A 185,505-nucleotide genomic window follows, 5' to 3' on the forward strand; every position below is an offset into this window, starting at 1 on the left:
GTCGAGCGGTGCTTCGTCGATGCTCGGAGCGGCGGTCGCGCCGCTGTCGGTCGTCGAATGAAAATGCCATGGCGCATCCATATGCGTGCCGTTGTGCGTGCTGAGCGTCAGGCTTTCGACTGCCCAGCCCTCGCCGTCGGGAAGATCCTCTTTCGTAAGCCCCGGAAAGAACATGGCGATCTGCTCCCACGTGGTCTCGTGGGTCATATAGCTGATCTGCGGGCGCATCACCGGCGGGTCGGACACGACATCGTTGGTGATCGGAATCGACAGGTCGATGAACTGCATTTTTGCAGCCTGCCACTGAAATGACGCTACGCCAAGAAGGCTTGCGCGCCGCGGCGGTACAACTAGAGGTAGCGAAACCGTTCGTGTCGAGCGAAGTCGAGACACCCATGTGTCGTGCATGCCCTCCCGGCATCTCGACTTCGCTCGATGCGAACGGAAAGGGGATAGGCTCAGAGAGCTTAGGGAGAGACCATGACGAACCTCGCCGCCGACGCCGATCATGGCGCGGACTATCAGCCGACCGCGAAAGATATCCGGATGGTCATCGCCGCCTCGTCGGCGGGGACGATCTTCGAATGGTATGATTTCTTCATCTACGGGACGCTGGCGGCGATCATCGGCAAGGCTTTCTTCCCCAGTGACAATGCGACGCTCGAGGTGCTGCTGGTGTGGGCCGGTTTCGCGGTCGGCTTCGGTTTCCGGCCGCTCGGCGCCGTGCTGTTCGGCTTTCTCGGCGACCGGCTGGGCCGCAAATATACTTTCCTTGTCACCGTCACACTGATGGGCATCGCAACTGCGGGCGTCGGCATGATCCCGTCGGCGGCGACGATCGGTATCGCCGCGCCGGTCATCATCATTCTCCTGCGTGTTCTTCAGGGGCTGGCGCTCGGCGGCGAATATGGCGGCGCCGCCGTTTATGTCGCCGAACATTCGCCGCCCGAAAAGCGCGGTTTCTATACCAGCTTCATCCAGGCAAGCGTCGTCGGCGGCTTCGTGCTCAGCCTGATCGTGGTGCTCGGGTGCAAGGCGCTGATGTCCGACGCCCTGTGGGAAAGCTGGGGCTGGCGCGTGCCGTTCCTGCTGTCGATCCTCCTCCTCGCTATCTCGCTCTGGATGCGCCTCAAACTGTCCGAAAGCCCGGTGTTCCAGGCGATGAAGGAGGAAGGGGAACTGGCGAAAAACCCGTTGAAGGAAAGCTTCACCTATCCTGGCAATCCGCGGCGCATCTTCATCGCATTGTTCGGTATCGCCGCCGGGCTGACCGTTATCTGGTACACCGCGATGTTCTCCGGCCTGTCCTTTCTGAAGGGGCCGATGCGGGTCGAGGATACTGCGGCCGAAATCATCGTCGGCGTCGCCGCCGCGCTCGGCATGGGCTTCTTCCTGTGGGCGGGGCGGCTCTCCGACCGCATCGGGCGCAAGAAACCGATCGTCTGGGGCTATGGGATCACGCTCGTCCTCCTCTTTCCGCTCTTCTGGCTGATGGGCAGCGTTGCCAATCCAGCGCTGACCGCCGCCGCCGAAAGGGCGCCGGTCGTCGTCACCGGATCGAAATGCAGCTTCGATCCCTTTGCGCAAAAACAGAATACCGTCTGCGGCAAAACGCTCGGCGAACTCACGAAGCTCGGCGTTCCCTATACGATCGTCACCAGCGGCAGCGCGTTCGACAGCGTCCAGGTGACGATCGGCAAGCGCGAAGTCGCGGGCGAGGATCCGGCGGTGCTCAAACCCGCACTCGAAGCGATGGGCTATGATTTCGAAAAGCAGATTCCCGGCCCGCTCGGCATCGCGGTGATCGTCGCGGCGCTGCTCGGCCTCAGCGCCCTGTCGGGCTTTACCTATGGCCCCGTCGCGGCATTGCTCTCCGAAATGTTCCCGCCGCATGTTCGCTATTCGTCGCTGTCGATCCCCTATCATCTCGGCACCGGCTATTTTGGCGGCTTCCTGCCGCTGATCGCGAGCTTCATCGTCGCCAAGACCGGCGACGCCTTTGCCGGGCTCTGGTATACTTGGGGCGTCGTGCTGGTGGCGTTTCTCGTCACCGCCTTCATGCTCAGGGACCCGGTCGAAGGGCAGTGGGACAGGGCCGCGCCCGCAAACTGATCCGCTTCCGGAACAGCCCATTGGCGCTGCCGCCAAAGCCGTATAGGGCACGGTGATGATCGCCATCCCGTCGCCGCTCCGCCTCCGCCTCGACCGCACCGCGCTCGCCGCCAACTGGCGCTGGCTCGCCGCGCAGAGCGGGACGGCGGCGTGCGGCGCGGCGATCAAGGCCGACGGCTACGGCCTCGGCGCGCGGGCGGTGATGCAGCATCTCGTTGCTGCGGGCTGCCGGGACTTTTTCGTTGCGAGCTGGGCCGAGGCGGCGGCGTTGATGCCGCTCGCCGAGGGTGTGTCGCTATCGGTGCTGCACGGGGTGGGAGAGGCGGATATGGTCGCCGCGCGCACCCTGCCGGCGCGCCCGGTACTCGGCAGCCTCCAGCAGGTCGCGCGCTGGCGCGCGGCGGGCGAGGGGCGGCCGTGCGACGTCATGGTCGATACGGGAATGAGCCGCCTCGGCCTCCGCATCGACGAGGCACTGGGCGGTGCGCTGGACGGCCTCGCGATTGAAACCCTTCTCAGCCACCTTGCCTCGGCCGATGAGGAAAGCGCGCAAAATGCGCAGCAACTCGCGGCGTTTCGCGAGGTAAGGGGCCGGATTCCGGCGCGGCGTTACAGCTTCGCGAACAGCGCGGGCATCTGTCTCGGCCGCGACTATGCTTTCGATCTGACCCGGCCGGGCCTCGCCCTCTATGGCGGGACACCGCGGCCCGAGGTCGCGGGTCAGATCCGCCAGGTCGTATATCCCGAAGCACGCGTGCTGCAGGTTCGCAGCGTCCGCGTGGGCGAGACCGTCGGCTATGGCGCGACATGGACAGCATCAAGGGGCAGCCGGATCGCGGTCGCGAACATGGGTTATGCCGACGGCTACCTCCGCTGCCACGCGGGAAGCGGGACGGCGACCTGGCAATCACACCGCCTGCCGCTCGCCGGGCGCGTATCGATGGACCTTGTCGCGTTCGACGCCACCGACGCCGGCGCCATCGACGAGGGCGACTGGCTCACGCTCGACTATGACCTGCCCGAAACCGCGGCGCGGTGCGGGCTGTCGCAATATGAGCTGCTGACCGGGTTGGGTGGCCGCTGGGCGCGCGAGTGGGTGGATTAATAGCGGAAACGGCCCGAAAGGTGCGGGGCGCTACCAATTCGGGCAGAATAGAAGGCGGCAGAATTATACGCCGCCTTCCATTTTCGAAACTACCGCTTCTTAGAATTTACCGCGAACGTTCATGAACACGCGGCGACCGAAATAATCATATTGGGTGCCGAATGCCGGCGAATTACCGATCGCGGTAATGCCTCCCAAAACGGTCGAGAACCGCGGCGGCGCGGTATCGAACATGTTGGACACGCCGAGCGTGATCGCGAACTTGTCGTCAATCTCGCGGGTAACCGACATCGAGTGATAGAAGGTAGGCGACAAGCGCACATCGGGACAAAAACTACCGCCGGGACGGTAAATAGAAGTTCTGCATGCGCTGCCGCCTTGAGTGTCGAGCAAATCTTGCAGATCCGATGTTCCGCCGGTGACATCGAGGCCGTAGAATATAGTCCAAGGCCCCTTCTCCCACGAGAGGCTGAAATCGCCTACCCATTTCGGATCGCCCGCTTCACCATTGTCGTCGATGAGGGTTCCCGGAAACAGTTCGATGGTATCCTTCGTCTGCCAAGTCATCTGCGCCCGGAATTCAAGAGCACCGAGATTACCCAAATCCTGATTTACACGCAACGTGACGTCGATACCGCGATTCCGCTGATCGCTGATGTTGATATACGAATCCTCGATGTCGGTGATATTATCAACTTCAGGGCCACTATTGGCGCGCGTGATCAGGTCGCAAAGCGGCTCATTAGGATAAAATTCCGAATTATAACAGCCGACGACGATGTTACGCGCGCCCAATTGCGTTATTTCATTCTTTACGCGGATGTCGAAATAATCGACCGCTAGGCTTGTCCGCAGTCCGCCCCAAAGCACACCGCTCAAATCAGGCGTCAGAATGACACTAGCCGTCTTTGCGGTGGAGGTTTCGGGCCTCAGGGTCCCAAGCCCGCCAGCGGTCGTTACGGTTGCGGAACCTGTTGCACCGGCAAAGTCGTCGGGAATACCGGCGGCCGTACAATTGTCAAAGATGCGTTGGTTAATCGTACCTTTTTCAAGTTCAGCCGCTAGGTTGCGACAGATGTCGATATCCTGCTGCGGCTGAAAACCTGTCTGGTTCTCGAGAAATAGTTCGAACAACGCCGGTGCGCGAAACGACGTGCCCCAAGTGCCTCGAAAGCGGAGCCAGTCGGTGACTTCCCAGTCGAGTCCGGCTTTCCACGTCACGTCGCTGAAACTGTCGGTCGCACCGTCACGGCGAGTAGCATCGACGTGCGTATAGCGCCCGGCGCCCGACAGGGTCAGACGCTGGATCAGCGGCGTATCATGGATCAGCGGAATCTGGATTTCACCAAAGATTTCCTTCGAGACAGTCCTGCCCGCTGTAATTCCGGAAGATGTACGGAGAGCGGCGTTTCCAGCTAGGGTGACCTCACCGGGCACGTCGCGAATCTGGTCGCGGCGGATCTGGACGCCGAAAGCCACGCCGACATCGCCTGCGGGCAGGGTAAGAAGATTACCCGAAAGCGTCGCTTCGCCCGACCATTGTGTAAAGCGCGTATGCCCGGTTTCTTCGCCCATCAGGAAGTCGCGCTCGGCTTGCGTGAAATCGCCGCGCAGAACGCGGGGGTCGGTCCAGTCAATGTCCATGCAGGGCCTCCCGGTAACCGGGGTGACCATGCCTACGCATGACCGCGTACGAAAATCCTGCGTGAAGCGCGCATCTTCATAAACGACACTCTGGGTGTAGCTCGCGTTTGAACGGCTATACTGTGTGTAGACGTCCCAGTTCCAACCTGACAGGAAGCCATCGAAATCGCCCCGAAAGCCTAGAACACCGCGATAATAATCGACGTCGGTGCTGAAGTCAGACTTTACCAGAACCAGTGGGCGGAGGAGGAAATTTCCACTGAACTCCGTATTAAATGGATCTCCTGCGTCGCCTATTACGCAATTGAAATCCGATGTGGTGCAAAAAGCTCCTGGATAGTTCGGGTTTAGAGACAGGCCACCTGTATTCGGATTAACTGTAAGCGAAGGGAGAAGGGAATTTCCAGTAAACTGGAATACGTTAATTTGCTGAAATCCATTATTGTAGGATTTTCTATTATTGAAAAGAAGTTCAGTATATACTTCGACGTTGTCGGTGAGTTCGTACGAGGCATCCAGGTAGCCCGTCACGCGCGAGACTTTGGAGAAAACGTCGGCTGCCTGTTCAAGGGGCTCAAATTGATTGAGGGCGCCTCTCGATGGCCCGTCAAAATCCAGTCCAAAGAAGTTGGATGGGGCCGTCACGCCCGGTATCGTGTTGTAGTCCACGCCAACCTGGCCAAAATGAGATCCATATTGGCCGGCGAACAACGGCAGTCCGTTCGGCGCCTCGAGCGGACCTTCTCCAAAGAGTCCGGTGAAGTCATTGTCGGTCAGGATCATATTGCCCAACGTGCCAAAGCATGCCGGTTTGCCCGTCCGGAAATCAACAATGTCGGCGCGGCTTCCATCAGCTTCGCGCTTCAGATAATCTTCTTGGCAGAACAAGAAGTCCCGATCTCGTCGTTTGAGATTCTGCTGCTGGAAATAATCGACCGTCATCAGGATATGACCGCGATCGAACCGCTTTCCGTAGCTGATATTGAAGTCGTAGATTTCGCCGCCGCCGTGCTGTGGAATCGACGTGAAGCCGCCCAACTCGAAACCGTCGGCATTGTCCTTCGTCAGAATGTTGACCACGCCGGCGACGGCGTCCGAGCCATAGATCGATGAAGCGCCGGTTTTCAGCACTTCGACCTGACGCACCACCGAAAGCGGTAGTACGTTAAGGTCGAATGAAGCCACGGCGCCGCGGACGCCCGCCGGACCGGCACGGCGTCCGTTTAGCAGGACAAGTGTACGCTCAGCTCCGAGGCCGCGTAGAGACACCGTCTGTGCATCAGCGCCGCCGTTAGTAACAAAGCCATTCGAGATCGATGAGGTGATCTGGATCGAGCCCTGGGCGATTGGGGACGATTGCAGCAGATCTTGTAACTGGTTCTGGCCTTGTTTCTGTCCAATTTCTGGACTGATGACCTGAATCGGGTCGGGGCTGTTAAACTCGTTTCTGCGCTTAATGCGCGAACCGGTCACCACGATGGCATCGCCGCTGCTCGCGTTGGAATCGCAAACGCCGTCGTTGTTGAGGTCGGCGCAATTGGCGCTGCCGATCGTGTCCTGCGCAAACGCAGGTTGGCTGGCGGACATTGCCACTGCAAAAGCAGCGGCACCCACAAGCAGGTGCGACTTGTTCATAGATAACTCCCCGGTTGCCCCGTTCAAAAAACCAGATGAACGGAATGGAGTTTAGAAACGCCTAAAATTTTGGCGGCACAAGAGTTTGATGGCGATTTCGGACGGCGGCGCGACTGATAGGGGCGGCGCTGTGCTATTTTGGCAACAGCGGCGTTGTGCGCGAAGGTTTCAGAAAAAATATTGTTCTATTTCAGATATATAAAATGATTCAATTGAAGCGTCATAAATAAAAAAATGTCATGAAATAGATTGTGCTTGAAACGAAGTTGCCAATCATCCGCCAAAACCGACCAATCCGGGCTAGGAATGGCGAACTGTCCATGACACGGGCCGCGGTCCCGGGCTCCGACTCGCAATGGATCGTCGCTGCCGCGCTCCCGCACATGTTGCGATGCATCATATTTTGATGCTAATGCCCGGGTTGCAAGATCAGGAACTCCCGCACCGATGCTTTTGCGATCGTCACGGGACATCAGGAGCGCGGGTCAGCATGGCGAGGTCGAAATCGGCGGAAGAGGGCGACGTCGTCACCATCAAGAAATACGCCAACCGGCGCCTCTATGATACCGAACGCAGTTGCTACATCACGCTTGAAGATCTGGGCGCGATGGTGCGCGACGGCCGCGAATTTCGCGTCGTCGACGCGAAAAGCGGCGACGACATCACCCATAATGTCCTGACCCAGATCATCATGGATACCGAAACGCGCGGCGAGACGCTGCTTCCGGTTCCCTTTCTGCGCCACCTGATCGGGATGTACGGCGACAAGATGCAGTCGATGGTGCCGCAATATCTGGAAGCGTCGATGACCGCGTTCCGGAAGAACCAGCAGGACGTGCGCGACGCGTTCGAAGGCGCGCTGGGGTCGAACCCGCTCGCCGAAATGGCGCGCCGCAATCTTGAGATGTTCCAGCAGGCGGCCGGGGCCTTCATCCCGGGCGCGGCCGGCGGCAGCACCAGGGCCAAGGATGCCGAGATCGCGGCGTTGAAGGCCGAAGTCGCCGAGCTTAAGGCCGAGCTCGCGAAAAAGAAGTGACGACGGGCGCCCTTGCGCCCTCAACGACAATAGAAATCGGATAAAGATGATCAAGCATGCGCTCAGCGTAACCCGGCAGGCCGACTTCGCGGCCTGGTATCAGGATGTCATTGCCGAAGCCGACCTCGCCGAGGAATCGGGCGTGCGCGGCTGCATGGTGATCAAGCCGTGGGGCTATGGCATCTGGGAACGAATCCAGACGATCATGGACGCGGGCATCAAGGACATGGGCGTCCAGAATTGCTATTTCCCGCTTTTCATCCCGTTGAGCTTCTTCGAGAAGGAAGCCGACCATGTCGACGGGTTCGCCAAGGAAATGGCGGTCGTCACGCACCACCGGCTGATCCAGGACAGGAGCCCCGGTGGTGGGGGCAAGCTGATCCCCGACCCCGAAGCGAAGCTCGAGGAACCCCTGATCGTCCGTCCGACGTCGGAAACCGTGATCGGCGCGGCGATGAGCCGCTGGGTTCAGTCGTGGCGCGACCTGCCGCTGCGCGTCAACCAGTGGGCCAATGTCGTGCGCTGGGAAATGCGCACCCGCATGTTCCTGCGCACCGCCGAATTCCTGTGGCAGGAAGGCCATAGCGCGCACGACAGCAAGGAAGACGCGCTCGCCGAAACGATGCGCGCGCTCGAACTGTATCGCAGCGTGGCCGAGGACGCGCTTGCGCTCCCCGTGATCGCTGGCGAGAAGCCGGAGAATGAGCGTTTTCCCGGCGCCGCCGCGACCTTTTCGATCGAAGCGATGATGCAGGACGGCAAGGCGCTCCAGGCCGGCACCTCGCACTATCTGGGCACCGGTTTCGCCGAGGCTGCGAATATTCGCTTTCAGGACAAGGACGGCGGCCACAGTCTCTGTCACACGGTCAGCTGGGGCTTCTCGACGCGTACGATCGGCGCGGTGATTATGACGCATGGCGACGACGATGGCCTGCGCTGCCCGCCGCGCATCGCGCCGCACCAGATCGTCATCGTGCCGATGCTGCGCGATAATGAGGAGGATCAGGCGATCCTCGATTATTGCGCATCGTTGCAAGCCGAACTGAAAGCGCTCGACGCCTTCCGTGAGCCGCTGCGCGTCCATCTCGACGCCGGTGCGAACAAGGCGCAGACCAAGCGCTGGGGCTGGGTCAAGAAGGGGGCGCCGATCATCCTCGAAATCGGCCCGCGCGATGTTGCCGGCGGCAATGTCGCGGTGATCCGCCGCGACCGGCTCTACAAGGACGACGGCAAGCTCGACAGTGCTTTCACGCCAAGGGGCGAATTCGTCGCCGCCGCGGTCGCGACGCTCGGCGAGATTCAGGGCAATCTCTACGCCGAAGCGAAGGAGCGGCTTCACGCCAATATCCGGCGCGACGTTACCGACCTTGCCGCGCATTATGCGGGCGAGGACAAGTTCACCGGCTGGGTCGAGGTGCAATGGTCGCGCCCCACCGGCGGGGTTCTTGACGGGATCGTCGAGCAGCTCAAGGCGTTGAAGCTGACAATGCGCAACACGCCCCTTGATGCCGCTCCCGCCGACGGCGCGTGCTTCTTCACCGGCGAGCCTGCGGTCGAACGCGTGCTCATCGGCCGGACCTACTAATTGGCGAAACGGCAACAGCCCGCTGGCCTGCCCAGTTCCGAGCAGATCCTTCGCTTTATCGAGGAAAGCAAGGACGCCGTCGGCAAGCGCGAAATCGCCAAGCATTTTTCCCTGCATGGCAATGAGAAGATCGCGCTCAAGGCATTGCTCAAGGATATGACCGACGAGGGGCTCGTCGATCTCGCGCCGGGCCGCGCGTTCCACAAGCATGGCGGCCTGCCGCGCGTCACCGTACTTCGCGTCGCCGCGATCGACGGCAGCAATGTGTGGGCGGTGCCCGAACGTTGGGAAGCTGCCGGCCCCGCGCCGCGTATCCGGGTGATGGAGCAAGGTCGAAAGGGCGCGCTCGGCGTCGGCGACCGCATTCTGGCGCGCACCGAGGAACGTGGCAGCGGCCATATTGCGCATCCGATGAAACGCCTTCAGGCGAGCGCGGAAACCGTCATCGGCGTGCTCGTCGAGGATGTCGGGCCGGGTGGCAAGCCCATGCTGTGGTTGCGTCCTGCCGACAAGCGCGCGCGCTATGACTTTGCCGTCGCCGACAAGGGCGATGCCGCTATTGGCGATCTCGTGCGCGCCGAACTGACGGGACGCGGCCCGGCGATCAAGGCGAAGGTCATCGACCGTATCGGCGACCCCTTCGCTCCGAAATCATTAAGCATGATTGCGATTGCGCGGCACGAGATTCCGCACGTATTCGGCGCCGAAACACTCGCCGAGGCTGATCGCGCGGCGAAGCTTCCCTTGACGTCCGATGGCCGCGAAGATTTGCGCGCCTTGCCGATCGTCGCGATCGATCCCATCGACGCGCGCGACCATGACGATGCGGTGTGGGCCGCGCCCGACGAGGATGGGGGCAACAAGGGCGGTTTCCGCGCGATCGTCGCGATCGCCGATGTCAGCTACTATGTCCGCCCGGACGGCGACCTCGATCGCGAAGCGCGGCGGCGCGGTAACAGCGTCTATTTTCCCGATCAGGTCGTGCCGATGCTGCCCGAAACGCTGTCGGCGGGCGTCTGTTCGCTGAAGGCGGGGCAGGATCGCGCGGCGATGGCGTGCCACCTCGTCATCGACCGCCATGGCAAGGTGACGGCATGGCGCTTCACCCGCGCGCTGGTCCGGCTGCGCGCGAATATCGCCTATGAACATGCGCAGGCGGCCTATGATGCCGACGCGCCGCGCGACGATTGGGACGCCGATGTGCTCCCGTCGCTCAAATATCTGTGGGCCTGTTGGGCGCTGCTCGCCAAGGCGCGCGCCGCGCGCGCACCGCTCGACCTCGACTTGCCCGAACGTCAGGTGATCCTCGACGAGATGGGCGGCATCGCGGAAATCCGCGTCCGCGACCGGCTCGATTCGATGCGGTTGATCGAGGATTATATGATCGCGGCGAACGTCGCGGCGGCAAAGGCGCTGGAGGCGAAGAAATCGCCCGTCATGTATCGCATCCACGAACCCCCGAGCCGCGAGAAACTCGTCAGTCTGAAGGATTATCTCGAAACCTTCGAACAAAGCTTCGCGCTGGGACAGGTTATCACCCCCGCGGTGTTCAACCGCCTGATCGACGGCTTTTCGGAGGATGACCGGTTGCCCGAGATCATGCAGGCGATTTTGCGCAGCCAGACGCAGGCCTATTACGGCCCCGCCAATGCGGGGCACTTCGGCCTCGCGCTCGGCAGCTACGCGCATTTTACCTCGCCGATCCGCCGTTACGCCGACTTGATCGTCCACCGCGCGCTCGTCGACAGCTACAAGCTTGAAGTGCCGGGTACCTCAAAGGGCTTGCCCGCGCGCACCGGCCTCGGCGAAGCCGATGCCAAAGGGCTTTCGCGGATCGGCGAGGCGATCAGCGCGCTCGAACGCCGCGCAATGGAGGCCGAGCGCGAGACCGTCGACCGCTATGTCGCGGCCTATCTCGCGACGAAGAAGGGCGAGATCGTATCCGCGCGCATCACCGGGGTGCAGCCCTTCGGCTTCTTCGCGACCGTCGACGGACTCGGCGGCGACGGCTTGGTGCCGGTCTCGACATTGGGAAGCGAACGTTTCTTCTATGACGAAGCGGCACGCAGCCTCGACAGCGAACATGGCCGCGTCAGCTTCACGACCGGCCAGCGGATCGACCTCAGGCTGATCGACGCCAACCCGATCAGCGGCGCGCTGCGCTTCGAACTGCCCGACGCGCCCGAGGGCGGCTTCCGAAATCGTCCGCCGCGCCGCGACGGGATGAAGGACAAGGCCGGCAAGCATATGGTTGGCAAACGCGGACGGCCGGCGAACATCAAACATAAAGGAAAGCGGCGCTAAATTTGCGCGTCATTGCTTCGCTCCGCTCGCAATGACGAAGCCTATTTTGATTTCGCCAGCTTCTGCAGCAAAGCCGCGCTTTCGGAATCCGCCGGAAAAAACGCCTCGATCGCCAGTTCCGACAATGTGACGTCGACCGGCGTCCCGAAGATCGTCACCGTTGATACGAACGAAATCCGCCCGGCGACGGTGTCGAGCACCAGCGGCACCGCAATGCTGCTCACATGGCCCGCGTCATTGTCGTTCGCTTCGGCCGCATAGCCGGCGAGTTCGGCGCGCAGCGCGATCAGGCCGGCGTCGGCGCTCGCTTCGATCTGCTGATCGATACGGTGCAGGATATGCGCGCGCCACATCGCATGATTGACGATCTGCGGCGCCAGCCCGTCGGGATGGAGCGCGATCCGCAGCACGTTGACCGGCGGCGTCAGCAGGGCGGGGGAGACCTGCTCGATCAATATCGCGATCGCCTCGTTCGCTGCGACCATGTTCCAGTGCCGGTCGACCGCGAGCGCGGGGTAGGGTTCGTGGCCCTTCAGCACATGGTCGACGATCGCGCGCATACCCGCCATTTCGGCGCTGTCGAGCGGCCGCTCCTGATAATCGGGGGCATAGCCCGCCGCGAGCAACAGCGCGTTGCGCGCCCGGTGCGGAACTTCGAGGCAGTCGGCGATCCGCCCAAGCATCTGCGCGCTTGGCTTTGACCGCCCCGTTTCGATGAAGCTCAAGTGCCGCGTCGAAATCTCCGTATCGAGCGCCAGGTCCATCTGGCTCATCCGGCGGCGCGTGCGCCATTCGCGCAATTGTTCACCGAGCGGTGCGACTTGCATGACCGTCTCCTTCGCCGCCGGAACTATACCCCGGCCTTCTCCTTTTCCATTACCTCCGGCGTAATCGACGCCATTCAATCCGGGGTCCAGTTTGGAGAGGTCGAAAGGAGAACCATCATGTCGATCCTCAATCTGAAGAATATCCTCATTGCCGATGCCGTCACCTGCGGAGGCGTTTTCGCCATCGGCCTGCTCGCCGCTGCGCCCGTCGGCGCGCTCCTCGGGCTGTCCGCAAATATCGTCGCGACCGGCGGCTGGATTTGTCTGGCGGCCGCGCTCCTGATGATGGTCGCGGCGCGGCAGTCGGTTCCGAATGCGGCGCTCGTCAAGCTGATTGCGGTCGGCAACCTGGGCTGGGTCGCCGCGAGCTTTGCGGTCGTCGTGACCTTCGCAGCGCAGATGACCGGCATCGGTATCACGGTCGTCATCGTCCAGGCGCTTGGCGTCCTCGGATTTGCGTTTCTCGAATGGAAAGATGCCGCCATGCCGAATTCCGTGGCGGCCCGCGTCTAACTCAGCGCGTCGAGCCGGCTCATATCGATGCCGCCCGGCACCAGCATCACCGGACAGGGAAGCGTCCCCGCATCCTGTCCGGTGAAATGCGCGACCAGCGGTCCGGGCGCTCCGCTCGCCGCTGTCGCGAGCACCAGTGCCGCAATCTCGTCGTTGGCGCCGATCACCTCGCGCACCACCTCGGCGGGCTTGCCCGATTTCACCATGATCTGCGGCGTGACATTGGCTTCCTGAACCACCGCGTCGGCGGCAGCCGCCACCAGTTCCTCGGCATGTTCGCGGGCTTCGGCCTCGATCGTCGCCTGGACGCCGCCGAAGGCGACGAAATCCTGCGGCGCGACGATCGCCAACACCATCACCCCGCCGCCCGTTCGCGCCGCACGCCGCGCGGCAAAGCGCAGCGCGAGGCTCGCTTCGGGACTGTCGTCGATCACCACCAGATAAGTCCGCATCGCCCCGACCCCTCGTTTGCGCGTATTCACGCTTTGGCGCGCGGAGAGTGCGTCACATTCGTATGAAAGGCAAGTTTGCCCCGATAGACCTTGACCACGACTATGCTTATGGTGAGGGAGAAGCCGTAGCGGCAGCCACGGCCCGCAAGACTGACGAGGGAAAAATCTCACGATGCCGATCGAACTGAAAATGCCAGCCCTTTCGCCGACGATGGAGGAAGGGACGCTCGCCAAATGGCTGGTCAAGGAAGGCGACGCGGTCAAATCGGGCGACCTGCTCGCCGAGATCGAGACCGACAAGGCGACGATGGAATTCGAAGCGATCGACGAAGGCGTGGTCAGCCAGATTCTCGTTCCCGAGGGCACGGACAATGTGAAAGTCGGCACCGTGATCGCGGTAATCGCGGGCGAAGGCGAGGATGCCGGGAGTGCCAAGGCGGCACCGGCACCGGCACCGGCCGCTGAACCGAAAGGAGAGGCAGCTGCCCCCAAGGAAGAGGCGAAGAAGGACGTTCCGGCGGCGGCACCCGCACCCGCCGTAACCACAGCGCCGACGGCTTCGGGCGAACGCATCAAGGCGAGCCCGCTCGCGAAGCGCCTCGCGGCCGATCAGGGCATTGACCTCTCGACGCTGACGGGCAGCGGCCCAGGCGGCCGTATCGTCAAGGCCGACCTCGAAGGCGCCGCACCCGCCGCCGCCAGCGCTGCTGCTCCGGCGCCCGCAGCGGCAACCCCCGCAGCGGCTCCGGCAATTGCCGGCCCGATCCCCGATTTCGGCATCCCGCACGAGGACGAAAAGCTCAGCGGCATGCGCAAGACGATCGCGCGCCGTCTGACCGAGTCGATGCAGCAATCGCCGCACATCTATCTGACGGTCGACATTCGCCTCGACGCACTGCTCAAGCTGCGCGGCGAACTCAACGCCAGCCTCGAAAGCCGCGGCATCAAGCTCAGCGTGAACGACATGCTGATCAAGGCGCTCGCGGTTGCGCTCGAACGCGTTCCCTCCTGTAACGTCTCGTTCGGCGGCGATGTGATGCGTAAATACAGCCGCGCCGACATCTCGGTCGCGGTCAGCATCCCGGGCGGCCTGATCACTCCGATCATCGTCGACGCGGGCGGCAAGTCGATGTCGAAAATCTCGACCGAAATGTCCGAACTCGCGGCGAAGGCGAAGGAAGGCAAGCTTCAGCCCAGTGAATATCAGGGCGGCACCGCCTCGATCTCGAACATGGGCATGATGGGGATCAAGCAGTTCACCGCCGTGATCAACCCGCCGCAAGCGATGATCATGGCCATCGGCGCGGGTGAAAAGCGGCCCTACATCGTCGACGACGCGCTCGCCATTGCGACGATCATGTCCACGACCGGCAGCTTCGACCACCGCGCAATCGACGGCGCCGATGGGGCGCTGCTGATGAAGACGTTCAAGGAACTGGTCGAGAACCCGCTGGGGCTGGTGGCATAATCTGCGGCCTCTCTCTCCTGCGGGGAGGGAGGTTTAAGGCTTGCGCCAGGTCGCGCTGAAGCTCGGCCCCGTCATGCCGATCGACCAGCCGAACGGCCGGATCAATCGTGCGATGATGCGCGCCATGCACAGCTTGGCGGGTGATTGTCCCATGGCAGCGCGGGCCGCGAGCCAGCGCTCGCCGCGGTCGGCAAGATCGAGATTCTCATAATTGCCGAACGCTCGCAGGATGGCGAACGGATTGGCTCCGCGTTGCAACGGCGTCTTCCGCCCGAATAGCCGGCGGTCGATGACACGCGGCCAGTAATTCACCAGCCAGCGCCCCGAATGCACCTCGCGCGGAGCGAGCCGGCTTGCGGTGCCCGACACGATGATCAGCCCGCCGGACTTCAGCACCCGCTTGAGCTCGCCCATCACCGCGTCAAGCTGATCGGGCGCGACATATTCGAGCACGCTGATGCACAGGATGATGTCGAAACTGGCATCGGCAAAGGGTAACACGCGCGTGTCGCGAACATGGCGGAGGTCGATCCGTCCGGCAACGCCATGGCGCGCCGCATTGCGGCGGGCGAGGGTGATCGTGTCGGCATCGACATCGACTCCGGTTACGCATGCGCCCATCGTCGCCGCGACGATCGAACTAGCGGCATAGTTGCAGCCGAATTCGAGCAGCGCCGCGTCGTGGACATCGCCGGCATAGGCGGCGACGAGGTGGCGCACTTCCTGCCATGCAACGGGAACATAGCCGCCGACCCATTTATCGTCGGGGTCATAGCCCATCGCGGTGGCCTGCACGCGAAAGGCCGCGTCGTCGGCCGCGTTCACGACCTCGGGCATGGCGGGATTCTCGCGGGGAGAGGGGGAATAGCTATGGACCGGTTGCATGGCTCTGGCGCCGACCTTATGCGATGGGGATGAAATCATCCTTAATCCGGCAACCTATAGCCTTGCCGTAAGTGCCGGCCGCCCTAAGGGTGCATGTCGGAAAGTAGCGAAGGAACGTCCGAATGGCCAATAGTTACGACCTCATCATTCTCGGTTCGGGCCCCGGCGGTTATGTCGCCGCGATCCGCGCCGCGCAATTGGGGCTCAAGACCGCGATCGTCGAGCGCGAGCTGCTTGGCGGCATCTGCCTCAACTGGGGCTGTATCCCGACCAAGGCGCTGCTGCGCTCGGCCGAAATCTATCATTATATGCAGCATGCGGGCGATTACGGCCTGATCGCCCAGCAGATCAGCGCCGACATCGACGCCGTCGTGAAGCGCAGCCGCGGCGTCGCGAAGCAGCTGAGTCAAGGCGTCGCCTTCCTGATGAAGAAGCACAAGATCACCGTCCATATGGGCACTGGCAAGCTGACCGCGCCTGGCAAGCTCGAAGTGACGGGCGAGAAGGGCAGCGAAATCCTGACCGCCAAGAATATCATTGTCGCCACCGGCGCGCGCGCGCGCGACCTGCCGTTCGCGCCCGCCGACGGCAAGCGCATCTGGACCTATCGCCACGCGCTCGTCCCGCCCGAAATGCCGAAGAAGCTGCTCGTCATCGGATCGGGCGCGATCGGGATCGAATTTGCGAGCTTCTACAGCGACATGGGTGCCGAAGTGACCGTCGTCGAAATGCTCGACCGTGTCGTGCCCGTCGAAGATGCCGATGTGTCGGCCTTTCTCGAAAAGGCGCTCAAGAAACAGGGCATGACGATCCACACCGGCGCTGGCGTTGAAGAGCTGAAGGCGACCGCGAACGGCGTCTCGGCCAAGATCAAAGCCAAGGACGGCAAGGTCGAAAGTGCCGAATTCAGCCACGCGATCGTCGCGATCGGTATCGTCCCGAACACCGAGAATATCGGGCTCGAAGCACTCGGAGTTAAGACCACAAAGGGCCATATCGATACCGACGCGATGTGCCGGACCAATGTCCCGGGCCTGTGGGCGATCGGCGACGTCACCGCGCCGCCGTGGCTTGCGCACAAGGCAATGCACGAATCGGTCATCGCGGTCGAAGCGATCGCCGGCAATCACCCGCACGCAATGGACCCGCGCAACATCCCGGGCTGCACCTATTGCCGCCCGCAGATCGCCAGCGTCGGCCTGACCGAGGCGAAAGCGAAGGAACTTGGTTACGAAGTGAAGGCCGGAACCTTCCCCTTCATCGGCAATGGCAAGGCGATTGCGCTGGGCGAAGCGGAAGGTTTCACCAAGACGGTGTTCGATGCCAAGACCGGCGAACTGCTCGGCGCACATATGATCGGCGCCGAAGTCACCGAACTGATCCAGGGCTATACGATCGGCAAGACCGCCGAACTGGTCGAGGATGATTTCATCGGTACCGTCTTCCCGCATCCGACGCTCAGCGAGACGATGCATGAAGGGGTCTTGGCGGCATTTGGACGGCCGTTGCACATCTAGGCACACGAGAGGGCTGATAGAGGCATCGCAGTTTGAACCCGTCGATCCTGTATTTCTCCCGATGGGGTAATGCGATCAAGGCGCTGTTCTTTCTGGGGTTTGCGGCGCTATCCTTCTTCTTTTCGGCGTTGCTGTACGGCGAAACGAAGCCTGAACCGATGCAGGAAGCGACGGTCCGGCCAGACCTCTATCTGCCGATACCCGCGCCGCGCCGCGATCCGCTGGCACCATTCAAGGTGCCGCTTCTGATCGCGGCGGGTGGCGTGTGTCTTTTCTACGCCGGCCGGCATGGTGCGCGGGCCATCTCGCGGCGGGTCGCGGTCAGGATTCTCGACGGCCATCTTCATTTTCATCCAAGCTTTATTGCTGCGCCCCGCCAGCTGCCGATCGCCGATATCGTGGAGATGATCGTCGATCGCGCCGACCGCTTGCCCGGCGATGGATCGCGCGCCGCGAAGCTGGGTGCTCGGCTGCGCCACGGTCTCTATCTTCGCTACCGTGCGGGCGGCGGCGCAATCGGCGAATTCAGGTTGGCTGACAATGATGTCGATGGCGGAACCGGACAGCTACGCCGTTTTGCCGCCCATCTCGGCGCCTGGCGTCAGTCGGCGGCGCGCGCGGCGCGACGCGATTGATTGCGGCGATGGCCGCACTTTGCCATGAGCGTCGGCATGACATCTTCATCCAATTCGCCTGCCTCCGCCACTTTCGCGCGCCGCGCCGTGCTGCCGGTCGTCCTGCTCTTCCTCGCCATCAGCGCAATCGTTGCGGGAGGCTTTGCCGACGATCTCGACCGCCGCATCGGCGTGTCGCTGGCGCTTTCGGCCGATACATCGCCGCCATGGCTCATTGCTGTCATGCAAGCCGTCAGCTGGGTGGGCGGCGGCACACCGCGCTGGGTGATCGTGATTCTGCTCTGCGCGCTGGTCTGGCGCTGGTGCGGGCCGCGCTGCGCCGCAGCGCTGGCGGCTGCGTCGCTGCTGTCGAACCTGGCGTCCAGCCTGATGAAGATCGGCTTCGGACGCGCGCGCCCCGACATTATCGATCATCTCGATCATGTATCGAGCGCATCCTATCCCAGCGGCCATGCCACGAACGCGGCGGTCGTCTATTTGCTCCTCGCCTGGCTGACGCCGCCGCGCTGGCGTCCCTTTGTCTGGGTACTCGCGGCGATCATGATCGTCGTTAACGCCTTTTCGCGGATGACGCTCGGCGTTCATTGGGCGAGCGATATCGTCGGTGGCACCCTGCTCGGTGCCGCCTTCGCCATGCTCGCCATCATCTGGCTTCAGCGTCCGGGCCGCGGGCCCTTTTCGGCGAACTCGGCTACCAGCGCGCCATAGTCTTCCATTGCCGGGAATTCGGCAAAGCTATGCACCGCGTCGGTCTTTGCCCAGGGCAGGGCTTCGTTCGTGTAGCTTTCGATCCACGGCGTGAACCAGGCGAAATCGTCGAGCATCGACGGGCGGACGTTGACGAAGCCCATCCCCGGCTCGATCTCGGTGAACACCCAGCTTTTGCAGTGATCACAGTGGCGATGGTGCAGGCGCGCATCGTGCAGCCCGCCAATGACCGGCTCGCCCGCCGTGACGCTGAACCCGCTGTCGGGGATCGCCATCGTCAGCGAAAAGGCGCTCGCGCTCATCTTCTGGCACCCGGTGCAATGGCAAGCCATCGTCAGCATCGGCGGCGCGATGATCTCGAAACGCAGCGTCCCGCACCGGCATCCGCCCGTCCAAGGCAAGTTCCACTCGTCCACGTCATCACTCCCATCTGGTGGTCGGTTGATTTTCTAACGCATCGCTGTGCGCCATCAAAGCATGACAGCGCACCGGCTAACGAAATTCTAACCGCCCCACGCTAGGACGACGTCTGTCGATGGCCGGGATCATATGCATATTTTCAAAGTTTCGGCTGCACGATCGTCTGAACGATGAGCGGAAATCGAAGGGGTGGATATGAAGACCATCGCATACGACAAGTCCAAGCTGGTGAGGACAGCCGTCGGTTGTCCGATCCTCGGCATTCTCGGGCTGATGAGCCTCGGGCGCGTCGGGGCCTTCCTGGCGGTGGTCATCCTGATCGGCGCGGTGATGCTGATCGCCCTTGGCGTTCTCGGCGCGCGCAAGCTGTTCGGCGACCGGACAGCGCTGCGCTATGATCGCGACCGGCTGATCATCGTCACCATGTGGACCGAAAATAACGTGGAATGGCGCGATGTCGCCGAGGTCGGTACCTCCGCGCTCAGCAGCTATGCCTTTTACGGTCTGATCAAGGTCGCCAGCACCAAATATCTGCACATCAAGATGAAGGGCGAGTTTCTGGGAAAGAAATATCGCCTGCTCAGCGACATGTTCGACCTCGACAAGGCCGGACTCGCAGCACTGGTTGACGACCTCGCCGCGCACCAATTCGCCGCGATCGGGGCTCCGGTCCCGCAGGCCGCCGATAAAATGGCAAGGCTGGCGGTTGCTGCCCCGCAGGCTGAGGTTTTCGATCCCGACGCCGCGTTTGCCAACTATATGCGTCGCCGCGACGAAGCCGCCGAGCCGCCGCCTCCCGTCCCCGCGCCGAACTTTGGCCGTCGCGATATATTGGAAGGCGCTCCGCGAACGCCGATGACCGGCGCGCGCGCGGGCGGTTTCGGCCGCAAGGTGACCTGATCGATCGTTTCCGGCTGGCCCGGACAAAATTCTTCTGTCCTATCAAGTCCTGTTTTGCCATCAATCGAACGGGCAACAACAAGGGGCAGGACGGACATGCAATCGCGAGTGAAGTTCGGGAGTTTTCTGCGGGGAATCGCTTTCGGCAGCGGCGCGCTTTTCGCGGCGATGACCGTGCCTGCGACCGCACAGGATGAGGGCGGACGGACCGTCATCACCGCCGCGCGCTACGTCGATGTCCTGACGGGCAAGACCGTCGATCATCCCGCAATTTTCGTCGGCGCCGACGGGCGTATTACCGGGATCGCCGATGCCCGCACGGTACGCTGGGGCAGCGGAGTCAAGCATATCGACCTTGGCGACAAGACGCTGCTTCCGGGCCTGATCGACATGCACGTCCATCTTGATGGGCCCGCCGACATCGGCGGCTATCGCGGGCTCGAATTCACCGACAGCTTCTGGGGCATGACCGCGGTCAAAAATGCGGGCGACATGCTCGGCGCGGGCTTTACCACGGTCCGCAACGTCGGATCGGACAATCGCAACGACATCGGGCTCAAGGAGGCGATCGAGGCCGGCTATGCGACCGGCCCCCGCATCGTTCCCGCGGGATATGCGCTCGGCGCGACCGGCGGGCATTGCGACAGCACCTTCCTGCCGCCCAGCCTCGAAAAGAAGGATGGCAAGGAAGAAGGGATCGGCGATACGCCCGACGAGCTGCGCTATCAGGTCCGTCGCCAGCGCAAATATGGCGCCGAGGTGATCAAGGTCTGCGCGACGGGCGGCGTCTTTTCGCGCAACACCGAACCCGGGCAATTGCAGGTTTCCGAACGGGAGCTCGCGGCGATCGCCGACGAGGCGCATCAATGGGGGCTTCGGGTCGCGGCGCATGCGCACGGCGCGGCGGGCATCCGCGCCGCCATCGCGGCGGGCATCGATACGATCGAGCATGTCAGCCTGGTCGATGACGAAGGCATTCGCATGGCGCTGGCGCGCAAACGGCCAGTGTGGTTCACGATGGATATCTACAACACCGAATATACGCAGGCCGAGGGCGCGAAGAACGGCGTGCTCGAAGACAATCTGCGCAAGGATCGCGAAATCGCGCAGATCCAGCGCGACAATTTCCGCAAGGCCCACAAGGCCGGGGTGCGGATGATCTTCGGATCGGACGCGGGTGTGATGCCGCACGGCGAGGTCGGCAAGCAATTTCGCGTCATGGTCGAATATGGAATGACGCCGATCGAAGCGATCCAGGCCGCCACGCGCAACGCCGCCGAGGCGCTCGATCGCGACAAGGACGTCGGCGCGATCGCGGTCGGCCGCTACGCCGACATCATCGCGGTCGACGGCGATCCGCTGACCGATGTGCGCCAGCTCGAAAGCGTCGATGCGGTGGTAAAGGGCGGCGTGCTGGTGAAGGGTGGGAGCTGACGTTGTTCCGAAACGCCGTCGTGCTGAGCCCGTCGAAGCGCCGTCCTTTCTCCCGAAGAGAAGAACGGCCCTTCGACGGGCTCAGGGCAAGCGCTTTTTGAGAAAGCGGTTCAAACCACCAGCTTGTCGACCATTGCCTCGTGCATCTCGGGGGTCAGGTTCAGCACCGTCTCGGCATAGGTCGCCACATCGCCATGGTCACGGCGGATTGTTGCGAGTGCGGCGTCGAGGAAGGCGGGATTGACCGACATCAGGGTGCGGATCGCATCGTCGTGGATCTCGGCACCATAACGGGCGCGAATGTGCGCGGCGCCCTGTGCGATCCGTTCCTCGATCTTGCCGGCGCTGTTGGTCAGCAGATAATCGGCCATCAGATCATCCTCGTTGACGCCGAGCAGGCGGTGAACGATCGCAACCGCGAGCCCGGTGCGGTCCTTGCCCGCGACGCAGTGGACAAGGCTCGGCGCATCATATTCAGCCAGCGCCGCGACATAGAGGCGCAGCGTTGCGACCAGCGCCGGGCGGTATGGCATGCCGGCATAGGTGTCGATCATCCGCGATCGTGCCGTCTCGTTGTCGATCGTGCCGCCCGCCGCCTGCAGGTGCGGCGCCAGCCCCGCGGTCTGCCCGCCCGCGAACAGCACGCGCGCCGAGAAATTCTCGCTGCGGCGGCACACATGATCGGCGCGCTCGTCGTCGCCGCGCAGGTCGACGACGGTCTCCAGCCCCAGCGCGTCGACCGCGGCCAGGTCCTCGGGGGTCGCATCGACATGGTGGGCCGACCGCCAGAGGACGCCGCTGCGCAGCCGCCCGCCGCCCTCGACCGCATAGCCGCCGTAATCGCGGAAATTATGGACACCCGAAAGCGGCAGGACCCGTTCGGCAAGCATCGTCATTCTCCTGTAAAGACCGGTGGCCGCTTTTCGACGAAGGCGTTGATCGCCTCGCGATTGTCGGCGGTTTCGTGCACGATCGCCTGATAGGCGGCGCTGATTTCGAGGATGTCGCTCATCCGGCTGTGCTGTGCCTCGCGCAGCAGCCGTTTGGTCAGGCGCAGCGCGCGCGGCGGATTGCACACGATGCGTTCGGCGATGGCGATGGCGCGGTCCAGCAAATCCTCGTCGGGTACGACATCCGTCACCAGACCATATTCCTTTGCTTGGCGCGCGTCAAAACGGTCACCGGTCAGGAAAAGTTCGGCGGCACGCGGATAGCCGAGCACCTTCTGGAGCAGCCATGCACCGCCATCGCCGGGGACAATGCCGACCTTGATGAAGCTGCACGCGAATTTGGCGCTCTCCGCCGCGATACGGATATCGCAGGTGCAGGCTAGGTCGCAGCCGAGGCCTATGGCGTGGCCATTGACCGCCGCGATCATCGGGATTTCGCAGTCCATCAGCGCGCGGATCACTGCCTGCACGCCCTTGCGATAGTTGCTGCGCGTCGAATCGGGCTGGTCGAGCACGCCGATGCCGGTGCGGTCCTGCATGCCTTTCAGGTTGCCGCCGGCGCTGAACGCCTTGCCGCTGCCGGTCAGGATGATCGCGCTGACGCCGCGGTCGTCGCCGAGGTCCCGCAGCGTCTCGATGATATCCTGGCAATCCTCGTGGGTGCCGATCGCATTCATGCTTTCGGGCTTGATCATCGTCAGGATCGCGATCTTGCCCCGCCGCTCGACACTCAGAAATTCACCCATGGTCCAAAATCCCTTTTCAGTTCGGGAAAGCTATTGCATGGCTGCCGCGACATGCAAGGCTTTGCGCTCTATCCTTTCGATCCGCCCGGCGACATATCGGCACTGCGTGCCGATTTGCGGGGGTGGCTGGCGCAGCATCAGCCGCAGGGCGATGTTGTCGAGCGGGCCAATTGCTGGGCCAGCTTCGACGCCGGTTTCAGCCGTGCGCTGGGCGCCGCTGGTTACATCGGCATGACATTGCCCGCCCGCTACGGCGGCGGCGAGCGCCACCCGCTCGAACGTTATGTGGTAATCGAGGAATTGCTCGCCGCGGGCGCCCCTGTCGGCGCGCACTGGATTGCCGATCGCCAGACCGGGCCGTTGATCCTGCGCTACGGCAGCGAGGAGCAGCGTCAGCGCTATTTGCCCGGCATTGCGAAGGGGAAGCTTTACGCGTGCATAGGCCTGTCCGAACCGGGCGCGGGATCCGACCTCGCCGCGGTCCGCACCAGCGCGCGCGAGACCGCCGAGGGCTGGCGGATCAACGGGCAGAAGATCTGGACCACCGGCGCGCACCTGTCGCACGTCATTCTCGCTCTCGTCCGCACCGAAGAGGGCAGCGAGCGCAATGCCGGGTTGAGCCAGTTGCTGGTCGACCTCGACACGCCGGGTATCACCATCCGCCCGATCATCGATATGGCCGGCAATCACGACTTCAACGAGGTTTTCTTCGACGATGTCCTCGTCCCGCATGGCGCGCTGATCGGGACGCGCGGCGAGGGGTGGAAACAGGTTACTGCCGAACTCGGCCTCGAACGCTCGGGCCCCGAACGTTATCTCTCGAGCCACGCGCTGTTCGCGGCGCTGATCGACGCGGCGGGTAGCGATCCCGAACCGGCGCTGGCGGTGCTGATCGGCGAACTGGCGGCCGAGATGTGGACGCTGCGCCAGCTGTCGATGTCGACCGCGGCCAAGCTCGCGGCGGGAGAGGATCCGATGGTCGAGGCCTCGGTGGTCAAGGAACTGGGAAATGCGTTCGAACAGGATATGCCGCGCCGCGTGCAGGCGGTGATCGACTGCGGCTGGGACGATGAAAATGACCTGGCAAGGCTGCTGCGCGCGCTGCTCATCGCGTCGCCGAGTTTTTCGCTGCGCGGCGGGACGCGCGAGGTGATCCGCGGGATCATCGCACGCGGGCTGGGGTTGCGATGAGCGCGGCGCGCGAGATGCTGTGCGACACCGCGCGCGCGGTGTTCGTCGAAGCCGCCGCTGAGGGCATCGCTCCGGTCGAGGCCGCAGGCTTTTCGCTGTTGCTGGTCGCCGAAGCCGATGGAGGATTCGGCGGCGATTGGGGCGATGTCAACGCGGTGCTGGCGATCGCGGGGGTCGCGGTGCCCGATCTTCCCGTCGCCGGGCTGATCCTGTCGGGGTTGGGCGAGGCCGATGATGCGCTTCACGCCGCAGCGGCCGTCAGCCTGATGGCGGGTGCGATGGGAGAGGCGCTGGGCCTTTCGATCGAGCATGTAAACACGCGCCAGCAATTCGGCCGCCCGCTCGGCAAGTTCCAGGCGGTGCAACAATCGCTCGCGGTCATGGCGTGCGAAGTGCGCGCGGTGGAAGCCGCGGTGGCGGCCATGGCAAAGCGGCTCGACACCGTCGGCCTCGACGCCGGGGCTGCAAACTTCGAAATTGCCGCTGCGAAGCTGCGCGCGAATCGCGCGGTGGGTGTCGTCACCGCGATCGCGCACCAGGTGCATGGCGCGATCGGTTTTACCCGCGAATATGATCTTCACCGCGTGACCATCCCGCTGATGCGCTGGCGTGGTGCACATGGCAACGATGCCCATTGGGCCCAGCGGCTGGGGCGTCAGGTTACCGGATTCGGCGGGCGCGGCCTCTGGGAAGCGATGACCGCGCGCGCCGACTGACTTTCTGGCGCATTCATTGTGCCCCTGCGAAGGCAGGGGCCCATCACCTATGCTCCCGTCCCGGCAAAGCCCGCTGCTGCAGTTGGTGACGGCCGGAGATGGGCCCCTGCCTTCGCAGGGGCACAGGACTCCGAAATCCGCGCCGATCGACAGTCAGCGCACTGCGCCGCCGTCGCGGAGCGCCGCGATCTTCTCCGTATCATAGCCGAGTCCCGCCAACACGGTATCGCCGTCGCCGCCGACCGTGGGTGCTTGCCGCGGCGTGTCGTTCACCGTCGCCGAATAGCGCGGCGCCGGAGCAGGATGCGGAACGCCCGCCACTTCGATGAAGGTCTTGCGCTCGACATTGTGCGGATGGGCGGGGGCCTCGCTCAGCGACAGCACGGGAGCGAAACAGACGTCGGTCATTTCCATCAGCTCGCACCATTCATCGCGCGTCTTGGTCGCAAACAATGCCGCGACCCTGGCCTTCTTCGCAGGCCAGTTTTCCTGGTCGTCCTGCACGTCGAATTCCGGATCGGCGTCGAGCCCGGTCTTGGCGCGCAGCAGCGCATAGAATTGCGGTTCGATCGAACCGATCGAGATGAACTTGCCGTCGCTGCAGGTGTATGTGTCGTAATAGGGGGCGCCACCGTCGAGGCGGTTCACGCCGGCCTCATCCTTCAGCATTCCGGCTCCATGGAACCACCAGCTCATGCCCGCGAGCAAAGCCGAACCGTCGGTCATCGCGCAATCGATGACCTGGCCTTCACCGGTCTTGCTTGCATGAAGCAGCGCGCTCGACATGCCGAACGCCAGCATCATGCCGCCGCCGCCGAAATCGCCGACATAATTGACCGGCGGCACCGGCTTGCCGCCGCGCACCCCGATGCCGTGCAGCACGCCTGACAGCGAGATATAGTTGATGTCGTGGCCCGCGGCCTGCGCATAGGGGCCGAACTGCCCCCAGCCGGTCATGCGGCCGTAAACGAGTTTCGGATTGTCGCCGATCAGCACGTCGGGGCCGAGCCCGAGCCGCTCCATCACCCCGGGGCGATAGCCCTCGATGATCCCGTCGGCGGTTTTGCAGAGATCGCGGGCGATCTGCACCGCGTCGGCGTTCTTCATATCGAGCGCGATCGACGTGCGGTTCCTCGAGAGGGGGTCGCGCGGGTCCATGAAACCGCCCGGACGATCGATGCGGATCACCTCGGCGCCATGGTCGGCGAGCATCATGCCGCAGAAGGGACCGGGACCGATCCCGGCGAATTCGATGATCCTGATGCCTTGCAGCGGTCCTGCCATGTCTCTCGTCTCCTTTGCGGCCCTTCGGCCATGCCAATGTTGCACTTATGTGCAAGCCAACTTCATTTTGTCGTCAAACTGTCAGACTATTGCAGTCCGTCCGTCATCGCCCGCGTCTATCCGCCCGGCATGGAATCGCCATCCGGAGCTCCTCGCCCGATGACCATCGCACCCGATCGCCGCGGCTTTGCCAAGGGACTTGTCGCGAGTGCCTTTGCCGGCCTTGCGCTTCACAGCCGCCATGTCTCCGCTGCGATGCTTGCCGAAGGGCGTGGGTTTGGTGCGACCATAGCCGACCCCGCGGGCCTGCTCGATCTGCCGCCGGGCTTTTCCTATAAAATTCTCTCGCAATACGGGCAGTCGATGAGCGACGGGTACCGCGTCCCGAACAGTGCTGACGGCATGGGCTGTGCGGTCCTGCCCGACGGGCGGCTTTGCCTGATGCGCAACCATGAGCTTGGCCCGGAAGAGCTTGAGCATGGCGCCTGCGCGCGCGGTGACGGGGCGCTTCCGGCGGCGTTCGATTGCATCGGCGGCGGCGACGCGCTGCCGGGCGGGGCGTCGACGCTGCTCCTCAACCCCGACACGCTGGCGGTCGAGGAACAATATCTCGCGCTCGCGGGAACGATCCGCAATTGCTCGGGCGGCCTGACGCCATGGGGAAGCTGGCTGAGCTGCGAGGAAGATGTCTCGCGCGCCGGCGGCAAGCTGGGGCAGGACCATGGCTGGGTGTTCGAGATTCCCGTCGCGCCGGGCCGTATCGTCAAGGCCGAGCCGATCCGGGCGATGGGGCGCTTCAATCACGAAGCCGCCGTCTGCGATCCGCGCAGCGGCGCCATCTATATGACCGAGGATCGCGGCGACAGCCTCTTCTACCGCTTCCTGCCGTCCGAACCGGGCGCGCTGCACCGGGGCGGGCGGTTGCAGGCGCTCGCCTTCGCCGATGCCTCGCTGACCGACACGCGCAACTGGGCGCGGCCGACGCTGCCGACCGCCGGCTGGCACGCGGTGCGCTGGATCGATCTGGACGAGGTCGAAAGTCCGCGCGACGACCTGCGCAAGCGGGGTGCACGCGCCGGCGGCGCGATCTTCGCGCGCGGCGAGGGCATTCACGGCGGCGACGGCGAAATCTATTTCACCTGCACCTCGGGCGGGCCTGCGCGGCGTGGACAGATCATGCGCTATCGCCCGTCGCCCGCCGAGGGGACGGAAGGCGAGACGGCGGCACCGGGACGGCTGCAGCTCTTCCTCGAGTCGACCGATCCCGAACATTTCAGCTTCGGCGACAATCTGACCGTCGCGCCGAACGGCGACCTTATCGTGTGCGAGGATCGTCGCGGGGCAAAGCCCGACAACTGGCTGCGCGGGGTCACCGCTGACGGAAAGGTTTATCCCTTCGCCCGCGTGACCGCCGCGACCAAATGCGCGGGGGTCTGCTTCGCCCCCGACGGCAGGACGATGTTCCTCAACCTTTATAATCCGGCAAGGACCATCGCGGTCCGCGGACCGTTCTAGACTGTTCCCCTCCCGCAAGCGGGAGGGGAGGCCGTGTTTCATATCCGCTCGATGATGATTGCCGGCGCCATGCCGCCGGCGGCGCACATGGTGACGAGGCCGTAGCGGCCGCCCGAGCGTTCGAGTTCGTCGAGCGCGGTGCCGATCAGGATCGAGCCGGTTGCACCGATCGGGTGGCCGAGCGCCATCGCGCCGCCGTTGATGTTCACCTTGTCGCGGTCGAGGTCGAGGTCGCGGATGAACTTTTCGGCGACCACGGCGAAGGCTTCATTGATTTCCCAGACGTCGATGTCGTTCTTCGTCAACCCGGCCTTTTCGAGCACCTTCTTCGCCGCCGGCACGGGGGCATTGAGCATCAGCGTCGGATCGTCGCCCTGATTGGCGTAGGCGACGATGCGCGCGCGCGGCTTCAGGCCGTGCTTGTCGGCATAGTTCTTCGAGGTCAGGAGCAGCGCCGCAGCGCCATCGACGACGCCCGACGAGTTGCCGGCGTGATGCACGCCCTTGAATTCGAGGTCGGGATAGCGGCGCGTGATCTGCTTGCGGAAGGTCGTCCCGCCGCCCAGATCGAAGTCGGCGAGTGCGTCGAAGCTGGCCTTCAGCGAGGCGAGGCCTTCGGCGGTCGTTTCAGGACGCGGAAATTCCTCGCGGTCGAGTGCGACCGAGCCGTCCTCATTGAGGACGGGAATGACGCTCTTCGCGAAACGATTTTCGTCGATGGCGCGCTTCGCCTTGCGCTGGCTTTCGAGCGCGAGGGCATCGACGGCTTCGCGGTCGATGCCTTCCAATGCGGCGATCGCGTCGCCGCAGACACCCTGGTGCGATTGCGGGTGGATGTCGTCGAGCGCGGCGTTGCCCGACCCCATGCCGAGCGGCTTCAGTCCGGCATTGGCTTCCTCGGCGCCGATCTGTGCCGTGTAGCTCATCATTTCGGTGCCGCCCGCGATGACGCAATCTTCCATGCCCGACATGACGGTCGCGGCGGCGAAGTTCACCGAGCTGATGCCGCCGCCGCAGAAACGGTCGAGCGTCGTGCCCGATGCCTTGACGTCATAACCCGCGGCCAGCGCGGCCATGCGGCCAAGGTCGCCGCCCTGCTTGCCCTTTTGCGTCGAGGTCGACCAGATGATGTCGTCGACCGTCGCGGTGTCGAGATTGTTGCGTTCCTTGATCGCTTTCAGCACCGTCGCGGCAAGATGCTGCGGATGGAGGTGCGACAGCGCGCCCTTGCCGGGCTTGCCGATCCCGCGCGGGGTGCGGACGGCGTCGATGATATAGGCTTCGGACATCACAGATTTCCTTCTTCGAGGGGAGTTCGGATTAACGCGGGGCCATTCTGATCGCGCCGTCCAACCGGACGGCCTGGCCGTTGAAATAGCTGTTGCGGACCATCTCCATCGCAAGGCTGGCATATTCCTCGGCCTTGCCGAGCCGCTTGGGGAAGGGGACCGACGCGCCGAGGCTGGCGAGCACCGGTTCGGGAAGGCCTGCGACGAGCGGCGTGCTGAACACGCCGGGCATGATCGAATTCACGCGGATGCCAAGGTCCATCAGGTCGCGCGCCATCGGCAGGACGAGGCCGTTCACGCCCGCTTTGGCCGAGCCATAGATCACCTGGCCGATCTGCGCATCCTGCGCCGCGACCGATGCGGTGAGGATGATCGCACCGCGCTCGCCGTCATCGAGTTCGGGCAGCGTCGCCATCCCTTCGGCCGCGATCGATGCGATGCGATAGCTTGCGGTCAGGATGCCGGCGACACCATAGGCATAATCCTCGGTCGGCGTGCGACGGAACGAACCCGTCGCCTTGTCGAAGGCCAGCGTCTTGCCGCGGCGCGAGGTCATCGCGCAATGGACGCAGACGCGTTCCTGGCCATGGGCGGCACGCGCTTTGCCATAACCGTCGATGACCGATTGCTCGTCGGTGATGTCGACGCGGCAAAAGATGCCTCCGATCGACGCCGCGACCTCTTCTCCCAGCGCTTCGTTGATGTCGAAAATCGCGACCTTGACCCCCGCGGCGGCAAGCGCCTCGGCGGTCGCGCGGCCGAGGCCTGAAGCACCGCCGGTGACGACGGCCGCGGTGGTGGAATCGATCTTCATGCGTGGCTCCTCAGGCGGGAATCTGGTTGAAGGGTACGCCCTTGTCGGGGCGATGATCCTGCGGCAGGCCAAGGATTTTCTCGGCGATCGTGTTGAGCAAGGTTTCGTCCGACCCGCCGGCGATGCGGCCCGTCGGCGCGTTGATCCAGCTCGACGTCCAGTCCTCCTTTTGCGAGGCGTGGTTGTCGTAGGTGAAACCGTCCGAGCCTTGCAGGTCGATCGCCAGTTCGGACAGCTTCTGGCGCGAGCGTACCGCGACGAGCTTGTTGAGCGACCCTTCCGGGCCCGGCGTCATGCCCGCCTGCATCATCGCCATCGCGCGAGCGGTGATCGATTGCAGGCCACTCCGCATCGCATAGTTGCGCGCAATCTGCTGGCGGATGCGGCCATCCGCGATCGCCGGCCTGCCGTTCAGTTCGGTGTCTTTCGCCAGTTCGACGAACAGGTCAAGATGCGGGCCGAAACCGGCGCTGTCGGTCGCGACATAGCGTTCGATCATCAGCGTCGCGATCGCAACCGCGAAACCGCCGCCGACGGGCGACATGCGATGATCGTCGCCGATCTTCACATCGTCGAAGAACACCTCGTTGACGTGACTGTCGCCGCCGACGAGCTTGATCGGGCGCACCGTGACGCCCGGCGCCTTCATGTCGACCCAGAAATAGGTGAGCCCCTTGTGCTTTGGCACATTGGGGTCGGTGCGCACGACGATGACGCCATAGTCGCTGTAATGCGCCCAGCTGGTCCACACCTTTTGCCCGTTGATCTTCCAGCCGTTGCCGTCGGCTTCGGCCTTGGTTCTGAGGCCCGCGAGGTCGGAGCCGCCCGCGGGTTCGGAAAAGAGCTGGCACCAGATTTCTTCGCCCTGCAGCGCCTTCAGCACGCGTTCCTTCACCCATGCCTTGTCCTCGCCGAACTGCATCAGGACGGGGATGGGCATGCCGAGCGAGATGCCGAAATAGAAGCTGGGGAAACCATGCTTCATTTCCTCGGTATCGAAGGTGACCTTTTCGAGATGGCCGAGGCCCTGGCCGCCGAATTCGGTCGGCCAGTTGATCCCGGCATAGCCCGCGTCGAACTTCGCCTTCTGATATTGGCGGCCGAGCGCGAGGTCGTCGGCTTCGGAGAGGCCCTGGCGCGCCGCCTTGCCATAGGTCGGCACCATCGAGGCGAGCCAGGCCGCGGCCTTGGTGCGATAGGCTTCGAGGTCGCTCATGCGGCTTCTCCTGTCAGGCGGTCGACAAGCACGTCTTCCCAGAAGAGCAGATTGCCCTGTTCGATCGCGAGGCTGCGTGCGCGGCGGGTGTGGAGGTGGAGCCCGAGTTCCCAGGTCACCCCGATGCCGCCATGGATCTGCACACAGTCGCGCGATGCGGTGTCATAGGCCTCGGTCGCCGAGATGCGCGCGGCGGCGGCGGCGATGATGAAATCGGACTGTCCTTCGCGCGACGCGGCGTGAATGCAGTTCGCACGTGCCAGTTCGACCAGCCCGTAAAGCTCGGCGATGCGGTGCTTGATCGACTGGAAGGCGCCGATCGGCTGACCGAAGGCGCGGCGGGTGACGGCATAGTCGCGCGCGATTTCCATCATCGCCTCCGCGCCGCCGGTCTGCTCATGCGCGGTGATCACCGCCTGCAAAGCGAGGATATGGAGCGCGGCTTCGCGCGCGGCGCCGCCCGCGGCGAGCGTTTCGGCGGGCGTGTCCTTGAACGCCAGATCGGCGTAGAGGCGGCTGTTGTCGAAGCTGGCGATCGGGTCACGCGTCACGTCTGTCAGTTCGGCGACGGCGAGCATCGGCATGCCGGACCCGTTTGCGAAGACCACGGCGACGTCGGCAGCAAGTCCGCCTGACACCCCGGTCATGATCCCGTCGAGACGCTCGCCGGTGAGGGTGATCCCCGGTCGCGCGGGCAGGGCGTTGGCGCCGTTCGCGAAGGCGACCGTGCCGATCGTCTCGCCGCTCGCAAGGCCGGGCAGCCACTTCGCCTTCTGGTCTTCGGATCCATAAAGCTCGATAGCCTTCGCCGCGCCGAAACTGGCCGTCAGGAACGGCGCGCCGGCCAGCGAACGACCGACTTGATGCGCGATCAGTCCGAGTTCGATCAGGCCGAGGTCGAGCCCGCCATAGGTTTCGGGAAGCGCAAGCGCGGTCCAGCCCTGCTCCTTTGCGGTGGCCCAATAGCCTTCATGATACCGGCCCGTGGTTTCGAGCAGGGGGAGCAACTCCTCCTTGTTCACCCTGGCTTCGATCACGCGGCGCGACTCGGTCGCGATGGCCTGTTGTCCTTCGTCGTATAAAATCGACATGCGCGTTCGATTCCTCACCCTGTCAGTTAAGGGACATCATCCGTACGTTAACGTAAACGTCAAGTAGAATTGACGCTACGGCTAGCGAATGGTGAATTTCTTGGCCTTGTCGGCCATCAGCTCGGCGCGATCGACCTGCGGCACGCCGACCGGATTGCCGATCTGGCAATATTTGAGGCCCTGTTGCAGCGCGACCGAACGCGGCAGGTCGAGCGATTCCCAGATCGCCTTGACCGATCCTGCGGTTGCCGCGGGCGGCTTGGCGGCGATGGTGGTCGCCAGTTCGTGCGCGCGGGGCCAGAGCCCTTCGAGTGTCGTGATCTCGCTGACGAGCCCGATGCGCAGCGCAGTCCCCGCACCAATCCGTTCGTCGTTGCCGAGCAACACCATGCGCAACACATCGTGCAGCGGCATGTGATAGGTCATGCCGATCGGTTCGAGCGCGCTCGTCATGCCATAGGTGACATGCGGATCGAAGAAGGTCGCGTCTTCGGAGCAGATGAGAATGTCGGCCTCGTTAAGCCAGTAGAAGGCGCCTCCCGCCGCCATGCCGTGCACCGCGGCGACCACCGGTTTCCAGCAGTTCATCGACTTGGGGCCCAGATAGACACCCGGATCCTCGCAATGCCAGATATTGCCCAAGTCGACGACGGTGCCGCCGGGCTTGAGCGATTCCTTGACGTCGACCCCGGTGCACCACGCCTTGCCGGGCGCCGCGCGCAGCACGCAGCAATGAATATCGTCGTTGCGCGCGACCGACTTCCACAGATGCTCGAATTCGTCCATCATCCGCCGCGTGAAGCTGTTCATCGCCTCGGGCCGGTTGAGCGTGATCGTGGCGATGTGGTCGGCGATGTCGACCAGGATGGTTTCATATTGCATGGTCGGCGGTTCCTCTTCCGGCGCTCGTTTTCATCGAACGCTCATGGTTGACCTAGTTATACAACTCGTTATGACACAGGTCGCAACAACGGGGCAAGTCCTGCGATGAATTTCGACCTGAGCGATGAACAGAAAATGCTTGGCGAGCAAGCGCGCGCGCTTCTCGCGGATATGACAGCTTTCGACCGGCTGCGCACGCTGATCGATTCGGGCGCCGAATGGGACGAGCCGCTGTGGCGCGCGCTCGCCGGCATGGGCTTTCTCGGCGCAGCGATTCCCGAAGAATATGGCGGACTGGGTCTCGGCGCGCTCGACCTCGGCGTGATCATGGAAGCGCTCGGCGCGGCCAACGCCGCGGTGCCCTTCATGAGTTCGATCATTCTCGGTGCCGAGGCAATCCGGCTGGCGGGCAGCGATGCCCAGAAGGCAGCATGGCTTCCCAAGCTCGCGAGTGGCGAGGCGATCGCGACCTTCGCTTATGCCGAGGGTCCGGGGCCGGTGTTCTCGGGCGGTGTGAGTCTCGAAGGCGGCAAGCTCGGCGGCAGCAAGACTCCCGTCGCCGATGCAGGCATCGCCGATATCGCGGTGGTGCTCGTCGCTGGCGGAGGCTTCGCATTGGTCGAGCTGGATCAGCCGGGCGTCATGCGGACGAAGCTCGACAGTTTCGACCAGCTTCGTCCGCATTACCGGCTCGACTTCGCCGGTGCGGTAGCCGAGTCGATGCCGGGGAACGGCAAGCTCGACCGGCTGATCGACCAAGCGGCAGTGCAGGCGGCGTTCGAGGCGGTCGGCGCGTCCGAAGCCTGCCTCCACATGGCGCGCGACTATGCGATGGAGCGGCAGATTTTCGGCCGACCGCTCGGCGGTTTCCAGGCGATCAAGCACAAGCTCGCCGATGTCGCGGTCGCAACCGAATTGGCGCGTTCGAATGCCTATTACGGCGGCTGGGCGGCGGAATCGTCGCCCGACGACCTGCCTGCGGCAGCAGCTGCGGCGCGATTGTCGGGGATCAAATGCTTCGAACTGGCGGCGCGCGAGAATCTGCAGGTGCATGGCGGTATCGGCTATACCTTCGAGGCGAATTGTCATTTCTATTACCGGCGCGAACGCATGCTCGCGGTGCACTTGGGCAACCGGGGCTTTTGGGCCGATCGGTTGCTCGGCGCGCGACCGGGCAGTCAGGTGAGGGCGGCATAGGATGGATTTTAACGACAACGCAGAGGAAGCCGCCTTCCGCGCCGAAGCGCGCGCGTGGCTTGCCGCTCATGCTCCCGCGCACGAACTGCCGGCGGGGGCGAAGATGCCCGATACCGAAGAAGCCGATCGTGGCCGCGCGTGGATGCGCGCGCTTTATACGGGTGGCTGGTCCGGTCTGACCTTCCCCAAGGAACTCGGCGGACGCGGCGCATCGGGGATCGAGGCGGTGATCTTCGCCGAGGAGGAAGGCAAATATCACCTGCCCAAAGGGCCCTTCACGTCAATCGGCACCGGTATGGCGCTTCCCGTCATCGCCAAGCACGGCAACGACGCGCAGAAGGCGCGCTTCATCGAGGCGACGCTGAAGGGCGACATCACCTGGTGCCAGCTTTTCTCCGAACCGGCTGCGGGATCGGACCTCGCGGGCCTGCGCACCAAGGCGGTGCGTGCGGACGATGGCTCGGGCGACTGGATCGTCAACGGGCAGAAGGTCTGGTCGAGCTGGGCGCATCTTACCGATTGGGGCATCCTGGTGGTGCGCACCGATCCGGCCGTGCCCAAGCACAAGGGGTTGACCTTCTTCGTCGTCGACATGAAGACGCCGGGGATCGAGACACGCCCGATCCGACAGATTTCGGGCGCGAGCGAGTTCAACGAGACTTTCCTCACCGATGTCCGCATTCCCGACGCAAATCGCCTCGGTGCCGAAGGCGATGGCTGGGCGTGCTGCATGACCGTGCTGATGGGCGAACGCCTCGGTTCGGGCGCGCATCGTAGCGGGATCGAACCATTGCTCGATTTTGCCGCGGCCACCCCTGACAGCCATGGCGGCACGATGCTCGACGACCGCGCGGTCCGCCAGCAACTCGCCGAGGCGCTGGCGGAAGAGCAGGGCGAGCGCTTTTTCCAGGCGCGGCTGCGCACGATGGTATCGAAGGGAGAGAATCCCGGTGCGCTCGCCGGGATGGTCAAGCTTGCCTATGCGGGCCGCTACCAGAAGACCAACGGCCTTGCACTCGAACTGCGCGGTCTCGCAGGGATCGCGCCGGACGCGGGCGATACCGCGACCGGCGACGTCCAGTACGATTATATCTATTCAACCGTGATGCGCATCGCCGGCGGTGCCGACGAGGTGCTGCGCAACCAGATCGCCGAACGCGTGCTCGGCATGCCCGGCGAGGTACGGATGGACAAGGATGTGCCCTTCGAGAAACTGAAGGGCTGAGCCGCCGATCGTTCAATCGTCATCCCGGCGAAGGCCGGGATCTCATCGTTGCGGCCTAACTCACCGGTGAGATCCCGGCCTTTGCCGGGATGACGAGATTAAGCTTTCAGTCCCGCCTTCCAGTCGCGGCGGATCTTCTTCGCGAGGCTCCATTTATGGACCTCGGTCGGGCCGTCGTAGATACGGAAGGCACGAACTTCGCGGAACACTTGCTCGACGATCGTCTTGTCGGTGACCCCGGTGCCGCCCATCACCTGCACGCAGCGGTCGGCTATGCGCATCAGCGCTTCCGACACCGCAACCTTCGCCATCGAGCTTTCGACCGTACCGAGCGAGCCGGTGTCGAGCACGCCCGCGCACCAGTCGATCATCAGTTCGGCCTGCTTCAGGTCGATCATATTCTCGGCGAGCATGAAGCCGACGCCCTCATGCTCGATCAACGGCTTGCCAAAGGCTTCACGGCGGTTGGCATAGTCGGTCGCGATTTCGTGCGCGCGGATGCACGCGCCGAGCCAGCGCATGCAGTGCGACAGGCGGGCCGGGGAGAGGCGGACCTGCGCATAGCGAAAGCCTTCACCAGCTTCGCCGAGCATCTGGTCGGCGGGGATGCGCAAATTGTCGATCGTCAGCGTGGCATGGCCGCCCGGCATCGAACTGTCGATCGTGTTCGGCACGTCGTCGATGCGGATCGCGGGATCGGGCAGATCGATCAGGAACATGCACGCACCCTGTTCGGACTTTGCCATCACGATGCCGACGCGCGCGCCCTGCGCACCGGTGATGAAGGTCTTGCGGCCGTTGACCACCCAGTGATTGCCGTCGAGATGGCAGGTCGTCTTCATCATCGACGGGTCGGACCCGGCGCCGCCCTCTTCGGCGGGCTCGGTCATAAAGAAGGCCGAGCGGACATGGCCTGCGACCATCGGCTTCAGGAAGCGCTCCTTGAGTTCGGGGCTGCCTTCCTTGCCGAGCAGGTACATATTGCCCTCGTCGGGCGCCATCGTGTTGCACGCGAGCGGGCCGAGCGGCGACAGGCCGCTCTTGATCAGCACCACGGCGGTCTCGCGCTGGTTGAGGTGGTCGCCGTCGCCCAGAATGTGCGGCGTCAGCACCCCGGCGGCGCGCGCATGTTCGCGCATCTCCATCACCAGATCGTCGGTCGGCGCGCCATGATGGTCGCGGCGCGGATCGCTTTCATAGGGGGCGATGGTTTCGCGGACGAAGGTTTCGACCTTCGTGGCGATGGCGAGTGCGCGATCAGATATGGTCATGGACATGCGCCTTGGGGCACGCGCTCCGACCGATCAAGCCACTTTGCGCCTTTCGGCCGCAGCTTTTGCCAGCGGCCCCGCCAGTTCCTTTTTCAGAATCTTGCCATTGGGATTGAGCGGCAGCGCGTCCATGACCACGAGGGTGCGGGGGACCTTGTTGTCGGCGACATGCTCGCGGCAGAAGGCGATGATCTCGTCCGCCGTCGCGCTGATTCCCGGGCGTAGCGTCACCGCGGCCGCGATGTCCTCACCCAGTATCTCGTGCGGAACGCCGACGACCGCGGCCTGTTGCACCGCGGGGTGGAGGTGGAGCGCGGTCTCGATCTCGAGCGGGGTGATGTTGTAGCCACCGCGAATAATCAGCTCCTTCGAGCGGCCAGCCATGATGAGGTCGCCATCCTGATCGACGAAGCCGAGGTCGCCGGTCTTGGTCCAGCCGCCCTTGAAGCCTGCGGCGGTCGCATCGGGATCGTTCCAGTAGCGGCGCTGATGCTTCTGCCAGCCATAGATTTCGCCGACGACGCCGGCTTCGGTGACGATATTCCCCGCTTCGTCGCGAATCTGCATATGCGCGGGCAGCTTGCCGACGCAGCCGGGTTTCAGCACCTGTTCCTGGCTGCGCGTGCCGATGCCGACTCCGCCCTCGGACATGCCGTAACTGTTGCGGATGCGCAGGTGCGGCCACAGGTCGGCGGCGCGCTTTACCGAATCATGCGGCAGCGGCGCGGTGCCGGTCATCAGATATTTGACCCCCGCCATGTCGTAGGTCGCGACGTCGGGATGGTCGAGCACGAGGCGCAGCATCGACGGCACGAGATAGACGAGGTCGGGCCCTTTTTCTCGCGCGAGGTCGAGAAAGCCCTTGGGATCGAATTTCGGCTGGGTGATCGCGGTGGCGCCGCCGCGCGCCGGGAGCATCACGATACCGATATTCCCGCCCGATCCGGTGAGCGGCAGCGCGTTGAGCGTCGAGCGCGAGCGGTCCATATTGTGCCCGGTGACCCCGGTCATCAGATCGGCATGCGACAGGACGACGCCCTTGATCTTGCCCGTCGTTCCCGATGTGCCGAGGATTTCGGCATCGGCCATCGGGTCGAGGTCCGCCTGGTCGGGCAAGGCCGCAATATCGCGCGGCATGTCGTCGACCTGCCAGCAACCGGCGAGTTCCAGATCCTTGACCAGATCGGGGGCGTCGGTCAGGCAGAAACGCGGTTCGCACAGCGCCGCATAATCGGCAACTTCCTTCGGGTTGAGGCGGGTGCTGATCGGGCAGGCGATACCCCCGGCGCGGAATACCGCGAACACCGCGATCGCCATTTCGACCGCATGCGCGTTGCTGATCGGCAGGAAGACACGATCGCCGGGAACAAGCCCCGCTGCGGCGAGCCCGCCGCCGATCTCGTCGGCCTCGCGGTCCCATTCGGCGAAGCTGATCTGCCGCCTTGTGTCGTCATGTGCGATCTCATCGGCCTGATGCGACGCGCGCACCTTCAATGCATCGCTGATGCGGCGAACTTCCATTGGCGACACTATCCCCTTGCTTCGATATGAAGCATGTATTACCTAGTTATATAACTCGTGACAAGGGAGATATGCGATGGCCGAGGCGAAAAACGACATCAAAGAAAGCGATGAGTGGCAGAAAGCCGTCGCCTACGAGATTACGGACGAGGATATCGAGCGCCAAAGAAAGTTGCTTGGCTTCGATCAGGCGGCGAAGACGCGCGAATATATCACCACCGCGACCGAGGATAATATCCGCAACTTCGCGCACGGCATGGGCGACGACAAGCCGCTCTACACCGATCCCCATTATGCGAAGAAGACGCGCTGGGGCAGCGTGATCGCGCCCGGCATGATGGCGGGAATCATCAACCGCCCGATGAAGGGTGACCCCGTTCCCGACGAGATCAAGGCGCTGAAGAAGAGCCTGTTTCGCGGCGTTCACGTCTTCGTGTCGGGATCGCAATGGGACTTTTATCGCCCCATCTATCCGGGCGACACCATCTACAGCTTCAACGGCGACGAAACGTGCGAGGTCAAGCAGTCCGAATTCGCCGGCCGCTCGGTAATCGGTGTGCGCCGCGATGTGAAGATCAACCAGCGTGGCGAGGTTGTCGCAGTATATCGCATTCTGCGCGTCCTCACGGAACGCAAAACGGCGGCGAAAAAGGGCAAATATTCGGCGATCGAACCCGCGAGCTATACCGACGAGGAAATGCAGGCGATCGAGGACATCTACGCCGCCGAACGCGTGCAGGGTGCCGAAAAGCGCTGGTTCGAGAGCGTTGAAAAGGGTGATTCGGTCGGGCTGCAAGCCAAGGGGCCGCTGACCGTTACCGACGTCATCTGCTTCCACGCCGGCGGCTATGGTTTCGTGCCCTATGCCCCGACCGCGAACCGCCTCGCACACAAGAATCGCCAGCGCATTCCCGCCTTCTATGTGAAGAACGAACATGGCATTCCCGATGTTGCGCAGCGGCTGCACTGGGACCCGCTGTGGGCGCAGGCGATCGGCAATCCGATGGCGTATGATTATGGAGTCATGCGCGAAAACTACCTCTGGCAATATCTCAGCGACTGGGCCGGCGACGATGCCGTCATCACCCACATCCACGACGAGATTCGCAAGTTCAACTATATGGGCGATGTTCAGCGCGTGACCGGCGAGGTCCTCGCCAAGCGGCAGGAAGGCGGGCAGAGCCTGGTCGATGTCGCGGTGAAATTCACCAACCAGCGCGACGAGGAAACGGTGCGGGCAACCGCAACGATCGCGCTGCCGAGCAAGGACCGGCCGCTGCCGCTCTATCCGCAGGTGCCGGACGAGCTCGCCGAAAAGGCGGTGGCGATGCTCGCGCGCCACCGCGAGCTTGGCGGGGATTGACGGGGGTCCGATCCACCTTGCTGGATCAAGATGACATTAACTTGAATCGTCATTGCGAGGAGCGCCGCGACGCGGCAATCCAGAGTGTGCGTAAACCGCACTGGATTGCTTCGCTTCGCTCGCAATGACGAGATTAAGGTCGGTCTAGAGAGCCATCATGCTCTGGTGGAGATAATCTATGAGTGAAATCCTGATCGATGATGAGGCGGGCGTCCGCACCATCACCCTCAACCGGCCCGACCGGCTCAATGCGTTGACCAGTTCGATCATGGCGCCGCTCGCCGACGCCTGCGCCGATGCGGCGCGCGATGCGTCGGTTGGCTGTGTCGTCGTAACCGGCGCCGGCAGGGGCTTTTGCGCCGGCGGCGACCTCAAGGAAGGCGGCGCGGACAAGGCGGTCGTGTCCGTCAATGCCGAGGTCGGCAGCCGCACCGAGCAGGGGCATGTACGCCTGCGCACCTTCATGGAAACCTCGCGCCTGCTCCACGAAATGCCGAAGCCGACGATTGCGATGGTCAACGGCCCCGTCGCGGGCGCGGGCATTGGCATCGCGGGCGCGTGCGACCTGCGTTTCGCCGGAAAGAGCGCGAGCTTCCTCACCGCCTTCGATCGGATCGGCGCGGGAGGGGATTTCGGCTCGACCTGGTTCTGGACCAAGATCGTCGGCACCGGGGTTGCGCGCGAACTCTTCCTGCTGGGCGAGAAATTGTCGGGCGACGAGGCGTTTGCCAAGGGGCTCTATACCCGTCTGTTCGACGACGAGGCGCTGCGCGATGAAACGATGAAGGCGGCCCGCCGCCTCGCCGACGGGCCGCGCATGGGCTATCGCTATATGAAGACCAATCTGAACAACGCCGAGGATTGGGCGTTCGAGGCCGCGCTCGATGCCGAGGCGCTCAACATGGGGCTGTCGACCAGCGCTACCGCGATGATCCGGCGCGAAAAGAAGAAACAGGAAGAACAGGGTGGCGGCTGAATATCATCATATCCGCATCGACCGGCATGCGTCCGCTATCGCAGCGGTCGTCGTCACCCGCGCCGACATCGGCAACGCCTCTTCGCCCGAAATGCTCGGCGAGATTCGCGATGCCTTCGCGGCACTGTCCCCGGACGGCGATGTTCGCGCGATCATTCTGGCGGCGGAGGGAAAGCACTTCTCTGTCGGCGCCGATTTCGCCTTTTTGCAGCGGCTTGCGGGCATGTCCGCAACCGAGGTCAAGGACACGGTCTACGACAAGTTTCAGGGCGCCGCACGGGCGATCTACCGCTGCCCGAAGCCGACACTCGCGCTGGTGCAGGGCGCCGCGATTACCGTGGGCTGCGAGATTGCACTTGCGTGCGACTTCCGCGTCGCCGCCGACAATGCGATGTTCCAGGAAAGCTGGATCAAGCTCGGTATCATGCCGCCGCTGGGCGGCACCTTTCTGCTTCCGCGGATCATCGGGCTCGGCCGCGCGATGGAAATGTGCCTGCGCGGCAAGCAGGTGCGTGCCGAGGAAGCGCTGGCGATCGGGCTGGTGAGCGAGGTGGTGGCGAAGGACGATCTGGCGGCGCGCGGGCTGCAACTGGCGCAGGAACTCGCGGCCTTGGCCCCGCTCGCTTACGCAACGGTCAAGCAATCGATGCAGCGCGCGCTCGAAAGCAGCATGGAGGCCGAGTGGCAGGCCAATCTGCCGAACCAGGCGGTGCTGCTCGGCAGCGAAGACCATCGCGAGGGGCTGGCCGCGGTTACCGAAAAGCGGACGCCGGTGTTTCGCGGGCGCTAGGCCGCGTAGGCAAATTCGAGCCTCGCGGGGGTGGCGGCTTTGGGGTGGGAACGGCGGCTATCGGCCGCTTCCTGGCCTTTTTCCGTCATCCCGGGCTTGACCCGGGATCCCGCTTTTTGGGGTGCCAGCGGTTCTCGACGTCAAGCGGGACCCCGGATCAAGTCCGGGGTGACGATGAAATAAAGGTCAGCTAACGGTCGCTTTCGGACATAGGAATTTGTCGACGCCGCCTAGGTCCGCTCAAGCTGCTGCCCCGCCGCGACGAAAATCGTCTGCGTCCCCTTGGCATAGACGCCATCGGCATCGGCAAAGACCGTTTGCGCCACCGCATGGCCGTTGCCCGCGCCTTCGGTCTGTGCGTCAAGCAGGAACCAGTCGCCGCGCGGCATGCGGAAGAATTGCACCGAGATGTCGAGATTGGCGTAGCTCCATTCATGCGCAAAGGTCGCACTGCCGACGCCATTGCCGAAATCGGCAAACAGGCACGCCTTGACGAAGGGCGAGGCCGGAACGCCCGCCACGACCTCGCCGTCCATCCGCATCCACGATACGCCGCGCCCGGGTTCGCGTACCCGCCCCATGATCGGACGCGTGCGGATCGCGCCTGCCATGCTGGCGCCGACGAGGAAATTATCCTCGGGAACTTCTTCGGGCGCCGGGTGCGGGTGCGGCGCCGGAAATGCCGGCGTATCGAGGTGGCGTGCAAGCAGCACATGCGCCTGCGCGACGAGCTTGTCGCTCGCAAGCAGTTCGATCCGGTAAAGCTGCGCCTGCCGCCCCTGGCGCACCGCGATGATGCGCGGCGTCAGCAATGCACGCGGGACGATGCCGAGGATGTCGATCGTCAGTCGGCAGATTTCGCTTCCGTCGCCAAACCGGGCTTCGTCGATGAGATGGCCGAACAGCGCTGCGATCGGGCCGCCGGCCACGGCATTGGCGAACCAGGGATTGCGGGCGAGACCCGAAGGGTCATATCCCCTGTCGCGCGCAGTGAAATAATGAGGGATGGTGCCGGTTTTGTCGCTCATCCTGTCGCCTCTACCATGTCCATGCCGGCACACAACATGTTTGACGTAGTTATATAACTCAGGCATAGGATATGGCGACAAGCGAGGGAGAGCGTCGATGGATCTGAGCTATGGCGAAGCCGCCGAGGCCTTCCGCGCCGAGGTGCGCGCCTTTTTGGCGCTCCACTGGCCACCGCCGTCGGATGCGCGCGGGGCCGACCTCAAACAATATATCCGCACCTTTCGCGCGCTCGCAACCGATCAGGGCTATCTCTATCGCGCGATCCCCAAATGTTACGGGGGTTCGCAGCAACCGGTCGACGTCGTTCGCGCGCAGGTGATCCGCGAGGAGTTCGTGCGAGCCCGCGCCCCGATGGAGGTCGGCGGCAACGGCATGAACATGACCGTGCCGACGCTGCTCGAAAAGGGCAGCGACGCGCAAAAGGAACTGTTCATCCGGGCAACGCTCGACGGCGATTATATCTGGGGACAGGGCTATTCGGAACCCGGCGCCGGATCCGATCTTGCCAGCGTGCGCACCCGGGGCGAACTGTCGGCCGACGGCGATAAATGGATCATCAACGGGCAGAAGATCTGGACGTCGCAGGGGATGCAGGCGACGCATATGTTCATGCTCGTGCGCACCGAGCCCGATGCGCCGAAGCATGACGGCATCACCTATCTGCTGATCGACCTGAACCAGCCCGGCGTCACCCGCCGCCCGATCCGCCAGATGACGGGCGAGGAGGGGGACCATACATTTTGCGAGTTCTTCTTCGACAACGCCGAAACGCCGGTGTCGTGGCAGGTTGGCGAGCGCGGGCAGGGCTGGCATGTCAGCCGCACGACGCTGAAGCATGAACGCGCCAGCATCGGCGGTGCCGAGGGGCTCGGCAAGCAGTTCGCCAAACTCGTCGAGCTCGCGAAGGAAGTCGGCCGCATCGATGATCCGATCGTACGCGACAGACTGACGCAGATCGAGGGCTCTGTGCTGTCGCACCGCTATTCGAGCTATCGCATCTTCAGTTGCGCCGCCGCTGGCGAAGACCCCGGGCCGGTCGCGCTGATGATGAAATTGCTGCTCACCGAAATCGGTCATGAGATGGCGCTGCTCGCGCAGGAACTGATCGGCGAGCATGGTTTCGTCGAACCCGCGGGCGCGGGCGGGCGTGGCAACCGCGGGCCGCGCGGTCCGGAAAAATGGCTCGATCAGATCATGGGCAGCCTCGGCAATTCCATCGCGGGCGGCGCGTCAAACATCCAGCGCAATATCATCGGCGAACGCGGCCTTGGCCTGCCGCGCGATCTGGCGATGAACGGGGAGCGCTGAGCCCGATGCATTTCCATCTGACCGAAGAACAGGCGGCGATTCAGGACGCGGTGCGCGGGACGCTGGCCGACACATGGCCGATCGAGCGGCTCCATGCCTTTGCCGATGGCGATGCCGATTTCGACCGGGATAGCTGGCAGGCATTGATGACGCTCGGGCTGGGCGGCATCCTGCTGCCCGATAGCGGCATGGGCCTGCTTGAGGCCGCCCTCGTCTGCGAGGTCGCGGGCGAAGCTGCCGCAGCGGGTCCGCTGATCGGGCAATTGCTGGCGGTTGCAGCCGCATCGGCGAGCGACAAGGCCGGAAGCCATGTCGATGCGCTGGTGAACGGCGAACGGGTCGCGACTGTGGTGCACGGCGGCAGCGCCTTCGTCCCTTGCGCGCGCGCCGCCGACCTTTTCCTGATTGTCGATCGCGACGCGGGGGTACGGCTGGTGCCCGCGGGCGAAGGCGTCACGATCGAGGCCGTGAAGGCATCCGACCGTAGCCGGCCGGTGTCGAAGGTCGAGATTGCCGATGGTGCCGGCGACACGCTCTTCGCGGCCGACGATCCGATGACCGCGCGGCTCGCTGACGCCGCGCTGGTCCTCGTCGCCGCCGATGCGCTCGGCGGGGCGCAGAAGGTTGCCGCGATGAGCGTCGCTTATGCCAAGGAGCGCGAGCAGTTCGGTCAGCCGATCGGCCGCTTCCAGGCGTTGAAGCACCAACTCGCGCATATGGCGCTCGACGTCGAGCCCGCGCGCGCGCTCGTCTGGTACGCTGCTTATGCATGGGACGTGGCGCTTCCCGACACGCCGCGCGCCGCGGCGATGGCGAAGGCGCATCTGTGCGACATCTATGTCCGCACGGCGCGCGCCGCGGTCGCGGCGCATGGCGGCATCGGCTATACATGGGAATATGGCCTCCATTACTGGTTCCGCCGCGCCATGTTCGATCGCGCCTGGCTTGGCAGCCCCGCCGAACATCGCGCGCGCGCGGCGACGCTGGCGGGCTGGTAGGCGGTGAGCGATCCGCTGACCCTCGCGCCGGGCGTGCGGCGGCTGCGCCCCGACGATCATTTCATGATCCTGTCCGAAACCGGCGCGTCGCCGATGCACGTCGGCGCGCTGATCCTGCTCGATGTGCCTGCCGATCGGCGGGATGATTTCGCCGCGGCGATCCGCCGCCAGTTCGCCGACCGGCTTCCCGCGACGCCGTTGCTCGTCCGGCTGCACGAGGCGCCGGACGGTTATGATGCGGACGTCTGGGCCGATATCGCGCGCGCTGACCTAGACGCGCTCGTCGCGGTCGAGCCGCATGACGGGAAATGGAGCGAGGCGGCGCTTTATGACGCGGTCGCGGCGCTCAATATGCGGCGGCTCGATCTGTCGGGTCCGCCCTTCGCCGCGCATCTGTTCGAGCGGCTCACCGATGGCGGCAGCGCGATCTACCTCAAGATGCATCATAGCGTCGCCGACGGGATCGGGTTTCAGACCGTGCTTGGCCTGCTCAGCGATGCGGCGCCCCCGGCGACCGCGCGCTTCGCCGACGCGCGCCTGCCCGAACCCGAAAAATGGCATGCGAAGGCCGAGGCGCGCTTTGCCGCCGAAGAGGGTTTGCGCGCCGCCCAGTCGGCGCGGCGCAAGCAAGCGCTCGCCGCGCTGGAAGCGCATAAGGATGACCGCGAACCGACGCCGCAGCTCAAAATGTCGGGTCCGACATCGGACAGGCGCCGTTATGCGACGATCAGCCTGCCGCTCGCGCGGATCAAGGCGGTCGGGAAGTCGCTCGATGCGACGGTCAACGATGTCTTTCTGACTCTCGCGAGCACGGCGCTCCGCAATTATCTCAGCGAAATCGGCGACCTTCCGGACACGCCGCTCGTCGTCAATTCGGCACGCTCCTATCGCCGCCCCGAACATGGCGATTTCGGCAACCGCATCGTCGCGTTGCACCCGCATCTCGCGACGCAGCTCGCCGACCCGGTCGAACGCCTCCGCGCAATCCAGGTATCGATGGCGGCCGAGATACAGCGCACGGCGCATGACGAGGCGCTGCTCGACGCCGCCGAAAAGCCCTATGGTGCACGCGACCGCCGCGCCGCCTTCGCCGAGCGCATGGCGGGCGGCAAGCGGCTGCTGCCCGGCAATCTGACGCTTTCGAACGTCCCGGGCCCGGCGGAGACGCGCAGCTATGCCGGCTTTCGCCAGCTCCACAATTATCCGGTGCCGATCATCGGCTCGGGCCGTTTCCTCAACATCACCTCGCGGCGGAGCGGCGACAATCTCGACATGGGCGTCATCGCCGATGCCGAAAAGGTCGCCGATGCCGGCCGCATCGCGGCGCTGTTCACCGCCGCACTCGACGAACTGGAGAGCATTGCATGAGTGACGATCTGGCGTTCAAGCCCGAAGACGACCGCTACCACCAGCTTTCCGATGATCCTTACGAGACCGAAACCAACTGGTGGTCGTTCAATATCCCCGAACGGAAGATCGGCTGCTGGATCCACGCGCCCTATTATCCGAACCGCAAGAGCGTGACCTGGCGTATCTTTGCGTGGGATGACGAAGGCTATGATCAGGCGCGCATGGCCTATTACCGCAAGGTCGAGGAAGCGGCGATGCCCGACGCGCCCGATCTTACCGACATCATCTTCCCCGGCGACAAGCATGGCGGCGGCTACAGCCTCAGGATGATCGAGCCGGGGATGAAATATCATCTGCAATATGACGATCCGGCGCGCGGTTTCGCGCTCGATTTCACGCACACCGGCCTGCACGAGCCGCACCGTTTTCCGCCGGGCAAGCCGCCGTTCATGGCCACGCCGCATTTCGACCAGCTCGGCCATGTCGAAGGCTGGATGACCCTGCGCGGCGAACGCATCCGCATCGACGGCATCGGCGTGCGCGACCGCACCTGGGGGCCGCGCGGCGGGCCTTATGCGGCGAGCCCGAAATCCTATGCGAGCGATATGGACCGGGTGAAGCATCCGGGCGGCGCGCACTGGCGCGAAATCGAGCGCGAGCGGGGCAGGGGACGCATCCAATATATCTTCGGCCACCGCCATGACGGCACCGGCTTCCTCGGCTTCGCGCGCGTCGCCGACGGGAATGACGAGGGTTGGGCGCCGATGAACGCGGGCTGGATTCGCCGCGATGGCAGCTTCGGCAGCCTTGATGCGGCCCGATCGCGCATGCGCGTTTTTCGCAGCCCGAAGACCGGCTGGAGCACGCATATGCAGGTCGAACTGGTCGACGAACACGGCCGCGAGATGAAGAGCGAGGGTTTCGTCGTCAGCACGATGAGCGAGGCGGGATATGGCGTGAACCAGCTGATGCGCTGGGACATCGACGGCGGCATCGGTTGGGGCGAAGATCAGGATGTGTGGAATCCAGCGCACTTCGTCCGGATGCTCGACGCGCTGAAGGCGACCGCTTGACCGCGATGTTCGCGAACCTGGCTCTGCCCCTGATGTGCGCGCCGATGAGCTTTGCCTCTTCGGTGCCGCTCGCGGTCGCTTGCTGCCGGGCCGGCGTGGTGGGGGGATGGCAGGGCGGCACGATCACCCCGTTCGAACAGTTCGAACATTATCTGAAAGCGCTGGCAGACGTCGGCGGCGCGCCGCCGATCGTCAACATGCCCGCGCGCTGGGGGAGCGATCCCGCCGCCGCCGATCGCCTTGCTCTGCTCGAACGCTATCGCGTGCCGCTGGTGCTTTCGAGCCTTGGCGACCCGTCGGCGCTCGTCGCGCGCGTTCACGGTTGGGGCGGGCGCGTCATCCACGACGTCACGACGATGAAGCACGCTGAAAAGGCGATCGCCGCGGGTGCCGACGGGCTGATGCTGACCTGCGCCGGGGCCGGGGGGCATACCGGTTTCCTTACCCCGATGGCATTTGTTCCCGCGGTGCGGCGGATGTTCGGCGGCTTGCTGATCGTCGCGGGCGGCATCGCCGACGTGCACGGTATCGCGGCGGCGCTGGCGCTCGGCGGCGATATCGCCTGCATGGGCACACGCTTCATCGCGACCCCCGAAAGCGGGGTTGCCGAAGGGCACCGCGCGATGATCCCGGCGGTCGGCGCAGACGATATCGTCGCTTCGGCGGCGATGAACGGCGTGCCCGCGCACTGGATGCGCCAGTCGATCGAGGCGGTCGGGCTCGATGCGAAAAACCTGCCCAACGTCCGCTCGCCGATGCCCGAGGGCGTGATGCCGTGGCGCGATATATGGAGCGCAGGGCAAAGCGCCGGGCTGATCGACGCGATCGAGCCGGTGGCGGAGCTGGTGGCGCGGTTGAAGAACGAGTTCGAAGCGCTGTCCGCGACCGCCGACTGGCGTGCGCGTCTGGCGACGGTCACGGCCGACTGGTCCTAGTCCATCACCAGCACGATCCGCCCGGCGCTTTTCCCTGCCGCGGCATCCTCCATCGCGGCGCGAAACTCCGCGAGCTTGTAAGTGCGTGCGATGGCCGGCCGCAGCTTGCCTTCCGCCGCCAGCGCGAACACCGTGTCGCGATTGGCTTCGCTCTTCTCGGGCTCGAAAATCCCGAACTGGCGGACGTCGACCCCGATCAGGCTCGCGCCCTTGAGCAGCGGCAGGTTGGTTCTGAGCGCCGCAATCCCGCCGGGGAAGCCGATCACCAGATGTCGCCCGTTCCACCCCAGCGAGCGAAAGGCGGGATCGGTCGCGTCGCCGCCGACGGGGTCGAAGACGACATCGACGCCCTTGCCGCCATTCGCCGTCTTTACCTGTTCGCGCCAGTCGTCGGCGCGGGCATCGACCACCGCGTCGGCGCCGCCCGCGATCGCGAGCGCACGCTTGCTGTCGCCCGACGCCGATCCGATCACCCGCGCCCCCAGATGCTTGCCGATCTGCACCGCGGCGTAGCCCGCCGCGCCGCCTGCGCCGAGCACGAGCAGGGTCTCGCCTGCCTTGAGCCCCCCGCGATCGACCAGCGCATGCCAGGCGGTGGCATAGCTTACCGGAAATACGGCGGCTTCCTCGAACGACAGCGCTGCGGGCATCTTGCGCACCGTGCGCGCCGGGAGGTTCGCGGCATTGGCGAACATCCCGCCCCAGCCGCTGCCGACCACCCGGTCGCCGACCGCAAGTCCTTCGACCTCGCTGCCGACTGCGGAGACGATGCCCGCGCATTCGCTCCCCGGAATGAAGGGTAGCGGCGGCTTGACCTGATAGCCCCCGGACGCGGTCAGGACATCGACGAAGCTGATCCCCGCCGCCCTGATAGATATACTAACTTGCGTGGGTGAGGGGGGACCCGGATCATGATCGACAAGCGCATAGCGGTCGGGCGGGCCGAGTTCGTCGGCCATGACGGCACGGGGCATTGTCTTTGATTGCGGGTCGGGCATAGGGGACACCTCTTGTCAAAATGAAATAAGAAGTATAACTAGGTTATATAAGATAGGAAGGGGTAGGCTTATGGCTTTCAAGACGCGGATCACCGAGATGCTGGGGATCGAACACCCGATCGTCCAGGGCGGCATGCAGAGTGTCGGCACCGCGCAAATGGCGAGCGCGGTATCGAACGCCGGCGGCCTGGGCATCATCACCGCGTTGACCCAACCGAGCCCGCAGGCGCTGCGCGACGAGATCGAGAAATGCCGGTCGATGACCGACAAGCCGTTCGGCGTGAACCTCACCGTTTTCCCGACGATCAATTCGCCCGATTACAACGCCTATGCCGACGCCGTCGTCGAAAGCGGCGTCAAGATCATGGAAACCGCGGGCACCCCGGCGGTCCGTGAAATCTGGGCCCGGGTGAAGCCGCATGGCGTCACCATCCTTCACAAATGCACCGCAGTGCGTCATGCGCTGTCGGCCGAGAAGGCGGGCTGCGACATCATCTCGATCGACGGTTTCGAATGTGCGGGGCATCCGGGCGAAGACGATATTCCCGGCCTGATCCTGATCCCCGCCGCCGCCGACAAGGTTAAGATTCCCATGCTTGCGTCGGGGGGCTTCGGTGACGGACGCGGCCTGATCGCGGCGCTCAGCCTCGGTGCCGAGGGCATCAACATGGGTACGCGTTTCTGCGCCACCAAGGAGGCGCCGATCCACGACAATGTGAAGCAGGCCTATGTCGACAATGACGAGCGCGGCAGCTTCCTGATCTTCCGCAATTTCAAGAACACCGCGCGCGTCGGCCGCAGCGAAGTCAGCGAAGAGGTCGTTCGGCGCCTGTCGCTGCCCGATGCGAAGTTCGGCGACGTGCAGGAACTGGTCGCGGGAACCGCGGGCCGCGAACTGCTCCAGACCGGCGACCTTACCAAGGGCGTCTTCTGGGCGGGGATGATCCAGGGGCTGATCCACGATATCCCGACCTGTCAGGAACTGATCGACCGGATCATTTCGGAAGCCGAAGCGATCATCGACCAACGGCTGGCGGGCTTTCGCACCTGACGCCTATTGCTGGCCGCCGTCGACGCGAACCAGCGCGCCCGTCGTATAGGATGACGCGGGGCTGGCGAGCATCAGGGCGGCGGTCACAATCTCCTCGGGGTTGCCCGGTCGGCCCAGCGCAACCGGCTGCGTCTCGCGTTTTCGCTCGTCCCACGCGTCGGCGATGTCGGTCAGGAACGGACCGGGGCTGATCGTGTTGACGCGCACCTTCGGCGCATATTCGCGGCTCAGCGACACCGTCATCGCGTTCAGCGCCGCCTTCGCCGAACCATAGGGGATCACCATCGGCAGCGCCATCAACGCGCCGGTCGAACTGATATTGATGATGCAACCGCCATCCCCCTCGCTCATCCGGTGCGCGATCTGGCTGGCGAGGCGGAACGGCCCTTTGAAGTTCAGGTTGAGCACCGAATCAAACAGATTTTCGGGAATCTCGTGGCTGGCGCACGCGGGCGACATGCCGGCGTTGTTGATCAATATGTCGACGCGGCCGAATGCGGCATAAGCCGCGTCGATCAGTGCGTCGATCTCATCCCAGCGCCCGCAATGGACGCCATGCGCCATCGCCTTGCGGCCGAGCGTGCGGCATTCGTCCGCGACGCTTTCGCAATTTTCCACCTTGCGGCTGGCGATGATGACGTCGGCGCCGCGCTCGGCAAGCGCCTTCACCATCCGGTAGCCGAGCCCGCGCGATCCGCCGGTGACGAGTGCGACCTTGCCGGTGAAATCGAACAGCGGATCGGGGGTCATCTCATTCTCCTGCGGGGGGTGCGGTCATCGCGGCGGCCGCCGTCATCAGTCCGGCGTTACATCTTTCGGCGATTGCCGCACCCGGCACCGCGTTGAAGGCATGGATCGCGCCGGCATAGCTGTGCAGTTCGACGGGCACGCCCGCCGCGGTCAGCCGCCGCGCATAATCGAGATTCTCGTCGAAGAAGAGGTCGAGGCTGCCGGTGGCGATATAGGCGGGCGGCAGGTTCGACAGGTCCTCGGCAAGGCTCGGAGAGAACCAGCCCTTGCGGTCATCGTCGGCCTTGTAACCACCCTGCAACGCGCTCCAGCCAAAGCGATTGCTCGCCCGCGTCCAGATGAATTCGCCGGTGGTGGGATTGGTGTAGGGGCAGGCGTCGCCGCCGGTGCGATGATCGAGCATCGGATAGGTAAGGAGCTGCCCCGCGAGCGCCGGCCCGCCAAGGTCGCGCGCCATGATCGCCAGCGCCGCGGCCAGCCCGCCGCCTGCGCTTTCGCCTGCAACGATGATGCGCTTCGCATCGAAACCCAGGGCATCAGCCTGACCCGCAAGCCAGACGAGCGCCGAATGGCAATCCTCCTGCGGCGCGGGGAACGGATGCTCGGGGGCCAGCCGATATTCGACCGACGCGACCGGCACGCCGGCGGCGGCGGCGAGCGTCGCCGGGGGGGATTGAATCTGCTGCGCCGATCCCATCACCATGCCTCCACCGTGGATATGCAGGATCGCGCCCGCGCCGGGCTGCGACGTCGCTGGACGATAGAGAAAGACCGCGATGTCCGGACCGCCATGGATCGACGGTATGACGATCTTTTCAGGCGCGATGACGGGCGGGGGCATGATGGCATAGGCCCGGCCCGATTGTTCGCGAAGCTCGCCGATCGGCGTTGCCTCCAGATCGACCGGCGGAAACATGTCGAGCAAGGGCGCGATTTCGCGATCGACGAGGGGGCGGCTACTCATAGGGTCACGTCCTTCAGTTCTTCCGCGCCCGGATCGCCGCCCGCCGGGTCGGAATATGTTCGCTCGGGAACAGCCCCGGCGCGGGTGCGGCGTCTCTCAGATACGCCTTGGCGACCTGCGCCTTGTGCACTTCGGTGGGCCCGTCGGCCAGTGCCATTGCGGGCAGGCCCATCCACATGTCGGCGAGCGGGGTTTCGAGCGTCATGCCGAGGCTGCCGTGCAGCTGGATCGCGCGCTGGACGATGTCGTGATAGACTTTCGCCATCTGCACCTTGCACATCGCGATATGCGTGCGCGAAGCACCGTGCGGCATGCGCCCGGCCTCGACCTCGTCGATGATCCATGCGGTCTTCAGCACGAGCAAGCGGAACTGTTCGAGTTCGATGATCGAATCGGCGATCGCGCCCTGCACGAATTGATGTTCGCCGAGCTGTTTGCCCTGTGTCCGCCGCGACACCGCGCGTTCGAGCATCATGTCGATCGCGCGCTGGCATTTGCCGACCGTGCGCATCGCATGATGGACGCGCCCGCCGCCAAGCCGCGCCTGTGCCACCTTGAATCCTTCGCCGGGACCGCCGAGCATCGCGTCCAAGGGCACGCGCACCTGATTGTAGTGGATATAGCTGTGCGTACCGTCATCCTCGCCCTTGCTGTCGCCCATCGTCTGCGAATGGCGGATGAACTCGACCCCCGGGGTATCGGTCGGGACAATCAGCATCGACATACGCTGATGGGGCGGATTTTCCGGGTTGGTCACCACCATCACGATCAGGAAAGCGGCGAAGCGCGCGTTGGACGAGAACCATTTCTCGCCCTCGATCACCCATTCGTCGCCGTCCTGCCAGGCGCGGCAGGTGAATTCCTTGGGATCGGCGCCCGCCTGCGGTTCGGTCATCGAAAAGCAGGAGACGATCGTGCCGTCCATCAACGGCCTCAGATAACGCGCCTTTTGCGCCTCGGTCCCGAACATGGCGAGGATTTCGCTGTTCCCGGTATCGGGTGCCGCGGTACCGAACACGGTCGGCGCCCAATAGCTGCGGCCCAATATCTCGTTCATCAGCGCGAGCGTGAGCTGGCCGTAACCCGGACCGCCGAGTTCGGTGCCAAGGTGACAGCCCCACAGCCCCTGGGCCTTCACTTGTTCCTGAAGCGGCGCCATATGCGCCCGCGATTCCCGGTTCGCGACGTCATAGGGCGCGCCGTGGCCGGGGAAGAGAATGTCCATTGGCTCGCATTCCTCGCGGACGAATTTGGCCATCCAGTCGAGCTTCGCCTGCAATTCGGGTTCGATGCGGAAATCGATCATGGATCTGTCCTTGGATTAGCCGATCAGGCGGATGAGTTTCTCGGCTTCGGCGAAATTTCCGCGCACCAACCGGTCGAAAAAACGCCCGGTCTCGGCGCTCAAAATGCCTTTGGCCGCCTGCGCGACCTTATATTCGAGGATGCAGCCGCCCTTGAACATCGCGAGGATCAGATAATGGTCGAAGCTCGCCATGCTGCGCCCCGTGCCCGCAGCATAATGTGTCATCAGTTCCTGCCGCGTCGGCCAGTCCATGACATTGTAGAGCGCCTTTTCGGGGATATGGCCCGGGAAGCGGTCGTCGCGGATGCCGTTGCAGAACCAGGCAAGGTCGAGCAGCGGGTCGGCGATCGTCGACAGTTCCCAGTCGATCAGCGCCGTGAGCCGGCACGGCGGATCGAAGGTGAAGAGCGCGTTGGGCGTGCCGACATCGCCATGGATGATGCCGGGACGGAAATCGTCCGGCATGTTGGCGCGCAGCCAGTCGCGCGCCAGTGCATAGCCGGGTAGCTCGCGCCACTCGAAATCATAGAGTTGCTTATAGCTTTTGATCTGGCCTTCCCAGCGGTCGACCTGCCGTTCGAGGAAATTGTCGGGACGTCCGAAATCGCCGAGCCCGACCGCGCGGTAATCGACATTGGCGAGCGCGATCAGCCCGTCGACCATCGCGAACGGCACCTCGCGCGCATGCGGCGGCTTGTCGAAAGGGGGGCGGTCGTGGATTTTTCCGCCGGTCAGGTCGGCGGGCCAGCCCTCGACGCGGTCCATGACATAGAAAGGTGCGCCGATGACGTCCGCATCGGCGCAGCTGCCGTGGCATATCGGGTGCGGCACGCCGGTGCCGTTCAGTGCGGTGAGCACGCGCGCCTCGCGCAGCACGCTCTTCGCGCTTCCCGGCGGCGGCACCGCGGGCGGACGGCGCAGGATCAGCGTGCGCGCGCCGCGGTTCAGCGACAGGATCACGTTCGACGTGCCGCCGTGAATTTTCGCAATGGCCAGCGGGCCGCGCCCAAGCGCAGGGATATGGGCGTCGAGCCATGCCGTCAGCCGCTCCGGGTCGGCGAGCGCCCTGATATCGTCGCTCATCCGTCGCGTTCCTTCAGATAAGCTTCGATCTCGCCGCGGATTTTGTGCATCCGCTCGGCCGCATCGGCGAAGGCAGCATTGCCGACGCGCTCGATCACCGCTTTGGTGACGGTCTGCGCTCGATCATGATCGGCGGCCTTCAATGCGCGGCCTGCATCCGACGCGACGATCAGCGAGGCGCGCTTGTGGTCGGGATTGTCCGCGAAAGCTGCCAAGCCAAGCTCGACAAGCCGGTTTGCCGCGCGCTGCACGACCTGCCGCGGATGACCGAGGCTGCGGCCGATCTGCGCGATCGTCGGCGGCGCGGCGGCGTTCACGACGGCGGTCAGGACGGTCAGTTCCATCTCGGGCAGCCCGCTCGCCGCGCGGGTGCCGGCATAAAGTCCGCGCATCCGGCCACGCAACCGCGCGACTTCGTCGGCGAATCGTTCGAACTCGGTGAAGCGCTCCGTCATGGCACTTTGATGTCAAATTGACACTATAGTGTCAATAAGGATCAGCGCGATGCCATCTTGGCGAACAGCGACCCCTCGGCCTGCCAGTCGATGCGCACCCGCCGATGCGTAAAGCGCCAGCCCGCTACGGTGCGAACCAGCCGGTCGTCATAGGTCCCGCTATGATCGGGGCCGAAATTGCTGTGGACGGTGAAATAGCTACGCGCCGTGGAGGCATCGCCGTCGACCGCGATCAGCGGATTGGTAATATGATGGCGGATGAAGGTCAGCCGCGCATCGCGCGTCCCTGACGACAGCGCCGCCTCGATCGCCGCCGGTCCCCGTGGCGCCTGCCCCAGAAATTCGAGCACGCCGTCCGCGGCGAAGCAGGCGGTCATTTCGCCAAGCCGTCCGCGGTCGCCATGATAAGTGTAGCGCGCGAGCAGGTCGCGGATCGCATCGCGATCGGCGGCAAGATCAGCCATTGTAGCAAAGCTCCAGTCCGGGCTCGTCCCAGCGCAGCTTCACGAGCCGCCCCGTGGTCGAAAGGGTGATATAGGCGTCGCGCATATCGGCGCCGCCAAAGGCGATATTGGTGACGTAGCGCTCACCCGGAATATCGAGCTTCCGCGCTTGCCCGCCGGGGGTGATTGTCGTGATCCCGCCGTCGTACAATGTCGCAACGCAGATGTTACCGGCGGCGGTCACCGCAAGACTGTCGAATCCGACCGGTCCCGGCGCGGTCGCGACCCATGTCGGGCGTTGCTCTTCGGCCTTGCGCTCGTAACGCCACAGCCGTGCCTGATGCGTGTCCGCGATATAGAGATGCACGCCGTCGGGCGACAGACCGACGCCGTTGTACGACACCGCATGGCGGTTGATCGCGGTGACCGCCGACCCGTCGGGCAAGGCGCTGAACAGCCCACTTGCGGTGCGGATCCCGTCATGCGTCTTGCCAAGGTCGGTAAACCACATTCGTCCGTCGGCGTCGAAGACGATATCGTTCGGCGCTTCGAGCGCGATACCGTCGCAGCGGTCATAGAGGCGATCGACCTTGCCCGAAGACAGGTCGACGCGTTCGATCCGCCCTTCGTGCCCGGGTCCGCGCGCATTCTGGAATTTCACCAGATCGAGCCCGCCGTTGTTGCAGACATAAAGCGCGCCATCGGGTCCGATCGCGGCGCCGTTGGGGCCGCCGCCGATGTCCGATATCGCCTCGGTTCGCCCGTTCCAGCATCGCGTGACGCGCCCTGCGGCAAGCTCGACCACGATCACCGATCCATCGGCCAAGACGACCGGTCCCTCGGGAAAGGCGAGGCCCTCGGCAACAATCTCCATCCGCTCATCCTATATAACCTAGTTATGTATCTCTTGACACGCGAAGGGTCGAGGCGCAACCCTGTGCGCAAGGGAGAGACGATGCCGGTTCCAGCACATCATATCGTGGCGACGCCGCCGCCGTTCGACGCACCGCCCTATCCGGCGGATATTTTCGCCGGGCAGACGGTGCTCGTGACGGGGGGCGGTTCGGGCATGGGGCTCGCGATGGCTAAGGCCTTTGCACAGGGCGGCGCCGATGTTGCGATCATGGGGCGCGGAATAGAACGCGCGCAGGAAGGTGCGGCCGAAGTCGCGGCGCTCGGCGTGCGCACCCATGCGATAAGCTGCGACGTGCGCCACGCCGATGCCGTCGCTGCGGCCTTTGACGAGGCCGAAACCGCGCTTGGGCCGATCGGCCTGCTCGCCAATAATGCCGGTGCCAATTTCCCGATCCTGGCGGACGATATTTCGGCCAATGCCTGGAACGCCGTCACCCGCATCGCGATCGACGGCACCTTTCTCTGCTCGACCGAATATGCCCGCCGCCGCATCGCGCGCGGAGAGGGCGGGGCGATCGTCAACAACAGTGCGCAATATATCTGGACCGGCTTCCCCGGTGACGCCCACAGCGCGGCGGCCAAGACCGCGCAAGCGACGATGACGAAGAAAATGGCCGCCGACTGGGCGCGCCACGGCCTTCGCGTCAACGCCATTGCCGCGGGCTTCTTTCCGCACGCAACCTCGACCGCGGGGCGCCGCGAGGGCGGCACCGAAGTCCTTCAGAACATGATCCCGGCGGGCCGTACCGGCAGCATCTGGGAATTCGGCTGGCTGTCGGCGATGACCTGTACGCCGCTGTTTGGCGAAATGACCGGGCAGATCATCTTGCAGGACGGCGGCGAAAGCCTGCGCCGTTCGCTGATGATGCCCGACTATGTGCCGCCGCGCGAACGGGCCGAAGGTCCGTGGGCGTGGCAATGAACGGCTGGCTGGCGGGCAAGCGCGCGCGGATCGAGGGTGGCGGCCCGGCAATGGCGGACGCGTTGGCGGCGGCGGGGGCCACTCTCGTAGCGAGCGATGCCGACATCTGGGTCCATGTCGCCCCGCCGCCTGCGGCCAAGGCGGCGCACGACCTCACTCACGCCGAATGGCGCGCGAGCCTGGACGCGGGGCTCGACCGCCGTTTCCTGGGCGCGAAGGAGTTTGCCGAACAATGTCGCGCCCGCGGCCAAGGCGGTGCGATCCTGTTCATCGGCGCTCCGGAGCAGGCGCTCGGTGCCGATCAGGCGGCGGCGGCGGGCGCACTCGGTAACCTGACCAAGACGCTCGGCGTCGAATGGGCGCGCGACGGGATTCGGGTGAACAGTATTTTGACGCAGGAGACCGGGCCGACGCTCGGCCATCTCGCCGCCTATCTGGTTAGCGACTATGCCGCTTATGTCACCGGCGCGGTAATGGGTATCGCCCTTGATGACTGACCGCTCGCGCCTCGACGGGCAGGCGGCGTTCGTCACCGGCGGCGGCGGCGGGATCGGTCGCGCGATTGCGCTGCGCCTCGCCGAAGCGGGCGTCGACGTCGCGATCTTCGACATCTTTCCCGAACGCGCCGAAGAAGCGGCAGCGCGCGTGCGCGAACGGGGGCGGCGTGCGATGGCGATCGCCGGTGATGTCATGGACAGCGATGCGCTCCGATCGGGAATCGACCGCGGCGCTGCCGAATTCGGCCGCCTCGACATCTTGGTCAACAATGCCGGCGGCGTATCGGCGCGGCCATTTCTCGAACAAAGCGAACGCAGCATGCGCAAGCATGTCGACATCAACCTGATGTCGATGCTGGTCGCGACGCAGGCCGCGGCAAAGCATATGGTCGCGGGCGGAAAGGGCGGTGCGATCGTCAATGTCGCAAGCATCGAGGCGAGCCGCGCCGCGCCCGGTTTCGCGGTCTATGCCGCGTGCAAGGCCGGGATGCTCAGCTTCACCAAATCGATGGCGGTCGAACTGTCGCCGCACGCGATCCGCGTCAACTGCATCGCTCCCGATCACACGATAACCCCGGGCAATCAGGGGAATCGCGCGGGACCGGTCGATCCCGCCACATGGAAAGCGCGCAGCGGCGAAGAGGTCGATGCGATGAACCGGCTGATCCCGCTGGGTCGCGAAGGAATCGACATGGAATGCGGCGACGTGGCGGTATTTCTGGCAAGCGCGATGTCGAGCTATGTCACCGGCATATTGCTTCCGGTCGACGGCGGGACCTGGGCCTCGTCGGGCTGGGTGCGCGGACAAAATGGCAAATGGACCTTGAATGAAGGCTTGTCGTTTGGACATTAATGTCAAGAAAATCCGCGAATATTGCGGGGCTGTGACAAAAGCCCTAAAGGCAAGGCTAGGGTAGCCCGCGATTTCAATAACATCCGGGGGACAGGGGCAAGGTATTGCAGATGGAAAAAGCCAACGCACGCATCCGGGTACCGAAGACATCCGAACTGGTTGCCGACCAGATCCGGGCCCAGATCGTCCGCGGGGAACTGAATGAAGGGGACTCGCTGCCGCCCGAAGGCACGTTGATGGCGACGCTCGGCATCTCGCGGCCGACCTTGCGCGAAGCCTTCCGTATCCTCGAGGCCGAAAACCTCATCAGCGTGGTGCGCGGATCGCGCAGCGGCGCGCGTGTCCATCGGCCATCGACCGAATTGGTGTCGCGCTATGCCGGCTATGTGCTCGAAGCACAGGGCACCACGATCGCCGACCTCTATACCGCGCGGCTCGCGATCGAACCGACTGTCGTGCGCTGGCTCGCGACATCGAAAGGTCAGACGCCTGGCTTCGCGCAGCTGAAACAGGTGCTCGCCGATCTGGAGAATATGCTCAAGACCGAAGGCTATGCCGAATTCGTCGACAATGTCTCGATCTTCCACCAGACGCTGGTCGAGGCGACCGGGAACAAGACGCTGAGCTTTATGAACCGCATGCTGCTCGACCTTGGCCGTCATCATCAGAATGATTATCAGCGTCGCCACCCGCGGACGACCGAGGACAAGTACAAGAGCCTCCGCGCTGGATATAAATCGTTCGAAAAGCTTGTGACGATGATCGAGGATGGCGATGTCGAGGGGGCGGTCGCGCACTGGCGGCTGCATCTGCGCAACGCGAACGACACCTGGGGCGCGCGCGGCGAGGCCGAACGGATCGTCGACTCGCTTCACGGATGAACTTCATCGAGGCGATGATCGCCGCGGCGGGGCAGGCTCCGCACGCGCCGCTCACGATCGCGTCCGACGTCCGGCCCGCGGCGTCGACGCTGGGCGAGGTCGTACGCGCCGGACGGCAGATGGGAACGGGGATGACGGCCGCGGGTATCGCGCCCGGCGATATCGTCGCCTGCATGCTGCCGAACTGGCGCGAATGGCTGGTCGTCGCGGTTGCGGCGGCACAGGCGGGGGCGGTGATGCTGCCGATCGTCACCATTTACGGCGCGAAGGAACTGGGCTTCATCCTGCGCCAGTCGGATGCGCGCTGGCTGTTCACGCCCGATCATTTTCGCAACGTCGATTTTGCCGGGGTCGTCGCGGGCTGCGGCGACCTTCCGGGGCTGCGGCGTCATGTCATGACCGGGGCCGATTTCGATGCGCTCGCGTCGCCGTGCCCGATCGGCGAACCCGCCGACGTTGCCGCTGATGCGATGAGCCTGCTCGTCTACACCTCGGGCACCACTGCCGATCCCAAGGGCGTGATGCATTCGGCGCGGACCTTCCTTGCCGAACTCGCCTCGATGCGCGAGATGCGCCGCGAGGCGGGGGACGATGCCGTCATTTCGCCGTGGCCGCCCGGGCATGTCGCGGGCGCGCTGTCGATGTACCGGTTCCTTTGTCAGGCGACGCCGCTGGTGCTGATGGACCAATGGGACGCCGCGCTCGCCGCCGAGCTGATCGACCGGCATAAGGTGACGTCTTCGTCGGGGACGCCCTTCCACCTGTCGGGCATGATCGCCGCCGCCGACGCGCACGGCCATGACCTCACTTCGCTGCGGCAATATCTCGTCGGCGCGGCGCCGGTGCCGCCTTCGCTGATCGCGCGTTGCCGGCAGCTGGGGCTCGCGGTCTATCATTGCTATGGATCGAGCGAGCATCCGACGGTCACGTCGGGCGTCGTCGACGATCCGCTCGACAAGCAGCTTCACACCGAAGGGCGCGCGATTCCGGGATCGGAGCTGCGCTTCGTCGATGATGACGGCAATGATGTTCCTTCCGGCAGCGACGGCGAAATCTGCACCCGCGGCCCCGAGCTTTTCCTTGGTTATCTCGATCCCGCGCTTAACGTCGGCGCCTTCTTTCCCGGCGGCTGGTATCGCACCGGCGATATCGGCCGCGTCGATACCGAAGGCTATCTGCTGATCACCGACCGCAAGAAGGATATCATCATCCGCGGCGGCGAGAATATCTCGTCGAAAGAGGTCGAAACACTGCTGCTGTCGCACCCCGCGATCGTCGACGCCGCTGCGGTGGCCGCGCCCGACGAGCGGATGGGCGAGGTCGTGCGCGCCTGCGTCGTGCTAGCGCCGGGTACGGCGCTGACGCTGGACGAACTGCGCGAGCATTTCTTCGCGGCGGGGATCGCGAAGCAGAAAACCCCTGAACGCCTCAGCATCCTGCCCGAGCTGCCAAGAAACGCCTCGGGCAAGGTGTTGAAGCACGAATTGCGGCGCAGCGCCTAATTCCGCATGATGAACCCGCCGTCGACATTCAGAGCCTGACCGGTGATCCAGTCGCCCGCGGGCGAACAGAGCAGCAGCAGCGCGCCGACCAGATCCTGCGGCTCGCCGCGCGGTTGTTTCACCACCCGCGCCATCGCTGCCTGCACGAACGGACTCTCGTCGGGGGTCAGCGCCTTGCCGGCGTCGGACATCGTCATCCCCGGCGCGATCGCATTGACGTTGACGTTCATCGGCCCGAGTTCGGTCGCCAGCGTCGTCGTGAGGCCGAGCAGCGCGACCTTGCTGATCCCATAGGTCGTCTGCGCCGGAAAGCCGCCCGCCGATAGCTGGTTGACGATCTTGCCGCCGCCGCGCGCCTGGAACAATGGCACCGCCGCCTTCGAACAGATCAGCGCCCCGGTCAGGTTGACGCGCATCAGCTTGTCGAAATCGGCGATGCTCGTCTGGATCGCGGGAGTGCCCACCGCCTCGACCATCAGCGCGGCATTGTTGACGAGGATGTCGAGCCCGCCGAAGGCGGCTTTCACCGCCTTCATCATCGCCGCGACCGATGCCTCATCGGCGATATCGACCTGTACGGCGATCGCCTTGCCGCCCGCCGCGGCGATCTCGCCAGCGACGCGCTCGGCGCCTTCCTGGTTGAGATCGGCGACGACGACGCTCGCCCCCGCATTGGCAAGCCCGACCGCATAGGCGCGCCCGATGCTGTTGCCGCGTCCGCCGGCGCCGGTGACGATCGCGACCTTGCCGTCCAGCCCGAACTGGTCGTTGGTGAAATCGGCCATGCTCACGCTTCCTGCTTCGGAAAGATCGGGGCGCCGATGCCGATGGTGACCGTCTTATAGTGGACGAATTCGTCGATCCCGGCCTTGCCGCCTTCCTTACCGAAGCCCGAGATGCCGATGCCGCCGAAGGGGGTGTAGGGATTGATCTGGAAGCCGCCGTTGACATAGACGCCGCCGGCGTTGAGCCGTTCCGAAATCCGGTGGACGCGTTGCAGGTCGTTCGACTGGATCATCGCGGCGAGGCCATATTCGCTGTTGTTGGCAATCGCGATCGCCTCTTCCTCGTCATGGAATTTCATCACCACGACGGCGGGGCCGAAAATCTCGACCTGGCTGATTTCATGGTCGGGATCGGCGTCGACGATCAGCGTCGGCTCGATGAAATTGCCGTCGGCCAATTCGCCGCCGCAGCGTCCGCCGCCGAGCAGGAAGGTCGCGGCCTTGTCGGCCTTGGCGCGGTCGAACATGCCGAGGATGCGGTCGACCGCCGCCTTGTTGATCACCGGCCCGACCGCGACGGTCGGATCCATCGGGTCGCCGACTTTGAACTGGCCGATGATCGCTTTGAGCCGCGCGACGAAATCGTCATAGACGTCGGCGTGGACCAGCTGGCGGGTGGGGAGGGCGCAGCCCTGGCCCGACAGGCAGCCGACGGTCCAGAACACCGCGCGCTCGGCCGCCGCCTGCAAATCGCAATCGGGAAAGACGAGGCTCGCCGATTTGCCGCCCAGTTCCATCACACTCGGCTTGATCTCCTCGGCGCAGGCGATCAGGATTTTGCGCGCGGTGATCGGTCCGCCGGTGAAGCTGATCTTGCGGATCTTCTTGTTGCGGACGATCGCCTCGCCGCATTCGGCATTGCCGGGCAGGATCGACAATACGCCATCGGGTACCCCCGCCTGCTTGCACAGCTGCGCGAACATTTCGGGCGCGAAGGGGGTGATTTCGGCAGGCTTGCAGATCACGCAATTGCCTGCCGCGAGCGCCGCCGCGACCTTCATGCCGAGCGAGATCAACGGCCCGTTCCAGGTGATGATGATCCCGACGATGCCGATCGGTTCGGGCACGGTGTAGCTGAGTTCACCGCGCGTATCGAAAGTGCTGATCAACTCGCCCGACATCTTGTCGCACCAGCCCGCATAATAACGCGTCCAGCCGACCGCGCTGTCGACCCCGCGCTCGCCGACCATCAAGGTCGTGCCGCCGTCGAGCGCCGCCATTTCGGCCAGCTTCGCCTTGTTCGCCTCGAGCAGGTCGGCAAGCCGGTTCAATATGTCGCGCCGCGTCTCGGGCGGTGTACGGCGCCAGTCTTCCTGTACCGCCGCCGCCTTGCCAACCGCTTCCTCGACCTCGCGCGCCCCGGCAAGCGGGATATCGGCCTGCACGACCTGTTTGACCGGATGCAGATGCGGGTGCGTCCCGCCGGTGCCGTTCGTGCGTTGCTCATGTCCCAGGTGCAGGTGAACTGCGGGTGCGCTGGCCATCATCTTGTCTCCCATTGAAATTGTCAGGCGTTCCACGCCAGATGCAAATGTTCGAGCGCCATCACGCTGCCGCCGCGGCAGCTTTCGTCGCCCGTGGTGATTTGCCGGAAATGGCCGATGCGGCCGAACCAGGCGCGGTAGAAGACGATCAGCTCCATCCGCGCGAGGTGCAGGCCAAGGCAGGTGTGGATGCCCGATCCGAATGCCGCGTGGCGATAAAATTGCCGCTCGACCGACACGGTCTTCGGGTCCTCGGTCAGTCCTTCATCCCAGCCGACGAGCGGCAGCGGCGCGAGGATGCAGTCACCGGCGGGCAGCTTGACACCCTCCAGCTCGGTATCCGTCATGATGTAGCGCGGCGTCGCGACGAACGCATAGCGGCGCAGCAATTCCTCGACCAGGTTCGGGATCACGGCGGGATCGTCGATCGCCCGCTGGCGCAGCGCATCGTCGTGCGCGAGGTGCCGCATGCCGAAACTCATCGCATTGGTCACCGTGTCGAGCCCGGCGAGGAACATCAGGAAGCCGATCGACATCAGCTCCTCGAACGTCACCCGGCGCCCGTCGACGTCGCTGGCGATGATCTTCGAAATCATGTCGTCGCGGGGTTCGGCCATGCGCTGCTGGATCAGCTCGCCCAGATGGCCGACGATTTGCTGCGCCAGATTGTTGCGGACTTCATTGCTCGCCTGCGAGTTGAAAAATCCGGTGACGAGGCCGCGGAACTCCTCGAATTTCTCCATCGGAAAGCCGAACAATTCCATGAACACCGCAACCGGCAGCCGCGAGGCGATCGCTTCGACGAACTCGCATTGACCTTTGGCGGCGACGTCGTCGAGCAGCTGGGCCGTCCAAGCCGTGACGCGGTCTTCGAGCGGTTCGATCGCCTTCGATTCGAAGAAGGGGCGCAGCATTTGCCGGTATGGCCGATGCTCGGGCGGATCGAGCATTTCGGGGATCATCCTGGGCTGGTCGGGGTTGGGCGGGATCGACAGATAGCGGCTCGAGAATATCTCGGGATGCCGCACGACATGCTGCACCGCCGCGCCGGTGTTGCACACCCAGTGGCCACCATGGGCATTGGTCCAGAAGACCGGCGGCGCGGTCTCCTTCAGCTCCCAGTAACGTGCATGGCAATCGGCGAGCACGCCGGGGTCGGCGATATAGTCGAATTCATGCACCGGCGAACGCACCGGTTGCGCTTGCGACTCGGTCATCTATCCTCTCCTCTTGCGCATAAGTAAACGACGGTTTACATATTGAGTCAACGGGGAGACAGCATGGCCACGACGATTACCGACACGCGCGCACGCGACGCCGACCGGACGCGGCAGGCGATCCTTTTTGCTGCGCAGCAAATCTTCGCCGAAAAGGGCTTCGCCGAGGCCGGGGTGCGCGACATCACCGCGCGCGCCGGCGTCAATCCCTCGCTCGTCAGCCGCTATTTCGGCGGCAAGCTCAAGCTGTTCGAGGCGGCGCTCGACGCGACGCTCAACACGCGGATGATGACCGACTTGCCGAAGGAGGAATTCGGCAAGGGGATCATGGCGCGCTTCGCCGACGACGAGGATCGGGTCAGCCCGCTGCCGATGATGTTCAGCGCCGCATCGGACAGCGAAGCGCGCGCGGTGGCGCAGCGGCTGCTGCGCGAACGGGTGTTCGAGCCGCTGAAACATTGGTTCGGCGGCAAGGACGCCGATGTGAAGGCGGCGCGCTTCATGATGGTCTCGCTCGGCTTCTTCGCCTACCGCGACCAGCTTCCGCTCGCCGAGTTCGCGGGGCGCGTCGATCCGGGCGTGCGCCGATGGCTGGAAAAGGAATTTCAGGCCATCGTCGACGAGTGACATCGTTCAGGCCGCGAGCAGCGCCGCGCTGGCGGCGGGCGCGATGAACTGCAGCAAATGGGCGCGCTTCAGGCAGAGGTGCGGGTGCGCTTCGTCGGTCATCCCGATCCCGCCATGGACCTGGATATTGGCGCGGCCGTTTTCGAGCGCGGCCTGATCGGCAAGCCGCTTTGCTGCTGCAACATGAAAGGCCGCATCGGCTTCGTTCGCATCGAGCGCGCAGGCGGCATAATAGAGTTGCGATCGCGCCACCGCCGCGCGCACCGCCATGTCGGCGCAGATGTGCTTCAGGGCCTGGAACCAGCCGATCGGCCGCTCGAACTGCTCGCGCAGTTTCGCATATTCCGCCGCCATGTCGCGCGCTGCGTCGGCGCAGCCGACCGCGAACGCCGCGGCAAGGAGCTGGAGGTGGAGGGGAGCGCGAATATCATCCGCGATCCACGCCGCCGCCGCCCACTCCTGCCGGCTCTGCATCGTCGACAGGTCGATCGTCGGCCGATGCGCGGCGGGGCGATCGGAAATAGCGAAGACGCGCACCGATCCCGGCTGCGGCATCAGCACCGCCGCCGCGTCCACCGGATCGAGCACGCGCAGCGGCCCGGGCGCGTCGACCGTGAGCGCCAGCGCCACCTTGCCGCCGGATGGCGCCGCACACCAACGGTTCGCGACCGCCGAGGAAAGCAGGCCGATCGGCGCAAGGACGCGGCCAAGCTCGGCAAAGACAAGCGCTTCGGTCGCATGATCAAGTGCCAGTCCGCCGTTCGCCTCGGGCGCCGTGATCCGCGGCAGTCCCATTGCTTCGAGCTGATCCCACAGGCCGTCCGGTCGCGCGCGCGCCTGCTCCAGCGGCATATGGTCGCGGCACCAGTCGGCGGTCGCGGCCTGAAACGCGATCTGCTCGCCATTCGGGGTCAGGTCCATCGGATTACTTTCGTTTTCGGGGCCCGGCCTGCGCCGGGGCGCGATGCCCGCTCCGCAGTCATCGCGATTTGGGCAGGCCGAGCAGCCGCTCGCCGATGATGTCGCGCTGGATCTGCGCCGTGCCGCCCGCGATCGTCGCGGCGAAGCCGCGCAGATAATCCTGCACCATATTGTCGTCGCCATAAGCGAAATCGAGCAGGTCCTCGCCCGCCAGCATTACCGCCATGCGTTCGAGCCGCTGGCCGAGTTCGGAGGTGAAGAGCCGGATCACCGACGCTTCGGGCCCCGGCTGCCCGCTGCGCACGACCTGCGAAATATTGCGGTAGGTCATCGCGCGCACCGCCGCGACTTCGGCGCGAAGCTGCGCCAGGCTGTCGGCGATGCGATCGTCCTTGATCATCCCGTTCGCGCGCGCCGCGGCGATCAGCTCCTCGATCTCCTGGCTCTGCTTGACCTGATCGGCGATGAAACCGGTGCCGCGTTCGAAACTCAAGGTCGACATCGCGACCTTCCACCCGTTGCCGAGCCCGCCGACGACGTTGGCCAGCGGAATGCGCACATCGTCGTAGAAGACCTCGGCGAATTCGGTCAGCCCCGACATCTTGCGGATCGGGCGGATCGTGATCCCGGGCGCGTGCATGTCGCAGATGGCCCAACTCAGCCCCGCATGCCGCCGCGATCCCTCTTCGGTGCGCAGCACCAGTTCCTGCCAGTCGGCGACCTGCGCAAAACTCGTCCAGATCTTCGACCCGTTGATGACCAGTTCGTCGCCCTCGATTCGCCCGCGCGTCTTGATCCCCGCCAGGTCCGATCCCGCACCCGGCTCTGAAAAACCCTGGCACCAGATCGCTTCGCCCTTCAGGATACGCGGCAGATGATACGCCTTCTGCTCCTCGCTCGCGTTGAGGATCAAGGTCGGGCCGCCATGGTTGATGCCGACGAAATTGGCGCCGATCCACGGTGCATGCGCTTTCGCATATTCCTCCAGCCAGATGACCTGCTGGACGATCGACAGCCCGCGCCCGCCATAGTCGACCGGCCAGTTGATCCCGGCCCAGCCGGCATCGAACAATCGCCGCTGCCACGCCTTGTCGAAACCGATCGCATCGGCAGCATCGAGCGGGCGTTTTTCGACGGGCACATTGGCGTGCAGCCAGTCGCAGCATTCTTCGCGAAACCGCATTTCTGCAGGGGAGAAGCCAATGTCCATCAGCCGGGCTTCTTCGCAGCGGCGATCGGCTCGCCCTTCTGGCGCATCGCCGGATCGAAACCCGCATTGCGCATCAACTCATGGCTGAGGCCGGTGTGGAGGGCGAACCCGTCGGTCTCGTAGATCAGCCGCTTGTTCTCGGCATTGCTGTGGCGGCTGTTGCCGAGGATCAACGCGGCGAGCTCGGCGACCTTTGCGTCGAGCTGGTCATCGGCAACGCAAAAGTTCGCGAGCCCCATCGCGGCGGCTTCCGCGCCGGTATAGGCTTGGCACGTCAGCATCATTTCGAGCGCTTTTGCTTGACCCACACGCCGCAGCAGCCGCTGAGACATGCCCCAGCCTGGAACGAGGCCCCATTTGCCATGCGTATCGGCGAAGCGCGCGCTGGCACCGCAGATGATGAAATCGGCCGAAAGCGCGAATTCCAGCCCGCCCGTATAGCAACTGCCCCGGACCTTCGCGATCACCGGCTGGTGCAGCTTGGTCAGTGTTTCGAGGATCAGCATCTCCTGCCGCAACCAGCCGAGCGCGTCGGCATGCGGCGGCGATTTGAGGTCATGTCCCGCACAGAAGTGTCCGCCGGCGCCGGTGATCACGACGAGCCCGATAGCGTCGCCTACACTCTCGATATCACGGATATGGCCGCGGAACTGGCGGAACAGGTCGCGGTTGATCGCATTGCGTTTTTCGGGGCGGTTAAGCGTCAGCGTTGCGATCCCTCCGGCATCGTCGCGCAGGATAAGCGGTGCGTCGTTCATGCCCGGTCTCCGCGCGTCTTCGCGATCGCGTCCTTCGCGCTGCCGCTTTCCATCGCGCGCTTGCCGAACTGTTCGCGGATCGGCACGAACTCGGGCATCACCAGGCTGCGCCGCAGCCAGTTGGCGGCATCGACGACCAAAATGTGCCCGCTGATGTAAGCCGCATAGGGCGAGCAGAGAAAGGTCGCGGCCCAGCCCAGTTCGCGCACTTCGCCGACGCGCATGCCCGGAATCGTATTGTCGCCGCGTTCGCCCTCGCGGTGGCGCGTCATATGACCGGGCAAGTCGTCGTGCGGAAAGCGGCCCGGCGCGATGCAATTGACGCGGATGCCGTCGGGTGCCCATTCGACCGCAAGGCTCTGCGTCAAATTGGTCACCCCGGCCTTTGCCGCCGCGCTGTGCGCAGTGCCGGGGCCGCCCGTCCAGCTATAGGTCGCGCCGATGTTCAGGATCGCGCCCGGCAACCCCGCCGCCAGCCGCCGCAGCGCGAATTCGCGGCTGCAATTATAGGTGCCGTTGAGGACGATATCGACGACGGTGCGAAACCCGTTCGGTGTCATCTCCTCGGCGGGCGCCGGGAAATTGCCGGCGGCATTGTTGATCAGCACATCGACCGGCCCCAGCTTGGCCTCGATCTCGTCAAAGGCCTTGGCGATCGCGTCGGGATCGCGCACGTCACAGGCAACGGCAATCGCCTCGGCCCCGACGTCGCGCATCGCGGCGAGCCCTGCCTCCAGATGGCCGGGTTTGCGGCTAAGGATCGCGACCTTTGCGCCCAGCCGCGCGAATTCCACCGCCATGCCCTTGCCAAGGCCGGTGCCGCCGCCGGTCACCGCGATAACCTGTCCGTCATAGCTTCCATCGGGCAGCGCTTTGGCGCCGGGCGGCGGCGGAGCGGGCAGCGCCATCCTATTTTCCCCTATAGCTTGGCGCGCGCTTCTCGCGGTGCGCGGCGCGGGCTTCCTGATAATCGTCGGTCTTGAACAGATAGGATTGCGCATAAAGTTCGGCGCGGGTGCCGGTGCGGATCGTCGGGCCATGCATCAGATTGACCAGTTCCTTCGCCAGTGCGAGGTTGATCGGCGGCTTGGCGGCGATATCGTGCGCGACCTCCAGCGCCTTGGCGTCGAGTTCCTCAGGCGGCACGACGAAATCGACCGCGCCCCATTCGAGTGCGGTCGCGGCGTCGATCGGCTTTCCGCTCATCACCATATATTTGGTCCGCGACGGGCCGATCAGCGCGGTCATCATCTGCGTGCCGCCAGTATCGGGCAGCACGCCATAGAGGATTTCGGGCAGCGCCATCTTCAGCGTCGTGTCGGCAATACGGACGTCGGCGGCGAGCGCGAGTTCGCACCCGCCGCCGATCGCTCCCCCTTTGAGCGCCGCGACGATCGGCTTGGCCGATTCCTGCATCCGCAGGCGGCCTTCCTGGTGGCGGCGGACGAAATGGAAATCGCTCTCATCGCGTGCCCGGCGGCCCAGCACCTGGGTGTCGCGTCCCGAGCAGAAGCTCTTCCCCGCGGCGCGGATCAGGATCGTGCTGCTCTCGCTCTCGTCGAGCGCTTCGTCGAGCGCCGCGCGGAACAATGCCGACATTGCGTCGTCCATCGCATTGTGCCGGTCGGGCCGGTTCAGCGTCAGGATGCGCAGGGCACCCTCGCGCTCGCTCAGGATCAATTCGGACACATGCCGCTCCCATCTTCTTTTCGGTAAAGCTTGCATCAGTTATATAACTAAGTCAATTATGTCGAAAGCGATGGGGAGAGATGGAACGATGGAACTCAGCGGAAAGACCGCGCTCGTCACCGGCGCATCGCGCGGCATAGGCGCCGCGATCGTGCGCCGACTCGCGGAGGCCGGGGCGCATGTCGCGGTCAATTATGCGGGCAGCCGCGACGCCGCCGAGGCGCTCGTCGCTAAGATCGAGTCGGCGGGCGGAAAAGCCTTCGCGGTGCAGGCCGACGTCGGCACGCTGGGTGGCATCCGGTCGATGCTCGACGCATGCGATGCGGTATTCGGCGGCGCGCCCAATCTCGACATTCTCGTCAACAACGCCGGGGTCGGCGGCGAGGGCGATACGGGCAGCCTGACCAAATGCAGCGAGGAATTGTTCGACCGCATGATCGCGGTGAATCAGAAGGCGCCGCACTTCATCACCCAATATTGCCTGCCGCGCCTCCGCGACGGCGGCCGTATCGTCAACATCGGTTCGCTCGGCGGCCGTTCGGCGCTGCCGCCTTTCGCCGCCTATGCGGCGACCAAGCGTGCGCTGCAGAGCCTCACCATGTCGACCGCGGTCGTCGTCGGCCCGCGCGGCATTACCTGCAACCTCGTCGCCCCCGGCGCGGTCGATACCGAATTCAACAAGACGCTCGCCGAAAAGCCGGGCTGGGCCGAAGCGACCTCGAAGCTCACCCCGATGAAACGCCTCGGCGTGCCTCAGGATATCGCGGGTGCGGTGATGATGCTCTGCCGCGACGAGGCGCAATGGGTCACCGGCCAGATCGTCGAAGCGAGCGGGGGGCTGTTCCTGTGACGAGCCTTGCGGGCAAGACCGCGCTCGTCACCGGCGGCTCGCGCGGGATCGGCGCCGCGATCGTGCGGCGGCTGGGGCAGGCGGGCGCGCATGTCGCAATCAACTATGCGGGAAGCCGCGCCGCCGCCGAAGCCCTTGCGGCAGAGGTCGAGGCACTGGGCGGCAAGGCGTTGGCAGTAGGGGCCGATGTTTCGACCCTCACCGGGATCGAAGCATTATTTGCCGCGTGCGATACGGCGTTCGGCGGCGCGCCCAATCTCGACATCCTGATCAACAACGCCGGCGTCGGCCGCGGCGGGCGCGACGGGACGCTGAAGGGGGCGGGCGAGGAACTGTTCGATGAGTTGTTCGCGGTCAATGTCAAGGGACCGCATTTCGTGACGCAAGCCGCGCTGCCGCGGCTTCGCGACGGCGGGCGGATCGTCAACATCGGCTCGATGTCGGGCAAGGTCGGCCAGCCGTTCGCGGCGAGCTATGCGATGACCAAGCGGGCGATCCAGAGCCTGACCTTCTCGACCGCGCTGGCGGTCGCGAAGCGTCAGATCACCTGCAACTGCATCGCCCCCGGCGCGGTCGCGACCGAGTTCATCGCTGCGCTACGCGAACAGCCCGGCTGGGACGAGGCGACGGCGAAACATACGCCGATGGGCCGCCTCGGCGAAGCTGACGATATCGCGGGCGCGGTCATGATGCTGCTCGGCGACGATGCGCGCTGGGTGACCGGGCAGGTGATCGAAGCAAGCGGCGGGCTTGCGCTCTGATGGCATTGATGACCGAAAAATTGCGCACGATCATGGCGCTCGATCCCGACCGGACCCAGATCGATTTCGAAGGCACGGACTATAGCTGGCGCCAGATTGCTGACACCGTGCGTGCGATCGAGGACGCGCTGGGCGCGATGGGGCTGCCCGAGGATGCGCGCGTCGGGGTGATGCTGCGCAACCGCCCCGGCCATGTCGCGGCGATCGTCGCGGTGCTTTCGACCGACCGCTGCCTCGTCACGCTCAACCCGATCCTGCCCGACGACAAATTATTCGCCGATGTCGAAGGGCTGGGCCTGCCCGCTGTGATCGCCGACGCGACCGATCTCGCGCGTCCCGGCCTTGCCGAAGCCTTGGCGCGCGCCGGGTCGGCGGTCATCGAAATCGGCCCGCGGCTCGAAGGCGCGCGCGTCGTGCGGGACGATATCGGCACCATCATCCAGACCTCGCCCGGCGTCGCGGTCGAGATGCTCACCAGCGGCACGACCGGCACCCCCAAGCGCGTGCCGCTGAGCCGCGCGTCCTTCGACGCCAGCTTTCGCGGCTTCACCCGCTATGAGCGCGGACGCAGCTTCGACGATCCGCCGCGGCTCAACTCCGGCTGCACGATGATCGTCAACCCGCTCACCCATATCGGCGGCATCTACGGCTGCATCGGCGCGCTTGCCGCGGGGCGCAAGATCGCGTTGCTCGAAAAATTCAGCGTCGATGCCTGGGTCGGTGCGGTCAAGCGCAACCGTCCGGCAGTCGCCCCCGCGGTGCCCTCGGCGGTGCGCATGCTGCTCGACGCCGATGTCGATCCCGCCGACCTTTCGAGCCTGCGCACGCTGATCGCGGGCACCGCGCCGCTTTCGCCCGATCTCGTCGATGCCTTCCTCGCCAAATATGACATCCCGATCTGTGCCAATTACGGCGCCACCGAATTCGCGGGTGCGATCGCCGGCTGGACGATCGACGATTTCCGCGCCCGCTGGACCGAAAAGCGCGGGGCCGTCGGCCGCGTCCACGCCGATATCGACGCGCGGATCGTCGATCCGGACAGCGGCGCCATCCTGCCCCCGGGCAACGAGGGACTGCTCGAGATCAAGGGCGCGCAGCTTGGCAACGGCCTCGAATGGCTGCGCACCACCGACCGCGCCATGCTCGACGCCGACCGCTTCCTCTTCATCCGCGGCCGCGCCGACAATGCCATCATCCGCGGCGGCTTCAAGATCCACCCCGACGATGTCGTGCAGGCGCTGAGCGACCATCCCGCGGTCCGCGAAGCGGCGGTCGTCGGCGTGCCCGACGCGCGGCTCGGCGCGGTGCCGGCGGCGGCGATCATCCTCAAACAGGGGGTCGACGCGCCCGCGACGAACGACCTCAGGACATGGCTGAGGGACCGGCTGATCGCCTATCAGGTCCCCGTCCATATCCGCATCGTGTCCGACTTCCCGCGCACCCCGTCGATGAAGCCATCGGCGCCGGGGCTGCGGGCGCTTTTCGAGGAGGCAGGCTGATGGAAGATTATGCGGGCAAGGTCGTGATCGTCACCGGCGGCGGCCGCGGCGTGGGGCGCGGCATCGCGAAAGCCTTTGCCGCCGCCGGCGCCGAGGTGATGCTCGGCGCGCGTACCATTTCCTATGCCGAGGATGTGAAGGCCGAGATCGAAAAGGCCGGCGGCATCGCCGAATGTTTCGCCGCCGATATCGCGAAGCATGCCGATTGCCGCGCGCTCGTCGCCGCGGCGGTGCAGGCGTTCGGCGGCGTCGACATCGTCGTCCACGCCGCCGCCGACATCCCGCACGGCGGGCTCGGCCATGTCGATGACGAACGATTGGAGGCGGGCTTCGCCAGCATCGCCAAGGCGGCCTGGTGGCTGCTCGATGCGGCGCGCCCGCATCTGGCCGAGGCCCGCGATGGCGGCCGCTTCATCGCGATCGGCTCGATCAACGGTACTTTCAACGTCGTCCCGAACATGACCGCCTATGGCATGGCGAAGGCGGCGCTCGACGCCTTCATTCGCGCCGCGGCGGGCGACGTGGTGGGCGAGCGGATCACGGTCAACGCGATCAACCCCGGCCTCGTCGCCAGCGACCGCGCGAAAGCGGTGCTCGGCGAGGAAGGGCTGGCCGCCTATGGTGCGACGGTCCCCGTCGGGCGCCCGGGTACCCCCGCCGATATTGCGCACGCCTGCCTGTTCCTCGCCTCGGCGCGCTCCGACTATATCACCGGCACGACGATCAAGATGGACGGCGGCTCGACCGTCGCCGCGTCGCCGGGACGGAACGATATCCTCCAGGACCGGCTCAAGCTCCAGCAAGGAAAGGCGCCCTGACATGGATCTCGGAATCAAGGGCAAGGTCGCGCTCGTCTTCGGCGGCTCCAAAGGCATCGGCCTCGGCTGTGCACATGAATTCGCGCGCGAGGGTTGCAGGACCGTCATCGCCGCGCGCACCCAAGCGACGATCGACGATGCGGTCGCCGAAGTGGCGGCCGCGGGCGGCGACGCGATCGGCATTTCCGCCGACTGCACCAGCAAGGACGGCATCGCCAAGGCGGTGCAGGCCGCGTCCGACGCCTTTGCACCGCCCGATATCCTGATCTTCAACGTCGATTCCGGCCCCAAGGGCAGCTTTCTCGAAGTCGACGACGACACCTTCGCCGCCGCGAACACCAACAATGTCATGGCCTTCCGCTGGGCGGTACAGGCCGTGATCCCGCATATGCAAAAACAGGGCTGGGGCCGCATCCTCACCATCGGCACCAATTCGGTGAAGGCACCGCACCGCAAACTCGCGCGCGCCGCGCAGAATACCTACCGCGTCGGCGCGCTCGCGCTGTCGAAAACGATCTCGGCCGAACTCGGCCCGATGGGGATCACCGTCAACACGCTCGGCACCGGCGCGATCGCGACGCCGCAGTTCAAGGCGGTGTTCACGAAGATCGCCGCCGAACAGGGCCAAACCTACGACGAACATATCGCCGAGCGCACCAGCGCCTACCCGGTCCCGCGCATGGGAACGCCCGAGGATATGGCGGCGGCCGCCGCCTTCCTCTGCTCCGATCGCGCCGGGTTCATCACGGGCCAGGTGCTGGTTGTGGATGGCGGCAATCTTGAAGTTCTGCAATGATTAGCAAGCAAAGGAATATGGCGCGATGAAACTCGACAAGGATATTGCGGCAGTGGTCACCGGCGGCGCTTCGGGGCTCGGCCGCGCAAGCGCCGAGGCGCTCGCCGGCGCGGGCATGAAGGTCGTCATCTTCGACGTGAATGAAGAGGGCGGAAAGGCCGTCGCCGACGCGATCGGCGGCACCTTCTGCAAGGTCGACATCACCAGCGAGGACAGCGTCGTCGCGGGCTATGACACCGCCCGCGCCGCGCATGGGCAGGAACGCATCCTCGTCCACTGCGCGCAGATTTCGAAGGGCGGCAAGACCGTCCGCTACGACAAGGCGTCGGGCGGCTATGTCCGCTATTCGACCGACGATTATGCCTTCTCGGCGCAAGGCATCCTGATCGCCAGCTACCGTCTCGCCTCGCTCGCGGCGCTCGGCATGGCCAATGCCGAACCGCTGAACGCGGATGGCGAGCGCGGCTCGATCGTCCTTACCGCGTCGGCGGCGGCGCAGGATGCGCAGGTCGGGCAGGTCGGCTATGGCTCGCTCAAAGCCGGGGTGAACGGGCTGGTGCTGCCGATGGCGCGCGATCTGATGGATGTCGGCATCCGCGTCAATTCGATCATGCCCGGCATCTTCGCGACCCCGCCGATGCTTGCCGTCAAGGACAAGGCACCCGCGATCTTCGAAGGTCTGGCGGCGTCGGTCCCCTTCCCGAAACGCCTCGGCAAGCCCGAGGAGTTCGGATCGCTGGTACTCGAACTCGCGCGCAACAGCTATTTCAACGGGCAGAACCTCCGCCTCGACGGCGCGATCCGCATGCCGCCCAAATAGGAATGATGATTTGAACGCACCGCAGCAATTTCCCTTCGCACGCCAGTCCGCCGGCCCCGCGCCGCTGCGCCGTCCGGGATCGATCCGCCGCACGACCTCGATCGATTCCGACTGGCCGGACGGCTTTGGCGAACCGTGGGTCATGACCGGCCGCGCGCGTGATCTGCTGACTCCGTTCGCGGGCGATCCGGTCGAACTCGCAAGCGGGGAATTCCGGATCAAGGCCTCGCCGCTGCGCGAGATCATGGAAATCGCGATTTCGAACGATCATCCGCGTGCGCAGGAGATGGTCGGGGTGCGCGCCGGCGGTGCGAGCCGGACGGCGCTGGCCGAGGTGCTCGGGGACCTCCGCGGGACGCCGCTGTTCCAGGTGCTCGACGATTTCGCGGGCGCCAGCCTGGTCGCGGGATGGATATGGTCGCGCTGGACCGACGACTGGCATAGCCGCATGGTCGCGAACCGCACCAGATCGACCGGCGGCAACAAGGGCCGCATGGTCAATATCTGCACCGGGTTCACCGAAGGCGGCAGTTCGCTGGCCGAAGACGGCAGCGTCGACCACAGCGATCAGTCGGCGACCGACGTCGGCCCGCTCGCGAACCCCGACGACCCGATCGGCTGGCACGAACTGGCGGTGCAACAGGGCCGCCCGCAGGCGCGCCGGGCGCGGCGGATCGATGTCTGGCGGGCCGAAGGCGTGCTGAAAGTCGATGCGGGTTTCCAGGACAGCGGACCCAATCCGCAGGGGACGCGCACCGCGATCCACGAATATCGTATCTATGCCGAAATCGACGAGGCGGAGGGAAGCTTGCTGTCGCTGCAGGCGCTGCCGCTGATCCTGCCGTTTCGCGAATGCCCCGGCGCATCGATGAAGGCATCGCGGATGGTCGGGCAGCATGTCGGCGAATTTCGCCAGGCGGTGCTCGATACGCTGGTCGGAACGATCGGCTGCACGCATCTCAACGATGTGCTGCGCGCATTGGCCGATGTTCCCGCACTTGCAGCTTTGTTGCCGAAAGCGCGCGATTGACGGAATTTTTTACGCTTTCCGCAACGGAAAGCGTAATCCACTTGTCTAGCTTATTAGACTTAGTTATATAACTGGGCAAGCGAGGACGCCAGGAAGCCTCGTGGGGAGGATGTTGACCATGATTTTCAAGCAGAATCGCGATTCGGCCCGATTGCTTGCGGCGGTCTCGCTCGGTGCGATTGCGCTTTCGGCCACCCCCGCCTTTGCCCAGGCGGCCCCCGAAGAGACGCAATATGACGACGACGCGATCGTCGTCATCGGGGTGACCAAGCAGGATGCAAATATCCAGGACACGCCGATCGCGATCACCGCGTTCAGCGGCGCGAAGCTGGAAGAGCAGGGGATCAACAAGGTCGAGGATATCGCGACCTTCACCCCCGGCTTCAACATTCGCGGCGCCGGCAACAATCCGACCGCCTTCTCGCTCGCGATGCGCGGACAGGTCCAGAACGACAATATTGCGACGCTCGAACCGTCGGTCGGCACCTATCTCGACGAAATGTACGTCGCGCGCGCCTATGGCCTCAACGTCGAACTCGTCGATGTCGAAAGCGTCCAGGTGCTCAAGGGGCCGCAGGGCACGCTGTTCGGCCGCAACACCTCGGCGGGCGCGGTGCTGATCAAGACCGCCGATCCGCGCTATGACGAAATCTCGGGCCGCATCAGCGCGACCTATGGCCGCTTCGACGAACGCACCGGGCAGGCGGTGCTCAACCTCGGCCTTTCGGACAGCCTCGCGATCCGCGGCGCGCTCTATTATCAGAAGCGTGACGGCTACAAGACCGACGTCGACACCGGCAAGAAATACGAAGGCCGCGAAACGATCAACGGCCGCGTCAAGGTCGGCTGGAAGCCCACCGAGACGTTCGAGGTCATCCTGTCGGGTGAATGGTATGACACCGACATCGACGGCCCGGCGCGTCAGAATCTCTTCTTCAACGCGCCCGCCGCCTTCGGCCCCGCCAAGCCGATCGTCGACGGACAGGCCGCGACCGACCGCGACCAGTTCGGCGGCAACGAGAATCTTGTCTCCGTCACCCCGCCATCGGCCGTTGCCGGCGCCAACTCGCGCGGCATCTTCAATAAGACGAAGACGCAGACCTATCTTGCCAAATTCATCCTCGACACCAGCTTCGGGCAGGTACGCTGGATCAACGGCTATCGCGGTGTCCAGAGCCGCAACCTCCTTGACCTCGACGGGTCGAGCGTCGTCGGCCATTTCACCGAGGGAACGCAGAACCTGAAGCAATATTCGTCCGAAATGCAGCTCACCGGCACCGCCTTTGATGACCGGCTGAATTTCGCCACGGGCATCACCTATTTCCGCGAAACCGGCTTCGATCAGTCGCGCTCGAACCTGTTCAACGGCAAATTCGCCGCCGGCCCGACGGTCGCGCCCGAATTCGTCGGCGCGGCCAACTGGTCGAACTTTTCGGGTACGCTCGATAACGACAGCTTCGGCATGTACGGCCAGGTCAATTACAAGCTCGCCGACCGGCTGCGCTTCACCGGCGGTCTGCGCTATTCGATCGACGATCGCCGCGTGATCACCCAGACCGGCGACGTCGCGAACAACAGCGATGTCTTCGTCCGCTGTACGCCATCGACGGTTGCCTTTCCGTGCCTCCGCTCGCGGCAGAAGACCTTCACCAACCTGTCGTACACGGCGGGCGTCGATTTCGACCTTAGCGACGATATCCTGATCTATGCCAAGCACAGCAAGGGCTATCGTTCGGGCGCGATGCAGTTGCGCACGGTGACGCTCGAGGATTCGATCCCCGCCGATCCCGAACTCGTCTACGAACAGGAAGTCGGCATCAAGACGACCTTCCTCGACGGCCGCGGCAAGTTCAACGTCGCGGGCTATCATAACAAGGTGAAGGGCGCGCAGCGCAGCCCGGTCCTCGCGCCGAACGGCATCAGCCAGACGGTGATCGAGAATGCCGATACCGAAACCTGGGGGGTCGAGGTCGATACGTCGTTCGAAGTCGCCAAGGGCTTCACCATCTTCGCTTCGGGCGCGCTGACCGACCCGAAATATACGCGCTACGAAGGCAAGGCGCTCGCGGGATCGCCGCCGAACCAGGAAATCGTGACCGTCGACAAGCAGGATTATCTGCTGATCGGCATCGTCAAGAAGCAGTTCTCGGTCGGTGCCAACCTGAAGCAGGATCTTGGCAGTGTCGGGTTTGATGCGAATGTCGTCTATGCTTGGCAGGGCAAGATGCCGCAGATCGACATTCCCGCCAACATGTTCACATCGACTGCCCCCGGCGGGCTCGGCCTTACGCCCGAACAGGCGGCACAGGTCGCCGCGGTCGCCCAGTCGGGTTCGCTCGGTATCCTCAACGCGCGCGCCGCGCTCAGCTTCGGTCCCGAGAAGAATTTCGAAATCGCGCTGTGGGGCAAGAATCTGCTCAACGACCAGGAACAGCAATACACACTGCTGCTCAGCAACATCTACATCGGCACCTCGTACAACGAACCGCGCAGCTATGGCGTGACCGCGAGCTATAAATTCTAGGACTGATCGACATTCAGTTCATGGTGAGCCGAAAATGGTGTTTTTGCGAGACCCGGAGCGCAGCGTACTTTCGGTACGTGAGCATCGGAAGCTCGCAAAAGCGCCATTTGCAGGCCGCCATGGGCTGAATGTCGGTCGGTCCTCGGATCACAGGGCGCTCCCTCGGGAGCATTGGGGGAGGGACGGCCTTGGCCGGACCTCCCTCTTTTTTGTCCGGGAAAGGAAAAGCCATGTCTTCAGAAAGTTCGAACCGCCGCGGACTGACCCTCGGCCTGCTCGTGATCGTCGCGATCCTGAGCTATGTCGATCGGCAGGTTTTCACGCTGTTCCAGGACGATATCAAGATCGAACTCGGCCTCGACGACGGCCAGCTCGGCCTGCTCACCGGCATCGCCTTCGCCGCTTTTTATGCGATCGCCGCCTTTCCGATCGCGCGCTACGCCGATCGCGGCGACCGGCGCGTCGTGATCGCGGTCTGCGTGTCGATCTGGAGCGCCGCAACCGCGGTGTCGGGCTTTGCGCACAGCTTCTGGCAGATGCTGCTCGCGCGGATCGGGCTTGCCGCGGCGGAAGCCGGCGCCGGCCCCGCCGGCCTGTCGCTGCTCACCGATATTTTCCCGAAGGGCCGCCGCACCACGGTCATCTCGATCATGCTTGCGGCCAATGCCGTCGGCCTTTCGGGCGGGCTCGCGCTCGCGGGCTGGCTGTCGCAATGGTACGACTGGCGCGCCGTCTTCCTGATCGTCGGCCTGCCCGGCCTCGGCGTCGGGCTCGCCGTCTACCTGCTCGCCGCCGAACCGCGCCGCCGCGGGATGGCCGAACCGGTGGCACCGTCGCAGACCAGCTTGGGCGAGGTTCTGCGCACCATGGCGTCGAACCCGTCGCTGCGCTGGGTCGGGCTGCTGCTCTGCATGGTTCCGCTCACCGGCTTCGCCTTCATCCTGTGGGGGGCTTCCTTCTTCCAGCGCGTGCACGGGATGGACAAGACCGAAACCGGCTTCTGGCTCGGCGGCGCGATGGCCGCGGGGCTGGTCATCGGCAATCTCGTCGCCGGCTGGGTCAGCGACAAATATGGCCAGGCGAACCCGCGCTTCAACGGCTGGTTCGCGGGCATCGGCCTGCTGCTGTCCTTTCCCTTCGGCGTCGGCTTCGCGCTCGCAGGGAACGCTTATGTCGCGCTCGCCTGCTTCGTCGTCGTCAAATTCATGATGACGCTCCACCTCGGCCCGATCATCGCGCTCTGCTTCGCGCAGGTCCCGGTCCAGATGCGTGCGACGATGTCGGCCACGATCAACATGTTCATAGGCCTGGCCGGCGTCGGATTGGGCGGAACGGTCGCCGGCTATCTCAGCAAGGCGTTCACGCCGGACTATGGCGAACTGTCGCTCCAGCCGTCGCTGGCAATCCTGTCGGGATGCCTGCTCGTCGGCGGCATCGCGGCGATCATGGCCGGAAAGACGGCGCGGCCGATTGCAGAGTAACCGGAACCTTCCCTCCCGAACGCGGGAGGGGAAGGGGGGAGGGTTTTTATGCCGCCACCTGCGTGCTCGTCACCACCACCGGGGCGATCCCGAACAGCCGCGCGGCGTTCAGTCCCAGGATATTCCGCCGCACATCGTCGCTGACCTGCATCCCCTCGAACAGTTCGTCGACAATCCGGCGGCTGGCAGGGAAGGTGCCTTCGGCATGCGGATAGTCCGATCCCCACATCACATTCTTCGCGCCCGGCAGTCCCGCCGCAGCCGCGGCGATGCAGCCGCGATCGTGCTGAAAACTGGCCCAGACCTGGTCGTCGATAATCCGGCTCGGCGCGCGGCCAAGCTTGGGAAAGACGAAGTTCGCGTGCGCGACCGACACCTCGTCCATCCGCTCGGCGAGCGCGACGAGCCAGCTCGCGCCGCTTTCGATGAAAGCGACTTTCGCGCCGGGATTGCGGTCGAGCACACCGCCCGACACCAGATACATCACGCTCGTCTGTGCGTCGTTCATCTGGTTGGTGTAATTGATGATCCCAGCGCCGGGACCGCGTTCGACGATCACGCTTTCCAGCCCCGTGCCCGTATGCATCACGAACACGATGCCCAGCGATGCGGCCTTTGCGAACACCGGATCCCACGCTTCGCTGTTATATTTGGGCAAGTCCTGCGGTGTGGTCGCGGGCAGCATCGCGGCGGTAAAGCCCTTTGATGCCAGATAATCGAGTTCGGCGAGGGTGTTCGAAAAATCGAGCACGGGCAGCATGCCGCACCGCACGAAACGGTTCGGATGGCCGCCGAGGAAACCGTCGTTCCAGTCGTTGTACAGCCGCGCCGATGCGGCTTCAGCATCGGGATTGTCGAGGCAATAGAGCCACAGGCCGAGCGACGGGAAGCAGATTTCGGCGTCGATGCCTTCGAGTTCCATATCCTCGAGCCGTCCCGGTATCTCGCGGATGCCCTTGCGCTGGGCATCGCCCAGTTCCTTTTCGCGATGCTGTCCGACGCGCAGGCGATAGATGATCTTGTCCCTGGTTCCGGTGATCAGATATTCACCCTCCTTGCGCGCGTGGATCGCATGATCCTTCAGCGATGCGGGCAGGCCGTCGAGGAAGATGTCTGCCGGTTCCATGATGTGGCTGTCGGCGCTGAATATGAAGGGTTTCATGCAGTGTCTCCTGTCGACTCACTGTCGGTCTTTACGGCATTAAAAGATACCTAGTTATATAAGTCAAGAGCGAGTGGAGCTGGACATAAGGTCTTAGGAGGCTTAAATAGATATCTGATTGAATATCTTCTCCCGATGCTGTTGCCCCAAGCTTGTCGAAGGGGCCGCTCATGTGCGGGGATGCCGAAAGGAAGAACAGTGCTTCGACAAGCTCAGCACGAACGGAAGCGCGGAACCGGCGCTGAAACCCTTGCCAGCCGAACCGCTCGCCAACTCTCACAGCTCAGCCTCGCCTCTGATCCCGGCACCCATTTGGGCGCCGAGGACGACCTGCTTACCCGCTTCGGCGTCAGCCGGCCAACCCTCCGCCAGGCGGCGAAGCTGGTTGAGCGCGACCGCCTCATCAGCATCCGCCGCGGCGCGCAGGGCGGCTATTATGCCGAGCGTCCCGACGCGCGCGACGCGATCCAGTCGCTCGCGCGCTTCCTGCGCATGAAGGGCGCGAACCTTGGTCACGTGATTCAGGTTACCCGCCCGGTGTCCGAGGAAGCCGCCGTTGCTGCGGCGCGCCACCGCAGCGCCGCCGATGTCGCGGCTCTGCAAGCCTTCGTCTCGACGATCGATGCGCGCGACACGCCGCGCGACCTGATCGCCGCCGAAGTCGAAATGGCCCGGCTGGTGTCGCAGATGAGCGGCAACCCGGTGGTCGAACTGATCCTCGAGATCGGCTACAGCTTTGGTCTCGACGAAAAGGGCGGCGACCTCTACGCCGATGCCGACCGGCGCGCGCGAACACGCGCGATGCAGCATAGCCTGTGCGCCGCGATCATCGACGGCGATGCGGATATCGCGCGCTTGATGATGCGGCGGCGGTCGGACCAGTTCGACGAATGGTTGAACCTGGGCGGTGCATCGGTCCCCGGCATGCCCCCAGTCGGATCGACGCAGAAGGAGCAGGAATGAGCATCGTCGAATATCGCGGGTTTGCAGGGGTTCGGCTCGAAGCCGAGGTGCTCGGTTCCGACAACGACCCTGCCGTCCTTCTGCTTCACGGGGCGGGGCAGACGCGGACGGTGTGGTCCAGCGTCGCACAGGCGCTCGAACAGGCGGGGCGCCGCGTGATCAGCCTCGATCTGCGCGGCCATGGTGGCAGCGAATGGCCCGAAGACGGGCGCTATGATTTCGAATCGCTGGTCGAGGATCTGCGCGCGGTGCTTGCGCAAATGGGGACGCGGCCCGTCGTCGTCGCCTCGACGCTGGGTGGCTGGATCGCCAGCGCCGCGCTCGAACGCGACGCGGCGGTTCTCGCGTCGGGCCTGGTTCTCGTTGACTCGCCTGTTCACGTCGACCCGGCGATGGCGCAGCGCGTCGGCGACCGGCTGCGCGAAGCGGCGACGCTCGCGCCGGGGCAGGCGCAATGGGATGTGCGCTTGTTCGATACGCTCGATACTTCGGCAATGGCCGACCGGCTCGACGGGGTTGCCGAGAAGATCGCACTGCCGACGCTCTATGTACGCGGCGCGATCAGTGAACTCGTTTCGAAGGAGGATGCCGCTGCGTTCGTCGCCCGACTCCCCGACGGCGAACTGGTCGAGGTCGAGAATAGCGCGCTTGTCGTCATCGAGGATCGCGCCGATGCGCTCGGCGGCTATCTCATCGACTTTCTGGAACGCCGTGCCCCGCGCGGCTCGCCCGAATATCGGGCGGGCAGCGATGCGCGTACCTTTCGCGATGCGCTCGGCTGCTTCGCGACGGGGGTGACCGTCGTCACCGCCATATGTCCCGACGGCAGCCCGGTCGGGCTGACCGCGAACAGCTTCACCTCGGTCTCGCTCGACCCCCCGATGCTGCTCGTCTGCATCGCCAATAGCGCCGGCAGTGCGCCCTATCTGCGCGATGCCGAACGCTTCGCGGTCAATGTCCTCCAGATCGGCCAGCAGCCGACCTCGAACCGCTTTGCAGGGAAGGGCGAGGACCGCTTCGGCGTCACCCCGTGGGAGGTTGGCGAATATGGTACACCGGTGCTCACCGGATCGCTTTCCAGCTTTGAATGCGCACGCGATGCGCTGCACGACGGCGGCGACCATTTCATCCTCGTCGGCCGCGTGCTGAAGGCTATTTTCGAGCCACGCCGCGACCCCTTGCTCTACTTCCGCGGCAAATATCGCAAACTCCATTTCGCTTGACGACTGGACAAGCAGCCGCCAGCATCATATCGAACCTAGTTATATAACTAGAATCGGAGGAGAGGCGGATGGCCTGGGTCAATCAGGACAAGTGCGCGATCGTCGGGGTCGGGGCGACCGACTATTATGTCCGTGGCAAAAGCTGGCCGCGCACGATCAACGACATGGCGGCCGAGGCGATCATGAACGCCTGCGCCGATGCGGGGATCAGCCACAAACAGATCGACGGCTTCTCCTATTATTCGACCGCGGGCGCGGGCTATCTCGACAAGTTCGATACCGCCAGCCTGATGGAAACATTGGGTATGCCGCATATCAGCTGGTCGGCGACATTGACCAGCGGCGGGGGCGGTTGTCCCGGCGCGATCGGCCTTGCGACCGCTGGCCTGATGAACGAGGATTGCACCTACACCGTCACCTTGATGGCGCTGCAGCAATTGCCGCAGCATCGGCTCGGCGTCGTGTTTGGCGCCGCCGCGCCCAACCCGGAAAACAGTTTTCTCCAGCCGTCAGGTTTGGTCGGGCCCGGCCATCTGATGAGCGTCCTCGCGCGCCGGCACATGCACCTCTACGGCACGACGCAGGATGCGTTCGGCGAGGTCGTGATGGCGACCCGCGCCAACACCCACAACCGGCCGAAAGCCGTGCGCAAGGAGCCGCTGACCAAGGACCAATATGATGCCTCGGTAATGCTGGCCGATCCGCTGCGGCGCCTCGACTTCTGTCTCGAAACCGACGGCGCGGTCGCCGTCATCACCACGACGATGGACCGCGCCAAGGACTGCCGCCACAAGCCCGCGGTCGTCCACGCCGCCGCGCATGGCGGTCAGCGCGAATGGGGCCGCGCCTTTGCGTGGATGGGCATGCCCGACCCGCATTTCGCCAGCTCCGGCCACAAGTTCACCGCCGACCGCGTCTGGGCGCAATCGGGCCTCAGCGCCAGGGACATGGACGTCGCGCTGATCTATGATCATTTCAGCCCGATGGTGCTGATGCAGCTCGAAGACTATGGCTTCTGCGAAAAGGGCGAGGGCAATGATTATGTCCTCTCGGGGAAGCTGCGCTACGATCCCGCGACGGGCAAGGGCGTCAATGGCGGCACGCCGGTGAACACCCACGGCGGCAACCTCAACGAAGCCTATATCATCGGCATGACCCATATCGTTGAGGGCGTCGAACAGGTGCGCGGTACCGCGATCAATCAGGTCAAGGATGCCGAATTCGCGCTCGTCTCGGGCGGTCCGGCGTCGCTCCCCGTCTCCAGCCTCATCCTGCGCAAGGACTGATCGACATGACCTACGGCCCCGCCCGCGCGATCCCCGGTGACCAGATCCGCATCACCACCAACCCCGATACCGAGCCTTTCTGGCAGGCGGCGAAGGAGGGCAAGCTCACTGCGTGCCAGTGCGGCGGGTGCGGCCATTTCCGCATGCCGCCGACCGCGATCTGCCCCGAGTGCGGCAGCCGCGCCAAGGAGTGGCCGACGCTCCCCGGCACCGCCACCGTGTTCAGTTACGCGATCTGCAACAAGAACCCCAGGAATGGCGAGGATTATGTCTATGTCCCCGTCGTCGTCGACCTCGACGGCGCTCCGGGTACACGCCTCAACGCCAATGTCTCGGGCTGCGACGCCGAGGACGTCCATATCGGGATGCAGGTGACCGTCGACTGGACGCCGATCCAGGACGGCTGGGTCCTCCCCAACTTCCGGAAAGCCTGACGCGATGCTCGGCGACCTCAAGATCGTCGAGATCGGCGAGGGCATGGCGGTGCAGGTCGCCGGGCTGATGCTCGCCGAACTCGGCGCCGATGTGCTGAAGGTCGAGCGCCCCGGCGGCGACCCTGCACGCGGCACCGCGCCCTTCGCCAACTGGAACCGCGGCAAGAAGAGCCTCGCCCTCGATCTCGATACCGGCGACGGCCGCGCCAAACTTGAAGAACGCCTCGCAGGCGCCGACGCGCTGCTTCACCAGTTCACACCGGCGCGCGCGAAGGTGCTCGGGCTCGACGACGCCAGCCTCGCCGCGCGTTACCCGCACCTCGTCGTCACCGCCATCACCGGATCGCCCGTGAACCACCCTGACGTCGAGCGCGGCGACGACGAACTGCTCGTCGCCGCGCGCGTCGGCGCGCTGTACGAGAATGATGGCCACCGCGCCGGGCCGATCGTCTATCGCTACCGACAGGGCAGTTGGTCCGCCGCGCATCTCGCCGCCGCGGGCCTGCTCGCACGCCTCGTGAAGCGGCTGCAAACCGGGCAGGGCGGTGCAGCGCACACATCGATCTTCCAGGGCTTCCTCGCGACGCTTCCGCTCGTCTGGGCGCGCAACAGCGAAGGTCCGATGGTGAACCCCGTCACCTATCCGCCCGGTCCGCGCCCGATTGCGCAGCAATTGTTCCAGTGCAAGGGCGGCGACTGGCTCCAGATCATGGACCCGACCCGCCAGTTCGATTACGCCACGATGCCGACGATGTGGGACGTCATGGCCGAAACCGAGGTCGACCTCGAAACCGAAGCCGGGCAGGCCGAAGCCTTCAGGCTTCGCCCGCGCGACAACTGGATCGCCGACATGCGCGCCGCCGATATCGCGGTCGAACCCGCTTATCCGATGGGTGAAGTGCTCCGCCACGACGATGCCGAGGCGAACGGTTATGTGATCGAAGTCAATGATCCCGACCTCGGCAAGACCCGCCAGCCCAACACGCCCTTCCATAGCGACGCCGACCTGCCGCAAGGCCGCCCCGCTCCGCGCCTCGGCGAAGGCGGCAATGTCACATGGCCCGCCAAGCCCGCGCCCGCGCCTGGCACCGCGCCCGCCGAAATCCTCGAAGGCGTCCGCGTCCTCGACCTTGGCATGTTCCTCGCCGGTCCGATGGGCCCGTCGATGATGGGCGACATGGGCGCCAACGTGATCAAGGTCGAGGCGCTGACCGGCGACCGCATCCGCTTCATGCACCGCTATTACCAGGCCGCGGCGCGCAGCAAACGCAGCCTCGCGCTCGACCTCACCAACCCCGCTGCCCAGCCGATCCTCGAACGGCTGCTGCAGTGGGCCGAACTCGTCCACCACAATATGCGCTTCAAGGGCGCCGCCAAGCTAGGCCTCAGCGAAGAGGGCATTCGCCAATACAACCCCGATATCGCATTCAACTATTCAAGCGCCTATGGCCAGCGCGGCGCGCGCGGCAACTGGCCGGGCTATGACTCGATCTTCAACGCGATCGCCGGCTGGGAGTTCGAAAATGCGGGGGAGGGCAACCGCCCCGTCTTCAACCGCCCCGGCACGATGGACGTCGCGACCGCGCAAAGCTGCCTCGTCGAACTGATGGCGTCGCTCTATGCCAAGCGCGCGACGGGCAGGGGCTATACGACGCAGACCTCGCTCCTCGGCATGGCCGCGTTCACGCAGGGCGAACGGCTGATCGGTCCCGACGGCGAACTGACCGACACTTATCATCTGACCAGCGACCAGACCGGCTTCTCGCCCTGGCACCGGATCTATGAATGCGCCGATGGCGCGTGGGTCGCGGTCGCTGCGCACAAGCCCGAGCAGCAGGCCGCGCTTGCCGAACTGCTCGGCGATGATCTTGAGGCCGGCGCCAAGACGCGTAACGCCGCCGACCTGCTCGCCGACCTCGAAGCCGCCGCCGTCCCAGCCGACGCCGTCAATTTCGAAAATGCGATGCACCGTTTCTTCGACGATCCGTTTAATCGCGAACTGAACCTCGTGTCGGTCCTGCCGCAGCCGCTCTACGGCATCGTCGAACAGCCCGGCGCCTTCTGGAATTTCGGCGACACCCCGGTCGTTTTCAAACGCTGCTGCCCCGCAGTTGGCGAGCATAGCGATGAAATCCTTCGCGAAATCGGCTATTCAGACGACGAGATCACGGACTTCCGCGCCGCGAAAATCATAGGATGACGGCGCACGAGCTTCTCCCGCCCGGCCTCGCCGCCGCGGTCGAAACCGCCAGCGGCGCCCGCGTCGTCGCGGTCCGTCCACGCGGCGGCGGCGGCGCCTCGCGCGAGGGCGCCGAGCTCGACCTCCTATGGCCCGACGGCCGCGCCGCCAGCGCTTATATGAACTACGACGTCCACAAGGCGGGGGCGGGCGACGACGCCGCTTTCCTGCGTGAGGCTGCAGTGCTTCGTGCGCTCTCGGGGCCGCTCGCCCACGCTGGCGTTCGCGTCGCGCCCTACTACGCATCGGTCCCCGACCAGCGCGCCCTCGTCTGCGGCATGATCCCGGGTAAGGATCGCTTCGGCACCATCGCCGACGCAGCGCAGCGCGACACGCTCGCCGCCGATTTCATGGCGCAGCTCGCCGCGCTCCATCGCATCGACGTCGTGGCAAATCCGGTCGAAGGCATGGGCCCGGTCGAACCCGCCGAAACCTTCATCCGCCGCCGCATCGCCGAGCTGCGTGCGGGGAACAGCGGTAAGGGCTGGGACCCGCTGATCCACCTGTCGCTGGGCTGGCTCGAAGCGAACATCCCCGCGAACATGCCCGCGTCGGTCATCGTCCATGGCGACGCAGGGCCGGGCAACTTCCTCTACGACGGCGACAAGATTACCGCGCTGCTCGACTGGGAACTCGTCCATTACGGCGACCCGATGGCCGACCTGGCGATGCTCGCGATCCGGATGCTGTTTCAGGGCTTCGTCCCGCTGCGGCAGGCTTTTGCCGCTTATGAAGCCGCGGGCGGGCACCGGGTCGACCTGCCGCGCCTGATCTACTGGCGTCTGCTCTTCCAGACCAGCTTCGCGCGCCGCTCGCGCTACGACGATCCCGCCGCGCCGCCGCCGCCCAACCTCGGCATGAACCTCGTCTATTCGACGATCCACCGCCGCGTCCTCTCGCACGCCCTCGCCGAAGCCGCGGGCATTGCCTTGCCGCCCGTTATGCTGCCCGATGCGCCGATCGGCGCGCATGACAAGAGCTTTGCCATCGCACTCGACGACATCCGCGACACCATCGTCCCGCGCGTCGCCGACCAGCAGGCGGCGGTGAAAGCCAAGGGCATGGCGCGCCTGATCAAATGGTGGCGCGCGATCGAGCGTTTCGAACCCGGCTTCCACGCCGCCGAACAGGCCGAGATCGAAGCCGCGCTCGCGCAGGGCTTCGCCGACTATCGCGCGGCTTGGGCGGCCTTTCGCGATGCCGTCGCGGGCGACCGCATCGCCAACGACGCCGCGATCATCCTCTGCAACGCGCACGAGACGCGCGAAGCGGCGCTGATGGCCGATGCGATGGGCGGCCTCGCCGATACGAAATTCGCACCGCTGCAATAGACATCAGGAAAGGTTGAGGGACATGGCGAAAGATATCTTGGGCTACAAGGGCAAGCGCGTCGTCGTGATGGGGTGCTTCTCGGGCACCGGCGAAGCCTGCGCGCGCGCGCTGGTCGACCTCGGCGCCGAAGTGCACGGCGCCGACATCAAGCCGTCGCCGGTGAACCTTGCAAGCTTCACCGAAGTCGACCTCAAGAACCCTGACGCGATTGCGGCCGGCATCGACAGCATCGGCGGCAAGATCGACGCGGTGTTCAACGTTTCCGGCCTGCCCCAGACCTTCCCCGGCGAGGACGTCGTCACCGTCAACTTCCTCGGCATCCGCGCGTGGACTGAAGGCTGGATCCCGCACCTCAACCCCGGCGCCGCAATCGTCTCGGTCTCGTCGCTCGGCGGCATGAAGTGGCTGACGCGTCAGCCGCTCCTCCGCGAATTTATCGCGATCGAGGATTTTACCGAGGCGCGCCAATGGTATCGCGACCGCGCGGGCGAAGTGGGCGACCCTTACAGCCTCGCCAAGGAAGCGATCAACACCTGGACCCAGGTCCGCGCGCCCGACCTGATCGGCCGCGACATCCGCATCAACTGCACCATGCCCAGCCCGATCGATACCCCGATGCTCGGCGAATTCCGCAAGGTCGCGGGCGACGCGGTGCTCGGCGCCTTCGCCAAGGCCAAGGGCCGCTATTCGACCGCCGAGGAACAGGCGCTGCCGCTGATCCTGCTGGGCAGCGACGCCGCGAGCTTCATCAGCGGGGTATGCCTGCCGGTCGACGCGGGCCTAGCCGGCGGGCTCGCGACGGGCGTTCTTGATATTCAGAAGATGATTGCCGAGGCTTCCGCCTAATGCTTGTCATTGCGAGGAGCGAAGCGACGCGGCAATCCAGAGTAGGTGCAAACCGCTCTGGATTGCTTCGCTTCGCTCGCAATGACAATGTGTGAACTACCCGCGCGCGCCCAGCATCATCGCAATGCTGTGTGCCGCCGCCGCCTTCAGGTCGGCATAGCCGACGCCTTCGCTATGGCTGCTCATCGGGCCGATCGCCGACAAGCGCTCGAGGATCATCAGCACCGTGCCGGCGCACGACCGCGGCGACAGTTGCGCCGGGGTGCGTCCCGCGGCTTGCGCTCGCATCACCTGTTCGCTGATCGCATCCATCATCGGCCGCGCCTGTGTCATCCGGGCTTCGTAGAAGCGCGGGTCGCCTTCCTCGGCCGCCAGGTTGCGGACGACGAAGATCGTCCGGTTGCGATTCCAGATGTCGGTGTAGCATTCGACGAAGGCCAGCGCGGCCGTGTCCGCTCCCGGCGCCAGCCAGTCGCGCGCGATGATCGCCTCCAGTTCGGGCGAGGACTGGCTCGCATTTTCCAGCGCGGCGAGCACGGCTTCGGGCACGCCCTTGAAATAGACATAGAAGGTCGCGGGCGACGTCTGCGCCGCGCGCGCGACATCGACGACCGACACGTCGCGCAGCCCGTGCGTTTCGAGCAGCGCGACGGTCGCGTCGATCAGCTGCTGCCGCGTCCGCTGCCCCTTGGCGCCGAGCCGGCGTCCGCTGCCTTCGGCGGCGATATCCGCCGTCTTGATTGCCTGTTGCTGCGTCAAATGGCTTGTCCTGCCCCTTATTTTCGCCGCCACCCTAACAGCAGGCTTGCGATATGGCAAAAAGTTGACGTATCGTCAAAAAATAGATGAAAACCATGGAAAATTGGGGATTCGGGATGGAGAGGCTTGCCGATAAGGTGGCGGTGGTGACCGGGGGGTCAAAGGGAATGGGACGCCATTTCGTCGCGGCGCTGGTCGCGTCGGGCGTGAAGGTCGCGTGCCTCGCGCGGCCCTCCGAAGAGTTTGATACACTCGCCGGGGAGTTCGGTGACGCGGTGCTGCCGGTTGTCTGCGACGTCGCCTCATCGGAGGCGGTGAACGCCGCCATCGCGCAGGTGGCCGCCCATTTCGGCCGCATCGACGTCGTCGTCGCCAACGCGGCCGTCTATCACCCCTTCGCCTTCGAAGCGGGCAGCGACGCAATCGTTCGCAGCCATGTCGATATCAACATCCTCGGCGTCGCCTGGCTGATCCGCGCCGCAATCCCGCATCTGCGCAAAACCAAAGGGCAGGTGATCGCGATCAGCAGCGAATCGGTGAACATGCCCTTTCCGATGCTTGCGCTCTATGCCGCGACCAAGGCCGCGGTCGAAACGCTCTGTCACGGCCTGCGCGACGAACTGCGCAGCGACGATATCCGCGTCACCATATTGCGTTCCGGTTCGGTCAAAGGCGGATCGAGCGGCAAGGCCTGGTCGCAGGAAACCGTTGCGGCTTTCTACAAGAAAATCGTCGAAACGGGCCATGCGTCGATGACCGGCGAGGGTGCGACACCCGAATCGATGGCGCAGGCCCTGCTCTCGGTGATCGGGCTTCCCGCCGATATCGGCGTCGACCTGATCGAGGTCCGCGCGGCGCAGGTCGGGGTTCCCGAGGGCGCGAAGACGGCCGCCGGATAGTGGGCGATCGCCGCAAACTGACGCTGCTGATCGGCGCGCTCTGGATCGCCGAGGTCACCGGATCGTTCGAAACCGCGATGATCCTCGCCGCGCTCAAACGGCTGATCCAGGACTTCGGCAATCCCGCGATGGTGGGGTGGCTGATCACCGGCTATCTCATCGTCGGTGCTGCGATCGCGGCGATCGTCGGGCGCCTCGGCGACCTGTTCGGACGGCGGCGGGTGCTCGTCGCCGTGCTCGCGATCGGCGCGATCGGATCGCTGATCAGCGCGCTCTCGACCAACTTTCCGGTCCTGCTCGCGGGCCGCCTGATGCAGGGCGTGACCGGCGCGATCCTGCCGCTCTGCATTGGTCTGGTGCATGAAAATCTGGGCAAGGACCGCGCCCCGATGGCGATCGGGCTGATGATTTCAGGGGCATCGATCGGCACCGCCGCCGGTCTCGTCGTCGGCGGCATGATCGTCGACAGCTTCAGCTGGCACGGCATCTTCTTCACCAGCGCCGGGCTGTGCGTCGCGGCAGCGCTTGCCGCGCTCGCCTTCGTCCCGCCGTCGATCCGGCGGCCCTCGGCACAGGCCGTCGACTGGTTTTCGGGCCTCGCCTTCGCGCCCGGGGTCGCGCTCATCCTCGTCTATTTCAGCATGGGCAAGGATTGGGGCTGGGCGAACGGCTGGTCGCTCGCCGCGCTCGTTTCGGGCTTGCTGCTCACCCTCTGGTGGTGGCGGCAAAGCCTTGCCAGCCCGAACCCGTTGATCGCGGTGCGCAGCTTTTCGAACCGCACTATCGCGATCGGCGGCGCGGTCACCGCACTCGTGTCGATGAGCACGCTCCAGATCACCGTCTTTTTTTCGCTGCTGATGCAGGCGCCGGTATGGACCGTCGCGGGACTCGGTTTTTCGGCGACCCTCGCGGGGCTGGCAAAGCTGCCCTCGAACCTCAGCTCGACCTTTGCGGGACCGCTCGGCGGCTGGCTCGCGGGGCGCGGCGGGGGGCGGTTCGCGCTGATCGTCGGCGGCCTGCTCACCACGACGGGCTGGCTGTTGTGGTTCGTCGTCGACGTGAACAGTTTCCCCGTTGTTGTCGCGCAACTCATCCTGATCAGCTTCGGTGCGACGATGCTCTTCTCGGTCGCGCCGACGATCATCGCGCAGGCCTCGCCCCCCGAACGGATCAGCGAGATTTCGGGGATGCTTACCGTCATCCGCCAGTTGTTCCTCGGCATCGGCGCGCAGATGGTGACGACGCTGCTGGCCATCGATACCGTGCGCCGCGGTGACGAGGTTTATCCGTCGCCCTTCGCCTACGACCTCACCGTCATCGTCATCGCCGCGATCTGCGTCGCCGCGATCGCGACATCTTTCGCGCTTCCGCGACAACTTCCGGCACAGGAAAATCCATGAGACCGCTCCCCGAACTCACTCCCGAAAACACCGCCTTCTGGACCGGCGGCGCCGAAGGCAAGCTGATGATCGCCTTTTGCACCGCCTGCGACGACGCGATCCACCCGCCGCAGTTGATCTGTCCGAAATGTTGGAACGAAACCATTGAATTTAAAGAGGTTTCTGGCATCGGAACGGTCTACACCTTTACCGTGAACCACCAGCCTTGGACCCCCGGGCTTGCGGTTCCCTTTGCGCTCGCGGTGGTCGACCTCGACGGTGCGCCGGGCGTCCGCGTCACCGCCGAAGTGGTGAACACCAATCCCGAAACCGTCCGGATCGGACAAGCGCTCCGTGTCACTTTCGCCAACATCGAAGACATCTGGTTCCCGCAGTGGGAGCCCGCACAATGACCCTCAATGCCGCGATCACCGGCATCGGCATGTCCGACATCGGCCGCAAGACGAACCGTCCCGCCATGCTTCATCTCGCCGAGGCCGCGAAGCGCGCGCTCGAAAGCGCCGGGCTGACGAAGGACGACATCGACGGCATCTGCACCTATCCGGGCAAGGCCGACAATTCGCCTGGCATGTCGCCGCTCGGCACCGGCGAGGTGCGGAACGCGCTCGGGCTCAAGACGCGCTGGCACAGCGCGGTCCCCGATGGGCCCGCCCAGATGGCACCGATCATGGTCGCCGCGATGGCGGTCGCGACCGGGCAGGCGCGCCACGTCCTTTGCTTCCGCGCGCTCACCGAAAGCAGCTCGCAAACCGCCACCCGGCGCGCGAGTATCCCCGGCGCGGGCCGCGCGCGGCTTGGCGGCTGGTATTCCTATCTGGTTCCCGCAAACGCGATGTCGGCGTCGAACTGGGCGGGGTGGATGGCGACGCGCTATTTCCACGAGTTCGGAATGACGCGCGAGCATCTCGGCATGGTCGCGACCGGCCAGCGCGCCTTTGCGCAGCATAATCCGGCCGCGGTCATGCAATCGCCGCTGACGATGGAGGATTATCTCGGCGCGCGGATGATCTCCTCGCCGCTCGGCCTCTTCGATTGCGACGTGCCGATCGACGGCGCCTGCGTCATCATCGTCTCGGCCGCCGACGCCGCAAAGGACTGCGCGAACCCGCCACTGACGATCGATGCCCTGGGTTCGGCGCTCCATTCACAGGAAACATGGGATCAGCGCGCCGACCTCACGACGATGGGCGCACACGACGCTTGCGCCGACCTCTGGTCGCGCACCGACCTGAAACCCGCCGACGTCGATGTCCTCGCGCTGTACGACGGCTTCAGCATTTTCGTGCCCTATTGGCTCGAAGCCTTCGGTTTCTGCGGCCATGGTGAAGCGAAGGATTTCATTGCGGCGGGGCATATCGGCCCCGGCGGACGCTTTCCGGTGAATACCGGGGGCGGGCAATTGTCGGGCGGGCGGCTGCACGGCTTCGGCCTGCTGCACGAAGCCTGCACGCAGCTTTGGGGGCAAGGGGGCGGCCGTCAGGTCGATGGCGCGAAGGTCGCGGTCTGCGGCATGGGGGGCGGGTTTATCGCCGGATCGATGCTGCTGCGGCGGGGTTAAGCCATCTCCTCCCGCTTGCGGAGGGGAATCAGAGGTTGACCCACCGCCGCTGATCGCTGGACCTCGCCGCTGCCTCTACCACCTCCTGCACATGCAGCGCCTGCGCAAAATCAGGCGTCGCTCTTCCTTCGCCGTTGATGGCATCGCGCATCTTCGCAAAGATCGAAGCCAGCGCCAGCAATCCGGTTTCGGGCCGTCCGGCGACCGCATGGCAACCGGGCACGGCCAGATGTTCCGGCTCGATCGTAATCGCTTCCATCGCCGCACTTCCCAGCGCCGCGTCTTGCGTCCCGAACAGCCGCGTGTCGTGCGCCATCGGAAAAACCGGCGCGCGCGCTTCGAGCCGTCCCTTGGATCCCCACACCGAAAAACGGAACCCGTCGCCGCCGATCTTGCACCAGTTCGCCTCCAGCCGCGCCGGCAAGCCTGACGCATGGCGCAGCAGCAGTGAAGTGCGATCGGGCACCTGCGGGCGGATGATCTCGCCATCCAGCGGCCATGCGTTCAACGCCAGCGACTGATCCGCGGTTGCCGACGCGACCGGGCCAAAGAAATGCACCAGCAGGTGCAGCATATGACTGCCCAGATTGCGCCCCGCGCTCGCGCCGTTGGCAGGGTCGGCGAACCAGACATAGCCCGGCACGTTGGTCTGCGCGGCGCTGAACAGCGGCACGTCGAAAGCGACATCGGCGCCGAAGGTATCGCCGATCCACCCTGCTTCGATCATCGCCTTCATCTGTACCATCGCGGGCACCGCCTGCATGAAGGCGTCGACCACCGCGACGGTTCCGGCCGCTTGCCAAGCGCTGGTCATCGCCTGCGCATCGCTCAGGTTTTTCGCGAACGGTATGCCGTTATAGACATGCTTGCCCGCGCCGAGCGCGGCCATCACCATGGCGTGGCGCAGCGGCGGGCGCGTGCCGCAATCGACGACGTCGATGTCGGGATCGGCCGCCATTTCACGAAAGTCGTGAAAAGCGCGGCCGACCTTGAACTCGTCCGCCGCCTTCGCCGCCGTTTCGGGCCGCGAAGTGCAGATGGCGGTGACCTCGACGCCGTCAAGGCTGCGCCACGCGGGCAGGTGCGCCTTGGCACCCCAGGCGGCACTGATGATGCCGACGCGGAGGGGAAGGGGCATCGCGGCTTTCTCCCTCAGGCGATTGCCTTCCTGTTTTTCAGATCCTCGATGCGGTCCCAGTCGAGCCCCAGTTCCATCAGGAACAATTCGGTGTGCTCCGAAGCTTCGGGCGCGCGCGTGTTTTCGACGCCGGCATGATCGAATTGCACCGGATTGGCGACCAGCCGGATCGGGGCCCCGCCATCGGCGCTCTCGACCTCGAAAATCAAATCATTCGCCAATACCTGCTCGTCGCTCGCGACGTCGTGCACGGACTGATAGGCGGCCCATTGCCCCTTCATCGTTTTCAGATGCCGGGTCCAATAATCATAGGGTTGCGCGGCAATCGCCTGTTTTACGAGTGGATAGGCCTCGGTTGCATTCGCCATGATCGCCTCGGCGGTTGAGAATCGCGCGTCGTTCGCCGCCTCGGGGATGCCGAGATGCCCGAAAACATCCTCGATATAGGGCCCGGGCGACAGCACGGTCAGGTTGATGAATTTGCCGTCCGACGTCTTGAACACGCCCATGAAAGGATTGGTGCCGACCGCCTGGTTGCCGCCGGGCATCTGATTTTCGAACGGGTCGGTACCCAATTCCATCGCGACGTCGACCGAACAGGCCGTCGCCCATATACCAGACGAAAGCAGCGACACATCGACCTCGGTCGCCTCGCCGGTGCGCTCGCGGTGAAACAGCGCGGCAGCGATCCCGCCCGCGATGTTCATGCCGCCGATCGTATCGCCATATGCGGGTCCGGGCTGCGTCAACGGTCCGTCCAATGCCTTGGGGGTCACAAGCACCGCCGAACCGCCGCGTGCCCAATAAGCGGTCGAATCGAACCCGCCTTTGTCGCGCTCGGGCCCCTTGTCGCCGAAGGCGCTGCCGCGGACATAAATGATGTCGGGGTTTGCGGCGCGGATATGCTCGATATCGATCTTCAGTTTCTGCCGTGCCGAGGGCAGGTAATTGGTCAGGAAGACGTCGGCGGTCTTCGCGATTTCATAGAGCAGTTCGCGGCCTTCTTCGGTCGAGATGTCGATCCCGACGCTGCGCTTGCCGCGGTTCGGATGTTGCATCAGCGACGAGCGTTGCGGATTGACCGCCAGCCTTTGCAACATCTGGATGCCGCGCTGCGCGTCGCCACGCACCGGATGCTCGATCTTGATCACATCGGCGCCCCAGTCGGTCATCACGCCACCGGCGGCGGGCACGAAGGTGAATTGTGCGACTTCGAGGACGCGAATGCCGGTCATCACTTTGGTCATGCGCTTTTCCCCTATTCGGCGTGAAAGCCGATCACCTTCTGGTAGGTGAATTCGTTGAGGCCATCCTCGCCATATTCGCGGCCGTAGCCCGAACGCTTGATGCCGCCGAACGGCGCGTCCGACTGCATCGTTCCGGCGCCGCCGTTGATCGACACGCCGCCGGTGCGCAGTTTGAGCGCCATGCGATAGGCTTGCCCCGAATCTGCCGAATAAATCGCGCCCGACAGTCCGAAATCGCTGTGGTTGGCCATGGCGATCGCTTCGTCGTCATCGTCGAAGCCGATGACCGCGCCGATCGGTCCGAACACCTCCTCTTGCGCGAGGCGGCTCTCGTTTTTTACATCGTCGAACAGGGTGGGTTCGTAATAATAGCCCTTGTCGAGCCCGGCGGGCCGCTTGCCGCCGGCGACCAGCGTTGCGCCTTCATCCTGTGCGATCGCGACATAATCCTCCGTGCGTTTGCGCGCGACTTCGCGGATCAGCGGGCCGTAATTGACGGTGGGGTCGACCGGATTGCCGATCTTGATGTGCCCGAGCATCGCTTTCATCGCCGCGACGAACTGCGGACGAACGCTGTTGTGGACGAGATGGCGTGTCGTGAGCGCACAGCCTTGGCCGCCGTGCGTCGTGAACCCCATGATCCCCGCCGCCGCAGCCTTCTGGATATCGGCATCGGCACGGACGATCAGTGCCGACTTGCCGCCAAGCTCCATCACGATCCGCTTCAGCGTCGGTGCGGACTGCGCCTGGATCATCGCCCCGACCTTGTCCGAACCGGTGAAGTGCACCAGATCGACGCGCGGATCGGTGGTGAGCAGTTTTCCCGTTTCGATATCGCCGGTGACGATGCTCAGTACGCCCTTGGGCAGTCCGACCTCGTCGGCGATTTCGCCGAGGATCAGCGCCTGCATCGGCGTGTAGGGCGAAGGCTTGAGGACGACCGTACAACCGACCGCAAGCGCAGGGATGACCTTGCCGATATTGAGGAAGAAGGGAAAATTATAGGGCGAGATCGCGGCGACGACGCCGACCGGCTCGCGGCTCACGACCCCGGTGCCCAGCGTCGTGGTGCCTTGGGCATTGGGCGTGAGCTCGATCGGCAGCGAACTGATCGCGGGCCGCGCCGCAACTTCGATTGTCCGCCGCGCATGCTTCATCGGAATACCATATTGCAGAAACTCGGCGAGTATCCGCGTTGACCCCGCCTCGGCGACGATCATATCGACGATCGCGCTCTTGCGCGCTTCGATCGCATTCAGAAAGCGCGTCAGGATCGCCTGCCGTTCGATCACCGGCATAAAGGCCCAGTCGCCCTGGTCGAACGCACGCCGCGCCGCGCCGATCGCGGCATCGACCTGTGCCGCGCTGCCGACCGGCGCCTCGATCAGCAGGCTTTCATCGGCGGGGTTGATCACCGCCTCGCGCTGGTCGGTCTTGGCCCATTCGCCGCCCACATAAATGGCGTCGGCATATTTCAGAAATGCCATATTCTTGTCCTTATTTGGCGTCCCAGACGATCGGCAGGTTGCGGATCGACAGCAGTCCCGGAATGACGGTCGTATCGGCGCCCGGCTTCAACCGGAACGGCGGCACGCGCGACAGAAACTCCTGCAACAGCACGCGCAGCTCGCGCCGTGCCAGATGCGCGCCCAGGCAGATATGCACGCCGCCGATCAACGTGAAGTGGCGGTTGTTCTTGCGCTCGGGATCGAAATCGCGCGGGCAGGCGAACTGCTTTTCGTCGAAATTTCCCGAACTGTTGAGGCAGGCGATCCAGTCGCCTTCCTTCAGTTCGACGCCGTGCCAGGTGAAATCCTTCTTGATCCGGCGCCCCGAATTGACGAGCGGCTGGACGCGCAGGAACTCTTCGACCGCGCTGTTGATAATCTCCGGGTTTGCACGGATGCGGGCCTGCAATTCGGTGTCCATCGCCATGCGCCGGAACATCTGGCTGATCGTCGAGGCCACGGTGTCGAGGCCGCCGAGCCACAGGAACCAGGTCATGCCGATCGTCTCGTCGTCGCTCAGCGGCTTGCCGTCGATCCGGCCGTTGGCGATATAGCTGCCCAGCGTCTCGTCGGGACTTGCCTGTTTCTCGGCGATGAAACCGCGAAGATAGGCCAGGATGCCGGTCACCGCTTTCGCTTTCGCCGCGATATCGGGATCATGCAGGATCGCATATTCCCATTCGAGGAACTGGTCGAACATGCTGAAGGGAAAACCCATCAGATTGAGGAACACGCGAACCGGATAGATGCGCCCGAAATCATAAGCGATATCGACCTCGCCGTCTTTGGCGACGGCGTCGATCATCTCGTTGACGATCGCACGGATTTTGGGCTCCATGTCGTTCATCGCGACCGGGGTGAACCAGGGGTTCAGGAATTTGCGATAGCGGCCATGGTCCGGCGGGTCGATGCCGAGCGGAATCGACGGAAAGGTTTCGCCCGCCAGCGCCTGAAACTGCGCCGCCCCCTCTGTCGAGAAAATGTCGTTATCTTCGTAGACGCGGCGGATGTCGTCATAATGCGACACCGTCCACGCACCATGCTGGCGTCCGCTCGTCGGCCAGGGGTAATAGAGGATCCGCGGCACGCCTTCCGAACGCAGCACGTCCGACGGCAGGTAGGGGTCGGGCAGGTCGAACTCGATCTGACCCTGCGCAAAGCGCGTGTCGAGGACCAGCTCAGGCGGAACATGCGTTGGCACCGGCGGTGCGTCCGCCGGGGCGGGGGCGATCGGGCAACGGGAAAGCATCGTCTCGGTCATATCCGCCTCCGCTCAGGCCGAAGCGAACATGCGTTCGATGTCGCCCGAAGTGACCGGGCGCCGCGCCTGGCCGATCGCGTCCATGCTGTCGGTTTTCAGCCCGCCCAGATTGTGCCGCGGGCTGACGTCGACGTCCTTGCCGAGCTCGCGCAGGTGCGCAACCGTACAATATTCGCGTCCGCCATTAAGGGCGAAGGCATCGAAACTATATTCGCGCATGACGTTGAGGTGGGTGATCTTGTCGATCACCTGCCGGTCGAGCCCGTTGACCGATGCCCACAGATATTCTGGGACGTTCGGCCAAACGGTATCCGAATGCGGATAATCACATTCATAGGCGACCATGTCGGTGTTCATATAATCGAGGTTCTTCACCCCGAACTGGTCGTCGATGAAGCAGCAGATGATGTGCCGCTTGAACAGGTCCGACGGACGTTCGCCGCCGAAATCGGTGAAGGTCCATTCGTGATGATGCTCGTGCGTAAAATCGGCGCGCTCGAGGAAATAAGGGATCCAGCCGATGCCGCCTTCGCTCAGCGCCATGCGCAGGTCGGGATAGCGCTGCCAGAATTTCGCGAAGGTCCAGTCGGCGGCCGAATTGGCGATCGAGATCGGCATTGCCGTGATCCACGCGTCGATCGGGCTTTCGGGCGACGGATGCATCGCCCGCGCGCCGGTGCCGATATGGCAGTTGATGACCATCTTGTAGTCGGAGCAGGCCTTCCAGAAGGGCTCCCAATATTCGTTATGGATGCTCGGCAGGCCGATGTTCGACGGATTGTCCGAAAAGCTGACGGCGTGGACGCCAAGGTCGCTCATCCGCTTCAGTTCGGCGAGGGTGTCATCCATGTTCCACATCGGGATCAGGCACATCGGGATGAAGCGGCCCGGCGCGGTCGCGCACCATTCCTGCACATGCCAGTCGTTCCACGCGCGGCAGGCGAGCAGCGATTCCTCGGGGTCCTTTTGCGCCATGGCGACAAAGGTGCCGCCGGCGAAGCTCGGCATCGTCGGGAAGTTGAGCGAGGCGAGCACGCCATTGGCGTTCATGTCGTCGACGCGCAGCTTCGGATCATAGGTCCCGGGGCGGAGCTGGTCGAAGGCGCTTGGCTCCATGCCATATTCGCTGCGCGGACGGCCGACCACGGCGTTGAGGCCGATCGTCGGGAAGCGCTGGCCGTTCCATGACCAGATGTCCTTGCCGTCGTCCTGGACGATGCGGGGCGCGCGATCCTTCTTGCCCTCCGGATAATGGCGGATGAATGCTTCGGGCGGTTCGACCGCGTGATCGTCGACGCTGATGATGACCATGTCGTCCATTTGCACGGCGACTCTCCTCTCATGTTGCTTATCGTTGCACACATCATCGCAAAAATTGACGATGTGTCAACTCTTGGTTTATGACCTAGTGTAATAAGTCAGGACAGCCGACCAGGAGAGGAAGATGATCGCACGAACGCTGCCGGTAATCGACCGGGACAATGAGGCCTATTGGACTTGGGGCCGCGACGGAAAGCTTGCGATCCACCGCTGCGGCGACTGCGATTATTTTGTCCATCCGCCCGTGCCGTTCTGCCCCCGATGCGAAGGCCGCAACGTCGCGCCGCGGGCGGTATCGGGGCGGGGCAGAGTGGTGACCTTCACGGTCAATCACAAGGCGTGGGTTCCCGGCCTGCGGGTTCCCTACATCCTCGCGCTCGTCGCGATTGAGGAGCAGGATGATGTCCGCTTGGCCTGCAATATCGTTGATTGTCATGCCGGGGAAGTGACCTTCGGCATGGCGGTGGAAGTCCTGTTCGAGCAAGCAGAAGACCTGTGGGCCCCGCTGTTCCGACCGGTGCAATCATGACCGCCTTCGCCGAGAAAAACACAGCGATCTCCGGCGTCGGCATGTCTGAAGTCTCGCGCGGGGCCACCAAGTCCGCACTGGCGCTCACCGCCGATGCCGCGCTCGAAGCCATCGCCGATGCGGGCCTTACCCGCGCTGACATCGATGGGATTGCGACCTGGCCCGGCGAGCGCGCAGATGGTTCGGGCTTCGCGCCCGTCGGCTGCGCGGCGTTGCAGGACGCACTGCGGCTGGAGGTCGGCTGGTATGCCGGCGGCGGCGAAGCGCCGGGGCAATATGGCGCGGTCTTCAATGCGATCGGTGCGATTGCGGCGGGGCTGTGCCGCAATGTCCTGATCTTTCGAACCATGTATGAAGCAACGGCGCGCAAGACCGCTTATGCCAATTCGCTGCTGCGCGAGGGTCAGCGGCAGGCCGGCCCCTTTGTATGGTATGCGCCTTATTACACCTATGCCGCGGCGCTGCAGCAGGCGCTATTCTTCAATCTCTATGTTCACAAGAGCGGCATCACGCCCGAACAGGTCGGACAGATTGCCGTGAACCAGCGCCGCAACGCCGCGCTCAATCCGAATGCGATCTATCGGACGCCGATCACGCTCGACGACTATCTGGCTTCGCCGATCATCGCGACGCCGCTGCGTCTTTATGACTGCGATGTGCCGATCGACGGCGCTGCGGCAATCATTGTTTCGCGAATGGACGTCGCGCGCGATTTGCCGAATCCGCCCATCCGGGTCGAGGCGATCGGATCGTCGATGCGCTATCGCAACAGCTGGACCCAGCTGGCCGAACTCGACACGCAAGCGCAGCCCAAGGTTGCCGAGATGATGTGGAGCCGCACCAACCTGAAGCCCGCTGATGTCGATATCGCGCAGCTTTACGACGGTTTCAGCTTTCACACGATCAACTGGCTCGAAAATTTCGGCTTTTGCGAACGCTATGGCGCGAAGGATTTCATCGCGGGTGGAACGCGGATCGCGCTGGACGGCGAATTGCCGGTCAATACCGGCGGTGGCGCGCTGTCGGGTGGAAGGCTCCACGCCTATGGTGCGGTGCACGAGGCCTGCACGCAATTATGGGGCCGGGGCGGCGAGCGGCAGGTCAAGGGTGATCCGCAAATTTGCGCGACATCCACCTCGGGCGGTCCGCTGGCCGGCGCGATGCTGCTGGTTCGCGACTAACTTTGCCAGGCGATGACGCCGCCGATCAGCGTCAAATGCACGCTGGCGAGCGCATCGCGATCCTGCGGCCAGTCGTAGAGGATCAGGTCGGCGGGCGCGCCGACGGCAAGCGGCGTGGCCTGATAGAGTTGGAGCGCCGCCCTGCGATCGATCGCTTCCCCGGCGCCAATCACATCGCCGCCGCGCGTGCGCCGGTCGGTTGCGGCGCGCAAGGCGATCCACGGATTGGCATCGCCATAGGGTGCGTCGGACCCGCCGAGCACATGAACGCCGCGGCGCTGCAACGAACCCAGACGATAGAGATCGTCCAGTTCTTCGCGGGCGACCTGTTCGAGATAACGGTCGCCGCGGTCGTGAATGAAATTGGGTTGAGTGACGACGGTCAGTCCCGCCGCTGCGATATCGCCGATCAGGCTGTCCGCGATCACCCCGCCATGTTCGATCCGGTCGCCGGGCCGCGATCCTCCCCCGACCGCCAGCGCCTCCAGATAAAAGAGCAATTCGCCCATCGTCACGCAATGTGCGGCGACGTTTCGGCCTAGCGTGCGGGCGGCCGCGATACGCGCAGCCGCGCTCTCGACAGTCGGCAAATCGTCCTCGTCGAACAGCAGCTTGAGCGGGCCGATCCGATAGCCGGCGCCCGGTGGCAGGCTTTCGGTCCCCATCATAACAAGTCGTTGCGGCATCGCACCCGCGAGCAATGCCGCTTCCTCGGCGCCGTTGGCGGCGCCGGCATCGGTCACCCCGGTCACCCCCCATTGCACCAGCCTGGCACCGAGCGCCGCCAGCGAGGGCGCCGCGGCGCCGACCCGATCGCGCAGCCATGCATCGCCGCGCCGGATACGTCCGTTCGGGCGGCCGTCGACGTCTTGCTCGACACAGGCGGGGAAGGGGGGCTCGCCAAGCTTCGCCACGCCCGCGCTGTTGAGGATCCAATATCCCCCGGTGCGGTCCTGCACGCGCAACGGCTGGTCGGGCAGCCAGGCGTCCAGAAGGTCGCGATCGGGCAATCCGGCCGCGCGCTCGTCATAACCGGTCGCCCGAACCCACCCGCCCGGCGCCGGGCGCGCGGCGCGCAATTTTGCGATGATTATGTCGATGCTGCGGGCATCGGCAAGGTCGACCGACGCCATCTGCGCCGCGGTCGCGAGAAGGTGCAGATGATGATCGTGCAGTCCCGGTCCCAAAATGCACCCTTGCGCGTCGATTTCCAGGCCCGTTCCCGTCAGGCTGGTATCGAGCGCGGCAATGATTCCGCGGCGGATTCCGACCGAGATCGATCGGCCGTCGAGATCGCGCGCGTTGCGGACGAGAAGGTCGAAAGCCGCGTTCATGCCAGCATTTCCGCGAAATACGCAGCCGTTCCCGCGAGCGGGATATCCAGCAGCCCGCCTTCACCCTTTGCCATCGCCTCGAGTGCGTGCGTCGCGGCGGTCAGTCCGGTCAGCGGGTCGGCAAGTGCGTCGCCCATGAATTGCGGTGCGCCGTCCTGCCAGCGGACGAGCCCGCCCGCAGCGGCGCAGTCGTCGCCAAACCCGATGCGCATCGCCGGTGCGCCGTACCAGCCGTGCGCGGTAATGCCGATCCACAGCAGGTCGGGGTTGAGCGCGAACAGCCGATCTTCGTCGAGCCCGGTACGGGCGAGGGCATGCGGGCGCCCGGAGGTGATCAGCGCTCGTGCGCCGGCGATCATCGCCAGCAGTTCGGGATCGTCGAGCGCCATCGTCAAACGCTGCTTGGCACTGTTGAGCCGTGTGTCGAGCGCCGGAGTGTGTCGCAGCGTCGGATCGGGACGGGCGGCGCTCTCGATCTTTATGACCCGGTGGCCCGCTTCGGCGAGCAGGGCGCCGCAATAGGGGCCCGCCCACAAGGCCGACAGGTCGACGATCACGCCGTCCTTGTGCTGACCGCCCCGCAGCGGGCGGCAGGCCAGCGGCGACGCCTCGCCCACCACCGCGACCGGCAGGTGGAGGGCAATGGCGGCGGCCGTCATATCATCGGCGTCTCGGTCGGCGGCAGCGGCGATCACCGCATCCCAGCGGTCGGCGTCGAACGACGCGCCGGTCCAGGCGGGAACCAGATCATAATCCTCGTCGCGTGCCAGCGATACCGCGATCCAGCCGTTACGGCAGGCGACAAGGCGGCTATGCCGGTTCGGCGACCACAGGCCGGGCTCGCCGAGCGCAAGGTCCTCGTGACGCGACAGGGCACTGCGGGCGTCGAAGGCGATCCTGCCGTCCGAAGCGGCGGCCAAACGGTCGCCCGCCGCCGCAACGGCATCGACGAGGCCGGTCACGGTCGCTCCTCGACCGCATGGACAAGCCCCCATTCGCAGGCAAGCGCCGCGCCGACGCGCTTGCCCGACAACAGCATCCAACAGGTGCGATGGCGTCCGATCGCACGCGCGATCGTCGCCGTTCCTCCCGCACCGGGGATCAGCCCCATCGCCAGTTCGGGGAGCTGGAACCATGCGTCCGGCGCCGCGATCCGGCGATGGGCTGCGGTGGCAACTTCGATGCCCGACCCGATACACGCGCCGTGCAATCGGACCGTCGCGCGCTCGCCCAGCGCATCGAGCGCGCGCGCGCAACTGTGCAACAGGCGGACGGCGTGCGCCTCGGCGAGGTCTTTCGCCGTGCCGAACTCGGCAAGCGCGCCGCCGGTCGAAAAGCAGCGCCCCGCGCCGCGCAGGGTGACCTGCGGCTTGCTCGGATCGTCGAGTGCATTGGCGAGGGCTTCATACAGCGCGTCGCGCATGTTCGCCGTCATGGCATTGCGGTTGGCGGGGTCGTTGAGGATGAGGGTAACATCATCGCCTTCGCGCTCGACCGCAACGGGTTCGGCGGGCGTTGGTCCGCTGTCCGCCACGTCTTCTTTCGCTCTCCAGTGCGCGAATTCGTTGCCGCCGAGCAATGTAGAATAGGCCAGGGATTCGGCCAGCAGCGCGTCGGCGAGCGGAAGGGAGGCGGTCAGTCGCAGCAGTTGTGCCCCGATCGTGGCGGCAAGCGGATTTGCCTTCACGGCATCGGCAAGCCGTGCGATCTGCGCGTCGGCATTGCGCGCGTCGAGCGAAACCCACGGTCGCGGCGCATTCGCGGCGGTCGTGAGCAGCAGGTCGAAATCATCTGCGACGATCGAAGGAAGCGCTCCTTCCCGGTCTGCCCCGATCACCAGCGCCTGAATCTGGACCATGGGTGGCCGCCATGTCCGCGCATCGACAACCAGCACCGGCTGCCCTCCCGGTGCGGAGAGCCGGTCGGCGTCGAGATGATCGGGGCCGCTCATCGCGCCTTCCTATCCGGCGCAGACCTCTTCCGCCAGTTCGGCCTTGAGCACGCGGCGGAGCAGCTTTCCGGTTTCATTATAGGGGAGTTCGCTACGCACGAACCATTGTTCGGGGGTTTTCGTCGAGCGCAGCCGGGCCTTGATGGTTGCCGCCATGCCGACGGTGTCGGGCGCGCCCGATCGGGACACGATTACCGCGACGACCTTTTCGCCCCATTGGACGCACGGAATCCCGAGCACCGCGCAATCGGCGATGTCGTCGAAGCCGCGCAGCACATCCTCGATCTCGCCCGGCGAGATATTCTCGCCGCCGCGCACGATGACGTCGTCGAGCCGCCCCTCGACGAACAGATAGCCGCCGTCGTCGAGCCAGCCCGCGTCATTGGTTGCGAACCAGCCGTCGTCGGCGATGGCCTTTCTATGCAGATATTCGCCCGACACCTGCTCGCCGCGAACATGGATTTCACCATGTTCGCCGGGGCCGCACGGCGAGCCATCCTCGCGGCGGATTTCGAGTTCGATGCTGGGGAGCGGCTGGCCGACCGACGCGATGCGGCGGCGGATCGCCGGGTCGTCGGAGGCGAAGGCGGCGCGATGATCATCGGCGCCGAGCAACGCGATCGTCGAACTGGTCTCGGTGAGACCATAGGCGTTGACGAAATCGACCTGCGGCAACATCGCCAGCGCGCGCGCGATCACCGGTTCGGGCATCTTGCCGCCACCGTAGGAGAGCGCGCGAAGGGCGGGCAGCGTCTCGCCGGTCTCGACCATCACGTCGAGGATGCGATCGAGCATCGTCGGGACGACCATCGCATGGGTAATGGCTTCGGCCGCGGCGACCCGGACCCAATCCTCGGCGGTGAAAGCGGGCAGATAGACGATCCGCCGCCCGCCATAGGCCGAGGTCAGGATCGCCGAGATTCCGGCGATATGATAAGATGGCACGCTGACCAGCGCGGCCTGGTCCTCGTCCGCCCCAAGGAATTCGACCGTCGCCATGACATAGGAGGTCAGGTTCGCATGACGGAGCACGGCCGCCTTGGGATCGCCGGTGGTGCCGCTGGTGAACAGCAGCACGGCGATGTCGTTTTCGGCTTCGGGCAGGTCGACCTTCGCGCGCGCGCCGCCCGTCATGAATTCAGCCTCGAAGCGGCTGCGCGCGACCAGTTCCACACCGTCCACCGGCGCGATACGGCGCAGCATGTCGTCGTCGGCGATCAACACCGCCGGAGCGCTGCGGGCGACCAGCTTATTGAGATCGGCATCGGCGAGGCGATAGTTGAGCGGCACGAAGGGCGTTCCCGCCATGCCGCTCGCAAAGAGCAGGACGGGAAGGGCGTCGCCGTTCATGCCGAGGAAGGCGGTGTTGGCCTTTCCCTCGGAGAGCAACCAGGCCGCAACCCGGCTGGCACGCGCCCGATAGGCGTGGAAATCCATGCCGTCGCCGCTGCCGCCGAGCGCGAGGCGTTCGGGGCAGGCATCGGCGGCGATATCGAGCAGAAGCGGCGTACGCATGCAAAATCAGTCCGACGCGGGAAGCGGCTTGGCGCCCTTGACGGTCATCGCGGCACCGTTGAAGGCGAGCGAGCCTTGCCCGGCCTTGGCGCCGAGCACTTCGAGCCCGCTATCCTCGTCGACATAGCGTTTGCCGATGGCGACGCCCTCGGCAAAGTCGGCGCTGACGGCGCCCGACGGCGTGGCAGCATCGTCGATCGGTAGCACCGTTGCGCCGCCGCACTGGAGTTCGCCCGCTGTCCGGGGCGGGCGCACGACGACCAGTTGCGCGTCGCATACCGCGCTCTTCCAGCGCGAACCCGGTTTGAGGTCCATTTCGTTCATCCTTTCCCGTCGGCGTCCGGCCTTGCCATCGTGTCGGCTTTGACCTGCCAATATGTCAATCGACATAGAAAGTAAACGTAGTTATATAACTGAAAAGAGAAAGAGGGATTGCGATGCATCCAAGGCATTTTGCGCGAACCGCGCCCGGGCGTCCGGCAATCGTCATGGCGGCGGATGGCGCCGCGACCAGCTATGCGGCGCTCGAGGAGATCGCGAACCGCGGCGCCAATCTTTTCCGCTCGCTCGGAATCGAGGCGGGCGACACGATCGCGATCTGGCTCAAAAATGGCCTCGAATATTATCATGTCTATTGGGCCGCGCAACGCGCCGGCCTCTATGTCTGTCCGATTTCGACGCAGCTGACGGCCGAGGAGGCAGCCTATATCCTGGCCGACAGCGGTTCGAAGCTGCTCGTCACCCACGCCGATGTGGCCGCTGCCGCGGCACTGGTTCGGGGCCGCGCGACGCTCGTCCCCGGGGTGGCGACGATTTTCGATGCCGGGCCGGGGCTTGGCGGGCTGCCGTCATGGCATGCCGCCCTGGCGGGTCAGCCGACGGGCCCGATCGCCGACGAATCGGCGGGCTATCATCTCGTCTATTCGTCGGGAACCACGGGGCGGCCGAAGGGTATCCGCCTGCCGCTATCGGGCGAGGCGACCGACGCGCCGCATATGCTCGCCGACCGGATATCGGGACGTTACGGTGTCGGCGAGGGGAGCATATTGCTGTGCCCGGCGCCGCTCTATCACACCGCGCCGCTGGTCTATGGCATGGCGGCGCACCGGCTGGGCGCGACGCTGGTGGTGATGGATCGCTTCCATGCCGAGGAAACGCTGCGCCTGATCGAACGCCACCGCGTGACCTTCATGCAAATGGTGCCGACGATGTTCGTGCGCCTGCTTGCGCTTCCCGAGGAGATTCGCAGGCGTTACAATCTCTCCTCGCTCGAAAAGATCGTCCATGCCGCGGCGCCATGCCCGGTCGAGATCAAGCGGCGGATGATCGAATGGCTCGGCCCGATCATCTACGAATATTACGGCGGATCGGAAGGCAATGGATCGACGTTCATCACGCCCGAAGAATGGCTCGATCATCCCGGATCGGTCGGCCGCGCCGATTGGGGCACACTCCATATCTGCGACGACGCGGGGCGGGAGGTGCCGGCGGGTGTCGACGGGCTCGTCTATTTCGCGGGCGGGTGGGATTTCCAGTATCTGAACGACGCCCAGAAGACGCGCGATGCGCGCCATCCCGTCCATTCGGGCTGGAGCACGCTCGGCGATATCGGGCATGTCGATGACGAAGGATATCTCTACCTCACCGACCGCAAGAGCTTCATGATCATCTCCGGCGGCGTGAACATCTACCCGCAGGAGACCGAAAATCTGCTCATCCTGCATCCCGAAGTTGCCGATGCCGCGGTGATCGGCGTGCCGCACCCCGACATGGGCGAAGAGGTGAAGGCGGTGATTCAGCCGCAGCGCTGGGAAGATGCAGGCCCCGACCTGGCGGCGCGTCTGATCGACCATTGCCGCGCGCACCTCAGCCATGTCAAATGTCCGCGCTCGATTGACTTCGATCCTGCCCTGCCGCGCCATGACACGGGAAAGCTCTACAAGCAGGAAATCCGGGCGCGCTACTGGCCCGGAAAATGATCGGCCGTTCGCTCGTTACTCGGTGTCGGCAAGGAAGTTTCGGCTCGCCATAGCAAACAGGATGGCGGCGGGGGCCAGGACGATCGCCATGATCATCAGCGCATAGCGCAGGCTTTCGATGCCAAAGCTGGGCGCCAGAAGGTCGCTGATCCACCCCGTCGCGAGCGGCCCCAGCGTCAGCCCGATCGCGTTGATCGACGCCATGACGATGGCTGAAGCCGTGGCCCGGCGCGTCGGGCCGCAGATATGCTGGACGGCGGCGAAGACCGCCGGCAGCGCGGCGAACAGCAGCGCCATCAACACTCCGGCCCAGACCAGAAATCCGGCGAGCGACTGGGAACCGAAGGCGAGCCACGTCACGGGCATGGCGATGACATAGCTGCCCGCCGGCCACCACACGAGCCATCGCGGGTCGCGCCGGGTGAGCCGGTCGCACACGATGCCGCCGACGATCGAACCGATGATCGTCCCGATCGCGCTGCTGATTCCGTAAGTGGTTCCGACCACCGCCACATCGAGATGCATCACGCGCATCAGATAGGCCGGAATGAAGATGATCGGTCCATAGGCAAAGAGCGAATAGATGGTGAAGCCGGTGATCAGGAAGCGGAAGGACGGCTTGTTCATGAGCGCCGCCGTTTCGCGGCGGAAAGCGGGGCGCGATCCGGGCGTCGTTGCCAAAGGCGGGCGCGGTGGTTCGCGCAGGATGAGCACGGCGAGCAGGGCGATCGGCAGCGACGCCACGCCCATGACGATAAAAGCCATGCGCCAGCCATAGCTATGGGCCAGCCAGCCGCCGGCGACGAGCGCTAGGGTGCCGCCAAACGTGACGGCCGATGACAGGACGGCGAAGGCCTTGGCGCGCGCGCTCGGCGGAAAATAGTCTGCGACCAGGGCATGGCTGACCGGTACCGCGCCGCCCTCGCCGACGCCCACGCCCATGCGGGCAATGAACAGAAACACGAGCGAGGTTGCGAAACCGCACAGGACGGTCATGACGGTCCACAGCATGAAGGCAATGATCAACCAGAGCTTGCGGTTTCCGTGATCGGCCGCCCGCGCGAAGGGGATGCAGGACGCGGCATAGCAAAGGGCAAAGGGCGCGCCGCCGAGCGCACCCAGCATGCGGTCCGACAAGCCATATTCAATCCGGATATTCTCGAGGACGACGGGCAGCAGTTGCCGGTCCGCATAGCTTGCCACCGCGATCAGGAAGAGCACGATGAGGAAAAGCCAGCGCTGCTTTTCGGGAAAATGATCCCACGGCTGCCATTCCGTCGTCGCTCGCGTCATGGTCGCCCGTCTTCCCCCGATGCGCGCTCAGCATTGCGATCGGCAAGGCATGGCGGCTTTTCGCTATCGGGGGATAGAAGGGGTGTTAGGCACGCAGGGACAAGTCAATAATACTCAGTCATTGGCGCAAATATTCTGATTCTGGACAGCAGAGAAGCAGCACGATTATCCTGATCGCAACAGAGTGGGCGATCTGTTCGCGGCCAACGCCCCCAAAACAAATGAACGCGATCATATGCAACTTTCAGCCTGGCCGGGCGGATTATCCGGAATGGGCGGGAAAATCGTTGAATACATCGCAATCGGATAACGAGAGAGGAATGCGTTATGGCAACGGTGGATCAATCAACCATGGCTTCGCTGGCGGACATCGCACCGCTCGCCGACGGCATCTTGTGCGACATGCTGTTTCCCGCGCCGCCGGCGGAGGTCGAGGAAGAACTGCTGGCGCGCCGCCAGACCGGCTATTCCTATACGTCGTTGACGCTCGCGCAGGACAATGAAGCGGCGCCGTCGCAGGTCTATGCCGCGCTGGCGAAGATGCGACATGCGCTCAGCCTCCATCCCGACGATTTCATACTCGTCGATAGCGTCGACGACATTCGCGAGGCCAAGCGCACCGGCAAGATCGGGGTGGGTTTCCACTTCCAGGGCAGCGAGGCCGTGGGCCGTGATCTCGCCAACGTCGGCGCCTATTACAAGCTCGGCGTCCGCTGGATGCTGATGGCCTATAATTTCCAGAACAATGTCGGGACCGGATGTATCGAAGCGCAGAAGAATGACGGCGGTCTGTCGGCGTTCGGCCGCGACCTGGTCGCCGAAATGAACCGCGTCGGCATGCTCGTCGATTGCTCGCATTCGGGATATCGCACGACGATGGATGCGATGGAGGTGTCGACCCATGCGTGCATCTTCTCGCACTCGAATCCGCGCGCGTTATACGATCATCCACGCAACATTCGCGATGACCAGATCAAGGCCTGCGCCGCGACGGGAGGCGTGATCGGCGTTAATGGCGTCGGGCAGTTCATCGGCGAGCCAGGCGGGGTCCAACTGGACACCATCATAAGCATCATCGATTATCTGGCCGATCTGGTGGGCCCGCAGCATGTCGCGCTGGGCCTCGACTATATGACTCCCGGGCACTGCAAGGCGCTCTATGATTTTTACAAGGGCAATGTGGCGAAGAAGATCGGCATGCCCGAACTTCCCTGGGCGTTCCTGAGCCCCTCGACCATCCCGGCCCTGCTCGAAAAGCTGCTGGCCAAGGGGTATAGCGCCGACGATCTTCGTGGAATCATGGGGGAAAACTTCCTGCGCGTCGCCGCCGAGGTTTGGAAATAGCGCATTGACGGGGATATAAGCCGTTGCGCGTCGTCTGCGGACGCCGCGCGTGCGGCAAATCAGCGATTGTCACGGATCTCCCATCGAACGACAGGCCCCATTGCAAATCACCAGGACAGGCGTAGAAAGCGCGGCCGGGGCGAGGGAGTGATTTATGCTCATGATCGTTGCGATGCTGCTTTCGGCCATCGTCGGCGCCGTCACCGATGACCTTGGCCTGCCGATATGGCTGATCTTTTTCATCTTCGCGGGCGGCGCGGCGCTATTGTTCCAGAAGGGCGGTCAGGCCGATCGCCTGACGCGGCAAATGACTTCGCGCCGGCGCCGGCGAAGAGCCGCGGCGGGGCATATTATCTTCTATTTTCTATGCCTGTCGCTTGCCGGAACCGCAGCTTACATCGCAACCGCCGGGGGCGCACCGACCTGACGCCGCCGCTGGCGCAAGGCCCGCCGGTATATTCGGAATTTGGTGAGCCCTGCTGGGTTCGAACCAGCGACCTACTGATTAAAAGTCAGTTGCTCTACCGACTGAGCTAAGGGCCCATCGCGGCGCCGGCAAAGGCCGTGCCCGAAGTGAGCCGTCGCCCTAGTGCGCCTGTGCGTTTCGGTCAACCGGCTTTGCCCGGTTCAATTGCACGGCAAGTTGCCGGATGCTTCGTGCCGCGATCGGATGGCGCCATTGCGGGGCGACAGCAGACAGCGGACCAAGAACGAAATCGCGCTCCGTCATTGCGGGATGGGGGATCGTCAGCGCCGGATCGCTCCACGAACCGCCGGACCAGAGCAGGATATCGAGATCGAGTGTCCGCGCGCTCCAGCGCTGGCCGGTGCGACGCCCGAACGCCGCTTCGATCGCCTGTAGCCGCTCAAGCATTTCGGGGGGACGGAGCGGCGAAGCGACGAGAGCGACGGCATTGGCGTAGCGGCGGCGCGACGGGCCCAGCGGCGCGCTGGCGATGATCGGGCTGGCATCGACGGGCTCGATATCGTCGCTTTCGAGCGCGGTGAGCGCCGCCATCAACACCTGGCGCGGATCGCCGAAGCGCCCATGACGCCGGTTCGAGCCAAGGCCGATCGCATAAAGTGCCAAAGGCATGGGAGAGGGTGGTGTTGCATCGCGCATGCGCCGGCGCCTATCGCAGCGGCGTGGATATTGGTAGTCCCTTGCCCGGCACCGAGCCGCCGCGCGATTGTCAGCGCTGCCCGCGACTCGTTGCGCTTCGCCGCGAATGCCAAGCCGAGCATCCCGATTGGTGGAGCGCGCCGGTCCATGCGTTTGGCGACCCGGATGCCTGGCTAGCCTTTGCGGGACTGGCGCCGGGCAAGCATGGCGCCAACCGCACCGGGCGGCCATTCACCGGGGACTATGCCGGGGACCTGCTTTTTGCGACGCTCGCGGAATATGGGCTGAGCAAGGGGCGTTATGATGCACGGATCGACGACGGATTGACGCTCGAAGGCGCGATCATCGTCAACAGCGTCAAATGTCTGCCGCCGCAGAATAAACCAACCCCTGCCGAGATTGCCAGTTGCCGGCCCTTTTTCGAGGCGCAGCTTGCCGCCTTGCCAACGGTCGGCGTGATCATCGCGCTCGGGCGGATCGCGCATGACGCCGCGTTACGCGCCTTTGGTGAGCGGCTCGCCGCGCATCCATTCGCGCATGGAGCGGTTCATAGGCTGCCGGGCGGGCGCCATCTGGTCGATAGCTATCATTGCTCGCGCTACAACACGAACACCGGGCGGCTGACCGCGGCCATGTTTGCCGATGTCTTTCGGACCGCGCTGCGGCTGAAAGATCAGACGAGCGGGCCGAATTCCTCGACCAGCCCGCGGTAGAGCGTGCGTTTGAACGGGACGATCAGCTTTTCGATCTCGTTCAGTTCGGCCCATTTCCAGGCCCGAAATTCCTGATCGTCGGTGTGGATGTTCACGTCGCTGTCGGCGCCCATGAAACGCATCAGGAACCAGTGCTGGCGCTGGCCGCGATATTTACCGCTCCACATCTTGCCGATCAGATGGTCGGGCAGGTCGTAGAAATATTCCTCGCGACTCCGTGCGATGATCTCGACGAGCCCGCCGTGAATGCCGGTTTCCTCGCCCAGTTCGCGAATCGCGGCCTCTTCGGCTTCCTCGCCGGGATCGATGCCGCCCTGCGGCATCTGCCATGCCTCGCTCGTCGTATCGAGCCGCTGGCCGACGAAAATGCGGCCGTCGCGATTGGCGAGCATCACACCCGCGCAGGGGCGATAGGGAAGGGCATTATGGTCGATCATGCGGCTCCGTTAGCCTCGGCGACGATCGCCTTCAATATGGTCAATGCGCTGTGGATGTCATCCTTCGCACTCGGGATGCCCTGCGCAAGGCAGATATAGCCGTGAATCGTGCCTTTGGCTTCGCGATAGGTGGTCGGCACGCCCGCTTCGATCAGCTTGGCGGCATAGGCGCGGCCCTGATCGCGCAGCGGATCGAGGCTGGCGGTGATCAGCAGCGTCGGCGGCAGGCCTTCGGCGGGAAAATCGATCGGCGCCGCCCGGCGATCGCCCGGATCGGCGGCATAATGGTTGCCGAACCAGGTCATGCTGCCTTCGGTCAGCAGATGGCCTTCACCAAAGTCGCGATAGCTTTGCCAGTCATTGTGCGTTGTCACCGCAGGATAGATGGGATGGATGGCGATGACCGGCTTCGACGCGGGAGCGTCGCGCAGCGCGAGCGCGGTGACAATGGTCAGATTGCCGCCCGCGCTGTCGCCCGACAGGACGAGGCCGGTGGACGGGATATTGTCGGCGACCCACCGCGTCGCTGCTTCGCAGTCCTCGGGTGCGGCAGGAAAGGGATGTTCGGGCGCGAGCCGATAGTCGACAGCGATCACCGGCATATCGAGAATACGTGCGGCTTCGGCGCAATAGGGATCGTGCGTCGCGAGGTCGCCGATCACCCAGCCGCCGCCATGATAAAAGACCATCACCGGGCCGGCCTCGCGGTCCGGGCGATTGTCATAGATACGGATCGGAATGTCACCCGCCGGGCCGGGGATCGTACGATCTTCGACCCTGGCGATGTCGCCACGCGGCACGTCGGCGAGCTGGCCCATCACGCGCATCATCTCGCGCGCGCCTTCTGGCGGCATCTCTTCCATCTTGGGGCCGTCCTGCGCGTTGAGGAAGGCAAGGAACGCCGCGACGTCGGGGCGTGTGTAATGGGTGGTGCCGTCGGTCATCGTGCATTCCTCTCCGGATCATTGGGGCGCTGCGCTCTGACTCGCAGCTATTCGGCATCACCCGGTCATAATCAATGGCAAATCGAAACCCACTCGTGCCTTTCGCTTTGCGGCGCACAATTTTTTCTGAATTGCGGCTTGTCCCCGAGAGGCCTAGGCCAGCTAAAGCTTTGCAGTATTTTATTGAGGCAGAAGATATAATGGCGACAGCGGTAGAGGACCGGGCCGACAAGCGGCAGTCCCCCCTTTCGGATGCAGTGGTGGTGCGGTTCGCCGGTGACTCCGGCGACGGGATGCAGTTGACGGGCGGCCAGTTCACGCTGTCTTCGGCGCTCGCGGGCAATGATTTCGCGACCTTCCCCGATTTTCCTGCCGAGATTCGCGCGCCGCAGGGCACGCTGTTCGGCGTGTCGGCTTTCCAGATCAACTTCGGGTCGTCCGCGATCGACACTGCAGGCGACGCGCCCGACGTACTCGTCGCGATGAACCCTGCGGCGCTCAAGACCAACGTGCCGCAGCTCAAGCAGGGCGGCCTCATTATTGCGGACGAGGGCGAGTTCAACGACCGCAACCTTGCCAAGGCGAAATATGACGCCAACCCGCTCGACGACGGCAGCCTCGCGAAATGGCAGTTGCTGAAGCTCAACATCAGCCAGCTGACGATGGATGCGGTCAAGCCCTTCGGTCTCGGCAACAAGGAAGCGCTGCGCTGCAAGAATATGTGGACGCTGGGGCTGGCGCTGTGGATGTTCGACCGCGATCGCCAGCCGCTGATCGACTGGCTGAACGGTAAATTCGCCAAGGCGCCGGATCTGGCTGCCGCCAACATCGCCGCGCTCAATGCAGGCCACGCCTATGGCGAGACCGCCGAACTCGCAGGGCCGCTCAAGCAGCATCATGTCGATCCCGCGCCGGTGGCGCCCGGGCTCTATCGTACGCTGACCGGCGCCGAAGGCATCGCCCTCGGCCTTGTCGCCGGCGCGCAGCTTGCCAAGCTGCCGATGTTCTTCGGCGGCTATCCGATCACGCCGGCGTCGGCGATCCTGCATCATCTGTCGCGGCTCAAGGAATATGACGTCACGACCTTCCAGGCCGAGGATGAAATCGCCGCGATCTGCTCGGCGATCGGTGCGAGCTATGGCGGCTCGCTGGGCGTGACCAGCTCGTCGGGCCCCGGCATCGCGCTGAAGGGCGAGGCGATGGGCCTTGCGATCATGACCGAACTGCCGCTCGTCATCGTCAATTCGCAGCGTGGCGGCCCGTCGACCGGCCTGCCGACCAAGACCGAGCAGTCGGATCTCTATCAGGCGGTCTATGGCCGCAACGGCGATGCGCCGATGCCGGTGATCGCCGCACGCTCGCCCGGGGACGCGTTCGAATGCGCGGTCGAAGCGTGCCGCATTGCTGTCCGGTACATGACCCCGGTGATGCTGTTGACTGATGGCTATATTGCGAACGCCGCCGAGCCTTGGAAGGTGCCCGACCTTGAAAGCTTCGATGCCTTCCCGGTCGAGTTCCTGACCGAAGTGCCCGAGGGCGGCTTCAAGCCCTATGGCCGTGACGAGAATTTGAAGCGCCCATGGGTCAAGCCCGGCACGCCCGGCCTGCTGCACCGTATCGGCGGGATCGAGAAGGAAATCGACACCGGCCACATCAACTATGCGCCAGACAATCACCAGGCGATGACCGATATCCGCAAGGACAAGATCGACGGCATCAAGGTGCCCGATCAGGTTGTCGAACTCGGCGCCGAAGGCGGCAGGCTCGCGGTCGTCGGCTGGGGCTCGACCTTCGGCCCGATTCATCAGGCCGTGCGCCGCAAACGGGCCGAGGGCCAGGACGTCAGCCACATCCATATCCGCCATATCTGGCCGTTGCCCGCCAATCTCGGCGAATTGCTGAAAAGCTATGACAAGGTGATCGTCCCCGAAATGAACACAGGCCAGCTCAAGACCGTGCTGCGCGACCAGTATCTGGTCGATGCCAAGGCCGTGAACAAGGTGTCGGGCCAGCCCTTCACCATCGCCGAAATCGAAGCCGCGATCGAGGGAGCGCTCTGATGAACGAGATGACCACCATCGCACGCCCGACGACGCTCAAGGATTGGGAAACCGATCAGGAAGTCCGCTGGTGCCCGGGCTGCGGCGACTATGCGATCCTGAAGGCGGTACAGCGCACGATGCCGGAAATCGGCACGACGCCCGAAAATACCGTGTTCATCAGCGGCATCGGCTGCTCGTCACGCTTCCCCTATTATATGGAAACCTATGGTTTCCACACGATCCACGGCCGCGCGCCGGCGTTCGCGACGGGGCTGAAACTCGCCAATCCGGGCCTCGATATCTGGATCGTCACCGGCGACGGCGACGGCTTGTCGATCGGCGGCAACCACACGATGCACCTGATCCGCCGCAATCTTGATTGCCAGATCATGCTGTTCAACAACGAGATTTACGGCCTGACAAAAGGCCAATATTCGCCGACGAGCCGTGTGGGCACGACCAGCCCGTCGACGCCCTATGGTTCGGTTGATCGTCCTGCGCAGCCTGCGGCCTTCGCGCTCGGTGCCGGTGCACGCTTCGTTGCGCGCGGGTTCGACGTGTCGAAGGAACTGCCGAACGTGCTGAAGGCAGCGCATGCGCACAAGGGCGCCGCCTTCATCGAAATCTTCCAGAATTGCATCGTCTACAACAAGGATGTGTTCGAAGATTTCGCCGCGCCGAAGGGCGCCGAAGACCGTCAGCTCTGGTTGAAGCAGGGTGAACCGATGGTCTTTGCCAAAGGCACCAAGGGGATCACGCTCGATGCCGAGGCGCTGACGCTCAAGGTCGTCGATGTCGTAGACGGCGACTGGAAGGCGGCGGGCGTGATCGTCCACGACGTCACCAACCGCAGCGTCGCCCACATGCTTGTCGAAATGCGCTTCGGTGAATTCCCGATGGCACTTGGCGTTCTCTACGATGACCCGCGCCCGACCTTCGAGGCCGATGTCGTACGCCAGAACGCCGCAGCGCGCGAAGGCAAGACCGCCGACCTGCAAAGCCTGCTCAAAAAGGGGCAGACCTGGACCGTGACCGAGGGCGGACCCGAACTTTAAGCCTCTTGCCGCGAGCTCGCGGGTCAGGTTTATAAGTCCCGATGGACAATCTGACCCACAGCCTCGTCGGCGCGCTTCTTGGCCAGCTTGGCCTCAAGAAGAAGACCGGCCTCGCAATGCCGACGTTGATCATCGCGGCGAACCTGCCCGATATCGATGCGGCATGTGCCACTTACGGGATCGAGTCGCTCGCGATGCGGCGCGGTGTCACGCATGGACCGATTGCGCTGCTCTTGCTGCCGCTCATCCTGTGGGGGCTGATGCTTGCCTTCGATCGCTGGCAGGGACGGCGCGGCAAGCGGCCTGCGGCTAGGCTGCCGATCCACCGCGGCTGGTTGCTCGCGCTCGCCTATATCGGTTGCTTCAGCCACCCGGCGCTCGACTGGCTCAACAATTACGGCATCCGCCTGCTTGAGCCCTTCAGTCATCGCTGGTTCTACGGCGACACATTGTTCATCATCGACCTGTGGATATGGATCGCGCTCGGCCTCTCAGTCTGGCTGTCGCTCCGGCGCGAACGGCGTGGCGCGGCGAACTGGCAGCGCCCCGCATGGATCGGCTTCGCCGCAGTTTCGGCCTATATCTTTGTAAACGGCCTGATCACCGGCGCGGCGGAAAACATGGCGGCCGAGTCGCTGCGGGCAAGCGGAAAGGGCGATGCTTTGGCCGTCGCCAGCCCGCCGCCCCTTGCTTTCTGGAAACGTGACATCTTCTGGCGCACCGCCGATCGGTACGGCAGCGCCAGTTACACGCCCGGCGTCGGCGGGCATGTCGACATTACCGGCGTACCGATCGGTCTCGATGATCCGCGTCTGGCGACATGGATCAAGGCCGATCCGGCGGCGCGCGCCTTTCTGTTCTGGGCGCGGATGCCGGTTGCCGAGGCGGACGGGAAAGCGATCGTGCTTCGCGATCAGCGTTATATGCAGCCGCTTGCACGCGATCGTTTTACCGTCCGTGTCACCGCTCCCGACACCGCAAGCTCCCCCGAATGACCCGTGGCGGAGGCCCGATTGTGTGACGTCATGACGGTGCATAACAGCCGATTGTCAGACGCCCGCGTTTACGGCAGGATGGCACTATGAACACACATGTCAGTCCCAGGCGCGGCAAGGAACTGCTGCGCGCGGACCGGGCCTATCGCTCGGGTGGACTGATGGCGCGGTTGATCGCATTGGCGCCGGCACGCCTGTTTCACCGCATGCTCGACCGGATCGATGGCGGGCTTGGCCTGGGCACGATCGAGGGGCATTTGCCCGATGGCAGCGTCCGGCTGCTCGGCGGACGCGGCAAGGGGCCTGTCGCGGTCGTGCATCTGCATAGCTGGGCGGCGCTCGTCCGCCTCGCGCTGTCGGGTTCGGTAGGCTGGTACAATGCGTGGGAACGCAGCGAATGGTCGTCGCCCGATCCGGTGCCGCTGTTCGACCTGTTCATGCGCAATGGCGAAGCGCTCGGCAATGTCGGCCGCGCGCACGGGCCCTGGCGCTGGCTGAACAAGATGGCGCACGCACTGCGCCGCAACGACCGGCGCGGAGCGCGGCGGAACATCCATGCCCATTATGATTTGGGAAATGATTTCTATAGCTTGTGGCTCGATGCAGGGATGAATTATTCGAGCGCGCTGTTTCTGAAGCCCGATCAGACGCTCGAAGAGGCGCAGACCGCCAAGGTGGATGCGATCCTCGACCGGCTCGATCTCCGCTCGGGCAGCCGGCTGCTCGAGATCGGCTGCGGGTGGGGCGCGCTCGCCGAAAGGGCCGTCGAACGTCATGACGTGCTCTACACCGGTATCACCCTGTCGCCATCGCAGGCGGAAATAGCCGATGCACGGTTGCATGCGATCGACCTGTCGACACGTTCGCGGATCGAGATTTGCGACTATCGCGATGCGCAGGGTCCCTATGACGCGATTGCGAGCGTCGAGATGGTAGAGGCGGTGGGCGAAGCTTATTGGCCCGCTTATCTTGATGCGATCGCGCGACTGTTGCGCCCGGGCGGCAAGGCTGCGATCCAGTATATATTGATCAACGATGCGCTGTTCGAACGCTATGCGGCGAGCAGCGACTTCATTCAGGCCTATATCTTTCCAGGCGGCTGTCTGATTTCGGAAAGCCGCTTCCGCGCGCTCGCCGAAGCGCGCGGGCTGGTCTGGCGCGATGTGCGTCGTTTCGGCGGCGATTACGCCGAAACCCTGCGCCAGTGGCGCGCGCGCTTCGACGCGGCGGTCGGGGCGGGGCAATTGCCGACGGGTTTCGACGACCGTTTCGTCCGGCTGTGGCGCTACTATCTTCAATATTGCGAGGGCGGATTCCGCGGCGGCGGAATCGACGTCGCCCAGGTCACGCTCGAAAAAACAGCCTGAAAACAGGGGAGAGAGGTTTATGCGAAGATATCTGGCGGCGGTGCTGCTGTGCACCGCTGCGGCGGGGTGCAATGCGCCCGCATCCGCCCCGAAGACTGACCATATATCGAAGGATTTGCCAAAGGACTTGAATGTGCTGTTCTGGACCCAGGATCAACGCGACGCGGCCTTCCGCACGATGGAAACGGTGCCCAAGGTCGTCGTCAACACGGTCCCGGCGGGCGGCGCCGTCTATCCGCTGCCGCAGGGCAAGCCGATCGATATCGGATTGGACGTCGACGCCTATATGGGGAAACAGCGCAATGCCGGCCTGATCATCGTCCAGGACGGCAAGATCCGGCTCGAAAAATATGCACTCGGCTATGACGCATCGGGGCGCTGGACCAGCTTTTCGGTGGCGAAGAGCTTTACCTCGACACTTGTCGGCGCGGCGGTGAAGGATGGCTATATCAAGAGCCTCGACGACAAGGTGACGGCCTATATTCCGGGCCTCAAGGGTTCGGCCTATGACGATGTGTCGGTGAAGCAGTTGCTCACCATGACCTCGGGCGTGAAATGGAACGAGGATTATACCGATCCCAAATCCGATGTCGCGCAGTTCAATCTGCAAAAACCGGTGCCCGGCGAGGACATAACCGTCAGCTATATGAAGACCTTGCCGCGCGAAGCGCCTGCGGGGTCGAAGTGGGTTTACAAGACCGGCGAGACGAATTTGATCGGCGTGCTCGTCTCCAGCGCGACGGGCAAGACGCTTGCGGCCTATCTGTCCGAAAAGGTCTGGAAACCCTTCGGTATGGAACGGGACGCGGTGTGGATGCTCGGGCCGACGGGGCATGAGATCAGCGGCTGCTGCGTGTCGGCAAGCCTCAAGGACTATGCCCGTTTCGGCCAGTTCATCCTGAACGGCGGCGTCGCCGGCGGGCAGAAGGTGCTGCCCGACGACTGGCTGCGCGCGGCGACGACCAAACAGGCGTCGATCGACCTGCCGGGCCGCGGCTATGGCTATCAATGGTGGACGAACGACGACGGCAGCTTCGCGGCGCAAGGCATCTTTGGCCAGGGCATCTTCATCGACCCGAAACGCAAGCTGGTGATCGCATCGAACGGCAATTGGCCGACCGCAACCGACCCCGAAGGCGTCGGCGCGGCGCGCGAAGCCTTCTATAAATCGGTGCAAACCGCGGTGGACAAGGAAGCGAAATAAGCCAAATCAATCGTCGCCCTCGCGAAAGCGGGGGCGACAGATGTCAGTCGGCGATGGTACCAGCGGCGCGCTGCGCGATCCACACCCCAGCCAGCGGAATCGCGACGCCGAACGCCATGATCCACCATGCATCGGCGAGCGTGGCGGCACGATAGAGCGCCGCACCGATCACCGCGCCCGCGACGACCCAGCCCGCGCCGGTTCCGCGCGACGCGCGCATCGCGATCCAGCCGCCGGCAAAGGTGCCGACGAACCAGCCGACGAGCAGCGCGATCGTCGATCCGATCGGAATGAGAACTTCGCCGCTGTTCGGATCATAGGCATCGGGTGAAAATTCGCTGCCGGCATATTGGGCGAGCCACAGCAGAGCGAACGCCACCGCGATGCCGATGACGGTCGCGATGATCGAGCGAAAAATATTGTTGGTCATTCCGATGCCCCCAAGCCGATCTTCATGCGGCGGTTAGCGCAGGAAAGCAAATATCGCGTTAAGCGTCCGCCATCACCTTGGGCAGCGCATGAAATGCGGTGCTGTCAAAGCCTTCGGTCATCAGATTGGCGACAAACTCGCCGACCGCCACCGGATCCTTGATGCTCTGCGGATCTTCGCCGGGATAGGCGCGCGCGCGCATCTGGGTGCGGGTGCCTCCCGGGTCGAGGATCGCCGTACGCACCGTCGAGATATTGCGCATTTCTGCGCCATAGCTGGTAACCAGCGTCTCGAGCGCGGCTTTCGATGCCGCATAGGCGCCCCAATAGGCGCGCGGATCGCGCGCGACGCCGCTCGACAGTGCGAGCAGGCGGCCATTCGCCGCGCGACGCAGCAGCGGATCGAAATTGGCGATCAGCGCCTGCTGGGCGATCAGGTTCAGCGTCAGCAGCTTGTTGAATTCCTTGCCATCGATCGCCGCGACCGGGGTCAGCGTGCCGAGCATCGCGGCGTTGAGCACGAGCATGTCGAGCTTTTGCCAGCGCTCGGCCATTGCCGCCGCGAGGCGCGCGATGCTGTCGCCGTCGGTCAGGTCGAGCGGCGCGATCGTCGCGCTGCCGCCGGCATTGTGGATGCGGTCTTCGAGTTCCTCGAGCCCGCCTGCGGTGCGCGCGGTGATCACGACATGGGCGCCCCGCGCCGCTAGTGCTTCGGCGATCGCTTCGCCGATCCCGCGGCTCGCGCCCGTGACGAGCGCGACCTGGCCCGCCAATTCCTCATTCAAATTGGTCATTGTGTCAGACAACCCGTTCGGCAAGCAGCGAAAATTGGTCTTCCAGTGCATGCTCGTCGAAATCGGTCAGCGTCGTCGGATAGTCGCCGGTGAAGCAGGCGTCGCAATATTTCGGGGCATCGTCGCTGCGCTTCGCTTCGCCAAGGGCGCGATAGAGGCCGTCGATTGTAACGAAGGACAGGCTGTCGGCGTTGATGAAATTCGCCATCTGCCCGACGGTCATCTGCGCCGCGAGCAGTTTTGCACGCTCGGGCGTATCGACGCCGTAGAAACAGCTATGCTGCGTCGGCGGGCTCGCGATCCGCATATGTACTTCGGCGGCGCCGGCATCGCGCATCATCTGCACGATCTTGAGGCTGGTCGTACCGCGGACGATCGAATCGTCGATCAGTACGACCCGCTTGCCCGCGATCAGCGCGCGATTGGCATTATGCTTCAGCTTGACGCCCAGATGGCGGACCTTGTCGCCGGGCTGGATGAAGGTGCGGCCGACATAATGCGAGCGGATGATGCCCAGCTCGAACGGAATGCCCGATTCCTGGGCATAGCCGATTGCGGCAGGCGTTCCCGAATCGGGTACCGGAATGACAAGGTCGGCCTCGACGGGGTTTTCGCGCGCCAGCTCGGCGCCGATCGCCTTGCGCACCGAATAGACGCTCGTGCCGTCGACGATCGAATCGGGGCGCGAGAAATAGACATATTCGAAGATGCACGGGCGCGCCGCGCGCTCGGCGAAGGGATGGTGCGACGTCAGTTCGCCGTCGCGGATGATGACCAGTTCACCGGGCTCGACCGAGCGGACGAATTCGGCGCCGACGACATCGAGCGCGACCGTTTCCGATGCGAAAATATAGGCATCACCGAGCTTGCCGATGACGAGCGGGCGAATACCCAGCGGATCGCGGCAGCCGATCATCCCCTCGGCGGTCAGGCAGATCAGCGAATAGGCGCCCTCGACCTGCTTCAGCGCGTCGATGAAGCGATCGAGAAGCGTGCGGTAATTCGACGTCGCGACAAGGTGGATGATCACTTCGGTATCGCTGGTCGACTGGAAAATCGAACCGCGGCGGACCAGAATGCGCTTGAGCGCCGTCGCGTTGGAAATATTGCCGTTGTGGGCGACCGCGAAACCGCCGGTCGACAGGTCGGCAAACAAAGGCTGGACGTTGTTCAGCGCTGTTTCGCCCGTCGTCGCATAACGGACGTGGCCTACCGACGAGGCGCCTGCGAGCTGGCGCATGATCTCGTCGCGGTCGAAATTGCCCGCGACATGGCCCATCGCGCGGTGCGTATGGAACTCCTTGCCGTCGAAGGCAGTGATACCCGCGGCTTCCTGTCCGCGGTGCTGCAGGGCATGGAGGCCCAGCGCGACAACCGCGGCGGCGCTCTCGGCGCCATGAATACCAAAGATGCCGCACTCCTCGCGGAGTTTGTCGTCGTCGAAAGGATGGGTCGTCAGCATGTCGATCCAGGTGCAGGGGGGCAGTGACTGGGGCGCATATAGGGACGCTTGCCGCAAATGTCGCCCCCCATATTCACGGCTTCGTCACATAGGCTTTCAACCATGGGGTGACAGCGGCTTCCCTCCTGCTCTAAAGCGCGGTTTATGGACAATCAGCGCGATACCACCGACCAGTTTCTGCCGCGTTTCGACGCCGCCGGGCTGGTGACCGCCATAGTGACCGACGCCGCGACCGGAAGGCTGCTGATGGTCGCACATATGAATGCCGACGCGATCGCGCTGACACAGGCGACGGGGCAGGCGCATTTCTGGTCGCGTTCGCGCGCTGCGCTCTGGCGCAAGGGCGAAACCTCGGGCAACGGTTTGACGCTGGTCGAGATGCGCGTCGATTGCGACCAGGACGCGCTATTGCTGCGCGTGACGCCCGCCGGCCCCGCATGCCACACCGGGCGCCGGTCCTGCTTCTATCGCCGTGTCGAGGCCGACGGCCGCCTGACCTTCATAGACGACGATGCGCAGGGCTAGCGCCGCGCTTCTTGCCGGGGTGCTATTGCTTGCCGGATGCGGGCGGCCGCCGCCCGAACAGAATGAAAAGGCGATCGATGCGGGCAATCCGCTCGAGATTGCGGCGCGCGAGCGCGGTATCGTTCGCCCGGAGGCGCAGGTTCCGACCGGGGTCTTCGAGCGTTCGCACGATCTGGGCCGCGACGCCATGTGCGTCGTTCCCGACGGCGCGGGGCGCTGGCGCTTCGTCGTCACGGCGGCCTTTGGTCCCGGTCTGTCCTGTACGGCCACCGGGCAGATCGCGCAGGAGGGTGACGGCTGGCGCATGCGTTTCCCGGCTGCAGAGGGCTGCGAAGCGCTGGTTCACGAGGATGAGGATGAACTGCGACTGCCCGGAAATCTGCCGCCGCAGTGCGACCGGCTTTGCCCCGATCGCGCATCGCTTTCGGGTTTGCGCCTCCCGCGCGCCAGCTGGTCCGAACAGGACGCGAAACGCTTGCAGATCAGGGACAGGCAGGGCAATATGATCCGGCCTTGCGGCAACTGATCCACCGCACTTTCCGGCAATTTGCCAGCCTTGACGTTCACGTCAACGGAAACTAGTCTTGCTGGCATGACCGACGAATACGGCCACGCCCATATCGACACGCCCGACCACCTTGGGCGCGAGCAATTCAGCATCACCGATCTGTCGTCCGAATTCGGCGTGACCGCCCGGGCGCTTCGTTTCTACGAGGATGAAGGGTTGATCAGCCCGTCGCGTAAAGGGCTGTCGCGCATCTATTCGAAGCGGGACCGCGCCCGGCTCGCCTGGATATTGCGCGCCAAGCGTACCGGCTTCAGCCTCGCCGATATTCGCGAGATGATCGACCTTTACGACGTCGGCGACGGCCGCAGGCTGCAGCGTCAGGTTACGATCGAGAAATGCCAGGAACGCATTGCATTGCTTCGTCGCCAGCGCGACGATATTGACAGTGCTGTAGATGAGCTGTCACGCTTTATCGAAACGGTGCAAAAGGTCGACGCCCGCGAAAACGCGGACTGAAACCTCAAGACCCCTCCCCGGGCGAGCAAACACCGACAGACCTGTTTTTCAGAAAGATTTCGCATGCCCGCTTATCGCGCTCCCGTTCAAGATACGCTGTTCCTCCTCAACGACGTGCTCGAAATCGAGCGCTATGCCAATCTCCCCGGTTTCGCCAATGCGACGCCCGACATGGTCGAGGCGGTGCTGACCGAAGCCGGCAAGTTCTGCGAGGAAATATTGTTCCCGATCAACCAGTCGGGGGATTTGGAAGGCTGTACGCGCCATGATGATGGCTCGGTGACGACCCCCAAAGGCTTCAAAGCGGCGTATAAGGCCTATTGCGACGCCGGCTGGGGCCTCCTGACCGCGCCCGAGGAATTCGGCGGTCAGGGACTGCCGCACGTCATCGGCTTTCCGGTCGAGGAATATCGCAACGCCGCCAATCAGGCCTTCGCCATGTATCCCGGCCTGTCGCAGGGCGCGACCGCGGCGATCCTCGCCAAGGGATCGGACGAACAGAAGGCGACCTATGTTCCGAAGATGGTGTCGGGCGAATGGACCGGCACGATGAACCTAACCGAGGCGCATTGCGGTACCGATCTCGGCCTTATCCGCACGCGCGCGGTGCCGAACGGCGATGGCAGCCACGCAGTGACCGGGAGCAAGATCTTCATTTCGTCGGGCGAACACGACCTGGCCGACAATATCATCCACCTCGTTCTCGCGAAGACCCCCGACGCCCCCGACAGCGTCAAGGGCATCTCGCTGTTCATCGTTCCCAAATTCCTCGTGAACGACGACGGCTCGCTGGGCGAACGCAACATGCTGCAATGCGGTTCGATCGAGCATAAGATGGGCATCCATGCCAATTCGACCTGCGTCATGAATTATGACGGTGCGAAGGGATGGATGGTCGGGGAGGAGAATAAGGGCCTTGCCGCAATGTTCATCATGATGAATGCTGCGCGGCTCGGCGTCGGCATTCAGGGACTGGGGCAGGCCGACGTCGCATTCCAGAATGCCGTTGCCTATGCGCAGGACCGCCGTCAGGGCCGCGCACTCACCGGGCCGCAGGATCCGCAGGAAAAGGCCGATCCGCTGTTTGTCCATCCCGATGTACGCCGCATGCTGATGGACGGCAAGGCGACCGTCGAGGGACTGCGCGCGCTTTGCACATGGGGCGCCCTCCAGGTCGATCTTTCGCACGTCGCGGAAACCGAGGAAGAACGCCAGAGCGCCGATGACCTCGTCAGCCTGCTGACCCCGGTGATCAAGGGCTATGGCACCGACAAGGGCTATGACGTCGCGACCAACGCACAGCAGGTGTTCGGCGGCCACGGTTACATCGAGGAACAGGGCATGAGCCAATATGTCCGCGATGCCCGCATCACCATGATCTACGAAGGCGCAAACGGCGTGCAGGCGATGGACCTCGTCGGTCGCAAGCTTGCGCAGAACGGTGGCCGCGCGATCCAGGCCTTTTTCGCGGTCGTCGACGGCGAATGCGCGGCGGCAAAGAAAAAACCCGCCTTTGCCGACTTCGCCACCCGCCTCGAAAAGGCGAATGGGGAGCTTAAGGCTGCGACGATGTGGTTCATGCAGAACGGCATGACGAACCCCAATAATATCGGCGCCGGCGCGCATCACTATATGCATATTCTCGGCATCGTCGCCTTGGGATCGATGTGGCTGATGATGGCCGAAGCGGCGCAGAAGGCGCTCGACGAAGGCCGCGGTGACAAGGCGTTCCTCGAGGCAAAGCTCGTCACCGCGCGTTATTTCGGCGAGCGTTTCCTGCCCGACGCGGGATCGTTGCGTCGCAAGATCGAGGCGGGCAGTGACGCGATGATGGCGCTGGCGCCCGAGCAGTTCTTCGCGGCCTGATGCCGCAGTGACGCGCCGCCGCAACCAAAGCCGCCGCGGCGCGTCTCAGCGGGCATGAGCGAGGGCGCGCTTTCCCCTATCGTTGCCGAAGGCCGCAATTGCTGGCGGATCGAACGCGCCGACAAGGCGCGGATGATCGTCGATGCCGCGGATTATTACGCGCTGCTCGAACGTTTGATGGCGGGCGCGAAGGAACGCATCCTGCTGATCGGATGGGATTTCGACCCGCGCATTCCGCTCTTGCCGGACGAAAGGGGCAGGGGCGAACCGCTCGGCAATTATCTGCTCCGGCTCGCGCATGATTGCCCCGACCGCGATATCGACATCCTCCGCTGGAATTTCGGCGGCCTCAAGCAGTTCCTGTCGCCGACCATCGTTGCGATGATCGCGCGATGGAAACTGACGCGATCGATCAGTTTCCGCCTCGACAGCGCGCATCCCGTCGGGTGCAGCCATCATCAGAAGGTCGCGGTGTTCGACGATCATTTGGCGGTGTGCGGCGGCATTGACGTCGGGTCGCGGCGCTGGGACACGCGCGATCACAAGGATGGCGACACACGGCGGACCGACCCCGACGGCGATGCCTATATGCCGTGGCACGATTCGACGATGATCCTGGCGGGGCCGGTCGGCAACGCCCTTGCCGATCTCGGCAATGAGCGCTGGCAGCGGGCGACGAAGAAGGCGCTGCGCGACGTGAATGGCGACGGCGAGAATTGGCCCGACGACCTCGAACCCGATTTCCACGGCGTCGAGGTCGCGATTTCGCGCACGCGCGCCGAATATGAGGACTGCGGGGAAATCCGCGAGATCGAACAACTCTATCTCGACATGATCGCCGCCGCGAAGCGCTTCATTTATTTCGAAAATCAATATTTCACCTCGGCCAAGATCGCCGCCGCGATCGCCGAACGGCTGAACGAAGATGACCCGCCCGAATTCGTCATGGTCATGCCCGAAACCGCCGACGGCTGGCTCGAACAGATGGCGATGGACGCGGCACGGGTGAAATTGGTGCGCGAGATCGCCAAGACGAAGCATGGCGACCGGCTGAAGGTCTATTATCCGCGCACGCACGACGGCGAGTCCATCTATGTTCACGCCAAGACCGCCGTGGTCGACGACCGCATGATCCGGGTCGGCTCGGCGAACATGAACAATCGCTCGATGGGGCTCGACAGCGAGTGCGACGTGACCATCGACGCGGCGCTGTCGGCGAACACCGGGGTCGAACCGACGATCCGCCGTCTCCGCGAATCGCTGATCGCCGAACATCTGGGGGTCGAGCCCGTCGAGGTCGGGCGCCGGTTCGAAACCACCGGCTCGCTGATCGAAACGATCGAAGGGCTGCGGGGCGAAGGCCGCTCGCTCGAATTGCTCGACCTGACCCAGCCGGGGCCGTTCGACGATTATATCGCCGAGCATGAACTGCTCGACCCCGAAAGCCCCGATGCGATGTTCGAAACCCTGACCGAGCGCGGGCTGCGCAAAAGCTGGCATCGCGGCCGCGACTGGATGAGGCGGCACCGTCCGTTTGGAGAGAAGAGCTAAACCACCACCCGCCCATCGTCATCCCGGCGAAGGCCGGGATCTCGACCTATCACGATGACGCACCGGTGAGATCCCGGCCTTCGCCGGGATGACAGGCCTTTCAATCCGCCAACGAAAGGATGTGCTGCGCCTGCTTGAGGTGCGGCGCGTCGACCATCTTGCCGTCGATCTGCAGCACGCCGACGCCGGGATTGGCGGCGAAGGCGTCGACGATCGCCTGCGCGCGCGCCACTTCGTCGGGTGCCGGGGTAAAGGCGGCATTGATCGGCGCGACCTGCGACGGATGGATCGCCATCATGCCGGTAAAGCCGTCGCGTCGCGCGCGGGCGGCATAAGCGGCGAGCCCCGCCTCGTCCTTGATTGCCGGAAACACCGTGTCGATCGCGGCGACACCGGCGCCGTGCGCGGCGAACAGGGTCAGCGACCGCGCGACATCATAGGGCGCGGTATAGCTGCCATCCTCGTTGCGGCTCGTCGTTGCGCCGATCGCTGCCGGCAGATCCTCGGCGCCCCAGGTCAGCCCGAGCAGGCGATCCTTGACCTCGCGATAGCTGCCGAGGGTGAAGATCGCCGCCGCCGTTTCGGTCGCGATCGGCAGGATCGGCGGCAGCGACGCGTCGCGCGCGGATTCGCTACGCAATATCGTGTCGAGTTGCTGGATGCTCGGCGCGCCCTCCGCCTTGGGCAGCATGATCGCGTCGGGCCGCGCACCGGCAATCACGGCGACGTCGGCCGCGGTCATATGGCCGTCGAGCGGATTGACGCGCACGAGCGTGATGACCTCGCGCTCGCCCGCCAGATAGTCGGCGATCGCGGCGCGCGCCGCCTCCTTGTTCGCGAGCGATACCGAATCCTCAAGGTCGAGGATGATCGCATCGGCGCCCGACGCCGCCGCCTTGGCAAAGCGTTCGGGCCGGTCACCGGGGACGAAAAGGAGCGAGCGCAGACGCATCAATGATCTTTCTTCTTGAGCAGTGCGGAACGTTCGCACTGACAGACGATTTCGCCGCGCTGGTTGATCGCGCGGTGCAGGAAGGTCACGATACCCGCATTCGGCCGCGATTTGGACTCCTTGAGACCGATGACCTCGCTTTCCGCACGAAGCGTGTCGCCGATGAACACCGGCTTCGGCATCACCAGCCGGTCATAGCCCAGGTTCGCGACCAGCGTGCCCAGCGTCGTGTCGCCGACCGACAGCCCGACCATCAGGCTGAAGGTGAAGGTGCCGTTGACGAGGATCTGTCCGAATTCCGACGCCTTCGCCGCCTCGATGTCGAGGTGCAGCGGCTGCGGATTATGCGTCATCGTCGTGAACAGCAGATTGTCGGTTTCGGTCACCGTGCGGCGAATGTCATGCTTCAGCGTGTCGCCGACCTGCCATTCGTCGAAAAATCGTCCAGCCATAAATCAATCCCTTAGATGAAGTTTCATGCCGACATGGCTCTGTACGAAGCCGAGCCGGGCGTAAAAGCGATGCGCGTCGGTACGCGTGGCCGACGACGTGAGCTGGACGAGCTTGCAATCGCGCGCGCGGCATTGTTCGACCGCCCACAAGATCATCCGTTCGCCCAGCCGCTGCCCGCGCAGGTCGGCCGCGATGCGCACCGCCTCGATCAATCCGCGCCAGCTCCCCCGGAACGAGAGCCCGGGGAGGAAGCTCAATTGCATCGTCCCGACGATGCGGCCATCCCGTTCGGCGGCGATCAGCCGCTGGTTGGGGTCGGCATCGATCACCCTGAACGCCGCAAGATAGCGCGGGTCGCCGGGATCGGCTTCGCGGTCCGCCGGAATCGTTTCTTCGGCTAGCATCGCCAGGATGGCGGGCAGATCCTCCGCGGTCGCGTCGCGCAGGATCAGCTCGCTCATTCGGCTGCCTCGATCCGCACGAGCAATGCCTCGACCTGCACCTGCGCGCCGGCTTCGGCGTTCAGTTCGGCAACCACACCGTCGAACGGCGCAGTCAGGCTATGCTCCATCTTCATCGCCTCCAGCGTCAGCAGCTTCTGCCCCTTCACCACCGTGTCGCCTTGCGCGACGTCGACCGCGATGATCTTGCCCGGCATCGGCGACAGGATCGCGCCGTCGCCGGCGGCACTGCCCGCCGCGCCGTCGGTCCGGTCGGCGGTAACCAGCATCGTCGCGCCTTCGTGCACCATCAACAGCGCGCTGCCGCCGTCGATCGTCTCGAAATGGCTCGCGACATAGCCGTTTGCCCGGGCATCGGCTTCGAAGCAGGTGCGCTGTCCGTTGATGCGCAGCGCCCGCTCGCGGCTTGGGGCGCGATTGAGGCGGAAGCCCGCCAGTTCGGCGGGGGCATGGTCGCCATCAGCCTCCAGCCGTTCCGCCGCTGCCGTCAACTCGTCGGCGGGGGGCAGGGGATTGGCCATCAGCGCCTCGCCGCGGCGTTCGATCAACCCAGTATCGACATCACCGTTGCGGAAATCTTCGTCGCCGAGCAGGCGATAGAGGAAACCCGCATTGGTCTTCACCGGCCACACCCCCAGCGTCGACAGCTCCTGGCGCAGATAATCGATCGCTTCCTCGCGCTGCCCGCCCGCGGTGATTACCTTGGCAATCATCGGGTCATAGAAGGGCGAAACCTCGCTGCCTTCCTCGATCCCCGTGTCGACGCGCGACGACAGCGGCAGCATCAGGACATCCAGCGTGCCGGTGCTCGGCAGGAACCCCGTCGCCGGGTCTTCGGCGTAGAGGCGCGCTTCCATCGCCCAGCCGCGGATTTCCAGCTCGTCCTGCGCGAGCGGTAGCGGCTCGCCGCTCGCGACGCGGAGCTGCCATTCGACCAGGTCGACGCCGGTGATTTCCTCGGTCACCGGATGCTCGACCTGCAGGCGGGTGTTCATTTCCATGAACCAGATGCGGTCGGCGCGCAGGCCTTCGCTGCCGTCGGCGATGAATTCGATCGTTCCCGCGCCGACATAATCGACCGCCTGTCCCGCGCGCACCGCCGCGGCGCACAACGCTTCGCGCGTTTCGGCGCTCATGCCGGGGGCGGGAGCTTCCTCAATCACCTTCTGGTGACGCCGCTGCAACGAGCAGTCGCGCTCGAACAGGTGGACGACATGGCCGTGGGTGTCGCCGAAGATTTGCACTTCGATATGGCGCGGGCTCAGAATATATTTCTCGATCAGCACATGGTCGTTGCCGAACGATGCCGCCGCCTCGCGCTGGCACGACGCCAGCGCATCGATGAAGTCGGCCGCGTCGTCGACCTTGCGCATCCCCTTGCCGCCGCCGCCCGCGACCGCCTTGATCAGCACCGGATAGCCGATTTCGGCGGCTTGGTTTGCAAGGAAGGCGGGGTCCTGATTGTCCCCCATATAGCCGGGCGTCACCGGCACGCCGGCCTCGGCCATCAGCTTCTTCGCGGCGTCCTTCAGGCCCATTGCGGTGATCGACGACGGCTTGGGCCCGACCCAGACGAGCCCGGCGTCGAGCACCGCCTGTGCGAACTCGGCATTTTCGGAGAGGAAGCCGTATCCCGGATGGACCGCCTCGGCGCCGGTCGCCTTCGCGGCGGCGATGATCTTTTCACCAACCAGATAGGATTCGCGCGCTGGCGACGGCCCGATATGCACGGCTTCGTCCGCCATGCGGACATGCAGCGCTTCGGCATCGGCATCCGAATAGACGGCAACGGTGCGGATGCCCATCGCCCGCGCGGTGCGGATGATACGGCAGGCGATTTCGCCGCGATTGGCGATGAGAAGGGAGTTGATCATGGGTTTATCCAATGGCTTTCAAATCTGTCCCGTGTCGCGCCAGGCCAGCGCTATGGTCTTTTGATCGGTTAGATAGTCGACAAAGATGGTCGTCAGATCCTTCAGGCTGAACGTCGAACTGTTCTGCCGACCGGGCCTGTCATCGATGAGATCATAGAGCGGTCCAGGTGGCCCCAGCCGCGACTGAAGCAGATAGCCGCCATAGACCGCCTCGGCCGTCATGACGCAACGATCGCAGGTTTCGACGCTGATCTCTTCGCACTGCACCTTGCCGAAACAGGGCTGGAGCGCTTTTCTGAGCTGGCGCGCGCTACGGACCTTTACTTCGTGGCTTTGCCCGTCGGTGGTGGCGATTACGAGCGTCGCGGGAGTGAAGGCCGGCTCGGGCGCGGCGTGCGCCGCAAACGGCATCGCAGCCACGAGGCCGGATAGCAGGACAAGACGCACGGATTTCGGGAATAGAGGCATCCGCGTCACATCCTGAACACGCCGAACCCGCGGTCCTCGACCGGAGCGTTCAGCGTTGCTGCGAAGGCCAGTCCGAGCACGTCGCGCGTCTGGGCGGGGTCGATGATGCCATCGTCCCACAGGCGCGCGGTGGCGTGATAAGGATTGCCTTCATCCTCATATTTCTGGCGGATCGGCGCCTTGAAGGCTTCGGCTTCCTCGGGCGTCCATTTGTCGGCGTCGCGGTGGACGGTCGCCAGCACGCTTGCGGCCTGCTCGCCGCCCATCACGCTGATCCGCGCGTTGGGCCAGCTGAACAGGAAGCGCGGGGAGTAAGCGCGTCCGCACATGCCGTAATTGCCCGCGCCAAAGCTGCCGCCGATCAGCACCGTGATCTTCGGCACCGTCGCCGTCGCGACCGCGGTGACCAGCTTCGCGCCATGTTTGGCGATGCCCTCGGCCTCATATTTGCCGCCGACCATGAAGCCCGAGATGTTCTGGAGGAAGAGCAAGGGGATGCGCCGCTGCTGCGCCAGTTCGATGAAATGCGCGCCTTTGACCGCGCTCTCGCTGAATAGCACGCCGTTGTTGGCGAGGATCGCCACGGGAATGCCCCAGATATGCGCGAAACCGCAGACGAGGCTCGATCCGTAATTCGCCTTGAACTCGTGAAACTCGCTGCCGTCGACGATGCGCGCAATCACTTCGTGGACGTCATAGGGCGCGCGCACGTCGCTGGGGACGATGCCGTAGAGTTCTTCCGGATCATATTTCGGCGCCCGCGGTTCCTTGATCGCGACCTCGAACCCGCTTTCATCGCCGAGATGACTGACGATATCGCGCACGATCGTCAGCGCATGCTCGTCATTCTCGGCGAGATGGTCGACGACGCCCGATTTCTTGGCGTGCAGGTCGCCGCCGCCCAGATCCTCGGCGCTGATTTCTTCGCCCGTCGCGGCCTTCACCAGCGGCGGGCCGGCGAGGAAGATCGTGCCCTGATTGCGCACGATCACCGTCTCGTCGCTCATCGCGGGGACATAGGCGCCGCCCGCGGTGCAGCTTCCCATCACGCAGGCGATCTGCGGAATGCGCTTCGCCGACATATTCGCCTGGTTGAAGAAGATGCGCCCGAAATGGTCGCGGTCGGGAAACACCTGGTCCTGATGCGGCAGATTGGCACCGCCGCTGTCGACCAGATAGATGCACGGCAGGCGGTTCGCCTCGGCGATCTCCTGCGCGCGAAGATGCTTCTTCACCGTCAGCGGATAATAAGTGCCGCCCTTCACCGTCGCATCGTTGCACACGATCATGCACTGACGCCCCGACACGCGGCCGATGCCGGCGATCATCCCGGCGCCCGGAACCTCGCCTTCGTACATGTCGCCCGCGGCGAGCTGGCCGATCTCGAGGAAGGGCGATCCCTGGTCGAGCACCCGCTCGACGCGCTGGCGCGGCAGCAGCTTGCCGCGGCTCGTGTGCCGCTCGCGCGCCTTTTCATTGCCGCCCAGCGCGGCCTCGCCGACCCGCGTCCATAATTCGTCGCGGAGCGCGCGATTATGCGCGTCGTTGGCGCGATAGGTCTCGCTGTCCCGATTGACCATGGTTCCCAAAACTGGTGCACTCACGTCCTGATCTCTCCCGTCATTGCCTGCCGGACTAACTTGCCGCTCGTCGATTGGAAAGGACCGCAGGCCGAAATTGGTTGGTATTGAAACCGGATTGTCACAGGCCTAGACCCTTCGCCCATCCCCGGAAAAATCCCCGAGAAACAAGGTCGCCGCCATGAAAAAAACCGTCTTCGCCATCTTGCTGTCCACCGCCGCGATCGTCGCCGGCCCCGTCGCCTGTTCGAAGGGCGAGAAGCAGGAGGCCAGCTACACCGTCGGGACCGAAATCGGCATCAACAAGGCGGCGATGAATACCGCCGTCAAACCCGGCGACGATTTCTACGCCTACGCCAATGGCAATTGGCAAAAGACCATCGAGATCCCCGCCGACCGTTCGGCGATCGGCGCCTTTCTGGTCGCGCAGCTCGAAACCGAAAAGCGGAACCGCGAACTGATCGACGCGATCGTCAAGGGCAATGCCGGCGCCGATACCAACGAAGGGCGCATCGCCGCCTTCTACAAGGCCTATACCGACACGAAGGCCATCGACGCCGCCGGGATGAAGCCCGTCGCGGCCGACCTCGCGCGCTTCGATGCCATCGCCGACAAGGCCGCGCTGTCGAAGATATTGGGTGAACAGGTCCGCGCCGACGTCGATCCGCTCAACGCGACCAACTTCTTCACCGAAAATCTCTTCGGCATCTTCGTGACGCAGGGTCTCGCGACCCCCGGCGATACCATCCCCTATATGCTGCAGGGCGGCCTTGGGCTTCCCGAACGCGAATATTATCTGTCGGCGGATCCGAAGATGGCGGGCATCCGCACCGCTTATCAGGCGTATATCGCCAAGCTGCTCACAGCGGCGGGACAGGCCGACGCCGCGGCAAAGGCGAAGCGTATCTACGATCTGGAGGTCAAGATCGCCAAAGCCCATGTCACGCGCGAACAGAGCGAGGATTTCACCAAGTCCGCCGGCGTCTGGACGAAGGATGATTTCGCCAAAAAGGCACCGGGCATCGACTGGCCGGCCTTCCTCGCCGCTGCCAAGCTCGACGGCGCGGCGAAATTCGGCGCCTATCATGCCGCGGCGATCACCGGCCTGTCGGCACTTGTGGCGTCGGAGCCGCTCGATGCGTGGAAGGACTGGCTGACGTTTCATCAGATCAACAGCCACGCCGACGTGCTGCCCAGCGCGATCGATAACGCGCATTTCGCCTTTTACGGCACGACGCTGTCGGGCACACCGCAGCAGCGCCCCCGCGACAAGCGCGCTCTTGCGGCGCTCGACACCTATCTCGGCGACGCGGTGGGCAAGGCCTATGCCGACAAATATTTCCCCGCCTCGGCCAAGGCCGAAGTCGGCGACATGGCGACGAACATCAAGGCGGCCTTTGCCAAACGCGTGAACGGCATCGACTGGATGGCGCCCGAAACCAAGAAGGAAGCGATCAAGAAGGTCGAAACCATTGCTGTGGGGGTCGGTTATCCCGAAACCTGGCGCGATTATGGCCGCTACACGATCAGCGCCGGCAACGCCTATGCGAACGAGGTTGCCGGGCAACAGGCCGAATATGCGCACCAGCTCGCGAAGATCGGCAAGCCGATGGACAAGGGCGAATGGTGGATGGTTCCGCAGACGGTCAACGCCGTGAACCTGCCGGTCCAGAACGCGCTGAACTTCCCCGCTGCGATTCTTCAGCCGCCCTTCTTCAACGCGCAGGCCGATCCCGCCTATAATTATGGCGCGATCGGTGCGGTCATCGGGCATGAGATCAGCCACAGCTTCGACAATAATGGCGCGGCGTTCGATTCGACCGGCGCGTTGCGCAACTGGTGGACCGCGGCGGATCTGGCGAAGTTCAACGCCGCGGGCGCGGCGCTCGCCGCGCAGTACGACAGCTACAAACCGTTCCCCGACCTCGCGCTCAATGGCAAGCTGACGCTGGGAGAGAATATCGCCGACGTCGCGGGGCTTCAGGCCGCCTACGACGCCTACCATGCCTCGCTGAAGGGCAAGGAAGCGCCGGTGATCGACGGCTTCACCGGCGACCAGCGCTTCTTTATCGCTTTTGCGCAAACCTGGGCGACCAAGATGCGCGACGAAGCGCTGCGCCAGCGCGTTGCGACCGACGGCCACGCGCCGGGCAACTACCGCGCGCTCACCGTCCGCAATCTCGACGCCTGGTACAAGGCGTTCGACGTCCGCGAAGGCGACAAGCTGTACCTCGCGCCCGACAAGCGCGTGCGCGTCTGGGGATAAGATAGGACAGGGCGGGGCGGTCATTCCGTTCCGCCCGCCTTGTCTGCGGTGCCCGGCGCTTCCTTCAGGATCAGATAGCGATAGACGCCGATCGCGTTGATGATCAGCAGCGCTATATTCTGCCAGCCGATGCCTTCGCTGTCGCTTTGCAGAAAGCCCCATGCGACGAGCGCGATGCTGCTCGTCACGAAGATGACGAACGCCCAGCCGGTCCAGCGCCGGCCAAGGTTGAGCGATACGATCAGCGCCGCGAGCGTCGCCGCGCCCGCGCCATAATATTGCAGCGCATCGAGCAGCGTGTCGCTCATGAAGCGCTCGCCGTCGCGCCATGCACATATTCGAGCTTCAACCCGTCGGGATCGGCAAAGAACAGTGCATAATAGGTCGGGCCATATTGCGGATAATCGGCGGGCGCGTCGAGGATCGTGGCGCCGATGCTGCGCAGCAATTGATCAAGCGCGTCGACATCGTCACGGCTTTCGGCGGTCCATGCAAGATGATGCAGGCCCGGCGAATAGCGATCGTGCGTCCGGGCGGCGCCTTCGCCGCGCGCTTCGATGATGCCGACCGAATGAAAGGGCTCGCCGTCCCGGTCCCAGTCGCTGCCATGGTCATGGTCGGCCGATCGGCGATAGCCGAGGAAGCCGAGCACCGCGTCATAGAAGATGCGCGAGCGCGGGGCGTCGGTGACCGTCAGGTCGACATGATGGATGAGTCCGCGCACATTCATGTCAAGGCGCCGATCAGGGCGAAGATGCCCGCGCCGCTCAGTGCCGGCCACGCGATATGCTGGCCCTTCGTATAGGCGACGTTGAACAAACCGGTCGCGAGCCATCCCGCGCCGATGACCGCCACCAAGCCGCTCGGGGTTCCGGGCCACGCAACGGCCACCGCGGAAATCAGCATCAGCACCGATGTTGCATGCCAGGCAAAGCGAATGATGCGGCGCGTCAGCGGTTCGGAAAGCGGGCCGTCGCGCCGCTGCAATAGCGGCGCGATCAGGCGCCGATAGCCCAGCACCGAATGAACCCCGGCCGTCGTCACCATGAAGGCGGCCGACAGCCAGAGCCAGGTCACGCGCCGGCGCCGATCAGTTCGCGGCCGATCAGCATGCGGCGGATTTCATTGGTGCCCGCGCCGATATCGAGCAGCTTGGCGTCGCGCCAATAGCGTTCGACCGGCCAGTCCTTGGTATAGCCCGCGCCGCCCAGCGCCTGGATCGCTTCGCCCGCGACCTTCACCGCGCTCTCGCTCGCGAGCAGGATGCAGCCCGCGGCGTCGAAGCGCGTCGTCTGTCCGGCATCGCACGCCTTGGCGACATTGTAGACGTAGGAGCGCGCCGACTGGAGCGCGACATACATGTCGGCGACCTTCGCCTGCATCAACTGGAACGATCCGATCGGCTTGCCGAACTGCTTGCGCTCGCGAACATAGGGGATAACCGTATCGAGGCACGCCTGCATGATGCCAAGCTGGAGTCCGGCGAGCACGACACGCTCGTAATCGAGCCCCGACATCAGCACGCCGACGCCGCCATTCTCGGGCCCCATCACCTGCTCTTCGGGCACTTCGCAGTCGTCGAAGACCAGCTCGGCGGTGGGGCTTCCACGCATGCCGACCTTGTCGATCTTCTGCCCGATGCTGAATCCCGGCATGTCCTTTTCGATCAGGAAAGCGGTGATCCCACGCGATCCCGCCTCGGGGCTGGTCTTGGCGTAAACGACCAGCGTGTCGGCATGCGTCGCGTTCGTGATCCAGAATTTGGTGCCGTTGAGCAGATAGCGGTCGCCCTTTTTCTCGGCCTTCAGCTTCATCGATACGACGTCGCTGCCCGCGCCCGCTTCGGACATCGCAAGGCTGCCGACATGCTCGCCCGAAATCAGTCGGGGGAGATATTTGGCTTTCTGCTCGGCATTGCCCCAGCGGCGGATCTGGTTGACGCACAGGTTCGAATGCGCGCCGTAGGACAGACCGATCGCACCGCTCGCGCGGCTCACTTCTTCGACCGCGATGACATGCTCAAGATAGCCGAGGTTCAGCCCGCCCCATTCTTCCTCGACGGTGATGCCGTGCAGGCCAAGTTCGCCCATCTGCGTCCACAGCTCGTCGCGCGGAAACCAGTCCTCGCGGTCGGCCTTGTCGGCCAGCGGCGCGATCTGCTCATCAGCAAAGCGCGCCGTCGTGTCGCGGATCATGTCGGCATTTTCGCCGAGGGCGAAATCGAAATCGGGGGTGGCGCGCATGGGGGACCTATCGATCAAGGGCGGAACAGGGCGCGATACTGCATCAAAATCCGATCATATGGAAATTGAAACTCCACGCGTTTTATCATAAGGAAAATTTATGATAAAACGCGCCCATATTCGCCAGTTCCTCGCCGTTGTCGACGGGGGCAGCTTCACCCAAGCTGCGCAGCGCATCCGCGTCACCCAGCCCGCGCTGTCGACGGGCATCGCCGAGCTGGAGAAGCTCGTGGGCACGCCATTGTTCATCCGCAACCGGCGCCAGATCCGGCTGACCGAAGCGGGCGGGCGCTTTCTGCCGATCGCCCGCGATCTCGAGCGCGGCTTCCGCACCGCCGACGGCTTCGGCCGCGCCGCCGATGTCCGCGCCACCGAGTTCAAGCTCGGTGTCATCCGTTCGGTGTCGAGCGAGTTGCTGCAAGCGGTCGTCGCGCCGTTCCGGCCCGGTTTCGCGATCGAGCTCATCGAAAGCAGCGAGTCCGACCTGCGCTCCTCGGTCGGTAGCGGACGGATTCATATGGCGCTGCTTCCGCTGCGCCCTGACGAGCGCGGAGCGCATATCGTGTCACTCTATGAAGAGCCGTTGACGATGTTCGTCGCGGCGGATCATCCGCTCGCCGGGCGGATCGAGGTCGGCCCCGAAGAGCTCGCCGCCGAAACGATGATAGCGCGCCGCTCGTGCGAGTTTCTCGACGCGACGAGCCGCTTCTTTACCCGTCACGGCGTCCGCCCGCGCTTTGCGCTGCGCAGCGAAAGCGACGAACGCTGCCTGCGCATGGTCGCCGCGGGCATCGGCATCACCACCGCGCCGGTTTCGCTCGCGATCGACGGCATCGTGCCGCTGAAGGTCGCCGGCTATGACTTTCGCCGCGAACTGGGGCTGGTCGTCGATCCGGCCTGGGCCGCGCTGCCCGACGTGGCGCCGCGGCTCGCGCACGCGCTCGAAACGATCGCGAGTATCGCCGCCGAATGGCGCGAAATGAAGGTTGCGGCTGCGGCGTGACGGCTTGCCTCACAAGTCTGGCTTGCAGCGCCACAAGGCCATACAGCTTGATCGCCGGCATGAGCGGCGGCAAGGGCGGGGCATGACCGATACGCTGACCCATCTCGACCGGCTCGAGGCCGAGAGCATTCATATCATGCGCGAAGTGATGGCCGACGCGGCCAAGCCCGTGATGCTCTACAGCGTCGGTAAGGACAGCGCGGTGATGCTCCATCTCGCGCGCAAGGCCTTCTATCCCTCGCCGCCGCCATTCCCGTTGCTCCACGTCGATACGACCTGGAAGTTCCAGGCGATGTACGAGCTGCGCGACCGCATGGCGGCCGAAAGCGGCATGGAACTGATCGTCTATCAGAACCCGGAGGCGAAGGCGCGCGGGATCAATCCGTTCGACCATGGCCCGCTGCACACCGACATGTGGAAGACCGAAGGGCTGAAGCAGGCGCTCGACCTTCACGGCTTCGACGTCGCGTTCGGTGGTGCCCGCCGCGACGAGGAAAAGAGCCGCGCCAAGGAGCGCATCTTCTCGTTCCGCACCGCGAGCCATGGCTGGGATCCGAAGAAGCAGCGCCCCGAGCTCTGGAATCTCTACAATGCGAGGAAAGCGAAGGGCGAGAGCATCCGCGTCTTTCCGATCTCGAACTGGACCGAGCTCGACATCTGGCAATATATCGCGCGCGAAAATATCCCGATCGTGCCGCTTTATTTCGCCGCCCCGCGTCCGACCGTGACACGCGACGGCCTGCTGCTGATGGTCGACGACGATCGCTTTCCGCTGCTCCCCGGCGAGACGCCGGTGCAGCGCTCGGTGCGCTTCCGCACCCTCGGCTGTTATCCGCTGACCGGCGCGGTCGAAAGCGAGGCGAAGACCTTGTCCGAAGTGATCCAGGAAATGCTGCTGACGACCACCAGCGAACGCCAGGGCCGCATCATTGACAAGGACGGCGGTGACGCTTCGATGGAGAAAAAGAAGCAGGAGGGGTATTTTTGACCCGCCACGTCAATCTTCAGATTGACGAAGGGTCAACCCCCGCGAAGGCGGGGGCCGCCAGCGGCGGAGCACCGACGCCAACGGCCCCCGCCTTCGCGGGGGCGACGAGTAAGGCCATATGACCAAAACATCTACCGACCCCATTTACGTCACCGATGCGCTGATTGCCGAGGATATCGAGGCCTATCTCGAACAGCATCAACAAAAGTCGCTGCTGCGCTTCATCACCTGCGGTTCGGTCGACGACGGCAAGTCGACGCTGATCGGCCGCCTGCTTTACGACAGCAAGATGATCTTCGAGGACCAGCTTGCGGCGCTCGAAGCCGACAGCAAGCGCGTCGGCACGCAGGGGCAGGAGATCGACTTCGCGCTGCTCGTCGACGGCCTTGCGGCCGAGCGCGAGCAGGGGATCACGATCGACGTCGCCTACCGCTTTTTCACGACGGAAAAGCGCAAGTTCATCGTCGCCGATACCCCGGGCCACGAGCAATATACGCGTAACATGGTCACCGGCGCCTCGACCGCCGACCTTGCCGTCATCCTGATCGACGCGCGCAAGGGCGTGCTCACCCAGACCCGCCGCCACAGCTTCCTCGCGCACCTGATCGGCATCAAGCATATCGTGCTTGCCGTGAACAAGATGGACCTCGTCGGTTACGACAAGACCGTCTTCGATCGCATCACTCTGGCCTATCGCGCCTTCGCGAGTGAAATCGGCATCACGAACTTCACGGCGATCCCGATCTCGGGCTTCAAGGGCGACAATATCACCGCGCTCTCGGACAACACACCGTGGTTCAAGGGGCCAGCGCTGATCGAACATCTCGAAAATGTCGAGGTCGGCAGCGCGGCTGATGAAGCCAGATCCTTCCGCATGCCGGCGCAGTGGGTCAATCGCCCGAACCTCGATTTCCGCGGCTTTTCGGGCCAGCTCGCGAGCGGCAAGGTGAGGCCCGGCGACGCCGTGCGCGTCCTGCCGAGCGGCAAGACCTCGACGGTCAGCCGCATCGTCACCCTCGACGGCGACCTTGCTGAAGCCGTCGCCGGCCAGTCGGTAACACTGACGCTCGCCGACGAGGTCGATTGCTCGCGCGGTGACGTGATCGCCGCTGCCGACGCGCCGCCCGAGGCGGCCGATCAGTTCGAGGCGACGCTCGTCTGGATGGCCGACGAGGCGATGATCGCGGGCCGCGCCTATTGGCTCAAGCTCGCGACGCAGAGTGTCTCGGCGACGATCCAGCAGCCGAAGTACGAGATCAACGTCAACACACTCGATCATCTCGCGGCGAAGACGCTCGAATTGAACGGCATCGGCGTCGTCGAACTGTCGACCGACAAGCCAATCACCTTCGAGGCTTATTCGGACAACCATACGCTCGGCGGCTTCATCCTGATCGACAAGCTCACCAATGCCACCGTCGCCGCGGGCATGCTCCACTTCAGCCTGCGCCGCGCGCAGAATGTCCATTGGCAGGCGACCGACATCGACCGCGACATGCGCGCGAACCTCAAGAACCAGCGCCCCGCGCTGCTGTGGTTCACCGGCCTGTCGGGTTCGGGCAAGTCGACGATCGCCAATCTGGTCGAGAAAAAGCTCCACCGGATGAATCGCCATAGCTTCCTTCTCGACGGCGACAATGTCCGCCACGGCCTCAACCGCGACCTCGGCTTCACCGAGGCCGACCGGATCGAGAATATCCGCCGCGTCGGCGAAGTCGCGAAGCTGATGTCGGACGCCGGCCTGATCGTCATCACCGCCTTCATCTCACCGTTCCGCGCCGAGCGTGATATGGTGCGCTCGATGCTGCCCGAGGGTGAGTTCATCGAGGTGTTTATCGATACCCCGCTCGCCGAGGCCGAAAAACGCGACGTCAAAGGGCTCTACAAAAAGGCCCGCGCCGGACAGCTCAAGAATTTCACCGGTATCGACAGCCCTTATGAGGCGCCCGAAGCGCCTGAAATCCGGATCGACACGACGGCAATGACCCCCGATCAGGCCGCGGACCTGATCATCGATCGCCTGTTGGGTTAGGCATGGGCAGGGGGGAAACGGACGAACAGCTTGCCGAGCGGCTGGCGACGGCTGCGGGTGCGATCCTGCTCGACCTTCAGTTATCGGGCGAATTTGCGGGCAAGGCGCTTGGCCATGCCGGTGACACGCGCGCGAACATGTTGCTGATGCGTGAATTGCGCGCGGCGCGTCCCGGCGACGCGATCCTGTCCGAGGAAGAGAAGGACAATGTCGTGCGCTGCGGCAACCGCCGGGCGTGGATCGTCGACCCGCTCGACGGTACGCGCGAATATAGCGAAGGACGGAGCGACTGGGCGGTGCATGTCGCGCTCGCGGTTGACGGAGTGCCGACGGTCGGGGCGGTGGCGCTGCCGGGCCTGAACCTGACCCTGACCTCGGGAACGCCGAGGCCGCTCGGACCCGCGAACACCCCGCCAAAGATGCTGGTCAGCCGCAGCAGGCCCGCTGCCGAGGCCGTCTATGTCGCAGCAAAAATGGGCGCCGAACTGCTCGCCATGGGGTCGGCGGGCGCGAAGGCGATGGCGGTCGTGCGCGGAGAGGCGGACATCTACCTTCACACCGGCGGCCAATATGAATGGGATAATTGCGCCCCGGCGGCGGTCGCCGTTGCGGCGGGGCTGCACGTCAGCCGGGTCGATGGATCGGCGCTCGTCTATAATTGCGCCGACCCTTATCTTCCCGACCTGCTGATCTGCCGCAAGGAGCTTGCCGAAGACGTGCTGCGGCTCGCTGCCGAATATTCGCCCGGCTGACGGGCAGGGCATTGCCAGCGGCGCCGCGCCGCCGTAATTCGTTGCATCAAAAAACTGAAAATCGGGAGACGCGCGATGACCGACCTGCCTGAAACCAACACCGTCATGGTAACTCTCGTAAAGCCCGAGGGGCAGCTCGAGGTGTATTTCGAGCGGCGCCCGATGCCTGAGCCCAAGCCCCACGAAGTGCTGGTGAAGGTCCTCACGACGCCGATCAACCCCTCCGACCTTGGCTTGCTGTTCGGCGGGGCCGACATGACCACCGCGCGGGCCGGGACACGCGATGGCCTGCCGACGATCACCGCCGACGTACCGCCGGCGGGCATGCGCGCGATGGGCGGCCGTATCGGCGATGCGCTGGCGATCGGCAACGAAGGTTGCGGCCTCGTCGTGAAGGCCGGGGCTTCGCCCGAAGCGCAGGCGCTGGTCGGCAAGACCGTCGCGCTGCTCGGCGGCGAAATGTACGCCGAATATCGCTGCCTGCCCGTGCAGATGGTGATGCCGCTGCCCGACGGCACCGATCCGGTCGACGGCGCCTCCTGCTTCGTCAACCCGCTCACCAGCCTGGCCTTCACCGAAACGATGCGGATGGAAAATCACAGCGCGATCGTCCACACCGCCGCCGCGTCGAACCTCGGCCAGATGCTCGTGAAGATCTGCGCCAAGGACGGCATTCCGCTCGTCAACATCGTGCGCAGCGACGCGCAGGTCGAAATCCTGAAAGCCATCGGCGCGCAGCACATCGTCAACAGCAGCGCCGATGATTTCATGGAGCGGTTGGTCGATGCGATCACCGAGACCGGGGCGACGATCGGCTTCGACGCGATCGGCGGCGGCAAGCTCGCCGGGCAGATCCTGGCGGCGATGGAAGCGGCGGCGGTGCGCAGCATGACCGGCTACAGGCGCTACGGTTCGGATACGTTCAAACAGGTCTATATCTATGGCGCGCTCGATCTGTCGCCGACGACCTTCTCGGCACGCAGCTTCGGGCTGACCTGGTCGCTTTCGGGCTTCCTCTTGACCCCCTTCCTGCAAAAGGCCGGGATGGAAACCAACCTGCGTCTCCGCAAGCGCGTTGTCGACGAACTGACCACGACCTTCAAGAGCCACTACAGTCATGAGATTTCGCTGACCGACGCGCTCGATCTCGATACGGCGCAGGCTTACAATGCGAAACGGACGGGCGAGAAATATCTGATCCGGCCGCACGGCTGAGAAAGGACTGTCGATTATCGGCCGATTGCAGCCACCCCATTCACCGTCACCCCGGACTTGATCCGGGGTCCCGCTTGACCTCGAAAACCGCCGGCGCCCTCAAAAAAAAGCGGGATCCCGGGTCAAGCCCGGGATGACGAAGCTGTAGAAAGCGACGCCTGCTCTCCACCCCAAAGCCGTCAACCAGCTGTCCTATGTGCCTTTCCTACATTATTTCGCTGTGGCAGCATCCATTCCGGCTCTTTGATTTCGTTGAAACAGCTGCCCGGCAAATGAGATGCTGCCGACACGCACCCGCTTCATCCTCTCCGCCTTAGAGAGTGACGACATGACATTGCCCCACCGTGATTGCCCCCGGAAGCCCGCCGGGCGGCGGCGCGTCCCTGGACCGGGCTTAAAGCCCCAAAGGACACAATTGCGGTGCGCCGATGCGGGGTTTTTGAGGCTTTAACGCTCGGCGGCATGCATTTCAGTGTGAAGTTGTGCAGTTTTCCGTTGCTTGGCGCAAAAGGCTTTTCTTCTGGCTCGTCGGTCGGGCCCAACGGCCCCAATGGTCTCTCTTGGCTATCCCATCGACCGCGCAAAATGCCATTTCAGTGTGAATTTAGGCGGAATTCCGCCATTCTCCAATTCAGCGCTTCATGCACTGGCGCGCATCATCGCGCTTATATTCGCCGCAGTTCCACAGCGCTTTCTCGAACCCCGCCTTGTCGTCGCGCAGATAGGAAAAGGTCATCGCGGCGCGCTGCATATCGTTCATCGCTTCGCTGTCGGGTTTGAGCGTCGGGTTGGTCCAGCCCATGAACTTGCAATAGGGCTTGTCGCCGCAAAGCCGCAGCGCGGTGGTGACGAAGCTTTCGGGCGCGGCCTTGCGGTCGAGCGCGACATAGATGGTGTCGCGTCCGGCGGCTTCGCCCGCGCCGGCAATCACCTTGGCCTCGCCCAATGCCGCATTGGCATCGACACCGGCGGTTTCGGTCTGCGGTACGCCGAGTGCGAGGGCATGGAGCGGGGACAGCGCCGCCATCTTGGCCACCGGGCCATCGCTGCCCGACACCGCGCCGCGGAACGCGCCGGGCGTTCCCCAATATCCCGGCCAGCGGAAAAACAAATGGGTGTCGACGATCGCGATCTTCTCGAGGCTGTCGCTCCAATAGGGACGCACCCAGTCGGTATGATAATGGGTCGCCAGCCCGACAGCGGGATAGGTCAGGCCCGACAGCATCATGTCGGCATTGACCTGTGCCCGCGTCCACGCTGCGTCCGAATAGCGGCGGGCGAGCGCACCGTCGCAGGTAAAGGTGAACTGGCAGCCGGTGCTGCGTTCGGAACCCTGAAAGACGACGCCGCAGATCGATTTGGGAAAGGCGGGATGGCGCGCGCGGTTGATGATCACCTGACCGACCGCGAGTTGGCCTTTGCTGTCGTCGCCCGCTTCGTAAAGCATCGCCGCAGCAAGGCAGTCGCGCGCGCGGGTCCGTCCATCGCCCTCACCGGCATAAACGAACGGGCGCGCCGCGACGAAACCTTTTGTTATCAGCGGAATTTTCGCATTTTCCGCGCGGGCGTCGTCCTCGGTGACCGGGGCGAGTTCCATCGGCAGCAGGTCGGGCACGACATCGGCGGGCGGCGCCACCGGGCGCGGCCGCGCCGCGAGGCCGGAGCCGCCGACCCGGCCGCTCGCATAGAGCACGAGCACGATAGCTACGACGACGAGCAGCACAAACAGCCATCCCGACCGTTCGCGCCACAGGGGCAACGTCGCTGGATCGCCCTCGGGGCGCATATCGGAAGATCAGATTTCGGGAAGGAAATCGGGAACCGAGAGGTAACGCTCGCCGGTGTCGTAGTTGAAGCCCAGCACCCGGCTCCCGGCCGGCAGTTCGGCAAGCTTCTGCGCGATCGCGGCGAGCGTCGCACCCGACGAAATGCCGACCAGCATGCCTTCCTCGGTGGCAGCGCGGCGCGCGAAGTCTTTCGCCTCGGCCGCCTCGACCTTGATCACGCCGTCGAGTAGGTCGGTGTGCAGGTTGCGCGGGATGAAACCGGCGCCGATGCCCTGGATCGGGTGCGGGCCCGGCTGGCCGCCCGAGATGACGGGCGAAGCGACGGGTTCGACCGCGAAAATCTTCAGGTTCGGCCAATGGCCTTTCAGAAATTGCGCGCAGCCGGTGATATGGCCGCCTGTCCCCACGCCGGTGATCAGCACATCGATCGGGGTCTCCTTGAAATCGGAGAGGATTTCGGGGCCGGTCGTGCGGACATGGACGTCGATATTGGCTTCATTTTCGAACTGCTGCGGCATCCAGGCGCCGGGGGTCGTTTCGACCAGTTCGATCGCGCGCTCGATCGCGCCCTTCATGCCCTTTTCGCGTGGAGTGAGGTCGAAGGTCGCGCCATAGGCGAGCATCAGCCGGCGGCGTTCGAGCGACATGCTCTCGGGCATGACGAGGACGAGCTTGTAGCCCTTGACCGCGGCCGCCATCGCGAGGCCGATGCCGGTATTCCCCGACGTCGGCTCGACGATGGTGCCGCCGGGCTTCAGACTGCCGTCCTTTTCGGCGGCTTCGATCATCGCCAGCCCGATTCGATCCTTGATCGACCCGCCGGGGTTGCTGCGTTCGGATTTTACCCAGACTTCGGCGTCGGGGAACAGCTTGGCGACACGGATGTGCGGCGTGTTCCCGATGGTATCGAGGATCGAATTGGCTTTCATGATCGATTTGCGCTTTCTCTGAATTCGAACCGGGGGTCGCGGCGAACACGGTTCGGCCAGTCTCCGGCACGTAGCCAGAGCGCCTCGTCCGCGAGCGCCGGTGCGGGCGCGGGTTGTAACGATGCGAGCAGATACTGTCCATAAGGCCAATCGGCGATGCCCGAGTCGGCGTTGATGTGGCCAAAGGGACCCGCATTGACGAAGCGCGCGTCCCATTGCCGCGACAGGCGCCACACATGCGACGTCTTGGCATAGGGATCATTGTCGCTCGCCACGACGATCATCGGCGTGCGCGACGTAAAGGACGGCGAATCGGCGAAACTCGTCGCGTGATTGTCGCGCCGCAACTGCGACAATTCGGGCGGTGCGACCAGCAAGGCGCCGGCGATGCGCGCCCGGGCGAAGCCGCTTGCCTGCGCGAACCAATGGGCGAAGGCGTGGCAGCCAAGGCTGTGTGCGGCAACCAGCACCGGCTCATTTTCGGCGGCGATCGCGTCAGCGATCCGGGCGACCCATTCATCGCGGTCCGGATCGTTCCAGCGGCCGAGTTCGATTCGCTCGCAGGTGCCGAATTTCTGCTCCCACAGGCTCTGCCAATGGGTCGGTCCGCTGTTGTAGAGACCCGGTATCGTCAGGATTTTATGGGCGATTGTCGAACTATGCATGGCGTGTGCTCCATCGTTGGGGAGTGAGAGGGAGCCGCGGTGGCGGGTGAGGCCTACATAACTCAACTGATTAAATTGACAATAGGATATGGACGAGCTGAAGACGAATTGCGGCGAACGGTTTGGGATCAGGATTTCGGTTGTTTGAACTGCGGCTCGAAGGTGCGGGCGCGCCGTAGTTCGGGGAACAGCCATGCCCAGAGCGCGGTCACGCCGACCGCCGCTGCGCCGCCAAGGGCAACCGCGCTCACCGGCCCAAATGCGGCGGCCATCGCCCCGGCGCGCATCTCGCCAAGCTCGTTCGAGGCCGAAATTGCGAGCCCCGATGCGGCGCTGACCCGTCCGCGCATATGATCGGGCGTATTGAGCTGGATCAGCGTGCCGCGAACGAAGACCGAGAACATGTCGGCCGCGCCCAGCAGGACGAGCATCGCCAGCGAAAGGAAAAGGCTGGTCGAGAGGCCGAAGGCGACCGTGGCAAGGCCGAAGACGACGACGGCCCACAGCATCTTTACGCCGACATTGCGTTCGATCGGTCGGAACGACAGCCCTAGCGCCACGACCGCTGCTCCGAGCGCGGGCGCCGCACGCAGCAAACCAAGTCCTTCGGAGCCGACATGCAGGATATCGCGCGCATAGACGGGCAGCATCGCGGTGGCGCCGGACAGGATCACCGCGAACAGATCGAGCGTGATCGTCCCGAGCAGGAAGCGTTCCACCCACACGAACTTGAGGCCGTCAAGCATCTCGCGCAGCGGGTGGCGGCGAACTTCCGCAGGTGGCGGCAGCACGGGTCGCACCCGGCTGATCGCGAAGGCCGAAACGGCGAGCAGAACCACGGCGAAAATATAGACCGAGGTCGGGTGCGCCGCGTAAATGAGGCCGCCGGCGGCGGGGCCGATCACCGATGCCGACTGCCAGGCAATGCTGCTCATCGCGATCGCGCGCGGCAGCACGGCGGGGGGAACGATATTGGGGGCGATCGCGCTCATCGCGGGGCCGGAGAAAACGCGCGCGACGCCATGAAGGGCGGCAAGCCCGAAAAGCAGCGGCAATGTCAGGCCATCGGTCCAGGTGAACCAGCCGAGTATCCCCGCGATGACCATGTCAATGAGATTGGAGAAGATCGCGACGCTGCGGCGTTCGAAGCGGTCGGCCGCCCAGCCGGCGACCGGCGTGAGTACGGCGAGCGGGACGAACTGGAACAGCCCGAGCAGGCCGAGCTGGAACGACGCTTCCTTGATCGACATGCCGTAGTCGGTGCGCGCGGTGTCATACAGCTGGTAACCGATCACGACGACCATCGCGATCGTCGCCATCACCGCGGTAAAACGCGCGAACCAATAATAACGATAGTCGGGAAAGCTGAGCGGGGAAGGGGCTTTGGGATTGGCGTCCGGCATCACCGGTTCGTCAGCGGGCTCGGGAGGTAAGGTTGCCATTGCGATCCGCCCTAAACCGCTTTTCCGGCCTGTCCAGATGGCTTAGGGTCAGGCCCATTAATTGCACGTTCGAGGCGTCGAAATGGCGAAGATTTCGGGTTCGGGCGACCTTGCGGGTAGCATCGCTACCCGCAAGGTCGCCCGAACCTGAGATCGAAGCCATTTCGGCGTCGCTTCGCGATTTGACCGATTTTGCCCATGGCTTCGTCGGCAAGTTTTGAAATATCGACATATTCCTGCGCCTTGCCTTCTCGCCCTGAGCAAAATCGCTTCAAACTTCGAACCTGCAATTAATGGGTCCTGACCCTAAGCCTGCCGTTCGTCGATTATCGGATGCCATCCCAGCCAAGGAATGACAGAAAGCGACGCATCGAGTTCAGGGAGATAACCGGATGAAAATGAAATTTGCCCGCTTTGGCGGCGCCGCGATGGCCGCGACGCTGCTGGTGCTGACCGCCTGCAACGCGTCGGACAACAAGTCCGCGACGGCGCCGGGCAGCGCAAAGAACTGGACCGAGTTTCGCGACAATTTCCTCGCGGGCTATTTCCCGCTCAACCCGAATTTCGCGGTCTATCAGGGCAAGCATGAGTTCGATGGCCAGCTTCCCGACTGGTCGCCCGAAGGGATAGAGAAGCAGGCGGCTTTCCTCGAAAAGACGATCGCCGACGCCAAGGCGTTCGACGGCAAGATGAGCGATGCCGAAAAATTCGAGCGCGATTATCTGGTCCATGTCGCGCAGGGGCAGCTTTTCTTCCTCCGCGATACCGATTTCGCGCAGAAGAATCCGGCCTATTATGTCGGCGCGCTCGACCCCAACGTCTATATCTCGCGTCCCTACGCCGATGCGACGACGCGGATGAAGGCGTTTATCGCCTATGCGCAGAAAGTTCCCGCCGCGGCCGAGCAGATCAAGGCGAACCTGAAACTGCCGCTGCCTGCAACCTTCGTCAAATATGGCACCGCGGGCTTCGGCGGTTTCGCCGACTATTATACCGGTGACGCCAAAAAGGCCTTTGCCGAGGTCAAGGATCCCGAACTGCAGAAACAGTTCGACGATGCGGCGGCAAAGGCGGCGGCAGCGATGAAGGATCTCGCGTCCTATGTCGGTTCGAAACCCGGCACCGCCGACGGCTATGCGCTCGGCGCCGACAAGTTCGCCAAGATGATCCTGACCAATGAAGGCGTCGACACCCCGCTCGATGAACTCGAACGAATCGGTCAGGCCGACCTCAAGCGTAACCAGGACGCGCTCAAGGCCGCGTGCGCCACTTATGCGGCGGGCATGACGATCGCCGACTGCATGAAAAAGATGAATTCGGACAAGCCCGCCGACGGCCCGGTCGCCGAAGCACGCCGCCAGCTCCCTGCGCTGCGCGCCTTCCTCGTCGAAAAGGATCTCGTCACCATCCCGGGCACCGAGCAGGCGAAGGTTGAGGAATCGCCGCCGTACAATCGGCAGAACAGCGCCTATATCGATATCCCGGGGCCGTATGAAAAAGGCCTGCCGTCGGTCTATTATATCTCGCCGCCCGATCCGACCTGGGACAAGCAGACGCAGAACGACTTCGTGCCGGGCAAGAAGGACCTGATGTTCACCTCGGTGCACGAGGTGTGGCCGGGCCACTTCCTGAACTTCCTCCATTCGAACCGCGCGACAAGCATCTTCGGCAAGCTGTTCGTCGGCTATGCCTTTGCCGAGGGCTGGGCGCATTATACCGAGGAAATGATGTGGGACGCCGGGCTCGGCAATGGCGACCCGGAAACGCATATCGGTCAGCTCTCGAACGCGTTGCTCCGCGATTGTCGTTACCTGTCGGCGATCGGGCTCCATACCAAGGGCATGACGGTCGCGGACTCGGAAAAGCTGTTCAAGGAGCAATGCTATCAGGACGAAGGCAACGCCCGCCAGCAGGCGGCGCGCGGCACCTATGATCCGCTCTACCTCAACTACACGATGGGCAAGCTGATGATCCGCAAGCTCCGCGAGGATTGGACGAAGGGCGACAAGACGAAATGGAAGGCCTTCCACGACCAGTTCCTCTCCTACGGCGGACCTCCGATCCCGATGGTGCGCGCCGCAATGATGAAGGAGGATGCACCGAAGGCGGTCTTCTGACTTGCTCGTCGCCCCCGCGCAGGCGGGGGCCGTAGTCGGCATTGAACTTCGTCGCTGCGTATACCTCCAACGGCCCCCGCCTGCGCGGGGGCGACGCTTTCAGAAGGCTGGCGAATCGAATTACGGACAGCTAGCTTCCCGTCAAAGGGGGGCTAGCCCATGGTCGACGTCTTCATTTCCTATTCGCGCGAAAACAAGGCGCGCGTCGCCGACATCGCCGCAGCGGTCGCCGCTGCCGGCTATGACGTCTGGTGGGATGCCGAACTGCCCCCGCACCGCTCCTACGGCGATGTGATCACCGAAAAGATCGGCAACGCCAAGGCGGCGATCGTCGTCTGGTCGCAGGCGTCGGCACAGTCCGAATGGGTTCGCGCCGAGGCCGATGTCGCGCGCAACCAGAAGAAGCTGGTCCAGACCGCGATCGACGACGTGATGCCGCCGCTGCCCTTTAACCAGATCCAGTTCGCTGATTTGCGCGACTGGCGCGGCGAGGCCGATCATGGCGGCTGGCGCAAGGTGCTGATGAGCCTCGAGGATTTATGCGGCCGCGAAGCTGTGACCGCTTCGACAGCTCCCGTCGCAAGAGCGCCGTCACCATCGCCGCCTGTCGATCGCCAGCCTTCGCCTGCACCGCAGAAATCCTCTTTCCTGCCATGGGCGCTTCTCGGCCTTGCCGCCATCGCGGTCGCGTTGCTCACGTGGAAGCTGATGCAGCCGGCGCCTGCGGCGCCCATAGCGGAGCAAGCAGACAAGGGCGTCGTCTCCGACACAGCAAAGGCACAAGGTTCGTCGGGCGACGCGCCGGCGGTCGAAAACGGCCCGGCAGAAGCGTTCACGCTCGCGGCGGTCATCGACGATCCCGACGGCTTCACCAATATCCGCGCTGGGCAGAGCACGCAGTCGGCGATTGTCGGAAAGGTACTCGAAGGCGAGAAGTTCCTGACCTATCGGCAATCGGGCCCATGGTGGCGGGTGCGCAAGGCCGACGGCACGGCAGGCTATATGTTCCGCAAATATATCCGGCTGGTCGAGGGCGGGACGACGGATAATTCAACGTCGCTGCCCGACGGCCCGATGCCGACCGGGATCGGAGGCAGCGGGGTGGTGATCCCAGATTCGTCCGAACGCCTGCTGGCGCCCGCTGACATCGCCAATTTCGGCTTGCTCGAACTTCGCGTCGCGCGGAACGAGATTTTCGCGCGGCATGGTTTCCGTTTCAAGGACGCCAGGCTCCGCGCGCATTTCAGCCAGTTCGACTGGTACCGTCCATCGACCGACACGGTGCAGCTATCCGCTGTCGAAAAGGCCAATGTCGCCTTGCTGAAATCGGCCGAAGCCGCCGTGCAATGATGGTGGGCGAGGCGACGGCAAGCGCCGCCGCCGAGGCGGAGGTCGTCCATCGGCTGGCGCACGGCGACGCGCTGAGCGCCTTCGATTGTGCCGCGGGCGCCCGGCGCGCGGGCGTCGATAGTCCGCGTCTGCGTTACTTGATGGTTCGGGCGCTCGCCGCATCGGGCGACAGCCTGGGTGCAATGCATCTCTATGAACAGTTCGATCTCGCCGCGAGTGGCGACGTCGACAGCCTCGCGCTCGCTGGACGCATCTGGAAGGATGCGGCGTTCGATCGGGACGGCGCCGGGCGCACCGAATATCTGCAAAAGGCGGCTGCCGCCTACGACCATGCCTTTCGGACATCGGGCGCCGACTTTCCTGCCATCAATGCCGCAAGCCTCTATGCCATGCTCGGCGAACGCGAGCGCGCGGCGGCGCTTGCCGAACCGATCGCCGCTTATGGCGCGGCGGGCAACTACTGGGATCTGGCGACGCGCGTCGAGGCATTGCTCCTGCTCGGTCGCGGCGAGGAAGCGCTGCTTCATGCCCGCGCCGCCGATACCGAGGCCGGCACGCGGACCGGCGACCGCGCGTCGACCTGCCGCCAGCTTGCCCGGCTCGCGAAAAGCCGCGCGATCGATCGCGATCACGCTGCCGCAGTCATGGCTGTGCTGCGCCCGATGCCGGTCGGCGTTTATTGCGGTCGCATGTTCCGGGCCGGCGGGGCAGGGGAGGCCAATGCGCGCGCCGCGATTGCTCGCGCCCTCGATACCCGCCCCGTTTCGGCGCTCGTCGGCCCGCTCGCCTGCGGCGCCGACATATTGTTCGCCGAGGAAGCGCTGGCCCGCGACATCGACCTGACCGTCGTATTGCCCTTTGCCGAAGATGATTTCATCGCCCAGTCGGTGGCGTCGGGCGGCGGCGAATGGCTCGCCCGCTATGTCCGCTGCCGTGACGGCGCGGCGATGGTCCATTTCGCCAGCAACGCGCGCTATGTCAGCGATGATTGCCAGTTCATCCTCGGCTCGCATACCGCGATGGGGCTCGCCAAGCTGCGGGCGCGCGAACTCGAAACGGCAGCGATCCAGTTCGCGGTCGTCGATCCGGCGGCGGCGGCGCGGCCCGATGCGGTCATTGCCGGCACCAACGCCGATATCGCCCTGTGGCGCGACCACGGCGGCGTCACGGCGACGATTGCCGTGGGCGATCTCGACCGCAGGCTCGACTTTCCGCCCGCGCCGAAACCTCCCGAGGGGACGCGGCGCGGCCTTTACGCGATATTGTTCGCCGATTTCGCGGGCTTTTCAAAACTGGGTGAGGCCGAGCTACCGGTCTTCGCGCAGGAGGTGATGGGCGGTATCGGCCGCATCCTCGACGATTTCGGTGACGCCGTCCTGTTCCGCAACACTTGGGGCGACGCTGTCTATGCGATCATCGACGATCCAGCGACGGCGGCGCGCATCGCACTGGCGATGCAGGAACGCCTCGGCACCCTGCCGCCGGGATTGGGGCTTGAGGGGCATCAGGCCGGGATGCGTACGGGGATTCATTTCGGGCCGATCTATCGCGGAGTCGACCCGGTCGTCGGCAACGAGCTGTGGTACGGAACCGAGGTGACGCGCACCGCGCGGATCGAGCCGGTGACACTGGTCGGAGAGATTTATTGCACCCAGCCGCTCGCGGCGATGCTCGCGCTCGGCAACGCGCGCGATTTCAACTGCGACTATGTCGGCAAGGTCGGGCTCGCGAAGGATTATGGCGAACTGGCGCTCTACCGCCTGTCGCGCCGCTCAGCCTGACGGTGCGCGGAGCCGGGCGATGAAGAAGCCGTCGAGGCCTCCCGCTGCGGCGAGCGTTCCCGGAAGGGTCCGGACAAAGCCGTTTGCGTCGGGTAGAATGCCGTCCGGCAGTTCATCGGCGCCGACCGGTGCGGCGGCCCAGTCCTTGTGTTCGGCGAGAAACGCCGCAATCCGCTCTTCGCCTTCAGCCCGCTCGAGCGAGCAGGTGGCATAGAGGAGAGTCCCGCCCGGCTTGACCCAGTTCGCCGCGCGCGCGAGTAATTCAGCCTGCAAGGTCGCCATCTCGGCGATCTCGCGTGCTTCGATACGGTGCAGCACGTCGGGGTGGCGGCGGAAGATGCCGGTCGCCGAGCACGGCGCGTCGAGCAGCACCGCATCGGCCGCCTCGCCCGGTTCCCACTTTCGGATATCGCCCTGCACGACCGCGGCCTCCAGCCCGGTGCGGTCGAGATTTTCCTCGAGCCGCGTCAGCCGTTTGGCGCTCGCATCGACCGCGAGCACCGACCAGCCCGCCGCGGCGAGCTGCATCGTCTTGCCGCCGGGTGCGGCGCAGAGGTCGAGCACCGATCGCCCTTCGCCCGCGCCGAGCAGCCGCGCGGGGATACTCGCGGCGATATCCTGCACCCACCAGCCGCCCGCCTTGAAACCGGGCAGGTCGGTCACTGCCTGCCCGCGTGGCAATCGCAAATGGCGCGCGACAAGGCTGGTGGCGTCGGGCCACGCCGCCGCATCGGGCTCGGCGGCGAAGCTGAGGTCGAGTGGCGGCGCCGCGCTCCACGCCGCTTCCGCCGCCGTCACCATCGCATCGCCCCACGCCGCCGACCAGCGCTCGGCGGTCGCCGGGGGCAGGGTGGCGCGCTCGGGCAGCTCCCATTCTTCCTGCTGCGCGCGCGACAAGATCGCATGCACCAGCCGCCGCGGTCCACCCTCGACGAGCGGCAGCGCGGTCGACACCACCGCATGCCCCGGGCTCTTCAACACCAGCAACTGCGCCAGCGCGATCCGCAGCACCGCGCGCGACTTGACGTCGTCGGGAAGCGTCTGCGTTGTCGCGCTATCGATCAGCGCGTCGATATCGGTCATCCAGCGCAACGCTTCGGAAACGATCGCGATCGCAAAGGCGCGGTCGGCAGGCGCCAGCCCCTGCGTCGCGGCATGCGCGGCGATATCGAGCGGATCGCCGCGGCGCAGCACGGCGTCGATGAGGCGCAGCGCAGCACGGCGCGGCGCCGTGCCCGGCGGATCGCCCTCGGCGCTGCGCCGTCTGCGATGCGGGTTCCGGTCAGCCATGACGGTTGGCGAAGCGTGCGCGCCGTCCTATATCGGTGCCGCGATGACCAAAGACAGCGAAGCTCGAACCATCGGCGGAACACCGCGCGCGGCGAAGCGCCCGGCGCATGTGAAGCCGCCCGCAGGCTGGACGAACGCTCCCGTCCCGGCACCCGCGCCGATCCGCGAGGATCGGGACGAAGATCAGCCCGGCGGGCGCAACCCGGTGCGCTATGGCGATTGGGAGCTCAAAGGCCTCGCCATCGACTTCTGACGCTGTGGTCGGCGAATTTCTCAAAAGGGGTTCATCCGTCCTATCAATCGGGTGCGGTCGATGAACTGATGTTTCAGCGCCGCCAGAATATGGATCGTCACCAGCGCCAGCATCGTCAGCCCCAGCAATTCGTGCCGATCGTGCAATGTGTCGGCGACGCTTTCGCTCGGACCGACGATTGAGGGCATCGTGAACAGGCCGAAGACGTCGATTGGGCGATCTGCCGCGGACATCCACACCCAGCCCGACAGGGGCAACAGGATCAGCAACAGATAGAAGAGCAGGTGCACGACCTTGCTCAGCGGGCGTTGCCATGCGGGCGTTCCGGCGGGCAGCGCCGGCGGTTTATGCCCGATCCGCCACAGGATCAGCGCGATCGTCAGCAGCAATATCGTGATGCCGAGCGACTTGTGAATGCCCATCGCCGCGCGATGCGTCTCCCGCGGCAGGCCCTCGGTCAGCATCGCGAGGCCGATGTTGACGATCACCGCCAGACCGATCAGCCAGTGCAGCCAGATGGCCACCTTCGTATAGCGCGGAGCGGCGGTTGTTCCCGCGGTGCCGGCATCGACGTCGGTGGCCATGGCTATCTCCTCAGACGGCGGGAGTCTCCGTGACCAGCGGCATCTTGCCGCTCTTCACCTGCTCCGCAAAAACTTCGCGCATCAGCTGCAGTGAAAAGAGGTGCGCGAAAATCAGGCCGAGCATGCCGTTCTGCGCCATCTTGCGCAAGACGTCACCGCGCAGTTCGCGCAGCTTGTTCTCGTCGACCATCTGGAAGCCGCGATAGACGAAGGGCTTGTCGCTGCCGTCGGGCTGGATGCTGACTTCGCCGTCCATCAACAGATCGGCCTTCTTGAGTTCGTCCATGAATGCGCCGGTGCGCAGGCCCGATTCCTCGAAATTCTTGCAGAATTCGAGCACCGAGTTGACCGGCTCGGTCGGCTTGCCGTCTTCGAACAGCGCATCGCCCTCGTCGAACTTGCCGACCGCGCCCGACGTCGGGTCGAAGCAGAGCGACAATTCATCGCTGTCGGGCCGCAGGCGGGCGAGAAGGAAGGGGTAACGGCGGATATAGGCCGGGACATAGACGGGGTTGATCAGCTTGCCGTCGGCATCGACGAAGGTGTTCATGCCTTCGTTCAGGCCCATCAGCGCGAGCGGCACCGGGTTTTCGCCCGCCGAAAAAACGATCGGGTAGAAACGGCTCGCCGGAACGAACTCATCCGAGGTCAGCGGAACCGCATGCTGGTCGACCAGGAAGTCGGCCTTGTCGAGCGGCCGGGCGCGGAAATCGGCGTGGTCGACGCTCGAAAGCGGAACAAGATCCTTGTAGAAAAGCGGCAGGTTATTCGCGGCGGGCGCAGTGGCCATGGTCAAGCTCCGAGATAGGACCCCGACAGCGCGGGGTTTAAAGGGCAATGGCGCGCCATATTGGCACGCGCGGCGCGGCGCAAGGGGGCGATGATGGACGGCGCCGCCCGACCGGCCAATCGTTCAGCCGATGAGCTTGCCGGGATTGAACAGGCCGGCAGGGTCAAGCCCCGCCTTGATACCGCGGAGCGCCGCCAATCGCGCCGGGCTGTCGAGCTCGGCCAGCATATCGCGTTTCATTTGCCCGATGCCATGTTCGGCCGAAATCGAGCCGCCTAGCTCGATGACATGCGAATAGACGAGCCGGCTCAGCGCCTCGCCATGTTCGGCGAGCCAGGCCTTGCCGTCGACGTCCACCGGCGGCTGCACATGATGGTGGACGTTGCCGTCGCCCAGATGGCCAAAGGACAATGCGCGCACCCCCGGGAAAGCATTGGCCAGCCGCTGCGGGTTTTCGCCAATGAAAGCGGGCATCAAGTCCACAGGAACGCTGATGTCGTGCTGGATTGCCGGCCCCTCGGCGCGTTCGGCTTCCGAAATGGAATCGCGCAGACGCCAGAAATCCTCGCTCTCGCGATCGTTCTTGGCGATGACCACGTCATCGAGCAGCCCGGCTTCGAGTGCCGACGTCAGCTCGGTCTGCAACGCCGAATCAAGCGCCTCTTCTCGCTCGCCAGCCAGCTCGATCAGCGCATACCAGGGATAAACCCCGGACAGCGGCGCGCGGGTTTGCGGAATATGGCGCAGCACGGCATCGAGGCAGCTATGCGGAATAATCTCGAACCCTTCGAGTTCGCCGCCGATCGCCGTATCGAGACGGCGAAGCAATCTCCGCGCGCTTTCGGGGGATTCGAGCCCGGTCCAGGCCGTCCGGCGCGCCGCCACCGCCGGCACCAGGCGAAGGCAGGCCGCGGTCACAATTCCCAATGTTCCTTCGGCACCGCACAGCAGATGGCGCAGATCATAGCCGCGATTATCCTTTTTCAACGGCGCGAGGCCGTCAAAGATGCTGCCATCAGGCAGCACCGCTTCGATTCCTGCGACCAGCGCGCGCATTGTTCCGTGGCGGAGGACCTGCGTTCCTCCGGCATTGGTTGAAACGAGACCGCCGATCGTTGCCGACCCTTTGCCGCCGAGGGTGAGGGGGAAACGCAGCCCGTGTTCGAGTGCCGCTTCGTGGAGATGTTCGAGGATCACGCCGGCCTCGACGATCGCGAATTGCGTTGCCTCGTCGATGATACGGATATGATTCATCCGGCGCGTGCTGAGCAATAACGCGTTGCCCGACTCATCGGGGGTCGCGCCGCCAACCATCCCGCTATTCCCGCCCTGCGGCACCAGCGCGACGTCATTTTCGGCGCAAAGCGTCACCACGGCGGCGACCTCTTCGGTGGTCGCGGGGGAGAGCATCGCCGCTGCCGCGCCATGATATTTGCCGCGCCAGTCGGTCAACCACGGTGCCATCGCATCGGGATCGGCGGTGAAACCCTTGGGGCCGAGCAAGCGGGCAAGCGCGTCCAGCGTCGTGACGGACGGTGCGCGCGTCACGCGGCTTGGTCCGGGAAAATTTGCGAGGCCCGCCGGGGCAGGGGTCGACAGCAATTCATTTGATGTTCAATCATGCTTGTTAAACGGCGCATTGAACGAATAGCGTGTTTTCGTCCAGCCGGCATCGATGCGGGAGCCATGGTGAGCAACTTTTTTTGTCAGAGTGCTGAAAGGACGGCAATCATATCGTGCTGACGCCCGCAATCCTGTTATTGGCGGCGGCACCACCCGACGCCGGAATGCCCGCCTCGCCGCCCGAACCGCTGGCGATTGTCGCCGCACCGACTCTCGAACCACCTGCGTCGCCTTATTGGCAGGTCGTGATCGAGCAACAGCTGATTATTCGCGTCCCGGCGCAGCGATCGTCGCTCAATAATTTTGCCGCGGGACCGATGACGACGCTGCGGACGCGCCCGCTGCCGGTTATCTGGAAAGAGAAGAAGGCGCCGAAATGCGTCGCGATGCGTAATATCCTGGGCATGCAAGCGGTGCAGCGCGATAGCATAGACTTGATTACAAAGCAGAAACAGCGGCTACGCGCCCAGCTCAACCGTGGTTGCCGCGCGCTCGATTTCTATGCCGGTTTCTACATGCAGGGCAGCAAGGACGGCAAACTCTGCGAGGGGCGCGACCAGATTCACGCGCGAACGGGCGCGAAGTGCGAGGTCGACAAGTTCCGCCTGATGGTCGCGGTCCCGCGCGAAGAGGATTGACGCGACGATTAATCGCGGGTGCGCGTCGGCTTTCCTTGACTTTTCATCATCCTTTACCCTAGGGGCGGCGCAGCGTTGGCTGGCGTGGGACGCTGCGCTGTCACCTTTTCCGGACATGTTGACCTTATGAAATTTGCCGACATCGGCCTTTCCGACGAACTTTTGCGCGCCATCGACGAGTCGGGCTATGACGAACCGACGCCGATTCAGGCGGGCGTCATTCCTTCGGTCCTGATGATGCGCGACATCATCGGCATTGCCCAGACGGGCACCGGCAAGACCGCTTCGTTCGTGTTGCCGATGATCGACATTCTGGCCCACGGCCGCGCTCGCGCGCGGATGCCGCGCTCGCTGATCCTCGCGCCGACGCGCGAACTTGCTGCGCAAGTTGCGGAAAATTTTGAAAAATACGGAAAATATAACAAGCTCTCGATGGCGCTGCTGATCGGCGGCGTGCAAATGGGCGATCAGGTCAAGGCGCTCGAAAAGGGCGTCGACGTGCTGATCGCGACGCCGGGCCGCCTGATGGACCTGTTCGAGCGCGGCAAGATCCTGCTCACCGGCTGCAACCTTCTCGTCATCGACGAAGCCGACCGCATGCTCGACATGGGCTTCATCCCCGATATCGAGAATATCTGCACCAAGCTGCCCGCGAATCGGCAGACCTTGCTGTTCTCGGCGACGATGCCGGCGCCTATCAAACGCCTTGCCGACAAATTTCTGTCGAACCCCAAGACGATCGAGGTTGCTCGTCCCGCCAGCCGGAACGAGAATATCGAACAGTTCGTCGTCAAGACGTCCGAGCGCGGCAAGCGCGATACGCTTCGCGGGCTGATCGAGGCGGAAGACATTGCGACCGCGATCATCTTCTGCAACCGCAAGACGACGGTGCGCGAACTCGCGAAGTCGCTTCAGCGCTATGGCTATAAGGCCGGGGAAATCCACGGCGACATGGATCAGTCGAGCCGGATCGCCGAACTCGACCGGTTCAAGGCCGGGACGATCAACATCTTGGTCGCGTCGGACGTCGCGGCTCGCGGCCTCGACGTGAAGGGCGTGAGCCACGTCTTCAACTTCGACGCGCCCTGGCATCCCGACGATTATGTCCACCGCATCGGCCGCACCGGTCGGGCGGGTGCCAAGGGACGTGCGTTTACGCTGATCTCGCTGTCTGATGACGAGGCCATCGATAATATCCAGAAACTGACCGGATATAAAATTCCCGTCCATGACGGCGGCGTTTCGACGGCGGTGAGCGACAAGGCCGTCGATGACGATCGCGAACCGCGCCGCGCCGCGCGGTCCGATCGCGGCGGTCGTGGCCGCAGCGCACCGAAGCCGGCCCGGGAAGAACCGCGCGCGGCAAAGGCGGCCGAACCTGCGCCAGCCAAGGCGAAGAAGAGCGGCGGCAATCGCAAGCCGCCGCATGACCGGCATGACGATCTCGACGGTCCCGACGATGGCTGGAACGGCCCGATGCCGGACTTTCTGTCGGTGGGTTTCGGCGCCAATTGACGCCGCCGCCAGTCAGAGCCTGACCAGCATCTTGCCGATATTATCGCCGGCGAACAGGCCGAGGAACGCCTCGGGCGCCCCTTCCAGTCCCTCGCGGACGGTCTCGCGGATCGTGACCGCGCCGCTGGCGATCAGCCCGCCCATGTCGGCATAGAATTCTTCCATGCAGTCGATGAACTGGTCGGTGTAGATAAAGCCTTCCATGCGGATGCGCGCCGGGATCGCGCGGATCAGATATTTCATCTCCTGCGCCTTGCCGTCGTTATAGACGTCGATCATCCCGCAGATGGCAAAGCGCGCAAAGTCGTTGGCGGTGGCGAAGGCGGCATCCAGATGCTCGCCGCCGACATTGTCGAAATAGACGTCGATTCCGCTCTTCCCCAATTTCTTCAGCGCATCTTCCAGCGCCGAAAGGACCGGGTCCGCCTTGTAATCGATCACAGCGTCGGCACCCAGATCCTTGACCCAGGCGCATTTGTCGCCGCCGCCTGCCGAGCCGATGACGGTCATTTCACGCGCCTTCGCGATCTGTACCACCGCCGACCCCACCGCTCCTGCGGCCGCGGAGACGAAGACGACATCGCCGGGCTTCGCTGCCGCGATCCGCAGCAGGCCGATCCAGGCCGTGCCGCCGGTCAGTCCCATATTGTGCAGGAAAGTCTGTGGGCTCATCCCGCCAGCAAGGAGGTCCGCGGGCAATTTATTGGGCATCATGTCGAGCCCGATCACGCCGCCATCGCGCCATCCGCCCGTGTGAAGGACCAGATCGCCGGGTGCAAAGCCGTCGAGCCGGCTTTCGATGACCTCGCCGATCGCGCCGCCGGTCATCGGCTGGCCAATCTGAAAGCTCGCCGCATAGCTTTTCGCGTCGTTCATGCGGCCGCGCATATAGGGATCGACCGACAGCCAAAGATTGCGCACCCGCAGCTGGTCGACGTCCAGCGGGGCATCGGGCAGTTCGCGAAGTGCGAAATTCGCCATTGTTGGCAGCCCGGTCGGACGGCTGATGAGGTGCCACGCCTTGGCCATATTACCCCCGCTTTCCCGTTTTTATCCGGCGACGCGGCTCAACGATCAGAAAAGCCGTTGCCACTGCCGAGCTGGCCCGTTAAGACGCCGCCGGTCGCGGGGCCGTAGCTCAGATGGGAGAGCGCTGCAATCGCACTGCAGAGGTCAGGGGTTCGATTCCCCTCGGCTCCACCACGACCTTTCCTTAGAGAAACCTTGGCTTTCGGCCTCATAACACACTCCTGATCGCAAGAGATTTTGCGGTAGGCACCGGGTTGCGAGGTCTTCGATCTCGTCACTCCTCGACGGCATTGAGCGCAATGCCGAGCTGTTCGGCTTTGCGAGCGCGTAGATGTTGATCACATTCGCAGGCGAATGACCCATGAAGCACTTCACCTGCGGATAGTTCGTCTCGCCAATTCGGTCACGGACGAGCGAGGCCATCGACCGCCGCGCGAACTTCATACCGCTTTCCCGATTGCCCCGCAGGTTGAGCTTTTCCTGCATCGTCTCCTATGCCTGCCGGATGCTGTCGACAGGGATGCAGAAGCCATTTGAGAAGATTGCGGCGTCGGGTCCGGTACCGAAAGAACTGTCGATCGACAGCAGTCACGTCAAAGCGCACTGCTCGGCGGCGGGCTCAAAAAGGGGGAGTTTGAAGAAGCGATCGGGCGCTCGCGCGGCGGGAGAACGTGCAAAATCCATTGTCTGGCCGACGATCGCGGCAGACCCGTCGCCATCACCCTGACACCGGGCAATATCGCCGACATCAGGATCGCCATCCCGCTGCTCGCCTCGGTGGCACCGCCAAAGCGTCTGCTCGCCGATAAAGCCTATGACGTCGACAGCCTGCGTAATTGGCTCGCGGAACGGCAGGTCAAGACCGTCATCCCCTCAACCGACGCGCGCTGGACGCCATATCCTCTTGATCGACGGGCATACCAACGAAAAAATGTCATCGAGCGTCTCTTCGGACGGCTCAAAAACTGGCGACGCATAGCAACCCGTTATGACAGCCATGCTCAAAACTGCCTCGCCGCCATCGCTCTCGTCGCCATCGTCACCGAGTGGGCCCATTGAGGCCCCAACCTAAGTGCCAGCGGGACATTGGGCATCAAACACGCCGTAGACCCATAAATTGGATCCGGGGAACCTATCGGTATCCACCCATAGCGGTGAAGCGCGGTTGGTACCAATAATCCCGTCACGCCCGAGTTTAAGGCGCGCCTCATCGCTGGCTACACTGGCCCCAGCGGTAACACCCTGCACAGTAAGCGTCTCATCACTGGAAACAACAAACGTATGAATCGCCTTGGCGGCAAAAGGAAATTTGACCGTAATCATCTTCCAATCGCTTTCGACGGCGCTAATGTTGACTGGCTTATGCGCGTCGTCATTCAGGGCGTACCAGCCCTTTCCATCGTTTCTCAATACGCCCGCTACAACTCCGCCCGGCGTGCATCCGACAGAAGTCTTATGTCGGTACTTCTCGCGGTCGGTAACGTACTTCAAGACTGGGTGACTGCGCGCTTCTAAAATACCCACAAGAATCGCAAGAGACACAAGGAGATTTAAAGGATTTTTCAGGTTATATTTCATTATCCCCCCCCCAAAGGAAACGCCGCCTTTAGCGGAAGGGCTAGACATTTCTACAAAAGAAAGAGCCAAATTGGTGGTAATTATCGATATCTTCCGTACCTCTGTTTTTGACGCGTGCTTCCAAGAAAAAAGGTGGATATTCGGCATATATGAGTCAATTTTATTTAGTTTTTGATAAATATCTGACAAATATACATAATCTATGATTTGGACGTGTAATTACTACGCATCCATAGTCCCTCCAACGGATGCTTATACCTCACTCGGGAGAAAGAAGCGGATCTTACGGAATAAGGGATGAACAACGATTATGTGATCCGCGCGCTCCTTACCTCTGCCTGCGAGGGGTATGCCAACCCTGAACCGGATCAGGATTGGCGGGTTCGCGACGACAGCGGCGAAATCACGCACTTCGACAAGATCGACACCGCGATCGACTTCATCATGCAGTTTCAGGGTCGTCCTCGCATCGGCTTGCCTACACGGTGAAAGGCAGCGAAGTGCTTCGCCCGACAAGTTCACAGCGCTCGCTCTTCTGCGACTTTCGGGGAAGCGCTTGCGGGACGCCCAAGTCCGCTATGCGACTCGTCGTGGTGGCTAGGAGAAGCTCCTATGACCCGCGACATGAACACTCTTCGCAAGATGGGGCTTATCCGCCGTCGGCGGGATGGTGCACGCAATCAGCACATGATACCGACGGGATGTTGGGGTGGGCCTACCGATTGAAGTGCTCGCTGCAGATGCTGGGATCGTGAGCATGGCCCGCGAGAATGCCAAGGTTCACGCCGATGGTGTGTTCGGCAATTGGTTGAACATGTGGATCGGCTCTGGAACGATGGTCATTTGATGATGGCTGCCAGTTCCGCTTGCTCTGCGTCAATCGCTCTCGCAAACGAACGCATGATGATATCGGTTAAGCCGGTACGAGTAATCCCGGACGCGAGGGTAATACCGCCGAAGAATGGCTTTGATCGCGCGGGCGGAATTCTCCCGGCTGGTTCCGACTTCCCAGAAGTGCTCGGGCGAAATTTTGCGTGGAATAGGCAAGTAAGCGCCGACGTTCATCAGACGGCGAATGCGAGGAATATCGAGAAAGCCGCTAAATCCAAAGAATTTGGCGTAGTTCGGCAGTGTCAAATAGAGGCGCGGGGACAACTGCCGCATAGTTGAGATGGAATTCTCGAATTCGTCCCACGGCATGTGCTCCAGAACTTCACAGCACGCGACGAGGTCGAATTGCCGCCCTTTCATCAAGCCCGGAAGCTCAGCAAGCGGAGCGACATAATCGGGTTCCAGATCGTCGTTGATGTCTGCGGTGGTGATATCATGGCCTGCCAAGCGCAAGAAACTGGATGTGAAACCATTGCCGATCCCAATTTCAAGCACGCTGACTGGGTTCAACGCATTAATGTCGTGAATCTGCTGCGCATGGCTCGTAAGCTGGACCATGGAAAAGTAGTGATTACTGAAATATTCCGGGCGCTTAAGCGCCCGCTCCCGTTCAGCGCCCCGCGAAATAGAGCCCAATTTTTGAACTTGTGCCATGATAGTCATCTCCGCCCCGTGTTTGAGAAGTAAAACATCGACTCTTTGGCGTTTCAACTAAAAAATAATCCATAGGAGAGGGGGGCGCTGTGATGCCCGAAGGTCTCGGCAATCAGTCGCAGCTGCGGACGATTGCGGAGCAGATTTTCACCATATGAAGAGGCGCCGGGGGAGAAACCGATCAGAGCGAGCCCCATCGCGCCGACTAAGAGTATATTTTTATACAATTTCTCCCAAAACGCGACCCATCGCGTGGGATGATATTCATGATGAATAAGTAGACAATATGGAATCAGGCGAGGGTGATGAAGCTGTCGAGGACCCTTTTCGAGCCCGCCTGTTCGAACTCGACCTCGAGCTTGTTGCCGTCGATGTCGATGATTTCGCCGTAGCCGAACTTTTCGTGGAACACGCGCATCCCGATCGCGAGGTCGGATCGCGCCTTGGCGCCAACCGACGCGGCTGGTCCTTTCTCGCTGGGCGCGGGCGCGCGGGTGATCGTCGACGACTGCGCAACGGCACGCTGCCACGCCGGGCCACGTGTCATCGTATGCGCCGGCTGACGCTTCGCGACATGCGCAAAGGGATCGCCCTGCGCCGACCAGTTCGCGCGCCACAGACTGGCTCCGCCGCCGAAACTATTCTCGCTGTCGACATGTTCGGGCGGAATCTCGCCGATGAAGCGGCTGGGAATGCTGCTCATCCACTGGCCGTAGATCCGCCGGTTCGCGGCGTGATAGATGCTGGCGCGCTGCCGTGCGCGCGTGATCGCGACATAGGCGAGGCGGCGCTCTTCTTCGAGGCTCGCGGTGCCGCCTTCGTCCATCGAACGCTGCGATGGAAAGACCCCATCCTCCCACCCGGCAAGGAAGACATGGTCGAACTCGAGCCCCTTGGCGGCGTGGATCGTCATGATCGTGACGGTTTCGGTGTCGTCGTTCTGGTCGCGGTCCATCACCAGGCTGACATGTTCGAGGAACGCCTCGAGCGACTCATATTCCTCCATCGCGCGGACGAGTTCGGAGAGGTTTTCGAGCCGCCCGGCGGCCTCGACGCTGCGGTCTGCCTGCAACATCGCGGTATAGCCCGATTCGTCGAGGATCAGCTGGGTCAGTTCGGGGTGCGACAGTTCGTTCGCTTTCGCCTGCCAGCCGCGCATCTGCGCGACGAAATGGGCGAGCTGGCGACGGGCCTGCGGGGTCAGCTCGTCCGTCTCGGTGATGCGGGCCGCGGCGTGGAGGAGCGGCGCCTGTTCGTGACGTGCGAACTGGTGGATGCGCGCGAGCGCCTTGTCGCCAAGCCCGCGTTTCGGGACGTTGACGATGCGTTCGAAGGCGAGGTCGTCGGCGGCGGACTGGACAAGGCGGAGATAGGCAAGCGCATCGCGGATTTCGGCGCGTTCGTAGAAACGGAAACCGCCGACAATGCGGTACGGCATGCCGATCGCGATAAAGCGGTCTTCGAACTCGCGCGTCTGGAACTGCGCGCGGACGAGGATCGCGGCGCGGTCGAGCGACACGCGCTGGCGCTGGAGGCTTTCGAGTTCCTCGCCGATCCGCCGCGCTTCCTCGGGCCCGTCCCACACCCCGACGACGCGCAGCTTGTCGCCGGGATCGAGTTCGGTCCACAGCGTCTTGCCGAGGCGGCCCGAATTCTGCGCGATCAGTGCCGACGCTGCGGCCAGGATCTGCGGCGTCGACCGGTAATTCTGCTCAAGCCGGATCACCGTCGCGCCCGGAAAATCCTTGTCGAAGCGCAGGATATTCGCGACTTCGGCGCCGCGCCAGCTGTACACCGACTGGTCGTCGTCGCCGACCACGCAGATATTCTTGCGCGCCTGCGCGAGCAGCCGCAGCCACAGATACTGGCTGGCGTTGGTGTCCTGATATTCGTCGACGAGAATATATTTGAAGCGGTCCTGATATTGTTCGAGCACGTCGCGGTGGTTTTTCAGGATCACCAGCATGTGGAGCAACAGGTCACCGAAATCGCAGGCGTTGAGCGTTTTCAGCCGCGCTTGGTAGAGCGCATAGAAATGCTGCCCCTTGCCGTCGGCATAGGCCTCCTTATCCGCGGCATCGAGATCGCCGGGGACGAGACCGCGGTTCTTCCATTTGTCGATCAGCCCGGCGAGCTGACGCGCGGGCCAGCGCTTCTCGTCGAGCCCCTCGGCCTGGATCAGTTGTTTGAGCACGCGCAGCTGGTCGTCGGTGTCGAGGATGGTGAAATTGCTCTGCAATCCGACCAGTTCGGCGTGGCGGCGCAGCATCTTGGCGGCGATGCTGTGAAAGGTGCCGAGCCACGGCATTCCCTCGACCGCATCACCGATCATCCGCCCGATGCGTTCGCGCATCTCGCGCGCCGCCTTGTTGGTGAAGGTGACCGCGAGGATTTCGGACGGCCAGGCGCGGCGGGTCGCGATGATATGCGCCAGCCGCGCGGTGAGCGCGGCGGTTTTGCCCGTGCCTGCGCCTGCGAGCATCAGCACCGGGCCTTCGGTGGTCAGCACTGCCTGCCGCTGCGGGCCGTTCAATCCGCGCAGATAGGGCGGATCCGACGGGTCGGGGGGCGGGAAGTCGGGCAGGGTGGCTGGGGTATCGTTCACGCGCGAACGATTAGGGAACAGCGCAAGGACTGTCCAGTGCAGTGAGGCAGGGCGAGAAGGAGGCGGCGCGTTCGCCTGTTTCTCCCGCATTCCCCCTAACGCAGCCGGCTGTAAAGCGCCGAAGCAACCGGCGAACCGCTGCGTTCCAGTTCGTCCAGCGTGGCCAGTGCCATGGCGCGATAGGCAGGCAGCAGGTCGGGATACCATGTGTCGAGCGCATCCAGATGGCTGCCGATCGTTCGGTCGTCGCCGCGGAGCAGCGGACCCGACAGCCCCGAAAAACCCTGCTTCAGGCTGTTTTCAAGCGCGGCGCGAACGAGCGGCGCGAGCAGCCCGGCGGGGTCGTGGACGCCTGCTTTTTCCAGCGCATGCGACGCGCCGGTCATCAGCGTCACCAGATGATTGGACGCGTGGCAGAGCGCGGCGTGATAAAGCGGGCGCCGATCCTCGGCGATTTCGACCGCGATACCTTCTAGCAGGGCGACGATGTGCCGCGCGCGCTGGATCGCCGCGGGCGTCGAACCGGTGATCGCGAACCGCGCCTCCGCCATGCGCCCGGCTTCTTGCTGCGGATCGCCGGTGAAAGTCATCGCGGGATGGATCGCGGCGGTCAACGCACCCGCCGCACATAATGGTTCAAGGATCGCCGCACCGCTCCGTCCACTGACATGAAAGACGAAGGGCGCGCGATCCGCCGGCAGCGCCGCCGCGAGATCGGCAGTGACGGCTCCGATGGCATCGTCGGAAACCGCGATGGCGATGACGTCGCATGCGCTGGCCAGCTGATGGATGCTGGACGACGCAGCGGCGCGGTCGACCCGGGCCACGGCCGCCTGCAGCTTTTCGGGCGAGCGTCCCCAGAGCACCGGCGGCGCGACGGAATGCGGCGCGAGCGCCTGTGCCAACGCCTGCGCGACACGGCCTGATCCGACGATGCCGAACTGATGCAATGAAGGATTTGTCATGACTGGTGCGTGTAGCGCGACGGGTCCGGTTTCACCAAATGCTTGTCGGATTTCATTCGGCGCCAGGAATGGGGAGAATGTCCGCTTCCGGCTGGGAGTGGACGTAGCCTTCCTCGTCACCCCGGACTTGATCCGGGGTCCCGCTTGATGCCGAAAGCTGCTGGTGCCTCAAAAAGCGGGATCCCGGGTCAAGCCCGGGATGACGAAGAAAGGGTAGGAAGCGGCCGTTAGTCGGCACTGTGAATATCGTCATCCCGGCCTCCGCCGGGATGACGGTTATCGGAATGTCCGCTCCCCAACCCAAACCTGCGCCCTTACGCATTCCGCTTGAAGCAACGCCCCAACCCGTTCAAAGCGCCCGGACCAAGCGGGGAGAGGTTTTGGCTGTGGATCTGGCACCCTATCGTGCGCATCGGCGCATATTGACCGCCAGCCTTGTCGGCACCGCGGTCGAATTTTATGATTTCTATATTTACGGCACCGCCGCGGCGCTCGTTTTCGGGCCGCTGTTCTTTCCGTCGGAATCGCCGTCGGCACAATTGATGCTGAGCTTCATGAGCTTCGGCCTCGCTTTCTTCGCGCGGCCCGTCGGGGCGATCGTCTTCGGTCACTATGGCGACCGGATCGGGCGCAAGTCGACGCTGGTCGCCTCGCTGATGCTGATGGGGGCCTCGACGCTGCTGATCGCGTTCCTGCCGACCTATGCGATGGTCGGGTGGGTCGCGCCGCTGCTGCTCTGTGTCCTGCGTTTCGGGCAAGGTTTCGGGCTTGGCGGCGAGTGGGGCGGGGCGGCGCTGCTCGCGGTCGAAAATGCCCCGCCGGGCTGGCGTGCGCGCTTCGGTATGGCGCCGCAGCTCGGCGCGCCGGTCGGGTTCATCGCAGCGAACGGCCTGTTCCTGTTGCTCGGCCTGTGGCTCAGCGATGCCGATTTCGCGGCATGGGGATGGCGCATCCCCTTCCTCGTTTCGGCGCTGCTCGTCGGGCTGGGGCTATGGGTGCGCCTGAGGATCGGCGAGACACCGGCCTTTGCCCAGGCGCTGGAGAAGGAGGCACCGGTCGGGGTGCCGATCGGCGAGTTGCTGCGACATCATCTGGTCGCGACCGTCGCGGGGACCTTCGCGGTGGTTGCCTGCTTCGCCATCTTCTATCTCGCCACCAGCTTCGCCTTGGCACATGGGACGACGGTGCTCGGCTATCCGAAGGAGCAGTTTCTGCTGATTCAGCTCGGCGCGATCCTGTTCATGGCCTTCGGGATCATCTTCGCCGGCTATGTCAGCGACGCCACGAGCACGCAGAAGGTGCTGACCTGGGGCTGCGGCGCGACGGTGCTGGTCGGCTTCCTGTTCGGACCGGCGCTCGCGTCGGGTTCATGGTTCATTGTCGGGCTGGGACTCGCGACCTCATTGTTCGTAATGGGGCTTGTCTATGGCCCGCTCGGCGCATGGCTGACCGGGCTGTTTCCGGTGCACGTGCGTTATACTGGCGCGTCGGTGGCGTTCAACGTCGGCGGCATATTGGGCGGCGCGATGGCGCCGGTCGTCGCGCAGGCGCTCAGCGATCGCGGTGGCACGGCCATGGTCGGGCTGTACCTCGCGATCGCCGGGGTGGTGAGTTGGGGCGGATTGCTGATGGTGCGCCGGACCGCGACTCAGCCAGCCGCGACTAAGCCAGTCTGAGTAGCGTCAGCTTCGCCTTGCCGACCTTGCGTTCGGTATCGATCTCGAACCCCGCAACCTCAACAGCCTCGCCATGCGCGGTTTCGACCGATACCCAGCTGTCGGGGGCGACCCAGCCCAGCCGGTTCAATTTGTCGAGCGCGACGCTGCCGGCGCCGGTCCCATAAGGCGCGTCGAAGAGCAGCACATCGCAGGTGCGCCGGGCGGGGCCGAGGCCCAGCACCGATCCGGCGCGGATGTCGGCGCGCGGCGTGCCGCCCAGCGCCGACAAATTGCCGCGCAGTGCATCGAGCGCATCGCGGTCCTGCTCGCCGAACAGGCATTGTTCCGCACCGCGCGACAGCGCCTCGATGCCAAGCGCGCCCGATCCCGCGAACAGGTCGGCGACATGCAATCCCTCGAAGCTGCCCAGCCGGCTCGCGAGCATCGAGAACAGTGTCTCGCGCGTGCGGTCGGCGGTCGGACGGGTGGCGTCGTTTTTGGGCGCGATCAGCTTGCGGCCGCGCCATTCGCCGGCGATGACACGCATCAGCGCAGGTGCCGCCGGAACTTGAACAGATCGTCGCGCGCCACGACGTCGACGTCGCCCATGCCCAGATCTTCGAGCGTGAACTCGCCATAGCGGGTGCGGATCAGGCGGCTGACCTGCAACCCGAAATGTTCGAGCACCTTGCGCACTTCGCGGTTCTTGCCCTCGGTCAGCGTCAGTTCAATCCATTGGTTGCGCCCCGTGCGGCGTTCGAGGTTGGCGTCGATCTTGCCGTACCGCACACCGTCGATCTCGATCCCCATGACGAGTTCCTCGAGCTGTTCCTGGCTGATGTCGCCAAAGGCGCGCGCGCGGTAGGTGCGCTCGACGCCGCTGGCGGGAAGTTCGAGCTGGCGCTTGAATTCGCCGTCGTTGGTAAGCAGCAGCAGCCCTTCGGTATTATAATCGAGGCGGCCGACGGGCATCAGCCGCGGCAGGCCCTTGGGCAGCAGGTCGTAAATCGTCTTGCGCCCCTTGGGGTCGCGCGTCGCGGTCAGGCAGCCGGCGGGCTTGTGAAAGCGATAGAGGCGCGTCGACACGGGCTTGGCGACGGGATTGCCGTCGACAGTCAAACCTTCCAGCGAGGTGAGCAGCGGCGCGGGCTGGACGATGACTTGGCCGTTGAGCGCGATCCGGCCTTCCTCGATCATCCGCTCGACATCGCGGCGCGATCCGACCCCGGCGCGTGCGAGCAGTTTGGCGATACGCTGCGGGCCGTCTTCGCGATCCGCTTCTTCGAGCTTCGGTTTGCGCGGTGGCGCGGCGCCGCGTGCAGCGCGGCGGCCCTTGGGCGCATCACGAGCGGCATCGCGCTCGCCGGGAGCTTTGGGCGCCGGTCGGGTCGGATTTCGGGGTGGGCGGCGGGTCGTCATCGGAACGGATGCGTCTTTCTTGTCGTTTTTCGGGATAAACTGTTGCGTTGTGATCACGCTCATAGCCGGAAAAGTGTCGCTTCGTCGATGGCAAGCAGAAGCGATCTTGCGGGAAAGGCCGGAGCGAGTCATGGCGACGATGTCAAAGGGAGTGTTTATGCTCTTCGTCCACCGCCCGTCGTGCATCAAGCGGCTGCTGATCATCGAGGATGATCCGCTGGTCGCGTTCGATAATGAGCGGACGTTGCAGCACAGCGGTTATGACGTCGTCGCAACGGTCGATTCGGGCGAGGCGGCGATCGAGCTCATCGCTTCCGAACAGATTGATGCGCTGGTCCTCGACCTGGGGCTCGCCGGGCATATGAGCGGGCGCGAAGTCGCCAGGATCGCACATGACCGCGGCATCGCGGTGCTGCTGGTGACCGGGGCGCCGCCTGAAGATGCCGGCGACATCGCGCTCGCCTGCCTCAGCAAGCCGCACAGCGCTTCGGCTTTGATCGGCGCCCTTCGCGCGGTCGAAGGAATGATCTGCAAGAATAAGGCGCCGCGCAAGGTCGCCGGGTTGCAGACCTACTGGCGTCCCGAGGCCGCCTGACACGCACGTCCCGGCGCATGATCGCCAATTAGCCGCTTCCAATTTGAGGGCGAGGCTTTAGGCCGGACTCCCATCGGGCAACGGTGCGGCGACAAGCGCACCCGGGAGGAAGTTCAGCATGGCAACAGAAGCGGCTCTGCCGGCGGCGAAGGGGTGGAGCGAAAGCGTCCGCCCCTATCTCGAACGTGCACCGCTCGCGGCGTTGCTGCTGGGGATATCGTCGGGTTTCCCCTATGCGATGATCGGCGCGACACTGACGACGCGCCTGTCGCAGGATGGCTTCGAAAAATCCTCGATCACCGCCTTTTCGCTGGCGTTCCTGGTCTATAATCTCAAGCCCCTATGGGCATGGGTGATCGATGCGGTGCGGCTGCCCGGCATCGGCCGCCTTGGCCAGCGCGTTTCGTGGATCGTGTTGACTGCGGCGCTGGTGATGCTGGCAGTCGGCAATCTCGCGCTCGTCGATCCGCAGCATGTCGGTCAATCGCCGGTCGGGCAGTTCATGATATGGTTCGGGCTGGGCCGTGAAGGCGAGTTCGCCGCGCTGTTCGAAATGGCAGTCGGCGCGGTGCTCGTCGGATTCGCGGGCGCGACCTTCGACGTCGTGATCGACGCCTATCGCATCGAGATTTTGAAGCCTGAGCAATTGGGCGTCGGATCGGGCATGTCGCAATATGGCTGGCGTATCGGGTCGGCGGGTGCGGGCGCACTCGCGCTGTTCATGGCGGCCCGGCAAGGCTGGGAGGCCGGCTATCTGGCCTGCGCGCTGTTCGCGCTGCCCGCGGTCATCGCGGCCTTCTGGGTCGGCGAGCCCGAACGGCATCGCGAGGCGGTGAAGCGTGAGGGGCGGCCCGGGATCGTGGCCGGCATCGTCGGTCCGTTCACCGAGTTTTTCAGCCGCCATGGCGCATGGCTGGTGCTGCTGTTCATCCTGCTCCACAAGATCGGCGACACGCTGGCGAACCTGACGCTGCGCCTGCTGCTCAATGATCTGGGTTTCAGCAACGACGAAATCGCCATCTATGACGTCGGCATCGGATTCTGGGCCTATCTGATCGGCATTTTTATCGGCGGCATCATCTACGCCCGGCTGGGGATGAAGCGATCGGTGCTGATCAGCCTGATTCTGATGGCGATCAGCAATTTCAGCTTCGCGCTGCTCGCGGCAGCGGGGCACAGCAATTGGGGTCTCGCCGGCGCGATCGGGTTCGAGAATATCGCAAGCGGCATTGGCGGCGTTGTCGTCGTCGCCTATTTCTCGGCGCTGTGCGACTTGCGCTTCACCGCGGCGCATTATGCGCTGATCAGTTCGGCGGCGAGCATCGTCGGGCGCTTCCTGACCGGCACCACCGCGGGCGCGATGATGGAGCAGTTCGGCAATGTGAATTTCTATCTCTTCACCGTCGTTGCGGCGTTGCCGGGAATCATCCTGTTCTGGCTGATGATGCGCAGCGGCCTCGTCGATTCCTCGGTGGGTACCGCAGGAACGGCGCGCGAAGGCGACGCGCAGGCATAGGTCATCATGCACTGGTTCGTCATCTCGATCGCGCTGCAATTGCTTTGCATCGTCCATGTGTTCCGCACCGGGCGCAACACCGCATGGATCATGGCAATCGCCTTCCTGCCGATGGTCGGTATCCTCGCTTATTTTATCGTCGAGATCATGCCGAACCTGCACCGCGACCGGCGCGTACAGGACGCGCGGACGAAGATTGCCGACAGGATGGATCCCGAACGCCGCGTGCGCGATGCAAGCGAGGCGGTCGAGTTCAGCGATACGGTCGGCAACCGGATGGAATATGGCGATGCGCTGATGGCGCGCGAACGCTATCGGGAGGCGCTCGACCAGTTTCGCGCCGCCGAACGGCGCTCACCGCATGTCGACCGTGCAATCGGGATGCGGATTGCCGAAGCGGCCTATGAGGCTGGACAGGGTGCCGAAGCGCTGGCGGCGATCGACCGGCTTCCCCAAACGATCTCGCGTACCGACCTCGACCGGCGCGACCTGCTGCGCGCCAAGATCGCCGAAGCCGATGGCCGGGCGCAGGACGCGCTGGCGATCTATCGCGACATCGTCGACCGCGTGCCGGGCGACGAGGTGCGGTGCCGCATGGCAGCGGTGCTGATCGCCGAGGGCGACAGGACGGGCGCGCGAGCCGTACTGCGCGAGGTCATGCAGCGCATAAAGCGTACACCGCCGGTCACGCTGAAGGCCGAGGCGGCGATGTACGACTGGGCGAGGCGGATGCTGGCCTCGCTGGATTAGGCAGGCGGTTCGTCGTTCAATTCGAGCGCTTGCCCCACCAGATAGAGCGATCCGCCGATCAGGATATTGCGCGCCGGGCCGTCGGCCGCCAGCGCGCGCAGCGCCGACGGCAGGTCGTTCTGCGCCGAAACCTGCGCGATGCCCGTATCGCGGGCGATCTGCGCGAGGTCGGCGGGATCATGATGATCATGGCCCGGGATCGGCACCGCGACCAGCCTGCCGACATGCGGCGCGAGCACTGCCAGAAAGCCCGCAGCATCCTTGTTGGCGAGCATGCCGAGAACGAGGTCGATCGGCTCGCGCCGTGCCAGCGTCGGGCCCAGGAAGTCCGCCAGTTGCAGCGCGGCGTCGAGATTATGGCCGCCATCGATCCAGACATTATGCTCGGCGGGCATCAGCGCGGTCAGCGGCCCGCTGCCCAGCAACTGCATGCGCCCCGGCCAGAACGTATCCGCGACGCCGCGCGCGATATCGGCATCGGCCGGGCGCGGTCCGGGGGCGAGGCGCAGCATCGCGATCGCCAGCCCGGCGTTGCGCCGCTGGTGCTGGCCCGCCATGCGCGGATGCAACACTTCGGCGATTGCGTCCGACGTCGAGGACCAGCGAAAGCCGTCGCCTTCGGGCTCGGCGTTCCAGTCGCGGCCTTCGGCGAACAGGGTTGCGCCGGCAGCGGCGGCCCGCCCGGCAATGACGTCCATCACCGCGGACGGGTAAGACAGAGCTGCGACGCGCGTGCCCGGTTTGATGATCCCGGCCTTTTCCCACGCGATGCGTGCGGCGGGTTCGCCCGGTGTCCCGGCTTCGGGCGCGAGCAGGAAGGCCTCATGATCGATGCCGAGCGAGGCGATGCCGCACATCGCGGGGGCGGGAATGATGTTGGTCGCATCGAGGCGGCCGCCCAGCCCGACCTCGATAATGACATCGTCAGCGGGAGTACGCGCGAAAGCAAGGAAAGCGGCAGCGGTGGTGACTTCGAAGAAGCTGGCGTGGAGATCGGCCGCGGTGTCGAGCACCTCTTCGAGCAACGACGCGAGCAGGGCATCGTCGATCAGCGTACCGGCGAGCCGGATCCGTTCGTTGAAGCGGACGAGGTGCGGGCTGGTGTAGCTGTGAACGCGGCGTCCCTGTGCTTCGAGAATCGAACGGAGGAAGGCACAGGTCGAACCCTTGCCGTTGGTTCCCGCGACATGGAAGGTGCGCGGGAGCTTGTCCTGCGGATTGCCGATGCGCGCGCAGATTTCGGCGATGCGCTCGAGGCCGAGAATATCGCGGCCCGGCGACAGTGCGGCGAGGCGGTCGAGCTGGGTCTGGACGGCAGGGTCTTGGGAGTGGGCGTGGTCGGGCATCGTCGAGCCTTGATCGTGAAACTGTCGTCCAGCATCTCTCATTTTCGTCAAGCCGGACTTGATCGGCATCCTTGCCGCGCCCGTTGCATGGACCCCGGATCAAGTCCGGGGAGACAAAATAAGAAACGTTGCGGTCTCGGAGGAGACTAAGCCGCCTTCTCTGGCGCCAGATAACCGATCAGCCGGCCGAGCGTTTCGGGAAGCTCCTTCCGGTGTACGACCATGTCGATCATCCCATGATCGAGCAGATATTCGGCGCGCTGAAAGCCTTCGGGCAATTTCTCGCGGATCGTATTCTCAATCACGCGCTGGCCCGCGAAGCCGATCAGCGCCTTGGGTTCGCTGATCTGGACGTCGCCGAGCATCGCATAGCTCGCGGTGACGCCGCCCGTCGTCGGGTCGGTGAGCAGCACCACATAAGGAAGGCCGGCACGGCGCAGGCGCGCAAGTGCGACGGTCGCGCGCGGCATCTGCATCAGCGACAGCGTGCCTTCCTGCATACGGGCGCCGCCGGCGGCGGTGATCGCCATATAAGGACAGCCGCGCCGGATCGCTTCCTCGACCCCGGCGACGAAAGCTTCGCCGACCGCGACCCCCATTGACCCGCCCATGAAGGCGAAATCCTGCACCCCGATCACCACCGGCTGCGCCGAGATGCGGCCGAACGCATTTTGATAGGCGTCGCGGTCGCCGGTCTGCGCGCGCGCCGCCTTGATCCGGTCGACATATTTCTTGGTGTCGCGGAATTTCAGCGGATCCTCGGGCGCTGCGGGCGCCGCGATCAGTTCATGCAGCCCGCCGTCGAACAACTGGGCAAAGCGTTCTTTCGCGCCGATACGGTCGTGATGGTCGCAGCGCGGGCAGACGTTGAGATTATCTTCCCATTCCTTGACGAAGACCATCTGCTGGCACTGGCGGCATTTGTGCCAGAGATTGTCGGCGGTATCGCGCTTGGCGGCGAAGGGCAGGGCGTTGCGAACGCGGTCGAGCCAGCTCATGCGGCGATCTCCTTTGCGCCGTGAATAGCATCGGCGAGCAGGCGGGTGAAGGCTTCCACATGCGGCGCGGCATTGTCGCCATGTTCGGCGATGATGTCGATGAAGGCCGAACCGACGACGACGCCGTCGGCGACCCTGGCGATCTGGGCCGCCTGATCGGGGGTACGGACGCCAAATCCGACCGCGACGGGCAAGTCGGTCGCGGCCTTCAGCTGCGCGACCGCTTCATCGATGCTGGCCTGCGCGGCCTGCTGCTGCCCGGTGATGCCGGCGACCGAGACATAATAGAGAAAACCGCCCGCGCCGTTCAGCACGTCAGGCAGACGTGCGGCGTCGGTGGTCGGGGTGGCGAGGCGGATCAGGTCGACGCCCGCACCGCGCAACGCAGGGCCGAGTTCGGGGTCTTCCTCCGACGGAATATCGACGCAGATGATGCCGTCGACCCCGGCCTTTTGGCATTCGGCGGCAAACCAGTCGCCGCCGCGGATCGTCATCGGATTGGCATAGCCCATCAGGACAAGTGGCGTTTCGGGATGGCGGCTGCGGAACGCGGCGGCATAAGCGAAGATGTCGGCGGTCGTCGTGCCTTTCGCGAGGCTGCGCAGGTTCGCGGCCTGGATCGCGGGGCCGTCGGCCATCGGATCGGTGAACGGCATGCCCAGTTCGATCACATCGGCCCCGCCCGCCACGAGCGCGTCGAGGTTCGCGGCGGTGTCGCCGTCACCCGCGGTGATGAAGGCAACAAGCGCGGGGCCCTTGGAAAAGGCCGAAGCGAAGCGGGTCATATAGCCCTCTCCCCTTCAGGGGAGAGGGTTGGGAGAGGGGAATGACCGGCAAACGAGGATAGCTGCTCCAGCACGCCCGTCATGTTCGTCATCACATCGCCATTGGTAAATCTGATCACTCGGTAACCCTGTTCTTCAAAATATTCCGTGCGGGTGCGGTCGTAGGCTTCTTGGCTGCCGTGCGTGTCGCCATCAACCTCAACAACAATCATCGGTGCGCGGGAAGAGAAATCGGCGATATACCGTCCGACAACCTTCTGCCTGCGAAATTTAATCCCTTGAAAACGCGCCGCGCGAAGTTCGAACCACATGCGGACTTCCGGTTCGGTCTGTTCGCGTCGCATTCGCTTCGCAAATTCAACCAGTCTCCAATCCCGCATATGTCCCCCTCTCCCAACCCTCTCCCCTGAAGGGGAGAGGGCTTTTAGAGTTCCACCCCCAATGCATCCGCCACGGTGAAGATGTCCTTGTCGCCCCGGCCCGAGCAATTGACGATGATGATCTTGTCCTTGCCCAGCGTCGGCGCGATCCGCTCGGCAGCGGCGATCGCATGCGCACTTTCAAGCGCCGGGATGATGCCTTCAAGCTTGGTGAGTTTCTGAAAGCTGGCCAGCGCTTCTGCGTCAGTCACGGGCTCATAGCGGACGCGGCCGATTTCGTGGAGCCAGCTATGTTCGGGACCGATGCCCGGATAGTCGAGACCGGCCGAAATACTGTGCGCCTCGGTGATCTGCCCGTCCTCGTCCTGGAGCAGATAGGTCTTGTTGCCATGCAGAATGCCCGGGCGCCCGCCGGCGAGGCTGGCGGCGTGCTTGCCATCGAGCCCTTCGCCCGCCGCTTCGACCCCGATAATCTCGACGCCTTCGTCGTCAAGGAACGGATGGAACAGGCCGATCGCGTTCGATCCGCCACCGACGGGGGCGATCAGCATGTCGGGAAGGCGGCCTTCGGCTTCCAAAATCTGTTCGCGCGCCTCGATACCGATCACCGACTGGAAATCGCGAACTAGTTCGGGATAGGGGTGCGGGCCGGCGACGGTGCCGATGATGTAGAAGGTGTCGTGGACGTTCGCGACCCAGTGGCGCAGCGCCTCGTTCATCGCGTCCTTCAGCGTCTTCGCGCCGCTCTCGACCGCGACGACTTCGGCGCCGAGCAATTTCATGCGGAACACGTTGGGCTGCTGGCGCGCGACGTCGACCGCACCCATGAAGATGGTGCAGGGCAGGCCGAACAATGCGGCGACGGTCGCGGTCGCGACGCCATGCTGGCCGGCGCCGGTTTCGGCGATGATCTTCGTCTTGCCCATCCGCTTGGCGAGCAGGATCTGGCCGATGCAATTGTTGATCTTGTGTGCGCCGGTGTGATTGAGGTCCTCGCGCTTGAGGTAGATTTTCGCGCCGAGGTCTTCGCCGGCGCTCGCGCGCAGATGCTCGGTCAGCCGTTCGGCGAACCACAGCGGGCTCGGGCGGCCGACATAATGCTTCAGCAGATAGTCGAACTCGGCCCTGAAGCTGTTGTCCTGCTGCGCGGCACGATAGTGACGCTCCAGATCGAGGATCAGCGGCATCAGGGTTTCGGCGACGTAGCGGCCGCCGAACTGGCCGAAATGGCCGCGGGAGTCGGGCTGGTGTCGCAGGCTGTTCGCCTGCGGGGCGGAGCCGGTGCGAAGGCTGTCGGGTGCGTGAGTCATCGACCCGCCGCTTTAAGGAAAGCCGCGATCTTGTCCACATCCTTCACGCCCGGCGCGCTTTCGACGCCCGACGATACATCGACCAGCGGCGCGCCTGTTGCCGCGAGCGCTTCAGCGACATTGGCCGGGGTTAATCCACCGGCGACCCCCCAGTCCATCACATGGCGATGATTGATCAGCAACGACCAGTCGAAGCGCGTGCCGGTGCCGCCGGGCAGCGCCTGCGCGGGCGCGTCGAAGAGCAGGCGATCGACGACGCCGCGATATTGCTGGCTCCGTTCCAGTGTTCCCGCATCCTTGAGGCCGACCGCCTTCCATGTCTCGACCCGCGCATGCTGCTTGACCGCGCCGATCCATTCGGGGGCTTCGATGCCGTGAAACTGGATGATGTCGGGACGCACTTCGTCATAGGCCTTGCCCAGCAATTGCGGCGAGGCGTTGACGAGCAGCAGCGCGACCCTAACCCGTTCGCCGGCGTGCTGGCGCAATGTGGCAGCGGTCTTGAGGTCGATATAGCGCGGGCTCGGCTCATAATGGTTGAGGCCGATATGCGTCGCGCCGTGACGGATGGCGGCATCGACCTCTTCGATCGTCTTGAGGCCGCAGATTTTGACGAGAGGGGGCATGAGTTGGTCTCTATTGGTGCCGTCATCCCGGCGAAGGCCGGGATCTCAACGGTGCGCCGGAGCGCGACGGCGAGGTCCCGGCCTTCGCCGGGATGACGGATGGGGCGTCTTTAAAGAGTCGCTTCGATCTCGCGTGCGGCGAGGTCGGGGTCGGACGACTGGCTGATCGGGCGGCCGACGACCAGGATCGACGCGCCGTCGGTCATCGCCTGCGCGGGCGTCACGATGCGCTTTTGATCGCCGGCATGGCCGTTGGCGGGGCGCACGCCCGGGACGACGAAAAAGCCGCCGGGCCACGCCTTGCGCGCCGCTTTCACTTCCTGTCCCGAACAGACGATGCCGTCGACCCCCGACTGGCGCGCGAGCGCGGTGAGGCGAACGACCTGATCGTGCGGAGTGCCACCGACGCCGATGTCGTCGAGATCGGGGCCATCAAGACTGGTAAGCACGGTTACTGCGATGATCTTCGTGCTCGTACCCGCCGCCGCTTTCGCCTCTTCGAGCATCGCGCGGCCGCCTGCGGCATGGACGGTCAGGATCGCGGGCTCGAGCGGACGCAGCGCCTGGATCGCCTTGGCAACCGTGTTCGGAATGTCGTGCAGCTTGAGATCGAGGAAGATGGGAAGGCCAAGCTTCGCCATCTCGTGCACGCCGTGGTGGCCGTTGGCGCAGAAAAATTCGAGCCCGAGCTTCAGCCCGCCGACATGGTGCCGCACCTTCTGCGCCAGCGTCATCGCGGCATCGAGGTGCGTGGTGTCGATGGCGAGATAAAGCGGCGAGCTCATGGGGTCTCCAGTGGCGATGGCGGAATGTCGTTGACGGGCGCCGATGCGGGCGGTGCGGGGTCGGCGGGGCGGTTCGCCAGCGCGCGCAGGTCGGCCAGTTGCCGCTCGCTGCTGTCGAGGCGACGGTTCAGTGTCCAGCGCGTCGCGCGCAGCGCGATCCACGTCGGAATGCTGCCGAGCAGGAACGCGATGAAGATCAGCATCGGCAATTTGGTTTCCAGATCCTGCCCCGGCCAGATGCGCACGGTCACCGGAATCCAGTTCGCCATCGCGAAAACAACGAGGACGATCGTCACAATGACCCAAATAATAGTCCGCAGGATTCCCACTTGCCTTGCTCCTCGGTCGGTCTTCGATCGACCCTAAGCCAGATTGTCGCGGGTTTCCAGTCCCCGGCCATCCCCAATCCCTGACAGACGGGGCAGGCCGGGGAGAGCGTTCAACCGAACACCCGCGCGAAGATCGTGTCGACATGCTTCATATGATAGTCGAGATCGAACAGCGCGGTCAGTTGATCGGCCGACAGCTTCGCCGTCACGTCGGCATCAGCCTTCAGCAGTTCGAGCAGCGACAGCTGGCCATCGCTTTCCCACACGCGCATCGCGTTGCGCTGGACGAGCGCATAGCTGTCCTCGCGGCTGGCGCCGGCCTGGGTGAGCGCCAGCAGCACCCGCTGCGAATGGACGAGCCCGCCCATGCGGTCGAGGTTCTTCTGCATCCGTTCGGGGTAGACGAGCAGCTTGTCGATCACCCCGGTCAGACGGCCGAGCGCGAAGTCGAGCGTGATTGTCGCGTCGGGGCCGATGAAGCGTTCGACCGACGAATGGCTGATATCGCGTTCGTGCCACAGCGCGACGTTTTCGAGCGCAGGGACGACCGCGCTGCGAACCATGCGCGCAAGGCCGGTAAGGTTTTCGGTGAGGATCGGGTTGCGCTTGTGCGGCATCGCCGACGAGCCCTTCTGGCCGGGCGAGAAATATTCCTCGGCCTCGAGCACTTCGGTGCGCTGGAGGTGGCGGACTTCGGTGGCTAGGCGTTCGATCGAGCCCGCGATGACACCGAGGGTCGCGAAGAACATGGCATGGCGGTCGCGCGGAATAACCTGCGTCGATACGGGCTCGATCGACAGGCCAAGCTTGGCGGCGACATGTTCCTCGACGCGCGGGTCGATGTTGGCGAAGGTGCCGACGGCGCCGGAAATGGCACAGGTCGCAATGTCGGCACGCGCGGCGATCAGGCGCGTCTTGCAGCGGTCGAATTCGGCATAGGCTTGTGCAAGCTTCAGCCCGAAGGTGACGGGTTCGGCGTGAATGCCGTGGCTGCGGCCGATCGTCGGGGTCAGCTTATGCTCGATCGCCCGCCGCTTGATCGCTTCGAGCAGCGCGTCGAGGTCAGCGAGCAATATGTCGGCCGCCTGGCTGAGCTGAACAGCGAGGCAGGTATCGAGCACATCGCTCGATGTCATACCCTGATGCATGAAGCGCGCTTCGTCGCCGACGTTCTCGGCAACCCAGGTCAGAAAGGCGATCACGTCATGCTTGGTCACGGCCTCGATCGCGTCGATCGCGGCGACGTCGATGACCGGGTTTGTCGCCCACCAATCCCACAGCGCCTTGGCGGCCGATTTGGGAACGGTGCCGAGCTGTGCGAGCGCATCGGTGGCGTGCGCTTCGATCTCGAACCAGATGCGAAACCGATTCTCCGCCGACCAGATAGCGGTCATGTCCGGTCGAGCGTAGCGCGGAACCATTGAATTTCCTTCCTTTTGTGACGTTTCGTCGAAGAAACTGTCCTGAATTGCGACGGAGCGCCCCCTAGCAGGGACAGACTGTTTCGCCAATCGCGCCGCGCACGCAACTTTCGGTAAATCGGACGAGTTGACCCCATGCCCCATCAGAAAGGCGGCGGGTCGCAACACCGCAAGCTGTCGCCACTACAGGAGTAATAAGGTGATTAAACAAGTACTTTTGATCGGCGCGGCAGCAATCAGCTTCCCCGCATTGGCGCAGACGACCGAGCCCACGGACAGCGATCCGGCGCCGACCACGCAGTCGGAACCCGCACCCACGGCAGAGCCGGCCCCTGCGCCTGCTCCGACCGACAGTACGGCCCCGACCGAGGATCCGGCCCCGTCCGATGCGGACAAGGAAAAGGCGGACCCGACCGACGGTACCCCGCCGGCTGACCCGGCTCCGGAGCCCGAATCGGCTCCCCCGCAGGAGTAATCTCATGCTGAAACAAATGCTTTTGATTGGCGCCGCAGCGGTGAGTTTCCCCGCTCTGGCCCAGAATACCCCTCCGGCAGCGGACCCGGCCGCACCGGCAACGTCGCAGCCGGCTCCGACCGACCCGACGGCGCCCGCACCGGCACCCGATGCATCAACGCCGCCTGCCGGTGATCCGGCCGCACAGCCGGCACCTTCGGGAACCGCCGCTTCGCCGACGCAGGTCGCGCAGATCGTGGATCAGGAATTTCCGACCTACGATGCCGACAAATCGGGCGAACTCAGCGACGCGGAATTCGCGTCGTGGATGAAGAAGCTGCGGACCGCGACCGACCCCTCGGTCGATCCCGAATCGGCTGATGTGAAGACTTGGGTTGGCCAAGCCTTTACGGCCGCCGATGGCGACAAATCGGGTCAGGTCAGCAAGACCGAACTGACCGGTTTCCTGTCGCGCGGCGCTGGTTAAACAGCGTCCCTGACTGGGTGGTGAAGCCGTCGGAGCGATCCGGCGGCTTCGTCGCGTTTATGACAAGCTATTCCGCCAACGAGGCGGGCGCCGGTGACGGTTGGCGGACTGCGGTAATCGTCAGCCGGTGGTCGACACCGCTGCGATCAGGCCACGAGATCGACTGGCCCACCGAAAGACCGATCAGTCCTGCGCCGATCGGCGTCAGGATCGATATCCGGCCCGTCGATATGTCCGCATCGCCCGGATAAACGAGGTGGACCACCCGTTCGGATCCCGTCTTTTCATCCAAAAATGCGACTTCGGAACCCATTGTCACGACATCGGCCGGTATGTCAGCGCGGCTGCAGATGCCGGCACGGTCGATTTCGCCGAGCAACAATTCGTAAAGTCGCACATTATCGCGCTGTTTTTGAAGGGTGAGTTCGGTCAGGGCGTCCGCTTCGCTATCAATCATGCGGATCTTCGGCCTCGCGGCCGCTTTTCTTTGGGTCATGGCACAGGCTTTCCAGCTGACGCGCGATTTTCGACCGCGCGAATCTCTATGGATGGAATTCGCCCCGGGTTCGGGGCGACGGCGCCGGGAACCCGGGGCTAGATGCCCGCGAGAAGCTGCCCCCCATGGAAGCGAAAAAGGCTGCGCTGAACCTGCATGAACTGATGATGTCGCGGGAGGGGAAGGAAGTCAAATGCAGCTGGGTCCTGAGCCTGGGTCGCGTGACAAATTCGCAACTTGTCGAACGTCGGCTTTGGGGTGGATTTGAGACATTCCCCTCCCTTTTAGGGAGGGGTTAGGGGTGGGTCGCGAGCGCAGCGAGCAAGAGGAAGAGCGCCGCCTTCG

The 185,505-nt window shown here is 64.3% G+C and carries 174 protein-coding genes, 2 tRNA genes and 1 pseudogene (1 of these 177 running past the window's edge); 88 read left to right on the forward strand and 89 right to left on the reverse strand.

All coding sequences use genetic code 11. The features are described from left to right. Positions 1-288, reverse strand: partial view of a cyclase family protein gene (locus tag FHR22_RS06790; protein WP_166940209.1) — the start only. The gene continues 477 nt to the left of window position 1, outside the view; 288 of the gene's 765 nt are visible here — the first part of the coding sequence; its start codon is at positions 286-288; the stop codon falls past the left edge of the window. A gap of 192 nt (positions 289-480) precedes the next feature. On the opposite strand from FHR22_RS06790, the gene FHR22_RS06795 reads away from it, so the two are divergent. Together FHR22_RS06795 and alr are read left to right on the forward strand one after the other, a co-directional pair. Further along, positions 481-2,112 carry an MFS transporter gene (locus tag FHR22_RS06795; RefSeq protein WP_166940211.1) on the forward strand — a complete coding sequence of 544 codons (1,632 nt, stop codon included), beginning with the start codon at positions 481-483 and terminating at the stop codon, positions 2,110-2,112. A gap of 55 nt (positions 2,113-2,167) precedes the next feature. After that, the gene (alr, locus tag FHR22_RS06800) at positions 2,168-3,217 is read left to right on the forward strand and encodes an alanine racemase (RefSeq protein ID WP_166940213.1); all 1,050 of its coding nucleotides are present in this window, start codon (positions 2,168-2,170) and stop codon (positions 3,215-3,217) included. 99 nt (positions 3,218-3,316) lie between these two features. Here alr and FHR22_RS06805 read toward each other — a convergent pair whose 3' ends face one another. Next, on the reverse strand, positions 3,317-6,496 hold the full coding sequence (locus FHR22_RS06805; protein WP_166940215.1) for a TonB-dependent receptor domain-containing protein: 3,180 nt from the start codon (positions 6,494-6,496) through the stop codon (positions 3,317-3,319). 185 nt (positions 6,497-6,681) lie between these two features. Next, positions 6,682-6,969, reverse strand: coding sequence for a hypothetical protein (locus FHR22_RS06810; RefSeq protein WP_166940217.1), 288 nt, complete (start codon positions 6,967-6,969; stop codon positions 6,682-6,684). Between the two features lie 17 nt (positions 6,970-6,986). Between FHR22_RS06810 and phaR the strand changes: the two genes are divergently transcribed. The 3 genes from phaR to FHR22_RS06825 are packed head-to-tail and all read left to right on the forward strand — an operon-like array spanning position 6,987 to position 11,421. Next, complete coding sequence (gene phaR / locus FHR22_RS06815; RefSeq protein WP_166940219.1) at positions 6,987-7,532, forward strand: polyhydroxyalkanoate synthesis repressor PhaR; 546 nt, start codon at positions 6,987-6,989, stop codon at positions 7,530-7,532. 46 nt (positions 7,533-7,578) lie between these two features. Next, entirely contained in the window at positions 7,579-9,117 is a 1,539-nt protein-coding gene (locus FHR22_RS06820) for an aminoacyl--tRNA ligase-related protein (RefSeq protein WP_166940221.1), read from the forward strand. Continuing rightward, positions 9,118-11,421: a ribonuclease R family protein gene (locus FHR22_RS06825; RefSeq protein ID WP_166940223.1), complete on the forward strand. Its 2,304-nt coding sequence runs from the start codon at positions 9,118-9,120 to the stop codon at positions 11,419-11,421. It begins immediately after the preceding gene. A gap of 41 nt (positions 11,422-11,462) precedes the next feature. Here FHR22_RS06825 and FHR22_RS06830 read toward each other — a convergent pair whose 3' ends face one another. Next, positions 11,463-12,248, reverse strand: coding sequence for a helix-turn-helix domain-containing protein (locus tag FHR22_RS06830; protein WP_166940225.1), 786 nt, complete (start codon positions 12,246-12,248; stop codon positions 11,463-11,465). A gap of 117 nt (positions 12,249-12,365) precedes the next feature. Between FHR22_RS06830 and FHR22_RS06835 the strand changes: the two genes are divergently transcribed. After that, positions 12,366-12,761, forward strand: a complete 396-nt coding sequence (locus tag FHR22_RS06835; RefSeq protein ID WP_166940227.1) for a hypothetical protein — start codon at positions 12,366-12,368, stop codon at positions 12,759-12,761. Here FHR22_RS06835 and FHR22_RS06840 read toward each other — a convergent pair. Then, on the reverse strand, positions 12,758-13,213 hold the full coding sequence (locus tag FHR22_RS06840; RefSeq protein WP_166940229.1) for a universal stress protein: 456 nt from the start codon (positions 13,211-13,213) through the stop codon (positions 12,758-12,760). The genes FHR22_RS06835 and FHR22_RS06840 overlap by 4 nt on opposite strands. 172 nt (positions 13,214-13,385) lie before the next feature. Here FHR22_RS06840 and FHR22_RS06845 point away from each other — a divergent pair, with 172 nt between their 5' ends. Further along, the gene (locus tag FHR22_RS06845) at positions 13,386-14,681 is read left to right on the forward strand and encodes a pyruvate dehydrogenase complex dihydrolipoamide acetyltransferase (RefSeq protein WP_166940231.1); all 1,296 of its coding nucleotides are present in this window, start codon (positions 13,386-13,388) and stop codon (positions 14,679-14,681) included. 33 nt (positions 14,682-14,714) lie between these two features. Here FHR22_RS06845 and FHR22_RS06850 read toward each other — a convergent pair whose 3' ends face one another. Beyond that, positions 14,715-15,518 carry a class I SAM-dependent methyltransferase gene (locus FHR22_RS06850; RefSeq protein ID WP_166940233.1) on the reverse strand — a complete coding sequence of 268 codons (804 nt, stop codon included), beginning with the start codon at positions 15,516-15,518 and terminating at the stop codon, positions 14,715-14,717. Positions 15,519-15,688: 170 nt separating this feature from the next. On the opposite strand from FHR22_RS06850, the gene lpdA reads away from it, so the two are divergent. The 3 genes from lpdA to FHR22_RS06865 are packed head-to-tail and all read left to right on the forward strand — an operon-like array spanning position 15,689 to position 18,426. Continuing rightward, positions 15,689-17,083, forward strand: a complete 1,395-nt coding sequence (gene lpdA / locus FHR22_RS06855; RefSeq protein WP_166940235.1) for a dihydrolipoyl dehydrogenase — start codon at positions 15,689-15,691, stop codon at positions 17,081-17,083. Positions 17,084-17,115: 32 nt separating this feature from the next. After that, on the forward strand, positions 17,116-17,718 hold the full coding sequence (locus FHR22_RS06860; protein ID WP_166940237.1) for a hypothetical protein: 603 nt from the start codon (positions 17,116-17,118) through the stop codon (positions 17,716-17,718). 36 nt (positions 17,719-17,754) lie between these two features. Beyond that, positions 17,755-18,426 (forward strand): phosphatase PAP2 family protein, encoded by a 672-nt coding sequence (locus FHR22_RS06865; RefSeq protein ID WP_166940239.1) that lies wholly within the window; start codon positions 17,755-17,757, stop codon positions 18,424-18,426. Here FHR22_RS06865 and FHR22_RS06870 read toward each other — a convergent pair. Beyond that, complete coding sequence (locus FHR22_RS06870) at positions 18,372-18,842, reverse strand: GFA family protein (protein ID WP_166940241.1); 471 nt, start codon at positions 18,840-18,842, stop codon at positions 18,372-18,374. The two genes, FHR22_RS06865 and FHR22_RS06870, sit on opposite strands and share 55 nt — an antisense overlap. 199 nt (positions 18,843-19,041) lie before the next feature. Here FHR22_RS06870 and FHR22_RS06875 point away from each other — a divergent pair, with 199 nt between their 5' ends. Continuing rightward, complete coding sequence (locus FHR22_RS06875) at positions 19,042-19,746, forward strand: hypothetical protein (RefSeq protein WP_166940243.1); 705 nt, start codon at positions 19,042-19,044, stop codon at positions 19,744-19,746. A gap of 96 nt (positions 19,747-19,842) precedes the next feature. Next, positions 19,843-21,180, forward strand: a complete 1,338-nt coding sequence (locus FHR22_RS06880) for a Xaa-Pro dipeptidase (protein WP_166940245.1) — start codon at positions 19,843-19,845, stop codon at positions 21,178-21,180. A 110-nt stretch (positions 21,181-21,290) separates the two neighbouring features. Here FHR22_RS06880 and FHR22_RS06885 read toward each other — a convergent pair whose 3' ends face one another. Further along, complete coding sequence (locus FHR22_RS06885; protein WP_166940247.1) at positions 21,291-22,070, reverse strand: tyrosine-protein phosphatase; 780 nt, start codon at positions 22,068-22,070, stop codon at positions 21,291-21,293. A gap of 2 nt (positions 22,071-22,072) precedes the next feature. Continuing rightward, positions 22,073-22,876 carry a crotonase/enoyl-CoA hydratase family protein gene (locus FHR22_RS06890; RefSeq protein ID WP_166940249.1) on the reverse strand — a complete coding sequence of 268 codons (804 nt, stop codon included), beginning with the start codon at positions 22,874-22,876 and terminating at the stop codon, positions 22,073-22,075. Between the two features lie 51 nt (positions 22,877-22,927). On the opposite strand from FHR22_RS06890, the gene FHR22_RS06895 reads away from it, so the two are divergent. Together FHR22_RS06895 and FHR22_RS06900 are read left to right on the forward strand one after the other, a co-directional pair. Continuing rightward, on the forward strand, positions 22,928-24,067 hold the full coding sequence (locus FHR22_RS06895) for an acyl-CoA dehydrogenase family protein (RefSeq protein WP_166940251.1): 1,140 nt from the start codon (positions 22,928-22,930) through the stop codon (positions 24,065-24,067). Beyond that, positions 24,064-24,783, forward strand: a complete 720-nt coding sequence (locus tag FHR22_RS06900; RefSeq protein WP_166940254.1) for an acyl-CoA dehydrogenase family protein — start codon at positions 24,064-24,066, stop codon at positions 24,781-24,783. Before FHR22_RS06895 ends, FHR22_RS06900 begins: the two co-directional genes overlap by 4 nt. Positions 24,784-24,936: 153 nt before the next feature. Here the strand turns inward: FHR22_RS06900 and FHR22_RS06905 are convergent, their stop codons facing one another. After that, positions 24,937-26,067: a CaiB/BaiF CoA transferase family protein gene (locus FHR22_RS06905; protein WP_166940256.1), complete on the reverse strand. Its 1,131-nt coding sequence runs from the start codon at positions 26,065-26,067 to the stop codon at positions 24,937-24,939. 159 nt (positions 26,068-26,226) lie between these two features. Here FHR22_RS06905 and FHR22_RS06910 point away from each other — a divergent pair, with 159 nt between their 5' ends. Continuing rightward, a complete protein-coding gene (locus FHR22_RS06910; protein ID WP_166940258.1) occupies positions 26,227-27,582 on the forward strand; it encodes an alkaline phosphatase PhoX in 1,356 nt (451 codons plus the stop codon). A 38-nt stretch (positions 27,583-27,620) separates the two neighbouring features. On the opposite strand, the gene FHR22_RS06915 is transcribed toward FHR22_RS06910, so the two are convergent. From FHR22_RS06915 to FHR22_RS06935, 5 genes are all read right to left on the reverse strand, one after another. Next, positions 27,621-28,871, reverse strand: coding sequence for an acetyl-CoA C-acetyltransferase (locus FHR22_RS06915; RefSeq protein WP_166940260.1), 1,251 nt, complete (start codon positions 28,869-28,871; stop codon positions 27,621-27,623). Positions 28,872-28,902: 31 nt separating this feature from the next. Then, positions 28,903-29,685, reverse strand: coding sequence for an SDR family NAD(P)-dependent oxidoreductase (locus FHR22_RS06920; protein ID WP_166940262.1), 783 nt, complete (start codon positions 29,683-29,685; stop codon positions 28,903-28,905). Between the two features lie 10 nt (positions 29,686-29,695). Continuing rightward, entirely contained in the window at positions 29,696-30,901 is a 1,206-nt protein-coding gene (locus FHR22_RS06925; protein WP_166940264.1) for an acyl-CoA dehydrogenase family protein, read from the reverse strand. Continuing rightward, a complete protein-coding gene (locus FHR22_RS06930) occupies positions 30,898-31,992 on the reverse strand; it encodes an acyl-CoA dehydrogenase family protein (protein ID WP_166940266.1) in 1,095 nt (364 codons plus the stop codon). The genes FHR22_RS06925 and FHR22_RS06930 overlap by 4 nt, the downstream gene beginning before the upstream one ends. A gap of 81 nt (positions 31,993-32,073) precedes the next feature. Beyond that, positions 32,074-32,874 carry an enoyl-CoA hydratase/isomerase family protein gene (locus FHR22_RS06935; protein ID WP_166940268.1) on the reverse strand — a complete coding sequence of 267 codons (801 nt, stop codon included), beginning with the start codon at positions 32,872-32,874 and terminating at the stop codon, positions 32,074-32,076. 105 nt (positions 32,875-32,979) lie between these two features. On the opposite strand from FHR22_RS06935, the gene FHR22_RS06940 reads away from it, so the two are divergent. Both FHR22_RS06940 and FHR22_RS06945 read left to right on the forward strand, forming a co-directional pair. Beyond that, on the forward strand, positions 32,980-34,071 hold the full coding sequence (locus FHR22_RS06940) for an acyl-CoA dehydrogenase family protein (RefSeq protein WP_166940270.1): 1,092 nt from the start codon (positions 32,980-32,982) through the stop codon (positions 34,069-34,071). 1 nt (position 34,072) lies between these two features. Beyond that, complete coding sequence (locus FHR22_RS06945) at positions 34,073-35,296, forward strand: acyl-CoA dehydrogenase family protein (protein WP_166940272.1); 1,224 nt, start codon at positions 34,073-34,075, stop codon at positions 35,294-35,296. 98 nt (positions 35,297-35,394) lie between these two features. Here the strand turns inward: FHR22_RS06945 and FHR22_RS06950 are convergent, their stop codons facing one another. Next, positions 35,395-36,567: an acyl-CoA dehydrogenase family protein gene (locus FHR22_RS06950; RefSeq protein ID WP_425057419.1), complete on the reverse strand. Its 1,173-nt coding sequence runs from the start codon at positions 36,565-36,567 to the stop codon at positions 35,395-35,397. A 33-nt stretch (positions 36,568-36,600) separates the two neighbouring features. After that, positions 36,601-38,088 (reverse strand): class I adenylate-forming enzyme family protein, encoded by a 1,488-nt coding sequence (locus FHR22_RS06955; protein ID WP_166940276.1) that lies wholly within the window; start codon positions 38,086-38,088, stop codon positions 36,601-36,603. A 76-nt stretch (positions 38,089-38,164) separates the two neighbouring features. On the opposite strand from FHR22_RS06955, the gene FHR22_RS06960 reads away from it, so the two are divergent. The 3 genes from FHR22_RS06960 (at position 38,165) to FHR22_RS06970 (ending at position 41,217) form a co-directional block, all read left to right on the forward strand. Next, entirely contained in the window at positions 38,165-39,451 is a 1,287-nt protein-coding gene (locus FHR22_RS06960) for an FAS1-like dehydratase domain-containing protein (RefSeq protein ID WP_166940278.1), read from the forward strand. 178 nt (positions 39,452-39,629) lie between these two features. Beyond that, positions 39,630-40,427 (forward strand): enoyl-CoA hydratase-related protein, encoded by a 798-nt coding sequence (locus FHR22_RS06965; protein WP_166940280.1) that lies wholly within the window; start codon positions 39,630-39,632, stop codon positions 40,425-40,427. Then, on the forward strand, positions 40,417-41,217 hold the full coding sequence (locus FHR22_RS06970; protein ID WP_166940282.1) for an enoyl-CoA hydratase-related protein: 801 nt from the start codon (positions 40,417-40,419) through the stop codon (positions 41,215-41,217). Before FHR22_RS06965 ends, FHR22_RS06970 begins: the two co-directional genes overlap by 11 nt. A 230-nt stretch (positions 41,218-41,447) precedes the next feature. Here FHR22_RS06970 and FHR22_RS06975 read toward each other — a convergent pair whose 3' ends face one another. Beyond that, positions 41,448-42,245 carry an acyl-CoA thioesterase domain-containing protein gene (locus FHR22_RS06975; protein ID WP_166940284.1) on the reverse strand — a complete coding sequence of 266 codons (798 nt, stop codon included), beginning with the start codon at positions 42,243-42,245 and terminating at the stop codon, positions 41,448-41,450. Positions 42,246-42,342: 97 nt separating this feature from the next. On the opposite strand from FHR22_RS06975, the gene FHR22_RS06980 reads away from it, so the two are divergent. The 5 genes from FHR22_RS06980 to FHR22_RS07000 are packed head-to-tail and all read left to right on the forward strand — an operon-like array spanning position 42,343 to position 47,910. Further along, positions 42,343-43,554 carry an acyl-CoA dehydrogenase family protein gene (locus tag FHR22_RS06980; protein WP_166940286.1) on the forward strand — a complete coding sequence of 404 codons (1,212 nt, stop codon included), beginning with the start codon at positions 42,343-42,345 and terminating at the stop codon, positions 43,552-43,554. Between the two features lie 5 nt (positions 43,555-43,559). Beyond that, positions 43,560-44,552, forward strand: a complete 993-nt coding sequence (locus tag FHR22_RS06985; RefSeq protein ID WP_166940288.1) for an acyl-CoA dehydrogenase family protein — start codon at positions 43,560-43,562, stop codon at positions 44,550-44,552. A gap of 3 nt (positions 44,553-44,555) precedes the next feature. Then, positions 44,556-45,920, forward strand: a complete 1,365-nt coding sequence (locus FHR22_RS06990) for a wax ester/triacylglycerol synthase domain-containing protein (protein ID WP_166940290.1) — start codon at positions 44,556-44,558, stop codon at positions 45,918-45,920. Beyond that, on the forward strand, positions 45,917-46,975 hold the full coding sequence (locus tag FHR22_RS06995; RefSeq protein ID WP_166940292.1) for a DUF7065 domain-containing protein: 1,059 nt from the start codon (positions 45,917-45,919) through the stop codon (positions 46,973-46,975). The genes FHR22_RS06990 and FHR22_RS06995 overlap by 4 nt, the downstream gene beginning before the upstream one ends. A gap of 5 nt (positions 46,976-46,980) precedes the next feature. Beyond that, the gene (locus FHR22_RS07000) at positions 46,981-47,910 is read left to right on the forward strand and encodes an NAD(P)H-dependent flavin oxidoreductase (RefSeq protein WP_243853600.1); all 930 of its coding nucleotides are present in this window, start codon (positions 46,981-46,983) and stop codon (positions 47,908-47,910) included. Here FHR22_RS07000 and FHR22_RS07005 read toward each other — a convergent pair. Continuing rightward, positions 47,907-48,884, reverse strand: coding sequence for an NADPH:quinone oxidoreductase family protein (locus FHR22_RS07005; RefSeq protein WP_166940296.1), 978 nt, complete (start codon positions 48,882-48,884; stop codon positions 47,907-47,909). The genes FHR22_RS07000 and FHR22_RS07005 overlap by 4 nt on opposite strands. 94 nt (positions 48,885-48,978) lie before the next feature. Here FHR22_RS07005 and FHR22_RS07010 point away from each other — a divergent pair, with 94 nt between their 5' ends. Beyond that, entirely contained in the window at positions 48,979-49,959 is a 981-nt protein-coding gene (locus tag FHR22_RS07010; protein ID WP_166940298.1) for an NAD(P)H-dependent flavin oxidoreductase, read from the forward strand. A gap of 3 nt (positions 49,960-49,962) precedes the next feature. Here the strand turns inward: FHR22_RS07010 and FHR22_RS07015 are convergent, their stop codons facing one another. From FHR22_RS07015 to FHR22_RS07045, 7 genes are read right to left on the reverse strand one after another with little or no spacing between them, the layout of a single operon-like run. Next, on the reverse strand, positions 49,963-50,709 hold the full coding sequence (locus tag FHR22_RS07015; protein ID WP_166940300.1) for an SDR family NAD(P)-dependent oxidoreductase: 747 nt from the start codon (positions 50,707-50,709) through the stop codon (positions 49,963-49,965). Position 50,710: 1 nt separating this feature from the next. After that, positions 50,711-51,673 carry an alpha/beta hydrolase gene (locus tag FHR22_RS07020; protein WP_166940302.1) on the reverse strand — a complete coding sequence of 321 codons (963 nt, stop codon included), beginning with the start codon at positions 51,671-51,673 and terminating at the stop codon, positions 50,711-50,713. Between the two features lie 13 nt (positions 51,674-51,686). Continuing rightward, positions 51,687-52,979, reverse strand: a complete 1,293-nt coding sequence (locus tag FHR22_RS07025) for an acyl-CoA dehydrogenase family protein (RefSeq protein WP_166940304.1) — start codon at positions 52,977-52,979, stop codon at positions 51,687-51,689. A gap of 15 nt (positions 52,980-52,994) precedes the next feature. Further along, positions 52,995-54,062 carry a phosphotransferase family protein gene (locus tag FHR22_RS07030; protein ID WP_166940306.1) on the reverse strand — a complete coding sequence of 356 codons (1,068 nt, stop codon included), beginning with the start codon at positions 54,060-54,062 and terminating at the stop codon, positions 52,995-52,997. Continuing rightward, positions 54,059-54,517 (reverse strand): MarR family winged helix-turn-helix transcriptional regulator, encoded by a 459-nt coding sequence (locus FHR22_RS07035; RefSeq protein WP_166940308.1) that lies wholly within the window; start codon positions 54,515-54,517, stop codon positions 54,059-54,061. Before FHR22_RS07035 ends, FHR22_RS07030 begins: the two co-directional genes overlap by 4 nt. A 41-nt stretch (positions 54,518-54,558) precedes the next feature. Next, on the reverse strand, positions 54,559-54,981 hold the full coding sequence (locus FHR22_RS07040) for a nuclear transport factor 2 family protein (RefSeq protein ID WP_166940310.1): 423 nt from the start codon (positions 54,979-54,981) through the stop codon (positions 54,559-54,561). Then, a complete protein-coding gene (locus FHR22_RS07045) occupies positions 54,974-55,834 on the reverse strand; it encodes an SMP-30/gluconolactonase/LRE family protein (protein WP_166940312.1) in 861 nt (286 codons plus the stop codon). Before FHR22_RS07045 ends, FHR22_RS07040 begins: the two co-directional genes overlap by 8 nt. An 81-nt stretch (positions 55,835-55,915) precedes the next feature. Between FHR22_RS07045 and FHR22_RS07050 the strand changes: the two genes are divergently transcribed. The 5 genes from FHR22_RS07050 to FHR22_RS07070 all read left to right on the forward strand — a co-directional run bounded on the left by FHR22_RS07050 (position 55,916) and on the right by FHR22_RS07070 (position 60,530). Then, complete coding sequence (locus FHR22_RS07050) at positions 55,916-56,797, forward strand: SDR family oxidoreductase (RefSeq protein WP_166940314.1); 882 nt, start codon at positions 55,916-55,918, stop codon at positions 56,795-56,797. After that, positions 56,794-57,294, forward strand: coding sequence for an SDR family oxidoreductase (locus FHR22_RS07055; protein ID WP_166940316.1), 501 nt, complete (start codon positions 56,794-56,796; stop codon positions 57,292-57,294). Before FHR22_RS07050 ends, FHR22_RS07055 begins: the two co-directional genes overlap by 4 nt. Next, a complete protein-coding gene (locus FHR22_RS07060; RefSeq protein ID WP_208417502.1) occupies positions 57,287-58,147 on the forward strand; it encodes an SDR family NAD(P)-dependent oxidoreductase in 861 nt (286 codons plus the stop codon). The genes FHR22_RS07055 and FHR22_RS07060 overlap by 8 nt, the downstream gene beginning before the upstream one ends. 110 nt (positions 58,148-58,257) lie before the next feature. After that, positions 58,258-59,028, forward strand: coding sequence for a FadR/GntR family transcriptional regulator (locus FHR22_RS07065; protein ID WP_166940320.1), 771 nt, complete (start codon positions 58,258-58,260; stop codon positions 59,026-59,028). After that, positions 59,025-60,530, forward strand: coding sequence for an AMP-binding protein (locus FHR22_RS07070; RefSeq protein ID WP_166940322.1), 1,506 nt, complete (start codon positions 59,025-59,027; stop codon positions 60,528-60,530). The genes FHR22_RS07065 and FHR22_RS07070 overlap by 4 nt, the downstream gene beginning before the upstream one ends. Here FHR22_RS07070 and FHR22_RS07075 read toward each other — a convergent pair. From FHR22_RS07075 to FHR22_RS07085, 3 genes are read right to left on the reverse strand one after another with little or no spacing between them, the layout of a single operon-like run. Further along, the gene (locus tag FHR22_RS07075) at positions 60,527-61,315 is read right to left on the reverse strand and encodes an SDR family oxidoreductase (RefSeq protein ID WP_166940340.1); all 789 of its coding nucleotides are present in this window, start codon (positions 61,313-61,315) and stop codon (positions 60,527-60,529) included. The two genes, FHR22_RS07070 and FHR22_RS07075, sit on opposite strands and share 4 nt — an antisense overlap. Before the next feature lie 2 nt (positions 61,316-61,317). Further along, complete coding sequence (locus tag FHR22_RS07080; RefSeq protein WP_166940342.1) at positions 61,318-62,802, reverse strand: aldehyde dehydrogenase family protein; 1,485 nt, start codon at positions 62,800-62,802, stop codon at positions 61,318-61,320. Between the two features lie 20 nt (positions 62,803-62,822). After that, positions 62,823-64,016: a cytochrome P450 gene (locus FHR22_RS07085; RefSeq protein WP_166940344.1), complete on the reverse strand. Its 1,194-nt coding sequence runs from the start codon at positions 64,014-64,016 to the stop codon at positions 62,823-62,825. 63 nt (positions 64,017-64,079) lie between these two features. Between FHR22_RS07085 and FHR22_RS07090 the strand changes: the two genes are divergently transcribed. Then, positions 64,080-64,643, forward strand: a complete 564-nt coding sequence (locus tag FHR22_RS07090) for a TetR/AcrR family transcriptional regulator (RefSeq protein WP_166940346.1) — start codon at positions 64,080-64,082, stop codon at positions 64,641-64,643. 6 nt (positions 64,644-64,649) lie between these two features. Here the strand turns inward: FHR22_RS07090 and FHR22_RS07095 are convergent, their stop codons facing one another. The 5 genes from FHR22_RS07095 to FHR22_RS07115 are packed head-to-tail and all read right to left on the reverse strand — an operon-like array spanning position 64,650 to position 69,221. Next, the gene (locus FHR22_RS07095; protein ID WP_166940348.1) at positions 64,650-65,564 is read right to left on the reverse strand and encodes an acyl-CoA dehydrogenase family protein; all 915 of its coding nucleotides are present in this window, start codon (positions 65,562-65,564) and stop codon (positions 64,650-64,652) included. 58 nt (positions 65,565-65,622) lie between these two features. Continuing rightward, positions 65,623-66,774 (reverse strand): acyl-CoA dehydrogenase family protein, encoded by a 1,152-nt coding sequence (locus tag FHR22_RS07100; protein WP_166940350.1) that lies wholly within the window; start codon positions 66,772-66,774, stop codon positions 65,623-65,625. Next, positions 66,774-67,532 (reverse strand): enoyl-CoA hydratase/isomerase family protein, encoded by a 759-nt coding sequence (locus FHR22_RS07105; RefSeq protein ID WP_166940352.1) that lies wholly within the window; start codon positions 67,530-67,532, stop codon positions 66,774-66,776. Before FHR22_RS07105 ends, FHR22_RS07100 begins: the two co-directional genes overlap by 1 nt. Further along, positions 67,529-68,440, reverse strand: a complete 912-nt coding sequence (locus FHR22_RS07110; RefSeq protein WP_166940354.1) for an SDR family oxidoreductase — start codon at positions 68,438-68,440, stop codon at positions 67,529-67,531. Before FHR22_RS07110 ends, FHR22_RS07105 begins: the two co-directional genes overlap by 4 nt. Before the next feature lies 1 nt (position 68,441). Then, positions 68,442-69,221, reverse strand: coding sequence for an enoyl-CoA hydratase-related protein (locus FHR22_RS07115; RefSeq protein WP_166940356.1), 780 nt, complete (start codon positions 69,219-69,221; stop codon positions 68,442-68,444). Between the two features lie 88 nt (positions 69,222-69,309). On the opposite strand from FHR22_RS07115, the gene FHR22_RS07120 reads away from it, so the two are divergent. From FHR22_RS07120 to FHR22_RS07160, 9 genes are all read left to right on the forward strand, one after another. Further along, positions 69,310-70,071 carry an SDR family NAD(P)-dependent oxidoreductase gene (locus FHR22_RS07120; protein ID WP_166940358.1) on the forward strand — a complete coding sequence of 254 codons (762 nt, stop codon included), beginning with the start codon at positions 69,310-69,312 and terminating at the stop codon, positions 70,069-70,071. Beyond that, positions 70,068-70,832, forward strand: a complete 765-nt coding sequence (locus FHR22_RS07125) for an SDR family oxidoreductase (RefSeq protein ID WP_166940360.1) — start codon at positions 70,068-70,070, stop codon at positions 70,830-70,832. Before FHR22_RS07120 ends, FHR22_RS07125 begins: the two co-directional genes overlap by 4 nt. Further along, positions 70,832-72,331: a class I adenylate-forming enzyme family protein gene (locus tag FHR22_RS07130; RefSeq protein WP_166940362.1), complete on the forward strand. Its 1,500-nt coding sequence runs from the start codon at positions 70,832-70,834 to the stop codon at positions 72,329-72,331. Before FHR22_RS07125 ends, FHR22_RS07130 begins: the two co-directional genes overlap by 1 nt. Beyond that, on the forward strand, positions 72,331-73,149 hold the full coding sequence (locus tag FHR22_RS07135) for an SDR family NAD(P)-dependent oxidoreductase (protein ID WP_166940364.1): 819 nt from the start codon (positions 72,331-72,333) through the stop codon (positions 73,147-73,149). The genes FHR22_RS07130 and FHR22_RS07135 overlap by 1 nt, the downstream gene beginning before the upstream one ends. Position 73,150: 1 nt before the next feature. Continuing rightward, on the forward strand, positions 73,151-73,945 hold the full coding sequence (locus FHR22_RS07140; RefSeq protein ID WP_166940366.1) for an SDR family oxidoreductase: 795 nt from the start codon (positions 73,151-73,153) through the stop codon (positions 73,943-73,945). Positions 73,946-73,970: 25 nt separating this feature from the next. Next, a complete protein-coding gene (locus tag FHR22_RS07145; protein ID WP_166940368.1) occupies positions 73,971-74,765 on the forward strand; it encodes an SDR family oxidoreductase in 795 nt (264 codons plus the stop codon). Between the two features lie 10 nt (positions 74,766-74,775). Next, positions 74,776-75,795, forward strand: coding sequence for a DUF2889 domain-containing protein (locus FHR22_RS07150; protein WP_166940370.1), 1,020 nt, complete (start codon positions 74,776-74,778; stop codon positions 75,793-75,795). A gap of 118 nt (positions 75,796-75,913) precedes the next feature. Next, positions 75,914-78,319 (forward strand): TonB-dependent receptor, encoded by a 2,406-nt coding sequence (locus FHR22_RS07155; RefSeq protein WP_166940372.1) that lies wholly within the window; start codon positions 75,914-75,916, stop codon positions 78,317-78,319. A gap of 230 nt (positions 78,320-78,549) precedes the next feature. Then, positions 78,550-79,800 carry an MFS transporter gene (locus FHR22_RS07160; RefSeq protein ID WP_166940374.1) on the forward strand — a complete coding sequence of 417 codons (1,251 nt, stop codon included), beginning with the start codon at positions 78,550-78,552 and terminating at the stop codon, positions 79,798-79,800. Positions 79,801-79,846: 46 nt separating this feature from the next. Here FHR22_RS07160 and FHR22_RS07165 read toward each other — a convergent pair whose 3' ends face one another. Beyond that, positions 79,847-80,962: an amidohydrolase family protein gene (locus FHR22_RS07165; RefSeq protein ID WP_166940376.1), complete on the reverse strand. Its 1,116-nt coding sequence runs from the start codon at positions 80,960-80,962 to the stop codon at positions 79,847-79,849. Positions 80,963-81,160: 198 nt separating this feature from the next. Here FHR22_RS07165 and FHR22_RS07170 point away from each other — a divergent pair, with 198 nt between their 5' ends. The 7 genes from FHR22_RS07170 to FHR22_RS07200 all read left to right on the forward strand — a co-directional run bounded on the left by FHR22_RS07170 (position 81,161) and on the right by FHR22_RS07200 (position 89,285). Beyond that, on the forward strand, positions 81,161-81,925 hold the full coding sequence (locus tag FHR22_RS07170) for an FCD domain-containing protein (protein ID WP_166940378.1): 765 nt from the start codon (positions 81,161-81,163) through the stop codon (positions 81,923-81,925). Continuing rightward, positions 81,922-83,148 (forward strand): alpha/beta fold hydrolase, encoded by a 1,227-nt coding sequence (locus tag FHR22_RS07175; protein ID WP_166940380.1) that lies wholly within the window; start codon positions 81,922-81,924, stop codon positions 83,146-83,148. The genes FHR22_RS07170 and FHR22_RS07175 overlap by 4 nt, the downstream gene beginning before the upstream one ends. Positions 83,149-83,216: 68 nt before the next feature. Beyond that, on the forward strand, positions 83,217-84,434 hold the full coding sequence (locus FHR22_RS07180; protein ID WP_166940382.1) for a thiolase C-terminal domain-containing protein: 1,218 nt from the start codon (positions 83,217-83,219) through the stop codon (positions 84,432-84,434). Positions 84,435-84,439: 5 nt separating this feature from the next. Further along, entirely contained in the window at positions 84,440-84,868 is a 429-nt protein-coding gene (locus FHR22_RS07185; RefSeq protein ID WP_166940384.1) for a Zn-ribbon domain-containing OB-fold protein, read from the forward strand. Positions 84,869-84,872: 4 nt separating this feature from the next. Continuing rightward, entirely contained in the window at positions 84,873-87,068 is a 2,196-nt protein-coding gene (locus FHR22_RS07190; RefSeq protein WP_166940386.1) for a CaiB/BaiF CoA-transferase family protein, read from the forward strand. Then, positions 87,065-88,438, forward strand: coding sequence for a phosphotransferase family protein (locus FHR22_RS07195; RefSeq protein WP_166940388.1), 1,374 nt, complete (start codon positions 87,065-87,067; stop codon positions 88,436-88,438). Before FHR22_RS07190 ends, FHR22_RS07195 begins: the two co-directional genes overlap by 4 nt. Positions 88,439-88,460: 22 nt before the next feature. Next, positions 88,461-89,285, forward strand: coding sequence for a coniferyl-alcohol dehydrogenase (locus tag FHR22_RS07200; protein WP_166940390.1), 825 nt, complete (start codon positions 88,461-88,463; stop codon positions 89,283-89,285). A 96-nt stretch (positions 89,286-89,381) separates the two neighbouring features. Here the strand turns inward: FHR22_RS07200 and FHR22_RS07205 are convergent, their stop codons facing one another. Then, positions 89,382-90,044, reverse strand: coding sequence for a TetR family transcriptional regulator (locus FHR22_RS07205; RefSeq protein ID WP_166940392.1), 663 nt, complete (start codon positions 90,042-90,044; stop codon positions 89,382-89,384). Between the two features lie 95 nt (positions 90,045-90,139). Between FHR22_RS07205 and FHR22_RS07210 the strand changes: the two genes are divergently transcribed. Genes FHR22_RS07210 through FHR22_RS07225 form a run of 4 tightly spaced genes read left to right on the forward strand, consistent with a single transcriptional unit; the run spans position 90,140 to position 93,901 of the window. Continuing rightward, positions 90,140-90,943 carry an SDR family oxidoreductase gene (locus FHR22_RS07210; RefSeq protein ID WP_166940394.1) on the forward strand — a complete coding sequence of 268 codons (804 nt, stop codon included), beginning with the start codon at positions 90,140-90,142 and terminating at the stop codon, positions 90,941-90,943. Then, entirely contained in the window at positions 90,943-92,343 is a 1,401-nt protein-coding gene (locus FHR22_RS07215; RefSeq protein ID WP_166940396.1) for an MFS transporter, read from the forward strand. The genes FHR22_RS07210 and FHR22_RS07215 overlap by 1 nt, the downstream gene beginning before the upstream one ends. Further along, a complete protein-coding gene (locus tag FHR22_RS07220; protein WP_166940398.1) occupies positions 92,340-92,735 on the forward strand; it encodes a Zn-ribbon domain-containing OB-fold protein in 396 nt (131 codons plus the stop codon). The genes FHR22_RS07215 and FHR22_RS07220 overlap by 4 nt, the downstream gene beginning before the upstream one ends. Continuing rightward, complete coding sequence (locus FHR22_RS07225) at positions 92,732-93,901, forward strand: thiolase family protein (RefSeq protein ID WP_166940400.1); 1,170 nt, start codon at positions 92,732-92,734, stop codon at positions 93,899-93,901. Before FHR22_RS07220 ends, FHR22_RS07225 begins: the two co-directional genes overlap by 4 nt. A 28-nt stretch (positions 93,902-93,929) precedes the next feature. Here the strand turns inward: FHR22_RS07225 and FHR22_RS07230 are convergent, their stop codons facing one another. The 5 genes from FHR22_RS07230 to FHR22_RS07250 are packed head-to-tail and all read right to left on the reverse strand — an operon-like array spanning position 93,930 to position 100,375. Then, entirely contained in the window at positions 93,930-95,039 is a 1,110-nt protein-coding gene (locus tag FHR22_RS07230) for a Gfo/Idh/MocA family protein (RefSeq protein WP_166940402.1), read from the reverse strand. 14 nt (positions 95,040-95,053) lie between these two features. Continuing rightward, positions 95,054-96,286 carry a CaiB/BaiF CoA transferase family protein gene (locus FHR22_RS07235; RefSeq protein WP_208417503.1) on the reverse strand — a complete coding sequence of 411 codons (1,233 nt, stop codon included), beginning with the start codon at positions 96,284-96,286 and terminating at the stop codon, positions 95,054-95,056. Between the two features lie 11 nt (positions 96,287-96,297). Beyond that, entirely contained in the window at positions 96,298-97,773 is a 1,476-nt protein-coding gene (locus FHR22_RS07240; protein WP_166940404.1) for an aldehyde dehydrogenase family protein, read from the reverse strand. A gap of 10 nt (positions 97,774-97,783) precedes the next feature. Continuing rightward, positions 97,784-99,055, reverse strand: coding sequence for a cytochrome P450 (locus FHR22_RS07245; protein WP_166940406.1), 1,272 nt, complete (start codon positions 99,053-99,055; stop codon positions 97,784-97,786). Positions 99,056-99,067: 12 nt separating this feature from the next. After that, positions 99,068-100,375 (reverse strand): amidohydrolase family protein, encoded by a 1,308-nt coding sequence (locus tag FHR22_RS07250; protein ID WP_208417580.1) that lies wholly within the window; start codon positions 100,373-100,375, stop codon positions 99,068-99,070. A 124-nt stretch (positions 100,376-100,499) separates the two neighbouring features. Between FHR22_RS07250 and FHR22_RS07255 the strand changes: the two genes are divergently transcribed. Continuing rightward, on the forward strand, positions 100,500-100,904 hold the full coding sequence (locus FHR22_RS07255) for a Zn-ribbon domain-containing OB-fold protein (RefSeq protein WP_166940410.1): 405 nt from the start codon (positions 100,500-100,502) through the stop codon (positions 100,902-100,904). A gap of 41 nt (positions 100,905-100,945) precedes the next feature. After that, entirely contained in the window at positions 100,946-102,085 is a 1,140-nt protein-coding gene (locus FHR22_RS07260) for a thiolase family protein (RefSeq protein WP_243853502.1), read from the forward strand. Here FHR22_RS07260 and FHR22_RS07265 read toward each other — a convergent pair. The 5 genes from FHR22_RS07265 to FHR22_RS07285 are packed head-to-tail and all read right to left on the reverse strand — an operon-like array spanning position 102,082 to position 107,200. Then, on the reverse strand, positions 102,082-103,419 hold the full coding sequence (locus tag FHR22_RS07265; RefSeq protein ID WP_166940414.1) for an amidohydrolase family protein: 1,338 nt from the start codon (positions 103,417-103,419) through the stop codon (positions 102,082-102,084). The two genes, FHR22_RS07260 and FHR22_RS07265, sit on opposite strands and share 4 nt — an antisense overlap. After that, positions 103,416-104,381 carry a CoA transferase gene (locus FHR22_RS07270; protein WP_166940416.1) on the reverse strand — a complete coding sequence of 322 codons (966 nt, stop codon included), beginning with the start codon at positions 104,379-104,381 and terminating at the stop codon, positions 103,416-103,418. Before FHR22_RS07270 ends, FHR22_RS07265 begins: the two co-directional genes overlap by 4 nt. After that, positions 104,378-105,370, reverse strand: coding sequence for an enoyl-CoA hydratase/isomerase family protein (locus FHR22_RS07275; RefSeq protein ID WP_166940418.1), 993 nt, complete (start codon positions 105,368-105,370; stop codon positions 104,378-104,380). The genes FHR22_RS07270 and FHR22_RS07275 overlap by 4 nt, the downstream gene beginning before the upstream one ends. Before the next feature lie 9 nt (positions 105,371-105,379). Continuing rightward, positions 105,380-106,885, reverse strand: coding sequence for a class I adenylate-forming enzyme family protein (locus tag FHR22_RS07280; protein WP_166940420.1), 1,506 nt, complete (start codon positions 106,883-106,885; stop codon positions 105,380-105,382). Positions 106,886-106,891: 6 nt separating this feature from the next. Continuing rightward, positions 106,892-107,200 carry a hypothetical protein gene (locus tag FHR22_RS07285; protein WP_166940422.1) on the reverse strand — a complete coding sequence of 103 codons (309 nt, stop codon included), beginning with the start codon at positions 107,198-107,200 and terminating at the stop codon, positions 106,892-106,894. A gap of 122 nt (positions 107,201-107,322) precedes the next feature. Here FHR22_RS07285 and FHR22_RS07290 point away from each other — a divergent pair, with 122 nt between their 5' ends. Further along, positions 107,323-108,864 (forward strand): acyl-CoA synthetase, encoded by a 1,542-nt coding sequence (locus FHR22_RS07290; protein WP_166940424.1) that lies wholly within the window; start codon positions 107,323-107,325, stop codon positions 108,862-108,864. 15 nt (positions 108,865-108,879) lie between these two features. On the opposite strand, the gene FHR22_RS07295 is transcribed toward FHR22_RS07290, so the two are convergent. Further along, positions 108,880-110,157, reverse strand: coding sequence for a spinster family MFS transporter (locus tag FHR22_RS07295; protein ID WP_166940426.1), 1,278 nt, complete (start codon positions 110,155-110,157; stop codon positions 108,880-108,882). Between the two features lie 351 nt (positions 110,158-110,508). Here FHR22_RS07295 and FHR22_RS07300 point away from each other — a divergent pair, with 351 nt between their 5' ends. Both FHR22_RS07300 and FHR22_RS07305 read left to right on the forward strand, forming a co-directional pair. Continuing rightward, the gene (locus FHR22_RS07300) at positions 110,509-111,501 is read left to right on the forward strand and encodes a dipeptidase (protein WP_166940428.1); all 993 of its coding nucleotides are present in this window, start codon (positions 110,509-110,511) and stop codon (positions 111,499-111,501) included. Positions 111,502-111,655: 154 nt separating this feature from the next. After that, positions 111,656-111,928 carry a hypothetical protein gene (locus FHR22_RS07305; protein WP_166940430.1) on the forward strand — a complete coding sequence of 91 codons (273 nt, stop codon included), beginning with the start codon at positions 111,656-111,658 and terminating at the stop codon, positions 111,926-111,928. A 40-nt stretch (positions 111,929-111,968) separates the two neighbouring features. Here FHR22_RS07305 and FHR22_RS07310 read toward each other — a convergent pair. Continuing rightward, positions 111,969-112,044: transfer RNA gene (locus tag FHR22_RS07310), tRNA-Lys, on the reverse strand. Between the two features lie 43 nt (positions 112,045-112,087). After that, positions 112,088-112,597 (reverse strand): 2-amino-4-hydroxy-6-hydroxymethyldihydropteridine diphosphokinase, encoded by a 510-nt coding sequence (folK, locus tag FHR22_RS07315; protein ID WP_166940432.1) that lies wholly within the window; start codon positions 112,595-112,597, stop codon positions 112,088-112,090. A 50-nt stretch (positions 112,598-112,647) separates the two neighbouring features. Between folK and FHR22_RS07320 the strand changes: the two genes are divergently transcribed. Then, positions 112,648-113,337 carry a uracil-DNA glycosylase family protein gene (locus FHR22_RS07320; RefSeq protein ID WP_166940833.1) on the forward strand — a complete coding sequence of 230 codons (690 nt, stop codon included), beginning with the start codon at positions 112,648-112,650 and terminating at the stop codon, positions 113,335-113,337. Here the strand turns inward: FHR22_RS07320 and FHR22_RS07325 are convergent. Both FHR22_RS07325 and FHR22_RS07330 read right to left on the reverse strand, forming a co-directional pair. Beyond that, entirely contained in the window at positions 113,298-113,774 is a 477-nt protein-coding gene (locus FHR22_RS07325; protein ID WP_166940434.1) for an RNA pyrophosphohydrolase, read from the reverse strand. The genes FHR22_RS07320 and FHR22_RS07325 overlap by 40 nt on opposite strands. Then, on the reverse strand, positions 113,771-114,718 hold the full coding sequence (locus tag FHR22_RS07330) for an alpha/beta hydrolase (protein ID WP_166940436.1): 948 nt from the start codon (positions 114,716-114,718) through the stop codon (positions 113,771-113,773). Before FHR22_RS07330 ends, FHR22_RS07325 begins: the two co-directional genes overlap by 4 nt. Before the next feature lie 200 nt (positions 114,719-114,918). On the opposite strand from FHR22_RS07330, the gene FHR22_RS07335 reads away from it, so the two are divergent. The 5 genes from FHR22_RS07335 to FHR22_RS07355 all read left to right on the forward strand — a co-directional run bounded on the left by FHR22_RS07335 (position 114,919) and on the right by FHR22_RS07355 (position 121,381). Continuing rightward, a complete protein-coding gene (locus FHR22_RS07335; protein WP_166940438.1) occupies positions 114,919-116,778 on the forward strand; it encodes a 2-oxoacid:acceptor oxidoreductase subunit alpha in 1,860 nt (619 codons plus the stop codon). Beyond that, positions 116,778-117,815, forward strand: coding sequence for a 2-oxoacid:ferredoxin oxidoreductase subunit beta (locus tag FHR22_RS07340; protein ID WP_166940440.1), 1,038 nt, complete (start codon positions 116,778-116,780; stop codon positions 117,813-117,815). The genes FHR22_RS07335 and FHR22_RS07340 overlap by 1 nt, the downstream gene beginning before the upstream one ends. A gap of 41 nt (positions 117,816-117,856) precedes the next feature. After that, on the forward strand, positions 117,857-118,810 hold the full coding sequence (locus FHR22_RS07345) for a metal-dependent hydrolase (RefSeq protein ID WP_166940442.1): 954 nt from the start codon (positions 117,857-117,859) through the stop codon (positions 118,808-118,810). 86 nt (positions 118,811-118,896) lie between these two features. After that, entirely contained in the window at positions 118,897-120,177 is a 1,281-nt protein-coding gene (locus FHR22_RS07350) for an SAM-dependent methyltransferase (protein WP_166940444.1), read from the forward strand. 133 nt (positions 120,178-120,310) lie between these two features. Beyond that, positions 120,311-121,381, forward strand: coding sequence for a serine hydrolase domain-containing protein (locus tag FHR22_RS07355; RefSeq protein ID WP_341786570.1), 1,071 nt, complete (start codon positions 120,311-120,313; stop codon positions 121,379-121,381). Between the two features lie 43 nt (positions 121,382-121,424). Here FHR22_RS07355 and FHR22_RS07360 read toward each other — a convergent pair whose 3' ends face one another. The 3 genes from FHR22_RS07360 to purF are packed head-to-tail and all read right to left on the reverse strand — an operon-like array spanning position 121,425 to position 124,066. After that, positions 121,425-121,811 carry a hypothetical protein gene (locus FHR22_RS07360; protein ID WP_166940448.1) on the reverse strand — a complete coding sequence of 129 codons (387 nt, stop codon included), beginning with the start codon at positions 121,809-121,811 and terminating at the stop codon, positions 121,425-121,427. Between the two features lie 58 nt (positions 121,812-121,869). After that, entirely contained in the window at positions 121,870-122,604 is a 735-nt protein-coding gene (locus tag FHR22_RS07365) for an SDR family NAD(P)-dependent oxidoreductase (protein WP_166940450.1), read from the reverse strand. A gap of 4 nt (positions 122,605-122,608) precedes the next feature. Beyond that, positions 122,609-124,066, reverse strand: coding sequence for an amidophosphoribosyltransferase (gene purF / locus FHR22_RS07370; protein ID WP_166940452.1), 1,458 nt, complete (start codon positions 124,064-124,066; stop codon positions 122,609-122,611). Between the two features lie 144 nt (positions 124,067-124,210). Here purF and hisI point away from each other — a divergent pair, with 144 nt between their 5' ends. The 5 genes from hisI (at position 124,211) to FHR22_RS07395 (ending at position 129,032) form a co-directional block, all read left to right on the forward strand. Next, positions 124,211-124,591 (forward strand): phosphoribosyl-AMP cyclohydrolase, encoded by a 381-nt coding sequence (hisI, locus tag FHR22_RS07375; protein ID WP_166940454.1) that lies wholly within the window; start codon positions 124,211-124,213, stop codon positions 124,589-124,591. Further along, the gene (locus FHR22_RS07380) at positions 124,578-125,117 is read left to right on the forward strand and encodes a hypothetical protein (RefSeq protein ID WP_166940456.1); all 540 of its coding nucleotides are present in this window, start codon (positions 124,578-124,580) and stop codon (positions 125,115-125,117) included. Before hisI ends, FHR22_RS07380 begins: the two co-directional genes overlap by 14 nt. Positions 125,118-125,183: 66 nt before the next feature. After that, entirely contained in the window at positions 125,184-125,615 is a 432-nt protein-coding gene (locus FHR22_RS07385) for a MerR family transcriptional regulator (protein WP_166940835.1), read from the forward strand. 63 nt (positions 125,616-125,678) lie between these two features. After that, positions 125,679-127,481, forward strand: coding sequence for an acyl-CoA dehydrogenase C-terminal domain-containing protein (locus tag FHR22_RS07390; protein WP_166940458.1), 1,803 nt, complete (start codon positions 125,679-125,681; stop codon positions 127,479-127,481). Between the two features lie 54 nt (positions 127,482-127,535). After that, a complete protein-coding gene (locus FHR22_RS07395; RefSeq protein ID WP_166940460.1) occupies positions 127,536-129,032 on the forward strand; it encodes a phospholipase D-like domain-containing protein in 1,497 nt (498 codons plus the stop codon). A 100-nt stretch (positions 129,033-129,132) separates the two neighbouring features. Here the strand turns inward: FHR22_RS07395 and FHR22_RS07400 are convergent, their stop codons facing one another. Genes FHR22_RS07400 through FHR22_RS07425 form a run of 6 tightly spaced genes read right to left on the reverse strand, consistent with a single transcriptional unit; the run spans position 129,133 to position 134,844 of the window. Continuing rightward, on the reverse strand, positions 129,133-129,984 hold the full coding sequence (locus FHR22_RS07400; protein WP_166940462.1) for an HpcH/HpaI aldolase/citrate lyase family protein: 852 nt from the start codon (positions 129,982-129,984) through the stop codon (positions 129,133-129,135). Next, complete coding sequence (locus FHR22_RS07405; protein ID WP_166940464.1) at positions 129,984-130,436, reverse strand: MaoC family dehydratase; 453 nt, start codon at positions 130,434-130,436, stop codon at positions 129,984-129,986. Before FHR22_RS07405 ends, FHR22_RS07400 begins: the two co-directional genes overlap by 1 nt. 3 nt (positions 130,437-130,439) lie before the next feature. Next, complete coding sequence (locus FHR22_RS07410; RefSeq protein WP_166940466.1) at positions 130,440-130,898, reverse strand: GNAT family N-acetyltransferase; 459 nt, start codon at positions 130,896-130,898, stop codon at positions 130,440-130,442. Next, positions 130,895-132,772 carry an acetyl/propionyl/methylcrotonyl-CoA carboxylase subunit alpha gene (locus FHR22_RS07415; protein WP_166940468.1) on the reverse strand — a complete coding sequence of 626 codons (1,878 nt, stop codon included), beginning with the start codon at positions 132,770-132,772 and terminating at the stop codon, positions 130,895-130,897. Before FHR22_RS07415 ends, FHR22_RS07410 begins: the two co-directional genes overlap by 4 nt. A gap of 18 nt (positions 132,773-132,790) precedes the next feature. Then, positions 132,791-133,192 carry a hypothetical protein gene (locus tag FHR22_RS07420; protein ID WP_166940470.1) on the reverse strand — a complete coding sequence of 134 codons (402 nt, stop codon included), beginning with the start codon at positions 133,190-133,192 and terminating at the stop codon, positions 132,791-132,793. 53 nt (positions 133,193-133,245) lie between these two features. Beyond that, on the reverse strand, positions 133,246-134,844 hold the full coding sequence (locus tag FHR22_RS07425) for a carboxyl transferase domain-containing protein (protein ID WP_166940472.1): 1,599 nt from the start codon (positions 134,842-134,844) through the stop codon (positions 133,246-133,248). Positions 134,845-135,001: 157 nt separating this feature from the next. Between FHR22_RS07425 and FHR22_RS07430 the strand changes: the two genes are divergently transcribed. Continuing rightward, positions 135,002-137,086 carry a M13 family metallopeptidase gene (locus tag FHR22_RS07430; protein WP_166940474.1) on the forward strand — a complete coding sequence of 695 codons (2,085 nt, stop codon included), beginning with the start codon at positions 135,002-135,004 and terminating at the stop codon, positions 137,084-137,086. Between the two features lie 20 nt (positions 137,087-137,106). On the opposite strand, the gene FHR22_RS07435 is transcribed toward FHR22_RS07430, so the two are convergent. The 4 genes from FHR22_RS07435 to FHR22_RS07450 are packed head-to-tail and all read right to left on the reverse strand — an operon-like array spanning position 137,107 to position 139,329. Further along, the gene (locus FHR22_RS07435) at positions 137,107-137,394 is read right to left on the reverse strand and encodes a hypothetical protein (protein WP_166940477.1); all 288 of its coding nucleotides are present in this window, start codon (positions 137,392-137,394) and stop codon (positions 137,107-137,109) included. Beyond that, positions 137,391-137,816 carry a VOC family protein gene (locus FHR22_RS07440; protein ID WP_166940479.1) on the reverse strand — a complete coding sequence of 142 codons (426 nt, stop codon included), beginning with the start codon at positions 137,814-137,816 and terminating at the stop codon, positions 137,391-137,393. The genes FHR22_RS07435 and FHR22_RS07440 overlap by 4 nt, the downstream gene beginning before the upstream one ends. Continuing rightward, a complete protein-coding gene (locus tag FHR22_RS07445; protein ID WP_166940481.1) occupies positions 137,813-138,163 on the reverse strand; it encodes a hypothetical protein in 351 nt (116 codons plus the stop codon). Before FHR22_RS07445 ends, FHR22_RS07440 begins: the two co-directional genes overlap by 4 nt. Continuing rightward, entirely contained in the window at positions 138,160-139,329 is a 1,170-nt protein-coding gene (locus FHR22_RS07450) for an isovaleryl-CoA dehydrogenase (protein ID WP_166940483.1), read from the reverse strand. Before FHR22_RS07450 ends, FHR22_RS07445 begins: the two co-directional genes overlap by 4 nt. Positions 139,330-139,429: 100 nt before the next feature. On the opposite strand from FHR22_RS07450, the gene FHR22_RS07455 reads away from it, so the two are divergent. From FHR22_RS07455 to FHR22_RS07475, 5 genes are all read left to right on the forward strand, one after another. Then, positions 139,430-140,332 (forward strand): LysR family transcriptional regulator, encoded by a 903-nt coding sequence (locus FHR22_RS07455; RefSeq protein WP_166940485.1) that lies wholly within the window; start codon positions 139,430-139,432, stop codon positions 140,330-140,332. A gap of 82 nt (positions 140,333-140,414) precedes the next feature. Further along, positions 140,415-141,320 (forward strand): sulfate adenylyltransferase subunit CysD, encoded by a 906-nt coding sequence (gene cysD, locus FHR22_RS07460; protein WP_166940487.1) that lies wholly within the window; start codon positions 140,415-140,417, stop codon positions 141,318-141,320. 118 nt (positions 141,321-141,438) lie between these two features. Next, positions 141,439-143,352, forward strand: a complete 1,914-nt coding sequence (gene cysN / locus FHR22_RS07465) for a sulfate adenylyltransferase subunit CysN (RefSeq protein WP_166940489.1) — start codon at positions 141,439-141,441, stop codon at positions 143,350-143,352. 2 nt (positions 143,353-143,354) lie between these two features. Further along, positions 143,355-144,104 carry a 3'(2'),5'-bisphosphate nucleotidase CysQ gene (locus FHR22_RS07470; RefSeq protein WP_166940491.1) on the forward strand — a complete coding sequence of 250 codons (750 nt, stop codon included), beginning with the start codon at positions 143,355-143,357 and terminating at the stop codon, positions 144,102-144,104. Between the two features lie 75 nt (positions 144,105-144,179). Continuing rightward, positions 144,180-145,319 carry a zinc-binding dehydrogenase gene (locus FHR22_RS07475; protein ID WP_166940493.1) on the forward strand — a complete coding sequence of 380 codons (1,140 nt, stop codon included), beginning with the start codon at positions 144,180-144,182 and terminating at the stop codon, positions 145,317-145,319. A gap of 631 nt (positions 145,320-145,950) precedes the next feature. On the opposite strand, the gene FHR22_RS07480 is transcribed toward FHR22_RS07475, so the two are convergent. From FHR22_RS07480 to FHR22_RS07495, 4 genes are all read right to left on the reverse strand, one after another. Further along, the gene (locus tag FHR22_RS07480) at positions 145,951-147,078 is read right to left on the reverse strand and encodes a cell wall hydrolase (RefSeq protein WP_243853504.1); all 1,128 of its coding nucleotides are present in this window, start codon (positions 147,076-147,078) and stop codon (positions 145,951-145,953) included. 36 nt (positions 147,079-147,114) lie between these two features. Continuing rightward, the gene (gene cysK, locus FHR22_RS07485) at positions 147,115-148,035 is read right to left on the reverse strand and encodes a cysteine synthase A (RefSeq protein ID WP_166940497.1); all 921 of its coding nucleotides are present in this window, start codon (positions 148,033-148,035) and stop codon (positions 147,115-147,117) included. Further along, a complete protein-coding gene (locus FHR22_RS07490; RefSeq protein ID WP_166940499.1) occupies positions 148,032-148,700 on the reverse strand; it encodes an RBBP9/YdeN family alpha/beta hydrolase in 669 nt (222 codons plus the stop codon). Before FHR22_RS07490 ends, cysK begins: the two co-directional genes overlap by 4 nt. A gap of 128 nt (positions 148,701-148,828) precedes the next feature. Further along, a complete protein-coding gene (locus FHR22_RS07495; protein WP_166940501.1) occupies positions 148,829-150,142 on the reverse strand; it encodes an MFS transporter in 1,314 nt (437 codons plus the stop codon). A 392-nt stretch (positions 150,143-150,534) separates the two neighbouring features. On the opposite strand from FHR22_RS07495, the gene FHR22_RS07500 reads away from it, so the two are divergent. The 3 genes from FHR22_RS07500 (at position 150,535) to FHR22_RS07510 (ending at position 155,390) form a co-directional block, all read left to right on the forward strand. Continuing rightward, entirely contained in the window at positions 150,535-152,259 is a 1,725-nt protein-coding gene (locus tag FHR22_RS07500; RefSeq protein ID WP_208417504.1) for a DUF885 domain-containing protein, read from the forward strand. A 159-nt stretch (positions 152,260-152,418) separates the two neighbouring features. Continuing rightward, the gene (locus tag FHR22_RS07505; RefSeq protein WP_166940503.1) at positions 152,419-153,609 is read left to right on the forward strand and encodes a TIR domain-containing protein; all 1,191 of its coding nucleotides are present in this window, start codon (positions 152,419-152,421) and stop codon (positions 153,607-153,609) included. Further along, positions 153,606-155,390, forward strand: a complete 1,785-nt coding sequence (locus FHR22_RS07510) for an adenylate/guanylate cyclase domain-containing protein (RefSeq protein WP_166940505.1) — start codon at positions 153,606-153,608, stop codon at positions 155,388-155,390. The genes FHR22_RS07505 and FHR22_RS07510 overlap by 4 nt, the downstream gene beginning before the upstream one ends. Here FHR22_RS07510 and FHR22_RS07515 read toward each other — a convergent pair. Next, on the reverse strand, positions 155,382-156,680 hold the full coding sequence (locus tag FHR22_RS07515) for an RsmB/NOP family class I SAM-dependent RNA methyltransferase (RefSeq protein WP_166940507.1): 1,299 nt from the start codon (positions 156,678-156,680) through the stop codon (positions 155,382-155,384). The two genes, FHR22_RS07510 and FHR22_RS07515, sit on opposite strands and share 9 nt — an antisense overlap. On the opposite strand from FHR22_RS07515, the gene FHR22_RS07520 reads away from it, so the two are divergent. Beyond that, the gene (locus FHR22_RS07520) at positions 156,679-156,933 is read left to right on the forward strand and encodes a DUF1674 domain-containing protein (RefSeq protein WP_341786571.1); all 255 of its coding nucleotides are present in this window, start codon (positions 156,679-156,681) and stop codon (positions 156,931-156,933) included. The genes FHR22_RS07515 and FHR22_RS07520 overlap by 2 nt on opposite strands. A gap of 20 nt (positions 156,934-156,953) precedes the next feature. Here FHR22_RS07520 and FHR22_RS07525 read toward each other — a convergent pair whose 3' ends face one another. The 3 genes from FHR22_RS07525 to FHR22_RS07535 all read right to left on the reverse strand — a co-directional run bounded on the left by FHR22_RS07525 (position 156,954) and on the right by FHR22_RS07535 (position 159,855). After that, the gene (locus tag FHR22_RS07525; protein ID WP_166940509.1) at positions 156,954-157,517 is read right to left on the reverse strand and encodes a cytochrome b; all 564 of its coding nucleotides are present in this window, start codon (positions 157,515-157,517) and stop codon (positions 156,954-156,956) included. Between the two features lie 10 nt (positions 157,518-157,527). Then, positions 157,528-158,307: a SapC family protein gene (locus FHR22_RS07530; RefSeq protein ID WP_166940511.1), complete on the reverse strand. Its 780-nt coding sequence runs from the start codon at positions 158,305-158,307 to the stop codon at positions 157,528-157,530. Between the two features lie 123 nt (positions 158,308-158,430). Beyond that, the gene (locus tag FHR22_RS07535; protein WP_166940513.1) at positions 158,431-159,855 is read right to left on the reverse strand and encodes an FAD-linked oxidase C-terminal domain-containing protein; all 1,425 of its coding nucleotides are present in this window, start codon (positions 159,853-159,855) and stop codon (positions 158,431-158,433) included. A gap of 188 nt (positions 159,856-160,043) precedes the next feature. On the opposite strand from FHR22_RS07535, the gene FHR22_RS07540 reads away from it, so the two are divergent. Both FHR22_RS07540 and FHR22_RS07545 read left to right on the forward strand, forming a co-directional pair. Continuing rightward, a complete protein-coding gene (locus tag FHR22_RS07540) occupies positions 160,044-160,568 on the forward strand; it encodes a hypothetical protein (RefSeq protein ID WP_166940515.1) in 525 nt (174 codons plus the stop codon). Between the two features lie 126 nt (positions 160,569-160,694). Next, entirely contained in the window at positions 160,695-162,083 is a 1,389-nt protein-coding gene (locus tag FHR22_RS07545; protein WP_166940517.1) for a DEAD/DEAH box helicase, read from the forward strand. 12 nt (positions 162,084-162,095) lie between these two features. Here FHR22_RS07545 and FHR22_RS07550 read toward each other — a convergent pair whose 3' ends face one another. Next, on the reverse strand, positions 162,096-163,112 hold the full coding sequence (locus FHR22_RS07550; protein WP_166940519.1) for an NADP-dependent oxidoreductase: 1,017 nt from the start codon (positions 163,110-163,112) through the stop codon (positions 162,096-162,098). Between the two features lie 98 nt (positions 163,113-163,210). Between FHR22_RS07550 and FHR22_RS07555 the strand changes: the two genes are divergently transcribed. Then, a tRNA-Ala gene (locus FHR22_RS07555) sits at positions 163,211-163,286 on the forward strand. 408 nt (positions 163,287-163,694) lie between these two features. After that, a pseudogene (locus FHR22_RS07560) lies at positions 163,695-164,171 on the forward strand (IS5 family transposase); the annotation flags it as partial. 9 nt (positions 164,172-164,180) lie between these two features. Here FHR22_RS07560 and FHR22_RS07565 read toward each other — a convergent pair. Further along, positions 164,181-164,879, reverse strand: a complete 699-nt coding sequence (locus FHR22_RS07565; RefSeq protein ID WP_166940521.1) for a hypothetical protein — start codon at positions 164,877-164,879, stop codon at positions 164,181-164,183. Positions 164,880-164,987: 108 nt separating this feature from the next. Between FHR22_RS07565 and FHR22_RS07570 the strand changes: the two genes are divergently transcribed. Then, complete coding sequence (locus tag FHR22_RS07570) at positions 164,988-165,179, forward strand: hypothetical protein (RefSeq protein WP_166940523.1); 192 nt, start codon at positions 164,988-164,990, stop codon at positions 165,177-165,179. Positions 165,180-165,566: 387 nt separating this feature from the next. Here the strand turns inward: FHR22_RS07570 and FHR22_RS07575 are convergent, their stop codons facing one another. The 3 genes from FHR22_RS07575 to FHR22_RS07585 form a co-directional block, all read right to left on the reverse strand. Next, entirely contained in the window at positions 165,567-166,244 is a 678-nt protein-coding gene (locus FHR22_RS07575) for a class I SAM-dependent methyltransferase (RefSeq protein ID WP_166940525.1), read from the reverse strand. 283 nt (positions 166,245-166,527) lie between these two features. Next, positions 166,528-168,840: an ATP-dependent helicase gene (locus FHR22_RS07580; RefSeq protein ID WP_341786572.1), complete on the reverse strand. Its 2,313-nt coding sequence runs from the start codon at positions 168,838-168,840 to the stop codon at positions 166,528-166,530. A 95-nt stretch (positions 168,841-168,935) separates the two neighbouring features. Further along, complete coding sequence (locus tag FHR22_RS07585) at positions 168,936-169,805, reverse strand: Rossmann-like and DUF2520 domain-containing protein (protein WP_166940527.1); 870 nt, start codon at positions 169,803-169,805, stop codon at positions 168,936-168,938. Positions 169,806-170,197: 392 nt separating this feature from the next. On the opposite strand from FHR22_RS07585, the gene FHR22_RS07590 reads away from it, so the two are divergent. Next, positions 170,198-171,481: an MFS transporter gene (locus tag FHR22_RS07590; RefSeq protein ID WP_425057426.1), complete on the forward strand. Its 1,284-nt coding sequence runs from the start codon at positions 170,198-170,200 to the stop codon at positions 171,479-171,481. Here FHR22_RS07590 and rsmD read toward each other — a convergent pair. After that, positions 171,468-172,010 (reverse strand): 16S rRNA (guanine(966)-N(2))-methyltransferase RsmD, encoded by a 543-nt coding sequence (gene rsmD / locus FHR22_RS07595; protein ID WP_166940531.1) that lies wholly within the window; start codon positions 172,008-172,010, stop codon positions 171,468-171,470. The two genes, FHR22_RS07590 and rsmD, sit on opposite strands and share 14 nt — an antisense overlap. Next, complete coding sequence (locus FHR22_RS07600) at positions 172,010-172,882, reverse strand: pseudouridine synthase (protein ID WP_166940533.1); 873 nt, start codon at positions 172,880-172,882, stop codon at positions 172,010-172,012. The genes rsmD and FHR22_RS07600 overlap by 1 nt, the downstream gene beginning before the upstream one ends. A gap of 157 nt (positions 172,883-173,039) precedes the next feature. Between FHR22_RS07600 and FHR22_RS07605 the strand changes: the two genes are divergently transcribed. The 3 genes from FHR22_RS07605 to FHR22_RS07615 all read left to right on the forward strand — a co-directional run bounded on the left by FHR22_RS07605 (position 173,040) and on the right by FHR22_RS07615 (position 175,743). Beyond that, positions 173,040-173,477, forward strand: coding sequence for a response regulator (locus tag FHR22_RS07605; RefSeq protein ID WP_166940535.1), 438 nt, complete (start codon positions 173,040-173,042; stop codon positions 173,475-173,477). A 118-nt stretch (positions 173,478-173,595) separates the two neighbouring features. Continuing rightward, positions 173,596-174,993 carry an MFS transporter gene (locus FHR22_RS07610; protein WP_166940537.1) on the forward strand — a complete coding sequence of 466 codons (1,398 nt, stop codon included), beginning with the start codon at positions 173,596-173,598 and terminating at the stop codon, positions 174,991-174,993. A 6-nt stretch (positions 174,994-174,999) separates the two neighbouring features. Next, the gene (locus tag FHR22_RS07615; protein ID WP_166940539.1) at positions 175,000-175,743 is read left to right on the forward strand and encodes a tetratricopeptide repeat protein; all 744 of its coding nucleotides are present in this window, start codon (positions 175,000-175,002) and stop codon (positions 175,741-175,743) included. On the opposite strand, the gene FHR22_RS07620 is transcribed toward FHR22_RS07615, so the two are convergent. From FHR22_RS07620 to purB, 9 genes are all read right to left on the reverse strand, one after another. Beyond that, the gene (locus FHR22_RS07620) at positions 175,740-177,089 is read right to left on the reverse strand and encodes a bifunctional folylpolyglutamate synthase/dihydrofolate synthase (RefSeq protein WP_166940541.1); all 1,350 of its coding nucleotides are present in this window, start codon (positions 177,087-177,089) and stop codon (positions 175,740-175,742) included. The two genes, FHR22_RS07615 and FHR22_RS07620, sit on opposite strands and share 4 nt — an antisense overlap. Positions 177,090-177,235: 146 nt before the next feature. Further along, a complete protein-coding gene (accD, locus tag FHR22_RS07625) occupies positions 177,236-178,087 on the reverse strand; it encodes an acetyl-CoA carboxylase, carboxyltransferase subunit beta (protein ID WP_166940543.1) in 852 nt (283 codons plus the stop codon). Continuing rightward, positions 178,084-178,872 (reverse strand): tryptophan synthase subunit alpha, encoded by a 789-nt coding sequence (trpA, locus tag FHR22_RS07630; RefSeq protein WP_166940545.1) that lies wholly within the window; start codon positions 178,870-178,872, stop codon positions 178,084-178,086. The genes accD and trpA overlap by 4 nt, the downstream gene beginning before the upstream one ends. Then, positions 178,869-179,183 (reverse strand): endonuclease domain-containing protein, encoded by a 315-nt coding sequence (locus FHR22_RS07635; RefSeq protein ID WP_243853508.1) that lies wholly within the window; start codon positions 179,181-179,183, stop codon positions 178,869-178,871. The genes trpA and FHR22_RS07635 overlap by 4 nt, the downstream gene beginning before the upstream one ends. 113 nt (positions 179,184-179,296) lie before the next feature. Further along, positions 179,297-180,562 carry a tryptophan synthase subunit beta gene (gene trpB / locus FHR22_RS07640; RefSeq protein ID WP_166940549.1) on the reverse strand — a complete coding sequence of 422 codons (1,266 nt, stop codon included), beginning with the start codon at positions 180,560-180,562 and terminating at the stop codon, positions 179,297-179,299. Then, positions 180,559-181,188: a phosphoribosylanthranilate isomerase gene (locus FHR22_RS07645; protein WP_166940551.1), complete on the reverse strand. Its 630-nt coding sequence runs from the start codon at positions 181,186-181,188 to the stop codon at positions 180,559-180,561. The genes trpB and FHR22_RS07645 overlap by 4 nt, the downstream gene beginning before the upstream one ends. A 110-nt stretch (positions 181,189-181,298) precedes the next feature. Further along, positions 181,299-181,973, reverse strand: a complete 675-nt coding sequence (gene pyrF, locus FHR22_RS07650) for an orotidine-5'-phosphate decarboxylase (protein ID WP_166940553.1) — start codon at positions 181,971-181,973, stop codon at positions 181,299-181,301. Further along, positions 181,970-182,269, reverse strand: a complete 300-nt coding sequence (locus tag FHR22_RS07655; RefSeq protein WP_341786573.1) for a LapA family protein — start codon at positions 182,267-182,269, stop codon at positions 181,970-181,972. Before FHR22_RS07655 ends, pyrF begins: the two co-directional genes overlap by 4 nt. Positions 182,270-182,412: 143 nt before the next feature. After that, a complete protein-coding gene (purB, locus tag FHR22_RS07660; RefSeq protein WP_166940558.1) occupies positions 182,413-183,723 on the reverse strand; it encodes an adenylosuccinate lyase in 1,311 nt (436 codons plus the stop codon). A gap of 479 nt (positions 183,724-184,202) precedes the next feature. Here purB and FHR22_RS07665 point away from each other — a divergent pair, with 479 nt between their 5' ends. Next, positions 184,203-184,664 (forward strand): EF-hand domain-containing protein, encoded by a 462-nt coding sequence (locus tag FHR22_RS07665; RefSeq protein ID WP_166940560.1) that lies wholly within the window; start codon positions 184,203-184,205, stop codon positions 184,662-184,664. Between the two features lie 67 nt (positions 184,665-184,731). Here FHR22_RS07665 and rnk read toward each other — a convergent pair whose 3' ends face one another. Beyond that, on the reverse strand, positions 184,732-185,160 hold the full coding sequence (gene rnk, locus FHR22_RS07670; RefSeq protein ID WP_166940562.1) for a nucleoside diphosphate kinase regulator: 429 nt from the start codon (positions 185,158-185,160) through the stop codon (positions 184,732-184,734). Positions 185,161-185,505: the final 345 nt, after the last annotated feature.

It is taken from the genome of Sphingopyxis panaciterrae (assembly GCF_011762125.1).
In the GTDB taxonomy this organism is placed as follows: Bacteria; Pseudomonadota; Alphaproteobacteria; order Sphingomonadales; family Sphingomonadaceae; genus Sphingopyxis; species Sphingopyxis panaciterrae.

What these genes read in the sequence shown, in the direction of transcription:
- FHR22_RS06795 (WP_166940211.1), top strand. Translation starts at nt 481, where the DNA reads ATGACGAACCTCGCCGCCGACGCCGATCATGGCGCGGACTATCAGCCG.
- alr (WP_166940213.1), top strand. Translation starts at nt 2,168, where the DNA reads ATGATCGCCATCCCGTCGCCGCTCCGCCTCCGCCTCGACCGCACCGCG.
- FHR22_RS06805 (WP_166940215.1), bottom strand. Translation starts at nt 6,496, where the DNA reads ATGAACAAGTCGCACCTGCTTGTGGGTGCCGCTGCTTTTGCAGTGGCA.
- FHR22_RS06810 (WP_166940217.1), bottom strand. Translation starts at nt 6,969, where the DNA reads ATGTCCCGTGACGATCGCAAAAGCATCGGTGCGGGAGTTCCTGATCTT.
- phaR (WP_166940219.1), top strand. Translation starts at nt 6,987, where the DNA reads ATGGCGAGGTCGAAATCGGCGGAAGAGGGCGACGTCGTCACCATCAAG.
- FHR22_RS06820 (WP_166940221.1), top strand. Translation starts at nt 7,579, where the DNA reads ATGATCAAGCATGCGCTCAGCGTAACCCGGCAGGCCGACTTCGCGGCC.
- FHR22_RS06830 (WP_166940225.1), bottom strand. Translation starts at nt 12,248, where the DNA reads ATGCAAGTCGCACCGCTCGGTGAACAATTGCGCGAATGGCGCACGCGC.
- FHR22_RS06835 (WP_166940227.1), top strand. Translation starts at nt 12,366, where the DNA reads ATGTCGATCCTCAATCTGAAGAATATCCTCATTGCCGATGCCGTCACC.
- FHR22_RS06840 (WP_166940229.1), bottom strand. Translation starts at nt 13,213, where the DNA reads ATGCGGACTTATCTGGTGGTGATCGACGACAGTCCCGAAGCGAGCCTC.
- FHR22_RS06845 (WP_166940231.1), top strand. Translation starts at nt 13,386, where the DNA reads ATGCCGATCGAACTGAAAATGCCAGCCCTTTCGCCGACGATGGAGGAA.
- FHR22_RS06850 (WP_166940233.1), bottom strand. Translation starts at nt 15,518, where the DNA reads ATGCCCGAGGTCGTGAACGCGGCCGACGACGCGGCCTTTCGCGTGCAG.
- lpdA (WP_166940235.1), top strand. Translation starts at nt 15,689, where the DNA reads ATGGCCAATAGTTACGACCTCATCATTCTCGGTTCGGGCCCCGGCGGT.
- FHR22_RS06865 (WP_166940239.1), top strand. Translation starts at nt 17,755, where the DNA reads ATGACATCTTCATCCAATTCGCCTGCCTCCGCCACTTTCGCGCGCCGC.
- FHR22_RS06875 (WP_166940243.1), top strand. Translation starts at nt 19,042, where the DNA reads ATGAAGACCATCGCATACGACAAGTCCAAGCTGGTGAGGACAGCCGTC.
- FHR22_RS06880 (WP_166940245.1), top strand. Translation starts at nt 19,843, where the DNA reads ATGCAATCGCGAGTGAAGTTCGGGAGTTTTCTGCGGGGAATCGCTTTC.
- FHR22_RS06885 (WP_166940247.1), bottom strand. Translation starts at nt 22,070, where the DNA reads ATGCTTGCCGAACGGGTCCTGCCGCTTTCGGGTGTCCATAATTTCCGC.
- FHR22_RS06890 (WP_166940249.1), bottom strand. Translation starts at nt 22,876, where the DNA reads ATGGGTGAATTTCTGAGTGTCGAGCGGCGGGGCAAGATCGCGATCCTG.
- FHR22_RS06895 (WP_166940251.1), top strand. Translation starts at nt 22,928, where the DNA reads ATGCAAGGCTTTGCGCTCTATCCTTTCGATCCGCCCGGCGACATATCG.
- FHR22_RS06900 (WP_166940254.1), top strand. Translation starts at nt 24,064, where the DNA reads ATGAGCGCGGCGCGCGAGATGCTGTGCGACACCGCGCGCGCGGTGTTC.
- FHR22_RS06905 (WP_166940256.1), bottom strand. Translation starts at nt 26,067, where the DNA reads ATGGCAGGACCGCTGCAAGGCATCAGGATCATCGAATTCGCCGGGATC.
- FHR22_RS06910 (WP_166940258.1), top strand. Translation starts at nt 26,227, where the DNA reads ATGACCATCGCACCCGATCGCCGCGGCTTTGCCAAGGGACTTGTCGCG.
- FHR22_RS06915 (WP_166940260.1), bottom strand. Translation starts at nt 28,871, where the DNA reads ATGTCCGAAGCCTATATCATCGACGCCGTCCGCACCCCGCGCGGGATC.
- FHR22_RS06920 (WP_166940262.1), bottom strand. Translation starts at nt 29,685, where the DNA reads ATGAAGATCGATTCCACCACCGCGGCCGTCGTCACCGGCGGTGCTTCA.
- FHR22_RS06925 (WP_166940264.1), bottom strand. Translation starts at nt 30,901, where the DNA reads ATGAGCGACCTCGAAGCCTATCGCACCAAGGCCGCGGCCTGGCTCGCC.
- FHR22_RS06930 (WP_166940266.1), bottom strand. Translation starts at nt 31,992, where the DNA reads ATGTCGATTTTATACGACGAAGGACAACAGGCCATCGCGACCGAGTCG.
- FHR22_RS06935 (WP_166940268.1), bottom strand. Translation starts at nt 32,874, where the DNA reads ATGCAATATGAAACCATCCTGGTCGACATCGCCGACCACATCGCCACG.
- FHR22_RS06940 (WP_166940270.1), top strand. Translation starts at nt 32,980, where the DNA reads ATGAATTTCGACCTGAGCGATGAACAGAAAATGCTTGGCGAGCAAGCG.
- FHR22_RS06945 (WP_166940272.1), top strand. Translation starts at nt 34,073, where the DNA reads ATGGATTTTAACGACAACGCAGAGGAAGCCGCCTTCCGCGCCGAAGCG.
- FHR22_RS06950 (WP_425057419.1), bottom strand. Translation starts at nt 36,567, where the DNA reads ATGACCATATCTGATCGCGCACTCGCCATCGCCACGAAGGTCGAAACC.
- FHR22_RS06955 (WP_166940276.1), bottom strand. Translation starts at nt 38,088, where the DNA reads ATGGAAGTTCGCCGCATCAGCGATGCATTGAAGGTGCGCGCGTCGCAT.
- FHR22_RS06960 (WP_166940278.1), top strand. Translation starts at nt 38,165, where the DNA reads ATGGCCGAGGCGAAAAACGACATCAAAGAAAGCGATGAGTGGCAGAAA.
- FHR22_RS06965 (WP_166940280.1), top strand. Translation starts at nt 39,630, where the DNA reads ATGAGTGAAATCCTGATCGATGATGAGGCGGGCGTCCGCACCATCACC.
- FHR22_RS06975 (WP_166940284.1), bottom strand. Translation starts at nt 42,245, where the DNA reads ATGAGCGACAAAACCGGCACCATCCCTCATTATTTCACTGCGCGCGAC.
- FHR22_RS06980 (WP_166940286.1), top strand. Translation starts at nt 42,343, where the DNA reads ATGGATCTGAGCTATGGCGAAGCCGCCGAGGCCTTCCGCGCCGAGGTG.
- FHR22_RS06985 (WP_166940288.1), top strand. Translation starts at nt 43,560, where the DNA reads ATGCATTTCCATCTGACCGAAGAACAGGCGGCGATTCAGGACGCGGTG.
- FHR22_RS06995 (WP_166940292.1), top strand. Translation starts at nt 45,917, where the DNA reads ATGAGTGACGATCTGGCGTTCAAGCCCGAAGACGACCGCTACCACCAG.
- FHR22_RS07000 (WP_243853600.1), top strand. Translation starts at nt 46,981, where the DNA reads ATGTTCGCGAACCTGGCTCTGCCCCTGATGTGCGCGCCGATGAGCTTT.
- FHR22_RS07005 (WP_166940296.1), bottom strand. Translation starts at nt 48,884, where the DNA reads ATGCCCCGTGCCGTCATGGCCGACGAACTCGGCCCGCCCGACCGCTAT.
- FHR22_RS07010 (WP_166940298.1), top strand. Translation starts at nt 48,979, where the DNA reads ATGGCTTTCAAGACGCGGATCACCGAGATGCTGGGGATCGAACACCCG.
- FHR22_RS07015 (WP_166940300.1), bottom strand. Translation starts at nt 50,709, where the DNA reads ATGACCCCCGATCCGCTGTTCGATTTCACCGGCAAGGTCGCACTCGTC.
- FHR22_RS07020 (WP_166940302.1), bottom strand. Translation starts at nt 51,673, where the DNA reads ATGAGTAGCCGCCCCCTCGTCGATCGCGAAATCGCGCCCTTGCTCGAC.
- FHR22_RS07025 (WP_166940304.1), bottom strand. Translation starts at nt 52,979, where the DNA reads ATGATCGATTTCCGCATCGAACCCGAATTGCAGGCGAAGCTCGACTGG.
- FHR22_RS07030 (WP_166940306.1), bottom strand. Translation starts at nt 54,062, where the DNA reads ATGAGCGACGATATCAGGGCGCTCGCCGACCCGGAGCGGCTGACGGCA.
- FHR22_RS07035 (WP_166940308.1), bottom strand. Translation starts at nt 54,517, where the DNA reads ATGACGGAGCGCTTCACCGAGTTCGAACGATTCGCCGACGAAGTCGCG.
- FHR22_RS07040 (WP_166940310.1), bottom strand. Translation starts at nt 54,981, where the DNA reads ATGGCTGATCTTGCCGCCGATCGCGATGCGATCCGCGACCTGCTCGCG.
- FHR22_RS07045 (WP_166940312.1), bottom strand. Translation starts at nt 55,834, where the DNA reads ATGGAGATTGTTGCCGAGGGCCTCGCCTTTCCCGAGGGACCGGTCGTC.
- FHR22_RS07050 (WP_166940314.1), top strand. Translation starts at nt 55,916, where the DNA reads ATGCCGGTTCCAGCACATCATATCGTGGCGACGCCGCCGCCGTTCGAC.
- FHR22_RS07055 (WP_166940316.1), top strand. Translation starts at nt 56,794, where the DNA reads ATGAACGGCTGGCTGGCGGGCAAGCGCGCGCGGATCGAGGGTGGCGGC.
- FHR22_RS07060 (WP_208417502.1), top strand. Translation starts at nt 57,287, where the DNA reads ATGACTGACCGCTCGCGCCTCGACGGGCAGGCGGCGTTCGTCACCGGC.
- FHR22_RS07065 (WP_166940320.1), top strand. Translation starts at nt 58,258, where the DNA reads ATGGAAAAAGCCAACGCACGCATCCGGGTACCGAAGACATCCGAACTG.
- FHR22_RS07070 (WP_166940322.1), top strand. Translation starts at nt 59,025, where the DNA reads ATGAACTTCATCGAGGCGATGATCGCCGCGGCGGGGCAGGCTCCGCAC.
- FHR22_RS07075 (WP_166940340.1), bottom strand. Translation starts at nt 61,315, where the DNA reads ATGGCCGATTTCACCAACGACCAGTTCGGGCTGGACGGCAAGGTCGCG.
- FHR22_RS07080 (WP_166940342.1), bottom strand. Translation starts at nt 62,802, where the DNA reads ATGATGGCCAGCGCACCCGCAGTTCACCTGCACCTGGGACATGAGCAA.
- FHR22_RS07085 (WP_166940344.1), bottom strand. Translation starts at nt 64,016, where the DNA reads ATGACCGAGTCGCAAGCGCAACCGGTGCGTTCGCCGGTGCATGAATTC.
- FHR22_RS07090 (WP_166940346.1), top strand. Translation starts at nt 64,080, where the DNA reads ATGGCCACGACGATTACCGACACGCGCGCACGCGACGCCGACCGGACG.
- FHR22_RS07095 (WP_166940348.1), bottom strand. Translation starts at nt 65,564, where the DNA reads ATGGACCTGACCCCGAATGGCGAGCAGATCGCGTTTCAGGCCGCGACC.
- FHR22_RS07100 (WP_166940350.1), bottom strand. Translation starts at nt 66,774, where the DNA reads ATGGACATTGGCTTCTCCCCTGCAGAAATGCGGTTTCGCGAAGAATGC.
- FHR22_RS07105 (WP_166940352.1), bottom strand. Translation starts at nt 67,532, where the DNA reads ATGAACGACGCACCGCTTATCCTGCGCGACGATGCCGGAGGGATCGCA.
- FHR22_RS07110 (WP_166940354.1), bottom strand. Translation starts at nt 68,440, where the DNA reads ATGGCGCTGCCCGCTCCGCCGCCGCCCGGCGCCAAAGCGCTGCCCGAT.
- FHR22_RS07120 (WP_166940358.1), top strand. Translation starts at nt 69,310, where the DNA reads ATGGAACTCAGCGGAAAGACCGCGCTCGTCACCGGCGCATCGCGCGGC.
- FHR22_RS07130 (WP_166940362.1), top strand. Translation starts at nt 70,832, where the DNA reads ATGGCATTGATGACCGAAAAATTGCGCACGATCATGGCGCTCGATCCC.
- FHR22_RS07135 (WP_166940364.1), top strand. Translation starts at nt 72,331, where the DNA reads ATGGAAGATTATGCGGGCAAGGTCGTGATCGTCACCGGCGGCGGCCGC.
- FHR22_RS07140 (WP_166940366.1), top strand. Translation starts at nt 73,151, where the DNA reads ATGGATCTCGGAATCAAGGGCAAGGTCGCGCTCGTCTTCGGCGGCTCC.
- FHR22_RS07145 (WP_166940368.1), top strand. Translation starts at nt 73,971, where the DNA reads ATGAAACTCGACAAGGATATTGCGGCAGTGGTCACCGGCGGCGCTTCG.
- FHR22_RS07155 (WP_166940372.1), top strand. Translation starts at nt 75,914, where the DNA reads ATGATTTTCAAGCAGAATCGCGATTCGGCCCGATTGCTTGCGGCGGTC.
- FHR22_RS07160 (WP_166940374.1), top strand. Translation starts at nt 78,550, where the DNA reads ATGTCTTCAGAAAGTTCGAACCGCCGCGGACTGACCCTCGGCCTGCTC.
- FHR22_RS07165 (WP_166940376.1), bottom strand. Translation starts at nt 80,962, where the DNA reads ATGAAACCCTTCATATTCAGCGCCGACAGCCACATCATGGAACCGGCA.
- FHR22_RS07175 (WP_166940380.1), top strand. Translation starts at nt 81,922, where the DNA reads ATGAGCATCGTCGAATATCGCGGGTTTGCAGGGGTTCGGCTCGAAGCC.
- FHR22_RS07180 (WP_166940382.1), top strand. Translation starts at nt 83,217, where the DNA reads ATGGCCTGGGTCAATCAGGACAAGTGCGCGATCGTCGGGGTCGGGGCG.
- FHR22_RS07185 (WP_166940384.1), top strand. Translation starts at nt 84,440, where the DNA reads ATGACCTACGGCCCCGCCCGCGCGATCCCCGGTGACCAGATCCGCATC.
- FHR22_RS07190 (WP_166940386.1), top strand. Translation starts at nt 84,873, where the DNA reads ATGCTCGGCGACCTCAAGATCGTCGAGATCGGCGAGGGCATGGCGGTG.
- FHR22_RS07195 (WP_166940388.1), top strand. Translation starts at nt 87,065, where the DNA reads ATGACGGCGCACGAGCTTCTCCCGCCCGGCCTCGCCGCCGCGGTCGAA.
- FHR22_RS07200 (WP_166940390.1), top strand. Translation starts at nt 88,461, where the DNA reads ATGGCGAAAGATATCTTGGGCTACAAGGGCAAGCGCGTCGTCGTGATG.
- FHR22_RS07210 (WP_166940394.1), top strand. Translation starts at nt 90,140, where the DNA reads ATGGAAAATTGGGGATTCGGGATGGAGAGGCTTGCCGATAAGGTGGCG.
- FHR22_RS07220 (WP_166940398.1), top strand. Translation starts at nt 92,340, where the DNA reads ATGAGACCGCTCCCCGAACTCACTCCCGAAAACACCGCCTTCTGGACC.
- FHR22_RS07225 (WP_166940400.1), top strand. Translation starts at nt 92,732, where the DNA reads ATGACCCTCAATGCCGCGATCACCGGCATCGGCATGTCCGACATCGGC.
- FHR22_RS07230 (WP_166940402.1), bottom strand. Translation starts at nt 95,039, where the DNA reads ATGCCCCTTCCCCTCCGCGTCGGCATCATCAGTGCCGCCTGGGGTGCC.
- FHR22_RS07235 (WP_208417503.1), bottom strand. Translation starts at nt 96,286, where the DNA reads ATGACCAAAGTGATGACCGGCATTCGCGTCCTCGAAGTCGCACAATTC.
- FHR22_RS07240 (WP_166940404.1), bottom strand. Translation starts at nt 97,773, where the DNA reads ATGGCATTTCTGAAATATGCCGACGCCATTTATGTGGGCGGCGAATGG.
- FHR22_RS07245 (WP_166940406.1), bottom strand. Translation starts at nt 99,055, where the DNA reads ATGACCGAGACGATGCTTTCCCGTTGCCCGATCGCCCCCGCCCCGGCG.
- FHR22_RS07250 (WP_208417580.1), bottom strand. Translation starts at nt 100,375, where the DNA reads ATGGACGACATGGTCATCATCAGCGTCGACGATCACGCGGTCGAACCG.
- FHR22_RS07255 (WP_166940410.1), top strand. Translation starts at nt 100,500, where the DNA reads ATGATCGCACGAACGCTGCCGGTAATCGACCGGGACAATGAGGCCTAT.
- FHR22_RS07260 (WP_243853502.1), top strand. Translation starts at nt 100,946, where the DNA reads ATGTCTGAAGTCTCGCGCGGGGCCACCAAGTCCGCACTGGCGCTCACC.
- FHR22_RS07265 (WP_166940414.1), bottom strand. Translation starts at nt 103,419, where the DNA reads ATGAACGCGGCTTTCGACCTTCTCGTCCGCAACGCGCGCGATCTCGAC.
- FHR22_RS07275 (WP_166940418.1), bottom strand. Translation starts at nt 105,370, where the DNA reads ATGAGCGGCCCCGATCATCTCGACGCCGACCGGCTCTCCGCACCGGGA.
- FHR22_RS07280 (WP_166940420.1), bottom strand. Translation starts at nt 106,885, where the DNA reads ATGCGTACGCCGCTTCTGCTCGATATCGCCGCCGATGCCTGCCCCGAA.
- FHR22_RS07285 (WP_166940422.1), bottom strand. Translation starts at nt 107,200, where the DNA reads ATGGACCTCAAACCGGGTTCGCGCTGGAAGAGCGCGGTATGCGACGCG.
- FHR22_RS07290 (WP_166940424.1), top strand. Translation starts at nt 107,323, where the DNA reads ATGCATCCAAGGCATTTTGCGCGAACCGCGCCCGGGCGTCCGGCAATC.
- FHR22_RS07295 (WP_166940426.1), bottom strand. Translation starts at nt 110,157, where the DNA reads ATGACGCGAGCGACGACGGAATGGCAGCCGTGGGATCATTTTCCCGAA.
- FHR22_RS07300 (WP_166940428.1), top strand. Translation starts at nt 110,509, where the DNA reads ATGGCTTCGCTGGCGGACATCGCACCGCTCGCCGACGGCATCTTGTGC.
- FHR22_RS07305 (WP_166940430.1), top strand. Translation starts at nt 111,656, where the DNA reads ATGCTCATGATCGTTGCGATGCTGCTTTCGGCCATCGTCGGCGCCGTC.
- folK (WP_166940432.1), bottom strand. Translation starts at nt 112,597, where the DNA reads ATGCCTTTGGCACTTTATGCGATCGGCCTTGGCTCGAACCGGCGTCAT.
- FHR22_RS07325 (WP_166940434.1), bottom strand. Translation starts at nt 113,774, where the DNA reads ATGATCGACCATAATGCCCTTCCCTATCGCCCCTGCGCGGGTGTGATG.
- FHR22_RS07330 (WP_166940436.1), bottom strand. Translation starts at nt 114,718, where the DNA reads ATGACCGACGGCACCACCCATTACACACGCCCCGACGTCGCGGCGTTC.
- FHR22_RS07335 (WP_166940438.1), top strand. Translation starts at nt 114,919, where the DNA reads ATGGCGACAGCGGTAGAGGACCGGGCCGACAAGCGGCAGTCCCCCCTT.
- FHR22_RS07340 (WP_166940440.1), top strand. Translation starts at nt 116,778, where the DNA reads ATGAACGAGATGACCACCATCGCACGCCCGACGACGCTCAAGGATTGG.
- FHR22_RS07345 (WP_166940442.1), top strand. Translation starts at nt 117,857, where the DNA reads ATGGACAATCTGACCCACAGCCTCGTCGGCGCGCTTCTTGGCCAGCTT.
- FHR22_RS07350 (WP_166940444.1), top strand. Translation starts at nt 118,897, where the DNA reads ATGAACACACATGTCAGTCCCAGGCGCGGCAAGGAACTGCTGCGCGCG.
- FHR22_RS07360 (WP_166940448.1), bottom strand. Translation starts at nt 121,811, where the DNA reads ATGACCAACAATATTTTTCGCTCGATCATCGCGACCGTCATCGGCATC.
- FHR22_RS07365 (WP_166940450.1), bottom strand. Translation starts at nt 122,604, where the DNA reads ATGACCAATTTGAATGAGGAATTGGCGGGCCAGGTCGCGCTCGTCACG.
- purF (WP_166940452.1), bottom strand. Translation starts at nt 124,066, where the DNA reads ATGCTGACGACCCATCCTTTCGACGACGACAAACTCCGCGAGGAGTGC.
- hisI (WP_166940454.1), top strand. Translation starts at nt 124,211, where the DNA reads ATGGACAATCAGCGCGATACCACCGACCAGTTTCTGCCGCGTTTCGAC.
- FHR22_RS07380 (WP_166940456.1), top strand. Translation starts at nt 124,578, where the DNA reads ATGCGCAGGGCTAGCGCCGCGCTTCTTGCCGGGGTGCTATTGCTTGCC.
- FHR22_RS07385 (WP_166940835.1), top strand. Translation starts at nt 125,184, where the DNA reads ATGACCGACGAATACGGCCACGCCCATATCGACACGCCCGACCACCTT.
- FHR22_RS07390 (WP_166940458.1), top strand. Translation starts at nt 125,679, where the DNA reads ATGCCCGCTTATCGCGCTCCCGTTCAAGATACGCTGTTCCTCCTCAAC.
- FHR22_RS07395 (WP_166940460.1), top strand. Translation starts at nt 127,536, where the DNA reads ATGAGCGAGGGCGCGCTTTCCCCTATCGTTGCCGAAGGCCGCAATTGC.
- FHR22_RS07400 (WP_166940462.1), bottom strand. Translation starts at nt 129,984, where the DNA reads ATGCGTCTGCGCTCGCTCCTTTTCGTCCCCGGTGACCGGCCCGAACGC.
- FHR22_RS07405 (WP_166940464.1), bottom strand. Translation starts at nt 130,436, where the DNA reads ATGGCTGGACGATTTTTCGACGAATGGCAGGTCGGCGACACGCTGAAG.
- FHR22_RS07410 (WP_166940466.1), bottom strand. Translation starts at nt 130,898, where the DNA reads ATGAGCGAGCTGATCCTGCGCGACGCGACCGCGGAGGATCTGCCCGCC.
- FHR22_RS07415 (WP_166940468.1), bottom strand. Translation starts at nt 132,772, where the DNA reads ATGATCAACTCCCTTCTCATCGCCAATCGCGGCGAAATCGCCTGCCGT.
- FHR22_RS07430 (WP_166940474.1), top strand. Translation starts at nt 135,002, where the DNA reads ATGAAAAAAACCGTCTTCGCCATCTTGCTGTCCACCGCCGCGATCGTC.
- FHR22_RS07435 (WP_166940477.1), bottom strand. Translation starts at nt 137,394, where the DNA reads ATGAGCGACACGCTGCTCGATGCGCTGCAATATTATGGCGCGGGCGCG.
- FHR22_RS07440 (WP_166940479.1), bottom strand. Translation starts at nt 137,816, where the DNA reads ATGAATGTGCGCGGACTCATCCATCATGTCGACCTGACGGTCACCGAC.
- FHR22_RS07450 (WP_166940483.1), bottom strand. Translation starts at nt 139,329, where the DNA reads ATGCGCGCCACCCCCGATTTCGATTTCGCCCTCGGCGAAAATGCCGAC.
- FHR22_RS07455 (WP_166940485.1), top strand. Translation starts at nt 139,430, where the DNA reads ATGATAAAACGCGCCCATATTCGCCAGTTCCTCGCCGTTGTCGACGGG.
- cysD (WP_166940487.1), top strand. Translation starts at nt 140,415, where the DNA reads ATGACCGATACGCTGACCCATCTCGACCGGCTCGAGGCCGAGAGCATT.
- cysN (WP_166940489.1), top strand. Translation starts at nt 141,439, where the DNA reads ATGACCAAAACATCTACCGACCCCATTTACGTCACCGATGCGCTGATT.
- FHR22_RS07470 (WP_166940491.1), top strand. Translation starts at nt 143,355, where the DNA reads ATGGGCAGGGGGGAAACGGACGAACAGCTTGCCGAGCGGCTGGCGACG.
- FHR22_RS07475 (WP_166940493.1), top strand. Translation starts at nt 144,180, where the DNA reads ATGACCGACCTGCCTGAAACCAACACCGTCATGGTAACTCTCGTAAAG.
- cysK (WP_166940497.1), bottom strand. Translation starts at nt 148,035, where the DNA reads ATGAAAGCCAATTCGATCCTCGATACCATCGGGAACACGCCGCACATC.
- FHR22_RS07490 (WP_166940499.1), bottom strand. Translation starts at nt 148,700, where the DNA reads ATGCATAGTTCGACAATCGCCCATAAAATCCTGACGATACCGGGTCTC.
- FHR22_RS07495 (WP_166940501.1), bottom strand. Translation starts at nt 150,142, where the DNA reads ATGGCAACCTTACCTCCCGAGCCCGCTGACGAACCGGTGATGCCGGAC.
- FHR22_RS07500 (WP_208417504.1), top strand. Translation starts at nt 150,535, where the DNA reads ATGAAAATGAAATTTGCCCGCTTTGGCGGCGCCGCGATGGCCGCGACG.
- FHR22_RS07505 (WP_166940503.1), top strand. Translation starts at nt 152,419, where the DNA reads ATGGTCGACGTCTTCATTTCCTATTCGCGCGAAAACAAGGCGCGCGTC.
- FHR22_RS07510 (WP_166940505.1), top strand. Translation starts at nt 153,606, where the DNA reads ATGATGGTGGGCGAGGCGACGGCAAGCGCCGCCGCCGAGGCGGAGGTC.
- FHR22_RS07520 (WP_341786571.1), top strand. Translation starts at nt 156,679, where the DNA reads ATGACGGTTGGCGAAGCGTGCGCGCCGTCCTATATCGGTGCCGCGATG.
- FHR22_RS07515 (WP_166940507.1), bottom strand. Translation starts at nt 156,680, where the DNA reads ATGGCTGACCGGAACCCGCATCGCAGACGGCGCAGCGCCGAGGGCGAT.
- FHR22_RS07525 (WP_166940509.1), bottom strand. Translation starts at nt 157,517, where the DNA reads ATGGCCACCGACGTCGATGCCGGCACCGCGGGAACAACCGCCGCTCCG.
- FHR22_RS07530 (WP_166940511.1), bottom strand. Translation starts at nt 158,307, where the DNA reads ATGGCCACTGCGCCCGCCGCGAATAACCTGCCGCTTTTCTACAAGGAT.
- FHR22_RS07545 (WP_166940517.1), top strand. Translation starts at nt 160,695, where the DNA reads ATGAAATTTGCCGACATCGGCCTTTCCGACGAACTTTTGCGCGCCATC.
- FHR22_RS07550 (WP_166940519.1), bottom strand. Translation starts at nt 163,112, where the DNA reads ATGGCCAAGGCGTGGCACCTCATCAGCCGTCCGACCGGGCTGCCAACA.
- FHR22_RS07570 (WP_166940523.1), top strand. Translation starts at nt 164,988, where the DNA reads ATGAACAACGATTATGTGATCCGCGCGCTCCTTACCTCTGCCTGCGAG.
- FHR22_RS07575 (WP_166940525.1), bottom strand. Translation starts at nt 166,244, where the DNA reads ATGACTATCATGGCACAAGTTCAAAAATTGGGCTCTATTTCGCGGGGC.
- FHR22_RS07585 (WP_166940527.1), bottom strand. Translation starts at nt 169,805, where the DNA reads ATGACAAATCCTTCATTGCATCAGTTCGGCATCGTCGGATCAGGCCGT.
- rsmD (WP_166940531.1), bottom strand. Translation starts at nt 172,010, where the DNA reads ATGCGTGTCATCGCCGGCGAATGGCGCGGCCGCAAGCTGATCGCGCCC.
- FHR22_RS07600 (WP_166940533.1), bottom strand. Translation starts at nt 172,882, where the DNA reads ATGACGACCCGCCGCCCACCCCGAAATCCGACCCGACCGGCGCCCAAA.
- FHR22_RS07605 (WP_166940535.1), top strand. Translation starts at nt 173,040, where the DNA reads ATGCTCTTCGTCCACCGCCCGTCGTGCATCAAGCGGCTGCTGATCATC.
- FHR22_RS07610 (WP_166940537.1), top strand. Translation starts at nt 173,596, where the DNA reads ATGGCAACAGAAGCGGCTCTGCCGGCGGCGAAGGGGTGGAGCGAAAGC.
- FHR22_RS07615 (WP_166940539.1), top strand. Translation starts at nt 175,000, where the DNA reads ATGCACTGGTTCGTCATCTCGATCGCGCTGCAATTGCTTTGCATCGTC.
- FHR22_RS07620 (WP_166940541.1), bottom strand. Translation starts at nt 177,089, where the DNA reads ATGCCCGACCACGCCCACTCCCAAGACCCTGCCGTCCAGACCCAGCTC.
- accD (WP_166940543.1), bottom strand. Translation starts at nt 178,087, where the DNA reads ATGAGCTGGCTCGACCGCGTTCGCAACGCCCTGCCCTTCGCCGCCAAG.
- trpA (WP_166940545.1), bottom strand. Translation starts at nt 178,872, where the DNA reads ATGACCCGCTTCGCTTCGGCCTTTTCCAAGGGCCCCGCGCTTGTTGCC.
- FHR22_RS07635 (WP_243853508.1), bottom strand. Translation starts at nt 179,183, where the DNA reads ATGTGGTTCGAACTTCGCGCGGCGCGTTTTCAAGGGATTAAATTTCGC.
- trpB (WP_166940549.1), bottom strand. Translation starts at nt 180,562, where the DNA reads ATGACTCACGCACCCGACAGCCTTCGCACCGGCTCCGCCCCGCAGGCG.
- FHR22_RS07645 (WP_166940551.1), bottom strand. Translation starts at nt 181,188, where the DNA reads ATGCCCCCTCTCGTCAAAATCTGCGGCCTCAAGACGATCGAAGAGGTC.
- pyrF (WP_166940553.1), bottom strand. Translation starts at nt 181,973, where the DNA reads ATGAGCTCGCCGCTTTATCTCGCCATCGACACCACGCACCTCGATGCC.
- purB (WP_166940558.1), bottom strand. Translation starts at nt 183,723, where the DNA reads ATGGTTCCGCGCTACGCTCGACCGGACATGACCGCTATCTGGTCGGCG.
- FHR22_RS07665 (WP_166940560.1), top strand. Translation starts at nt 184,203, where the DNA reads ATGCTGAAACAAATGCTTTTGATTGGCGCCGCAGCGGTGAGTTTCCCC.
- rnk (WP_166940562.1), bottom strand. Translation starts at nt 185,160, where the DNA reads ATGACCCAAAGAAAAGCGGCCGCGAGGCCGAAGATCCGCATGATTGAT.